A 225,447-nucleotide genomic window follows, 5' to 3' on the forward strand; every position below is an offset into this window, starting at 1 on the left:
TGTTCAGCAGCCAGTTCCGCAACTCGTCGATGCCGTCCTGGATCTGGCCCGAGAGGTCGTCGATGTTCTCCATGACCTGCCAGGTCACGAACCAGCCCATGAGGCCCATGACGACGAAGCCGAGGATCGCCGTCAGCGCGGTCGCCGGCCCGCGTGGCACGCCGTGGCGCCGCAGCCGCGCCACCGTCGGCTGGAGCATCGCCGTGATGAGCAGCGCGATCACGAACGAGAGCACCACGAGCTGGACGGCGCTGATGACCCGCATCAGCACCCACAAGGTGCCCGCGAGGACGAGGAGCCGCCAGCCGGCCTCGGCCGCGACCCGCACCCCCCACGGCACGGCCAGCGCGGGATCGGGCCGGGCGGCGATGTCGGGCGCGTAGTCCGGGGGCGGCGGCACGAGGTCGTCGGCGAGCGTCCCGGAGTCGGAGTCGTCCTGCTCCCGTTCGGCTGCGGCGCGGCGTTCGTTGTACCGCTCGCTCATCTCGGTCAGCCCGGCACCGAGCCGGCCGAGCCACCCTGGCACTCGCGACATGATCCGTCCTTTTCCCCCGTCTTGGCGCACCACTCCCCCCGGGGAGCCGTCCGTCCGACCGTACACGGCGCGAGCCCCGCACCGGACGACGGTGCGGGGCTCGCGCGAAGCATGGGATCGGCCGTGGGGCCGGTCGGCTCAGTACCAGTGGTTGGCCTGCCAGAACGACCAGGCATCACAGGGGCTGCCGTAGCGGTCGTTCATGTAGTTCAGGCCCCACTTGATCTGGGTGGCCGGGTTGGTCCGCCAGTCGGCGCCGACGGACGACATCTTGGAACCGGGCAGCGCCTGGAACATGCCGTAGGCCCCGGAGGAGGGGTTGACCGCCTTGTAGTTCCAGTCGGACTCGTGGTCCACGATGTTGCTGAAGCACTGGAACTGACCCGCCGGCACCAGCTGCCGTGCCATCGCCTGGATCTGGGCGATGCTGTAGGAGCTCGCGACGGGGAAGTCGGAGATGTCCTTGGAGCGGCTGGCGGCCTCCTTGACCTCCGCGCGCTCCTTGGCGGCCTTGGCGGCTGCCTCGGCGGCCTTCTCCGCGGCTTCCTTCTTGGCGATGGCCGTCTCGGCGGCGGCCTTGCGGGCGGCCTCCTCGGCGTCCTTCTTCGCGCTCGCGTCCGCCTGAATGGCCTGTGCGTCGGCCTGCTGCGTCAGCGACGCGGTCTGCACCTGGGCCTGCTGGCCCGCGGGGATGTCCGCGAGCAGGGTGGCGCCGCTAGCCGTCGCTTCGGCGTCGTTGTTCTGCGCGGTGCTGCCCGAGGCAACGCCGACGACGCTTCCGACAGCGGTGACCGCCGTGGCCGAAGCCACTGCGAATCCCCGGACCGAGATCCGGCTCACACGGTTTTCCTTCCAGCATCGCCCGCTTCGGTGACCCTCGCGGACGCAATCGTGCCCCTGACACTGGCCTCCCCAACTGCGGGGTCACGGGAGGCGCGGGCCCGGTGGGCAACTCCCCCGAGGGGAGCGCCGCGTGTAGCGCGGGCGGCATACGACATCGCTATGCAGTTGATGCTGTCGCTTTTGTGGTGCCGTACCGCTGGGGGTACAGCTGTGTCGTATGCGGGGCCTGACAGGAGTGAGACTCTGCCGTAACCCGACGGGGCAAGGCAATTCTGAGTTGCGTGTGAAAGCTCACATCTCGTTTGACGCGGGAGATTCACACAAACGCCTACACGCGAAGGCGCCGCCCGGCTAGGCTCTTCGCCTTTTCCGGACGGCGCCAACTATCGCATAACCGCACCTACTTGCAGCGGGGCGGTCAGACCTGCCCGTCTTCGAGCATTTCGGTCACAAGGGCGGCGATCTGTGACCTCTCGGACCGCGTCAGGGTCACATGCGCGAAGAGCGGATGCCCCTTCAGCTTCTCGACGACGGCGACGACACCGTCGTACCGGCCGACCCGGAGGTTGTCCCGCTGGGCCACGTCATGGGTGAGAACCACCCGCGAATTGGCCCCGATCCGGGACAGAACGGTGAGAAGCACATTCCGTTCCAGCGACTGCGCCTCGTCCACGATCACAAACGCGTCGTGCAGCGAGCGGCCGCGGATGTGGGTGAGCGGCAGGACCTCCAGCATCCCGCGCGCCGTCACCTCCTCGATGACCTCGCGGGACGTCACCGCCGACAGCGTGTCGAACACGGCCTGCGCCCAGGGGCTCATCTTCTCGGCCTCGGAGCCCGGCAGATAACCGAGCTCCTGGCCGCCCACCGCGTACAGCGGACGGAAGACCATCACCTTCTGGTGCTGACGGCGCTCCAGCACCGCCTCCAGACCCGCGCACAGCGCCAGCGCCGACTTGCCGGTGCCGGCCCGGCCACCCATCGACACGATCCCGACGTCCGGGTCGAGCAGCAGGTCGAGCGCGATCCGCTGCTCGGCACTGCGGCCCTTGATGCCGAACACCTCACGATCCCCGCGCACGACACGGACGTTGCCCTCGGGCGTGACCCGCCCGAGCGCCTTGCCGCGCTCCGACTGGATCATCAGGCCCGTGTGCACCGGCAGGTCGGCGACCTCGGGGACGTGGACGTGCCCCTCCTCGAAGAGGATGTCCACCTGTTCGCCGGGCAGGGTCAGTTCGGACATGCCGGTCCAGCCGGAGGAGTCCGTGATGGCGAGTTCCGCGCGGTACTCCTCGGCGAGGAGCCCGACGGAGGACGCCTTGATCCTGAGCGGCAGGTCCTTCGACACGACGGTGACGTCGAACCCCTCGGCCTGCAGATTGCGGGCGACCGCGAGGATGCGGGAGTCGTTGTCCCCCAGGCGGTAGCCGCTGGGCAGCACGCTGGGGTCCGAGTGGTTGAGCTCGACACGGACGGTCCCGCCCAGGTCCCCGATCGGGATGGGGGCGTCGAGGCGACCGTGCCGGACCCGGAACTCGTCGAGCAGGCGCAGGGCCTGCCGGGCGAAGTAGCCGAGTTCGGGATGGTGCCGCTTGGCCTCCAGCTCCGTGACCACGACGATGGGGAGCACGACCTCGTGCTCGTCGAAGCGGTGCAGGGCGTTCGGGTCGGCCAGCAGGACGCTGGTGTCGAGAACATAGGTGCGCCGGTCGGGCTTGTGGCGCTTTGTGCTGGTCACCACGGAAGGACGTACCCCCTCGGATGAGGTCGGGGAGCGACGGAGTGGAGCTGGACCGGTCGACGGCCGCTTCGCACGGGCCGAAAACCGGCCCTCCGCCTCTTCGTCCGTGCTGTGACCGCACGATCGGGCTGGTGCAAAGGGCCTCCCGGGCGGACGGCCCCGTGCCGTCCGCTGAGATCCGACACCCGTGGTTCGGGCGTCGACCTGTCTGGGTTATGCCCTCGAACGAGCGTCGCCATGCCACGGCATATGACGGCGAGCCGGTGAACTCCGTGTTACGTGTGCCTTCGGCGGGGTACCGGGAGGTGTTACGACGTGGGACGTCCTGCGTCCGTGGTACCGGTGACGGGTGCGTCAGCCGCCGTAGCGCCGGTGGCGGGCCGCGTAGTCACGCATGGCGCGCAGGAAGTCGACCTTGCGGAACGCCGGCCAGAACACGTCACAGAAGTAGTACTCGGAGTGCGCGGTCTGCCAGAGCATGAATCCGGACAGCCGCTGCTCGCCGCTGGTACGGATCACCAGGTCGGGGTCGGGCTGGTCGCTCGTGTAGAGGTGACGCCCGATCATGTCGATGTCGACGGCCTCGGCGAGCTCCTCCATCGAGGTGCCCTTGTCCTGGGCGTCGAGCAGCATCGACCGCACGGCGTCGGCGATCTCCTGGCGGCCGCCGTAGCCGATGGCGACGTTGACCACTATGCCGTCGACGTGCGCGGTGGTCTCCTCGGCCTCCTTGAGGACCGTCTGCATCCCGGAGGGCAGCAGGTCGGGCGTGCCGACGTGATGCACCCGCCAGCGGCCGTCGGCGGCCAGGGTGCGGACGACGTCCTCGATGATGCCGAGCAGCGGGACGAGCTCCTCCCGCGGCCGGTCGAAGTTGTCCGTGGACAGGAGCCAGAGGGTGACGACCTCGACGTCGGTCTCACTGCACCAGCCGAGGAACTCCTCGATCTTCTCGGCACCGGCCCGGTGGCCGTGGACGGTGCTGGAACCGGCGGCCTTCGCCCAGCGCCGGTTGCCGTCCATGATGACGCCGATGTGCTTGGGCACCTGAGCGTGGTCCAGGTGGCCTTCCACCCGGCGTGCGTACAGCCTGACCAGCAGGCCACGCAGCTTGTCGCGCAGGTTCACGTGATTGTCAGCCCCTCCGTACGGATCGGACAGGCCGCGGCGTGCGGCCCGGTCGTGGCCCGCGGGCGGTCCCTGCCCGTATGGCGGTCCCCGGAGGCGAAGCCTACCCCCGCCGCGGCCGTGGGCCGCCAACGGGTGCGGAACGAATGGTTCCGGCCGGTGGTTCGAGCCGCCCGGCGAACAAAGAAAAACGGGCCGGTCCGTGGGGGGGAGACGGACCGGCCCGAGGGGGGGTTTCCACCATAACCCTTTGTAAGTGATGCTGCGTGCATCGGCGTGCCACAACTACTCTCCGGAGCCACCCGGCGACGCGGCGGTGCCCGCGGAAGCGCCGCTTCAGGGCGCGCTCCTGGCCGGAACACGGCGCGTACGGGGGTGAATCGGGTGCCCCGGGACAGGATCCGGGGGGATGTGCCGCACCTGAGGTCCATTCGGGTGACTTGTCCCGACATCCCCCCGACGGGTGAACCGGGCCACAGACGCCCGCTTGACCCGCGTCGACACCAGGCCGCCTCCGTACCGCCGCTTCGCCGAAGGGCCATCGCAGCCGCACCGGCTCGACGGGAGGCCCTGGCACCGCGCAGCCCCCTCCACTGCGCGGTACCGCCCGCGCAGCTTTGCTCACGCGAATTGCCTTGGTCGAACTTACGCGAGTGACGGCGCAGAGGCGAGCCGCGGGCGATAACGATGTGAAAACCCTCGTCAGAAGATGCGCAAGTGCAGTGAGTGAGTGGAGTGACCCACGGCCGACGTGGGATCGTGCGCGATTTAGGCCATGTCCTGTCCTCATTCACCTCTAGCGTCGCACCATGACGACGACCCTGAGGATCAGTTGGGACGCGGCGAGCGCGCGCCGGGCGGAGCGGCAGTTCCTGGCCGGACCGGCCGGGCCCGGCACGCCGGTCGCCGAGGTGGTCGGCGCGATGCGGGGCGCGCACGCGCAGGTGCTCTCCGCGGCCGAGGTGTCGGTGGGGATGCGGGCAGCCGGGGTGACACGGGCGGACGTACGGGCCGCGCTCTGGGAGGAACGGTCCCTGATCAAGACGTACGGGCCGCGCGGCACGGTCCACCTCCTCCCGGCCCGGGAACTCCCCCTCTTCTCGGCGGCGTTGACCGCGGTCCCGACGGGGCCCAGCCCGTTCCCGCCCGACGTGCGGCTCACCGAGGACCAGGCCGGCCAGGTGGTGACGGCGATCGGTGACGCGCTGGACGGCAGGTGTCTGACCCTCGACGAGCTGTCCGAGGAGGTCGTCGCCCGCACGGGCCCCTGGGCCGGCGACCGCGTGATGCCGGCGTTCCAGGACCTGTGGCCGCGCTGGCGCCAGGTGATGCACCGGGCGGGCTGGGCGGGCACGCTGTGCTTCGGCCCCAACCGCGGTCGCAAGGCGACGTACACGCGCCCGCCGCGGGGGGACGGTGGGGCGGGGGACGCGCGGTCCGCCCCGCGGAGCGATCGAGCGGGGGCCGCACGGCCCGGCCCGCGGGACGGTCGAGGGGTGGAGGCGGGGGATGCGCTGGCCCGGTTCGTCCAGCGATATCTGCACGCGTACGGCCCGGCGACGCCGCAGCACTTCGCGCGGTGGCTGGCGGCGCCCCCCGGCTGGGCGACGGCCCTGTTCGGCGAACTGGCCGCCGGGGGCCGGATCGAGGTGGTCGACTTCGAGGGGACACCGGCGTGGGTGGCGGCGGGTGACACGGACTTCCCGGACGGTCCGCCGCGGGGTGTACGCCTGCTTCCCTACTTCGACGCGTACGTCGTCGCCGGGCAGCCTCGCGAACGGCTGTTCCCCGGGCCGGCGTACCAGCGCGCCCTCGGGGGCGGCCAGGCGGGCAACTACCCGGTGCTGCTCGTCGACGGTGTGGTGGCGGGGGTGTGGCACCAGCGGCGCCGGGGCCGTCGTACGACCGTCACGGTCGAGCCGCTCGTCCGGCTGACGGCACGACAGGAACGGGAGCTGGGCGAGCAGGCGGAGCGGGTGGGTGAGGTGCTGGAGGCGACGGCGGAACTGGTGGTGGGAGAGGTGACGGTGGGTCCGCACGCGTGATCACGACGGTGTGTGTCCGCCCGGCTTGCGTACGTCGAAGAGGTGGCGGGTGCTGTGGGCGACGAAGGGGCCTTCGGCCCGGATGCGTTCGTGCAGCGCCCGCAGCCGCGGCTCGTACGCCTCGACGGTGAAACCGGGGACCATCCAGACCACCTTGCGCAGGAAGTGCACGACCGCGCCGATGTCGTGGAACTCCACGCGCAGCCGCTCCGCCCTCAGACCGACGACGTCGAGCCCTGCGGCCTCGGCGTCGGCACGCTCCCGCTCGGGATGGCGGGCGCTGCGCACGTGGTCCGGCTGCGGTCCGAGGAAGTACTCGACGAGTTCGAAGACGCTGCCCGGGCCGACGTGCTGGGCGAAGTACGTGCCGCCGGGCTGGAGGACGCGGGCGATCTCGCCCCAGTGCGGGCGCACGGGATGACGGCTGACGACCAGGTCGAAGGCACCGTCGGCGAAGGGCAGGGGGTCGTCCTCGGCAGCGGCGACGACGGCGACGCCGCGTGGGCGGAGCAGGGCGGTGGCCTTGGCGACGTTGGGGGCCCAGCCTTCGGTGGCGACGGTGAGCCGGGGCGGCTTCGGAGCGGGGGCCGCGGCGGCGGCATTGGTGGCGGCATTGGCGGTGGCTGCATCGGCGGTGGTCTCGTCGGCGACCCTGGCGAGGGCGAAGTCCAGCACCTCTCCTCCCCCGGTCTGCACATCGAGCACCGCACTCGCCCGGCCCAGCCGCTCGGCCATCGACACGGCGTATCCCCAGGAGGGGCGCGCTTCGGTCGCCCGCCCTTCGAACCAGGAGAAGTCCCAGCCTTCCGTCGGGATGGAGGCACCTTCGGCGAGGAGGTCTTCGAAGGTGGTGGGGCGCGGGGGCCCGGGCTCGGGCTGGGACGTCACGTGGTGCTCCTTACGACAGGACGAATACGACGTGCTCGTTCTCACCGTGGCGTACGGTGCCGGTCCGCTGGAAGCCGTGCTTCTCGAGGAGACGTACGGAGCCGGTGTTCCCGCCGACCGGGTCGGCGTACAGAGGCCGGTTCTGCTCCCGTTCCAGGAAGAGGGTCAGGGCCCGGCTGCCGATGCCACGGCCCCAGTACGGCTTCCCGAGCCAGTACCCGAGGAAGCGGCGGTCTGCGTCCCACCAGGCGGCGAGGTTGCCGGCGACCTCACCGTCGACGGTCACGGTCTGCCCGAAGAGGGTGTCGTCGCCGAGGACTTCGGCCTTCCAGTGCCGCAGGAACGCCTCGCGCGGCCGAGGCGTGAGCCTCGACCGCCGGACGGCTTCCGGATCGTGCTCGTGCGCCAGGAAGAACTCCAGGTCGGCTTCCACGACGTCGCGCAGACGTACGTCCACGTGGTCATCCCTCATGCCCCGGAGTGTGCCAGCCGCCACTGACAACGGGCTCTCAGGGAACCAGCGGACGCACGTCCTCGGCCGCGAACCGCACGAACCCCTCGGGGTCGGGCTCGTCCGCCGTCGGCTGCAGTACGACGCTGTCGGCCCCGGCCTCGACCAGCCGCTCGACGGCCTCGGCGACGGCTCCCGCGTCCCCGGCGACCCCGAGGTCCGGAACGGAGTCGAGCCCCTCGGCGACGAGTTCCGCGCGCAGCCGGGCTGCGGCGTCGGGCCCGGTGGCGGTGAGCAGATAGACGACGACGGGGTGGGGCCCGGCCTCGCGGCCGGCCGCCGCCCGCCCCTCCTCGACGAGCCGCCGCGCCTTGCGCACACCCTCGGCGTTGGTGGCGGCGGTGAGGATGGTCCCGTCGGCGGCCTCACCGCTGAGCCGCAGCGACCGCGGCCCGGTGGCCCCGGCCAGCACCCCGCCCTGCGGGCCCTCCGGCGGCCAGTCGAGAGCGACGTCGTCGAGCGTGACGTAACGGCCGTCGACGGTGAGTCGCTCCCCGCCCAACAGGGCGCGGAGCGCGACGAGGTGCTCCCGCAGCAGGGTGACGGGCGACTCGACCCGGGCGCCCACCTGCCCCATCCAGTCCTGCACGCCGTGCCCCACACCGACGATCGCCCGCCCCGGGAACATCCGGCGCAGCGAGGCGACCTCCATGGCCGTGATGGCGACGTTCCGCAAGGGCACGGGCAACAGCCCGACCCCGACCCGCACCCGCTCGGTCCACGCGAGGGCTGCGGCGGCGGTGGAGATGCCCCCTTCTCTGAAACAGTCCTCCCAGAGCCAGAGTTCTTCGAGCCCGGAGCTCTCCGCGACGTCGCAGACCGAACGGAGCCGCTCGGGGGCCAACTGGGGGCGGAAGACTGCGCCTAGGGGGGTCATGAGGTCTTCCTACCCAGGGCACGAAGCACAGGGCAACACCTTTATGAGCTGTGTGGAATGGCCCGGTGGACCGGTCTCAGGCAGTCACACCTTCTTGTCAAGGTCGGGGGCGTTCTCCGCCTTGCTCACACGGCCCTTCGCGGCGTCCAGGACTGCCTGGCTCAGGTCAGCGGTTGACGGCCTGGATCTCCTGTACGACCACGTCCTGCGTGGCGCCGAACGTGCCGTCGGGGAGGTCGCCGCCTGTGCCGCCGGTGCCCGTCCACTCGATCTTCCAGGTGACGGTGGCCTGGAGCGGGTACGTGCCGTCTCCCGAGGAGCGCAGGTACTTCACGCCGCAGGGTGGCGTGCGGTCCGCCTTGCCCTTGGCGTAGGGCTCGCCGATGCGGCCGTCGTTGATCGCGCAGACACCGGACGCCGGGTAGGTGACGGCGTCCTTGGTGCCGGGTTCGATGCGGAGCGAGACCGGCTCCGCGGTCGCCGTCGCGGCGATGCCGATCACGGGGACGGACGCGGTGACGGAGACCGGCTTGAAGTCGGCGGCGTCCAGCCAGGCCCAGGTCGGCAGGTTGACCTTGGTCTGGGCGGCGGGGGCCAGGGTCACCTTGGTGCTGGGGACGCGGACCTCCGCGTAGGCGAGCTCGGCGAGGATCTCGGGCGTGACGGCGTTCTGGATGTCGGCGGGCGGAGGGTCGCCCTGGTCCACCCAGAAGGGTTCCTCTTTGCAGGCGTCCCAGCCCGGGGGGAAGTCCTCGTCGACGAACGAGTCCCAGAAGTAGCCCTTGCCGGTCTTGTCCTTGTTGAAGTCCTTGTACGGCTTCCCGTTGACGTACCGGTCGCGCTGCTTGGCGTCCCACTCGTAGCCCGTCGAACCGGCTTCCCAGACCGGCTCCATGGCCTTCTGAAGCTGTTCCGGGGTGTACTTCGGGGCGTACCAGCAGGGAGGCGGGGTCCAGGACGTGGATGAGGTGAGTGCGCCGGCGGAGTTGCCGCTGCCGTTCTTGGAACGGTCGAAGACGACGCCGCCTACGGTGACGGAGACGGTGCCGTCCTTGCCTGCGTTGGCTTGTTGATTGGCGCCCTGAGTGGCGCCACCCAGGGTGTCGTCGGCGTGCGCCACTCCAGTGAGGGCGAGCAGCGACCAGCACGTGCCGGCTATGACCACCGAGGAGAGCGTCTTCACCGGAGGCTTCAGGGCTGGCACTTGGGACTCCCACTCTGCGAAACCAACTTCTGGATCACCCAGACACCCTTGTCGTTCTTCTTGAGCGACGTGTGGTAGATGACGTAGCTCTTGGCGGTGACCTCAGTCTTCTTGGCCTTGTTCGTCTTGAGGTCCTTCACATACGCCTTGCCCTGGTCCTCGCAGTAGCTGAAGGACGCCGTGCCGTCCTTGTCGACAGACACTTGCGGAGCGTAGAAGCGGTATGCGCCGGTGACGGCCGCCTTGTGGTCGACGTAGTTCTGAACGAACTTCTGTGTGCTGGCCGCCGCCTCGCCCTCGTAGTAAAAGAGGTACGCCTTGTCGAGCGCGTTCTGGTTGACGATCGCGAGGTCTACAGCCTTGATCGACTGCTCGCCGTCGGCCAGGATCGCGTCCTTCTCCTTGTCTCCGGTCTTGGGCCAGTCGAAGGCGTAGGAGAGGTCGGACGGCAGGTCGATCTTCGGCCGTTCGGCCAGTGCAGGGTCGGAAGCGGTCGGGGACGCCGAGGCCTCATTCCCCGTACCGGCTCCCGCGATCTTGTCGTTGTCCTTGTCCTTGGAGCTGTCGTCGCTCCCGCACGCGGACAGCGTCAGGGCCGCAATGGCGGTCAGCGTGAGCGCTGCGAGGAGGGTGGGGCGGCGGTTCACGGTCGGCTCCCGGGAGGTGGCGAGGCTTCTCTTGAGCGAACCAAAGCTATACAGCGGGGTGCGGCCGCACCAGGGTGAAGGTTGTCAACTCGCGGGGTGTATGGGGAGGAATCGGCGATTCGTCGTCACCTTCGAGCCGTAACGGTTGCATAACGCGTCAATGCCGGGCACCAACGCGTGTGCCGACGGGGGCGTTTCAGTCAGGAACGAGCAAAGAGCTGGGTCCGTGGGCCCATGCGAGGGACTGCCCTCTGCGGATACGTTCGGGCCTGAGAGCCGGCATGGCCAGATGGTGCGGTCGGAGGGGGTCCGGATGGGGCGGCGTTGGCGGAACGGGCGTGGGGAGCTGGTCGTGCTCGGGGGTGACGCCGGACCGTCCGTCACTGTGCCGCTGGAGATCGCCACCTCCTATCGGGCCCGTACGAAGGGGTTGTTGGGACGGGACTCCATCGAAGGGGCGATCCTGCTCTCCCCCGCCAACAGCGTGCACACCTTCCGTATGCGCATCCCGATCGATGTCGCCTACCTGGACCGCCACCTGCGCGTCATCGCCGTGCGGACCATGCGGCCTGGGCGGCTGGGGATGCCCCGGCTGCGGGCCCGGCATGTGGTCGAAGCGGGGGCCGGGGTCATGGGTGAGTGGGGGGTGCGGGAAGGGGCTCGGGTGGAGATCGTCGTGCCGGCGGAAGGAGGTTAGGGCCCCATCCAGGAGCTTCTACGGCAGGTCGCTCACCCGGACGTGCGGAAGTTGGGAGACCGCGGAGCCGACCGCGTCGATCGTGCGCACGGGTGGTTCCTCGTCCGTGGAGTACAACCGGGCGCGCACGGACCGCCCTGACGGGGGCGCCAGCCAGTAGGCGGACGGCGGAAGGTCAGCCTCTGCGCGGCACGATGTAGCCGCACAGGACGGGCGCGGCCCAGTGCCGACCACTCTGGTCGCTGTCCCGGTCGGCCACGTCCACGTCGACCCCTTCGGTCCGCACCGCCAACGTCAGGGCCTTGGCCAGTGATGCGGGCGGAACCGGCGGCCCGACCAGCAGCAGGTCATAGTTCACTGGTTCCTTCGCTTCCCAGGTCGAAGAGCGTGCTCTGTGCCGCTTCCGCGTTGTCCCAACTCGCCGCGCTGTCCGGTTTCACCGACAGACGCCCCAAAGCGGCCCTGGACTCCGAACGCCCCAGCGCGCCCAGAAGCTCGATGCCGGAGTCGGGGAGCGGGGTCAATAGCCAGCAATAGCGCACTCAACGGCCGCATTGGATAGAGTCACTATTATGAGTACCGACTTGTATGGATGGCTGGAATGCAGGCCCAAGCCTGGGCGCTATGGCACTGAACACGTGCTGTGGGAGCCCTTCTCCGAACTCAGGCACCTCTATTGGGCCCGTGATTACATGTCGTGGTCAGCACTCTTCGACGTCCGGAGTGTGGAGCCTGTCAGAGCTCTCTTCCCTGACCGCGGGGCCCCGGTAGATATGTCGGACACGGTACGAAGGGATGCGGACGATTTCGAGGGCCACAGTCATTCGTGGTTCTCGTGGCGTGAACTGTCGGCTGTCGACTGGAACGCCCCCTGCACCGACGGCCCATCTCGGTACTGGGTCCGCCGCTGGTCCCGTGCCCATGAAGGATCCCTCGTGCCCGAGGGATTGGCCGCACTCCCGGATGAACTGTACGACTCGGCCGCCGCCAAGTTCGGAGAAGGCAACATCGCTCCCTCCCGGTGGCCCGACAACGGAGAGCTCCTGCTGGGCAACGAGGTGTATCGACCTGTCTCCCCTGCCTATCGCGACCTGGTACCGGCCGACGGACCATGGCGACCTGTGTGGAATGTGATGGGCACGCTGTCCGAACTCCATGGTGAGGACAACGTCCGCCTCGTCGTCTGGTTCGGCGGCTGAACGGAAGCCTGGGGGCATCAGTCGTGCGTCACGAGTGACGGCTTGCGAGCCGTCACCCTCCTTCTCGTCTTCACCCCGGCCTACTATTCCAGACCTAGGTATTCCAACGCCCCCTTGGGGTTGTCGTTCAACCGCTTCCAGTCGATTTCCTCACCTCGACTGTACTTCGCCTCCAGCGCCCGCTGCATGTCACCCAGCTGCTTGGCCGTGAAGCTCGCATCACCGATACGAGCGTCAACTCCCTTCTCGTTCATGAGCTGGGCAGGAGAGACCTTCTGTCCCTTGATGGGCCGGAAAACCTCAGTCCACTTATCAGGCTTGTCGATCTCAACGCGGGTCGTCCTGCTCGGATTCGCCTTCTTCCACTCGGAGAGTGTGTTGATCTTCCCGACGAATTCCGGCTGACGCGTCGGGTTCACCGTGTTCTTCACTTCGACCAGGTGCACCCTGCCGTCCCGCCCCTTGTACAGGACATCGGCGTCCGGCACGTTCGACACATCCACGGCTTCTCCTGGCGCGACCTCGACCTGACGCCGGTTGTGTTCCGAGCCGACGGCGGTGTGCACGGTGCTGTCGGGTGCCGCGTCCTCCGAGGCGCGCCGCACGCCGCGCACCTCAGCAAGCATCTCCTCGAGCCTGCTGGCGGTACGCGCGTTGGTCACTTCGGAGCCGAGCTTGCTCGCGCCCGCCCGGTCGACGTTCTTGCGTCGTGCGAGATCAGTGAGCTCGTCGAGCGCGGCCGCCGCCTGGTCTTTGCCGATCTCCTTCTTGCCAGGGTTCTTCTTGGCGTTCCTGACGAAGTCGTCAATGTTGCGCTCGTCAATACTGAGTCTGCCCTGCTTGATGGCGGCCTTCGCCGCCTCCGCCTGAGCCTCCAGCGCCTGTTGCTGTGCCTCGTCCGCGTTCTCCCGGGCCTCCTGGGCCCGCTCCTTGGCCTCCTCGTCGCAGCCGTCCTCGGCGAGGATGACGTACGGGGAGTCGGACGGGCCGGCGGCGAGGATCGTGGTGCCTGTGCCGGAGGAGCCGGTGAGGAGGCCTGGGGTGGTTCCGGGCGAGCTGTCGCCGTACGGGATCCGGCGCGCCGGCGCCGCGATGGTGCAGCCCGACTCGCGGGCCTGCTTCTCGGCCGCGTCCGCCGCCTCGTCGGCGTCCTTCGCCGCCTTCCGAGCGCCCTCGGCATCGCCCGCCTTGGCAGCCTTGCGGGCCTTCTCCGCCGCGTCCGCCGCCTTGTCGAGGGATTCACCGACCTCGGCCAGCTTCTCGAACTTGGTGAATTTCGTAATGGTTTTCGGGCTGAAGATGCCGATGACGCTGACTACGGTGTTGCCGATGGAGGCGCCGTAGTTGCCCTTCTCCCAGTTCTCCTTGTCGACGAACGTGTCGATCGCCAGGTCGGACACGAAGTCCTCGGGCGAGTTGATCCAGCCCCATACGGAGGAGACGTAGTTCCCCTTGTCCCACTCCTCGCCCAGTTCGTCGGCCTTGTCGCCCCACCAGTTCGTGGTGTAGCCCTTCAGGCCGTTCCACGTGTCCTTGATCGAGCCGACGGGGTCGCTGACGACGTCCATGGTGCCGGCCAGGAAGCTTTTGGTCGGGGCCACGAAGAAGCCCCGGACATGGTCCATGAACGTCCTGTCGTGGCGTTCCTGATCATGTACCTCGTCCCAGAGCGACCTCTCTTCGAACGGCCCCGGAGCGAGTGGGACTGTGTCGTTCGTCCCCGCGCCCTCATAGGTGATGATCCGAGTCGACCACGCCGGACCACGGCCGCTGTCGTTGCCGCCCGGACCACCACCGGCGTCCGTGCCTCCCTGGCCACCCGAACCGCCCTCGGTGCCCGAGTCGCCTTCGGCACCCGCCTCACCGTGCGCGCCCGCACCACCGTCTGCCGCCGCGCCACCGTCCGCGTTCGCGCCGCCATCCGGGTCGGCGCCGTTGCCGCCGTCGGCTCCGGCGTCCGCACCACCCGGCTGCCCAGCGTCGTCGTCCCCGGCCGCACCCGTCTGCGTACCATCGCCCTGCGGAGCGGGGCAGGCCGTGCCCGTCACCGAGCAGACCGCCGACCGGATGCCGTCGGCGATACGCCCGCCGAGGCCGCCCACCGACAGTGCGACGATGATCGCGGCGACCACCGCGATGAGCCCCGCGTACTCCACCGCGGTCTGGCCCTCGTCCCGCCGCCAGCGGATCATCCTCGCCAGGCTGAACGCCCGGCGCTCCTCCCTGTCTTGGGGAGCGATCTCGAACCACTCACGCGACCGGGCCCGGCGCAACAGCACGATGACCGCCACCGGCATCGCCGCCTGCGTGATGCCCCGCAGATCACCGTGCAACAGCGTGCCGAACGACAGCCACACGATCCACGCCTGTACGGCGATCAGTGCGCGGCTCGTCCACACCCCGCCCCGCCACAGGCGCCGGGCCAGGTAGACCCCGGCCACGCTGGGCAGCGAGTCGTACACCAGGATCCCGACGATCTCCCCGGAGTAGTACGTCACCACCGACAGCACAGTGACCACGTACAGCACCGTCAGTGCGAACTGCACCCACAGCAGTACTTGCGCCCAGCCCAGCTCCCTTGGCAACGGCGAATACCGGTCCCAGGACGGGCTGCTCTGTGCACCCCACATCCCGCTCGGGGGTATCGGGTCACCGGCAGGGGACATGCGCGACCTCAGCTCAGCTCGATGAACGGCCGTTCAACACAGGCACCGAGCCGAGGCTAAGGAAGGTCGATCACTCACGCATGGGCCCGGGGTCCCAACGCCGGGCCCACTTTGCGTGGCTCAACTCTCCGTGCGCGGGAAGGAGACCTCGACCCGGCGGTTCTTCTTGCGGCCGGTTTCCGTGGAGTTGTCGGCGATGGGGTACTGCTCGCCGTAGCCGCGGACCTCGTATGTGACGTTGGAGTCGGTCAGTTCCTGGTCGAGGACGTTCTGGACGGCGTCGGCCCGCTTCCTGGACAGGACATCGCCGTGGGCGGAAGAACCGAGGTTGTCCGTGAAGCCGAAGACGCGGATCTTCGTCGCGTTCTGCGTCTTGATCTCCTCGGCGATCGCGGAGATCCGGGCCTTCGCCTCGCCGCTGAGTTTCGCGCTGTCCTTGCCGAAGAGGACCTCGGCCTGGAGGGCGAACTTGACGTCGGCGTTGGTGTCTTCGCGGCGTTCGTCACCGCTTTGGTCTTCTACGACCTGTTTGATGTCGAGGACCTTGGCTTCGGCGAGGGTGGCGCCTTCGGGGAGCTTGAGGTCGGGGTCGTTGGCGTCGACCTCGACGGGGGCGGAGGCGGAGGCCTCGGTGCCGGGGGGTACGCCGGGGGTCTCGTCGGCGTGGGCCGCGACGGCTCCGTAGAGGTTCGCGGCGACCATGAGGCCGGCGGCGGTGAGGACTAGGGCGAGGCGTGGAGTCACCGGTCGGGTGCGCGTGCGGGTTTCCATGACCGGCCTCACCCGGAGATCTTGATGGTGCCGCTGGAGAACGTCGGGACCTGGAGGGTGACGTCGGTTGCATCCGCGGGCGGGGAGGGGAACTGGATGAAGACGGGGATGGTCTGTCCGGACTCGATCGTGGTGAGACCCGTGGTCGTCAGCGGTCGTCCGTCGGTGTCGCGGAGCACGTAGTAGCGCTTCTTCCCCTTGGAGTCCACGAGCGTCGCGCCGCCGAGCGACGTGCCGTGCTTGAGGATCTCCGTCTCGTCACCGCGAAGTGCTGCCGGGAGCACCATTGAACCTGATCCGTCGTTCTTGAACTGGCCATCAATGGTGAGGAATCCGCCCGCATCCCGCTGCGCTGACGTGATCTGAAGGAGAAGGCCGTCCTTGCCCTTGAGTTCGGTCAGTGGTGTCTCCGTCTTCCCCTCCTGAGCACTAGGTGCGGAGCCACGGTCCTTGGAAGCGGAGGCCGAGGTGTCCGGCTTCTTGTCGCCGCCACCACCACCGCAGCCGGCCATACCCAGGGCCAGGCCGGCCGCCAGGGTCAACGCGACCATCCTCCTGCGGGCCCTCTCAGTGAACCGCATGCTCATCTCTCCGCTTCCTTCATCACTCGTCGTTCGCTTCTCAGTCGGCCAGGTGGACGTCGAAAAGATCCTCGGGCTCCGGAAGCTGGCTGAGGTCGTCCGGCTTCAGGTCCCAGTTCCTGTCTTTGCACGTGAGGCGGGGGAGCACGTCGACTTCCGCGTCCTCGGCAGGGAGCTTGAACTCGCAGAGGGGCTCGATGACGGCCGTGGCGCTGGCCCTCGACCTCTTCTGCGCAGTGCCGGGGACAATGGACTCCCCCATGGTCTTCCGCGTCTGCACGACCACGTCGTAACCCAAGGGCAAGCCGGTTCCCGAACACCCCTCAACGTCAGCGTCGTTCTGGCCGGCGAGCTGGTACGCGCGCGAGCACGGGTCGGTGGCCAGCGGTACGGCGCCATCGAAAATGTCCTGCCACTTCGCGGGGTCGAGAACGGCCTCAACCCATTCTCCTGCAAGCTGGTCCCGGGCGTCCTGGGCCGCTGCGAGCGCCGCAGCATCGGCCGCCGTCTGGGCACCGCCGCGATTCACCGTGGCCTGGCCGACCGCGAAGTAGGCGAGCGCAAGGAAGAGCAGGCCCCCCACCACCGTGATGTAGATGGGGAAGGCCTGCCCTGCGTCGCCGCACCTGCCGGGTTGCGTCAATTCCCGACCCGGTTGATCAGATTCGTGATCCTGTCGAGGATCGTCGTGCCGATGCTGGTGCCCGTAATCGCCAGCACAATAGCCACCACCACCGCGATGATGCCCAGGTACTCGACCGCCGTCTGCCCCTTGTCGCCGGCGCGGCGGCGCATCGCCTCGGCCGTCGTGTTCTTCCAGCCGTTCACGCGGACCTTGGTCGCGACGGCGGTCTTCAGCATCAGGTCGCTCATGGTGTTCCCCTCCGGGTTCGGCTGTGTCGCTCTCGACACGAGGAACGTACGGCGATACGACCAGTCCGCCAGAGGGCCCCTGGGCCCAATTCCGGGCCCAATCGCTCGGGCCCAGCCGGCTGTTCCCCCGTGGTCTCACCGACGGTCACCCCCGTCCCGGTGTGCGTCCGGCGCCGTGCCGATCCACTTCGCGGCGGCCTCGGAGCGGCTGGTGCTGTGGAGCTTGGCGAAGATGCGGTTGATGTGGTTCTTGACGGTCTTCTCGCTGATGAAGCACGTGGCGGCGATCTGCTGGTTGTTCATGCCGGACGCGATGAGGTCCATGATCTCCGCCTCCCTCGTGCTCAGTTGGAACCGCGACCTGTCGGGAGCGGCCGGCCGGCCACTCGTCCACCCAGACGACGACTGTCCCACATGCGGTTGCACTTGCGAAAGGTTTTCTGGAGAAGGACGTGGAGAAGTGTTGAAATGCACTGGTGGGGAGGGTGGTTGAGTCTGCATATACGACTGGGCGGAAGCGGAAAGTCCGTATGCAGTCGCACTTGACGACTGACCCAGGCCCTCGGGGAGAGGGGGTGCCGGTGCCCGGCCCTGGCGGAGTTGGGCCAGCAGCGCGCCCGCCGCCGTGGGGGTGAAGTGGGCCCTGCCCTCCTTGATGTCCCGTACGGCCTCGACCAGCTGGTCGGCTGTGAACTCGCCGTGGACCAAGTAGCCGCCCGCTCCTCGGCGCAGGGCCTCCTGGACGATCTCCGACTCCCTGCTGTAGGTCAGCATCACCACCGGGGCGATCTGCACCAGGTACGGGAGGGCCGAGATGCCGTCCACGCCGGGCATGCGGACGTCGAGGAGGACGACGTCCGGGCGGTGCCGGTGGGCGGCGTCGTAGGCCTGGCGGCCGTCGGCGGCCTCCGCCACCACCTCGATGTCCGCGCGGCCGGAGAGCAGGGCGGTGAGGCCGGCGCGGACGACGGGGTTGTCGTCCGCCACGACGACCCGGAGACGACGGGCCGGCGGTGCCGACTGCGGGAGGTCGGCGAACGGGTTGTGCGGTGGCGGCTGGGGGGCGCCGGTGGCGTGGGGTGTGTGATCCGGCATCAGAGGCCTCCTCTCGGGTCGTGGCGTCATGCGGTCGGGGTGGTCAGGGCGGCCAGGGGGAGTTCCAGGCGGACCTCCGTGCCCTGGGGGTGGCCGCCGCGGCCTATGCGGATGCGGGCGCCGACGGAGGCCGCGCGTTCGACCATGCCGACCAGGCCGAAGTGGCCCGCGCGGCGGAGTTGTTCGAGGGTGGTGCCGGGTGGGAGGCCGCTGCCGTCGTCGTAGACGCTGATGCGGAGCAGGTCGCCATGGACGCCCGCGCTGACGTCGACGCGGGTGGGGTGGGCGTGGCGGTGGGCGTTCTCCATGGCTTCCGAGGCAATCGTGAGGAGCTGGCGGGCCACGGCCGGTGGGACGGAGGGAACGGCGTGGGCGCCGGTCGGGCGGTAGACCGCCGTCAGGCCGGTGCGAGTGCTGAAGTCGCGGGTGCGGGCAGCCAGTTCCACCAGGACGTCCGTGGCCTGGTCGGGGTCCGATTCGCGGCGCAGGTCAGCCAGGAGTTCGCGGGATTCGGCGGCGGCCCGGCGGGCCGAACGGGCGACCAGGGCTGCCTGTTGCCTGATCAGCGCCGGGTCCATGCGGTCGGCGCCGGCCGAGCCGGTCAGGCCGTCGGCGGCCAGGGCCACGCCGTGCAGGGTCTTGGCGACCGAGTCGTGCATCTCGCGGGCCAGCCTGGCGCGCTCGGCACCGACCGCTTCCGTCACGGCGAGACGGGCCTGGACGGTGGTGAGGGCCTGGGTCGCCGCGCCGAAGCGGAGCATGAGGTTGCGGAGGCTGGAGCCGACGGCTCCGGCGATGACGCAGAGGCCGGGCAGCAGGGCGGACTCGGTGATGCCGGGGGCCGGGTCCTCCTGTGCCGCGTGGATGAGGAGCAGCAGGAGGGCCTGGAGGGAGGCGAAGACGGCGGCGCCTCGCCAGCCGTAGACCAAGCCTGCCAGGAGGGGGGTGCAGACGCTGACGTAGGCGAGGGTGCTGTCGGGGCCGGCGGCAATGAGGAGCAGGGCGCCGAAGAGGGTGTCCGCGGCAAGGAGGGAGGGGTGGCGGAGGAGGAGCGGGCCGAAACGTTCCCAGTCTCTGAAGAGGACGTAGGAGGTCATGAAGGTGACGACCACGGCTGCGCCGACGAGGCGGGTCGGGAGGCCGTCGTTCGCGTTGACCAGGGCGGTGGGGGTGGCCAGGGCGATCATGGCCAGGCGGAAGCCGAATACCTGTCGGCACATGGCTTGCAGGGCGTTGACCTGGATGTCGATCGCGGGGTGGGTGGGCATGCCGCTCGCCGGGCCCTCCGCCGGGACCGGGTCCGCACTCGCACCCGTGGGTGGCCCCTGTGACGGCGCGGCCCCATCGGAGGCGGATCGACCGTTCGTATGTCCCTGGAGACCGTGTGCCGTCGGCATCGGCCCCTGCGCACGGGGATCCGCCTCTGTCACTCGGGGCACCGCCCTGTCCCGGCGCCCGCCCCCCTTGATCCGCGCCGTCGGCTCCCCACCGACCAGGGCGCCGGCCACTTCCCACCCCGGCGGCAGCGCAGGCGTCACGGACGTGACCGGTACGTCCGGCGCGCCCGTGCGGACATGCGCCGGCAGCACCGTCCCCGCCGGAGGAGTGGTGATCTCCGGTGTCTGCTCGGATCGGCGGCGGCGACGCCCCAGCAGTCCCGCCCGCTCCCCTGTCATCGACATACCGTCGCCCCCTCCCCTACTTCCCGGTCACCGAGCCGAAGTCCGTTCCCGAGCCGAGGATCAGGCCGGTGCCGAGCAGGAGCATCGTGGCCGGGACCATGAAGGTCGTGATCATCATCGTGGCCTTGGGGACGGCCCGGGCCGCCTTGCGGCGGGCGTTCTGCGCGTCCGTACGGCGCATGTCCTTGGCGAGGGACACCAGCGTGTCGACGATCGGCGCGCCCAGTTCCTCGCCCTGCTGGAGCGCCGTCACGAACATCGCCACCTGCTCGGAGTCGTTGCGGCGGCGCAGTTCCGCGAAGGCCTGGCGGCGGCTCATGCCGAGGTCCATCTGGCGCAGGGTGATGCGCAGTTCGTCGGCCCAGGGGCCCTCGTACCGGGACGCGACCCGGTCCAGCGCCTGTCGGAAGCCGAGGCCCGCGCTCACCACGACCGCCAGGACGTCCAGGAAGTCAGGCAGGGTCCGTTCGATGACGTCCTTGCGGATGCGGATCGCCGACCAGATGCCGACCTCCGTCCAGAACGCGCCGAAGGCCAGCAGGAGCAGCGCGACGAACAGCTGGCCGCGCATGAGGAAGACCAGGAAGCCCACGACCCCGAGGAAGCCGTAGACCGCCCGCCGCGCCGCGTACCTGTCGATCGTCAGGCCGCCGGGGTTGCCCGCAAGGTCGATCTTGCGGCGGTACTTGGCCACCTGCTTGGGGCCCATCAGGCGCAGTACCGCGGGCGCGTAGCGCATGCCCAGGCGGTCGACGAGCGAGTCGACCGCGCCGGTGCGGGTGGAGCCGACCTCCAGGGCCAGGGCGAGGTCGCCGGGCAGTTTCGCCTCCGCGCGGTACATGCGGATGCCGGCGAAGACGCCCCAGACGCTGAGGCCCATCAGCAGGGCGAGGAGCAGTCCCATGGTTGCCTCCGGGCTCTCAGACGTCGATGCGGGACAGGCGGCGGATGAGGACGAAGCCGACGGCGTAGAGCGAGAAGGCGATGATGACCGCCGCCTGGCCGAAGGCGGAGCCGGTCATGCGGTCCAGGGCGCCGTCCTTCACCCCGTTCATGAGGAACAGGGAGCCGACGCCCAGGACCGGGACGGCGTACGACGTCATGTTGACCTGGGAGAGCTGGGTACGGACCTCGCGCCGGGTCTCCTTGCGTTCCTCCAACGTCTCCGTCAGGTTGCGCAGGGCGCTCACCACCTGGCCACCGGCCCTGTTCGACAGGACCAGCGTGGTGACGAGGACGACCAGTTCGCGGGACGGGAGGCGGTCGGCCAGTTCGCCCAGCGCGTCGTCCATCGAGGCGCCGACCGCCAACTGGTTGGAGACCTTCCCCAGTTCCTCGCCCGCCGGGGCCTCCATCTCCTCCGCCGCCATGCCGATCGCCGTGCGCAGGGCGAGGCCCGCCTGGGTGGCGTTGGCGAGGATCCGGGCCATCTCGGGGAGCTGGTTGATGAACTTCTCGATGCGCTTCTGACGTTGCCAGTTGAGGAACTGGACGGCGACGCCGATGCCCAGCAAGCCCGCCAACGGCCCGAAGAACGGGGCGAGAGCCGCCTGGCCGATCAGCCACAGGCCCGCGACCGTGGCGAGCATGTAGACGAAGAACTCACCGGGTGTGATGTCCAGGCCGGTCGCCGCCAGGCGCAGTTCCAGCTTCTTGCCCAGCCTGGTGCGCCGCAGACGGCGGTCGATGCCGCGGAAGTTGCGGCGCCGGCCGGCCGTCGGGACCTGGCCGGTGGCGGCCAGGCGGTCGACCAGGGCCTGCCGCTGCGCCTTGCCCGCGGCGTACGAGTGCAGGCCGACGACCGCGAGGACGCACGTCAGCAAGGTGATGCCGGTGGTGAGCGTGATGAGCGATTGCAGTTCCATCGGTCGGTCCTACCTGGCTTCTCGGGTGGCTAGCTGGTCCGCGGACCGGGCGATGCCGAACGCCTGCGGGAGGGGCTGGCTCGCCATGTAGAGGCGGTCGGCGGTGCGGCGCGGTAGCGCGAAGTACTCGAAGGCGCCGTGGATACGGCCGTCGGAGGTCATCGGCTGCGCGTTGAAGCGAGCGACGGTGACCAGGCGGTACGGGTCGCTGCCGTGGCTGTCCATCAGTGCGATCTCGGTGATGCGGCGGGCGCCGTCCGCGAACCGTGTCAGCTGCACGATGACGTCGACCGCGCTGTTGATCTGGTCGTGCAGCGCCACGAAGGGGATCTCCACGTCCGACATCGACGCCAGCGTCTGGAGCCGCATCAGCGCGTCCTCGGCGCTGTTGGCGTGGACGGTGGCGAGTGAGCCGTCGTGGCCCGTGGACATCGCCTGGAGCATGTCGAGGGACTCGCCGCCACGGACCTCACCCACGACGATCCGGTCGGGGCGCATGCGCAGCGAGTTGCGCACGAGGTCGCGGATCGTCACCTGGCCCTTGCCCTCGACGTTGGGCGGGCGGGACTCCAGCCGGATCACATGCGGCTGCTGGAGCTGGAGTTCGGCGGAGTCCTCGATGGTGATGATGCGTTCGCCCTCGGGGATGAGTCCCGACAGGGCGTTCAGCAGGGTCGTCTTTCCGGTGCCCGTCGCGCCCGAGACGATGATGTTGAACTTCGCCTGCACCAGGCCCGCCAGCAGGTACAGCATGTGCTCGTCCAGCGAGCCGAGGCCGATCAGCTCCTGGAGCGTGAAGGAGCGCGGGAAGCGGCGGATCGTGAGGGTGGCGCCGGTCAGGGACAGCGGCGGGATGATGACGTTGACGCGCTCCCCGGAGGGCAGGCGGGCGTCGACCATCGGGTTCGACTCGTCCACGCGGCGGTTGACGGTGGAGACGATCCGCTCGATCGTCTGCATGAGCTGGTCGTTGGAGGCGAAGCGCAGGGGGAGTTGCTCGACCCGGCCGCCGCGTTCCACGAAGATCGCGTCCGGGCCGTTGACCATGATCTCGGTGATGGACGCGTCCTCGAGGAGCGGTTCCAGGATGCCCAGACCCAGTGCCTCGTCGACCACTCTGCGGATCAGCTGCGAGCGCTCCACCGTCGACAGGACCGGGCCCTCACGGCTGATGATGTGCCCGAGCACACGCTCCAGCCTGGCCCTGCGCTCGGCGGCGGCCAGCGAACTCATCTCCGCGAGGTCGATCTCCTCCAGGAGCTTGGACCGGTAGGAGGCGACCATGTGGCCGTCCTCGCCCCGGTTGCCGTTCTCCTCGGGGGTGTTGATACGTGCTCGCAGGCTCATGAGTGCGGTGCTCCTAGCTCGTCTTTCAGTGGTCGAGCGGCATCGTGGCGGTCTTGACGGCCGGATCGAACTCCCATCCCGGCACGAGGGACGGGATCTGCACAGTGGCCGTGACCGTGACCTCGTCCCCGCCGAACGACGGCAGACAACTGGTCTCGTCCGCCAGCCAACTGCTCACCGCCGCTCGGCAGTCCGCCTCGTACGGCCCCTCCAGCGACGCACTGCGCGCCCCGGTCCTGGCTGCCGTGCCGGCCTGCTGGGCCGTGTAGGCGATCAGCCCGAGCTGCACGGCCGCCAGCGCGACGATCAGCAGGATCGGCAGAAAGCCGATGTACTCGATGGCGACCTGGCCGCGGTCGCGTTTCCTGGGCGGGTGCGTCATCTCAGTCCGCCTCCTCGACCGCGCCGGCGTGGCCGTGGACCGTGAACCCGAAGGACAGCGTGCCCGGGAAGAGGACGGGGACCTCCAGGCGCACATCGGCGGTGACGTAGCCCGAGCCACCGCAGGTCACACTGGCACCCGATCGCCACGCGTCCGACAGGTGCTTGAGCCCGGCCGCCTCGCACGCGGCCTGCCGCGCCCCCGGCTCGGCCGCCGTCGCCTGCCGTACCGCCTCGTCCGCGGCGTTGCCCGCGAGCGTGTAGGTGTAGCCGACGAGGACGACCTGCCACAGCGCGATCAGCGTCACGATGATCGTCGGCGTCATCCCCAGGAACTCGATGGTCACCTGGCCCTCGTCCCGCCGTCTCAACGGCATGCTCACCCCTCCCTCCTCCGTCGGAAGCTCACCGACCCCCGGCCCCCCTTGTGGCCACCGTCCGCGGCCTTGACCAGGCCCAGTTCGCCCGCCAGACCCCACAGGGCCTGTTTGACCGAGCTTTTGTTCTCCAGTTCGTGGATACGGCCGGCGTCCACGACGCTCTGCAGTTCCTTGAAGTTGGCGGGGACCACGGTGGCCGCGACCGCCGTGCCGGTGATCTTCTGGATCAGGGGCGGCTGGATCTCCGTGGCGCGGCTGTGCCGGTTGACGACGACGGTCGTCTCCTCGGCCTTGCGGATCTGAAGCCGGTCCCACATCCGCACGGCCCGTTTGGCGCCCCGCACGGCGACCACGTCCGGGGTGGTGATCAGCAGAGCCCGGTCGGCCATCTCCACGGCCGCCGCCCCGGCGCCGCCGAGCTGGGCGCCGCAGTCGATGACGACGACCTCGTAGCGGGAGCGCAGCGCGCTGACGATCTGGCGGGCGGAGCGGTCGGTGACGTCCTCGCCGCGTTCCCCTTCGGCGGGGGCGAGCAGCAGGGCGACGCCGGTGTCGTGGCGGAAGACGGCGTCGGCCAGGACGCGGGGGGAGATGTCGGTGATGGCGGCCAGGTCGACGACGGAGCGGCGGAACTGGACGTCCAGGTAGGAGGCGATGTCGCCGGTCTGGAGGTCCATGTCCACCAGGGCGGTGCTGCGGCCGGAGGCCTGGGCGGCCAGGGCCAGCTGGATCGCGGTGAGGGTGGTCCCGGTGCCGCCCTTGGCGCCGCTGACCGTGACGACGGTGCCGCCGACGCCGGTGAAGACGTCACCTCCGGCGCCCAGGTGCCGGCGTACGCCGACGGACCACTGGGCGACCGCCTGGACGCGGCTGGCGAGTTCCTCGTAGCTGAGCGGGAGGGCGACCAGGCCGCGGGCGCCGTAGTCCATGGCGGCCTGGAAGAGGCCGGGGCTCGCGTCGGAGGTGACGAGGATGACGCCGACGGCCGGGAAGCGCAGGGCCACTTCGCGGATCAGTTCCAGCGCGGGGACCGGGCCGATCCGCTCGTGGACGATCACGACCTCCGGCAGCTCGTCGACCGACTCGGCGGCCAGCCGGGCCAGGGTGTCGATGAGCTGGGTGGAGTCGACCACGGGGGCGACGGGCTCGGCGTCCGGGAGCTGGCTGAGCAGTGTCGTGACGGAGCGGACCGCGTCCGCTTCACCGACTGCCGGGAGGATCCTCGTGGGCATGGCAGCCTCTCACTTGTCCTTCGCGAGTTCGTACGTCCGGTCCCGCTCGGGGACGGTGGTGTCGCTGCCGGGCGCGACGAGGGCGAGCCGGACGCGCTTGGCGAACGACTCGGCGTAGGTGATGCGCTGGGCGTCGAGGGCGGACAGCGCGAAGGTGATCGGGACGGCGTCGGTGGGCTGCTGGGTGCGGTTGCCCTCGTCGGGCTTGAGCGCGGTCAGTTGGCCGACGTCGAGGACCTTGGCGTTGGTGACGATGATCTTCGACTGGTCGGGGTCGCCCTCGCGAGCGCCCTCGAAGGTGGCGTAGACGTTGACCGACGCTCCGGGCGTGATCTTGCCGGCCACTCCGGTCGCCGCGTCGATCATGATGGCGACCTCCTGCTGGCCCGGCTGGAGGGCCGGCTGGCGGACGATCATGTCGGACTGGAGCAGGGAGCCCGCGCGCAGGGTCGTGACGGCGATCTTGCCCTGGATCTCCCGCAGGTCGGTGACCGCGTTGTCGGACAGCCACCGTTCGGGCATCTTGATCTTCTCGAACTGGCCCGTGCTGAGGGTGGTGTAGGGCGGCACCTCGGATTTCAGCCGGTAGGCGGTGACCTCGGGGCCGACCTTCGACTTCACGTCACTGATGACGGAGAGCACGCCGGTGAAGGCGCCGAGGGCGCAGACGACCGACAGGAGCAGGAGAATCACGCCGCGGCGCTGACGGGAGTTCATGAACCGTACAACCTCGTTGGGGATATCGGTCGAGCGGGATCGGAACAGTGCTGACGAGCGGTGTCAGGACTCACCCGACGGCCGTTCGGTTCTCGAGCTGCTTCGGGGGCGGGCTGTCGTGGACGGGTGGCGAGGCCGAGCAGAACACGCAGCGGTCGCCGATGACGTCGATGCCGCACCAGTGGCACTGGCCGCGCCGCACGGACGTGACCAGCTGGTAGAGGACGGACAGGTCGGGCAGGTAGCTGCAGAACTCGATGAGCTTGCCGGTGCCCCACCAGCCGGGCGACTCGGCCGGGAGCGGGGTCTCGCGCAGCCCCTGCACCTTCCAGGAGGGGGCGAGGGTGCCCGTGACCCAGTCGGACTGGAGCTGCCCCTTGGCGACCAGCATCCAGGTGCCGAACTCGGGCCCGGGGAGGCGGGCTTCGGGGGTGATCCTGAGGAGATGCGGCTCGGGGTGGGCGAGGACGCCGAACTGGCTGCCGGGCATCCAGGACTTGGCGTGCGACTTCAGGCCGACGGGGACGCGGTCGAGCCGGGTGACGGAGTTGAGGAGCGCACCGGCATGGATGTAGTGGACGAGCAGCCGGCCGGCCGAGGCGAGCACGCCGGGGCTGATGTCGCAGGAGGCGAGCTGTCGTAACTGACGGGCCAGGACGGCGAGTCCGAGAGGCGGCAGATCCGGCCGGAACAGGGCGATCCGGTCGCTCTCCATGAGGGAGCGCAGAGTGTGCAGCCGTCGTTGCACCGCGGTGGGCGCGGCCTGCGAGCAGACCACAATCACATGGCCGTGGTGCTCGACCAGGGCCTGCATCTCGGCCAGCGCCTGCTCCAAGGGGCGTCGGTCGACGTCCCGGAGCACGACGGCGGGCAGGGTGCGGTCGTCCTGTGGTGGCAGCGCCATGTCGGCGCTGGTCACGGCAATGGCAGTTGGCACGCGCAGCTCCCCGTTTTCCCCATGCCCGTCGGAACGCCAGGTGTCACTCCGGCGCACCGTGTCGACTTCACTGCGTGACTACCTCAGCACTGTATCCACGGCTCTGTGACCGGAGAACAGCGTTTGTGTAGCTGGAGAGCAACTGTCGTTGCACAAGATGCGCCAAAACGGGGCAGGTTGAGCATCTTGCCGGTCGCCGCGGCGGGCCCGGGCGGTCCCGGGCGGTGGGCCCAGCGGGCCCAGTGGTGACGGTGGGCCTTCGTTTGGGCCCTGAGGCCCACGCCTGACGGAGCGTCGCGTACCTACGCTCGCGGTCCGAAAGGCACGTCGATCGGGCGAGGAGGGGTGCCGTGTGGCCGGCGGGGGCGGCATACGGAGGTACGGGCACAGACCGGTCTTCGACGACCGCGGGGCGACCGGCACCGAGTACCTCGGGATGGTCGTCGTGAGCGCGGCGATCGTCCTGGCCGTCTCGGCGACCGGAGTCGGGCAGCTGATCTACGACAGGATCGCCGCGCAGGTCTGCCGGGTCGCCGGCGGCGGCGACTGCGGGACGGGCGGGACCGGGCAGGGCAAGCCGCTCACCGACACCGACTTCGAGCCGGCGCTGTGCCAGGTCTCCTCCGTCACCGACAAAGCGGGCTCCAAGGCGAAGATCTTCTTCTGGGAGATCGGCAAGGAGTACGGCTTCCAGGAGCAGCACCTGAAGGCGAAGACGGACGTGAACGGGGACGGCAAGGTCGACGACAACGACCAGCTGGTCTATCTGACCTTCACGGACGCCGCGTCGGTCGCCGCCAAGAAAGACTTCAAGCCGGGCATGAAGGTGGGCCGGTTCGGCGCCGACAAGGTGGAGCTCGGACTCGGCATCAAGGTCACCAACGGCGACACCTGGGTGTTCCGGAGCCCGGAGGAGGCCCAGCGGTTCCGGGACGACGTGGAGAAACTCCAGATGTACGAGATGCGGCGCACCATGCCCGGCGGCGCGGAGGCGAGCCTCGGCGACAGCATCGCCTACCTCTTCGGAACGGGCCCCCTCAAGGACGAGGAGGACACCCAGAACCGGATCAAGGAGAACCTCGGCGACAACCGGAAGATCACCTACGGCAAGGTGAACCTGGAGGCATCGGCGTCTGCGGGCCTGAAGATCTCGGCGGGCGACGAGAAGAAGCTGAGCGCCGCGCTCGGCGGCACCTTCAAGTACTCCCCCGAGGTCACCTGGACCGACAACTCCTACAAGAACACCAAGTCGTACACGTACTCCTCGTCCATCGAGTACGGCTCCAAGGTGGGCTACGAGGCGGGTCCGCTCAGCGGCGAGTACGCGGCGAACACGACCCGGACGGGCACCATCACGGTCACCTACGACAAGGGGACCGGCAAGCTGGTCCGCGTCGACATGACCCGCACCGTCGAGAAGGGCGGCCAGAAGGACGGCGCCAAGGCCGGTGGCGACAACGGCAAGAAGGACGGCGACAAGCGGGGCGGCAACGCCGGTGTGAAGGGCACCGACTCGCAGACCGGCATCGAGATCGTCACCGACACCCTCACCTTCGACCCCGGCCCGGCCGGCGACCAGGACCGGGCGGTCGCCGAGCGCTGGCTGGACAGCAACAACGAGCAGGTCGCCACGCCCTTCCAGTACATGTTCGCCGACCACGCGCCGACGGCCCGGCCGGGCGCCGACGACCCCTTCGGGCAGCTGATGTTCGACCGGGGCACGTCGAGCCGGATGACGTACACGGGTGAGGTGAACGCGGCCGAGTACGGCTTCGAGTTGAATCTGGGGCTCAGTCTGGGCATGACGATCAGCACGGAGGAGAAGTCGGAGACCCTGACCGACGCCCAGTTCCTGGGCGCCCCCCGCGGGGACGGTCGCTCCTACCTTCCCTACAGCTACTGTGCGCACTGACGAGACGGGAGCCCCAGCCGATGAAGACCCGCCGTGCCTGCCTGGCCGCCGCCCTGCTGACGACCGCCGTGGCCCTGACCGGCTGCGGGAGTTCCGGCGCGGGCTCGGTGCCCGACGGCTGGGGCACCCTGAGGACCAAGGGCGTCGACGTGTCGTACCCGAAGGGGTACGAGGAGCAGAGCGCCGCCGGACGCGGCAAGCACAACGCCGCGGCGGCTGTGCGTACGGAGGGTGGGAAGAAGGTTTCCGTCATCACCGTCCAGCTCGGTTTCACCGAGGCGAACTCGGCCGAGCAGGCCGCGATCGCCGCCGAGGCGGGCATCCAGATGGGCGCGAAGGTCGAGGGCCAGAAGGACGTGGAGCTGGCCGGCACGGACGAGGCGAAGCGGATCGACTTCTCCTTCGAGGCGACCGGCGAGGACGGCGGCCCGGCCGAGGGCACCCCGGTCGAGGGCGTGATCCTCACCGGGCTGGACTCGGCCGACACCACCTTCGCGATCCGGATCGACGCCGCACGGGGCTCCCTGCCGGACGGGGACCTGGACCGGATCATCGACTCTGTCGAGGTGCACTAGCCGTGGAGGTGCCGGGCGCCGGCTACGTCGTACTCGCGCTGCTCGTCGCGCTGTTCGGCGCACTGTCGTGGACGTTCGCACGGCGGCTGGTGACGGTGACGCGGGTGCTGTGGCGCGGCGTCCGGACGGAGGGCGCGTGCGTCCGGGTGGAGACCGAGCCCTACCACCGCTCCGACGCCCGGCGGCACTTCTTCGCCTTCCGTACGGCCGACGGCGCCCGGGTCGAGTTCGAGGACCTGGCCGGCTGGTCGACGGCGGAGGGCACGCCGGTCACCGTCACCTATGACCCGCGCGACCCCGAGGGCACGGCGACGGTGGCGGGCCGGGGCAGCTGGTCCCCGGTACTCCAGTCGCTGGCCCTGGTCGCGGGCTGCGGCATGGCCACGGCCGGTTTCGCGATCCTGCTCTTCTTCGAGATCACGGGGGGCGATCGATGACTCTCGTCCGCTGCTGGGCCGTCGGCATCGTGGTGCTCGTCCTCACCGAGTACGTCCAGATGACACTGATACACGGTCCGCTGGTCGGCCCGGAGGGCGTCGGCTCGTTCGGGGCCGCCCTGGCGCTGGTGCATCTGCCGAACCTGGTGTGCGTCGTGCTGGCCACCTGGGCGGCGGCGCGGGCGCATCCGGAGCCGTGGCGCCAGATGCCGGTGCGTCACCTGGCGGCGGCGTGCGCGGCTCCTGCGGCGGCGCAGGTGCTGCTGCTGACGCTGCGGCCGGGGGTGCTGGACCTGACGGGTGCGGCGTTCTGGATGTCCACGGGCGTGCTGCTGGCGGGCTGCGCGGTGGGAATGCTGCTCGACAGGTTGGTCTGGACCTCTTGACACCGCCTCTGGTCTGGACCATTTTCTTGTCATGTCCAGACACAGACGATCCCTGCGGCTGTGGTCGGGTGCCGTCACGGCTGCCCTGGCCCTCACTGTCACGACCGTCGGCCAGGCGAACGCCGCCGACGTCAACAACGCCAGGAACGCCGGCTTCGAGGCGGGACTGAGCGACTGGACCTGCTCGGCGGGCAGCGGCACCACGGTCTCCTCCCCGGTGCGCACCGGCACGGCCGCGCTGCGGGCGACCCCCGCCGGTCAGGACAACGCCCGGTGTACCCAGACCGTGCGGGTGAAGCCCAACTCCACGTACGACCTGGGCGCCTGGGTGCGGGGCGGTTACGCCTACCTGGGCGTGACGGGCACGGGCACGACGGACGTGTCCACCTGGACCCCGGACTCCACCTCCTGGAAGCAGCTGTCGACGACCTTCACCACGGGCGCGTCGACGACCTCGGTGACGGTGTACACGCACGGCTGGTACGGGCAGGCCGCGTACTACGCCGACGACGTCTCGGTGTTCGGCCCCGACGGGGGCGGCGGCACCGACCCGGGACCCACCGTCCCGGCGGCACCGAGCGGACTGAACGTCTCGGGGACGACGTCCTCGTCGGTGTCGCTCGCCTGGAACGCCGTCTCCGGCGCCACGGGTTACACCGTCTACCGCGACGGCACCAAGGTCACGGCGGTCTCCGGCACGTCGGCGACGGTGACCGGCCTCGCGGCCTCGACGTCGTACTCCTTCCAGGTCACGGCGACGAACGCGGCCGGTGAGTCGCCCAGGTCGGCCGCGGTCACGGGCACCACGAACAACACGACCGGTCCCGGCCCCGCCCTCCCCAAGCACGCGGTGACCGGCTACTGGCAGAACTTCGACAACGGCGCGGCCGTGCAGCGGATCTCGGACGTGCCCGCCCACTACGACATCATCGCGGTGGCCTTCGCCGACGCCACGGGCACGCCGGGCGCGGTGTCGTTCACCCTCGACTCGGCCGGGCTGAACGGCTACACCGTCGACCAGTTCAAGGCCGACGTGAAGGCCAAGCAGGCGGCCGGGAAGAAGGTCATCATCTCGGTCGGCGGCGAGCGCGGCACGGTCAGCGTGAACGACGCCGCCTCGGCGACGAACTTCGCCGACAGCGTCTGGTCCGTGATGCGGACCTACGGCTTCGACGGCGTCGACATCGACCTGGAGAACGGCCTCAACGCCACGTACATGACGCAGGCCCTGCGCGCCCTGTCCGCGAAGGCGGGCCCGTCGCTGATCATCACGATGGCGCCGCAGACCATCGACATGCAGTCGACGTCGAACTCCTACTTCCAGACCGCGCTGAACATCAAGGACATCCTCACCGTCGTCAACATGCAGTACTACAACAGCGGTTCCATGCTCGGCTGCGACGGCAAGGTCTACAGCCAGGGCACGGTCGACTTCCTGACGGCCCTGGCCTGCATCCAGCTGGAGAACGGCCTCGCCCCGTCCCAGGTCGGGCTCGGCCTGCCCGCCTCCACCCGCGCGGCAGGCGGCGGTTACGTGTCGCCGACCGTGGTCAACAACGCCCTGGACTGCCTGACCAAGGCCACCGACTGCGGCAGCTTCAAGCCGCCGCGGACGTACCCGGCCCTGCGGGGCGCGATGACCTGGTCGACCAACTGGGACGCCACCTCCGGCAACGCGTGGTCCAACGCCGTGGGACCGCACGTGGACGCGCTGCCGTAGCCGGCGTCCCGTCGCCCCGGCCTCCTAGAAGAACTCCCCCCACGGCTGGTCCCAGATCTGCTTCACGCACAGGATCAGGAACAGCAGCCCCGCGAGGGCGAGCATGACGTTGCTCACCGGGCCACTGCGCCACTCGCGGGGCGTGCGGGAGGAGTTGAGCAGCCAGAGCAGGGTGGCGGCGAGGAACGGGAGGAAGGCCGCGCCGAGGACGCCGTAGATGATGATCAGGCGGAAAGGCTGTCCCTCGAAGAGCAGGATCATCGGCGGGAAGGTCAGCCAGAGCAGGTAGGCGCGGAACGGCCAGGAACGCTCGCGCTCGCCCGAGGCGACCTCCTCGCCCTTGGCCTGGCCCCTGCCCGACAGGCGGGCCACGAAGTCGGCGAACATCAGGCTCACCCCGTGCCAGACGCCGATCAGCGAGGTGAAGGACGTGGCGAAGAAGCCGATGAGGAAGAACTTGGCCGTCGCCGAGCCGTACTCGGCCTCCAGGATGTCGCCCAGCTGGATCAGGCCTTTGTCGCCGCTCGCGATCGCGACGTTCGCCGAGTGGAGCAGCTCCGCGCCGACGAACAGCATGGCGATGACGAAGATGCCGGTCGTGGCGTAGGCGACGCGGTTGTCCAGCCGCATGACCTTCATCCAGCCGCTGTCGGTCCACCCCTTTGCGTTGACCCAGTAGCCGTACGCCGCGAGCGTGATCGTGCCGCCCACACCACCGATCAGGCCCAGCGTGTTGAGGATCGAGTCCTTCTCGTCCGGCAGCACCGGCAGGAGCCCGGCGAAGGCGTCACCGAGATTCGGCGTGACCCGGATCGCCAGGTACACCGTCACCACGAACATGACGCCCACCAGGATCGTCATGACCTTCTCGAAGACCGCGTACTTGTTGAACCAGACGAAGACCAGTCCGACCAGACCGCAGGCGATCCCCCACCACTTGAGGTCCATCACGTCCGGGAACAGCGCCTGGAGCGGCAGCGCGCTCGACGACATCGCCGCCGCGCCGTAGACGAAGCCCCAGACCACGACGTAGACCGCGAAGAACCACGTGGTCCAGCGGCCGAGGCTCGCCCAGCCGTCGAACAGGGTGCGGCCGGTGGACAGATGCCAGCGGCCCGCCGCCTCGGCCAGGGAGATCTTCACCAGGCAACCGATGATCGCGGCCCACAGGAGGGTGTAGCCGAAGTTGCTGCCCGCGATCAGCGTGGCGACCAGGTCACCGGCGCCGACACCGGTCGCCGCGACGACGATGCCCGGTCCGATGTACTTCCAGCTCGCCTTCCGGGGCTGTGGGGGATGTGTGGCCTCGTTCTCGGTGGTGTTTCCCGTGGTGTCCGCCATGCAGATCAAGAAACCGCAAGGAGCCCGGGCCGACAAGAGGGCGTAAACGGAATCACCCTGGCGGGGCGGGGAACTGCGCGAAGCGCCACGACGAACCCGCAGACGGGAGCCGGACCCAGGCGGCTGGACGCGCCGCCGGGGTCCGACCCGGCGGAGCGTCACGGCTGTCGCCGACCACAGCCGTCCGATCCGCACGTGCCGAGCTCGAACCACACGGTCTTGCCCGGCCCGTCCCGGTGGCAGCCCCAGCGCTGGGCGAGCGCGTCCACCAGGAACATTCCACGGCCGCTCTCCCCGGTGCCCGCGTCCAGCACCCGCGGCACCCGGCGTTCGGTGTCGGCGACCTCGCAGCGCAGTACGCCGTGCGCGGCGAAGAGCGTGAGCCGGAAGCGGCTCCCGGCGTGCACGAGGGCGTTGGCGGCCAGTTCACCGACGAGCAGTTCGGCCACGTCCGCCACGTCACCGCGCTCGGCGAGCCCCCATCCCTCCAACTGCCTGCGGACCTCCGCGCGTGCCTCGCGGACGGCGGAGGGCCGCGGCGCGTACTCGACACTCAGATGGCCTGCTCCCAGGGGTGGTTGCGGGAACGGGCCGTAGTGGGCGTCGGGGTCCGGGAGGTGCCGCCCGGAGAGTTGCAGCATGGGTCCAGGGTGATCCGCGGGGATGGACCGGCGCAGGGGGAGGACTACCCGTTCCCCTACCTGCTTGTGCAGGTGGGGGGTTGTCATGCGTACTGGAGTCGGACGGTCGCTCCCTCGGCGCCGTCGCGGATGTCCACGTACGCGCAGACCTGACGCGCGTACCACAGCCCCGGACCCGGTTCCGGGCCCGCGGCGGCCGGCGGGACGAAGCCGGCGAGCGGGTCGTCGAGACGGCGGACGGAGCGCAGTTCGCAGACGCAGGCGGGTGCCTCGCCCCACAGCAGGGCGTCACCGCCGAGGGGCGCGAGGGCCTCCGCGGTCTCCGCCACCGCGGCGCCGAACAGCTCGGCGTCGGCTGCGGGCAGTCCCCGCGCGGCCGCCCAGCTCCGCACGGCCGCGGCGTGCGGCTCCGCGAGGGGCCGCGCACCCGCCGGGGGCAACGGCAGGGGTACGGCGTCGAGTTCGGCCGCGAGCCGCAGCGGGTCCTCGTACACGTCGGTGTCGGGGTGGGTGCGGCGGGCCGCGGCGACGACGGCGGGTCCGGCGGTGCGGGTGTCGTACGCGCACAGGGCGGTCGTGGCCATGGGCGCGAAGAGGAGGTTGGCGAAGGCCTCGTAGCGGATCCACTCGGTGGTCTCGCGGGCCGAGCGGCCGGCGCGGCCGCTCCAGACGGGCTCCATGAGGAGGTGGATCCGGCCGCCGGGGCCCGCGTGCGCGGTGAGGTACGCGGCGGCCCGGGCGACGGCGTTGGCGGCGGAGCCGGTGTACCAGTCGGTGTGCGGAACGCAGGTGACGTCCTTCGCGTCGCGGCCGAGGGCGTCCCGCAGGAGGTCGAGGTTGCGCGGGGCGGCGATGGCCACCGGCGGCGGTTCGCCGGAGGCGCCGAGCCCTTCGCCGAGGAAGGGCAGGGCGGCGGCCACGAAGCCGTCGTCTGAGTCGAAGACGGCCATGCGGTGGTCGAACGGGCTGCGTTCTTTAGTGGTCACGTGATCCCCTCGGGTGGGTGTGGGTGTGGGTGTGGGTGTGGGTGTGGGTGTGGGCGGGTCAGCGCTGTGCCGTCACCCAGGCGGCGATCTGGCTGCGGTTGCTGAAGCCGAGCTTGCCGAGGATGCGTTCCACATGGCCTTCGGCGGTGCGGCGGGCGATGACCAGGCGGTCGGCGATCTGCTGGTTGGCGAGCCCTTCGGCGACGAGCTGGGCGACCTCGCTCTCGCGGCGGGTCAGGCGGACCGTGGTGTCGTCGTGCCGCGCCGGGGCGGCGGTGGGTTCTGCGGGGCGGCCCGGCTCCTGGAGCGCGTGGGCGACCAGCTCCGCGAGACCGAGCGCGCCGCCCCGCCGGTGGGCCCGCTCGAACGCCTCGCGCCCCAGGGCCCGGGCCACCCGGTCCTCGCTGGCGCGGCGTGCGGAGTTGAGGATGTGGGCGCCCCAGCGGCCGGTGTCGATGTCGGCCCATACGCGGTCGGCGCCGCCCAGCAGCACGGCGGCGTGCTCGTGGGCGGCGCGTTCGGCCGCGATCGACGCGAGCAGGTCGAGAGTGAGGGCGATGCCGATGACGTCGTGGACGGCGAGTTTGAGCCGCAGGGCGTCACGGGCGTGCCGTTCGGCCCGGTGCCAGTCGCCGCGCACGGTGTGCGCGAGGGCGAGCATCCGCAGCACGTACGACCGCACCCATTGCTCGCCGTGCCGCTCGCACAGCCGCAGGGCCTGCTCGCAGACCTCGACGGCCCGCTCGGCCTCACCCAGGAAGCCCAGCGCGCAGGCGAGTTCGACCTGGTCGAGGCCGACGAGGCTGAGGTGCTGGCCGGGTACGGGGCCACGGGCGACGGTGGTCTCGAAGTGCCTCAGCGCTCCGGGCAGGTCGTCGCCGAACAGCCGGATGACACCGATGACGTACTCGGCGTGGGCGGCCTCGGCCGCGTCGCCGAGGGCGCGGGCGAGGGCGAGGGCGTCCGTGGCGTGACGGCGGCCCCGGGGGAAGTCGCGGGTGGCGGCGGCCAGCAGTCCGGCGACCCACAGGCCGCGGGCCCGTTCCCAGGTCGGGTCGGGGGCGGCGGTCAGGGCCCGGTCGAGCCAGTACAGGCCCTCGCGGGAAGCGCCGCAGGCGTGCCAGTAGAACCAGAGCGTGCCGGCCAGGCGCAGCCCGGCGTGGGCCTCGCCGGGGGTGGAGAGGCTGAAGTCGAGGGCGGCGCGCAGGTTGTCCCGGTCGGCGCGCAGCCGGGCGGCGGTCTCCGGCTGTCCGGGCCCGAACCAGCCGCGCTCGCACTCCTCGGCCCGCAGCACCATCCAGTCCCGCTGCCGCCGCCGGGCGGCCTCCTCCTCCCCGGCGTGTCGCCGCAACTGCTCCAGCCCGTACTGCCGCAGGGTGTCGAGCAGCCGGTAGCGCACACCGCCGGGTCCGGGCTCCCGGCAGAGCACGGACTTGTCCACGAGCCCGGCGACGGCTTCCAGCACGTCCTCCGTGCGCAGGCCCGGGGGCGGCAGCAGGGTGACGCTCCCCGTGGCCGCGGGCCGGGTGCGTGCACCGGAGCCGTCCGTGAGCGGGGGCGGCACTTCGGTCAGGGCCGCGTGCGGGAGGGCGCGGTCGGCGGGGTGCTTCCCGTCCACCGGAGGGTGGGCGTCGCTCCGCTGGGTGCCGTCCGCGCATACCGCCTCCGCCGTCTCCAGGTCGAAGCTGCCCGCAAGGGCCGACAGCCGGGCCCACACCGTCTGCTCGGGGGCGGTGCACAGGTCGTGACTCCAGGCGACCGCCGCCCGCAGGGTCTGGTGGCGGGGCAGGGCCGCGGGGCTGCCGGTGGTGAGGAAGCGGTAGCGGTCGTCGAGGCGGTCCAGGAGCTGGTCGACGTCGAGGACGCGCATGCGGACGGCGGCGAGTTCGATGGCGAGGGGCAGACCGTCCAGGCGGTGGCACAGGCGGGCGACGGAGGCGCGGTTGGCGGGGGTGAGGCGGAAGCCGGGGACGACGGCGGCGGCCCGGTCGGCGAAGAGGGTGAGGGCGGGGTAGCCCTCGGCGGTGGACAGGTCGCCGTCCGGGTCGGGCACCGGCAGGGGCCGTACCTCCAGCAGGTGTTCCTCGGTGAGGCCGAGGCGGTGCCGGCTGGTGGCGAGGATCCGGACGCTCTCGGTGCCGCGCAGCAGGCAGGCGGCGAGCTGGGCGCACGCATCCGCCAGATGCTCGCAGTTGTCGACGACGAGGAGCAGCCGCCTGCCCCGCACCTGCTCGACGAGGGAGTTCAGGGGCGGTTGTGCGGAGCGGTCGTGCAGCCCCAGCGCGTCGGCGGCCGCCAGCGGCACGAGCGCCGGGTCGTGCAGCCCGGAGAGATGCACGAAACGCACGCCGTCCGGGAAGGCACGCTGCACCCGGGCCGCGATGCGTGCGGCGAGCCGGGTCTTGCCGACGCCGCCCGGCCCGGTCAGCGTCACGAGCCGTGCGCGGGCCAGCAGTTCGCGGCCCTGGGTCAGTTCGCCACGCCGGTCGACGAAACTGGTCGTCTCGGCCGGCAGCTGGTGGTCCCGTCGTGGCGCTGATCCGCCCATGATCAGCCAGTCCTCTGAGGGGTGTGGTCCGGGGATCCGACAGTCCGGCCCCCGTGCGCGGACCCTCACCCTCTCCCGTTCCGTACATATATGCACGCCGGGGCCACCCCTGTGGGTGTACTTCCGCCGGGACCCCTCGACCGCGGCGCCGTCCGCGTACACTGCACGGCCACTTTCAGTCTTGACCTGGTCATGCCATTGGCAGAACGATATGCGCCACCCGCACCACGTACGTCGCACGGAACAACCCCACCTCCCACAAGGAGATTTCATGCGACTTCGCATACGAGGCTCCGGTGCCCGCACCGGCAGACGCACCGCCGCCCTCGCCGGCCTCCTCGCCCTCGCCCTCGCGGCGCCCCTGTCGGCGACGACGACCGACGCCACCGCCGACAGCGCGCCCAAGGCGACCGCGTCGGCGGACGACGTCCGGCAGTACGAGGTCCACCTGCACGCGACGGCCAAGGACCGCACGGCACTTCAGCGCACCGGCGTGACCGTCGACGAGGCGCACGGTCACGGTGTCGTCGTCTCCGGCCGCGCGGACCAGATCAAGAAGCTGCGCGCACTGGGCTACGAGGTCACCCCGCTCGGCGCGGTGCCCGACCGGTCCGCCGGCGCGGACGACGTCCGGCTCCACGACTTCCCGTCAGCGGACTCGAAGTACCACAACTACGCGGAGATGACGAGCGAGATCAACTCGATCGTCTCGGCCAACCCGTCCATCGCGAGCCAGCGTGTGATCGGCAAGTCCTACCAGGGCCGGAACATCGTCGCCATCAAGATCAGCGACAACGTGGCGTCCGACGAGTCCGAGCCGGAGGTGCTGTTCACGCACCACCAGCACGCCCGCGAGCACCTGACCGTCGAGATGGCGCTCTACCTGCTGCGCGAGCTGACCTCCGACTACGGTTCCGACTCGCGCGTCACCGGCATGGTGAACAACCGCGAGATCTGGATCGTCCCGGACATCAACCCGGACGGCGGCGAGTACGACATCGCCACCGGCTCGTACCGCTCCTGGCGCAAGAACCGGCAGCCCAACTCCGGTTCGTCGTACGTCGGTACGGACCTGAACCGCAACTGGAACTACCGCTGGGGCTGCTGCGGCGGCTCCTCGGGCTCGACGTCCTCCGACACCTACCGGGGCACGGCGGCGGAGTCGGCGCCCGAGGTGAAGGTCGTCGCCGACTTCGTGCGCAGCCGGGTCGTCGGCGGCAAGCAGCAGATCAAGGCCGGCGTCGACTTCCACACGTACAGCGAGCTGGTGCTCTGGCCGTTCGGCTACACCTACTCGGACACGACGACCGGGATGACCGCGGACGACCACGCGGCGTTCAAGACGGTCGGCCAGAAGATGGCCGCGAGCAACGGGTACACGGCGGAACAGTCCAGCGACCTGTACATCACGGACGGGTCGATCGACGACTACCTCTGGGGTGCGCACAAGATCTTCGGCTACACCTTCGAGATGTACCCCCGGTCCGGTGGGGGTGGGTTCTACCCGCCCGACGAGGTGATCGAGCGGGAGACCTCGCGTAACCGGGACGCGGTACTGCAGTTGCTGGAGAACGCGGACTGCATGTACCGGTCGATCGGCAAGGAAGCGCAGTACTGCGCCTAGCCGGCGGCTTCCTTTTCCTCTGACTCTGCCTCTGCCTCTTCCTCGAAGTAGGCGTCCAGCACGGCGTCCAACTGGGCGTCCCACTCGGCGAATCGACTCCTGGCCGGCGCCTCGATCTCGATCGGGTACCAGCGTCGGTCAGGGGTGTGGACGGTGACGGTGTACCGCTTGCCGAAGCGGGCCGTCTCCGTCTCGACCGCGCCGATCTCGTCCCACCGGAACTCGCACTCCTGGTCGTCCAGGGACATGCGGACGCCTCTGTGGTCGGCGACCAGCCTGGCGCGGCGGTCGGACGCCTCGAAGACGGGGCCGTCGGGATCGGCTTCGGTGTCCTCCTCCGGCTCGGAGGGGGACGCCTCGGCCGTCTCCTCCGACTCGGCGGCGGCCTCGTCGGCCTCCTCGGCGTCCGCGACCTCAGGCTCCTTCTCCGGCCCGTCCTCCTCCGTCCGTCCGGACGCGGGTGACGTGAGCCCGGGGATGAAGGCCGGGTCGAATCCGGCGCCTTCCAGGGGCTGGCTGCTCGAACCTATGCGCTGCTCCACAGGGGAGCAGTATGGTCGAGAAACCTGTGCGGCACACAGTCGACCCCGACTTCGTTATCAGACGCCTACACGAACAGGCTCAATACCGCCGCCACCGCGAACCCCGCCACCGACAGCACGCTCTCCAGCACCGTCCAGGTCTTGAGGGTGTCCCGTTCGCTGATGCCGAAGTACTTGGCGACCATCCAGAAGCCGCCGTCGTTGACGTGCGAGGCGAAGATGGAGCCGGCCGAGATGGCCATGATGACCAGGGCGACGAAGGCCTGGGAGTGGTCGCCCTCGGAGAGCAGCGGGGCGACGATGCCGGCCGTGGTGACGATGGCGACCGTCGCCGAGCCCTGGGCGACCCGCAGGACCACCGAGATCAGGTAGGAGAGCACGAGCACCGGCAGGCCCACGCCGTTGAACGTGTCCGACAGGGCCTGGGCGACGCCGCTGGCCTTGAGGACCGCGCCGAAGACGCCGCCCGCGCCGACCACCAGCAGGATGTTGCCGACCGGCTTGAGGGACGCGGTCGACACCGTCTCCAGGGACTTGCGGGACCAGCCGCGGCGGATGCCCAGCAGGTAGTACGCGAGGAACAGGGCGATCGTCAGCGCCACGAACGGGTTGCCGAAGAACTCGATCACCGAGCGGAAGGTGGAGGGATCGAGGGCGATCGAGGAGAAGGTCGCGGCGAGGATGAGCACCAGGGGCGTGCCGATGATGGCGAGGACCGTGCCGAGGGACACCGGCTGCTCGCTGGGCGCGACACCGGCGGCCCGCTGCTCGTCGACGACCGCCTGCTTGGCCTCCTCGGCCGCCTCGACCATGTCCTGCGGCACGGCGACGAAGATGCGGCGGCCGATCCACGCCGAGTAGGCCCACGCGGCCACCACGGCCGGCAGACCGCAGACGATGCCCATCAGGATGACCCAGCCGAGGTCCACGTGGAGGAGACCGGCCGCGGCGACCGGTCCGGGGTGCGGCGGCAGGAAGGCGTGGGTGACGGAGAGGCCCGCGAGCAGGGGCAGGCAGTAGAGCAGGATCGACTTGCCGGACCGCTTGGCGGCGGCGTAGACGATCGGGGCCAGGACGAAGATGCCGACGTCGAAGAAGACCGGGATGCCGAAGATCAGGCCGGTCAGACCCATGGCCAGGGGTGCGCGCTGCTCGCCGAACAGACCGAGCAGGCGACGGGCCAGCACCTCCGCTCCGCCGCTGACTTCGAGGATCGCGCCGAGCATGGTGCCCAGGCCGATGATGATCGCGACATGGCCGAGGATGCCGCCCATGCCGGACTCGATGGTGGAGACGGCGTCCGACTTCTGGACCGTACCGAAGAGTTCGGTGACCGACAGTCCGGCGGCGAGGCCGACGGCTATGGAGACCGCGAGCAGGGCGACGAACGGCTGGAGTCTCATCTTGATGATGAGGAAGAGCAGCAGCACGATGCCGAGCGCGGCGGTGAGCAGGAGTCCGGCCGTGCCGTCGACGAGGAGGAGCAGTCCTCCCGTGTGGGGTGGGGTCTCGGCGGGGGCGGACGCGGCGAGCGGATGGGACATTCGGGGGTCCTCTGCGTCGATGCATGCGGCTTCTGGGTAGGGGGGAGCGCGGCGCGGCGCATGGAACGGCGCCGCGCCTCGGTAAGGCGGGGGTGGGGGTGGGTCAGCCGAGAACGGCCAGCGCGTCGATCTCGATGAGGAGGCCCGCGGGCAGGCCGACGTAGACGGTCGTGCGCGCGGCGGGCGGCTGGGTCAGGCCCTGCTCCTCGAAGTACGCGTTGTAGATCTCGTTCATCTCGGCGAAGTGGTCGACGTCGGTGAGGTAGACGCGGATCATCATCACGTCGTCCCAGGAGGCGCCGCCCTCCTCCAGGATGGCCTTGACGTTGGCCAGCGTCTGGAGGGTCTGATCGCGCAGGGTCGGCCCGGCGGGCGTGGGCGCCTTGCCCTCCTCGGCGGGCAGGAAGCCGACCTGGCCGGCGACCTGGAGGATGTTGCCCTTCCGCACACCGTGCGAGAACTTCGCCGGCGGGGTGGTGTGGGTCTTCGGGGTGAGTGCGGTCTTGTCCGTCATACGGTGCCCTTCACTGGTGTCCTGCCGGAGTACTCGCCGCTGATGGCGTCCGCCGTGCGGCGCACCAGCGGCAGGAGGGTGAGGAGTTCGTCGGCGGTGACGACGACGTTCGGCGCGGAGACCGACATGGCGGCGACGACCCGGCCGTCGGCGCCGCGGATGGGCGCCGCGACGCAGTTGATGGACTCCTCGTGGCCGCCGAGGTCGGTGGCCCAGCCCTGTTCGCGCACCTTCTCCAGCTCGCGCAGGAACGCGCCGGCGTTGGGTGTCGAACGGGACGTGTACGTGGGGTAGTCGAGCTTCTCCGCGACCGCCCGCCGCTCGTGCTCGGGCAGGTCGGCGAGCAGCAGCTTGGCGACCGCGGCGACGGTGATGGCGACGGGTTTGCCGATGCGGGAGTACATCCGCACGGGGTAGCGGCTCTCGACCTTGTCGATGTAGAGGACCTCGTTCTCCTCGTACACGGCGAGGTGCACGGTGTGCCCGCAGTTCTCGTTGAGACGGACCAGGTGGGGGTGGGCGATCTCGCGGACGTCGAGGTTCTCCATCGCCTCCTGGGCGAGCGCGAAGAGCCGGGCGCCGAGGCGGTAGCGCTGGTCGGACTGGCGGTAGACGAGTCCGTGCTCGTGCAGGGTGCGCAGCAGCCGCAGAGCCGTGGACTTGTGCACACCGAGGCGGTCGGCGACCTGCCCCAGGTCGGCGGGGCCCTCGGCGAGCAGCGGCAGGATGCTGAGCGCGCGGTCGACGGTCTGGCTCATGGCGTACGTACCTCCTCGTCGGCCCGCTGTGTCTGCTCGGTCCAGCCCGGGCCGAGTCGCAGTCTCCCCCATGCCGCGTCGTCCAGGGCGGCGAGCCGGTCGGCGTGCTGCCGGGTGGGTGGTGTCGCGAGGTCGCCGGGGACGGTGAGGGCGGCGGCGGCCATCAGATGCCCGTGGCGCAGCCGGTGGCGTACGGGCAGTCCGCGCAGGGTGGCGGAGAGGAACCCGGCGGCGAAGGCGTCTCCGGCCCCGACGGCGGCGACGACGTCGACCCGGGGCGCGGGGACGAAGGTGACGTCCCGCTTGTCGAAGACGGTGGCACCGGCGGCGCCCTGCTTGACGACCAGCACCTCGGGTTCGGGGAGGGCGGCGCGGACGGCTTCGGCGCTGCGCAGCCCCCAGGCCTCGTCCTGCCCGACGAACACGAGGTCCGCGCCCCGGGCGAGGTCGCGCAGCACCGTCGGGGCGTCCGGTTCGCGCCACAGGCCGGGCCGGTGGTTGACGTCGAAGGAGACCAGGGGGCGGCCGGGGCGGCGTGCGGTCAGGTCGCGCATCAGGTCCAGGCAGGTCCCGGACAGTGCGGCGGTGATGCCGGAGAGGTGCAGCACGCGCCCGGCGCGCACCGCCGCCGGGTCGGGGTCCGTCACGGTCATCGCGGACGCCGCGGAACCGGCCCGGTAGTACGCCACCTCGTGGGCGTCGCCGGCCCGGTCCCCGGCGGTGCGGAAGTAGATGCCGGTGGGGCGGCCGGGGTCGCGCCGGACGTGCGCCACGTCGACGCCGTACCCGCCGATCGCCTCCACCAGGTGATCACCGAACGGGTCGGCCCCCACCCTGCTGATCCACCGCGCGGAGTGCCCGGCCGCCGCCAGCACACACGCCACGTTCGACTCCGCCCCGCCGATCCCGCGTGCGAAGGACGGCACGTCGGCGAGGCGCCCCGGCCGGGACGGCAGGAACGTGACCATGGACTCGCCGAGCGCGACGACGTCCACGACGTCGGGGGCGTTGCAGGGTCCGGTGGGGGTCACGATGGTCGTAGCTCCTTGTCGAAGCGTCGGGGCGTCGGGGCGTCGGGGCGGCCGGTGGCGGTTTCATTGACCGGCGGTGGCCGAGATGTTAGACAGCGTTGAGCGACATACGCAATGAAGGTTGCAGAGACTGCAACACCGCTGATCAGGGAGGCTCCATGACGGCCGACACCGCCCAGTCCCTCGCCCGGCTCGCCGCCGAGCGCGTCGATCACCGCTTCAAGGGCCTCCCGCCGGACGCCGACGGACTGACCGTCGCCGAGCTGGCCGGCCAGCGCCGCAACCTCTTCACCGGCGGCTTCGCCACGCCCGTGCTCGCGCTGTCCGCCGAGCGCCTGGAGCACAACCTGAAGCTGATGGAGACGTACGCGGCCCGGCACGGTCTGGCCTTCGCGCCGCACGGCAAGACGTCGATGGCGCCGCAGCTGTTCCAGCGGCAGATCGAGCACGGGGCCTGGGGCATCACGCTGGCCGTGCCGCACCAGGTGCGGGTGGCGCGGGCGTTCGGGACCCGGCGGGTGTTCCTCGCGAACGAGCTGGTCGACGCGGCGGCCCTGCGCTGGATCGCCGCCGAGCTCGACGCCGACCAGGATTTCGAGCTGGTCTGCTACGTCGACTCCGTACGCGGCGTGGAGCTGATGGACGCCGCGCTGCGGGACGCCGACGCCACGCGCCCCGTGGACGTCGTCGTCGAGCTCGCCGCCGGGGAGGGCGCCCGGACCGGGGTGCGGACGGAGGCGGAGTGCGCGGCGGTCGCGGACGCGGTGGCGGGCACCCGCACCCTGCGGCTGGTCGGTGTCGCGGGCTACGAGGGCGAGGTGCCGAAGGCCGACACCGAGCGGGTGACGGCGTGGCTGCGGCGACTGGTCGCGCTCGCCGCGGACTTCGACAAGGCCGGGCGTTTCACCGGGCTGGACGAGATCGTGGTCAGCGCGGGCGGCAGCGCCTGGTTCGACGCGGTCGCCGAGGTCTTCGCGGAGATCCCCGAACTGTCCCGTCCCGTGCTGAAGTTGCTGCGCTCGGGCGCGTACGTCTCGCACGACGACGGCCACTACCGCAAGCTGACCCCGTTCAACCGGGTCCCCGAGGAGGGCGCCCTGGAGCCGGCGTTCCGGCTGTGGACCCAGGTGGTGTCGCGGCCTTCGGCCGAGCAGGCCTTCGTCAACGCGGGCAAGCGGGACGCGGCCTACGACCTCGATCTGCCCTTCGCCCAGGTGATCCGCCGGGACGGCGCCGAGCGCCCGGCCACCGGCGTCTCGGTGACGGCCTTGTCCGACCAGCACGCCTGGCTCGCCACCACGCCGGAGGCGGATCTGGAGGTCGGCGACTGGGTCGGGCTCGGGCTGTCCCACCCGTGCACCTCGTTCGACAAGTGGCAGCTGATCCCCGTCGCGGAGGCGGACGGCACGGTCGTCGACTACGTCCGCACGTTCTTCTAGGAGGCCGGGCGCGATGGAAGAGCTCGTCATCCGGGACGCCGACGTCGTCGACGGCTCCGGCTCCGACGCGTACCGGGCCGATGTCGTGATCGACGGCGGCCGGATCGTCGGAATCGTCAAGGAGGCCGCCGCGGCCGGCTGCCAGCGGCCGAAGGCGTGCCGGGAACTGGACGCCGAGGGTCTGGTCCTCTCCCCCGGCTTCGTCGACATGCACGCGCACAGCGACCTGGCGCTGCTGCGCGACCCCGACCACAGCGCCAAGGCCGCGCAGGGCGTCACCCTGGAGGTCATCGGCCAGGACGGCCTGTCGTACGCCCCCGTCGACGACCGCACGCTCGGGGAAGTGCGGCGGGCGATCACCGGGTGGAACGGCCCGGGTGACGACATCGACTTCGACTGGCGCACGGTCGGCGAGTACCTGGACCGGCTGGACCGGGGGATCGCCGTGAACGCGGCCTACCTCGTCCCGCAGGGCACGGTCCGGGCGCTCGCCGTCGGCTGGGAGGACCGCGAGGCCACCCCGCAGGAACTGGACCGGATGCGGCGGCTGGTCGCCGAGGGCATGGAGCAGGGCGCCGTCGGCATGTCGTCGGGGCTGACGTACACCCCGGGCATGTACGCGCGGGACGCCGAACTGACCGAGTTGTGCCGGGTGGTGGCGTCGTACGGCGGCTACTACTGCCCGCACCACCGCTCCTACGGGGCCGGGGCCCTTCAGGCGTACGAGGAGATGGTCGCGCTGACCCGCGAGGCGGGCTGCTCCCTGCATCTCGCCCACGCCACCATGAACTTCGGCGTGAACAAGGGCCGGGCGCCCGAGCTGCTGGACCTGCTGGACGAGGCCCTGGCGGCCGGGGCGGACATCAGCCTCGACACCTACCCGTACACACCGGGCTGCACGACGCTGGCGGCCGTGCTGCCGAGCTGGGCGAGCGAGGGCGGCCCGGAGCAGACCCTCGGGCGGCTGGCGGACGAGGAGACGGCGGAACGCATCCGTCACCATCTGGAGGTCACCGGGTCCGACGGCTGCCACGGCGTGCCGATCGAGTGGGACACCATCGAGATCTCCGGCGTGAACGATCCGGCCCTCGCGGATCACGTCGGCCGGACGGTCGAGGAGTCGGCGGCCGTCCGGGGCGAGGCTCCCTGGGTGACCGCGCGCGGACTGCTGCTGGCGGACCGGCTGGCCCCGACGATCCTCCAGCACGTGGGACACGAGGAGAACGTCCGGGCGATCATGCGCCACCGGGTGCACACCGGCGGCTCGGACGGCATCCTCCAGGGCGCGAAACCGCACCCGCGCGCCTACGGCACCTTCCCGCACTACCTCGGGCACTACGTCAGGGAGTTGGGGGTGCTGTCGCTGGAGGAGTGCGTCGCGCACCTCACGTCCCGCCCGGCGGCGCGGCTCCGGCTGCCGGACCGAGGCCTGGTCCGTGAGGGATACAAGGCCGATCTGGTCCTCTTCGACCCGGCGACGGTGGCGGCGGGCTCCACCTTCGCGGAGCCGCGCACACTCCCGACGGGCATCCCCCACGTCCTGGTCGACGGCCGGTTCGTGATCGAGGACGGCCGCCGCACGGACGTGCTGGCGGGCCGGGCGGTCCGCAGGACTCCTCCCGCGTGACCGCCCGGCGGGCACCCTGCCTTACGGCTTGGGCAGGGTGCAGCCGCTCGCGCTCAGGTCGAGCTTGTTGTCGATCCCGAAGCAGGCCGGGATCCCGTAGGTCTGCTGGGCGTAGTTGATGCCCTTGCGGACGGTCACGGTGCCGTTCGCGTCGACCTCGCACGGGTTGTTCACCGTGCAGCGCTCACCGTCCTCGTTGCCGGTGTTGTTGATGGCGACGACCTTGTTGGTGGCCTGGTCGACGACGGGCGAGCCGGACGTGCCGCCGATGGTGTTGCAGGCGGAGGTGTAACGGACCGAGTCCTTCCAGGTCCAGTCGCCCTCCTTCAGGGTGGGCACGAACCCGTCGATGGTGCAGCTGTAGATCCGCTTCCAGTAGCCGGAGGGGATGCTGATGGCGGTGCCGGCGACCGGGTGACTGTCGTTCAGCGTCAGCGCGTTGATGTTGTACGAGCTCTTGATCTGCGCGTACGTGGTGGTGAGCTGGTACAGGGCGACGTCCGTGTCGGTCATCGTGCCGTAGGCGAGCTTGGCGGCGCGCAGGGTGGCGACGCGCGAGCCGGAGGAGTTGAGCAGGCTGAAGGTGCGGCTGGAGGCCTTGTCGACGAGGACCTGGCCGGGGCCGGGGAAGCCGGACTCCAGACAGTGGCCGTTGGTCATCACCAGCGCCGGGTCGTCGGCCTCGGAGTCCGGCATGCGGACGACCGAGCCGGAGCAGTTGCTGAGCGCGACCGTGCCGGCGAAGTTCACCGCTTTGGCCGACGGGTTGGTGAGCCCGGACAGCGTCTGCTCCACGGACGTGACCACGCCCGAGACGGCGGACGTGGCCGAGCCCGTGTCCGCGGCCTTGCCGACGCCCGTGGGGGCGGCATCGGCAGCGGTCGCGGGAGCCGCGCCGGCCCCGGCTATCGCCAGGGCGCAGAACGCGGCGGCGAGAGGTTTTCTCATGGGGGGTCCCCTCTTGCGACGGAGGCGGCCGGAAATCCTCCGGCCGCCTGCACTGTTGTCATGTGCATTGTGATCGTCACAAGGGGGGTCGCACAAGAACCTGTTCCACAACCGGAACCTGGGCTTCCTGCCCGACCCTACTCAACAGCTCCGGACGGCAGCTCACTTGGGGCGGTTCGCACCCACCCGGAATCCCGGCCGCAGGCCCGCGCGGCGGCCGTCCCGCCACACGCCCGGCGATTCCCGCACCGGGACCCGGCACCCACCGGGGCGGCTCCGGCCATCACGCCGAACGCCTCCCGCGGACCGGCTACTTGGGCCCCTTCGTGCCGCCCGGACCGTGGCCGGGCTTCCCGCTCGAGCGCCCCGGCGGCGTCGTTGTGGTCGGGGCGGACGTCGTCGGGGTACCGGCCGTGGGGCTGCCGGCCGGGGGCTCCGGCGTGTCCGTACCGCCGGCCGACGGGGTGGCGCTCGCCGGGGCGGAGGGGGCGGCCGACTCGGCGCCGGAGGTCCGGTCATCGCTCGTCGGCCCGGCGTCGAGCGGTGCGCCGGGGCTCGACGCACGCACGCTGCCCGAGGGTGACGCCGTCGGCGTCTCCCCCGCCGTCGGGACCGTAGGGCCACCCTCACCGCCCCGCGTCCCGCCGGAGGGCCCACCGGAAAAGGAGAACCCGGCGATCAGCGCGGCAGCGCAGACGGCACCGACGGCCCCGGCCGCCACCGCCACCCGGCGCGTGCGCCGCGCCGGGGGCCTGCGCCGGGAGCGGCGGCCCCCGCCGGACCGGGCCCGCGCCGGCACCGCCGGAAGCTCGCGCGTGTCACCCGCACCACCCGCGCGACCCCGACCGTCAGCGCGACCCCTGCCGTCCGCCTGGGCCCCGCCGTCCGCCTGAACCCCGCCGTCCGCGGTGGCCGCGCCGTTCACGGCGGCCGTGCCGTCCGCGACGGGCGTGCCGTCGTAGACGTCCTGCCATCCGTGGGCCGCGGCCGGGTCGGCGTAGGCGTCGTACTCCGGGGGCGGAGCGCCCTGCGGCACGTAGACGTTCGGCACCCCCTGGGGCCCGCCGTCCGTCGCTCGGTCGGCGTACTCGAATGGCTTGAACATGGCGGCGCATTCTAGGGACCAGAGGTGCTGGTGGGACAGCCAACGGCGATATGCACCCAAACCACCGCGTCTCACGTGGCGGAAAACACGACCCGTGACGCGTTACCGGGCCGTAAGCTCCCAGACATGCAGGTGATCCAGTCGACCAAGCTCGCCAACGTCTGTTACGAGATCCGTGGCCCGGTGCTCGAGGAGGCGATGAGACTGGAGGCTGCCGGGCATCGGATCCTCAAGCTGAACACCGGAAACCCGGCCGCGTTCGGCTTCGAATGCCCGCCGGAGATCCTGGAGGACATCCTCCGGAACGTCTCCACGGCGCACGGGTACGGCGACGCCAAGGGTCTGCTGGCCGCCCGCCGGGCCGTCGTCATGCACAACCAGACCCTCGGCATCGAGACCGACGTCGAGCACGTCTTCATCGGCAACGGCGTCTCCGAGCTGATCGTGATGGCGATGCAGGGCCTGCTGGACGACGGCGACGAGGTCCTCGTGCCCGCGCCCGACTACCCGCTGTGGACCGCCGCCGTCTCCCTGTCCGGCGGCACCGCCGTGCACTACCGCTGTGACGAGCAGGCCGACTGGATGCCGGACCTCGCCGACATCGAGCGCAAGGTCACCGACCGCACCAAGGCGCTCGTGATCATCAACCCCAACAACCCGACGGGGGCCGTCTACGACGAGGCGATGATCAAGGGCCTGACCGACATCGCCCGCCGGCACAACCTGCTCGTCTGCTCCGACGAGATCTACGACAAGATCCTCTACGACGACGCCGTGCACACCCCGACCGCCAAGGTCGCCCCCGACCTGCTCACCCTCACCTTCAACGGCATGTCGAAGGCGTACCGGGTGGCCGGCTACCGGGTGGGCTGGATGTCGATCTCCGGGCCGCGCGCGCACGCCGACTCCTACATCGAGGGCCTGACGATCCTGGCGAACATGCGCCTGTGCGCGAACATGCCGGGACAGCACGGGGTCGTCGCCGCGCTCAGCGGCCGCCAGACGATCAACGACCTGGTCCTGCCGGGCGGGCGGCTGCGCGAGCAGCGGGACACGGCCTACGAGCTGCTGACCCAGATCCCGGGCGTGAGCTGCGTGAAGCCGAAGGGCGCCCTGTATCTCTTCCCGCGCCTCGACCCCAAGGTCTTCAAGATCAAGGACGACCGGCGGATGGTCCTGGACCTGCTCCGGCGCGAGAAGATCATGGTCGTCCAGGGCACGGGCTTCAACTGGCCGGAGCCGGATCACTTCCGGGTGGTGACCCTGCCGACGGTCGGGGACCTGACCGACGCCGTGGGGCGGATCGGGCACTTCCTGGACGGCTACAGCCAGCCCTGAGACCACGCGACCGAGCCCCACCGGACTGCCCGCTCACGCTATGTGCGCGGGTAGTCCGGTTTTGTGAACGACTCAACTTTAGACGAAATCTAAGCTAGGATGGTTTCCTGCACTCAGGAGGCCTTCCCATGTACGAACCGATCCGCGCCAAGTCGGTCCACAGCACGGTGGACGGCCCCAACCCGGACTTTCCCCACCGTTCCCGTGAGGAAGAGCTGGACATCCAGCTCGCGGGCCATCTCGCCGCCCTGCTCGCCGTCACGGACGAGCTGCGCGCGACGCAGGCCTCGGCCGACCTGGACACCGCGGCGGAGCGGCTCGCTGAGCAGGTGGGCAGGCTGAGGGGCGGCCGCACCCCGGTGCGCGCGCCGATGAGCGGGCGGCGCGAGCAGAGCACCGACGCGCTGCACCGGCGGGCGCACGCCCTGGCTGGCCGCGCGCTGGTCGTCGCCGCCTCCCGGGCCGACACGGCGGCCGCGATCCTGGCCGCCGAGCGCATGGACGCCCACACTGCGGCGCTGGAGCCGCGCACACTCGCGTCCCGCTGAGCCCCCTCCCGGGCTCCCCCTGACGGCCCCGGTCCGCGCGCACCCGCAGCGACGCGCGGACCGGGCGCCACTAACCCCTCCGTGAGGGCCATCGGGTACCCGCACCCGATGGCCCTCACGCCTGTCGGCGACCGCGGTGCGATCCCCCGGTAGGCCGGATAGGCCGGGCAGGGTCGAACAGAACAGCCCACGGCTCGTCGGAGTCCTCCTTCCGAAGCAGGGCGGGCGACTTCCCGTCCAGCCGGAAGGTGGAGCGGAACCGTCCCCCGAGCTCCGGCAGCAAGGCCAGGAAGAAATGACCAGACCCATCGCCGTCTGCTGCGGCTGCCGCGAGCGGTGAAGAAGCGGCGTCTGGCGCACGTGGCAAGGCCTACGTGAGCGCCCACAACAACAACCGCCTGAACCAGCGTCTCGACACCTGCGATCCCGTCACACCGGGTCTGGCCGGTGTCGAACTCCGTTTCGGGAACGACAGCAGCCAGACACTGGACCTCACCCGCGACGACGGAGTGTGGTGGCTGGCCATCGGGAACGGCGACCCGGTGAAACCGTAGAGACCGCAGGCGCTCGGCTGGGGTGTCCCAGCCGAGCGTCACTGTGCCACGTGGCGGTCAGGCGACCGGTGCCGACTTGAGGGACGTGACGAAGGACGTCCAGGCCGGGGCCGTGAGGGTGAGGACCGGGCCGTGGGGGACCTTGGAGTCACGGACGGGGACGACGGCGGGGTGTGCGTCGCACACCTCGAGGCAGTTGCCGCCGTCCCCGTTGCTGTAGCTGCTCTTGCGCCAGACGGCCGCGCTCAAGTCATTTGCGCTCTTCGCCATTTCGGTCATCCTCAGCCGCTTGCTCGATCAGGGCGAGGGACGCCTCCGGGGGCAGTGCGGCGGCCCTGAGCCGATCGTATGCCTTGCGGTACTGCTTCACGAGGGCCGGATCGTCGATGGTGTCCCCGCTGTACTGCGCCTCCGTGTAGACCAGAGGCGGGGCGTCCGGGAAGGTCATGACCATGGCCGAGCCCAGCATCAGCGGGTGCGCCCCGCAGTTCCACGGAAGGATCTGGGGAACGATCCGGCGGCGCCGCGCCAGTCCCGCGATGCGTTCCCACTGTTCGGCGTTCCGCTCCGGCTGAAGGATCGGCTGCCGCAGCAGTGACTCGGGCAGGATCACCCAGTACTCGGGGGTCTTGTGGTCGTCTTCGAACAGCCGGGCCCGCGCCAGCCTCGCGGTCACCTTCTCCTCCACCTCCTCGTCCGGCGCCAGGGGATGCGCGGAGCGGGTCACCGCCCTCGCATACGCCTCCGTCTGCAACAACCCCGGCACCAGCGTCGGGCACCACTCCTCGATGGTCTCCGCGTGCTGCTCCGCCTCCAGCACCCGCTCGAAGTAACTCGCGTGCCCCCGCCGCTTCGCCCGCCGTACGTCCTCGCAGCGCCGCCTGAAGAAGCCGTCCGTGCCGAGCACCTTGTCCACGTGCTCGGCGAGTTCCGCCGGCATCCGGCGCGTGCCCCGCTCGATCTCACTGAGGTGGCTCGGGCCGTAGAAGCTGCCCTCGACGAGCTGCTGGAGGGTGAGGCCCGCCTCCTCCCGCTTCCAGCGCAACTCACTGCCGTAGAAGGTCGGGACGCCCGTCGAACCGTCGATGTCCTTGCGCTGACCCATCGTTCACCGTCCTTGGTGTGCCGTTACCGCCCGCTACCGGACCCGGCCGCGCGTACGCGCAGTACGGGCGCGGGATGCCGATGGGCTGTCACGCTACGGCGGTCGGCGCCAGAGTGTGAGGAGTTCGTCACTCAGCGCACTGGAAGGTGTGAACCCCCCATGCACAGCCCCGCCGAAGCCGAAGCCGAAGCCTGCGTCGAGGAGTTGCGGGCCTCGCTCGCCGCGCACGGCATCACCCTGCCGTCCCTCGGCATCGACCTTCCGACCTTCGCCTCCCGCTGCCCCACCCGGCCGCTGATCGCGCTCGGCAACTGCAATCTCCTGACCGCGCAGGCCCTGGCCGCCGCCCTGCGCGAGGGTGCGGCGTGATGCGGCCGGTGGTGACGCTGGAGCTGCTCGCGACCCCGGCCGCGGTGTCCGGTGTGCGGCGGGCCCTGCGCGCGCACGGCATCGACGTGCAGCTCTGCGCGAGCGAGCTCGTCACGAACGTGATCCGGCACGTCGGAGAGGGCGTACCCGTCACGGTGCGGGTGTGGCGGGACGGCGGGCGCGTCCGGCTCGGGGTCACCGATCCCGACCCCCGGGCCCTGCCCGTCCTGGTCGGAGAGGTCGGAGAGGTCGGAGCGGTCGGCGTCGGGGCCGAGGCGGAGTCCGGCCGGGGGCTGGCGCTGCTCGACGCGCTGGCCGTGCGATGGGGTGTGGAGCAGGAGGCCGGCCGCAAGACGGTGTGGTGCGAGCTGTTCGCCGAAGCCGGCACCCCGAAAACGCCCGAGCACTCCGGTCGACGTGGGCCGTCGGCCGGAGCGCTCGGTCATCCATCGGCACGTTCGTGAGCCCGCGGGGCGGGCCGTGCCGAAGCGGGCGGGTGTGAGCCTGTCGCCGACGGTCCCCGTCGGGGCGGACGGAGGGCGGCGACGGGCTCGGAGCCCCGCACGCCGTTGTGCGGGTCCCGCCTGTCGGTCCCGCGGCCGGCCGTGACGATGTTGCTGGTCAGGGCACTGTCGGTTCCGGCCGGCCGCGGAGTTCGGGGTGGGGCTCAGCCCAGGCGCTGCACCAGGGCGCGGTACTCGTCCCACAGCTCCTTCGGCGTGTGGTCGCCGAAGGTGTTGAGGTGCTCGGGGACCAGGGCGGCCTCCTCGCGCCAGACCTCCTTGTCGACCGTGAGCAGGAACTCCAGGTCGGACTCGGCCAGTTCCAGGCCGTTGGTGTCGAGGGCGTCCTTGGTCGGCAGGATGCCGATGGGGGTCTCGACACCCTCGGCCTTGCCCTCCAGGCGCTCCACGATCCACTTCAGGACGCGGCTGTTCTCGCCGAAGCCTGGCCAGACGAACTTGCCCTCGTCGTCCTTGCGGAACCAGTTGACGTAGTAGATCTTCGGCAGCTTGGACTGGTCCTTGTCCTTGGCCACGTCGATCCAGTGGGCCATGTAGTCGCCCATGTTGTAGCCGCAGAACGGCAGCATCGCGAACGGGTCGCGGCGCAGCTCGCCGACCTTGCCCTCGGCGGCGGCGGTCTTCTCGGAGGCCACGTTGGCGCCAAGGAAGACCCCGTGGTTCCAGTCGAAGGACTCCGTCACCAGCGGTACGGCGGTGGCGCGGCGGCCGCCGAAGAGGATCGCCGAGATCGGCACGCCCTTGGGGTCCTCCCACTCCGGCGCGATGATCGGGCACTGCGAGGCCGGGACGGTGAAGCGGGCGTTGGGGTGCGCGGCCGGGACGCCGGACTCGGGCGTCCAGTCGTTGCCCTTCCAGTCCGTCAGGTGGGCCGGGGACTCCTCGGTCATGCCCTCCCACCACACGTCGTTGTCGTCGGTGAGGGCCACGTTGGTGAAGACGGAGTTGCCCCACAGGGTCTTCATCGCGTTGGCGTTGGTGTGCTCGCCGGTGCCGGGGGCGACGCCGAAGAAGCCGGCCTCGGGGTTGATGGCGTACAGCCGGCCGTCCTCGCCGAAGCGCATCCAGGCGATGTCGTCGCCGATGGTCTCGACCGTCCAGCCGGGGATGGTCGGCTCCAGCATGGCGAGGTTGGTCTTGCCGCAGGCGCTCGGGAAGGCGGCGGCGACGTACTTGGCCTCGCCGCGGGGCGGGGTGAGCTTCAGGACGAGCATGTGCTCGGCGAGCCAGCCCTCGTCACGGGCCATGACGGAGGCGATGCGCAGGGCGTAGCACTTCTTGCCGAGCAGGGCGTTGCCGCCGTAGCCGGAGCCGTAGGACCAGATCTCGCGGTCCTCGGGGAAGTGCGAGATGTACTTGGTCTGGTTGCAGGGCCAGGGGACGTCCGCCTGGCCGGGCTCCAGCGGGGCGCCCAGGGTGTGGACGGCCTTGACGAAGAAGCCGTCGGAGCCGAGCTCGTCCAGCACGGCCTGGCCCATGCGCGTCATGGTGCGCATGGAGACGGCGACGTACGCCGAGTCGGTGATCTCCACACCGAGCGCGGACAGCGGCGAGCCGAGCGGGCCCATGCAGAAGGGCACGACGTACATGGTCCGGCCGCGCATCGAGCCGCGGAACAGGCCACCCCGGCCCTCCGAGCCCTGGAAGATCTCCCGCATCTCGGCAGGGGCCTTCCAGTGGTTGGTCGGGCCCGCGTCCGCCTCCTTCTCGGAACAGATGAACGTCCGGTCCTCCACGCGGGCGACGTCGGTGGGGTCGGAGGCCGCGTAGTAGGAGTGGGGGCGCTTGATCGGGTCGAGTTTCCGGAAGGTGCCCTTCTCGACGAGCTCCCCGCACAGTCGCTCGTACTCGGCCTCGGATCCGTCACACCAGACCACGTTGTCCGGCTGCGTCAGTTCAGCGATCTCGTTGACCCACGAGATCAGCCCCTGATGAGTGGTGGGGACGGTGGGAGCCGCGATGTCGCGCGCCACGATTGCTCCTAAATGAGGGATTTTTTGTGATGTGGAGGCCCCGTGGGGGCTGCGACCCGGATGCTTCAGGGTGGATCTTGGCGCTCATCCGGTGCCGACCGCACTCATTTGATCATCCGACGTGCGCGCCCATCTGTCCAGAGGAGCGCACAGGTGAGCAACGTGAGGCTCGCCACGGTTTCTCGCGCCGCTTTACGTGCACGTTGCGTTCACCTGACCGTCCATTTGCGTGACCATCGCCGGATCAGGATGAGAGGATGGCCACTCCTCGCCTGTCAATCCGAGGCACTGATAGGTCACTTACGGTTCCGTAGCTACCATTCGGGCATGACTGCGTTCGTCCCCGACGCGCCCACGGACTCGGCGGCCGACGGCCACGGTCCGCAGGCGCTCTCCCTGCCTCACCCGGTGAAGCCGAAACTGCGCGGCTGGCTGCACCTCGGCATGTTCCCGGCCGTTCTGATCGCGGGCCTGGTGCTGACCGCCCTCGCCGACTCCTCCAGAGGACGCATCGCCTGCGGCATCTTCGCTCTGACGGCATGCCTGCTGTTCGGCGTGAGCGCGCTGTACCACCGGGGCAACTGGAGCCCGCGCATGGACGGCGTCCTGCGCCGGCTGGACCACGCCAACATCTTCCTGATCATCGCGGGCACCTACACACCCCTGACCATGCTGCTCCTGCCGGGCGACAAGGGCCGGTGGCTGCTGTGGGGCATCTGGGCCGCTGCGGTGGCCGGCATCCTCTTCCGCGTCTTCTGGGTCGGCGCCCCGCGCTGGCTCTACACGCCGTGCTACATCGCGATGGGCTGGGCGGCCGTCTTCTACCTGCCCGACTTCATGCGGACCGGCGGCATCGCCGTCCTCGTCCTGGTCATCGTCGGCGGCCTGCTCTACAGCGCGGGCGGCGTGGTCTACGGGATCAAGCGACCGAACCCGTCACCGCGCTGGTTCGGCTTCCACGAGGTGTTCCACTCCTTCACCCTGGCGGCCTTCATCGCGCACTACGTGGGGATCTCACTGGTGGCGTACCAGCACGGCTAGGGCTCTCCCACCCCCCAGGCCACGGCTCTCCAGCCGTGGCCTTTTTTGCGTGCGCGGACACCTCCTTGCGATTGACAGAATCTATCTTTTGATAGTTACTTTCATTTCATGGTTACTGTCACTTCGCCCGACCCGCGTCGCTGGTGGGCCCTTACGGCCCTGGTCGCGAGCATGCTCACGCTCGGCTTCGACATGACGATCCTCAACGTCGCGCTGCCGACCATGGCCGAGGATCTCGGCGCGAGTACGGGCGAGCAGCAGTGGATGGCGGACGCGTACGTCGTCGTCTTCGCGGCGCTGATGCTCCCGGCCGGGCTGCTCGGGGACCGGTTCGGGCGGCGGCTGATGCTGGTGACCGGGCTCGGGATCTTCCTGGCCGGTTCGGTCATGGGCGCCCTGGCCCCGGACGTGACCTGGGTCGTCGTCGCCCGGGCCGTGATGGGCGTGGGCGGCGCGCTGGTCATGCCGCTGGCGCTGTCCGTGCTGCCCTCGCTGTTCGGGCCCGACGAGCGCTCCAGGGCGATCGGCGTCATGTCGGCCGCCTCCGCGCTGGGCATGCCGCTCGGTCCGATCCTGGGCGGCTGGCTGCTCGACCACTTCTGGTGGGGCTCGGTCTTCCTGATCAACGTCCCGATGGTCGGTATCGGCGTCACGGCCTGCCTGTTCCTGCTCCCCGAGACGCGCGACCCTGCCGCCCCGAAGGTCGACGCCCTCGCCACGACGCTCACCGTCGCCGGTCTCGGCGCCCTGGTCTGCGCCATCATCGAGGCGCCCGCACGTGGCTGGCGCGACCCTCTGGTGGCGGGGTTCCTCGCCGCGGGCGTCGTGCTGCTCGCCGGACTGGTGCTGCGTGAGCGGCGGGCGGAGCGGCCCATGCTCGACATGGAGTTGCTCGGCCACCGCGGCTTCCTCGTGAACGCCCTCACGGCGACCCTGGTCACCTTCGTCCTGGCGGGCCTGCTGTTCCTGCTGCCGCCCTACCTCCAGGCCGTCCTCGGCCACGACGCCTTCGGCACCGGGCTGCGGCTGCTGCCGATGATGGGCGGTCTGATGGTCGCGGCACGCGGTGCGCAGCCGGTCGTCGCCCGGTTCGGCCCCCGGGCGGTCGTCACCTGCGGCCTCGTGGTGCTGGCGTTCGCCGCGTTCCTCGGCAGCCGCACGGCACCCGACTCCGGCTATGGCTTCACCGCGCTGTGGCTGACGGTCACCGGCCTGGGCTTCGGCTTCGCCGTGGTCCCGGCGATCGACGGGGCGCTGGCAGCGCTGCCCGCAGACCGGGCCGGCTCGGGGTCCGGGCTCCTGATGACCCTGCGCCAGGTCGGCAGCGCGATCGGCATCGCCCTGCTCGGCAGCCTGCTCGCGAGCGCCTACCGGGACCGCCTCGACGTCACCGGACTGCCGGCCCGGGCCGCCGACGCCGCCGGGGAGTCCGTGGTGGCCGCGCACCTCGTCGCCGAACGCACCGGCGTGGCCGGCCTGGCCACGTCCGCGAACAGCGCCTACGTCCACGGCATGGGCGTCGTGCTGCTGGTGTGCGGTGTCGCCGCCCTGGTCGCCGCGCTGCTCACCGGGGCGTTCCTGCCCGACACGCGGACCGCCGCGGACGCCGAGGCCGACACCGCGGCCATGGCCGAACCGGAGGCAGATGCCCGACAATGACCTTCATGACGGCCGCACGCACCACTTCCGCCGACCGCCCCCAGCCGGGGCTCCGGGAGCGGAAGAAGATCAAGACCCGCCAGGCGATCCGCACCGCGACCTACGCGCTGATCGAGGAGCAGGGCTACGACGCCACGACGGTCGAGCAGATCGCCGAGCGCGCCGAGGTGTCGCCGTCGACGGTCTTCCGGTACTTCCCCACCAAGGAAGACATCGTCATCACCGACGAGTGGGACCCGGTCATGCTGGCGGAGGTGCGGGCCAGGCCGGAGGACGAGTCGTGGGCCGACACCCTCCGGCATGTGATGCGCACGGCCCTCGACCTGAGCCTTGCCGAGGAGCCCGAGGTGACGCGGCTGCGGACGCGGCTCGGCGTCGAGGTCCCGGCCGTCCGCGCCCGGACGATGGAGAGCATGGCCGCGACCGGCCGGCTGCTCCGCGAGGCCCTGGCGGAACGCTCCGGCCTCGACCCCGACGGCCTGGAGCTGCGGGTCTTCGCCATGTCCGTGATGGGCGGTCTGATGGAGGTCTCCCACTACTGGGCCGAGACCGGCCACCGCGACGACATCCGGGTCCTCGTCGACCGCGCCCTGGACGTCCTGGAGCACGGCCTGCCCGCCGGAAAACCCTGAGGCCGGCGCCGCTCACCGTGGCATCCTGACCGGGTGAACGGTCCCGAGATCCACGTCGAGTTCGCCCCCGAGCTGCACGTCTTCGTCCCCCGGGCCAGGCAGGACGGCACCGTGCGGGCCGCCACCGACGGCGTCTCCAGCCTCGGCCACGTCATCGAGTCGATGGGCGTGCCGCTGACCGAGGTGGGCGCGCTGGTCGTGGACGGCCGCGAGGTGCCCTTCGCACACGTCCCGTCGGCCGGCGAGTCGGTGACCGTACGGACGGTCGCACGCCCCCAGCGGGTCCCGGGCGCTCCCCTGCGCTTCCTCCTCGACGTGCACCTCGGCACGCTGGCCCGACGGCTGCGCCTGCTCGGCGTGGACACGGCCTACGAGTCGACCGACATCGGCGACCCGGCCCTCGCGGCGCGCTCGGCGGCGGAGCAGCGGGTGATGCTGAGCCGCGACCGGGGGTTGCTGCGCAGGCGCGAGCTGTGGGCGGGGGCGTTCGTGTACAGCACCCGGCCCGAGGAGCAGCTTCGTGATGTCCTCGGCCGCTTCCGCCCCGAGCTGCTCCCCTGGACGCGCTGCACGGCCTGCAACGGGCTGCTGCGCAAGGCGACCAAGGACGAGGTCGCCGACCAGCTCAAGCACGGCACGCACGCGACGTACGACGTGTTCGCGCAGTGCGCGGCGTGCGGCCGGGCGTACAGGCGGGACTTTGCGGACACCCCCTAGCTCCTTCTCAGGTCCTGCTTGCCGCAGGCGATGCCGTCCCTGTTGCGGTCCAGGCCCAGTGGGTCGTCCTTGCCGTTGACCTTCAGGCGGCCGTAGTCGTTCGCCTTCAGCCACTCGCAGCGTGCGGCCGTCGTCTTCTTCACCTCCGCCGGGAAGTCCGTCGGCACGCAGACGTTGATCGATCCGTAGTGCCGGTCGCAGCCGGAGATCGTCGGGCTGACCTTCTGCGAGGTGCGCTTCTTGCCCGGGCCCGCCACCTTGCCCTTCGGCTCGTCCGCGAAGTCGTGGACGTGGGCCGAGGCGTCCGTGGCCTTGAGGGCCTGCGGGCCCTCGAGGTGCACCCACTTCGCCACCGACGGCACGCCGTTCGCGTCGACCGCGAAGAGCATGTACCAGCCGGGCGGGGCCAGGTTGGGGTTGCTCGTCACGTTCAGGTCGACGTTGTTGCCGTCGACGGACAGCGGCAGGTCCACGAACCGCTGGTTCGGGTCGGAGGAGTGCGTGACGGCGGCCGGGCGGATCAGCTCGGCCTTGGCGATGGGCCGGTCGACGGTGATCCGCTGGGTGTCGCCGTAGTTCCACTCGGTGTCGATCACCGAGGTGATGGTGGGGCGCGGGCCCTTGAACAGGTAGGGCGGGCTGTAGACCGACACGTCGTGGTTCCAGGAGCCGTTGCCCGGGTTGTCGCCGGTGGTCATCACGCGGCCGTCGGGGAGCAGGAACGCCGAGGAGTGGTAGCCGCGCGCCTCGGGGTCGACGGCCACCGGGTCGAAGGTCTCCGACTCGGGGTCGAAGATCGACGTCTCGTAGACCGGGTTGGCGCGGTTGTGCAGCGCGCCGCCCGTCTCCAGCACCTTGCCGTCGGGCAGCAGCACCGCGGAGACGTACATCTTGCCCTGGTTCCCGGTCTGCGGCACGGGCCCGTTGCCCAGGTCGACCGTGCCCTGCGGGATCGGCGGCCCGGCCACGTACGACGGGTTCGGCTGCTTGAGGTCGATGATGTCGGTCAGGCGGTTCGCCTCCGGGTTGGAGTCGATATTGCCGCCGCCGAGGGTGAGGACCTTCTGGTCCTGCGCCGGGGGCAGCAGCACGCTCGCCGACTGGTCGCGCTCGTCCTTGTTCCGCAGGCCGGGCACCTGGGTGGTGGTGTTGGCGTCGTAGTCGTAGATCGCCGAGCCGGTGCCGGGGATGTTGTTGCCGAAGACGTGGCTGCCCGAGTAGAAGAGCCGGCCGTCCTGCATGAGGATCATCGACGGGTACAGGCCCCAGTACGACCAGGTCTGCTTGACCTTCCACAGCGGCTGCCACCGCTGCTCGGCCTCGGAGAACAGCTCGGCGGCGACCGAGCCGGTGGAGTCCTCGCGCAGGCCGCCGAAGGAGATGACGTCACCGTTGCCGAGGATCGTCGCCGACGGGTACCAGTGGCCGTCGTTCATGTCGTTGGTCTTGGTGTAGGTCTCGGTCTCCGGGTCGAAGATGTACGAGTCCTTGTAGCCCTGGTAGCCGACCCGGCCGTCCGCCGTCGGGTAGCCCTTGTTGCCGGACATGACCAGCACGCGCCCGTCCTGGAGCTGGACGTGCCCGGCGCAGAACATGTCCTTCGGCGTGGGGACGACCTTGTAGGAGCCGTTCGCCGGGTCGTAGACCGCCGAGGTGAAGGTGCCGGCCTCGAACATCGACTCGTCGTTGCCGGAGCCCGCGATGAGCAGCACCTTGCCGTTGTGCAGGACGACCGAGTGCATGGAGCGCACCGGGTTCTGCGTGGGCAGCACGTCCCACCTGCCGTTCGCGCACTGCTCGGCGGTGCCGGTGCACTCCGGCGGGAGGACCGGGTCGGGCACCTGGTCCATGGTGTAGTCGTCGGTGGTGGCGGAGCCCGTGCCGTAGACGGAGACGCCCCAGGAGATGCGGTCGGTGCCGGCCGGGACCTCGGGCGTGCGGACCGTGGCCTCGGTCCAGCTGCCGGCCAGGTCCAGTGTCTTGAGGTCCGTCCAGTACTGCCAGCCGGCCGTGGTGTCGTGCCGGAACAGGGTGATCGCCGCGTCCGGGGTCGTCGTCTTGTACCAGAGCCCGAGGTCGTACTGCTTGCCCGGCGTCACGACCGGCGCGCACGCGGCGGACTCGGTGATCAGCGCCTTGCGGTCGCCCTCGACCCGGCGGGTCAGCTCGACCTTCATGGCCTTGGAGCCGGTGTGCGCGTCGGCCGTGGTGCTGAAGGTGAAGTCGTTGTCGCCCCAGCCGGACTTCTCCCAGCAGTACGGCATGTCGCCGGTGCCGGCGGTCTCGAAGCCGGGGTTCTTGATGAGGTTGGCGGCGGAGGCGGGCTGGGGTGCGGTCAGGAGCAGGCCCGCGGTGAGGCCCGCCACGGACAGGAGTGCGGTCGTTCTGCGACGAAGGTTCACGCGGCTCTCCTTGCGGTGCGGCCGCCGCGCACGGGCTTCTCACGTCCCCGGCGCGGCAGGTAGACCAGCGCTTCGGTCCCGGCGAAGCGCAGGACGAACGTCGTCACCAGCGCGAGCGCGGTGGCGGACAGCACGCCCAGGTGCAGCTGGTGCACGAACAGGGCGATCAGCGGGATGCGCAGCACCAGATCGGCGTTGGCGATCAGCGCAAACCGCCCGGCCCGGTCCCACCACCGCCGGTGCCGGCGCCGCTCGCGGAACAGCAGGTGCTCGATGAGCACGAAGTTCCAGGCGACGCCGAGCTGGTTGGCGAGGATCTCCGCCGGCACGTAGTGCATGCCGACGGCGGTCAGCGCCCACAGTCCGAGCAGGTTCGGTACGAAGCCGGTGAGCCCGATCAGGCCGAAGCCGACCATGCGCGCGACCGACGAGGCGGCGCGCAGCCCGGCCAGATGGCGCAGGAAGCGGAAGCCCTCCTGCGCGGTGGACTTGGACTCCCCGGCGAACCGGTCCTGGAAGACGAAGGGCACCTCGGTGACCCTGCGCGGGCGGCTGCGGACGGCGAGTTCCAGGAGGATCTTGTAGCCGAGCGGCTGGAGGACCTCGGCCGTGACCGCGCTGCGGCGGATCGCGAAGAACCCGCTCATCGGGTCGCTGATGCCGTGCAGCCGGCGCGGGAACAGCGCCTTGGTCAGCCAGGTCGCCCCGCGCGAGACGGCCACGCGGTAACTGCCCGCCAGCCCCGCCCGGCTGCCGCCCTTGATGTAGCGGGAGGCGACGACCAGCCCGGCGTTCGCCCGCTCACCGGTGGCGACCAGGTCGGGGACGAGGGACGGCGGGTGCTGGCAGTCGCCGTCCATGACGACGATCCAGTCCGACGTGGCCGCCTTCAGGCCCTCGACGACCGCACCGCCGAGCCCGCCCACCGGCTCGTCGCGGTGCAGGACGGTCACCGGGAACGGGCAGTCCTGCGCCGCCTTCTCGATGACCTCGGGCGTGTCGTCGGTGGAGTCGTCCACGAAGACGACCTCGCAGGGCAGCCGGGCCGGGACGGCGTCGGTGATCTGGCGCAGCAACTGCCGTACGTTCGCCGACTCGTTGAAGGTCGGTACGACGATGGTGACGGCGCCCGGTTCGGGGATCTCGGCGGTCTCGACGACCTCGCCGGGGACGGTGGACTCCTGGCTCATCGCGCGCCTCCGGCGGACGTCTGGATCTGGCGGATCTCGATGCGGTCCTCGCCGGTGCCGAAGGTGGCGACCGGGTCCGAGTGCTCCATGGCGGCCTTGACGTTGGGCAGGTCCGCCGCGTCCCGCCGCACGGTCGGCGAGGCGACGACGTAGTCCAGGTCCTTCCAGCCGCGCGGCATCGTCTTGGTCACCGCCGGGTCGAGGTCGGCCTTGTAGAACCAGATGACGCCGAGGCCGGGCCGGTAGCCCTGGTGCACCAGGTCCAGCCAGAGGGCGTCGTCGACGAGCACGCGGGTGCGCTCCGGGTTCTCGACCTCGGTGGCCAGCCACTTGGAGGCGGCCTTGTAGGGGGCGTTGGCGTCGGTGGTGACGGCGGTGCGGGCGCCGTCGTACCAGTGCGGGACGACGTAGGCGCCGGCGGCCAGGGCGAGCACCGTGGCGAGTGCGTACCGGCCCACACTCAGGTAGCGCCGCTCCGCCTCCGAGCGCCAGCGGCTCAGCACCGCGTGGGCGACGGAGGCGGTGCCTCCGGCGAGGACCAGGGCGAGGAACGGCAGGGCCTGGATGACGTACATCGCGGGCAGGTAGCCGTTGGGGCGCAGGGCCAGCGCGGCGAAGATCGCCACGGCCAGGGCCGGTCCGGCCAGGGCACGGGCGGTGACCGACCAGCGCCAGGTGACGAGCAGGAGCAGGGCGCCCGCGAGGCCGCCGAGGGGCAGGATCTTGTCGTAGTACAGCCACGACTGGAGCACGCCCCAGGAGCCGGAGCCCTGGTCCAGGATGAAGCCCGAACCGGGCCTGGTCATCTGGTACTTGACACCGTCCCAGAGGGACACGTGCCCGGCGCCCGGCAGCAACTCGCCCTTGAGCAGGGCGAACAGGGGGTACGAGAAGCCGATCAGGGCGCAGGCCGTGACGGCTCCGGTGAGGGCGAACTTGCGGGTGTCGCGGTGGCTGTGGCGCCACATGGTGAGGAACAGGGCGGGCAGGACGACGAGCATCGTCTCCTTGGTGAGCACGGCCGTGGCGGCCGCGATGCCCGCACCGAAGTGGTGCCAGAGGTGGCGGCTCGGGGAGGCGGCCAGCGTGAAGGCCAGCAGCGTCCACATCACCGCGAGGTTGTCGAGGAAGATCTCCCGCTGGAGGACGACCGACAGCGGCGAGAGCCCGAAGAACACCATGCCGAGCGCGGCCGCCCAGCGGGGCAGCGCCAGGCGCCGGCCCAGCACGAAGATCAGGACCGCGCTGATACCGCTGATCACCAGCATCGCGGCGCGCATGGTGCCCACCGTCATCGACTCGGGGCTGATCAGCGCGGGGATCCAGGTCAGCACGGCGATCTGGATCCAGCCGAGCGGCGGGTGGTCGTACCAGTAGGTGTAGTGGGCGAGGCCGTTGCCCTGCTGCACGGACCAGGCCTGGGCGAGGTAGGTGCCCTCGTCGTCGCTGAGGGCCGGGTAGTCGGCGATGTTCCAGCCCTGCACGACGAGGATCGCCGCGAGCAGGACACCGCACAGGATCAGGTCGGCCCGGGAGGAGCGCAGCCGGCTCGGCGGCTCCACACGGCGGTGGGCTCCGGTGCGGGGCGCAGGCCGGCGCTGCGCGGGGACCTTGGGAGCGGTCACCGCGGGAAGGGTGGAGGTCACGCGGGAACGTCCTCTCGGGTCACGGGAACGTCCTGCCGGGTCACGGCCGTCTCGCCGAGATGCGCGCCCACATGGGTCGTCAGCTCCCAGTCGTTGCGGCCGCGCTGCTCACGCCACACGGCCCGGACGGCCGCGCCGGCGAGCAGGACCTGGTAGAAGGGGCCGCCCAGGATCAGCTTCAGGTAGTGCGCGAAGCGGACGCGCAGGCCGTACTGCTTGCCGAAGTCGTGCAGTCCGACGACCTCGAAGACGAAGGTGACCAGGGCGGTGACGGCCGGCAGGAAGGTGATGAAGGCGATGCCGACGGGCACGTCCAGGAACAGGGCGATCGCCACGTTCAGCGGGATGATCAGACCGGTGAAGGCCTGCATGAACGGCGTCATCAGGGTGTAGCGGGCGAGCAACCGCTGCCCGAGGGTGGGCAGTTGCTTCCAGTCCTTCTTCCGGTACACCTGGAGGAACCCCTGGTTCCAGCGGGTGCGCTGCTTCAGCAGGGACATCAGCGAGCCCGGGGTCTCCTCCCGGGTCACCATGTCGGAGTCGTAGGCGACCACGACCTTCTTGCCGACGCTGGACAGGCGCACGCCCAGGTCGCAGTCCTCGGCAAGGCAGTTCGGGTCCCAGCCGTCGGCTTCCCTGAGGACGCCGGTGCGGACGAAGACGGTGTTGCCGCCGAGCGGAATGAAACCTTTCTGCGCGTGCAGGTGGAGCCGCGAGCGGAACCAGAAGAAGTACTCCAGGCAGTTGCGCAGGCTGTACCAGCTGGAGTGGAAGTTGATCAGCTGCACCCCGCCCTGGACGACGTCCGCGCCGGTGGTGCGGAAGGCGTGGTCGACGTGCGCGAGGAGCTCGGGGTGGACCTGGTCCTCCGCGTCGAAGACCCCGACGACGTCGCCGCGGCAGTGCGGCAGCGCCGTGTTCATGGCCTTCGGCTTGTTCTTCTTGTCGTGCGTGTCGACGACGACACGCACCCGGCGATCACGCGCCGCGGCCTGCTCGGCCACGGCGGTGGTCTCCGGGTCGTCGTGCCCGACGATCACGATGATCTCGAAGTCGGTGTGGCTCGACTCCAGCAGCCGCTGGATCGTGTGGTCCAGCACCGCCTGTTCGTGCCGAGCGGGCAGCAGCAGCGAGAAGGAGACGTGCTCGTCCCCGTCCGGACTGCTGAACCGGGTGGAGGCGAGCACTTCCGGCGTACGCCAGGCGTGCATCTGCCACCACAGGGTGAACGCCGCCATCCAGAACAGAGCAAGCGAAACGGCAGCGATGAAGACAGACGTCAGCAAACAGATCCCCCCAGATCCCAGATCCCCCTGACGCGACGGTGGGCCGGTGCGGCCTCGTCCGCCACGTCACTGTGCAGAGATTAAGGGGGAACTGTGAAGCCTGGGGGCTGTTCAGATAAAGACCATGTTTCCGTTGATACGTGACTTCAGCCACTCAAGACCGTACGCAGCCGGTCAGGCTCGGTTGTCGGGGCATCACACGTGAAGTTACGGCAGACGTACGCGGCCGGTTCACCGCCGACCAGCGGACGGTCCGCGAGCAGCGGGAACTCGTCGCTCTCCGGGCTCCCGACGGCAACCACCGCACCGGGCGCGGTGCCCAGAAGTGCCGTGCGGTGCAGGGTCCTTGTGCCCTCCTCGTCCAGGGCCGGACCCACGATCGCCACCTCGCGCGGCCCGTCCAGCACGGCCTCCGCGACGGCGAGCCCCCAGCCGATGAAGCGCGGCACCCGCGGCCCGAGCGCCTTGACGACCCCGAGCGCCCTCTCTGCGGCCGTGCGGTGCGGCTCGGACCCGGTGTGCGCGGCATAACTCAGCAGGGCGCCCGCGGCCGCGGTCCAGCCCGACGGAGCGGCGTTGTCGGTCGGGTCCTGCGGACGGCGGATCAGCCGCTCGGCGTCGGCCGCGGTGTCGTACAGCGATCCCGACTCGGGGTCCGTGAAGCGCGCCAGGACGTGGTCGAGGAGGAACCCGGCGAACTCCAGCCACACGCCCTCCCCGGTGACGGACGCGAGCGCCAGGAAACCCTCCGCGACATCGGCGTAGTCCTCCAGGACACCCGCGTTGGCACCGGCGTGGCCGTCCTTGCTGGTGCGGGTGAGCCGGGCCTGCTCGTCCAGATGCAGCCGGACGAGGAGGTCGGCGGCGGCGACGGCGGCCTCGACCAGATCGGGCCGGTCGAAGTAGGCACCCGTCTCGGCGAGCGCCGCGATCGCGAGCCCGTTCCAGGCGGCCACGACCTTGTCGTCCCGGCCGGGCGCGGGCCGCTCGGCCCGCTCGGCGAGCAGCCGCTCACGGATCGAGGCGACCTTCTCGGCGTCGGACACACCGTCCCGCACCGGCAGTTGGAGCACGGACGCGCCCTCCTCGAAGGTCCCCTCCTCGGTCACACCGAAGTGCCGGGCCGCGAGCTCGGCGTCCTCCTCACCCAGAACCTCCCGCAGCTGCCCGGGCGTCCACACGTAGTACGCGCCCTCGACGTGCTTACCGGTGCCGTCGTCGCTGTCGGCGTCCAGCGCGGAGGCGAACCCGCCCTCGGACGTGCGCAGTTCACGCACCATGAAGTCGGCGGTCTCCAGAGCGACCCGGCGGGCCAGCTCGGAGCCGGTGGAGCGCCAGAGATGGGCGTACACCCGGCACAGCAGGGCGTTGTCGTAGAGCATCTTCTCGAAGTGCGGCACGACCCAGTCCCGGTCGACGGAGTAGCGGGCGAAGCCGCCCCCGAGCTGGTCGTACATACCGCCCCGGGCCATGCGCTCGCAGGTGTCCCGCGCCATCTGCAGGGCCCCCTCGGCACCGGTGCGGGCGTGGTGGCGCAGCAGGAACTCCAGCACCATCGACGGCGGGAACTTCGGCGCCCCGCCGAAACCGCCGCGCTGCGGGTCGTACTCCCGCGTCAGCCCGAGCAGCGCCTGCGCGAGCTCCTCCTCGCCGGGGGTCCGCGCGTCGCCGTAGGAGATCTCCCGCCCGGCGAGGTCCCGGACGATCTTCCCGGCGACCTCGGTCACCTCGTCCCGCCGCTCGTCCCACGCCTGGTGCACGCCCTGGAGCACCTGCCGGAAGGACGGCATGCCCTGGCGCGGGGCGGGCGGGAAGTACGTGCCGAAGTAGAACGGCTCGGCGTCCGCAGTGAGGAAGACGGTCATGGGCCAGCCGCCCTGCCCGGTCGCCGCCTGCACGGCCTCCATGTAGACGGCGTCGACGTCGGGGCGCTCTTCGCGGTCGACCTTGACACTCACGTAGTGCGCGTTGAGGTACTCGGCGGTCTCCTGGTCCTCGAAGGACTCGTGAGCCATGACGTGACACCAGTGACAGCTGCTGTATCCGATGCTGAGCAGCACGGGCACGTTCCGTTTCCGGGCCTCCTCGAAGGTCTCGGCCGACCAAGGCCACCAGTCGACGGGGTTGTCGGCGTGCTGGAGCAGGTACGGGGACGTCTCATGAGCCAGTCGGTTCGGCATGCTTCCATCCTGCCTCACGACGGCCGGCCGGCCACGGAACGCGCCCCTCGCGCGAGTGAGCAGCTCGTAGATCACCGGACCGCATCCGTTGATCGTCACCCCCTCGCGCTCACGCCTCTCACCAAGGACACTCGTACGCACAGGAGTTGCCGCCGGAGGGGGACCTGACATGCGGGACAGTCATCGGGTGGAGGCCGAGCGGCTGTTGGCGCGGGCCGTGGAGGAGGAGGTGCGGCGCTCGGGCGGGCGCAGCGACGGGAAGGTGCTGCTCGCGCGGGCGCGCGGGGCGCTCGATGTGATGGCGCGGAGCGCGTCCGAGGAGTACGAGGCCTACACGCGCGCCCTGGACGAGGCGGCGGCCGGTCAGCTCACCTTCGGGCAGCGTTACGCACGGGAGGGCGCCGGGACGCCGCTGCTGGTGGCCGGGGTGGCGGCGGTCGCGGCCGTCGTCGCCGACATGGCGCTGGGCACGGGGACCGGGACCGCTCTCGGGGCGGGTGTGACGGTGGGTGTCGTTGGGGCCGCGGCGACGGTGGTGAAGGTGGTCGGGTCGCATCTGCCGGCCGCGCACCGTCGCGCCGGAGCGGTGAACCAGCCGGGTGGGCCCGAACAGCTGCGGTTGCAGTGGCTGACGGCGCTGGAGGTGCGGGGCATCCGGCCGTTCCTGGACCAGCAGCGGGTGCTCGCGGCCTCGACCGGGCCGAAGAAGACGGGGCCGCGGCTGCGGGGCACGGACAAGAGCGCGGCGGCCCGCGGGCGCAACGTGCTGGAGCAGTCCTTCGGGCAGCTCCCGGAACCGGCGGAGCCCTTCGCGGGGCGACGGCACGAGCTGGCGCAGATCCGGCAGTGGGTGCAGGCGGCCCGGGCGAGTACCGAGACGCAGCCGACGGTGGTCGTGCTGCACGGGGCGCCCGGCAGCGGCCGTACGACCCTCGCGGTGCACGCCACGCACGAGCTGAAGGACTACTTCCGAGGCGCCTGCGTCGTCGATCTGCGCGCCGACGGGCCGGGCGAGTCCCCGCTGTCCACCCGTGACGCCCTGCTGCATCTGCTGAACCGGCTCGGCGCGCCGCGCGAGCAGCTGCTGTTCCGTGAGCGCTCCTCCCCCGACCAGCAGGTCAAGCGGCTGAGCGAGCTGTACCACCAGCATCTGACGGGTCTGCCGGTCACGGTCGTCCTCGACGACGCCGCGGACGCCGAGCAGATCCGCGCCCTGGTCCCGGAGCGGTCCGACAGCCTGGTGCTGGTCACCGCGCGAGGCCCGCTGGAGCTGGAGGGGCTGCCCGCGCGGGTGCACCAGCTGGCGGTGGCGCCGCTGGACGCCGCCGGTGCGGAGGAGTTGCTGGGCGCGGCGGCGCAGGACCGTTCCGGGCCGTACGACGCGGAGTCGGCGGACCGGGTCCGGGAGCTGTGCGGCGGGCTGCCGCTGGCGCTGCGCATCGCCGGTTCGTGCCTGGGTCCGCGCTCCCCGCGGGCGCTGGCCACGGATCTCGCCGCGTACGGCCCGGTCGAGCCGGTGGAACGTGCCCTGTGGCTGCGCTACACCGACCAGCCGGAGACCGTACGGCGGCTGCTGCGCCGGCTGGCCCTGGCCGGCCGGGCCTCGCTGGGGGCCGCCGCGGCCGCCGCGCTGCTGGCCACCGACGAGGCGGAGGCGAAGCGTCATCTGCAGGCCCTGACCCGCGCCGGCCTGATCGACCACGTCCGGGGCGACCGCTACCGGCTGCACGACCTGGTGCGCTCCTTCGCCCAGGCCCGCCTCCTCGACGAGGAGGAGCCGGCCGAGCGCACGGCGGCGCAGGAGCGGCTGATCGTGAACTACGCCGAGCTGGCCGACTCGGTGCTGCGCATGGTCGACGGCAACATGTCGACCCGCACCAACCGCTTCAGCCCGTACGGCTTCACCTCCCTCGACGAGGCGCTGCGCTGGCTGGACGACGAGTCGAGCTTCATCACGGCGGCGCTGCGGCACGCCGAGGGCGTGGACCAGGCGGCGGTGCTGAACCTGCTGGGCGCCCTGTGCGACTACTGCCTGCTGCGCGGTGACCTGTACCGCCTCGGTGAGATCAGTGAGCTGGCCCAGGCGGTGGACGAGGGCCTGCTGGTCCGCTCGGTGCAGTGGCGCACGGGCATCGCGGCGCGGCAGCTGGGCGAGCTGGACAAGGCCCGCACGACGCTCGCGTCGGTCGTCGACCTCTACCGGGAGGCCCATCACGACGCCGGTGCCGCCCGTGCCCTGTGCTCCCTCGGCATCACCCTGCACCACCAGGGCAATCTGACCGAGGCGTCGGCGAAGCTCCGCGAGGCCCTGGCTCTGCAGGCCTCGCCCGCGCTGGCCGTGGACCGGGCGTGGACGATGCACGCGCTCGCGGCGGTGGAGCGGGACCGGGCCCGGCTGGCGGAGGCGCTGGAGCTGCTGACCGAGTCGCTGGTCCTGCACCGGCGGGGTGAGTCCGTGCACGGTCAGGCGTGGGCGCACTTCCAGCTGGGGCAGCTGGGTCTGCGCATGGGGGACGTGCCGCGTGCCGAGTCGGAGCTGCGGGCGGCGCTCGACCTGTACGGCCGGACCCGTGACGCCCGTGGGGAGGCGTGGGCCCTGACGCAGCTGGCCCGGGCGCTGCTGGTGGCCGGGGACGCGTCACCGGCGGTGGAGGAACTGCGCGGGGCGGCGGCCCGGCACCGCGACAACGAGGACGCGCGCGGCGAGGCCTGGACGCTGTACTACCTGGGCCAGGCCTTGGAGGAGACCGGCGCTCTCGACCAGGCGGTTCGCGAGCTGGAGCGCGCCCGCACGATGTTCTCGCGCATGCGTGACGTCTACGGCCTGGCTTGCGCCCGCCACCACTCGGCCCGGGTCACTCGCGACCAGCGAGCGGCCCAGACGGGCTCGCTGCGCAACTCGGGCTTCGCCCGCCAGCTCCTGGTCGACGCCCGGGCCGACTTCCAGCGCATCGGCGTCGCCCACGGCGAGGCGTGGACCTGCCTGGAGCTGGCGGTCGTCGACGCGGGCAACGCCCGCACCCAGCAGGCCCTGGCCCTGTGCGACGAGGCGGTGGAACTCTTCGCGTCCTACGGCGACCGCCGGGGCGAGGACTGGGCCCGCTTCCTGCGGTGCACCCTGCTTCCCTATGCGGCCCCGGGCGGCATGGTGGTCGGCACCGCGGTGGCCCAGGAGGAACTGGCGCAGTTGTCCCGCACCGGCCACGGCCTGCGCGACCAGAAGCTGGACGACTACCTCGACGCGTACCGGCTGCTGCTGGAGCGCGGGGTGACCCTGGAGGCGGGCTGGCAGGCCTGGCGCCTCGGCATGGTCCCGAACCGGCATGCGCGCGAGGTGATGGGCGTGGCGGTGGAGTCGAAGGCGTAGGCCTTGATGCGCACGTTGATGCGCACGGCACCCGTCGGCGGCGCTCGGTGCGGGCCACCGACGGGTGGCGCCCCTGGGGTGGGGGCGTCAGCCTTGCTTCTTGCCGCCCTGGCCGGAGGGCTCGGCTTGCGCGGCCTCCGTGTCCGTGCCGGACGGGTCCGCCGGGGACTGTTCCGGCTGCTCGGCCTTCGGGTCGGGGACCTGGGTGAAGTCGACCCGGTTCATGTGCCGGCTCATGGACTTCATCAGGGCCCACACCGCCAGGGCCATCGCCGCGAAGACGATGAAGCCGAGGACGCCGGGGGTGACCTTGTCCTCGTCGACCTCCTTGGCGAAGGTGACGAGGTGCGTCATTGCCAGGCTTGCGCTTGCGCTCATGTCAGGCATTGTCGCGGATGCCCGCGAAGAGGTCGTCCTCGGGGAGGGAGGTATCGACGAGGGCCTTCGCCAGCTCGTACTCCTCCGTCGGCCAGACCTCCTTCTGGATCTCCATCGGGACCTTGAACCAGCCGCCGTCCGGGTCGATCTGCGTGGCGTGGGCGATCAGCGCCTTGTCGCGGATCTCGAAGAAGTCGGCGCACGGGATGTGGGTGGTGAGGGTGCGCTGCTTCATGCCGAACTCCTCCCAGCGCTTGAGCCAGTCCCCGTAGGGGGACTCCAGGCCGCGGTCGAGCATCGCCTGGTGCAGGGCCTCGGTGCGCGGGCGGTTGAAGCCCTGGTTGTAGTAGAGCTTCTGCGGCTGGTAGGCGGGGCCGTACTCGGCCTCCGGGTACTTCTCGGTGTCCGCCGCCGACTCGAACGCCACCATCGAGATCTTGTGGGTCATGATGTGGTCGGGGTGCGGGTAGCCGCCGTTCTCGTCGTAGGTGGTGATCACCTGGGGGCGGAAGGCGCGGATCTTGCGCACCAGCTCGCCGGCCGCGTGGTCCACGTCCTCCAGGGCGAAGCAGCCTTCCGGCAGCGGCGGCAGCGGGTCGCCCTCGGGGAGGCCGGAGTCGACGAAGCCGAGCCATTCCTGCTTGACGCCCAGGATCTCCCGGGCCTCGTCCATCTCCTTCTTGCGTACCTCGTGGATGTGCTCCTCGATGTACGCGTCGCCCTGGAGCTTCGGATTGAGGATGGAGCCGCGTTCCCCGCCCGTGCAGGTCACGACCAGCACGTCCACCCCCTCGGACACGTACTTCGCCATGGTCGCGGCGCCCTTGCTCGACTCGTCGTCGGGGTGGGCGTGAACGGCCATCAGTCGCAACTGGTCAGTCAAGACTCAATCCTCAGTAAGTCGGCGCCCGGTGTGCGTCGGCGCAATCAGCGGCTTCTATAGTGACCGAATCGGGGGGCGAATAATTCCGGGACCCGGTCCTGGAGCCCCTTCCGGGACCTTCGTCCCGGCCCTGCCTGGAGGACGATCATGAGTACGGCGAGCACGCGACTGCCCGAGGGCCGATACGGCCGTTCCTCGGACGAGCGCGCCGACCGCACGCTCAAGGTCGTGGGTGCAGTCCTCGCGGTGGCGCTGCTGGGGCTCGTCGGCTGGTTCGGCTACCACTACGTCGCCGAGAACGAGATCAGCGCCGAGGTGATCAGCTTCGAGCCGGGCAAGGAGTCGGTGCAGGTGCATCTGGAGGTCCGCAAGGACGCCGGCACCGACGGCTACTGCACCGTGCGCTCGCAGGCCGAGAACGGGGCCGAGGTGGGCCGGGCCGACTTCCGCTTCGACGGGGACGGCACCCGCATCGACAAGGTCGTCACGCTCCGTACGACCTCCCCGGGGACGACGGCCGAGCTGCTCGGCTGTCACGCCGGCTGACAACAGCCGGGCATCATCGGGAATACGTAGCCCCTGACCTGCCTTGACGTGATTGTCGTCGCTTATGTCCTCCCCCTTGGGCCCCTAAATTGTTAGGCTCGTGGTTTCGCCCTTCCGTGAAGGAACATTCTTCTGGGTAGGGCGATGCTTTGTATTCCCAGTACCTACGAGGAGCACCTGTGACCCAGACCAGCGAGAACGTCACCTGGCTGACCCAGGAGGCGTACAACAAGCTCAAGGCTGAGCTTGAGTACCTTACTGGTCCCGCGCGGGCGGAGATCTCCGCGAAGATCGCCGCGGCGCGCGAGGAGGGCGACCTGCGTGAGAACGGCGGGTACCACGCAGCCAAGGAGGAGCAGGGCAAGCAGGAGCTCCGTGTGCGCCAGCTCACCCAGCTCCTGGAGAGCGCCAAGGTCGGAGAGGCGCCCGCGGCGGACGGTGCGGTGGCGCCCGGCATGGTCGTCACGATCGCGTTCGACGGCGACGAGGACGACACGCTGACGTTCCTGCTCGCCTCGCGCGAGTACGCGAGCTCCGACATCGAGACGTACTCGCCGCAGTCCCCGCTGGGCACCGGCGTGATCGGCCACAAGGTCGGCGAGGACGCGGAGTACGAGCTGCCGAACGGCAAGAAGGCCCTGGTGAAGATCCTCAAGGCCGAGCCGTACGAGGGCTGACCCGCAGCCTTCCGAGCCCTGATCTGCCCCCGGCGCCGCAGCGGCACCGGGGGCACTGTCATGCCGTCGCCGACCGGTACTTGCGCACCGCCAGCGTCCGGAACACCACCAGGATCAGGATCGAGTAGATCAGCGAGGCCCAGACGGGGTGCTGCATGGGCCAGGCGTCCGACGGCGACTGGCCCGGGCTGGCGAACAGCACGCGGCAGGCCTGGACCGTGGCGCTGAAGGGGTTCCACTCGGCGATGTGGCGCAGCCACGGGGTCATGTGGCTGGTGTCCACGAACGCGTTGGAGATGAAGGTGACCGGGAAGAGCCAGATCAGGCCGCTGGACGTGGCCGCCTCGGGGGTCTTCACGGACATGCCGATCAGGGCGCCGATCCAGGTGAACGCGTAGCCGAGCAGGAGCAGCAGGCCGAAGGCGGCGAGGACCTTGGCGGCGTTGGTGCTGCCGTCCGATCCGACGCGCCAGCCGACCAGCAGGGCGACCACGGCGAGGACCACCAGGGTCAGGGCCGTCTGCACCGAGTCGGCGAGGGTGCGGCCGGTGAGCACCGCGCCGCGTGCCATGGGCAGGGAGCGGAAGCGGTCGATGAGGCCCTTGTGCATGTCGTCGGCGATGCCGGCGCCGGAGCTGGCGGTGGCGAAGGTGACGGTCTGCGCGAAGATGCCCGCCATCAGGAAGTTCTTGTAGTCGGCGGCGCTGGTGCTGTCACCGATCTGCATGGATCCGCCGAAGACGTAGGTGAACAGCACCACGAACATGATCGGCTGGATCAGGCCGTAGATGATCATCTCGGGGATCCGGGACATGCGGATCAGGTTGCGCTTGGCGACGACCATCGAGTCCCGGATCGACTGGCTGACCGGGTTCGCGGCCGGCGCGACCCGCACGGTGTCGGTGACGGCGCTCACTGGGCGGCCTCCTTGTCCTTCTCCTGGTCCTTGGCCTCGGCCACGTGTCCCGTGAGGGACAGGAAGACGTCGTCGAGGGTCGGCCTGCGCAGGCCGATGTCGTCGATCTCGATACCCCGCGTGTCCAGTTCGCGGATGACCTCGGCGAGGAGCTTGGCGCCGCCGGTGACGGGCGCGGTGAGCTTGCGCATGTGCTCCTCGACGGTGGTCTCGCCCTTGCCGAAGCCGGCGAGGACCTCGGCGGCGGCCTGGATGTGCTCGCGCTCGTGCACCACGACCTCGACGCGCTCGCCGCCGGTGCGGGCCTTGAGCTGGTCGGAGGTTCCCTGGGCGATGACCTTTCCGTGGTCCACCACCGCGATGTCGTGCGCCAGGTGGTCGGCCTCCTCCAGGTACTGCGTGGTGAGCAGCAGCGTGGTGCCGCCGGAGACCAGGTGCTTGATGACCTCCCACAGCTGCTGGCGGTTGCGGGGGTCGAGGCCGGTCGTCGGCTCGTCCATGAACATCACGGGCGGTGAGACGACCAGGGCCGCCGCGAGGTCGAGGCGGCGGCGCATGCCGCCCGAGTAGGTCTTGGTGGGGCGGTCGGCGGCGTCCGCGAGGTGGAACTGCTCCAGCAGTTCGGCCGCGCGCTCCTTCGCCGCTTTCGCCCGCATCTGGTAGAGCTGGCCCACCATCTGGAGGTTCTCCCGGCCGGTCAGGTATTCGTCGACGGCCGCGAACTGGCCGGACAGGCCGATCGAGCGGCGGACGGCGTCGGGCTGCTTGAGTACGTCGATGCCCGCGACGACCGCGCGTCCGCTGTCGGGCCGCAGCAGGGTGGTCAGGCAGCGGACGGTGGTCGTCTTGCCCGCGCCGTTCGGCCCGAGCAGGCCGAGGACCGTGCCCTCGGGCACGTCGAGGTCGACGCCGTCCAAGGCCTTTACGTCACCGAAGGTCTTGACCAGACCTTCGGCGTAGATGGCGCCTGGCATATGAGTCTCCACGTCTTCGTAGATGACCGGACACAGATCCGGCTGGACTTCTCACCGACACACCATAACGCGATGTATCGCGTCTCACAACGAGTTTTCCCCCGTTGCTCTCCGTGAGACGAAACGATCTTCGACCGGCTCGGCGGCCGGGTCAGCCGATGACCGTGTAGCCCGCCTCGCGCAGCGCCTGACCCACCTCGGCGCAGTGCGCCGGGCCCTTCGTCTCCAGGTGCAGCTCGACCTCCGCCTCCGTGAGCCCGAGCCGTGGGTCGGTCCGCACATGGCTCACATCGAGGACGTTAGCGTCGACCACTGACAGCGCGCCCAGAAGAGTGGCGAGAGCACCGGGCCGGTCCGTCAGCCGCAGCCGGACCGCCAGATAGCGGCCCTGCGCGGCCATGCCGTGCCGCAGCACCCGCTCCATCAGCACCGGATCGACGTTGCCGCCGGAGAGCACCGCGACGACCGGGCCCTCGAAGGCGCCGGGCTCGCTCAGCAGCGCCGCGACCGGGCTGGCCCCGGCCGGCTCCACGACCAGCTTGGCCCGCTCCAGGCACAGCAGCAGCGCGGCGGACAGTTCGTCCTCGCTGACCGTGCGCACCTCGTCGACCAGCTCGCCGACGATCCCGAACGGCACGTCGCCGGGCCGCCCGACCTTGATGCCGTCGGCCATCGTCGCCGGGTTCTCGAACGTCACCGGCCGGCCCGCCGCCAGCGAGGGCGGGTAGGCCGCCGCGCCCGCCGCCTGGACACCCACGATCCGCACGTCCGGCCGCACGGACTTCACCGCCACCGCGATCCCTGCGGCCAGTCCGCCCCCGCCGACACCGACCAGGATCGTGCGCACCTCGGGGCACTGCTCCAGGATCTCCAGGCCCACCGTTCCCTGGCCCGCGATGATGTCGGGGTGGTCGAAGGGGTGGATGAACACCGCGCCCGTCTCGGCCGCGTACTCCTGGGCGGCGGCCAGCGTCTCGTCGACCACCTGGCCGTGCAGCCGCACCTCGGCCCCGTACTCCCGGGTGGCGCTGACCTTGGGCAGCGGGGCGCCCTTCGGCATGAACACCGTGGAACGCACACCGAGCAGGGAGGACGCCAGGGCGACGCCCTGCGCGTGGTTGCCGGCGCTCGCGGCGACGACCCCGGCGGCGCGCTCCTCGGGCAGCAGACCGGCGATCCGGACGTAGGCGCCGCGCAGCTTGAACGAGCCCGTCCGCTGGAGGTTCTCGCACTTGAGATGTACCGGCGCACCGACCGTCTGGGACAGGTGCCTGCTGCTCTCCATCGCGGTCACCCGCGCCACACCCGAGAGCATCTTCTGCGCGCCGCGCACGTCGTCGAGGGTGACGGGCCGAAAGGAGTCAGCGGTGCTGTAGCTCATGACTCCAGCATCGCAGTTCACAGGCGGGAACGACCGTTGTGACCAACCTCCGAGACCCGCTTTGCGCAGCGCCGGTACGGCCTGCCTTCCGGCCGCGTACCCTGTCCCCCAATCTGCCAGCCCTCCACGAAGTGAGCCCCCGGCCATGCCCACAACACCTGAAATGTCGATGGACATGACGACCGTCGGTGACACCGGTCTTCTCGACACGTTGCAGCACGAGGTGGCGCTGTTCGCCCGCCGTGCCGAGCAGACCCGGCTCGGCGGCGTGGGGCAGGTGCGCAACTCCATGGACCGTGCCGCGTACCTGCTGCTCAACCGCCTCGACAAGGAAGGCCCGATGGGCGTCAAGGCGCTCGCCGCGAGCATGGGGATCGACTCGTCGACGGTCACCCGGCAGGTGGCTCCGCTCGTCGACACCGGCCTGGTCAAGCGCACCTCCCACCCCGAGGACGGGCGCGCGGTGGTGCTCCAGCTCTCCCCGCGCGGGCAGGCCCGCCTGGAGGAAGTGCGCTCCTCGCGGCGGCAGTTGATGGCCGAGCTGACCCACGACTGGGAACCGGAGGAGCGCGAGGCGTTCTGCGACCTCCTCACGCGCTTCAACACCGCGCTGTCCTCCCGGATGGCGGCGCAGGGGATGCCGGGGCCGGAGGCGCAGTCGACGACCTGAACGCCCCACGCGTGCGGGGCGCCGCCCAGGCCGTGCGCGGCTCTTGACCCCGGGGCCGTCCCTGGCCTGATATGAGACCGGGTCCCCGTCGTGCGCGGCCGGGGCCCGCATCCTCAGGGTCGCCGTCAGGCGGGAGGCGCGGTGCTGGAAGCGCATGGGTCCCGGGCCGCCCGTCGCGCCCGGGAGTTCGAGGCGTTCGTCGCGGGCGCGGGCGGACGGCTGCTGCACGCCGCCACGCTGCTCACCGCGGAGGCCCCGGACGACAACCCCCGCGCGCGGCGCCTGCTGACCCTGTCACTGGCACACACGTACGCGCGCTGGGACCGGCTGCGCGGCGGGGACCCCTACGACCGCACCCGCGCCCACCTGGCCACCCGGTTCGCGCGCGGCGCGTGGCACCACTACGGCGGACTCGGCCGCTCCCGGCCGCACCCCGCGAGCCCCACGGCCCCACTGACGCCCCGGGAACGGCTGATCCTGGTGCTCAGGCTCCACGAGGGCGTCGCCGAGGAGCAGACCGCGGCCCTGCTCGGCCTGTCCCCGGAGCGCGTACGCGCGATCTGCCACCGGGCGACCTCGACCCTGCTGCACCGGCCGCTCGGCCAGGCGCCCGCGGTGACGGCAGCGAAGGCGGTGCCGTCATGAGCCGGGCCGTCCTGAGCCCGGCCGGCGACCGGAGGACGCCATGAGCGGGAACGACCGCGACGCGGCCGTACGGCGGCTCCTGGAGCAGGCGCCGCGTCCCCTGCCGCCCGAGATCCACACGGAGGCGGTGCGCCGCGGCGGCCGCATGCTGCGGCGCAGGGCGCTCACCCGCCGCATGATGTGGCTGCTGCTCTTCGCCGCCGCCGTGGCGTTCACGGTGTGGGCGCTGACGGCGCGCCCGTGGGTGGAGCCGCCGTCCGACACGACTCCACCCCTCACCGGCTGGTGATCGCGAGGGCCTGCTAGCCCAGCGCCTGCTGGAGGTCCTCCAGGAGGTCGTCGGCGTTCTCGATGCCCACGGACAGACGCACCAGGTCGGCCGGGACCTCCAGGGCCGAACCGGCCACGGAGGCGTGCGTCATACGGCCGGGGTGCTCGATCAGCGACTCGACGCCGCCCAGGGACTCGCCCAGCGTGAAGATCCTGGCGCGGTTGCAGACCTCGACGGCCGCTTCCTCGCCGCCCTCGACACGGAAGGAGACCATGCCGCCGAACGACTTCATCTGCTTGGCGGCGACCTCGTGACCGGGGTGCTCCGGCAGGCCCGGGTACAGCACGCTGCTCACGCGCGCGTGCCGGGTGAGCATGTCGGCGACCTTGACGGCGTTCTCGCTGTGCCGGTCCATGCGCACGGAGAGCGTCTTGGTGCCGCGCAGCACCAGCCAGGAGTCGAAGGGTCCGGCCACCGCTCCCATCGCGTTCTGGTGGAAGGCCAGTTCCTCGCCCAGGCCGTCGTCGCCGGTGATCAGGGCGCCGCCGACGACGTCGGAGTGACCGCCCATGTACTTGGTCAGCGAGTGCACGACGACGTCCGCGCCCAGCGACAGCGGCTGCTGGAGGTAGGGCGTGGCGAAGGTGTTGTCGACGACGAGGCGGGCGCCCGCGTCCCGGGCGACCTGGGCGACGGCGGCGATGTCGGTGATGCCGAGGAGGGGGTTGGAGGGGGTCTCCACCCAGACGACCTTGGTCTTCGGGGTGACGGCGGCCCGCACGGCGGCCGGATCGCTGGTGTCGGCGACCGACCACTCCACGCCCCAGCGCGCGACGACCTTGGCGAACAGGCGGAACGTGCCGCCGTACGCGTCGTTCGGGATGACCACATGGTCGCCCGGGCTGAGCAGCGTACGCAGCAGGCAGTCCTCGGCCGCCAGCCCGGACGCGAACGCGAGACCGCGGCGGCCGCCCTCCAGGGCGGCGAGGTTCTCCTCCAGCGCGGTCCTGGTGGGATTGGCGCTGCGGCTGTACTCGTAGCCGCCGCGCAGCCCGCCGACACCGTCCTGCTTGTAGGTGGAGACCTGGTAGATCGGCGGGACGACCGCGCCCGTCAGGGGGTCGGCGGTGTTGCCCGCGTGGATCGCGAGCGTCTCGAAGTGCTGACTGATGTGCCTGTCGCTCATGAGCACCGAGGGTAGTGCGCCGACGCGAAGAGTGCCGGGGGACGGGGCGCAGGACGGGGCGACGCGGGGTTTTCCACAGGTTTCGGGAGCAGGTTGGCCAATTGTCGGCGCCGTCTGGTTCGCTTGTTGCATGGAGATTCTCTGGGTCCTGATCGCGCTGGTCATGCTGGGCTTCGTGCTGCTCCCCTTCCTGCGGCGCAGGCGCGGTGGTGCGATAGGGCTGGTCTCGCCCGACCACCCGGACGCGGCGGACCCGGCGAACTACGGCTTCGTCCTCGAGGAGGAGCTCGACATCCGCATGCCCGGCCCCGATCAGGACCTGCTGGACGTCCTGGACGTGGTGCAGCGCACGCAGGACCACCGCGCGGCGCAACAGCTCCTGGCGGGCACCGAGACGGAGGGCGAGCGGCGCTGGCAGCGCGTGCAGGCCTTCGCGGGCGCTGCCTCGCTGGAGCTCTCGCAGCGCCCCGGCGGGGTGAGCGAGGCGCCGGGTGGGCAGTGGCTGCGGGTGTGGCGGGCCGAGGCGCCCAAGGACGCGGGCGGTGCCGCGGTGCACGCCGAGTTCCTGGTGCAGCAGGCGTGGCGGACGGCGACACCGGGGACGGACGAATTCCGGATCATCATGGAGGAGGCGAGGACGGCGTGCGGCGAGGCGGCGCTCCTCGCCCCCGGTGACCCGATCCCGTACATCGTGGAGCTGTCGGTGGCCCGCGGCCTCGGCTACTCCCAGAAGGACTTCGAGCAGATCTGGCTGAGGATCCTGGACCGCGCCCCGGCCCACATGGGGGCGCACCTGGCCGCGCTGCACTACTGGTGCGAGAAGTGGCACGGCACGCGTGCCGAGGCGTACGCGTTCGCCGAGGCCGCGGCGGCCCGCGCACCGCAGGGCTCCCTCCTGTCGGCGATGCCCCTCTTCGCGGTGTTCGAGCACCTCCCGGAGGTGACCCTGGTCGCGAACTTCTGGCAGAGCGAGGTCGTCACGAAGGCGGTCCACGGCGCGCTGCACGCGGTGCACTCGGCCCGCCCCGACGACCCGATGCTCGCCCATGTGCGGCACATGCTGGTGTTCTTCCTGGTCCGTGGTGAGCGCTGGTCGGAGGCCATGAACCAGCTGATACACATCGACGGCCATGTGGGCGCCCTGCCCTGGACCCTGTCCGCCGACCCGGCGGCTGAGTTCGCGGTGTACCGGGCGCTGGCGGTGGCGGGCTACGAGGCGAACGGCGGCAGCCCGGCGAGCCTGCCGCACTGACGCCCGCCCGTGCCGGGGCCACCGGAATTTCCGGACGGTCCCGGCACGTTGAGCAGGGCGTCGCCCCGATTGGAGACCGCATGTTCCTGCACAGCCGTACGCCCCAGCTGCCGACTCCCGAGCAGGCGCTGACCGGCCGCCCGGAGCCGGCGTTCACGGTCCCCGACCGCCACACCGTCCTCGGCAACCCGCTGCTCGGCCCCTACCCCGAGGGCCTGGAGACCGCCGACTTCGGCCTGGGCTGCTTCTGGGGCGCCGAGCGCACGTTCTGGCAGCTCCCGGCCGGTGTGTGGACGACCCTCGTCGGCTACCAGGGCGGCCACACGGAGAACCCCACGTACGAGGAGGTCTGCTCGGGCCTGACCGGCCACACGGAGGTCGTGCGGGTGGTCTTCGACCCGGAGCGGATCTCGTACGAGCGCCTGCTGAAGACGTTCTGGGAGTCCCACGACCCCACACAGGGCTTCCGGCAGGGCAACGACGTGGGCACGCAGTACCGCTCGGCGATCTACACCCACACCCCCGAGCAGGAGGCCACCGCCAAGTCCTCCCGCGAGGCGTACCAGAAGGTCCTGACGTCGTCCGGCCACGGCGGCATCACCACGGAGATCGTCACGGCCCAGGGCCGCCCCTTCTACCCGGCGGAGGGCTACCACCAGCAGTACCTGGACAAGAACCCCGCGGGCTACTGCGGCATCGGCGGGACGGGGGTCAAGCTAAGTACCCCGTTCGAGACGAACTGGGGGGCCTCTTGCCCGACCGGCGTCGCGCCAGCGCCGGAAGCCACGGAGCAGTAGCCCGCCCAAGGGAAGTGGTGCTGATGGGGCCGTCGGCATGGCCTTGCTTCCTGAGGCGGATGATGTGACGTCTGACGCGGGAGTCGGCTTGCGCCTGTCTCATTCCAGGACGCCCGTACCTGTTCCGTGCTTCCACGAGTCTGTTCCGTGCTTCCACGAGGCACGACACGCGCCCGGGCGCACGCCCCCGACCGGCGGTACGTCCAGGACATGGCCGACCGTCGCGCGTATCCGAGTGATCTGTCCGATGCCCGCTGGGAGTTGATTGAGCCGGTCCTGTCCGCGTGGCGCTTCGAGCGCCGCGGCCGGGCCCTGGACTTCGGTCGGCCGCCCGAGCATGAGGCGACCCTTTCGTCGGTGCTCCGCGCACTCCGTGTCGCGTGCGCGGGGTCGAAACAGCTCCTGGCTACACGCCCGCGTGGATCAGACGGCAGGCGTCGGGGTGGCGGTTACCAGTGCGGCGAAGTCGCGGAGATCGATGTTTCCGCCAGTCGCGATTGCAGCGATGTTTCCGCGACCCAGTCGGTGGGTGTGCTCGAGGATGGCCGCTGCCGCAACGGCTCCGCTGGGTTCGACCACGAGCTTCCCGCACTCCGCCAGCCATCGCATCGCTGAGACGATGGCCTCCTCGGAGACCGTGACCACGTCGTCGACCAGGGCTGTGATGTGAGCCCAGGTCAGCTCGCCGACCGCGGCGGAACGGAGCCCGTCGGCGATCGTGCGTCCGGTCAGCTCTCGTGACCAGACGGTCCGCTTCCCGGTGGCGAAGCCCTCGGCGAGGTCCGCGGCGAGCTCGGGTTCGACCGCCACCACCCGCGCGCCTGGTCGCTGGTTCTTGATTGCGGCGGCCACGCCGGCCATCAGTCCGCCGCCGCCGACCGGTACCAGCATCGTGTCGATGTCGTCGACCTGCTCGAGCAGCTCAAGCCCGACGGTGCCCTGCCCGGCGATGATGCGAGGATCGTCGAACGGGGGCACCACGGTCAGGCCGCGGACGTCGGCCAGGTAGTGGGCATGCGGCACGATCTCGTCCGGCGCCCGGAGCACCACCGTCGCGCCCAGGGCCCGGGTGGCGTCGATCTTGTATTGGGGAGCCGTCTGGGGCATCACGACCGTCGCCGCGATGTCGGCCCTCCGAGCCGCGTAGGCCAGGGCACGGCCGTGGTTGCCGGCCGAATAGGTCACCACACCCCGCGCGCCCCCGACCTCACCGAGCGCCGCCACGGCGTTAGCAGCCCCGCGGAGCTTGAACGAACCGGTCCGTTGAAGGGACTCAGCCTTCACCCACACAGAACCAGCCCCCGCCGGATGGGGCAGCCGCAGTACCGGCGTCCGAAGGCAGGTCGTGCCGATCCGCACCTGCGCCACGTGGAGATCGCTCGGTGTGATGAGGTTCGTCTCCGCCGTACCAACGCTGTCCATGTCGCTCACCTGTAGGTCAGAACGCGGGGTATCCGGCGTGAACTTCATTGCTGCTCCTGGAAAGCGTGCGGTCAGGACGGGGACAGTGCGGGTCAGAGGCCGAGCAGCGGAGGGACCTGCGAGAGAAGGTTGACCTCGTAGTAGCCATAACCGGGCGTGCCGAGCTCGTATCCGCGGTTGACGAAGACCTTGTGCTTGATGCCCAGGTCGGTGGCGACCATCAGGTCGTGACGCGGGCTGCCGGAGACATGCAGGACGTCCTGAGGACGGCAGCCGAGCTGGTTGAACATGTACTCGAACGCCTGGTAGCGGGGCTTGTACGCCTGCGCCTGCTCGGCGGTGAAGACCGCGTGGAACGGCGCTTCCAGCTTCTCGACGTTGCGCATCACCTGGTCGTCGGCCGCGTTGGTCAAGATCACCAGCGGATAGCGTGTCGCCAACCGCTGCAGCGCCTCCGGCACCTCCGGGTAGGGCCCCCAGGTTGGGACGGCGTCGACGATCGCCTGACTGTCGTCCCTGCGGTAGGGCAGGTTGAACCGCTCCAAGGTCTTGCGGAGCGAATCGTGGATCACGTCGGGGAAGGGCTTCCAGGGCCCCAAGATCTCGTCGAGGCGCTGCCACTTGAAGCTCTCGACGAAGTCGTCCATCTGGTCGGCCGGTACGACGTCCGCGAGCAGATCGCGGGTCATGGATGCGATGTGCCAGCGGATCAGCGTGCCGTGCATGTCGAAGGTGATGTACTTCGGCTCGAAGTCGATCATCGGTGGTTCTCCTCTCGGGTACGACCGCACGTGCGGCCGGAAGGCGTCAGGTGGCGCGCGTCGGAGCCACGCTCCGTTGGGTGATGCGGCCACGCCATCTGTGCGAGGAAGCTACTTCGCGCCGTCCAGAACGATCCAGAAGGACAGCCACTACTTGAACAAACCCGCCTCATGAGGCTTCCGACTTGAACAGATCGGCTCAACCTGACCGTCTCGAGTCAGAATCGTCTAATGGCGCGTTCGGTAGCATCAGGAGCGTTGCGCATGGTTTGAGCTCAAGGAGGAAACCGTGCCGAAGGTTGCCGTCGATGACATCGATCTGGCGCTGCTCGGCGCTCTCCAAGCCGACGCACGGGCTCCCATCGCCGACTTGTGCAAGGCAGCGAGAGTGTCGCGAGGCACTGCCTATGCGCGTTTGGCACAGCTCCGCGACGCCGGTGTCATTCAGAGCCTCACCGTGTCTGTCGACCCCCACGGCGTCGGTCTATCCCTCGCTGCAGTCATGCTCTTGCGGGCGAGCACGGAGAAGTTCTGGCGGTGGTCGGACTTCGCATCCAAGTTTGACGAGATGCCTGAAGTGGAGTTCGCCGCAGACCTGGCGGGCGAGTTCGACATGATCATGTTGGCCAGGTTCCGCGACGCGGACCACCTGCGCGCGTTCGTGGAGAACGATCTGCGCCGTGTCTCCGGCATCGCCGGAATCCGCACCTTCCTGGTGCTCAACGAGACCCCACGACGGTCGTGGCTGTTGCCGCACCCGAAGCGCTGACCTTCCCGCTTCACGCGTGGGACTCGGCCGCGGGAACCGTCGACGGGGACCTGCTCGTTGCGCCGCTGCGCGTCCATGATCTCGCGCAGGTCATGCTCGGGCGGCCGACCGAAGTCCAGGGCCCGGCCGCGGCGCTCGAAGCGCCACGCGGACAGGACCGGCTCAATCAACTCCCAGCGGGCATCGGACAGATCACTCGGATACGCGCGACGGTCGGCCATGTCCTGGACGTACCGCCGGTCGGGGGCGTGCGCCCGGGCGTGTGTCGTGCCTCGTGGAAGCACGGAACAGACTCGTGGAAGCACGGAACAGGTACGGGCGTCCTGGAATGAGACAGGCGCAAGCCGACTCCCGCGTCAGACGTCACATCATCCGCCTCAGGAAGCAAGGCCATGCCGGCGTCCCCATCCCCCTGCTAGATGCACACTCAGCTGATTCTGCGGCACTCTATAGCTGACCAGCAGGTTGCTCGGCGAGGCCATCAGCACAACAGGGAGCGATCGGGGTCACATGGGAACGCAGGCTCGGCGGCACTGGGGTGTCCTGCCCGATCGGTGTGGCCCAGGCCGGTGGGTGACCCTTCGAGCTCCGCTGCGACCTTCGGCGGAGGCTGGATCTTCGGAGGGAATCTGCGGCCGCTGTGCGAATCGGCCGCGGAGTTCTCGGGCTACGACTTCGACGACTCGGACTGGCAGGCCATCGAGAACGCCCTGCCCGGCACGGACGTGGAGAAGCCCGGCGGCTGGTACGGCTACCCGCTGTCGGGCCGGGTCCCGCTGACCCTGCTGGTGGCGGACGACCCCGGTTCGTCCGTCGTCTTCGTCCGGATCACGGGGGAGCCGGACGACCGAACGCGGGCTCGGATCAAAGCGGCATTGCACCTCTTCGGCAGGTACACCGTGCGCTGACGGCCCGCTTCCGGGGGACGGGGCTGCTGCGGGCGTGCGCGCAGCCAATAGGGTGCCTGCGTGACTGCGCCCCTGAGTTCCCACAGATCCCGTGCCGCGCTGCGAACGACCGCGCGGGTTTCCGCCGAGTTGCTGCTGGTGTTCGCCATGTCCGCCGTGGCTCTGTGGCTTCTGGGCCGGATGTGGTCCGTGGTGTGGCCGCTCGTGGTCGGGCTGCTGCTGACCACCCTGACCTGGCCCGCGGCCCGCTTCCTGCGCAAGCGCGGGTGGCCGCCCGCACTGGCCGCGTCGGTCGTGACCGTGTTGTTCCTCCTGATCGCCGCCGGTGTGGTGGCGCTGATCGCCGTGCCGGTGGCGTCCCAGTCCGGGGAACTGACCGACGGTGTCGTGGAGGGCATCCAACGGCTGCGCGAGTGGGCCGCAGGGCCGCCGTTGAACATCGGGGACGCGCAGATCAACAAGGCCTTCGACAGCGCGGTCTCCCGCGCCCAGGAGGGCGTCGGCAGCATGGTGGGCGCTGTCGTCACCGGTGTGAGCACCGTGGTGAACGGCGTCGTCACCGCCGTTCTCGCGCTCTTCCTGATGTTCTTCTTCCTCAAGGACGGCCCGCGGTTCCTGCCGTGGCTGTCCCGCCAGCTGCCCGGCCGCCTCGCCACCGATGTGCCGGCCGTGTGCGCCCGCGGCTGGGACACCCTGGGCTCCTTCGTGCGGTCCCAGGCGGCCGTCGGCCTGCTCGACGCCGTCCTGATCGGCCTGGGGCTGTGGATCCTGGGCGTGCCACTGGTGCTTCCGCTGGCCGTGCTGACCTTCGTCTCGGCCTTCGTGCCGATCATCGGCGCCCTGTTCGCGGGCTTCGTCGCGGTACTCATCGCGCTCGTCTCCAACGGGCTGACGGACGCGCTGATCGTGCTGGCGATCATCGTCGTGGTGCAGCAACTGGAGGGCAACGTCTTCCAGCCCATGATCCAGAGCCGTGGCCTCGGCCTGCACGCGGCCGTCATCCTGCTGGCGGTGACCCTGGGCGGCAGCCTGGCCGGCATCGTGGGCAGCCTGCTCGCCGTACCGATCGCCGCGCTGATCGCGGTGGTCTGGAACTACGGGCGCGAGCAGCTCGCCGATCCGGCGGACGAAGCGAGCACCGACGAGCCGGACACCGGCGCCGCCGTCCCGTCCTGAGGATCCGGTAGCCGGAAGGCCGGGCGCGCGAACGGCCCCGCCCAAGTCGCGGGGCCTCTCCCCGGTTGCGAGTCTGCAAGCGAGAGGAGTGCCGCCCCATGGTTCCTGCCGCCGCGTCACCCGTGCTGCTGGAGGCGTCCGTCGATCCCCGCCTGTCCCGGTGGATGTGGCTGGTGAAGTGGCTGCTCGCCATCCCGCACTACATCGTGCTGGTGTTCCTGTGGATCGCGTTCGTCGTCGTGACGGTGATCGCCTTTTTCGCCATCCTGTTCACCGCCCGGTACCCGCGTGCCCTCTTCGACTTCAACGTGGGCGTGCTCCGCTGGAACTGGCGGGTCGGCTATTACGCGCACACAGTGCTCGGCACCGACCGGTACCCGCCGTTCACCCTCGCCGACGTGCCCGACTACCCGGCGCGCTTCGACGTCCTCTATCCCGAGCGGCTGTCCCGCGGACTGGTCCTGGTGAAGTGGTGGCTGCTGGCGATCCCGCAGTACATCGTCGTCGCGATGTTCGCCGGGGGCGGCTGGGGCAGCGGGGACAACTGGCGGGGCGGCGGGCTGCTGCCCTTCCTCTCCCTGGTCGCCGTCGTCGTCCTGCTCTTCACCGCCCGCTACCCGCGGCACCTCTTCGACTTCCTGATCGGCCTCGCCCGCTGGGCGGCCCGGGTGACGGCCTACGCCGCGCTGCTGACCGACCAGTACCCGCCGTTCCGCCTCGACATGGGCGGGCAGGAGCCCCCACCGGCGTCACCACCGGCATCATCACCACCGGCCTCCCCACTGACCAAAACCTGACGCCGTAGCGGGCGCAACCACAGCGGAAGCGTTTCCTCCCGCTCTACGCTCCCTCACATGGTTCTCGGACGAGCGTTACAGCTGATCATGGTCATCGCTCTGGCCCTCGCGGGGGCGGTCCAGGGCGGAGTGAGCACGGCGGGGGCCGAGGAGAACGAGCCGGCGGCCGGGCGGCAACTGCTGTTCTACAACCACGCCTACGGGGTGTTCGACCGGGCGACCGCGGACGCCGTCGAGCACTCCTCCTATCTGCGGGACTTCGCCGACTTCCAGGTCCGCACCACGACCGGCTCGGGCGGGCAGACCTGGACCGGCCGCTATCTGCGGGGCCGTGAGACCTATCTCGAGTTGTTCGGGGTGGGTGATGTGCACGGCAAGGACGGCACCCTCGGCTCCGCCGGCATGGGAGTGTCGACCGAGCGTGCCGGGGACCTGCCCACGGTGATCGAGCGGCTGCGCGCGTCGGGGATCACCGAACCGGTCGAGTTCCGGCAGACGCGCGACTTCGGCGACGGCGTTCCCGTGCCCTGGTTCGACGCCGTCTTCACCACCGGCCAGTACGACCTCTTCGGCGCCTGGGGAATGGAGTACCGGCCGGAGTACTTCGCCGATCCGCGCGGCAACACCGAGCCGGCCGCCCACCCCGGTGACGTGGGCCGGGAGCGCTACCTGCCCGACGCCTACCGCGACCACCTGATGCGGGACGTGACCGGCATCCGGCTCGCGGTGACCGCAGGCGACCTCGCCGCCACGGTGCCGTTGCTGAAGGCCGGCGGGTTCGCCGTCCGGGCCCTGCCGGGTGGGGGCGTCGTCGCGAGGGGCGGCGGCACCACGATCCGGTTCGACTCCGTGCCCCTGGAGCAGGTGGGCCTCCGGCAGGTGGAGATGTCGCTGAACCAGCCGGTGTCGTACCGGCACGAGGAGCGGATCGGCCACTCGGCCCTGGTGGTCGGCCCGGGGTCCCGCGCGGTGTGGACCTTCGAGGACCAGGACCGGCCCAGCAGGCCGGACACTCCCTAGCGTGCCGGGCGTCGCGGGGCAGGCGGGACTTTGCGGACACCCCCTAGCCCAGCCTCTCCCCCAGGAACTCCTCCCACGTCCGCTTCCCCGTCTCCGCCCCGGCAGGCGTCAGGTTGGCCCCCGCCCGGTAGGCCCGCCCCGCCTTCCCGGGGATGCGCACCGGGAGCATGCGACGGCGCCTGCCGCTCATGCGGAGGTAGGGGCGGGCCAGGGCGGCGAGGTCGTAGAGGTGTGGCCCGGCCAGGTCCGGGACCAGGCCGGACGGGGCACCGGCGGTCAGTTCCGCGAGGCGGGCGGCGACCTCGCGCGAGTCGACCGGCTGGAGCCGGAGGCCGCCGGGGACCGGGAACACCGGCAGCTTCGCCATCTTCTCGACCATGGTGAACGCGAGGTCGTGGAACTGGGCCGCGCGCAGGGTCGTCCACGGGATGCCCGACTCGGCGACGGCTCGCTCCGACTCCCGCTTCGTCCGCATCCACGCCAGCGGCACCCGGTCGGCGCCGATGACCGAGATGGAGAGCAGGTGCCGTACGCCGGCCCGGGACGCGGCGCGCACCAGGGCGCGGGTCGCCTCGTCGTCGCCCTTGGGGCCGCCCGCCAGGTGCAGCACGGTCTCCGCGCCGTCGACGGCGGCCTCGACACCCTCGCCCTTCAGCAGGTCGCCGGTGACGTACTCGACGCCGTCCGCGGCAGGGCGGGCGTGCCGGGTGAGGATCCGCACGTCGTGGCCGGAGGCGCGCAGCAGCGGGACGACGTGGCCGCCCAGGGTGCCCGTGCCGCCGGTGACCAGGATCGGTGATGTCATGACTGCTCCCCAGCTCTTCGTCAGCTCTTCGTCAGCTCTTCGTCGGCTTCATCGGGTGATGACGCCTTCGCCGGTATGACGCGCGGCGGCGTGACGATGTGACGAGCGAGCGGGGTGCGGCCGGCTCAGCCGCCGCTGCCGTAGGGCCGCGTGATGATCTCCAGGCGGTGGCCGTCGGGGTCGTTGAAGTAGGCTCCGCGGCCGCCGTCGTTGTGGTTGATCTCGCCGGGCCGGCTGTGGAACGGGTCCGCCCAGTAGGTCAGGCCGGCCTTCTGGACGCGTCCCAGGATCTCGTCGAACTCGTCCTCCGAGACGAGGAAGGCGTAATGCTGCGGCGAGATGGCTCCGGAGCTGTCCATGAAGTCGAGGGTCACGCCGTTGGAGATCTCGACCGGGAGGAACGGGCCGTAGGGCGGACTCACGTCGAGCCCCAGGAGATCGGCGAGGAACCGGGCCGAGGCGCGTTTGTCGTGGGCGACGACGATGGTGTGGTTCAGCTGCACGGTCATGGTGGGCCTCCCCTGACGTACCTGGCGAACCCCTCTGGTGCACTCCCCCCTGTACCCCGCAGGTACCCCGCGTGCACGCCGTCGTGCATCACGAACGCCCTGAGGGCCCCGGCACGCGGCCGGGACCCTCAGGGCAGCCGTATGGACGTACGGGGTCAGATCGTCGCGGTGTCGATCACGAACCGGTAGCGCACGTCGCTGGCGAGCACCCGCTCGTACGCCTCGTTGATCTGGTCACCGCGGATCAGCTCGATCTCGGCGCCGAGGCCGTGCTCGGCGCAGAAGTCCAGCATCTCCTGGGTCTCCGCGATGCCGCCGATCATGGAACCGGCGAGGGTCTTGCCGCCGCCGATGACCGAGAACAGGTTGAGGGCGATCGGCTCCTCGGGGGCGCCGACGTTCGCCAGCGTGCCCTCGGTCTTCAGCAGCGACAGGTAGGCGTTGAAGTCCAGCGGGGCGGACACCGTGGACACGATCAGGTCGAACGTTCCGGCCAGCTCCTCGAAGGTCTTCGGGTCGCTGGTGGCGTAGTAGTGGTCCGCGCCCAGCCGCAGGCCGTCCTCCTGCTTGCGCAGGGACTGCGACAGCACGGTCACCTCGGCGCCGAGCGCGTGGGCGATCTTCACGCCCATGTGGCCGAGGCCGCCCAGGCCGACGATCGCGACCTTCCTGCCGGGGCCGGCGCCGAAGCGCTTGAGCGGGGAGTAGAGGGTGATGCCGGCGCACAGCAGCGGGGCCGCCACGTCGAGCGGCAGGCCGTCGGGGATGCGGACGGCGAAGTTCTCGTCGACGACGACGCTCTGCGAGTAGCCGCCGTAGGTGGGCTCGCCGTCCTTGCCGATGCCGTTGTACGTCGGGACGTTGCCCTTCACGCAGTACTGCTCCCGGCCGGCCTTGCAGTTCTCGCACTCGCGGCAGGAGTCGACCATGCAGCCGACGCCCACGCGGTCGCCGACGGCGAACTTCGTGACGCCCGAGCCGACCGCGGAGACGACACCGGCTATCTCGTGGCCGGGGACCATCGGGAAGATCGCCTCGCCCCAGCCCTCGCGGGCCTGGTGGATGTCGGAGTGACAGATGCCGGCGAACTTGATGTCGATCAGGACGTCGAACTCGCCGACCTCGCGGCGCTCGATGGTGGTGCGCTCCAGCGGAGCCTTGGGAGCGGGAGCGGCGTACGCAGCAACAGTGGTCATGCCGGGGGTTCTCCTAGCGGGGGTTGTGTGCCCGGCTGCCTTCTGGATCTTCCGGCCGGGCACGATCACCAGCGTGCCCGATCCGCGAGCGCTCACCCAGACCACGCTTTTGCGTACGCACACGGTGCGTACCACTGGCGGGGTCAGGCTCGTGTGCGTACGACCGTGAATACTGGACGGCATGGACGAACAGCCCGAACCCGCGCAGACGGCCGGTGGCGGCCTGGACCGGCGCGCAGAGCTCAGTGAGTTCCTGCGCACCCGCCGCGCCCGGCTGAAGCCCGAGGACGTGGGACTGCCCGACTTCGGACGGCGTCGCGTGCCCGGGCTGCGCCGCGAGGAGCTGGCGCAGTTGGCCGGGGTGTCCGTGGCGTACTACACACGGCTGGAGCAGGGCAACGGCCGCAACGTCTCGGCGGAGGTGCTGGACGCGATCGCGCGGGCCCTGCGGCTGAGTGACGCCGAGCACGCGCATCTGATGCATCTGGCGAAGCCGAAGCAGCACAAGAAGAAGACGGTGGCGCGCAGCCAGCAGGTGCGGCCGGCGCTGCGGCACCTGCTGGACTCGATCGACGGCGTCCCGGCGTACATCGTCGGTCGCCGCTCCGACATCCTGGCCTGGAACCGGATGGCCGCGGCCCTCTTCGGCGACTGGGCGGAGGTGCCGGCCCAGGAGCGGAACTGGGCGCGGATGGTGTTCCTCCGGCCGGAGTACCGCGAGCTGTACCTGGAGTGGGAGCAGAAGGCGTCCGACATGGTCGGCTACCTGCGCATGGACGCGGGGTGCCATCCGGACGACCCGCGGCTGTCGGCGCTGATCGGCGAGCTGTCGGTGAAGAGCGAGGAGTTCCGCCGCCTGTGGGCCGCCCATGACGTCAAGGAGAAGAGCTACGGCGTCAAGCGCATGCGCCACCCCCTGGCCGGCGACCTGACCCTGTCCTTCGAGACGTTCCGCCTCGTCGACGACGCCGAGCAGTCCCTGATCACGTACCACGCGGAACCGGGCACACCCTCGGCGGAGGCCCTGCGCCTGCTGGCGAGCTGGGGGGCGGACGCGACCCGCTCGGGCACCAGGGCTTCGACATCGTCGGAGTGAGAGGCGCCGCGCCTCGGACACCCACGTCTCAGTCACCCGCGCCTCAGACACCCGCGCCCCGGTCGGCGATGCCGAGGTCCTCCCTCATCACTCGAGCAGGACGCCCTGGGCGCTCTCGGCTTCCCGGGCCACGCCGCGGTCGAGCCGCTTGACCGCCGCGTCTACGCCCGCGAGGACCTCGTTCACGGACCGCGAGGCGCGCTCCTCGAAACGCCGCCGCTGCTCGTCGGCCCGGGTGCCGGCGGTGATCATGGCGGTCACGGCGGCGGTCCTGCGAGGACCCTACTGACGCGGCAGGCCCGCCGGAAGCCGAAGCTCCCGACGGGCCGTCAACGCGCCCCGCGCTACGACTTACTTGCCGTAGTACGCGTTGTAGATCGAGATCGTCGACTTGTTGCCCTTCTTGTCGGCGATCTTGGCGTGGAAGGAGATGGCCTTCCCCTTCGCCGGGTTCTTGACGCTCACCTTGCCGTCCTTGACGGTGAGCTTCTTCCAGGTCTGGCCGTAGTCGTACGACACGTACACCGACAGCGACTTCAGGTTGCTGCCCTTGGCCGCGCCCTCGACGGTGACCGGGATCTTGACGGTCTTGTCGGCCGGGACCTTGCTGTCCAGCCCCGTGGTCGCGTGGAAGCGGGCCGTGGAGGCGGGCAGCTGCTTGATGTCGCTGGTCTTCTTCGAGCGGAACGTCCAGCTGGCGTCGACGCGGGTGGAAGCCGCCGCGACCTTGACACTGCGCTTGACCGACGTCGTCAGCCTGTACTCGGCGTCACCGGCCGGGACCTTGAACTGCTTCTCGCCGAACAGCGGGTCGTCGTTGCTGCCGACCTTGGTGCCGTTGCGGTAGAGCGTCGTGTTGACCGCGGAGAACTTCGAGTAGCCCACATTGCCCTTGCCGTCGGCGAACAGCGGCAGGGAACCGTAGATCTGGTCGCCCTCGCGGAAGACACCGAAGTCGGAGGTCAGACGCGGTCCGAAGACGGCCGTGTTGACGGTCTTGGAGTAGCTCTTGCCGGCGGCGAACTTCTGCGTGCCCAGCGTGTAGGCGGCCTCGTCGATCGGGAAGCCGTCCGCGTCCACGCCGCCGTACTGGCTGAACTCCAGCTGCCACTTCACGCCGCCCTGGGCGGACAGGTGGAGCGTGCGGGTGCCGGGCAGGGTCTGCTGCATGCCGATCGAGGAAGCGCCGGAGCTCCACGGCATCCAGCCGACGGCGTTGAGCGCGCCCTTCTTGCCGCCGGCCGCGGCGCCGAGGCCGACCTTCACCGTGGCGAGTTCGCTCGCCTTGTAGTGCTTGGTGAAACCGGTGGCGAGCTGCTTGACCGGGCCGCCGGCGACGGTGTTGTACTCCTCCTTGTCGCCCTTGGACCAGTGGCCGTCCCACTGCTGGGTCACCGAACCGTCGGTGATCTGCGGGCCCACGTGGGCGGTGCGGAAGTTGTCGTACGAGTCCAGCCACCAGCCGAAGCCGTAGCCACCGTCATCGGTTTCCACCGTGTAGTCGGCGGAGGCGAACTCCGACTTGACGCCCGTGGCCGGGACGGTGATGTCCACCGGCTTGGCCTTGCGGGCGTCCAGCGTGATCGTCGTGTTCTTGGTGACGTTCAGCTTGGGCTGCGCGAGCCAGTCGGCGCCCTCGAACTTCTCCGGGTCGTCGCCCGCGTAGATGCTCGTGTTGAGGATGTAGGTGCCCTTGGGAACCCGGGCGGTGACGGTGCCGTCCTCGTCGTACGGCATGGCCTCCTTGCCCTTGGCCAGGCCCGCGATCCCGGTGAGGTCGGCGCTGTAGTACTTCGCCGCCTTGCCGTCGCGGTCGAGGAACTTCAGCGTCACGTCGTACGACTCGACCTCGCGCTGCACCGCCGCCGCCGTGCGAACGGTCTGGCCGCCGCCCGTCGCCGTCACGTACGCCGAGTACGCGCCGTCGACCGTGCCGCCCAGCTTGGTGTTGACGGTGAACGGCACGGAGGCCTTGCCGCCCGCCGGGACCGTCACCGAGGTGGCGCCGAGCTTGAAGAAGCCGGCCGGGGCGGCCTGGCCCTTCGGGTTGGTGGCCGTCGACGTCAGCTTCAGGGTGACGTCCTTCGTACCGAGGTTGCGGTACGTCAGCTCCTTGGTGACCGGCTTGTCGTCGGTGTGCGGCCACTGCTGGACGCCGAAGCTCACGGACGCCGGCTCGGCGACCACGGACTGCTTGATGGCCTGGTCGACCTGGATGCGGCCCGAACCCTGCTCGAAGGGGGTGTACTTGCCGCCCTTGGTGGAGCCGGTGAGGGCGCCCTTCAGTTCGGCGTACTTCCAGTCCGGGTGCTGCTGCTTGAGGATCGCCGCCGCGCCCGCGACGTGCGGGGTCGCCATCGACGTACCGGAGATCGTCATGTAGCCGGCCGGCTTCTCGCCGACCTCCTGGGCTATCTGGTTGCCCGGGGCGGAGGCCGCGGTGATGTCCACGCCGGGCGCGGTCACGTCGGGCTTGAGGGCGCCGTCCATGCCGGGACCGCGGCTGGAGAAGTCGGCCAGCTTGTCCTTGTCGTCGACCGCGCCGACGGTCAGGGCCGCGGCGGCACTGCCCGGGGAGCCGACGGTCTGCTCGCCAAAGTCGCCCTCGTTGCCGGCCGCGATGGCGAACAGGACGCCCTTCTCCTCGGACAGCTTGTTCACCGCCGCTTCCAGCGGGTCGATCGCGGGCGTGTCGCCGCCGCCCAGGCTCATGTTGATGACGTCGGCGCCCTCGGCGGCGGCCCACTCCATGCCGGCGAGGACCTCGGAGTCGCTGCCGAATCCGCCGTCGTCGAGGACCTTGCCATTGAGGATCTTCGCGCCGGGCGCGACACCCTTGTACTTGCCGCCGGACTTCTTGCCGGTGCCGGCCGCGATGGAGGCGACGTGCGTGCCGTGGCCGACCTTGTCGGAGGTGTCGGGCGAGGTGGTGAAGTTCTTGGCGCCGATCACCTGACCCTTGAGGTCCTCGTGGGTGGCGTCGACACCGGTGTCCAGGACGGCGATCTTGACGCCCTTGCCGTCGTATCCGGCTGCCCACGCCTTGGGGGCGCCGATCTGCGGGACGGACTTGTCGAGGCTGGCCTTACGGACGCCGTCGAGCCAGACGTGCGCGATACCGGAGGCGGTCTTCTCGCCGTTGGTGAGCGCGTCCCACAGCTCGGGCGTGTCCTTCTGCGGCGTCTGCACCGCGTCCGCGTTCACGGACTTCAGCGCGTGGCTCAGGGTGCCGGCGTCGCGGACGTCGGCCTTGGTGGCCGCGGCGCTGCCCCGATAGCCCACGATGACCTTCAGGCCCTTCTTCTGGGCCTTGCGGGTCGCGGACTTGTTCAGCTCGGTGACGTCGAAGAGCCGCTGGTCGAGCTTGCCGGTGGCGACCAGGCGGGCCGCGTCGGCCGGGATGACGAGGGTGTGGCCGTCGAGCTTGCGGACCTGGACGGGTATGTTCTCCCGGCCCTTGGCGTGCTCCAGGCCGATGACACGGCCCTTCGCGTCCAGCACGACCCGGTCGCCGGTGATGAGTGTGATGCGGTGCTTGGCGGTCAGGGACGCCGGCTTGGCGGCTGCTGCCGCCTGCTCGCCGTTGGCCGATGCCGGGCTGGTCATACCCGCAGCCAGGGCCACGGCCGCCGCTGTGGCGACCGTGGCCGCGTACGCCCTTTTCACTTGTCTGCGCAAGTTTCCCCCTTGCAGAAGAACCGGGCGAATTCCCCGTTCACCCGGCCGGGGGTGGTCTCGTACGCATGCCCGTACACCCCCCGGAATACGCAGTATGCCGACGGGTGATCACGCGCTCAATAGATGAGAGGAAGGTAAGAATTCCGTCGGCCGACTGTTACACAGCCGTCGGAACTCCGTTACACGACCGCGCGGTTGGAGCCGCGCACAAGAGGTGGACGAGAAGAGACGAAAGGCCGCCGCCCACCCCGGACGAGGGGTGGGCGGCGGCCTTTCGTCAGTGGAGCCGGCGAATCGTCAGAGCGCCGAACCGGCCTTCCAGTCGGCCCAGCTCATGTTCCAGCCGTTGAGGCCGTTGTCCGGCGCGATGGTCTTGTCGCCGGTGTTCTCGACGACCACGACGTCACCGATCATCGAGTTGTTGTAGAACCACGCGCCCGGCGTGTTCGGGTCGTCGGCGCCCTTGGCGTCCTGGAGGCCGACACAGCCGTGGCTGGTGTTGACGCTGCCGAAGATGGACTTCGCGCCCCAGTAGTTGCCGTGGATGAACGTGCCGGAGCTGGAGAGGCGGATGGCGTGCGGCACGTCCTTGATGTCGTACTCGCCCTTGCCGTCGTCGTCCGTGAAGCCCACGGTCGCGCCGTTCATGCGCGTCTCCTTGAACTTTTCGGACATCACCATGACGCCCTCGTAGGTCTTGTTCTCGGGCGAGCCGGCGGAGATCGGGATCGTGCGGACGACCTTGCCGTCCTGCGTGATCTTCATCTTCTTGGTCTTCGCGTCGACGTACGAGACCTGGTTGCGGCCGATCTTGAAGGTGACCGTCTTCTGCTGGACGCCGAAGACGCCCTTGGCTCCCTCGACGCCGTCGAGCGCGAGCTTCAGCGTGACGGTGGAGCCTTCCTTCCAGTAGTCCTCGGGCCGGCAGTCCATGCGGTTGGCGTTGAACCAGTGGCAGGCGACCTCCTGGCCGCTGGTCGTGCTGACCTTGATGCCCTTCTGCACGGCCGCCTTGTCGGTGATCGCCTTGTCGAAGTTGATCGAGACCGGCATGCCGACGCCCACGGTGGTGCCGTCGTCCGGGGTGAAGTTGCCGATGAAGCTGTTGGCCGGGGAGACCGTGGTGAACGAGGCGTTCTCGTGGGCGACGCGACCGTCGGAGTCCTTCGCCTCGGCCGACAGCTTGTAGGTGGTGGACCGCTCCAGCTGGGTGGTGGGCTTCCAGCTGGTCTTGTCGGCGGATATCTGACCGCTGACCTCGGTGCCCTCCGACGTCGTCATCTTCACGTCCGTGAGCGTGCCCTTGCTCACGGTGACGGCGGCGGAGTTGTTGATGGAGGCGTTGTCGGAGCCGTCCTCGGGTGTGATCTTGATCTGGGCCTCGGAGGTCTTCTTCGCCGCGGCCTCGTCGACCTTCGACTGCGAGCTGTCGCCTCCGTCGCTCCCGGAGGCGTTGTCGTCGCCGCCGGAACACGCCGAGAGCATCAGCACTCCGCCGAGCAGTGCGGACGCGACCGTCAGGCCCTTGCGCCGCTTACTGACCGTCATCACACGCTTCTCCATCGTTGCCGATTTCCCCAAAACCCCGAGTGTCCCCGTCGAAAAACTGAGTGCCCCCGTCGGGACCCGTGAGTCCTCGTCCGGAACTTTCAACGCTACGACCGGTTCGTCCGGTTCCCCAGGTCGCGCAGGTGTGGGGATCACCACGTCCGTGACGGACGGTGCCGGTCGATACGGGTGCGGTCGGTGCGCCGCTTGAGACGCGAAGACCCCGGGCGGCGGTTGCCGCCCGGGGTCACGAGTTTCCCGAACAGCTCAGCCGTCGCTGTCCTCGCCATCATCCTCGTCGAGGTCCCACTCCGGCGAATCGGGGTCGTAGTCGATCCGTTCACTGCTCCAGGAGGCCTGCTGGAGCTCCACCCCCGGGACCTGGCTGACCAGGTCGAACGGGTCCACGAGGTACGCCAGGGCCTCCGCGGTGTCTTCCGTCACAGCGCCCTCGGCGTGGGCCCGTTCAGCCGCCGGCATCTCCGCCTCGTCGGCGATCTTGCGCAGCGCGGCCTTGGTGACCGCGTCCGCGTCGTCGACCTCGAGAACGACTTCCACCCGAACCCGTACAAAACGTGATGTCTCTGGAGTGCTCATGGCGCGAGCGTACGTCCAGGTCCTCCTGTGACTTTCCCGTGACCCGCGACTTTCACTAACATCGCCCCACACGGCCAATTCGCCAGCGCCACAAGGGGATCGATATTCCGTGTCATCCGCTCGCCGTCCGTTGCTGACCGCCACCGCCGCAGCGTCCCTGCTGGGCGCTCTGTGGTTCGTCCCGTCCGCGAACGCGTCGGACACCCCGGTGAGAGACGCGGTCTCGACGAGCCCGTCGCCGCAGGTCACGGAGCAGGCGAGGATCGCGGCCACGACCGCGGACGCCTCCGTCACCGGGACCCGTCTCGCCGACACCGGCAGCTTCGACAGCACGCCGTACGTGATCGGCGGGACCTGCTGCCTGACGCTGGGCGCCGGGTTCGTCGTGTACTCGGTCCGGCGGGAACGGCTCGGTTTCTGACGGCGGTTGACGCCGGGCCCCGCCGGACGGCGGGGCCCCTCCTGCCCTACTGGAGCGGCCCGGTGACCTTCTCCACCGCGGCCAGCAGCCGCCCGTCGCGCACGAACGCGTCCGCCGCGGCGAGGTCGGGCGCGAGGAACCGGTCCGGTCCGGGACCCTGGACCCCCGCCTCCCGTACGGCGTCGATGACCGCCTGCGTCGCGGGCGCCGGGGTGAGTCCCTCGCGCAACTCGACGGCGCGCGTGGCGGCGTAGAGCTCGATGGCGAGGACGCGGGTGAGGTTGTCGACGGCCGTGCGCAGCTTGCGCGCCGCCGACCAGCCCATCGAGACGTGGTCCTCCTGCATGGCGGAGGACGGGATGGAGTCGGCCGACGCGGGTACGGCGAGCCGCTTGAGTTCGCTCACGAGCGCGGCCTGCGTGTACTGAGCGATCATCAGGCCCGAGTCCACACCGGCGTCGTCGGCGAGGAACGGCGGCAGGCCGTGGCTGCGGTTCTTGTCGAGCAGCCGGTCGGTGCGCCGCTCGGCGATGGAGCCGAGGTCGGCGGCGGCGACGGCGAGGAAGTCCAGGACGTAGGCGACGGGCGCCCCGTGGAAGTTGCCGTTGGACTCCACCCGGCCGTCGGGCAGCACGACCGGGTTGTCCACGGCGGACGCCAGCTCGCGGTCGGCGACCAGCCGGGCGTGGGCCATGGTGTCCCGCCCGGCGCCGGCGACCTGCGGGGCGCAGCGCACCGAGTAGGCGTCCTGGACGCGCGGGGCGTCGTCCTGGTGGTGCCCGGTCAGGCCCGAACCCTTCAGCACGGCCAGCATGTTGGCGGCGCTGGCGGCCTGCCCCGGGTGCGGGCGGATGGCGTGCAGTTCGGGGGCGAGGACCCTGTCGGTGCCGAGCAGGGCCTCCAGGGACAGGGCGGCGGTGACGTCGGCGGACCGGTAGAGCGTGTCCAGGTCGGCCAGGGCCATGATCAGCATGCCGAGCATGCCGTCGGTGCCGTTGAGGAGGGCGAGGCCTTCCTTCTCGCGCAGTTCGACGGGCTGGATGCCGTGCGCGGCGAGGAGTTCGGCGGCCGGGCGTACGACGCCGTCGGGGCCCTCGGCGTCGCCCTCGCCCATGAGCGCGAGGGCGCAGTGGGACAGCGGCGCGAGGTCGCCGGAGCAGCCGAGGGAGCCGTACTCGTGCACGACCGGGGTGATCCCGGCGTTGAGGAGGTCGGCCATGGTCTGCGCGACCTCGGGCCTCACGCCGGTGTGTCCGGAGCAGACGGTCTTGAGCCGGAGGAACATCAGGGCGCGGACGACTTCCCGCTCCACGGCCGGACCCATTCCGGCGGCGTGCGAGCGGACGATGTTGCGCTGGAGCTGTGCGCGCAGCTCCGGGCTGATGTGCCGGGTCGCCAGGGCACCGAAGCCGGTGCTCACGCCGTACACGGGGTCCGGCTTGGCCGCCAGCGCGTCCACGATCTCGCGGGCCGCGGCGAGGGCGGCCACGGCCTCCTCGGAGAGCTCGACGCGGGCGCCGCCGCGCGCCACGGCGAGCACGTCGGACGCCGTCACCCCGGAAGTCCCCACCACCACAGTGTGCATATCCATATTCAGGAGCGTACGCAGTGAATTCGATGATGTCACCATTGGGGGCGGCGTTCACCCCTTACCGACTACGTCACACGGCCCCGGGCCGGAGTCAGGGCGCGTGCCGGCCCCGGAACCTCCGGCGCTCACCGCCCGCGTCCGTGGACGGCTCGTCCGCCAGCCGCACGACGGGATCGTCGGGTCCGGCCCGTCCGGCCACGACCGGCCTGCTCGCCCGCTCGGCCTTGGCCCGGTACTGGGCGGCGTCGGCGAGACGGAAGAGCCGCCGGGCGGAGCGCACGGGCCCGATCGGATCCTCAGTGGACGCGACCCCGCAGGCCACGCCGTCCCCGAGCTCCAACTCCGCGGCCCTGCGGCACAGTTCGTTGGCCGCCTTCACGACCTGGTCGGCGGACGGCCCGACCGCGAGCAGGCAGAACTCGTCCCCGCCGAGCCGCGCCGCCAGTGCCCCCGGCAGCATCGCCCCGCACAGCGACAGCACCGAGCCGAACCGCTCCAGGAGCCGGTCACCGGCGGCGTGCCCATGGGTGTCGTTGACCCGCTTGAGCCCGTTCAGGTCGCAGACCACGAGACTGACGACGGCCCCGTCGCCGCGGTGCCGCTCGATCGCCCGCTCCAGGCGGACGTCCACGGCACGGCGGTTGGCCAGGCCGGTGAGGGAGTCGGTGAAGGCGAGCCGCCGGGCCTCCTCCAGCCGCTCGGTCTGGGCGATGCCGGCGGCCACGACGGAGGCCAGGACGGTGGCGAAGTCGGCGTCGCCCCGCCCGAAGACGGCCTCGCCGGCCGGCCGGGCGACGTACAGCTCGCCCCAGGCCCGCCCGTGCAGCACGATGGGCGCGACCACGCAGCAGCCGCGGCCCCGGCGCCGCAGGGCGGCCACCCGCTGATGGCAGTACCCGGGCCGCCCGGCCGCGGGCCCCTCGGCGGTCTCCACCCACGCGTCCGGCTCCCCGCCACCGGCCCACTGCTCGTGCAGGAACTCGGTGATCTCCGCGAACTGGTGGACCGGGTAGGCCTCGTCCTCCGGGAACTCCTCCTCCCCCTCTGCCAGCTCACCGACGTTCACGAGGACCCTCAGCCGCCCGAGCTCCCGCTCCCACACCGACAGCGCGGCGAAGCTCCCACCCAGCGCCCGGCACGCCCCGGTGGCCGCGGCACGCCAGGCCTCACGCGACCCGTGCGCGGCCGCCATCCCCTGAGCCAACGCGACGACGGCCGCCAGCCGTCTGTCCTCACCCATCACTCCAGGCTAGGGAGTTTCCAGCCAGACTGACCTGTTTACGACGCGAACGGGGACGACTCGTTCGGCCCGGACCTGCTCAGGCCCCTACTCCCCCGGCCACTGCGGCTTGCGCCGCTCGTTGAACGCCGCGACACCCTCCGCCCGGTCCCCCGAGAACGCCGTGGCCCGCCATGCCGCGTCCTCGACCTCGAGCCCGGCCCGCAGATCCAGCCCCTGCCCGAGCCGCAACGCCCGCTTCGCCGCCCGCAATCCCACCGGCGAGTTCCCGGCGATCCGGCCCGCCAGCGCCAGCGCCTCCTCCCGGTCCCGCCCCTCCTCCACCACCTGGTCGACCAGCCGCAACTCCCCCGCCTCCGCGGCTTCCACCCGCCGCGCGGAGAAGATCAGCTCGGCCGCCCGGGCCGCCCCGACCCGCCGCGGCAGCAATTGCGTACCCCCGCCCCCGGGGATCACCCCGACCGACACCTCGGGCAGCCCCACCACGGCCGTCCGGTCCGCCACGATCACGTCACACGCCAGCGCCAGCTCGAACCCGCCCCCGAGCGCGAACCCGTGCACCGCCGCCACCGTCGGCACCGGCAGCTCCAGCACCCCGGTGTACGCCCCCCGCGTCACCGGCCGCTGCCGCACCAGATCGGCGTCGCTGAACGAGTTCCGCTCCTTCAGATCGGCCCCGACGCAGAACGCCCGCTCATGCGTCGAGGTCAGCACCACCACCCGTACGTCCCGGTCCTCCCCCAGCGCCGCACAGGCCCCGGCGATGGACCGCGCCATCTCCGTCGACACCGCGTTCATGGCCTTGGGCCGGTCGAGGACGAGCTCCGCGACGTGCCCCTGCTCATGCCGCCGCACCAGCACGAACTCCCCGAACCGTTCCTCACTCATGACACCCTCCGGTTAACGCGGGTTAACAAGGTCGACGCTCCGATCATCGCAGCCGCACCCCACCCGCGAAAGGGCGGACGCGTCCGGTTTCCCACCACCCCCGCCCACCCGTTCGAGTGACATCACCCCAACCCCGACCCAACCGCCCATGGGAGCGCATAGCGTGCGTCCGCCACGGCGCACAGGGGGCGCGGGTGCTTTCGGGGAGGGACCGTTTCGGGAGGGGCCGTGAGGACGACGAACACGCCGGCGAAGCCGCCAGAGGACACCAGTGCCGCCACGGCACCCCGCCGGCGTGAGCCGCCCGCGCCGGGCGAGGCGGCCCCGGCCGAAACCGGCCCCTTCGCTCCCCGTGTCCGGGGCCGTCACCGCAAGCCGCGGACCCGCAAGGTCCTGCTCGCCGCCGGCGGCCTCGCCCTGGCCACGGGCGCCCTGAGCCTCCTGCGCCTGACCTCCGGCCCGGGCACCGACGCCGGCACCGTCGAGGCCGGGCCCCGCCCGGACCCGGCCGGCACCGCCACGGACGACGCCACCCACACCGCCACGGCCCTCCCGGCCGCCCCCGACGTGAGCCCCTCGTCACCCACGGCCCTGGGCGGCCCGGCCCCGTCCCCGGCCACCAAGGTGACACGGCCGTCCCCGTCCACCACGACGGGCACCCCCGTGACCTCCACGGCCACCGGCCCCGCCCCCACGACCATCCCCGACCCGCCGAACACCACGGCCCCGGCCCCGGCGCCGACGGCCTCGGGCGGCGCCCCGCGCCCGGCCCCGTCCCCGCCCGCGCCGCCGAGCCGGACCACACCGGCCCCGGCACCCGAGCCCGAGGAGCCGAAGAAGCCGCACGACCCGGGCCTGTGCGTGCCGGTCATCGGCCTCTGCGTGGACTCGCCGGCCGGCCGCCGGTGACGCCCCACGGGCGTCCGGCTACGGCGCGCCGTCCCGCCGCGTGAGCAGCCACGGCTCCACGACGCCCAGTCCACGCACCGGCCGCTGCCACATCGGCTGGAGCCCGAACCGGTACACCGGGGGCTCCTCGCCCTCCTTCTCCGCCGTCGCGGCCTCCTCGGCGGCCTCCGCCTCCGAGGCCGGGGCGTCCTGCGTACGGATCAGCTCCTCGGCGAAGGCGGTGTCGACGAGGACGGCGTCCTTGGGAGCTATCGAGGTGAGCCGGGAGGCCAGGTTCACGGTCGTACCGAACACATCACCCATACGGGTGGTCACCGTGCCGAACGCCATGCCGACCCGCAGTTCCGGCATCGTCTCGTCGTGCGCCATGGTCTCGATCAGACGCAGGGCGATCTCGGCGGCCGTGCCCGCGTCGTCGGCGGCGTACAGCACCTCGTCGCCGAGGGTCTTGATCAGCCGCCCGCCGTTGGCGGCCACCAGGTCGGCGGCCGTGGTCTCGAAGGCCTCGACCAGCTCGCCGAGCTCCTCCTCCTCCATGCGGCGGGTCAGCCGGGTGAACCCGACCAGGTCGGCGAAGCCGACGGCGAGGCGCCGGTCGACCATCTCCTCGTCGTCGGCCGCCTGCACGACCCGTCCGGCCGAGGCGGCGAGCTGCCGGCGCCAGACGTAGACCAGGAACTCCTCCAGCTCGGGCAGGAGCAACTCGACGATCGGGTACGTCACCTCGGTGCGCGTCATGCCCGGCTCGGGCGGCTCGGTCAGCCCCTCAAGGAAGGAGTCGATCTGCCACTCGGCGAGCCGCGCGGTGGTCTGTCCTGTGGACCGGGCCACCTGTACGGCCATCGCCTCGCTCAGCAGCCCCGCCTCGACGAGGCCGGCCAGGCGCCGCAGCGCGAGTACGTCGGCCTCCGTGAGGGCCTTGGCCTGGCCGATGTCGGCGAAGCCCATGGCCCGCCAGAAGCGGGAGGCCAGCTCCATGGAGACACCGGCGCTGCGAGCCGCCTGAAACGGGGTGTAACGGCGCTCGGCGCCCAGGATGAGCCCTTCGAGGCGCAGGGCGAGCGGATCCTCGCCGGAGTCGGCGCCCTGCGCGTCCTCGCCGGAACCCGAGTCGTCGACGGTCACGCGTGTTGCCCTTCCGATCTGTCACGGTCATGTATCGACCGGCCTCAACTCTACGGCAGGTGTGCGCCAGCTCACTCCGTCAGGTCCGGCCGAGGGATTGTGCCCGGCGTTCCCTTGACACTCGGTGTCGATTCCGAGGCTCCTGCGGGCTGGCGCCCCCAGCCCCCGCTGTCGGCCTGAACGGCCTCGTCCTCGATCGCCGGACGGGCTGGAGGCACCTGGGCTGCTGTCAGGCAGGGCGCAGGTGCACGATGTCCCCCGCCCCGACCGGCTGCTGCACGCCCTCCCCCGTCGCCAGGACCAGGCGCCCGTCCCCGTCCACGGCCACCGCTTCCCCCACCACGGCCCGATCCCCCGGCAGCTCCGCCCGGACCATCCGGCCGAGCGTCGCGCAGCCTGCCGCATATGCCTCGTGCAACCCGCACACGCCCGGGTCGCCCGCGGCCGCACGCCACTTGCCGTACCAGTCCTCCAGCGACCGCAGCACACCCCGCAGCAGCGGATCCCGGTCCGTGCTCACCGCCCCGGCCAGCCCCAGCGAACCCGCCGTCGGCACGGGCAGCTCGTCGTCCCTGAGGGAGACGTTGATGCCGACCCCGATGACGACCCCGCCGTCGCCGGCCCCTTCGGCCAGGATCCCGCCGGCCTTGCGTTCCGCTCCCCCCACCGTGACCAGCAGATCGTTCGGCCACTTCAGGGCCGTGTCCACGCCCGCCGCGCGCGACAGCCCCGTCGCCACCGCGACCCCTGTGAGCAGCGGCAGCCAACCCCACCGCGCCACCGGCACCTCGCTCGGCGTGAGCAGGACGGAGAAGAAGAGGCCGGAGCGGGGCGGTGCCGTCCACTGCCGGTCGAGGCGGCCGCGGGCCGCCGTCTGCTCCTCGGCGATCAGCACCGCGCCCTCGGTCACCTCGCCCTTCGCCGCCCGGGCCACCAGATCGGAGTTGGTGGAGCCGGTGCGCTGCACCACGTCCACCTCCGACCACAGCCCTCCCTGCCGCACCAGGCCCCGGCGCAGGGCGGTGACATTGAGGGGCGGACGGTCCAGGTCCGACCAACGGCTTCCGTTCGGCTCTGATGCATCTCGCGGCGTCATGCAAGCCACCCTAGGTGTGGTAAACGCCGCACTGCCGATGCGGAGGCACCCCACTAGTCTACGGATGAGTAACCGTCCCCCCTTTTGAGCAGGCAGGGAGCCGCATCCCGATGTCCGAGCCGGAAGAGCAGCAGCAGCCCGACATTCACACGACCGCGGGCAAGCTCGCGGATCTGAAGCGACGCATCGAGGAAGCGACACACGCCGGCTCCGCTCGTGCCGTCGAGAAGCAGCACGCCAAGGGCAAACTGACGGCCCGTGAGCGAGTCGAGCTCCTGCTCGACGAGGGCTCCTTCGTCGAACTCGACGAGTTCGCCCGGCACCGCTCCACCAACTTCGGCCTCGACAAGAACCGCCCGTACGGCGACGGGGTCGTCACCGGGTACGGCACCGTCGACGGCCGTCCGGTCGCCGTGTTCTCCCAGGACTTCACCGTCTTCGGCGGAGCCCTCGGCGAGGTCTACGGCCAGAAGATCGTCAAGGTCATGGACTTCGCCCTGAAGACCGGCTGCCCGGTCATCGGGATCAACGACTCCGGTGGCGCCCGCATCCAGGAGGGTGTGGCGTCGCTGGGCGCGTACGGCGAGATCTTCCGCCGCAACACCCATGCCTCCGGCGTGATCCCGCAGATCAGCCTGGTCGTCGGGCCGTGCGCGGGCGGGGCTGTCTACTCGCCCGCCATCACCGACTTCACCGTCATGGTCGACCAGACCTCGCACATGTTCATCACCGGCCCCGACGTCATCAAGACCGTCACCGGCGAGGACGTCGGCTTCGAGGAGCTGGGCGGCGCCAGGACGCACAACGCGACCTCCGGAGTGGCCCACCACATGGCGGGCGACGAGAAGGACGCCATCGAGTACATCAAGCAGCTGCTGTCGTACCTGCCGTCCAACAACCTCTCCGAGGCACCGGCCTTCCCGGAGGAGGCCGACCTCGAGGTCACCGACGAGGACCGCGAGCTGGACACGATCGTCCCGGACAGCGCGAACCAGCCGTACGACATGCACGCCGTGATCGAGCACGTCCTGGACGACGCCGAGTTCTTCGAGACCCAGCCGCTGTACGCGCCGAACATCGTCACCGGCTTCGGCCGGGTCGAGGGCCACCCGGTGGGCATCGTCGCCAACCAGCCGATGCAGTTCGCCGGCTGCCTGGACATCAAGGCCAGTGAGAAGGCCGCCCGCTTCGTGCGGACCTGCGACGCGTTCAACGTCCCGGTCATCACCTTCGTCGACGTGCCCGGCTTCCTGCCCGGCGTCGACCAGGAGCACGACGGCATCATCCGCCGCGGCGCCAAGCTGATCTACGCCTACGCCGAGGCGACCGTCCCGCTCATCACGGTCATCACCCGCAAGGCCTTCGGCGGCGCCTACGACGTCATGGGCTCCAAGCACCTGGGCGCCGACCTCAACCTCGCCTGGCCCACCGCACAGATCGCCGTCATGGGCGCTCAGGGCGCGGTCAACATCCTGCACCGCCGCACCCTGGCCGAGGCGGAGGCGGGCGGGGAGGACCTGGAGGCGGTCCGGGCGCGGCTGATCCAGGAGTACGAGGACGCCCTGCTCAACCCCTATGTCGCGGCCGAGCGCGGCTACATCGACGCCGTGATCCTGCCGTCCGAGACCCGCCGGCACGTCGTACGGGGTCTGCGTCAACTGCGTACGAAGCGGGAATCCCTGCCTCCGAAGAAGCACGGCAACATCCCCCTCTAACCCGCAGCGAGCCCAGGAGGCCCACATGACGATCAAGGTCGTACGGGGCAACCCGACCCCGGAGGAGCTGGCCGCCGCCCTGGCGGTGGTCAGGGCCCGCGCCGCGGCGGCAGCGGCGACGCCGCCCGGCGCGCCGGCCACCCGCGACTCCTGGTCCGACCCGTCCCGCATCGCGGCCCACCGCCTGCCCCAGCCGGGGCCGGCGGCATGGGGCCGCACCTATTGGCCGGGGTGAGACCGGCTACCTCAGGGGCGCGGGGAACCGCGCCCCTGTGAACAACGCGGGGCGCCGATTTGAGTACCCCTACTCAGGCGCCCCGCCCCGGGAAGCCGCACGCTGGTGTCATGCTGTGGTCCGACCCCGAGAACGAGCCGCCCGAAGAACTGCGTGACATGCAGGACATGCTGCGGCGGCTGAGCGTTCTCCTGGCCCTGGCCATGATCCTGGCGATGATCGTGATCGGCGTGAGGTGAGACGCCCGGGGTGACGCCGATACGCTGAACGCATGACAGATCAGCCGCGTCGCCGACTCGTCCTCGCCTCCCAGTCCCCCGCCCGGCTCGGACTGCTCCGCCAGGCCGGTCTCGCCCCCGAGGTCATCGTGAGCGGCGTCGACGAGGACGCCGTCACCGCCCCCACCCCCGCCGAGCTGGCGCTCGCCCTGGCCGAGGCGAAGGCGTCCGTCGTGGCGGCCCGGCCGCAGGCCAAGGGCGCGCTCGTGATCGGCTGCGACTCGGTGCTCGACCTGGACGGCCAGGCTCTCGGCAAGCCCGCGGACGCCGAGGAGGCGACCGCCCGCTGGAAGTCGATGCGCGGCCGGGCCGGCACCCTCCAGACCGGCCACTGCGTCTACGACACGCTCACCGGCCGCTACGTGTCCGCCACCGCCTCCACGGTCGTCCACTTCGGCGATCCCACCGACGAGGAGATCGCCGCCTACGTGGCCTCCGGCGAACCCCTCTACGTCGCCGGGGCGTTCACGCTGGACGGCCGCTCGGCCCCGTTCATCGACGGCATCGACGGCGACCACGGCAACGTCATCGGCATCAGCCTGCCCCTGGTCCGGCGGCTGCTGGCCGAACTGGGCGTCGGCATCACGGAGTTGTGGGCGCCGGCGGAGAAGTGACCGGGGGCCCGTCGCCGCTCTTCCCGCCTGCGGGCGGGGCGTCGACGGGCTCGGCCGGGCGGTCGTACGTCATCAGCAGCAGCACGACCAGGGCGAGCACCAGCACCATGAACAGGAATGCGGGCCAGCCGACGAGGCCCCAGGTGAACGCGCCCAGCAGTCCGTGCACGACGGCCGCGCTGATCAGCAGCACGCGTCCGAAGCCCGCCGGGGGCTGGTCCCGCAGCGCGACGAGCAGCGCGACCAGGCCGCACAGGGCGAAGTAGAGGCCGAAGGCGATCCCGCCGATCTTCGAGGACACCGACATCATGTGCGGGTCCAGCCCGGCGAGCGACATGTCCTGCCGGTCGACGACGACCCCCAGGAACCAGTTGAGCGCCGCGACGCCGAACGCCTCGGAGAACAGCACCACCGCCACGACACACGCCACCGGCCTGCGTATCACCGGGCCCACCCTCTTACCTCGTACGTGCGAGACATCGCGAACGCTACTAACCGGTAAACGAGGGGACAAGGGTCCGGCGGGTGGCAAAGAATCATTGGGCCATTCGTAGGGACTCCACAAAGAAACAGAGTGGCCCGCAGCACGTGATGACAGAGACCTTGACCACAGGAGAGGGCTAGGGTTTCCCGGAGGAGTACTGCGTACCGCGGTGCGACAAGGGATTTCGCGGGTCGAGCGAGCCTCGCATCACGCTCCGTGTGGGCAAGCTCACCACTGGGGACGGGTCGAAGTGTCGTGTCGGCTGTCCCTAAACTCGGCTTGTTTCAAGGAGGGAGCCTCAATCGTGCGCAAGGTGCTCATCGCCAACCGTGGCGAAATCGCTGTCCGCGTGGCCCGGGCCTGCCGGGATGCCGGTATCGCGAGCGTGGCCGTCTACGCCGACCCGGACCGGGACGCTCTGCATGTCCGCGCCGCGGATGAGGCGTTCGCCCTGGGCGGTGACACGCCGGGCACCAGCTACCTCGACATCGAGAAGGTGCTGAAGGCCGCCCGCGAGTCGGGCGCGGACGCGATCCACCCCGGCTACGGCTTCCTCTCGGAGAACGCCGAGTTCGCGCAGGCGGTCCTGGACGCGGGCCTGATCTGGATCGGCCCGCCGCCGCAGGCGATCCGCGACCTCGGCGACAAGGTCGCCGCCCGGCACATCGCGCAGCGCGCGGGTGCCCCGCTGGTGGCCGGTACGCCCGACCCGGTGTCCGGTGCCGACGAGGTCGTCGCGTTCGCCGAGGAGCACGGCCTGCCCATCGCCATCAAGGCCGCCTTCGGTGGTGGCGGTCGTGGTCTGAAGGTCGCGCGCACCCTCGAAGAGGTGCCGGAGCTGTACGACTCGGCGGTCCGTGAGGCCGTCGCCGCCTTCGGCCGGGGCGAGTGCTTCGTCGAGCGGTACCTGGACAAGCCGCGGCACGTGGAGACCCAGTGCCTGGCCGACACCCACGGCAACGTGGTCGTCGTCTCCACCCGTGACTGCTCCCTCCAGCGCCGGCACCAGAAGCTGGTGGAGGAGGCCCCGGCCCCCTTCCTGTCCGACGCGCAGGTGGAGCAGCTGTACTCCGCCTCCAAGGCGATCCTGAAGGAGGCCGGCTACGTCGGCGCCGGCACGGTCGAGTTCCTCGTCGGCCTCGACGGCACGATCTCCTTCCTGGAGGTCAACACCCGTCTCCAGGTGGAGCACCCGGTCACCGAGGAGGTCGCCGGCATCGACCTCGTGCGCGAGATGTTCCGTATCGCCGACGGCGAGGAGCTCGGCTACGGCGACCCGGAGCTGCGCGGCCACTCCTTCGAGTTCCGCATCAACGGCGAGGACCCGGGCCGCAACTTCCTCCCGGCTCCCGGCACGGTCACGACGTTCGCCCCGCCGTCCGGCCCGGGCGTCCGTCTGGACGCGGGCGTGGAGTCCGGTTCGGTCATCGGCCCGGCGTGGGACTCCCTGCTGGCCAAGCTGATCGTCACCGGCCGCACGCGCAAGGAGGCCCTGCAGCGGGCCGCCCGTGCGCTGGAGGAGTTCCAGGTCGAGGGCATGGCGACGGCGATCCCGTTCCACCGTGCGGTGGTGAAGGACCCGGCGTTCGCGCCCGAGCTCACGGACTCGTCCGACCCGTTCACGGTGCACACCCGCTGGATCGAGACGGAGTTCGTCAACGAGATCAAGCCGTTCACCGCACCGGCCGATGCGGAGGCGGACGAGGAGCCGGGCCGCGAGACGGTCGTCGTCGAGGTCGGCGGCAAGCGGCTCGAGGTCTCCCTGCCGTCGTCGCTGGGCATGTCCCTGGCCCGGACGGGTCTCGCGGCGGGCGCCAAGCCCAAGCGCCGCGCGGCGAAGAAGTCGGGCCCGGTGGCTTCCGGCGACACCCTCGCCTCCCCGATGCAGGGCACCATCGTCAAGGTCGCCGTGGAGGAGGGCCAGGAGGTCGAGGAGGGCGACCTGATCGTCGTCCTGGAGGCCATGAAGATGGAGCAGCCCCTGAACGCGCACAGGTCGGGCACGATCAAGGGCCTGAGCGCGGAGATCGGCGCGTCGGTGACGTCGGGCGCGGCGATCTGCGAGATCAAGGACTGAGCCCGGACGGACAACCGCCCCCAGGCGCGACCCCGAGTCGCGGCCGCGCCTGGGGGCGCCGCCCCAGCAGCGGGCCATCGTGCCGCTGAGGGCGATGGGGCCCCCGCTCGAGCGAAGCCGAGAGCGAGGGGGCGGGTGGGCGCTGCGGCACCCCGCTCCACCGGGCTGCGGACCCACCCGGCCCCAGCACCAACGCCGGGGCCCCTGCAGCCGACAGCAACTGGACCGACCCTTTCGGCCCCTACCGCCGCCGCAGATCCGCCACCCGAGCCCGCTCGGCCCCGGGCCCCTGGTCCCCCAGCATCGTGGTGGAGCGCAACCCGCCCCCACCCCCCGGCACCTGCCGCCGAGGCCCGGGCAACGGCACATCCCGGCGCTGCTGACGCGCCGGGACGGCATCACCCCCCGGGCCCCCCGCACCTGAGCCCGCCGAACCCCCTTGCCCCCCGGCCACGGCGATCTGCACGCCCTGGTCGGCAAGCGCCTGGAGTTCCGTGGCCGCACGCTCGTCATGGGCGGGCGGCTCGTCCGTGACGAGGCGCGTGATGAGATCCGTGGGCACGGTCTGGAACATGGTGTCGGTGCCGAGCTTCGTGTGGTCGGCGAGCACGACCACCTCCGCCGCGGCCTGCACCAGCGCCCGGTCGACGGACGCCGACAGCATGTTGGACGTGGACAGCCCGCGCTCGGCGGTCAACCCGCTCCCGGACAGGAACGCCCGCGACACCCGCAGCCCGTGCAGGGACTGCTCAGCACCGCTCCCGACCAGGGCGTAGTTCGAACCGCGGAGCGTGCCACCGGTCATCACGACCTCGACCCGGTTGGCGTGCGCCAACGCCTGGGCGACGAGGAGGGAGTTGGTGACGACGGTGAGCCCCGGCACCCGGGCGAGCCGGCGGGCCAGCTCCTGGGTCGTCGTACCCGCCCCGACCACGATCGCCTCCCCCTCCTCCACGAGGTTCGCGGCGAGGTCGGCGATGGCGGTCTTCTCGGCGGTCGCGAGATGAGACTTCTGCGGAAAGCCGGACTCCCGCGTGAAACCGCCCGGCAGTACCGCACCGCCGTGCCGGCGGTCGAGGAGTCCTTCTGCCTCCAGCGCGCGCACGTCCCGCCGTACGGTCACTTCGGAGGTCTGGACGACGCGGGCGAGCTCACGGAGCGACACGGCTCCGTTCGCTCGCACCATTTCGAGGATCAATTGGCGACGTTCTGCAGCGAACACGAAACTGACAGTAACGCCAGCGACCGTCTGCTTTCAGCAGTTTGCGCTGAATAGCAGAAGATGTTCGCAGCGAGCAGCGGGAAGTGGTATAGGGCCTAGTTGCGCCGCCTATGCCGTACGCATGGTCGAACACTCCCGGTGACCAGGGAGGAGTCGGTTTCGGCCTCAGCCGTCGCCGTTCTCCTTGCGGGTGTGCAACTGCCGTGCCACCTCGGCGATCGAGCCCGACAGGGAGGGGTAGACGGTGAAGGCGTTCGCGATCTGTTCGACTGTCAGATTGTTGTCGACCGCGATCGAGATGGGGTGGATCAGTTCCGAGGCGCGCGGCGCCACGACGACACCGCCCACCACGATGCCCGTGCCCGGCCGGCAGAAGATCTTGACGAAGCCGTCGCGGATGCCCTGCATCTTGGCGCGCGGGTTGCGCAACAGCGGCAGCTTCACGACCCGGGCGTCGATCTTCCCCCCGTCGACGTCGGCCTGGGTGTAGCCGACGGTGGCGATCTCGGGGTCGGTGAAGACGTTCGACGAGACCGTCTTGAGGTTCAGCGGGGCCACCGCGTCGCCCAGGAAGTGGTACATGGCGATGCGGCCCTGCATGGCGGCCACGGAGGCGAGGGCGAACACGCCGGTCACGTCACCGGCCGCGTACACGCCCGGAGCGGTCGTACGCGAGACCTTGTCGGTCCAGATGTGGCCGGACTCGCGCAGCCGGACACCGGCGTCCTCCAGCCCCATGCCCGCACTGTTGGGCACGGCACCGACGGCCATGAGGCAGTGCGAGCCGGTGATGACCCGGCCGTCGGCGAGGGTCACCTCGACCCGGTCCCCCACCCGCTTGGCGGACTGCGCCCGGGAACGTCCCATGACGTTCATGCCGCGCCGCCGGAAGACGTCCTCCAGCACGACGGCCGCGTCCGGGTCCTCGCCCGGCAGCACGCGGTCCCGCGACGACACGAGCGTCACCCTCGAACCCAGCGCCTGGTAGGCGCCGGCGAACTCGGCACCCGTCACACCCGACCCGACCACGATGAGCTCCTCGGGGAGCTCGTCGAGGTCGTACACCTGGGTCCAGTTCAGGATCCGCTCGCCGTCCGGCAGGGCGTCGGGCAGCTCACGGGGATGCCCACCGGTGGCGATGAGCACCGCGTCAGCCGTCAGGGTCTCTTCACTCCCGTCGGCGGTGCGCACCACGACCTTGCGCGACCCGTCGAGCGCCTGCATGCCCTCCAGCCGCCCGCGCCCGCGCATGACACGCGCCCCGGCACGCGTCACGGAGGCGGTGATGTCGTGCGACTGGGCGAGCGCGAGCCGCTTCACACGCCGGTTGACCTTCCCCAGGTCGACGCCCACGACCCGGGCGGCCTGCTCCATGGGAGGGGTGTCGTCGGCGACGATGATCCCCAGCTCCTCGTAGGAGGAGTCGAAGGTGGTCATCACCTCGGCCGTGGCGATCAGGGTCTTCGACGGCACGCAGTCGGTGAGCACCGACGCCCCGCCCAGACCGTCGCAGTCGACGACGGTCACCTCCGCGCCGAGTTGGGCGGCCACCAGCGCCGCTTCGTATCCGCCGGGTCCGCCACCGATGATCACGATCCGAGTCACGTACTCCATTGTCCCGCACCGCTCGACATGCCACCGCCCCGGGGCCCCACCGATGCGCCTGTTGTTACGACAGTGACGCCGGGGCCGCCTGCCGTACCCTCTCCCCATGTCGCTCTACGCCGCGTACGCCGGCAACCTCGACGCGCGGCTGATGTCCCGCCGCGCCCCGCACTCGCCGCTGCGCGCCACCGGCTGGCTGAACGGATGGCGACTGACCTTCGGCGGCGAGCACATGGGCTGGGAGGGCGCGCTGCCGACGATCGTGGAGGACCCGCTCTCCCAGGTCTTCGTCTCCCTCTACGACATCGCCCCCATGGACGAGGAGTCACTCGACCGCTGGGAGGGCGTGGGCCTGGAGATCTACCGCCGCACGCGCGTACGGGTCCACACCCTGGACGGCGAGGATTCCGCCTGGGCCTTCGCCCTGAACGCGTACGAGGGCGGTCTGCCCTCCGCCCGCTACCTGGGCGAGATCGCCGACGCGGCCGAGTCCGCCGGCGCTCCCCACGACTACGTGATGGAGCTCCGCAAGCGCCCCTGCTGACGGCCGCTGGAGCCCCCTTCGTCGGAAACGACAAGACAACGATCACCACCCGGTCAGCTCTGCCATCTACGCGCGTAGGCATTCACCGGCTACCCTCGTCGGCGTGAACGCATCTCTTCTTCCGGACGACATCCAGGGCGACCCTCACGCGGCCGCCGACGCCGCCGCGGCCCGCCTGCGCGAACTGACGGGCGCCGAGACCCACGACGTCGCCCTCGTGATGGGCTCCGGCTGGGCCCCGGCCGTGGACGCGCTGGGCGCCCCCGAGGCCGAGTTCCAGGTCACCGAGCTCCCCGGTTTCCCGCCGCCGGCGGTGGAGGGCCACGGAGGCAAGGTCCGCTCGTACCGGATCGGCAACAAGCGCGCCCTGGTCTTCCTGGGCCGTACGCACTACTACGAGGGCCGCGGGGTGGCAGCGGTCGCCCACGGCGTCCGCACCGCGGTGTCGGCCGGCTGCAAGACGGTCGTCCTCACCAACGGCTGCGGCGGCCTGCGCGAGGGCATGCGCCCCGGCCAGCCGGTCCTCATCAGCGACCACATCAACCTCACGGCCACCTCCCCCATCATCGGCGCGAACTTCGTCGACCTGACCGACCTGTACTCCCCGCGCCTGCGGGCCCTGTGCAAGGAGGTCGACGCCACGCTGGAGGAGGGCGTCTACGCCCAGTTCCCCGGCCCGCACTACGAGACTCCGGCCGAGATCCGTATGGCCCGGGTCATCGGTGCGGACCTGGTGGGCATGTCGACGGTCCTCGAGGCGATCGCCGCGCGTGAGGCGGGCGCCGAGGTTCTGGGCATCTCCCTCGTCACCAACCTCGCCGCGGGCATGACGGGCGAGCCCCTGAACCACGAGGAGGTCCTCCAGGCCGGCCGCGACTCCGCGACCCGCATGGGCTCCCTGCTGGCTCAGGTCCTGGGCCGCCTGTAAGAAAGCTTCGGCAGGGCGTCCGGCGGCTGCGGGTCCGTGGTGGCTGGTCGCGCGGTTCCCCGCGCCCCCAGGAGGTTGCAGTCGCCTGCGCGAGAAAGCCGCCGCGACCGCCCACAGCGGGCAAGGGGACGCACCCGCGCACGGCGGGAAGGGGACGTGTCGGGGGGTGTCCGCCCGCAGCGGTTGGCGCGTCGACGAACGGTTAGTCGGTACGCAAGTCGATCGCGCCGTTCCGAGGACGGACACCCCCCGGCGCGGCCCCGACCCCCCACCCGGCGCAAGGCGAAAGACGCGCACCCCCACCACCCCGCACAGGCCGCCGCAAGCCGCCGCAAGCGGCCGCAGACCGTCGCACACACACCACACCGGAGAGGCTGACACCACACCGTGCACGACGAACTCATCGCACAGGCCCAGGCGTGGCTCACCGAGGACCCCGACCCGGAGACCCGCACCGAGCTCGCCCGTCTCATCGACGCCGGGGACCACACGGAACTCGCCGCACGCTTCAGCGGCACCCTCCAGTTCGGCACCGCCGGCCTCCGCGGAGAGCTCGGCGCCGGCCCCATGCGCATGAACCGCTCGGTCGTCATCCGCGCCGCCGCCGGCCTCGCCGCGTACCTCAAGAAGCAGGGGCACGACAACGGCCTCGTCGTCATCGGCTACGACGCCCGCCACAAGTCGCACGACTTCGCCCAGGACACCGCCGCTGTCATGACCGGCGCCGGTCTGCGCGCGGCCGTCCTGCCGCGTCCCCTCCCGACCCCCGTGCTCGCCTTCGCGATAAGGCACCTCGGCGCGGTGGCCGGAGTGGAGGTCACCGCCAGCCACAACCCGCCCCGCGACAACGGCTACAAGGTCTACCTCGGCGACGGCTCCCAGATCGTCCCCCCGGCGGACGTCGACATCGCGGCGGAGATCGCCGCCGTCCCGTCCCTCACCACCGTCCGGCGCCCCACCGAAGGCTGGGACACCCTCGACGACAGCGTCCTCGACGCCTACCTCGCCCGCACGGACGCCGTCCTGTCCAAGGATTCCCCCCGCACCGCCCGCACGGTGTACACGGCGATGCACGGCGTCGGCAAGGACGTCCTGCTGGCCGCCTTCGCCCGCGCCGGCTTCCCGGAACCGGTGCTCGTCGCGGAGCAGGCCGACCCCGACCCGGAGTTCCCGACCGTCGCGTTCCCCAACCCGGAGGAGCCCGGCGCGATGGACCTGGCCTTCGCCACGGCACGCGCACTCTCCGGCGAAGCCGCCCCGGACCTGGTCATCGCCAACGACCCGGACGCGGACCGCTGCGCCGTCGCCGTACCGGACGGCACCGACTGGCGCATGCTGCGCGGCGACGAGGTCGGCGCCCTGCTCGCCGCCCACCTGGTCCGCCGTGGAGCGACCGGCACTTTCGCGGAGTCCATCGTCTCGTCGTCCCTCCTCGGCCGGATCGCCGGGAAGGCGGGCCTCCCGCACGTCGAGACCCTCACCGGCTTCAAGTGGATCGCCCGCGCCGAGGGCCTGCGCTACGGCTACGAGGAGGCCCTCGGCTACTGCGTGGACCCCGACGGCGTGCGCGACAAGGACGGCATCACGGCCGCGCTGCTGATCACGGAACTGGCCTCCCAGCTCAAGGAGGAGGGCCGCACACTCCTCGACCTGCTGGACGACCTGGCGGTGGAGCACGGCCTGCACGCGACGGACCAGCTCTCGGTCCGCGTGGAGGATCTCTCCCTCATCGCCGCCGCGATGCGCCGCCTGCGCGAACAGTCCCCGACGGAACTGGCCGGCCTGCCGATCACCCGTACCGACGACCTCACCCGGGGCACGGCCGAACTCCCGCCCACGGACGGCCTGCGCTACACCCTCGACGGCGCCCGGGTGATCGTCCGCCCGAGCGGCACGGAGCCGAAGCTGAAGTGCTACCTGGAGGTCGTGGTCCCGGTCGGGTCCCACGAGGAGCTCCCCGCGGCCCGCGCGAAGGCGACGGCGCTGCTGGAGTCGATCAAGCGCGACCTGTCGGCGGCGGCGGGCATCTGAGGCCGATGCCCCGCACCACCGTCCCCGGCCGATGACTCAGGAACTCCTCCGGGCGGCCTCCCGCCGCTGCCGCTTGCCGAGAGGCGCCCGGGAGAGGTCCTCGGCGGTGGACCTGAGGTTCTTGTAGCCGTACCCGCGCTGCTCCAGCCACGCCCGCGCCGACTCCTCGGCCCGCTCGGTGGCCTCCAGGATGTCCTCCTCGGCCTCCCCGGAGTCGAGGAAACGGAAGGTGAAGGCGGGCCGCACGGCCACGTCGTACGTGAGGCTCCCCTCGGGAGTGAAGGCCGCGCGCAGCACGTCGTGCTCCGCGGCCCGCTCCAGCAGCTCGGCCCGCTGCCCGGCGCTCAGCCCGTCGAAGACGCCTCGGACAGTGACACGAAAGGTACGGGTGCTCATTCCGCGAACCTAGGGGGTGTCCGTTCAGGGCTCCACCGGTTTTCCGGCACGGCACGCCGGCCGGAGCCCCGTCAGCCCACCGCCACCAGGATCAGCACCAGCACAGCCCCCGCGACCGCCGGCGCCAGCACCTCGTAGGCCCACCGCACGGTCACCTCACCCCGCGCCGACTGCGCCTCGCGCCGCGCCTCGTGCAGCGCCCGCAGATCGTCCATGATCCGGTCGGTCTCCGCCCGCACGGGCCCGTCCGACACCGGCTCCCGGCTCAGGCCGTGCTCCAGCCCCGCGGTCATCCCGAGCGCGCTGCCGCGGCCCTCGTCCCGCCCCATCTGCCGCCGCGCCTGCGCCGTCGCCCGCATCTCGCGCCGCGCGGCCTTCTTGCGGGCACGCAGCGAGACCGGCACGGCCCACAGCTGGTACTTCGCACCGGACTCGGTGAGGACCTCGTTCGAGTACGCGGAGCGCAGCGAGGCGACCTGCCCCCAGGGCACGACGACGACACGGAAGGGGTTGCGGATCCGCAGCCGGTTCTCGCCCGCGTACACGGCGGGCCGCAGGGTGAAGGCGACGACCAGCGGCACGACGAGGAGCAGCACGGCGAGCGCCAGCCACGGGGTGCGTCCCTCCCCGGAGATCACCGCGTCGATGCCGAGCCACCCGGCGATGGCGAGCAGCAGCACGCCACCGGCGATGGCCGGGACCGATCGGTACACCCGGTCCTTGGACTCGGGCTCCGGAGGCTGCGGCGCGGGCGACTGGGACTCGGGGCTCGTCATGTCTCGATTCTGCCGGACCCGTCCGCACGTCCCTCATCCACGTCCCCCACGGCCGGGAACGATCGGCGGATCCGCCCCGGAACAACCGGGGGCTGTACAGCCGCTACGCGCGTAGATATGCTCGTCTGGTGACCATGCCCAGTTCTGCACTCACCGCAGCTCACCCCCTCAGGGACGTCGCCTCGTCCGACAGCGCGCTGCGCCGCTTCCTCCACGGGCTTCCCGGCGTCGACGCGGTCGGACTCGAAGGCCGTGCGGCCTCCCTCGGCACCCGTTCGATCAAGACGACCGCGAAGGCGTACGCCATCGACCTCGCCATCTCGATGGTCGACCTGACGACGCTGGAAGGCGCGGACACCCCGGGCAAGGTCCGGGCGCTCGGCGCGAAGGCGGTCAAGCCCGACCCGACGGACCGTACGACGCCCGCCACCGCGGCGGTCTGCGTCTACCCCGACATGGTGGCCGTGGCCAAGGAAGCCGTCGCCGGCTCCGGCGTCAAGGTCGCCTCGGTGGCCACGGCGTTCCCGGCCGGCCGCGCCGCGCTCGACGTCAAGCTGGCCGACGTGCGCGACGCCGTCGCCGCCGGTGCCGACGAGATCGACATGGTCATCGACCGTGGGGCGTTCCTCTCGGGTCGATACTTGAAGGTGTACGACGAGATCACCGCCGTGAAGGAGGCCTGCGGGACCTCCGCGCGCCTGAAGGTCATCTTCGAGACGGGCGAGCTCTCGACGTACGACAACATCCGCCGCGCGAGCTGGCTCGGGATGCTGGCGGGCGCGGACTTCATCAAGACCTCCACCGGAAAGGTCGCGGTCAACGCGACTCCGGCGAACACGCTGCTCATGCTGGAGGCGGTGCGTGACTTCCGTGCGCAGACCGGCATCCAGGTCGGTGTGAAGCCGGCCGGCGGCATCCGCACCTCCAAGGACGCCATCAAGTTCCTCGTGCTGGTCAACGAGACGGCGGGCGAGGACTGGCTGGACAACCACTGGTTCCGCTTCGGCGCCTCCTCGCTGCTGAACGATCTGCTGATGCAGCGCCAGAAGCTGGCCACCGGCCGCTACTCCGGTCCCGACTACGTGACGGTGGACTGATCACCATGGCACCCGTATTCGAATACGCCCCGGCCCCCGAGTCGCGCGCGATCGCCGACATCGCGCCCTCGTACGGCCTGTTCATCGACGGCGAGTTCGTCGAAGCGGCGGACGGCAAGGTCTTCAAGACCGTCTCCCCCTCCACCGAGGAGGTCCTCTCGGAGATCGCCCAGGCCGGTTCCGAGGACGTCGACCGTGCGGTGAAGGCCGCGCGCAGGGCGTTCGAGAAGTGGTCGGCGCTGCCCGGCTCGGAGCGCGCCAAGTACCTGTTCCGCATCGCGCGGATCATCCAGGAGCGCAGCCGGGAGCTGGCCGTCCTGGAGACCCTGGACAACGGCAAGCCGATCAAGGAGACGCGCGACGCGGACCTGCCCCTGGTCGCCGCGCACTTCTTCTACTACGCGGGCTGGGCCGACAAGCTCGACCACGCCGGCTTCGGCGCGAACCCGAGGCCGCTGGGTGTGGCGGGCCAGGTCATCCCCTGGAACTTCCCGCTGCTGATGCTGGCGTGGAAGATCGCCCCGGCGCTGGCAACCGGCAACACGGTCGTCCTGAAGCCCGCCGAGACGACCCCTCTCTCCGCCCTGTTCTTCGCGGACATCTGCCGCCAGGCGGGCCTGCCGAAGGGCGTCGTCAACATCCTTCCGGGCTACGGCGACGCCGGCGCGGCCCTGATCGCCCACCCGGACGTGAACAAGGTCGCCTTCACCGGCTCCACGGCGGTCGGCAAGGAGATCGCCCGCACGGTCGCCGGGACGCGCAAGAAGGTCACACTGGAGCTCGGTGGCAAGGGCGCGAACATCGTCTTCGACGACGCCCCCATCGACCAGGCCGTCGAGGGCATCGTCAACGGCATCTTCTTCAACCAGGGCCAGGTCTGCTGCGCCGGCAGCCGCCTGCTGGTGCAGGAGTCGATCCAGGAGGAACTCCTGGAGTCCCTGAAGCGCCGCCTGTCCACACTGCGCCTCGGCGACCCGCTGGACAAGAACACGGACATCGGCGCGATCAACTCCGAGGAGCAGCTCACGCGCATCACCTCGCTCGTCGAGCAGGGCGAGGCGGAGGGCGCCGAGCGCTGGTCGCCCGCGTGCGAACTGCCCGAGAGCGGCTACTGGTTCGCCCCGACGCTGTTCACGAACGTCACCCAGGCGCACCGGATCGCCCGCGACGAGATCTTCGGCCCGGTGCTGTCGGTGCTGACCTTCCGCACTCCGGACGAGGCGGTCGCCAAGGCCAACAACACGCCGTACGGCCTCTCCGCCGGCATCTGGACGGAGAAGGGCTCCCGCATCCTGGCGGTCGCAAACAAGCTCCGCGCGGGTGTCGTCTGGTCCAACACGTTCAACAAGTTCGACCCGACGTCGCCGTTCGGCGGTTACAAGGAGTCGGGCTTCGGCCGCGAGGGCGGCCGCCACGGCCTGGAGGCGTACCTCGATGTCTGATCGGCTCAACGTCCTGAAGACCTACAAGCTGTACGTCGGCGGGAAGTTCCCGCGTTCCGAGAGCGGCCGGGTGTACGAGGTGACCGACGCAAAGGGCAACTGGCTGGCCAACGCGCCCCTGTCCTCCCGCAAGGACGCCCGGGACGCGGTCGTCGCGGCCCGCAAGGCGTTCGGCGGCTGGTCCGGGGCGACGGCGTACAACCGCGGACAGGTCCTGTACCGCGTGGCCGAGATGCTGGAGGGGCGCCGCGGCCAGTTCACCCGTGAGGTGGCCGACGCGGAGGGTCTGGCGAAGTCCAAGGCGTCGGCGGTCGTGGACGCCACGATCGACCGCTGGGTCTGGTACGCGGGCTGGACCGACAAGATCGCCCAGGTGGTCGGCGGCGGCAACCCGGTGGCGGGCCCGTTCTTCAACCTGTCGTCCCCCGAGCCGACGGGCGTGGTCGCGGTGGTGGCGCCGCAGGAGTCGTCCTTCCTGGGCCTGGTGTCGGTGCTGGCCCCGGTGATCGCGACGGGCAACACGGCGGTCGTGGTGGCGAGCGAGAAGGCCCCGTTGCCCGCCCTGTCCCTGGCCGAGGTCCTGGCCACCTCGGACGTCCCCGGCGGCGTGGTCAACGTCCTGTCGGGCCGTACGGCGGAGATCGCGGCCCCGCTGGCGGCCCACCAGGACGTCAACGCGATCGACCTCGCGGGCGCCGACGAGGTCCTGGCGAAGGAGCTGGAGATCGCGGCGGCCGACAACCTCAAGCGCGTCCTTCGTCCACAGCCTGTGGATTACGCGGAGACTCCCGGCATCGACCGCCTGACGGCGTTCCTAGAGACGAAGACGGTCTGGCACCCCACGGGGTCACTGGGCGCGTCGGGTTCCTCGTACTAGCCCCGCCATCCCCTCGGTACGGAAGCCCCGGGCCTCCTCCGTCCAGGAGGCCCGGGGCTTCTCCGCGTTCGGGTGGCGGCCCGCGCTCCTCAGTGAGGGGAGATCCCGCTGCGGGGCCGTGAGTTACCGCGAGAGCGGCTCGGTCGCGGCCTCCACCACCGGGATGCCCCCGATCGACGGTGCCTGGGCCACCGGTCCCGTCACCTCCCGGGACGTCATCGGCTTGAAGTCGGCGACCTCGGTGCCGACGCTGTTGTCGAGCGGGTCGACTCCCGTGCCGGCGAGGGGGTTGGGCTTGAGACCCGTGACCGTGCCGGTGGTGTAGGCGAGGGTGTCGCTCGCTGCCTGGAAGCCGGCCCGGGGGTCGGTCTTCCCCAGGGAGGTGTGGACCATGTCCAGGACCGAGCCGGTGCCCGCCGCGGCCGACGCCGCGCCCGCTCCCAGCGCGATGCCCGCGGTCGCGAGCACGGCCAGGGCACGCTGGGCGGTCGGCTGCTTGGGTGAGTCGTGTCGGGCCATCACTGCCACCTCTTGACGCTGTGGGTAATCAGAACGACACGAAGGGTAGTTGAGATGTGACGCGCGCATCAAAGACGACCCGCGGGGTCGTACGGCCCCCGACGGATGCCTCACACTGGTGTCCCGTGAGTTCCCCTCTGCCCATACCGACGCGAGTCGTGCTGCTCTGCGGCCCTTCCGGCTCCGGCAAGTCCCTCCTCGCGGCCCGCTCCGGCCTTCCGGTGCTGCGGCTCGACGACTTCTACAAGGAGGGCGACGACCCGACTCTGCCCCTGGTGGCGGAGAGCTCCGACATCGACTGGGACCATCCGGACTCGTGGGACGCGGACACGGCCGTCGCAGCGATCACCCGGCTGTGCCGCACGGGCCGTACGGAAGTTCCCGTCTACGACATCGCGCTCAGCGCCCGCACCGGCGGCGAGACGGTCGACATCGGACGGACCCCGCTGTTCATCGCGGAGGGCATCTTCGCCGCGGAGATCGTCACGCGCTGCCGCGAACTCGGCGTCCTGGCCGACGCGCTGTGCCTGAGCCGCGGCCCGGTGAAGACCTTCCGCCGCCGCTTCCTGCGGGATCTGAAGGAGGGCCGCAAGTCGGTGCCGTTCCTGCTGCGCCGCGGCTGGCGCCTGATGCGGCAGGAGCGCACGATCGTCGCCCGCCAGACGGCACTGGGCGCGTACGCCTGTGACCGGGACGAGGCGATGGGCCGGCTGGCGGCAGCGGCGGCCGGCCGGTGCGCGAGCCTCCGTACGGCGGCGTAGGCCCCGGGGCACAAGGAAAAGCGGGACTGGACGGACCCCCCGGCCCTCCAGTCCCGCTTCTGTGCTCCCCCGTGTCCTCCCCCGAGTCCCCCACTCTCCTGTGGAGACGCCCCCCAGCGTCTCCGCAGTTCCCCCGTGGGCCCCCTTTGTGGTGCTCCCCCCCGTACCTTCAGGCGACGAGCTCGCCGAAGGCGTCCTCCTCGTCACGGCCGAAGCTGAGGACCTCGTCCTCGCGCAGCCGGCGGAGCGACCGCCAGATGCTGGACTTCACCGTGCCGACACTGATGTCGAGGATCTCCGCGATCTCCGGGTCCGTGCGGCCCTCGTAGTAGCGCAGGACCAGCATGGTGCGCTGGAGTTCGGGCAGCCGGGCCAGCGCCTGCCACAGGACCGCGCGCAGCTCGGTGCCGCGCATCGCGTCCGTGTCACCGGGCGTCTCCGGCAGTTCCTCGGTCGGGTACTCGTTGAGCTTGCGGCGCCGCCAGGCGCTGATGTGCAGGTTGGTCATGGTGCGGCGGAGGTATCCGCCGACCGCCGCCTTGTCACTGATCCGGTCCCACGCCCGGTAGGTCGAGAACAGCGCGCTCTGCAGCAGGTCCTCGGCCTCGAAGCGGTCGCCGGTGAGGTGGTAGGCGGTTGCGTACAGGGAGGCGCGGCGCTCCTGGACGTAGGCGGTAAACGCCGCTTCGGCATCTACAGTCTCCGTCAGCGAGCGGCGCTCCCCCGAGCCCTCCCCGTACGCGGCTCCCCCGTGAGCCGCCCCCGTCCCCTTGCTCTCCCCCGTGGATGCGTCAACCACCGTCATGAACGCGGTGTGCTGACGCCCGGCGCCGCGAGCGCACCCCCGCCCGCTCACGGCACCGGACTTCTCGGAACCCCTGTGCACGTCGTGCAGACGCGTGACAACTGCGCTGGTGCTGATGCCGTGCAGCGTGTTCATCTCGCGCCCCCCGTCGTGGACTTCCGGTGTGCGGCCCGCCGGTTGGGGCGGGCTTCCTTGCCTGTGCCGAAAAGCTTGCCGCGGCACTTTCATGGCCGTGTCCGCCGACTGTCACAGACCTGTCACAGGGGCCGGGCACAGGCTGGCCACAGGTCGTACACACGCGTCGGCCGTACCGGCCGCACCGAGTGGGCCCCACCGGTCGAACCGCGACCCCTCCATGGGCCAGAATGAGCGCGTGCCTTCCCTGTTGCTGATCGAGGACGACGACGCCATCCGGACGGCCCTGGAGCTCTCACTGACGCGCCAGGGTCACCGCGTGGCGACCGCTGCCAGCGGTGAGGACGGTCTGAAGCTCCTGCGCGAGCAGCGGCCGGATCTGATCGTGCTGGATGTGATGCTGCCCGGCATCGACGGGTTCGAGGTGTGCCGGCGCATCCGGCGCACGGACCAGTTGCCGATCATCCTGCTGACCGCGCGCAGCGACGACATCGACGTGGTGGTCGGGCTGGAGTCCGGCGCCGACGACTATGTCGTCAAACCGGTGCAGGGGCGGGTGCTCGACGCCCGGATCCGGGCCGTGCTGCGGCGCGGCGAGCGGGAGTCGAACGACGCGGCGAGCTTCGGCAGCCTCGTCATCGACCGCTCGGCGATGACCGTGACGAAGAACGGCGAGGACCTCCAGCTCACGCCGACCGAGCTGCGGCTGCTGCTGGAGCTGAGCCGGCGGCCGGGCCAGGCGCTGTCCCGGCAGCAACTGCTGCGGCTGGTGTGGGAACACGACTACCTGGGCGACTCGCGGCTGGTGGACGCCTGTGTCCAGCGGCTGCGCGCCAAGGTCGAGGACGTGCCGTCGTCCCCGACGCTGATCCGTACCGTGCGGGGTGTCGGCTACCGGCTGGACGCTCCTCAGTGACCCAGGCGCACCAAGGGGGGGCCCACGGCTGGACCGGGGCGCGCAAGGGAGTTCTGTCGGGGCTGCGCTTCACCAGCCTGCGGCTGCGACTGGTCGTCGTCTTCGGCCTGGTGGCCCTGACGGCCGCCGTGTCCGCGTCCGCGATCGCGTACTGGCTCAACCGCGAGGCCGTGCTCACCCGCACCCAGGACGCCGTGCTGCGCGACTTCGAGCAGGAGATGCAGAACCGGGCGGGCGCGCTGCCCGAGCGTCCGACACAGGACGAGTTGCAGCACACCGCGGGCCAGATGGCGGGCAGCGACCAGCGCTTCAGCGTGCTGCTGGTCGGCCGCGACAGCGAGGGCAGGACCGTCTACGGCAGCTCCGGCGGGCTGAGCGGCTTCTCGCTGCGCGACGTACCGGCCTCGCTGCGCACGGCGGTGAACCGGACGCAGAAGATCGACGGGGCCGACAAGCACCCGTACCACCTGTACTGGCAGCGCATAGTCGACCACGACACCCCGTACCTGGTGGCGGGTACGCGGGTGATCGGCGGCGGTCCGACCGGTTACATGCTCAAGTCGCTGGAACCGGAGGCGAAGGACCTCAACTCGCTGGCCTGGTCGCTGGGCATCGCCACGGGGCTCGCGCTGATCGGCTCGGCGCTGCTCGCGCAGGCCGCGGCGACGACCGTGCTGAAGCCGGTGCAGCGGCTGGGGGCGGCCGCGCGGCGGCTCGGCGAGGGCAGGCTGGACACCCGGCTGCGGGTGTCCGGCACCGATGAACTCGCCGATCTGTCGCGGACGTTCAACAGCGCGGCCGAGGCGCTGGAGAAACGGGTCGCCGACATGGCCGCGCGCGACGAGGCGTCCCGGCGGTTCGTGGCGGACATGAGCCATGAGCTGCGGACGCCGCTCACCGCGATCACCGCCGTGACGGAGGTGCTCGAGGAGGAGCTGGAGGCGGAGACCGGCAGCATGGACCCGATGATCGAGCCCGCCGTGCGGCTGGTGGTCAGCGAGACGCGGCGGCTGAACGACCTGGTCGAGAACCTGATGGAGGTCACCCGTTTCGACGCGGGCACCGCCCGGCTCGTGCTGGACGACGTCGACCTCGCCGACCAGATCACGGCCTGCATCGACGCCCGCGCCTGGCTGGACGCGGTCGAGCTGGACGCCGAGCGCGGCATCCACGCCCGTCTGGATCCGCGCCGCCTGGACGTCATCCTGGCCAACCTGATCGGCAACGCGCTCAAGCACGGCGGCTCCCCGGTGCGGGTGTCCGTCCGGGAGACGGACGACTCGATCGTCATCGAGGTGCAGGACCACGGGCCCGGCATTCCTGAGGACGTCCTGCCGCACGTCTTCGACCGCTTCTACAAGGCCAGCGCCTCGCGGCCGCGTTCCGAGGGCAGCGGCCTGGGTCTGTCCATCGCGCTGGAGAACGCCCACATCCACGGTGGCGAGATCACCGCGGCCAACTCGCCCGACTCGGGCGCGGTGTTCACCCTGCGGCTCCCGCGCGGCACGTCCCCCGCGGAGGAGCAGCCCGCCGAGGACGACCTGGAGCCCGGGAGCGACACCGACCGGCCCCAGGGCGAGGACCCGAAGGGGGAAGCCTGATGACCGCACGTCTCACGGCCGTGTCCCGGCTGCTCGCCGTTCCGGCGCTCGCCGTGCTGCTGGCCGGCTGCGGGATCCGGGCCACGGAGGTGCCGACGAACTTCGGGCCCGCGCCCTCGCGGGTGCAGTGCTCGCTCGCCGAGCCGGACGGGTCGACGCAGGCCGCCCGAGGGCTGCCGGTGCAGGTGTTCCTGCTGTGCGGGTCCTCGCTGGTGACCGTCGACCGGACCGTGCGGGTCCCGGACGGCGCGGCCGACTCCGAGCGGCGCATGCTCGTCGCGCAGGGCCTGCTGGACCAGCTCGCCACACCCCCGTCGACCGCCGAGAAGGAGGCCGGGTACAGCACGGACGTCCGCAGCGGCATCACCGTGGGCGGGCCGCGCCGCGGCGACCCGGAGGAAACGCTGCGGCTGAGCACGGCACCGGCCGGACTCACCTCGTACGCCCTCGCGCAGATCGTCTGCACCTTCTCCGACTCGGCGGCGGCCGAGGGGGACGGCTCGGTGGTCCTGGGCGGACCCGGCGCCGAGACCCCCCGCCGCTACGAGTGCACCGACGAGGTGCGGGCCCGGCCGGGCAGTACGGAACCGCCGTCGAAGGACGCGGCCGGGGAGTGACCCGCCCGGGCTGTGGCGCATGCCTCACCGGCCTGTCGGGGTCCATCCCGGAACCGATCCTGCCGGAGCCCGCGTCTAGGGGGGCGTGCAGCGTCAAGGCTCCATCGGCGGCAGCGCCGCGTTCCGCATCCGTGCGACAGGAGGTGTCCTCCTCGTCGCCCACCTCGCGTTCGTCGCCTGGTTCACGCTGCGGCCGCTGGACGTGCCCTGGGTGATGCCCGCCAACCTGCGGCCGTTCGCCGGTATCCGGGCCGATCTCGCCCTGGGCTGGCCCGAGGCGGCCCGCCGGATCGGTGCGGGGCTGGCCCTGCTCGCCCCGCTGGGTGTGCTGCTGCCGATGGTGAGCGGCAGACTGGTCGTCTCGCCGCTGGCGTCCCTGCTGCGTACCGTCGCGGCCGGCGCCCTGCTGTCGTGGGGCATCGAACTGCTGCAGACCGGCGTGCCCGGTCAGGTCGTCGACGTCGACTCGCTGTTCCTGAACACGGCGGGCGTGGCCCTCGCGCATCTCGCGCTGGTCCCGGCGGGCCGCTCCTGGCTGCGCCGGAGCGCCACCACCCGCCTGCTGCGTACGCCCCTCGCCCCGGAGGAGCCGGCTCAGGGTCGGACCCCGACGATTCCCAGGGTCGGGATCGCCCCGTGGAGCGACGCTTTGCCCCCTTCGTCTCCGTAGCGTGGAGTGCAGATGGGGTACTCGGACGAGAGGCCTCACACACCCTCACGAAGGAGTCGCACATGTCCCGCCTCGCCCGCCCCACCCACGGCCGCATGATCGGCGGCGTGTGCGCCGCGCTGGCACGGCGCTTCGGCACCTCCGCGACGACGATGCGGGTGATCTTCCTGATCTCGTGCCTGCTGCCCGGCCCGCAGTTCCTGCTCTACATCGCGCTGTGGATCCTGCTGCCCTCCGAGGACAAGACGCACGGCAAGGCCCAGACCGCCTGGTGACGTCCGTGTGCGAGAACGCCGATGGGGCGCACCCGCGCGGGTGCGCCCCATCGGCGTGTGTGTCCGCCTCGGCGGGAGGGTCAGACGACCGGCACGCCGTTCACCGGCAGGCCGTGGGTGGGCAGGTCCTGCACCGGGAGGCCGCCGAGCAGCTTGGCAGCCGGGCCGGTCGGGCCCTGGGCGAGCAGCTGCCCGGCGACGGGCTGTGCGGCGGCGAGACCGGTACCGGCCAGGGTCTGCCCCTGGCCCACCGTCTCGCCCGAGCCCGCCGGCAGCGTCTGGGAGAGCTGCTCCGCCGGGAGCGCCGCGGTGACGCTCTCCAGGGTCTGGGCGGTGTCCGGGAGGGCCGGGGCGGCGTTGGCGGCGCCCGCACCGGCGGCGGCGAAGGCGGCACCGAGAGCGGCGACACCGAGGGTCTTGGCAGCAGACTGCTTCATGAAATGCGTCCTCGTAACGGGATGACGGGGTGTGAGCGGTTCAGCGACCGTAATCAGGCGGCCCCGTCCGCCGCAAACATCGAAATGCGGACGGATGGTGAACACCGCCCGCATTCGCTGTGCGCCGAATACCCCCGAATCAGCTCTCGGAGGCGTCAGAACCGCTGGTGGAAGCGGTCTGACGGAACAGCCATTCGGATTTCAGCTCGGCATACCCGGGCTTGATCACGTCATTGATCATGGCCAGTCGTTCATCGAAAGGAATGAATGATGATTTCATCGCATTGACGGTGAACCACTGCATGTCGTCGAGCGTGTAACCGAACGCCTCGACAAGGTGCTCGAATTCCCGGCTCATGCTGGTGTGCGACATCAGGCGGTTGTCCGTGTTGACCGTGGCCCGGAAGTGCAGCCGGCGCAGCAGACCGATGGGGTGCTCGGCGTACGAGGACGCGGCCCCGGTCTGGAGGTTGGAGCTCGGGCACAGCTCCAGCGGGATGCGCTTGTCCCGGACGTAGGAGGCGAGCCGGCCGAGTTCGACCCGGCCGTCCTCGTGGACCTGGATGTCGTCGATGATCCGCACACCGTGTCCGAGCCGGTCGGCGCCGCACCACTGCAGGGCCTGCCAGATGGAGGGCAGGCCGAAGGCCTCGCCGGCGTGGATGGTGAAGTGGTTGTTCTCGCGCTTCAGGTACTCGAAGGCGTCGAGGTGCCGGGTGGGCGGGTAGCCGGCCTCGGCACCCGCGATGTCGAAACCCACCACCCCCAGGTCGCGGTGGCGGTTGGCGAGTTCGGCGATCTCCAGGGCGCGGGCCGCGTGCCGCATGGCGGTGAGCAGCGCGCCGACGCGGATGCGCAGGCCGTTCTCCCGTGCGCGCCGCTCGCCTTCCCGGAAACCCTCGTTGACGGCCTCGACGACCTCTTCGAGGCTGAGGCCGCCCTCCAGGTGCTGCTCGGGGGCGTAGCGCACCTCGGCGTAGACGACGCCGTCCCCGGCCAGGTCCTCGGCGCACTCGGCGGCGACCCGGACCAGGGCGTCACGGGACTGCATGACGCCGACGGTGTGGGAGAACGTCTCCAAGTACCGCTCCAGGGAACCGGAGTCGGCGGCCTCGCGGAACCAGACGCCGAGCTTCTCCGGATCGGAGTCGGGGAGATGTGAGTAGCCGCTCTCGCGGGCGAGTTCGACGATCGTGCCGGGGCGCAGACCGCCGTCGAGGTGGTCGTGCAGCAGAACCTTGGGCGCCCGGCGGATCTGGTCCGGTGTCGGGGTGTTCGCGATGGTCTGGCTCGTCATTTCCGCACTGTAACTCCTACGCGCGTAGAGGGCGCGTTCCCGGATGCTTGACGTTTTCGTCGATACGTAACGGTGACCCCGAGGACGGGTCGAGTACACCCGCGCTTCTGACACTGTTCTGTCATGGCACACCAAGCGACGCCGGTTCGCAGGGCCCGGCTGGGCAGGGCACTCGGTCCGGAGCCGACGGCGGTGAGCGGCGTGGTGCTGCTGCTCCCCGGCGGCGACGAAGTATCCGGCCGCAGACCGTCGCCGATGCTGGCGACCGCCTCCGTGCGCGGCGTCGGACGCCGCCTGGCCCGCGCGGGCCGGGACGAGGGTCTCGCCGCGCACGTGGTGCACTACCGCTACCGCGGGTGGAACGGCAGCGAGGCCAACCTCGCGCAGGACGCGACGTGGGCGGCCGACGAGGTCGTACGCCGGTACGGGGACGTCCCGGTCTGCCTCGTCGGCCTCGGGATGGGCGGTCGGGCCGGGTTGCGGGCGGCCGGGCACGAGGCCGTCAACTCCGTGCTGGCACTCGCCCCGTGGCTGCCGGAGGAGGACGTCGCGGCGCCACCCGAACCGGTGAAGCAGTTGGTCGGGCGCCAGGTGCTGATCGTGCACGGCACGAACGACGGGCGGACGGATCCCGAGCTGTCGTTCCGGCTGGCGGCGCGGGCGAAGAAGGCGAATCGGGACGTGTGCCGGTTCGAAGTGCACGCGGACGGTCACGGGTTGCATCAGTACCGGGACGAAGTCCTGGCGCTGGCCGAGGACTTCGTGATGGGAGCGGTGTTCGGGCGGGTGGTGTCGCGGCCCGTGCGGGACGCGTTCGCCGCGCCGCCGCCGTTGGGGTTGCGGATGCCGCTCGCTGCGGGGTTCAGTCCTTCGCGGCGATAGCTCCGTCGGGGTGCCTGTTCATCGGCCTGTGCGGGTTGCATGTGGCTTGTCGCGCCCACGCGGCGGAGCCGCAGATCGATACAGCCCCGCGCCCCTCAGGTGGGCAGCAGGCTGCCCCGCCTTGAGAGCAGGAACTTCTTGAAGGCCGCCACCGGGGGCGTGTCCGGGTGGCCTTCCAGCCAGGCCACGCCGATCTCGCGGGCCGCTCGGGGGGCCGTGACCGTCAGTTCCACGACGCCCGGGCGCGGGACCGCCGGCGGGGGCAGGAGAGCCACTCCGAGGCCTGCCGCCACCAGGCCCCGCAAGGTTTCCGCCTCCTCGCCCTCGAAGGCGATGCGGGGCTTGAAGCCGGCCTCCTTGCAGAGATCGTCGGTGATGCGGCGCAGGCCGTAGCCGGGCTCCAGGGTGACGAAGGTTTCGTCGGCCGCCTCGGCGAGGCGGATACGACGGCGGACCGCGAGGGAGTGGTCGGCGGGGACGACCAGGCGGAGCTTCTGCTCGTCCAGGCGGCGGGCCACCAGGTCGGGGGCGTCCGGCACCGGGGACGTCAGGCACAGGTCGAGCTCGCCCGCGCGCAGGCGCTCCAGCATGGCCTCGCCGTAGTTCTGGACGAGGCTGAAGCGCACGCGCGGGTGGTCGGCGCGGAAGGCGTGCAGAAGGCCCGGTACGGTCTCGGCGCCCATGGTGTGCAGGAAGCCGAAGGCGACCTTGCCGGTGGCCGGGTCGGCGTCCGCGCGCACCTCCTCGGCGGCGCGCTCTACCTCGGCCAGGGCGCGTTCGACGGAGGTGAGGAAGGTGCGGCCGGCCGGGGTGAGGGAGACCGTGCGGCCGTGCCGGGCGAACAGGTCGACGCCCAGGTCCTGCTCCAGGCGGGCCATGGACCGGGAGAGCGTCGACTGGGGGACGTTCATCTCCTGGGCGGCGCGGGTGACGTGCTCGGTGCGGGCGACGCCCGCGAAGTAGGCGAGACGCGGCGCCAGCACCTTCGACATCTCCGCCATGTCTGCTGTGTCACTGCTCGGTGACAGGTGGGCCTGTGAGCTCGGTTGATGCACCATGGGAACGATTATGACCGTTCCATGCATTGGACGGATCAGTAGGGGCGTACGTAGTTTCGAGGCATGTCTCCCGCCAGTACCGGGGCGTCCACGATCGTGGGCGCCGATGCCTCTGTCCCTGCCTCCGACTCACGTGTCTCCCCGGGCGGCCCCGGCTACCGCCGGATGAGCTTCGCCCTCTTCCTCGCGGGTGTCGCGACCTTCGCGCTGCTGTACTCCACCCAGGCTCTGCTCCCGCTGATCTCGGGCGAGTTCGGGGTGGCGGCGAGCGACGCGAGCTGGACCGTGGCGGCCGCGACGGGCGGGCTGGCGCTGTTCGTGCTGCCGATGAGCGCCCTGTCGGAGCGCTTCGGACGCCGTGCGGTCATGACCGCGTCCCTGGCCGTGGCCGTCACGCTCGGACTGCTGGTGCCCCTCGCCCCCTCCCTCGGTGTGCTGATCGCGCTGCGGGCGCTTCAGGGCGCCGCCCTGGCCGGGCTGCCGGCGTCGGCGACCGCGTACCTCGCGGAGGAGGTCAGCCCCAAGGCGCTGGTCACCGCGATCGGCCTGTTCGTCGCGGGCAACAGCGTCGGCGGGATGAGCGGCCGGGTCATCACCGGCTGGGTCGCGCAGGAGTGGGGCTGGCGGGTGGCCGTCGGTGTCATCGGCGTGATCGCGGTGGCGTGCGCGGTGGCCTTCCGGCTGCTGCTCCCCGCCCCGAGGCACTTCAAGGCCGGTTCGCTGCGGCCGGGCGTCCTGGCCCGGACGGTCCGCGACCACCTGTCCGACCCGCTGCTGTGCCGGCTGTACGCGATCGGCGCGCTGTTCATGACGGTGTTCGGCGGTGTGTACACGGTCATCGGCTACCGGCTGACCGAGGCCCCGTTCTCGCTGCCGCAGGGCATCATCGGCTCCATCTTCCTGGTGTACCTGGTCGGTACGGTGTCGGCGTCGACCGCGGGCCGGCTGGTCGGCCGGCTGGGCCGCCGGGGCGCGCTGTACGCGGCGGGCGGCACGACGGCGGCGGGCCTGCTGCTGTCCCTCGCCGGCTCGCTCCCGCTGGTTTTGCTGGGCCTGGTCCTCATCACGGCGGGTTTCTTCGCGGGCCACGCGGTCGCCTCCTCGGCGGTCAGCAAGACGGCCACACACGGCCGTGCTCAGGCCTCGGCGCTGTACCAGTCCGCGTACTACATCGGCTCCAGCGCGGGCAGCACGGTCGGCGCGATCGCCTTCCACGCGGGCGGCTGGGCCGGGACGGTCGGGGTCGGTCTGCTGGCGGTCCTGGGCGTCGTGACGATCACCGGCCTCGGAACCCGGGCGGCCCGGCTGCAGCGCCGGCGACTGGCCGCGGCCGCCTGAGCCGGGCTGACATCCCCCTGGTCAGGGCCGGTTGTCAGTGGGTGCGGATACCGTCCGCGTCGACTGATCACCGGACCGAGCAGGGGGAGTTCTCATGGAGTTCCGGGCCGACCGTACGGAATTCGCCGACGCCGTGGGCCGGGCGGCACGCGCGCTGCCCGGGCGGACGCCGGTGCCGGTGCTGGGCGGGCTGCTGCTGGAGGCGGACGCGGGGCGGCTGACCGTGACGGGCTTCGACTTCGAGGTGGCGGTCCGGATCGAGGCCGACGCGCAGGTCGCGGCGCCCGGGCGGGTACTCGTCCCGGGACGGCGGCTGCTGGACGTCTGCCGGGTGCTGCCGGACGGACCGGTGAGCTGCGCGCTGGAGGCCTCGCGGTTCACGCTGGATGCGGACGGCACACGCTTCGGGCTGTCGACCCTGCCGCTCGCCGAATACCCGTCCCTGCCCGCGCCGCCCGCGCCCTACGGCACCGTGGACGCCGCCGCCTTCGCGACCGCCGTCGCCCAGGTCGCGGTCGCCGCCGGACGCGACGACACGCTGCCCCTGCTGACGGGCGTCCAACTGCGCCTGGACGGCGAGGAGATGACCCTGGCGGCCTCGGACCGCTACCGGTACGCGGTGCGACGACTGGAGTGGAAGCCGGAGGCCGCGGGCGGTGGCGGGATCGTGGAGGCCGTGCTGCCCGCGCGGCGGCTGCTGGACGCGGCGCGGTCGCTGGGGCGTGGCGGGGACGTGCGGATCGGGTGGGAGCCGGGCGGAGGCGGCGGGCTGGTCGGGTTCGAGGGCGGGCGGACCCGGACCGCGCTGCGGCTGCTGGACGGGCGGCTGCCGGCCTACACGTCACTGTTCGACATGGCGGGGGCCGCGGTCGCCGAGGTGGAGCGCGAGGGGCTGACGGAGGCGGTGCGGCGGGTGGCGGTGGTGACGGAGGCGAACAGCCCGGTGCGGCTGGACTTCTCGGCCGAAGGCTCCGTGCTGCTGCGCGCCGGCTACGGGGACGACGTGGCGGCCCAGCGGCTGCCGGCCACGCTCAGCGGCGCCGACGAGATGCCGGTGTCGTTCAACCCGGCCTACCTGCTGGACGCGCTGACGTCGTTCGAGAGCCCGCGGGTACGGCTGGAGCTGCTGGGGGCGGGTCAGCGGGCGCTGCTGCACGGCGTGCCGGGTGACGGGGAGGCGGATGCGGCCGGGGAGCACCGGCATCTGCTGATGTCGGTCAAGGAGCTCTCGTGAAGGCCTCCACAGCTGCCGCGACCGGTCTGGGTCACCTGCTCCGACCTGCGCTTTCGTAAGCTCGGGGGGCCGTTGTCAGTGGGCTGCGGTAGCTTCCGAAGTGCTGGGGCGCAATGGCGCGTGAACAGAACGTCCACAGGGGTGGGTGGAGATGGCGAACGGCACGGCGACATCGACGGACCTGGACACCAGGCTGGAGGCACACCGCACCGAGCTGACGGGGTACTGCTACCGGATGCTCGGTTCCTCCTTCGAGGCCGAGGACGCGGTGCAGGACACGATGGTCCGCGCCTGGCGCAGCTACGACAAGTTCGAGGGCCGCTCCAGCCTGCGCTCCTGGCTCTACCGGATCGCGACCAACGTGTGCCTGGACATGCTGACCGCGGGCAACAAGCGCGCCCGGCCCATGGACCTGACCGAGTCCACCCCGCTCGCCCAGGCGGCCCTCTCCCCCCGCCCGGACAACACCTGGCTGGAGCCCATGCCGGACGCCCGTGTGCTGCCCACGACCGAGGACCCGGCGGAGGCGGCGGTCGCCAAGGAGTCCGTGCGGCTCGCCTTCATGGCCACCCTTCAGCAGCTCCCGGCCAAGCAGCGGGCCGTGCTGATCCTGCGCGAGGTCCTCGCCTGGAAGGCCAGTGAGGTCGCCGAGCTGCTGGACACCTCGGTGGCTTCGGTGAACAGCGCCCTCCAGCGGGCCCGCGCCACCCTCGCCGAGCGGCAGGAGCCGGGCGCCGACGCGGCCGTCTCCGACCCGCTGGACGAGGACCAGCAGAAGCTGCTGGACCGCTATGTGGCGGCCTTCGAGGGCTACGACATGACGGCGCTGACGGCCCTGCTGCACGAGGACGCCGTCATGACGATGCCGCCGTTCGACCTGTGGCTGACCGGCACCCGGGACATCACCGGCTTCATGACCACCCTCGGCGCGCCCTGCGCGGGCTCCCGGCTGGTGCCCGTCCAGGTCAACGGCCTGCCGGGGTTCGCCCAGTACAAGCCGGACCCCGAGAAGGGCGGCTTCACGCCGTGGGCGGTCCAGGTGCTGGAGATCTCAGACGGCCGGATCACCGGGTTCCACTGCTTCCTCGACACCCAGCGCTGGTTCCCGCTCTTCGACCTCCCCCTCCACCTCGAGGCGGAGACCGACCAGGTCGAGCAGGGCGCGTAGGGCCGGGTCGGGGTCGCGCAGCCGGATCCGGCCCCCGGCCCGGCGGGCGGCCAGCTGGAGCCTCGCCAGCAGGTCGACGGCGGCGAGCCCCGGCGGCCCCAGGCCCGCGACGTCGCACACCACGACCCGGGCACCGCTGCCGCACAGCAGTGCCCGCACCTCGTCGCTGAGCCCTCTCACCTCGTCCCGGGTGACGGGGCCGGGCAGTACGAGCACGGGCGGTGTCATGGCGTCCACGATCGGTAGACCGGGCGGGCGGCCGTAACTCATCGCGGCGGTCCGCCCCGCTGGCCGTCGAGTGGTCGACGGTGAGTCCGCTCATGGCGGTTCTCCGATCAGTGCGTCACCGATCCCAGCATGCCGAACGGGACCGGCGGGGGTCCACCGGTCCCGTTCACCCGAAGGGGAAACCGCCTGGTCAGGCGATCCGCTCCAGCACCACCGGCGACGCCGTGAAGGCCGTGCCCGCGGCTGCGACGTCGTAGGAGCCCTCGATCGACTGGAGGGCGTACTCGAAGCGCTCGGGCGTGTCCGTGTGGAGGGTCAGGAGGGGCTGGCCCTCGGTGACCTGGTCTCCGGGCTTGGCGTGCATCTCGACGCCCGCGCCCGCCTGGACCGGGTCCTCCTTGCGGGCACGCCCCGCGCCGAGGCGCCAGGCCGCGACGCCGATGTCGTAGGCGTCGAGGCGGGTCAGGACGCCCGAGGCCGGGGCCTTGATCACGTGCTGTTCGCGGGCCACCGGCAGCTCCGCGTCCGGGTCGCCGCCCTGAGCCGCGATCATGCGCCGCCAGACGTCCATCGCCGAGCCGTCGGCCAGGGCCTTCGCCGGGTCGGCGTCCTTCACGCCCGCCGCGTCCAGCATTTCGCGGGCCAGCGCGATCGTCAGCTCCACCACGTCCGCGGGGCCGCCGCCCGCCAGGACCTCCACCGACTCACGGACCTCCAGGGCGTTGCCGGCGGTCAGGCCGAGGGGCGTGGCCATGTCCGTGAGGAGCGCGACCGTCTTCACGCCGTGGTCGGTGCCCAGGCCGACCATGGTAGAGGCCAGTTCACGGGCGTCCTCGATCGTCTTCATGAAGGCGCCGGTGCCGACCTTCACGTCCAGGACCAGCGAGCCCGTGCCCTCGGCGATCTTCTTGGACATGATCGAGGAGGCGATGAGCGGGATCGCCTCGACGGTGCCGGTCACGTCCCGGAGGGCGTAGAGCTTCTTGTCGGCGGGGGCCAGGCCGTCGCCCGCGGCGCAGATCACCGCGCCGGTGGTGTCGAGGACGTGCAGCATCTCCTCGTTGGACAGCAGCGCACGCCAGCCGGGGATCGACTCCAGCTTGTCGAGGGTGCCGCCGGTGTGGCCGAGGCCGCGGCCCGACAGCTGGGGGACGGCCGCGCCGCAGGCGGCGACCAGGGGGGCCAGCGGCAGCGTGATCTTGTCGCCGACGCCGCCCGTGGAGTGCTTGTCGGCGGTCGGGCGGGACAGGGACGAGAAGTCCATGCGCTCGCCGGAGGCGATCATCGCGGCCGTCCAGCGGGCGATCTCGCGGCGGTTCATGCCGTTCAGCAGGATCGCCATGGCGAGAGCGGACATCTGCTCGTCGGCGACCTCCCCGCGGGTGTACGCGTCGATGACCCAGTCGATCTGCGCGTCGCTGAGCTCACCGCGGTCCCGCTTGGTGCGGATGACGGAGATGACGTCCATGGCCATGGCTTGGCTTCCTTCCGAGGGTTCCAGAAGCCGTACGGCCCCCCTGAGCCGGTCGCGTGAGCAACTCAGAGGGGCCGCACGGAAATTACTTGCTGAGGTGGTCCGGGCCGAAGGCCTGGGGCAGCATCTGAGACAGCGGCAGGATCCCCGCCGGGGTCTCCAGCAGCAGGTCCGGGCCGCCGAACTCGTGGAGCAGCTGGCGGCAGCGGCCGCACGGGACGAGCGTGTCGCCGTCGCGGTCGACGCAGGTGAAGTGCGTCAGGCGGCCGCCGCCGGTGTTGTGCAGCTCCGACACCAGGCCGCACTCGGCGCACAGGCCGAGTCCGTACGAGGCGTTCTCGACGTTGCAGCCGGAGATGATCCGGCCGTCGTCGACCAGGGCCGCCACGCCGACCGGGTAGCCGGAGTACGGGGCGTACGCCCGGGACATGGCGTCCCGGGCCACGGCACGCAGCTTCTCCCAGTCGACGGCCGGCCCGGTGCCGGTCACTTGCCCTGCCCCTTCCGGTACGGCATGCCGTTCGCCTTCGGCATCCGCAGCCGCTGGGCGGACAGGGCGAGGACCACCAGGGTGATGACGTACGGGGTGGCGGAGACGACCTGGTTCGGAACCTGGTCGGTGGTCGCGTACCAGGTGAACACCAGGGCGCCGGCGATCAGGGTGGCCACGGCCGGGACGTACTTCTTGCGGACGACCAGCCAGATGGCGCCGATGACCAGCAGGAGCGCGCCGAGCAGCAGCAGAGCGTGGACGTTGGCGGAGCCGCCGCGCAGGTTGAGGCTGTCGGTGTAGCCGAACAGGCCGGCGCCGAGGGCGAGACCGCCGGGCATCCAGTTGCCGAAGATCATCGCCGCGAGGCCGATGAAGCCGCGCCCGCTGACCTGGCCCTCCAGGTAGAAGGGGTTGGCCACGATGGACAGGAAGACACCGCCGAGTCCGGCCAGACCGCCGGAGATGACGACGGCGATGTACTTGTACTTGTAGACGTTGACGCCGAGGGACTCGGCGGCGACCGGGTTCTCGCCGCAGGAGCGCAGCCGCAGGCCGAACGCGGTACGCCACAGGATCCACCAGGTGGCCGGGATCAGCGCGACGGCGATCAGGGTCAGCCAGGACACGTTGGTGACCAGGCCGCCGAGCAGGCCGGCGATGTCCGAGATCAGGAACCAGCCGTGGGCGTTGAGGTCCCTCAGGGCGTCGGACAGTCCGGGCACCGTGAAGTTCCCGAGGGAGTCGACCGCCGGGGACTGCTTGGCGGAGCCGCCCGTGTGTCCCTCGAAGGCGAGGGGCGCGAGGTAGCGGGTGGCGCCGAGGGCGAGGATGTTGATGGCCACACCGGAGACGATGTGGTTGACGTTGAAGGTGACGGTGACGAAGGCGTGCAGCAGACCGCCGATCGCGCCGCCGAGGATGCCGACCAGGACACCGGTCCAGGGGCCCCACTGGAAGCCGGCCCAGGCGCCGAACCAGGTGCCGAGGATCATCATGCCCTCGAGGCCGATGTTGACCACGCCCGCGCGCTCGGCCCACAGACCGCCGAGACCGGCGAGGCCGATCGGCACGGCGAGCTGGAGCGCGGTGGACATCTGGCTGACGTTGGTGATGCCGTCGGCGCCGGTGACGATGCGGACGATCGAGGTGAGCGCCAGGCCTCCGGCGATGATGAGCAGCAGGACCGGCCACGACAGGCGGCGGCCGGTCGGCGCCGCGGGCTGCAGCGTGGGCTGGTTGACGTCGGTCGCGGTGGTCATCGGCCAGCCACCTCCTTCGTGTTCTGGGCGCCGAGGACGTGTCCGGCGGCGAGTTCGGCACCGACGCGGCGCTGCTGGCGGCGCAGGCCCCATTCGCGGACGGCCTCGTAGGAGACGACGACGGAGAGCACGATCAGGCCCTGCATGATGACCGCGATCTCCTTGTCGTAGCCGTGGAAGTCCAGCTCGGGCGAGGCCTTGTCGAGCCAGGCCCACAGCAGGGCGGCGAAGGCGATGCCGACGGGGCTGTTGCGGCCCAGCAGGGCGATGCCGATACCGAGGAAGCCGATGCCGGTGGGGAAGTTCAGGTCGTAGGTGTGGGTGTCGCCGAGCAGGATCGGCAGGCCGGCCAGGCCCGCGATGCCGCCGGAGATCAGCATGGCGCTGAGCACCATGCGCTTGGGGTCCACACCGCTGGCCGCGGCGGCGGTCTGCGAGGCACCGGAGGCGCGCAGGTCGAAGCCGAAGCGGGTGCGGTTGAGGACGACCCAGTAGCCGATGCCGAGCAGCACGGCGAGCAGCACCAGGCCGTAGATCTCACCGGCGTCGCCCATGCTGATCCCGGGGATCCAGCCGGACTCGTACATCTCGCCGGTGGTGTTGTTGTTGCCGACCTTCACACCGAAGACGTCCGGCAGCCACAAGTAGGCGATCACGGAGGTGGCGATCGCGTTGAGCATGATCGTGGCGACGACCTCGCTGACGCCGCGGGTGACCTTGAGGACACCGGCGATGCCGGACCAGAAGGCACCGGTGAGGACGGCCGTCAGGAGCAGCAGAGGGATCTGCAGGGCGGCCGGCATGTTCACGTGGGCGCCGACGACGGCGGCCATCATGGCGCCGAGCTGGTACTGGCCGTCGACGCCGATGTTGAACAGGTTCATCCGGAAGCCGATGGCCACCGCGAGGGCCGCGATGTAGTACATCGAGGCCTGGTTGATGACCAGCACCTGGATGTCCGAGAACCCGATCTGCTCGAACATCAGAGCGAACGGCTCGAACGGGCTCTTGCCCGACGCGAGCAGCACGATCGCACTCAGGACGAAGGCCACGGCCAGCGCGATGACCGGTCCGGCCACCGCGAGGAGCACGCGCTCCTTGTCGAACTTCTTCATCAGCGGGCCTCGTCTTCCGGAGACTCGGGGGCGTCGGCCTTCGAGATCTCGGGGGTGTCGTCGTGCTCGAGGTGCCCGGTGGCGGCGCCGGTCATGGCCGAGCCGAGCTCCTCGGGGGTGATGGTGGCCGGGTCGGCGTCCGCGACCAGCTTGCCGTTGTAGATCACGCGCAGCGTGTCGGACAGGCCGATCAGCTCGTCCAGGTCGGCGGAGATCAGCAGTACGGCCAGGCCCTCGCGGCGGGCCTCGCGGATGTGGTCCCAGATGGCGGCCTGGGCGCCGACGTCCACGCCCCGGGTGGGGTGCGCGGCGATGAGGAAGCGCGGCTTGTGGCTCATCTCGCGGCCGACGATCAGCTTCTGCTGGTTGCCGCCGGACAGGGAGGCGGCGGTGACGTCGATGCCGGGGGTGCGGACGTCGTACTCCGTGACGATCCGGCGGGTGTCCTCCTGGGCCGCCTTCGGGTCCAGCCAGACGCCCTTGGCGAGGGGCTTCTCGGTGACGTGGCCGAGGATGCGGTTCTCCCAGAGGGGTGCCTCCAGGAGGAGGCCGTGGCGGTGCCGGTCCTCGGGGATGTAGCCGATGCCCTGCTCACGGCGCCTGCGGGTGGGCCAAGCGGTGATCTCCTCGTCGGCGAGCCGGATGGTGCCGCTGTCGGCGGACCGGAGGCCGATGAGGGCGTCGACGAGTTCGGTCTGGCCGTTGCCCTCGACACCGGCGATGCCGAGGACCTCGCCCGCGTGGATGGTGAAGCTGATGTCGTCCAGGAGGGCCTTGCCGCCGGGGGCCGTCAGGCGCAGCTTGTCGATGCTGATGACCGGGCGGTCGGTGACCGTGGACTCGGCCGTCTCGGGCGTGGGCAGCTCGCTGCCGACCATCATCTCGGCGAGCTGACGGGGCGTGGTCTCGGCGGGGACGGCCGTGCCGACGGTGGTGCCGCGGCGGATGACGGTGATCTCGTCGGCGACGGAGAGCACCTCGCCGAGCTTGTGGGAGATGAAGATGACCGACAGGCCCTCGGAACGCAGTTCGCGCAGGTTGGCGAAGAGGGCGTCCACTTCCTGCGGCACGAGCACGGCGGTCGGCTCGTCGAGGATGAGGGTGGTGGCGCCGCGGTAGAGGACCTTGAGGATCTCCACGCGCTGGCGGGCGGCGACGCCGAGCTCCTCGACCAGGAGGTCGGGCTCGACGTCGAGGCCGTAGCGCTCGGAGAGCTCCTTGATCCTGCGGCGGGCCTTGGCGCCGATGCCGTGGAGCTTCTCGCTGCCGAGGACCACGTTCTCGAGGACCGTGAGGTTGTCGGCGAGCATGAAGTGCTGGTGGACCATGCCGATGCCGCGGACGATGGCGTCGGCCGGAGACGAGAAGCTGACCTGCTCGCCGTTGACGGCGATGGTGCCCTCGTCCGGCTTCTGCATGCCGTAGAGGATCTTCATCAGCGTGGACTTGCCGGCGCCGTTCTCGCCGACGAGGGCGTGCACGGTGCCCTTGCGGACGCTGAGGTGGATGTCGTGGTTGGCCACGACTCCGGGGAAACGCTTGGTGATCCCGGCGAGTTCGACGGCGGTCACCGATTCGTTGACCGCCGCTCCGGCCGGAGGGCTGCTGGACGCGTTGATGGCGCACTCTCCTGGGGACGGGGGCCGTCTACGCGCGTAGCGCCCCTACGGCATGCAAAGGGGCCGACGCCCCGCGGCAACGGGGCACGAGGAGCAGCTCCCCGTACCCCGTCGAGCGGACGTAACCCCGGGGGTTACCGCCTGCTTCGAGGCAGTCGCTCGTCAGCTGCTCTTGACCTTGATCTCGCCGCTGATGATCTTCTCCTTGGCCGTCTTGATGGCTGCCTGAAGCTCGGCGTTGTCCGCGAACTTCGGGTTGGAGTTCGACAGGCTCACTTCGCCGGTCTTCAGATCGCCACGAACGATACCGGTCTCGGGCTTGCCGTCCTCGACCGACTTCGCCAGGTTGTACACCGCCTTGGCCACGTCCTTCATGGCCGAGGTCAGGATGGAGTCCTTGTACTTGGCAAGGGCTTCCTGCTGGTACTGGTCGGAGTCGACACCGATCGCCCACACCTTCTTGGCGGCGGCGGCCTCGATGACACCCTGACCGGACAGACCGGCGGCCGCGTAGACCACGTCGGCCTTCTTCTCGATCTGACCCTCGGCAGCCGTCTTGCCCTTGTCAGGGCTGGCGAAACCGCCCTCCTCGGCCGTCTGGGTCAGGTACTGGGAGAGCACCTTGACCTTCGGGTCGGTGTCCTTGACGCCCTGCGCGAAGCCCGCCTGGAACTTGTGGATCAGGGGGATGTCCACACCGCCGACGAAGCCGACGACCTTCGACTTGGAGGTCTTGGCGGCGGCGACACCGGCCAGGTAGGAGGCCTGCTCCTCGTTGAAGACCAGGTCGGCCACGTTCTTGGTGTTGATCGTGGCGTCGTCGACGATGCCGAAGGTGGTGTCCGGGAACTTCGCCGCGGCACCCTTCACGGCCGAGGCGTACGCGTAGCCGACGCCGATGACCGGGTTGTAGCCCTGCTTGGCCAGGGAGGCCAGGCGCTGCTCCTTGTCGGCGTTCGTCTCACCCTCGGTGGGCTCGACGTCGGCCGTCTGGTACCCGAACTCCTTCTTCGCCTGCTCCAGGCCCGCGTAGGCGGCGTCGTTGAAGGACTGGTCACCCTTGCCGCCGACGTCGTAGGCGATGGCGAGGCCCTTGTCGCCCTTCGAGTCGGACGACCCGGAGGTCGAGGTGCTGCCGCAGGCGGAGAGGGCGAGGGCCAGGGAGGCGGTCGCTGCGCCTGCGACCGTGATCCGGGAAATCCGGCGCATGTCTGGGTGCTCCTGTCGTACAACGAGGTCGCACAGCGCCGGGACGGTTCAGCTTCAGCGCTGGCTTCGCCGCAGATTAACGCGCGTAGACCTGCCTGAAAACCCCTTCTGTCCACCTTGTTATGCGCCCGTGGCCAAGCCATCACCGGGCCTTGGCCCGGGTATTGCCGACCGCAAACGCGGCGTGGCGCTGGGTGATCCACCTCCCGGGAAGCGCGAAACGGGCGGACACCTGGGGTGTCCGCCCGCTCTGCTGCCCTGCGAGGGCTGTTCTACTCGGTCTTCACCTTGATGGAGCCGTCGTCGATGCCCTGCTTGGCCTTGTCCACGGCCTCCTTGAGGCCCGCGACCTTGGCGAACTCGGGGTTCGACTCGGAGAGCCCGACGCCGTTGACCTTCAGGTCGAAGGTCTGGGTGCCGGTCAGCGGCTTGTCGTCCTGGACCGACTTGGACAGCGCGTAGACCGCGCCGCCGACGTCCTTGAGGGCGGAGGTGAGGATGTAGTTCTTGTACGGGGCGAGGGCGGCCTGCTTGTACTGGTCGGAGTCGACGCCGATCGCCCAGACCTTCGCCTTGGCGGATGCCTCGATGACGCCCTGACCGGACAGACCGGCGGCCGCGTAGAGCACGTCGGCCTTCTTCTCGATCTGGCCCTCGGCGGCGGCCTTGCCCTTGTCGGGGCTGGCGAAGCCACCCTCCTCGGCCGTCTGGGTGAGGTACTGCGACAGGACCTGCACCCCTGGCTTGGTGTCCTCGACACCCTGCTTGTAGCCGGCCTCGAACTTGTGGATCAGCGGGATGTCCACGCCGCCCACGAAGCCGACGACATCGCTCTTGGTGGCCTTGGCGGCGGCGACACCGGCCAGGTACGACGCCTGCTCCTCGGCGAAGACCAGGGAGGCGACGTTCTTGCCCTCGACCACGGAGTCCACGATGCCGAAGGTGGTGTCCGGGTACTTGGAGGCCACGGCCTTCATCGCCGGGGCGTAGGCGAAGCCGACGCCGATGACCGGGTTGTAGCCCTGCTTGGCCAGCGACGCCAGGCGCTGCTCCTTGTCGGCGTTCGTCTCGCCCTCGGTGGGCTCGATGTCGGCCGTCTTGTAGCCGAACTCGTCCTTGGCCTTCGTCAGGCCGGCGAAGGCGGCGTCGTTGAAGGACTGGTCGCCCTTGCCGCCGACGTCGTACGCGATGGCGACGCCGCGGTCGCTGCTGTCGCTGTCGCCGCTGTCGCTGCTGGTACCGCCGCAGGCCGTGGCGACGAGCCCGAGCGACGCGACCCCCACCGCGACGCGGGTCAGTTTGGAAATCCGACGCATCTGAAGTTCCCCATTCTCCAAAGCCCCGCAGTGGGTGCTCGGTTCGGCGCACATTAACGCGCGTAGACACTCCTGGGAACGGTTCGCCGAGGGGCCGTTACCCATTCGTGCCGATGACCGGTTACGCCCTTGTGAACCGCGGGATCGAACGGGGTCGAAAGGTGTACTCGGGGACACGGCGCGTGCCTACCTCGCCACGGGCACCAGGCTGCCGTGGGGCTGCGCCGCTCGCAACCGGAGGCGCCGCCGATTGGGCAGGCCCGTGGCGGGGGGCCGGCTGCCGCCGGGGCTCGGGGGCGCCTGCCGCGTGCGGCGCCGTCGTGGCTGGTCGCGCAGTTCCCCGCGCCCCCAAGAAGGTGGGACCTCCCGCGCGCCCCAAGAAGGTGGGGTCTCCCGCGCCCCCCAAGAGGGTGGGGCTCTCCCACGCTTCTAAGAAGGAGGCCTAGCGGAGGCCGTTGACCAGGGCCGCGGCTGTGAAGAGTTCCACGCCGACCGTGATGGCCGATTCGTCGACGTCGAAATCGCCCTGGTGGAGGTCGCGGATCTGTCGCTCGCCGGGGGTGCGGACGCCCAGGCGGGCCATGGCGCCGGGGACGTGCTCCAGGTACCAGGAGAAGTCCTCGCCGCCGAGGCTCTGCTCGGTGCCATCGACGGACTCGACGCCGCGCCGGGCGATCATGGCGTCGCGCAGCAGCTCGGTGACGCCGGGCTCGTTGACGACGGGCGGGACGCCCCGCACGTAGTTGATCTCCGACTTGGCGCGGTGCAGGTTGGCGACCTCGTCGATCGCGGCGACCACGACGTCGGGGGCCTGCCGCCACGCCTCGATGTCGAGGCAGCGCACGGTGCCGGAGAGCTCGGCGTGCTGCGGGATCACGTTCGGCGCGTGGCCCGACTCGACCCGGCCCCAGGTGATGGCGAGCCCGCTGCGGCTGTCGAAGCGGCGGCCGACCAGCGCGGGCACGTCGGTGACGACGCGGGCGGCGGCGGTGACCAGGTCGGTCGTCAGGTGCGGGCGTGCGGTGTGGCCGCCCGGACCGTCGAGGCCGATCTCCAGCCGGTCGCAGGCCGAGGTGATGGGCCCCTCCCGGAGTCCGATCTTCCCCGCGTCCACCCGCGGGTCGCAGTGCACGGCGATGATCGCGCCGACGCCTTCCAGCGCTCCGCCCTTGATGGCGTCGGCGGCACCGCCGGGCAGCACCTCCTCGGCGGGCTGGAAGATCAGCCGGACGGGGCGAGGCAGCGCGCCCTGCCGGTGCAGCTCGGCGAGGACGAGGCCGGCGCCGAGGACGACGGTGGTGTGCACGTCGTGGCCGCATGCGTGCGCGCGGTCGGGCACGGTCGAGCGGTACGGGCACTCCGTCTTGGTGTCCGGGATGGGCAGGCCGTCGATGTCGGCCCGCAGGGCGAGCATGCTGGGACCGCCGTCCCACTGCTCGCCCTCCACGCCGATGTCACAGACGAGGCCGGTCCCTACGGCGAGGACGCGCGGCTTGAGACCGGCCCGCTCGAGCCGCTCCTTGATCGCGGCGGTCGTGCGGAACTCCTGGTTGCCGAGCTCCGGGTGCATGTGCAGGTCGCGTCGGAACGCGATGAGCTCGGCCCGCAGGGCGTCGGGCAGGGTGCCGGGGAGTACGGCTCCCCCGGGAAGATCGACCTCGGACTCCAGTGACATCAGTTGCTTCACCCTTTGAAGGGTAGGGCGCCAAGGCGGTCGACTGACCCTCGATCAACAAAACTTCAACCCGATAGGGGAAGAAAATATGACCGCCGGACGCATAGCTATCAAGTGAGATGGGTAAGCTCGCCTGCCTTTTGGGCCTGAGCGGCGTCACCCATCCCCCGGAGTGTGACTTCGACCACATCAACGTCACGACTCCGGTATCCATCCATCCTCTCCACGGATACCACGCCCTGCGCGGCGAACACGGGCTTGTTCATCTGCCGGACGCGCGTCCCCGCTAGTGTGCGCCTCGTGCGCGCCCCCGAGTTCTTACAGTCCACGCAGGCCTCGTACGACGCGATCGCCGAGGCCTACGCCGCCGAGCACCCCGACAGCCTGGCCGGGAGACCGCTGGAGCGGGCGCTGCTCACGGCCTTCGTGGACCTGGTCCGGGCCTCCGAGGGGTCCGCGCGGCCCCCGGTCGCGGACATCGGCAGCGGACCCGGGTACGTCACGGCGCGGCTGCACGAGGCCGGGCTGCCGGTGTTCGGGGTCGACGCATCGCCCCGCATGGTGGCCCTGGCCCGCCGGGCCCACCCGGATCTGCGCTTCCACGTCGGTTCGATGACGGCCCTGGACCTGCCGGACGAGACGCTCGGCGGCATCGTCGCGCTCTACTCGATCATCCATGTGCCGGACGACCATCTGCCCGCGGTCTGCGCCGGTTTCCGCCGCGTCCTGCTGCCGGGCGCGCCCGTACTGCTCGGCTTCCAGTCCGGTGACGAGAACGGGCACCAGCGCCTGACCGAGCGCTTCGGGCAGAAGATCTCGCTCGACTACTACTGGCGCACCCCGGACACCGTCGCCGGGCACCTCACGCGAGCGGGCCTGGAACTCCACGCCCGCGTCCTGCGCGAGCCCGGGCCCGGGGAGCAGCGGCCGCGTGCGTTCCTCCTGGCGCGCCGCCCGTCCGCGCACCAGGCGCCCGCGGCTGCGGTGCGGGGCACCGGCGCCGGTCCCGGCTGACCGGCCAGGCGCAACGCGGCCCACGCGCGTCCGGCTCCGCAGCCGCACGTGCTCCCGCCGACCTGCGGTCCCCGGCGCGATCAGCCCCACGGCACCCGTCCCGCCCGCACCGCCGATGGGGTCCGCGGGCAGGCCCCTCAGCGACGAAACGCACCGCCCGGTCCGCCGGAGTCGTCTCAGCCCGCGGCGATCGCCCCCGCCGCCCCCGGCGTCGCGGTCGGGCCCGTCAGGCCTGCCGGGCCCGGTGGGCCTGTGAAGCTCGCCGTGTCTGCCGATTCCGTGGGGTCGACCGGCTTCGGCGTGTCCGGCGAGGCCGTCGGAGACAGCCGGTGGACGTCCCGGGCCGTGCCCGTCACGCCCGACAGGAAGCCCTGGGCTCGTGGGGAGGCGTTCTCGGTCAGCCAGGCGGGGTCGATGTCGCAGACCGCGACGCGGACCTCCGTGCCGGACAGGGCGAGGGGGAGGGTGTGGACGACGGTGGAGGGGAAGCTGAGGATCGTCCGGCCGATGGGGCCGCGGCGGGCGATCAGTTCGAGGGGGAGTTCGGGGCGGACGATCTCCAGGCCCGTCTCGACCGCGAGGCGGTGGAGCTTGTCCGTGCTCTCGCGGCGGTGGGCGAAGTAGCGCGTGGCGCCGTGGGCCTCGGCCAGGGCGCGGACGGCCTCCAGGTAGCGGCCGTCGTCCACCACCCCGGTCTCCACCAGGGACGTGCCGACCATGTCGGCGCCCTTGGTGATGCGGGGCGGGCCGAAGCGGGACCGGGTCCAGGCGAAGGTGTTGGCGCCCACCGTCACGCCCGCCGGGGTCTCCTCCATCGGCATGGAGGAGAAGATCTGGACGCGGCGGCTGTCGCCGGGGGTCAGGCGGCGGCGGGCCGAGGAGGACACCGGCGCGAAGAGCACGTCCCGCGGGCCCGGGCGGCCGCCCTTGCGGTGCCAGCGCACCAGCCGCTCGCCCCGGGCCAGCTGCCCGACGAACTCCATCGTCGCCGTGCCGTCGTCGACGACGACCAGGTCACGGGCGCGGGTGATCGTCAGCAGCAGCTGGACGTAGCGGGAGAAGGGGTCCCCCAGCACGACCCGGCGTGCCCTGCGGAGCAGGCCGGTCAGGCCGCCGATGGTCTGGAAGGGCGCCAGGGGCCCGCCGCGCGCTTCCTCCCAGCGGACCTGGTGCCCCTCGTCGCGGGCCAGGTCGGACATCCGCCGCAACTGGCCGCGCGTCATCGGGTCGACGGGTGACAGCACCACGAGGGTGAGCCCCACGCCGGGCGCATGCGCGTGCGCCCACTCCAGCACGTTCAGCAGCTGTACCGGGCTCTCGACGAAGGCGAGAGTGTGGGGGCCGGCATTCCCGGCGCGGGGGCTCATCGACGTACGACCGTCCCGTCGTAAGGGGGGTTGTGGGGGTGGTGCGCTCAGACGCCGACCGGCTCGCCCGCCGCGTCGGCGATCTCCGCCTCGGCGACCACACCGGCGACGCGGCGCAGCTTCTTCATCGGGCCCAGCTCGGACTCGTAGACCTTCTTGACGCCGTCACCGAGGGAGGCCTCGATGGTGCGGATGTCGCGGACGAGGCGCGTGAGGCCCTGCGGCTCCACGGAGGCAGCCTGGTCCGAGCCCCACATGGCGCGGTCGAGGGTGATGTGGCGCTCGACGAACGTGGCGCCCAGGGCGACCGCGGCGAGGGTGGTCTGGAGGCCGGTCTCGTGGCCGGAGTAGCCGATCGGGACGTTCGGGAACTCCTTCTCCAGCGTGTTGATCACGCGCAGGTTGAGCTCCTCGGCCTTCGCCGGGTAGGTCGACGTGGCGTGGCACATCAGGATGTTGTCGGAGCCGAGGACCTCGACCGCGTGGCGGATCTGCTTCGGCGTCGACATGCCGGTGGAGAGAATCACCGCGCGGCCGGTGGCGCGCAGGGCGCGCAGCAGCTCGTCGTCCGTGAGGGAGGCGGAGGCCACCTTGTGGGCGGGGACGTCGAACTTCTCCAGGAAGGCGACGGCCTCGGTGTCCCACGGGGAGGCGAACCAGTCGATGTTCTTCGACTTGCAGTAGTCGTCGATCGCGCGGTACTCGTCCTCACCGAACTCCACGCGGTGGCGGTAGTCGATGTAGGTCATCCGGCCCCAGGGCGTGTCGCGCTCGATGTCCCACTGGTCGCGCGGGGTGCAGATCTCGGGGGTGCGCTTCTGGAACTTGACGGCGTCGCAGCCGGCCTCGGCGGCCGCGTCGATCAGCTTGAAGGCGTTCTCGAGCTCGCCGTTGTGGTTGATGCCGATCTCACCGCAGACGTAGACCGGACGGCCCGGGCCGACCTCGCGCGAACCGAACTGGCGGATACGGGAGTTGGTGCTCATGGCAGAGATGTCCTTACTTGGTGAGGGAATCGAGAGAGGGGCCGAGGATCCAGCTGGCGATCTCTCGGATCGCGCCGTCGCCACCGGGGACGGTGGTGACCGCGCGTGCGGCGCCGCGCACGACGTCGTGGGCGCTCGCGACCGCCACGGGCCAGCCCACGAGGGCGAAGCACGGGAGGTCATTGACGTCGTTGCCGACGTAGAGCACGCGCTCCGGCGCGATGCCCTGCTCCTCGCACCACTGCTTCAGCGCGAGGTCCTTGCGGTCGATGCCGTGCAGCACCGGGAGCTTGAGCTTCCGGGCCCGGGCGGCGACCACAGGGTTCTGTTCCGTGGACAGGATCAGCATCTTCAGGCCGCTCCTGCGGAGGGCCGCGATGCCGAGTCCGTCCCCGCGGTGCACGGAGACGAACTCCCGTCCGTCGGAGTCGACGAGCACCCGGTCGTCGGTCTGGGTGCCGTCGAAGTCGAGGACGACCGCGTCGATGTCGTCGGCGGTCGGGAGGGCGCCGGGGCGGTCCGCGTCGAAGAGCGGCGCGAGGGCCCGGGCGCGGGCGAGGTCGTGCGGGTCGTCGATCTCCAGCACGCGGGCGGGGTCGGTGCGGACCAGCTCGGTGCGGCCGAAGAAGCGGTGCTGGTGCTTGCGGAAGCCGGAGGCTTCCATGGCGTAGGCGGCGCCGGTCTCCAGCAGGTCCTGGGGGCGGTCCTGGCGGCGGGGCCGGAAGGACTTGTCGTGGTTGACGCCGTAGCCGCCGCCGACCGCGGCGTCGGACTCCGCGACGGAGCCTGCCCGGACCTCGTCCTCGGCGTCCCGCCAGATGAACCCGTGGAAGGGCGCCACGGTCACCGCGGTGTCGGCGCCGTTCTCGGCGATCGCGCCCGCCACCCCGTCGATGTCCTCGCGGACGATGAACGGGCTGGTGCACTGCACGAGCAGGACGACGTCCACCGTCGCCCCGTGCAGGGCCTCGTGGGCGTCCATGGCGTGCAGGACGGCCGCCTCGGAGGTGGCCGTGTCACCGGCGATGGCGGCGGGCCGCAGCACGACCTCGGCGCCGGCCTCACGGGCGGCGGCCGCGATGGCCTGGTCGTCGGTGGAGACCACGACGTCCGTCACCAGCCGGGCGGCCCGGCACTCGCGCACCGCCCGCGCCACCAGCGGGACGCCGCCGACGGGAAGGAGGTTCTTCGCGGGCACGCCCTTGGAGCCGCCGCGCGCGGGGATCACCGCGAGCACGCGGCGCACCGAGGCGCCTTTGCCCGCTTCCGGGTGGGACATGGGGTCTACTCCTTGGGCAGGGGTCTCGGGGCGGCTCACAGCTCGCCCATCCGCCGGATGACGGGCGCCACGCGCTGCACGCCGTGCCGGTAGGCGCCGCGCGCCGCCCGGCGCACGATCTGCCGGACCGGTCCGGGCTCCTTGTCGGCGGCGGGCGCGCCGGGCAGCGGGGTGCCGTCCGGGCCGAGGTGGTGGCGGGCGAGGATCCCGGGCAGATAGCCGGGCGCGGTGACGGGGGTGTAGTACGGGGTCAGCGGGGGCAGGCCGCCGGGCCGGCCGAGGAGTTTCGCGATGCGTTCGCGGGCCGCGTCGAAGGCCGAGTCGTAGCTGCCGTCCGCGGCGACGCCCTGCCGGGCGACCCACTCCTCGTCGGGTACCGGCCGGTGCCCGGCGTCGAGCTGGTCCCAGGAGGCGAGGCAGCCGGAGCCCACGAAGTGGTGGTTGCCGAGCGACTCGCGGATGCCGAGGTCGGTCAGCACGACCGTGGGGACACGGCGGTGCAGCGACTCCAGGGCGGCTGTGGAACTGACCGTCACCAGCAGGTCGGTGCGGTCCAGGACCTCACCCATGTTCCCGTACACCAGACGGAAGTTGGCGGGCGGATCGAGGCGCTGAACCAGCTTCTGGTACGGCAGTTCCTCGATGTGGGTGGTGTGTTCGCCCGGCTTGGAGCGCAGCTTCAGCAGCACCTCGCGCTCGGGGTGCCTGCGGGCGTGCTGCACCAGCCGGTTCAGCAGGTACGTACGGTCCTTGCGGTTCTCCGGGACGGAGGGCTGGGCGGCGAAGACGACCGTGTAGGGCCTGCGCCCTTGCTGCGCAGAGGGGTCGTGTTCACCTTCGTACGGCGCACCGCCGAGGAACGGCAGGGCCACCTCGGTCACCGCGGAGGCGTCGGCGCCCACTCCCTCGTAGACGGCCCGGAAACGGTCCGCGTCCTGGCGGGAGTTGGCGAGGACCAGGTCCGCGCCGTGCCGCAGCAGCAGGCCGTCGGCGAGCTTCTCGTAGACGACTCCGACATAGCCGGTGACGACGACGGGCCGCTCGGGGCGGTTCTCCCACACGCGCCCCAGGCCGTGCAGCATCGCCTGCACACCGCCGCCGACCAGGGAGAGGACCAGGACGTCGTAGGACCCCTCGGCCATGGCGCGCAGGAACTCGACGGCGGTGACCTCCCGCAGCGAGTCGGCGCGCACGCCCACTTCCTCCAGCTGGCGCGGAGTGGGCGTCGCGCGGCCGCGCAGGAGGAATCCGTCGACGAGGGGGCCGACTTGCGCGCCCTCGCGCGGTGCGGTTTCCATGGACGGTCCCGGGGCGATGCGGGCCGCGGTCAGCGCACCCCATTTCCATCGGGTGTCGGAGTCCGCCAGGACCGCGATTCGCGGGCGCTTCGGTGTACTTACTGGCACGAGGAAGACGCTAGGAAGCGAATCCTAGGTATGGCGGAACCGCGACTCAACGAAAAGTTAACAACAGCCCACCGAGAGCCGAACTGGCCTGCCGGGAAGCGGGAAGTACACGGGGTGCACCGTTCTGACACATGGAGTTCACCCGGTGTACCTTCATCGGAAAGTTCCGCTGCCGGGCCGCCTCCTAACGTTTTGCGGGTGCCTAAGCTTTCCGTGATCGTGCCGTTCTACAACGTGCAGCAATATGCCCCGGACACCCTCAGAAGCCTTCGGTTGAACGCCGACCGCGATTTCGAGTTCATCCTGGTCGACGACCATTCGAAGGACGGAACTCCGGCCATTCTCGAACGAGCGGCCGAGGACCTTTCGGATGTCGCCCAGGTGCGGTACATCCGCCACGAGCAGAACGGTGGGCTCGCCACCGCCCGCAACACCGGCCTGGACGCGGCGCAGGGCGAGTACCTGACGTTCCTGGACGGCGACGACTGGCTGGCCCCCGGCTACCTCGCCGAACTGGTGTCCGCCATGGACGACCTGGGGTGCGACTTCGTGCGCACCGACCATGTGCAGGCCACCGCGCGCGCCCGTTCCGTACACCGGGTCCCGGTCGGGCGCCGCTGGGAGGCGTTCGACCCGCGGGAGGCGATCCTCCCCGCCCACCGCTCCACCTCCGTCGACTACGCCTACGCCTGGGCCGGCGCCTACCACCGCCGCCTCGTCGACAAGGGCGTGCTCCACTTCACCGACGGGCTGCGCACGGCCGAGGACCGGCCGTGGATCTGGAAACTGCACCGTGAGGCGGAGTCGTTCGCCGTGGTGAGCCTGCTGGGCGTGTTCTACCGGCGCGGGGTCGCCTCGTCCCTGACGCAGATCGGTGACGTCCGTCAGCTCGACTTCATCCGGGCCTTCGACCAGGTGATCGAGGAGACGGCCGCGGACCGCGACGCCGACCGGCTGCTGCCCAAGGCGGTACGCACCTACTGCGCGATCATCGCCCACCACCTCTCCAACGAAGACAGGTTCGAACCGGCCGTGGCCAGGCAGCTGCGGTCGATGAGCGCGGCGGCCATCAAGCGCATGCCGCAGGACGCACTCGCCGACGCACTGGAGGCCATGGACATGGACCGCTCGTCCAAGCTGCGGCGGCTGCGGCGCCGGGTGACCACGACGGGAGCGGCCGCCTGATGCCCGGGACCACTCAGATCTTCTGCGCCTCGACGCTGTACGGCGTCGCCACCCTGGCCGCCGCGATCGACTCCGACCTCTTCGAGGAGCCGGACCGCCGGGTGCTGCTGGTGTTCAACAACTCCGCGACCCCGGAGACCACGCCGGCCCTCGACGAGATGCCGGGCTTCGCGCCGCTGCGCGAGCACTTCGACGAGGTGCTGTCCTGGAACGAGGCCATCCGCCCCTTCCACCCCGGGGCCTGGACGCCGCGCGCCGACGACATCCCCCTCTTCGAGCGCTATCTGCGGCTGCTGTGGGGCCTCGGCGACGACCGGGTGAGCCTGGTGCTGGAGTCCATCCAGGTGGCACCCGCGCTCACGGTGGCCCAGCTGTTCACCGACGCCCCCGTCGACGTCTACGCCGACGGACTGATGAGCTACGGCCCCACGCGCAACAAGCTCGACCCGCTGGTCGGCACGCGCGTACGGCGGCTGCTGCACCTCGATCTGGTGCCGGGACTCACCCCGATGCTGCTGACCGAGTTCGACGTGCCGGCGCACCTGGTGCCCTCACCCGCGTTCCTGAAGGTGCTCGGCGAGGTCACCGAGACCGTGCCCGAACTGCCGGACCTGCCGGGCGACTCGGCGCTGCTGCTCGGCCAGTACCTGTCGGCGCTGAACATCCTCTCCCCCGAGGAGGAGGAGGACCTGCACGTGCGGATGATGCGGGGCGCCGTCGCCCGCGGCCACCGCACGGTCGTCTTCAAGCCCCATCCGACCGCCCCGGCCCGTTACAGCCGCGCCCTGGAGACCGAGGCCGAGCAGCTCGGCGTGGACCTCACGGTCCTGGACACGCCGGTGCTCGCCGAGGTGCTGTTCGACCGGGCCCGGCCCGCCCTGGTCGTCGGCTGCTTCTCCACCGCCCTGTTCACCGCCTCCGCGTTCTACGACCTGCCGGTCGCCCGCATCGGTACCGAGCTGCTGCTGGAGCGCCTGACGCCCTACCAGAACAGCAACCGGATCCCCACCACCCTGGCGGACGCGCTGCTGCCGGACCTGGAGAGCGGCAAGGCCGGTGACGTGCTGCCGGGCGAGCGGCTGCCCGCTCTCGTCACGGCCGTCGGGTTCACCATGCAGCCGCAGATCTACCCGGATCTGCGCCCGCAGGCCGAGCAGTTCCTCGCCCGGCATCTCGGCCCGCGCACCCGGCGCTACTTCAAGAAGCGCCGGCTCACCGCGCTCGGCCTGCCCGGCGGTATTCCGCAGCGGCTGGCGTTCCTGCCGCGCAACTCCACGGCACGCCGGGTGGTCCGGCGGGCCCGGGCGCTGCGCAAGGCGGTACGCCGCTGAGCCGCTTGCGCTCGGCGGCCCGCCCCGGGCGACATCCAGATGAACCCATGGAGACCGTCAGGAGAAGCCTGTCGCCGTCGAACGAAATTCCGTCAACTCTCGTCCTAGGGTGACAGGCGCCCGCCCACAGGCGGCCCAGGCAAAGGACATACGAGCCACACAGAGGTTTCCAGCGTGACCGAGACGGTCGTCAGCACCCGCAAGCCCCGGCCCGGCGTCGCCGTGCTGGTCGAACCACCGGGCGCCACGACCGTCCCACGGCGCAGAAAGGATTCCGGCGGCCGGCTGCGCGCCCTCGACGGACTGCGGCTGGTGGCCGCGCTGATGGTGGCGCTGTACCACTACGGCGGGCGCGGCGGTGAGGTCGCCCAGGCCTGGGGCACCTCGCCCAAGGACCAGTTCCCCACCCTGCACTCGCTGTTCGCCTACGGCTGCCTCGGCGTCCAGGTCTTCTTCGTGATCAGCGGGTTCGTGATCTGCATGAGCGGCTGGGGCCGTCCCCTGAAGTCGTTCTTCGCCTCCCGCGCCTCCCGGCTGCTGCCCGCCTACTGGGTGGCGGTGCTCATCGTCACGGCGGTGTTCGCGCTGCCGATGGTGGCCTACAAGGCCGTCTCGCCCAGTGACGCCCTGGTCAACCTGACCATGCTTCAGATGCCGCTCGGCGTGGACCGGGTGCTCGGCGTGTGCTGGACCCTGTGGGCGGAGGTCCGCTTCTACGCGCTGTTCGCCCTGTGCGTCGTGCTGCCCGGAGCGAACCGCCGCAGGGTGATCATGTTCTGCGCGGGCTGGATGCTGGCGGCAGTGATCGCCGAGAACGCGAACATGCCGCTGCTCGACATCGTGCTGATGCCCGAGTACGCGCCCTTCTTCATCGGCGGTGTCGGCCTCTACCTCGTGCACCGCGACCGGCGGGACGTCTACGGGTGGGGCATCGTGGCCGTCAGCTGGCTGATCGGCCAGCACTACGCGGTGCAGGCGCTGTGGCACGCCCCCGACCCGGAGGCCTTCTCCTACCGCTCCGCGTTCGGGATCATCGCCGTCGTGACGTTCGGCTTCGTGGCGGTCGCCGCGATCGCGCTGGGCCTGCTCAACCGGGTGAACTGGCGGTGGCTGACGGTCGCGGGCGCGCTGACCTACCCCTTCTACCTGGTCCACGAGCATCTCGGCTGGGTGGTGATCCACGCCCTGCACCGGGGTCTGGGGCTGGCGTCCGGGGTGACCTTCGCGCTGACGGTGGCGTCAATGCTGCTGCTGGCGTGGTTGCTGAACAAATATGTGGAGAAGCCGCTGACGCCCCGGCTGCGGGCGGCGCTGGCGAAGGCCCGCTGACCTGTTCACGAGACGTTCAACCGGGCGTCGGTTCGGGGAACGCTCAGAGAGAAGGCTCGCCTCATGACCAACGCACAAGCGACCGACAAGCACCCCGGCGAACTGGCGGACGTCCCGGGCTGGTTCCCACCGCTGGACCAGATGCTGTTCACCTGGTTCCTCGACCAGCAGAAGAAGGCCGGCATAAAGGGCGACCTGCTGGAGCTCGGCGTCTACATGGGCAAGAGCGCGATCCTCCTCGGCCACCACCTCCAGGACGGTGAGCGGTTCACGGTCTGCGACCTGTTCGAGGGCGACGCCCCGGACGGGGCCAACCAGGCGGAGGCGGCCAAGTCGTACGCCTCGCTGACCCAGCAGGCGTTCGAGCGGAACTACCTCTCCTTCCACGACACCCTGCCGACGGTGATCACCGGCCCCAGTTCCCTGGTGTCCGGGAGGGTGGCCGCCGACACCTGCCGCTTCATCCACATCGACGCCTCGCACCTGTACGAGCACGTGTACGGCGACATCGGCGCGGCCCACGACATCCTGCTGCCCGAGGGCGTCGTGGTCCTCGACGACTTCCGTTCCGAGCACACCCCGGGTGTCTCGGTCGCCGCCTGGGAGGCCGTCCTCAACCGCGGTCTGCGCCCGATCTGCCTCAGCACGCAGAAGCTGTACGCCACCTGGGGCGACCCCGAGCCGCTCCAGGAGGAACTGCTGCAGATGCTGCGGCAGCGTTCGGACGTCGGGCTGAGCGTGCAGGAGGCGGCGGGGCACCGGCTGATCCGGGCCCGTTCCCGGGGCATGAAGCCGCCGTCCTTCCCGCCCTCACGGCACTACGTGGAGCCCGTCGCGGCAGCGGCCCCCGCCCCCGAGGTCAGCGAGGCGCGTGCGGCGCGCCCGGCCCGGCCCGCCCCGTCCCGGGCCCGCCGGCTCGCCAAGGACCTGCTGCCGCCCGTGGTCACCCGGGCCGTGCGGCGGGCCCGCGCGAAACGGTCCTGACGCGCCGGACCGCGTGATGAGACCCCGTAGCGCGCCCCGGTCCCCCCGATCACGAGGGCGAGTCCCTCCTCGAAGTGCCGGTCGTAGTCCTCGAAGATCTCCGCGCCCGTCTGAGCCGACAAGGGAAAGCCGGCCATCAGGCGGGCGCGTTCGTCCATGTCGTAGCCCTCGCGGCGCTCGCCCGGACAACGCCGCAGATGCGCGTACCAGGCCCCGCGTCTGCGACCTGATCCAAACGACAGGCCCCAGCGCTCGTGCGTCACGAACTCGTCAGCGACAGCTTCACCGCGAACCCCAGGAACAGGGCACCCGCCGCCGAGGTCGCCCCCGCCGACAGGCCCCTGCGGCGGCGGAACGCGGCGGCCAGCCGGGTGCCGCCGCATATCAGCGCGCTGAGGTAGAGCACGCTGGCGAACTGGGCGAGGGCGCCGAGGACGACGAACGACAGGGCGGGATAGGCGTACTGCGGATCCACGAACTGCACGAAGAAGGCGACGAAGAACAGGATCGCCTTGGGGTTGAACAGGCTGACGACGAAGGCACGGCGGAAGGGCCGCTCCTCGGCGGGCGCGGAAGCCTCACCACCGTCGGTCCGCTCCCCCCGCGTCCGCCACATGGCCCACGCGGCCCGCAGCATGCCGACGGCCAGCCACGTCAGATATCCGGCCCCCGCGTACTTCACCACGGCGAACAGCACGGCGTTCGCCTGGAGCAGCGAGGCGACCCCGGCCGCGGACAGCGTCATCAGCACCGTGTCCCCGCACCAGACCCCGGCAGCCGCGGTGTACCCGGCACGCACGCCGCGGCGGGCGGCCACCGACAGCACGTACAGCGAGTTGGGACCGGGCAGCAGAACGATCAGGACGAGGCCCGCCAGGTAGGTGGGCAGGTCGATGACACCGAACATGCGAAGGAGTGTCGCACGCGGGTGTGACAGCTGGGTAGGACGCTTCCCCCGCCGGTCAGAAGGCGTCCGACGGGACGTGCGTCCCCCACACCTCGCGCAGCGCGGCGCAGACCTCGCCGACGGTGGCCCGGGCCTTCAACGCCTCCTTCATCGGGTAGAGGACGTTGTCCTCGCCCTCGGCGGCCTTCTTCAGAGCGGCGAGGGCCGTGTCGACGGCCGACTGGTCGCGTTCCGCGCGCAGGGTGGCCAGGCGTTCGGCCTGCCGGGCCTCGATGGCGGGGTCGACGCGCAGCGGCTCGTACGGCTCTTCCTCGTCCAGCCGGAAGCGGTTGACGCCGACCACGACCCGCTCGCCGGAGTCGGTCTCCTGGGCGATGCGGTAGGCGTTGCGCTCGATCTCGTTCTTCTGGAAGCCGCGTTCGATGGCCTCGACCGCGCCGCCCAGTTCCTCGACCTTGGCCATCAGCTCCACGGCCGCGGCCTCGACGTCGTCGGTCATCCTCTCGACGGCGTAGGAGCCGGCGAACGGGTCGACGGTGGCGGTGACATCGGTTTCGTGGGCGAGGACCTGCTGGGTGCGCAGGGCGAGGCGCGCGGACTTGTCGGTGGGCAGGGCGATGGCCTCGTCGAAGGAGTTGGTGTGCAGGGACTGCGTGCCGCCGAGGACCGCGGCCAGGCCCTGCACCGCGACCCGGACCAGGTTCACCTCGGGCTGCTGGGCCGTCAGCTGCACACCGGCCGTCTGCGTGTGGAAACGCAGCATCAGGGACTTGGGGTTCTTCGCGCCGAACTCCTCGCGCATCACCCGGGCCCAGATGCGGCGTGCGGCACGGAACTTGGCGACCTCCTCCAGGATCGTCGTCCGGGCCACGAAGAAGAACGACAGCCGGGGGGCGAAGTCGTCGACGTCCATGCCGGCCGCGACCGCCGTACGCACGTACTCGACCCCGTCGGCGAGGGTGAAGGCGATCTCCTGCGCGGGCGAGGCGCCCGCCTCGGCCATGTGGTAGCCGGAGATGGAGATGGTGTTCCACTTGGGGATCTCGGCCCGGCAGTACTTGAAGATGTCGGCGATCAGGCGCAGTGAGGGCTTGGGCGGGAAGATGTAGGTGCCGCGGGCGATGTACTCCTTCAGCACGTCGTTCTGGATCGTGCCGGTGAGCTGGTCCGCCCTGACGCCCTGCTCCTCGGCGACCAGCTGGTACATGAGCAGCAGCAGGGCCGCCGGGGCGTTGATCGTCATCGATGTGGAGACCTGGTCGAGCGGAATGCCGCCGAACAGGACCCGCATGTCCTCGACCGAGTCGACGGCCACGCCCACCCTGCCGACCTCGCCGTGCGCGATCGCCGCGTCGGAGTCGTGGCCCATCTGGGTGGGCAGGTCGAAGGCGACCGACAGGCCCGTGGTGCCGTGGGCGATCAGCTGCCGGTAGCGGGCGTTGGACTCCGCGGCCGTGCCGAAACCGGCGTACTGGCGCATCGTCCAGGGGCGGCCCGTGTACATCGACGGATACACGCCACGGGTGTACGGGTACGCCCCGGGCTCTCCCAGCTTCTCCGCCGGATCCCAGCCCTGGAGGGCCTGCGGCCCGTAGACCGGCTCGATGGGCAGTCCGGACTCCGACTCACGCGCCATGGTGGGTGCCTCCCGCAGAGCAGTGACCTCGCTCACCACCATGCCCCTTGGTTCGCGGCGGGTCACGCGGGGGGAAGCATCTCAGGTGACATCCGGGCACACCGGTGAGACGAGCAGGGGGCCGTGTGCGTACTACGGGCATGGGGAGAGCGTTCGCAGCGGGGCTCGCCGTGGTGGCCGCGCTGACCGGCTGCACGGTGCAGGCCCCCGACGGCGAGGGAAAGCGCCGCTCGCCGGTGCACATCGAACTGCCGAGCAGCACCCCGTCCCCGGCCCGCACACCGGCCGACGGTGGTGACAAGCCGAGCGCCGCACCGCCGTCCGGCGACGACAAGCCCGGTGCCGCCCCGGCCCCGCCCCGCGTGCTGTGGTCCCGCGGCGCCACCGGCCGGGACGTCCGGGAGCTCCAGGCCCGGCTGCGGCAGGTCGCCTGGCTGTTCGAGGGGCCGACCGGGACGTACGACGAGCCGACGGAGCGGGCGGTCAGCGGCTTCCAGGGCAAGCGCGGGCTGCCGCGCACCGGGAAGACCGACGCCGTCACCTGGCAGCGGCTGCTGCGCATGACGCGCGAGCCCGGCCGCTGGGACCTGTACCTGATGGGCGGCCAGCCGGCCGACGCACCGGACGCGCGCTGCCGGACCGGCAGGGTGCTGTGCATCGACAAGACCAGCAGGACGCTGCGCTGGATGATCGACGGGCGGACCGTGTCGACGATGGCGGTCCGCTTCGGCTCCCAGTACACGCCGACCCGGGAGGGCGTCTTCTCCGTCTACTGGAAGTCCCGCGACCACGTCTCGACGCTCTTCGACTCGCCCATGCCCTACGCGATGTTCTTCAGCGGCGGCCAGGCCGTGCACTTCTCGGCGGACTTCGCCGCCCGGGGCTACGCGGGCGCCTCGCACGGCTGCGTCAACGTGCGGGACGAGGCGGCGATCGCGGAGCTGTACGCGCAGGTCCGCAACGGCGACAGGGTCGTCGTGTCCTGGTGACAGCGGGGAGAGGGATCAGGGGCGCGGGCGGGACCGGGGGAACGTGTCCCGCCCGCGCTCAGGTGCACGAGCCGTAGGTACGGGGGGAACCCCGGCTCTGTGCGACGGCCGATGACCAGTCGGCTCACTCATTACTGCGCCGGGGCGGCCGAAAACGTCACACCCTCGGCCAAGAGATTTCCACGGAGTGCGAAACCGCAGGTCGCAGCGGTGCGGAAGAGCTCCGGTACCGGCCGCGGTCCGCGTCGCCCTCGTCGTCCTTCTTCTCGGCCTGTTCCTCGGCCTGCTTCTCGGTCTGTTCCTCGGCCTGCTTCTCGGCCTTCCGGTCGGCCTTGTCCTGCTTCCGGTCCTGGCCGCGGTCGTGGTTCCCCCGGTCCGCGCCCTTGCCGTCGCCGTTGCCGGGGTGCCGGCCCTGGTCCGGGTGCTCCTCGTTCCTCCGCTGCCCCGAGCGGGGGTCGGCCGAGGACAGGACACCTTCGCAGTACTTCCACACCCGCAGGCCGCCCGCCGCGTCCCGCAGGGCGCGCCTGCGGTCGGGGTCCAGCCACTTGCCGTCACGGAGGTCGCGGCAGGCGGAGGCGATCTTCCCGCGGTCGTCGTCGGGGCGGTCCGCCCGGTCGCCGGGGTCCGGTCTCCCGTTCGCGTCGTCGTCCGGCTCGTCACGCCCCTGGGCGTCCGCCCCGCCCGTCGACGTGCCGTCCGGGGCGTCCTCGCGGGTCGGTCCGCCCTGCGCGTCGTCGCTCGGCGAGGGCGACACCAGGGGGCGTTCGGGCGGAGTGACGTCGGCCGAAACGGAGGCACCGGGGTGGGGCTCGTCGCCGCCGAACGGTGCCCTCAGGACTCCGGTTCCGGCCGCGACGGCGACCCCGCCGACCATGCCGACGGCCAGCACGGCGGCGAGGGCGAGACGGGCGGGACGGGCCCAGCGAGGCCGCCGGGCGGTGACGGTGCCGCTGCCGCCGGGGCTTCCGATCCGGACCAGCCCGGCGTCGGTGACCCCGGGCGCGTCCTGGCCGCCGGTGCCCGCACGGGCCGCGACCGCGTCGGCGCGTTCCGCGCGGGCCTTGCGGAACGCGGCCACCGCCGCGGCCTCACCGGGGAGTTCATCGCTGGTCAGCGGGGGTGTGGCAGACAGTGCGCCGAGGGCGCGGGCGAGGTGTTCGGCCTGGTCCCGGCCGGCGCCGTCGACGGCTTCGAGTGGCTCTCCGCTCAGCAAACGCTCCGCCGTTTCGCGGTCCAGCCACCTGTACTGCTCGTCGGCCATCACACATCCTTCTGCGTCCGCATAACGCTACGCGTCACACCTGCGGACGTCACCGCACCGCCGCGCGGTTCTCGCTGGGGCGGCAGGGCGTCGAGCACTCCGGCCGATTCCGGATCGGCCTGCGGATCGTCGCCGAGCAGTTCGGCGAGCCGCTTCAGACCCCGGTGCGCCGCCGTGCGGACCGCACCCGGGCGCTTGCCCAGCGTCTCGGCGGCGGTCTTCGCGTCGAGCCCCACCACCACGCGCAGGACGACCGCCTCGGCCTGGTCCTGGGGCAACCGGGAGATCAAGGAGAACGTGCCGTCGGTGGCGAGCGCCTCGATGGCCTCGCCGGCGGTGTCGGACTCGGCGGCCCGGCCGGTCAGTTCGGTCTCGTCACCGCCGATCGCGGGCCTGCGCCCGCGCATGCGTATGTGGTCCAGCGCGCGATTGCGGGCGATCCGGGCGGCCCAGCCGCGAAACCGGTCCGCGTCGCCGGTGAACCGCTCCAGATCGCGGGCTATCTGAAGCCACGCCTCGGACGTCACGTCCTCGGCATCGGGGTCGCCGACCAGCGTCCGTACGTACCCGAGCAGCCGCGGGTGCACGGTGCGGTACACAGTCCGGAACGCGTTCTCATCTCCGTCCTGTGCCGCGCGCACCGCGGCGGTCAGCTCCGCGTCGTCCCCCAGCACCGCGCGCCCTTCTGCGCCTTGACCGGCGCCGCTCTCGCGGACCGGGTTCTCGCCGTCGTGGTTGCTCAATTGGTGATTGCGGTCACAAGGCCGCAGGTGGTTGCGGTGGTCTTGCCGCCTTCGCTGTTGGCGCGAATGGCACGTTACGACCTGAAACCACTCCCCGTCCATGTCCGTCCGAGATGCAACTAAGCCGTGACGCCGCGGGGTGTGACAGAAAACGCACACTGGGCGCTGTAGGGAGTACGGGCCGCCGCGCGGCCCGTGCCGCGCGACGGCCGGGGCCTCTCCTGTGGGGGGTGGCGGCCCCGGCCGTTGCCATGGCGGGTGCCGGCGGGTTCGCGGCAGCGCCCGGCCGTGACGGCCTGGGTTCGCGGAAATCTCCTGTCACTGACGGCCGTTGGACTGGGAGCGCTTGCCGTCGCTCCGGCTCTTGCCCGCGCCGTTGCCCGACTCGCCGCTCCCGCCGTTGCCCGACTCGCCGCTCCCGCTGTTGCCCGGCTCGTTGCCCCCGCCGTTGTTCGCGGGGGGAGCACCGCCGCCCTTGGCGGGATCGCCGTTTCCGGAGTCACCGCTCCCGCCCTTGGGTTCGGCCAGTTGTTCGGCGCAGTAGGCCGTGACGTTCCTCTCACCGCCCGCGGCGGCCACGAGACGCCGCCAGGCCGTCGCCTCCAAGGCCTTGCCGCGTCCCCCGGCCCGCTCGTAGGCACGGCAGTGGGCCTCGGTGTCCTGGGCGGGAGCCGGCCGGTCCGGGTGAGCGGGGGCCGAGCCGGTGCCGGGGCCGGGGCTTCGGCTGCCGCGGGGAGGTTTCCCGGCCGGGTCCTGCGGGGCGCTGCTCGGGGCGGACGGGCGCTCGGGGGCGTCCTTGGTGCCCTTCTCCGGTGACCCCGCCACGCCGATCGCCGCCACGGCGACACCGCCCAGCGTGAGACTGGCGAGCAGCACGGAGAGCGTCGTCCTCAGGGACCGGCCCACGTACCGCCGCTCCCGGGTACGCCAGTCGTCCCGGCGGCGGCCGCGCGTGCGCAGGGCCCCGGCGTCCCGCGCGGCCCGGAAGGCGGCCACGGCCCGCTGCTCGCCCTCGGCGTCGACACCGTCCCTGATGAGGGCGGCGACCAGCAGCGCCTCGACGTCGGAGTCCAGGAGGGCGTGACGGGAACCACGGCCGGAAAGCCCGCCGTCGCTGCGCCGTTCACCCATGTCCGTATCCGTCCCTGCTCGATCCGATCGATCCGTCCGCCCCGGTCGGCCCGCCGGGTCCCACCAGTACGTCCCGGCGGTCCGCCCTGTTCAGGGCGTCGGTCCGCGGGACCCGCCCGGGCCGTCCGCGAAACCGCCGGCGAAACCGCCGGTTCCGCTCATGTCGACTCACCCAGCGTCCGGGGAGCCTCATCCGTCACACTCTCCGCGCCGAGCTGCCCGGCGAGGCGCTTCAGGCCCCGGTAGGCCGCCGTGCGGACCGCGCCCGGCCGCTTGCCCAGGACCCGCGCCGCGGCCGGGCCGTCCAGGCCGACCACGACGCGCAGCAGCACGGCCTCGGCCTGGTCGCGCGGCAGCCCCCGGACCAGTTCCAGGGCGTGCTCGGTGGAGATGGACTCCAGCGCCTGGTCGTGCGTGCTCTGCGGGCCGGGCAGGTCCAGCACGTCCTGCTCCAGCGCGGACGACCGGGGCCGTACCCGCTGCCGGCGCAGGTGGTCCAGCGCCCTGTGCCGGGCGATGGTCGCCGTCCAGCCCCGGAAGCCGGCCCCGTCACCCCGGAACCGCCCGAGGTCCCGGGCGATCTCCAGCCAGGCGTCGGACGCCACGTCCTCCGCGTCGTCCCCGACCAGGCCGCGCAGATAGCCGAGCAGTCCGGGCTGCACGAACCGGTAGGCGACCGCGAAGGCCGCCTCGTCACCCTGCTGGGCCCGCGCGACGGCCGCGCCCAGTTCCCCGTCGTACGCCTGCCCGCGCCGGGGTTCCGCTCCGTGACCCAAGTACCGTCCTCGTCCGTGCCGAGTGCGCCCTCCCACGATGATCAGCGCCGGTCCGCGCGGAAGTGTCACAGCGCGTCGGACGCCGGGGTCCCACGACCGTTCGGGTCAACCCGGACCGCCGTCCTCGGGAGCCGGGCCCCGCGGAGGTTTCGGCCAAGTGACGTGCCGGGGAGCTCTGCTCGCGATGCAACCGCCCACGAAAGGCGAGCGCCGTATGACACCCCGCCTCCTGCGCACCGCCGTCGCCACCGCCCTGGCCCTCGGCGCCCTCGGCCTCGACCAGCCCGCCCGGGCCTCCTCCTCGGACGGGGTGCACACCGTCCGGGTGCCGGACGGCGACCCCCATGAACGGTCCCTCGCCCCGCGCACCACCGAGCCGTTCAGCCTGCTCGGTCTCACCTGGGACGACCCGGACGCGGCCCTGGAGGGCACGGCCCACGTGCGCACGCGCTCGCGGGGGAGCGGCGTCTGGAGCGCGTGGCGGCCCCTGGAGACCGACGTCCGTACGCCCGAGGCCGGCCTCGACCGCGACCGGGCAGCGGTGCGCGGCAGCACCCAGCCGTTGTGGACCGGGCCTTCGGACGGCGTCCAGGTGCGCGTCTCGGGCTCGCGCCTGCCGGCGGGTCTGCGCGTCGAACTGATCGACCCCGAGGCCGAGTCGGACGCCGTGCACGGCGCGGTCGTGGAGCCGGACGCCGCCGGGCCGGCCGCCGGTCCGCTCGCGGCCGAGCGTCCCGCCATGACGTCGCGCTCCGCCTGGGGTGCCGACGAGTCCCTGGTGAAGGACCCGCCCACCTACACCGGCGACACCAAGGCGATGTTCGTCCACCACACGGCGGGCACCAACGACTACACGTGCTCCGAGTCGGCCTCGATCGTGCGCGGTGTGTTCCTCTACCACGTGAGGAGCAACGGCTGGAACGACATCGGCTACCACTTCCTCGTCGACAAGTGCGGCACCGTCTTCGAGGGCCGTGCGGGCGGCGTCGACAAGCCCGTCCTCGGCGCCCACACCTACGGGTTCAACACCGCCACCAGCAGCGTCTCGGTACTCGGCGACTACTCCACGGCGGCCTCGAACGCCGCGGTGCGCGCGTCGGTGGCGAAGGTCGCGGCCTGGAAGCTCGGCCTCTACGGCATCGACCCGACCGGGACGGTCGTGCTGACCTCCGGTGCCGACAACGGCAAGTACAAGCTGGGCCAGAAGGCCACGTTCCACCGCGTGTCCGGGCACCGTGACGGCTACCCGACGGAGTGCCCCGGGCGGAACCTCTACGCCGACCTGCCCGAGATCCGCACCCTGGCCGCGAACGCCGGCACGCTCGACGAACCCGAACCCGAACCCGAACCCGAACCCGAACCCGCCCCGGGGCCGCCGGGGTCCTTGGGCGAGGACCGGGACGAGGGCGTGCTCGCGCCCTGAAGCTATCGCCGGGGCGCGGTGCTCACCGCGTCCCGGCACAGCAGCCGCAGCGATCCGTGGCCCGCGTAGCAGCGGCGGGCCTCGTCGATGGGGTCCCACAGGCGCCCGTCGGGGGTGCGGAGCCAGTGGTCGCCGCCGGTCGCCCACCACTCGGCGCCGGTCTGACGCGCCATCACCTCACCGGCGTACGCACCGAAGCCGCGCAGCACCTGCTGGACGGCTGCGTCGGGCGCTCCTTCCCGCCGTATCCCCTCGATCATCCGGTCGATGCTCCACAGGCTCTGCACCGAGTAGTCGAGGCGCAGCCGTGCTCCCTCGCGCATCGTCGCCACAGTGTCCGCCGCCCATCGCAGCGGCTTCGCAGCTGCCGATGGCCTGGTCTCCGCTTGAGTCGTCACATCCCGGAAAGCGCTGCGGCGAAGCGTTTCGTCACCCGGAATCGGCGGCTTCCCCGAAGCGGCGCAGGACCGCCCCGGCACGCTCAAGGGACAGTCACAGGACTCTTTCAAGGAAGCGGGTTTAGGCCGGCAGGGCCGTCGACATGACCCGTCCCTCAGCCCTGTTGCCGACTCCGGCGGGACACCACCGCGCGCAGCACCCGCCGCCCCTCGATCGACACCTCCAGCGCCCGGCGCAGCCCGGCCGGGCCGTGTCCGGCCAGGACCTCCAGGACGGTGATCTGACGGCGCAGTTCGGCCGCGACGAGGGGCGACATTCCCTCCGTACGGCCCGCGCGGCGGGAGTCGACGGACGAGGCCTCGTCCTCGGCGGTGTCCAGGAGCCGGTGGATCTGGAGGGAGGCGACGGAGCAGGCGTCGGCCCACACCCGGACTCCGGTGGCGGACCGCTCGGCGGGGGCCGCCTCGAGCATCCGGTGGGCGAGCACGGCCGCCTCGTCCCCGGCGCCGGCCGCGTCCAGCTTGCCGCGGGCCTGCTCCAGCCGCTCGCCCCAGTCACCGGCACCGGCACCGTCGCTGAGGCTCGCCCACACCGGCCGCAGGATCTCGTCGTCGCCGCCCAGCAGGGGCACGCACCGATCCAAACAAGCCAGCCCGCTCGCGGCCAGCCCGCGTTCGTCGGCCTGTGCGATCAACTCCACCAGGCTCATCCACGCCTCCCTCCGCGGGCCTTCTCCGGGGCCCGATCAGGCCACTGCCAGCCCTCACCCCTCACGGAACCCGCACTTCCCCTTACTGCGTGCGACGGCCCCGCAGTGTCACAGGGACACCACACCCAATCTGTCGAGGAAACGGAACAACAGGTTTTCGGCCAGGGGTTGGGGGTCTGACGTGAGTACGTCCACCAGCGCGTCGGCGTTCACTTCGCACCCCGCCTCGGCGGCCCAGCGGACAGCGCGCTCCGCGGCGTCGCCGGGTTCCAGGAAGTAGTCCTCCAGCGTGAGGCCCTCCCGGTCCGACCCCAGGTATCCGGCCATCGCGGAGCGCGCGAGGCAGGTGGTCCACGCCCCGCTCTCGGGCGCCGCGGCCTCCAGCACCACGCACTCGCTGTTCATGACGTACCCGAACAGCGCGGGCGCCCCGGTCTCCCGGGCGAGGGCGTTCATGTTCCCGATGTCGCCGTCGCTGCTCGGGTACTCCCACACCTGCCAGCCGCCCGGCGCCGAGGCGCGCCGCGTCAGGCCTTCCCCGGCCCCCGCCAGCGCGTCCAGCTCCGGCAGCGGCCGCTCCCCCCGGCCCACGACGAAGTATCCCCAGTAGCCCATGTTCCGGTTCCCCCCGGCATATTCGATTCAGGTCGCCTCAGAAGACCACCACAGTCGTACGGGAGTTCGCAGCCGTATGGGCCAATTCGTGCCGGTCAGCCGAGCCTGTCCGCCAGCGCCCGGAACTCCGTCCAGGACAGCTCGGGCCTGTCGGGGTCCCACAGCTTCTGGACCGTCGCCCGCAGCGGCATCCGGATCCCGGCCGCCACCTGCTCCTGCGTCTGGGAGTTCGCGAGGTCGCACCACACCGCGAAGGAGCCGCCGAGGATCTGGCCGTCGTAGCGCGCCGGCACGGCCGCGGTGCCGCGCAGCACCCGCGGTGTCCACTGCTCGTAGATCCGCTGCCCCGTCGGATAGACGAAGGTCTGCGGCTCGCCGAGCACGTAGTACAGGAACTCGTCGTTGTAGTTGATCACCTTGCGGCCCGCCTGGAGGTACTCCAGGGGCGCCCGGGCACCGATCTCCTTGCCGGTCCAGTAGGCGACCTGGATGTCCTTGGCGGCCTGGACGGAGGTGCCGCGGAAGAAGCCGTCGTTCCACGCGCGGGGGGTGCGCTGGTGGGCGCGGACGGTGTCGGCCCGGTCGTTCAGCCAGCCGGTGGTGAGGTCGGCGACCGTCGCGCCGGAGCCGTACTTCTCCCGGGCGGCGGCGGCCAGCTGCGGGAACGACGCCTCCGGGTTCGACCGGGTCAGCGCCTGGTACTCGTCGCCGCCGAGGTGCCAGGGCCCGCCGGGGAAGAGGTCGGCGTACTCGTCGAGCAGGTCGTCGACGATGTCGGCGCTCTCGGCCTTGGAGATGTCGATGGCGCCCTGCACCGCCGACCCCTGCCCGGTGCGCAACTGCAGGTCGGGGTGGGCGTCGAGGACCGCGCCGAGATGTCCGGGCGAGTCGATCTCGGGCACGATCGTGATGTGCCGGCTCTCCGCGAGGTCGATGATCTTCCGCACCTGCGCCTTGGTCAGATGCTGCCGCGACACGATCTCGGGATGCGAGGAGGACTCGATCCGGAACCCCTGGTCGTCGGAGAAGTGCAGGCCCAGCTGGTTGAACTTCAGATCGCCCAGTTCCCGGATCCGGTCCTCGATCCAGCCGGCCGTGAAGTACTTGCGCGCGATGTCCAGCATGAACCCGCGCTGCGCCTTGGCCGGCTCGTCCTTCACCACGCCCTCGGGCGCCGTGCCGCCGTCGTGCGTCTCCTGCTTGAGCGTGCGGGTGCCGTAGAAGACGCCCGCGTCGGACGGCCCGGTGATCTCCACCCGCCCGTCGCGCACGGTCATCACGTACGACTCGGGGTTCGCGCCCTTGTCGGCGTTCAGCGCCAGCCGCAGATCCCCGGCTCGCCTGTCGCCCTTCTCGCCCGCGTACTCCATCCCCAGCTCACCGGCGACCAGCCGCCCCTCGTCGGCCAGCGCCGGGTCGGCCACGACCACCCGGTTGTCCTTCTCGGGACGCCAGCCCGGGCCGCGCGCCGGCTCGTGGTCGCGCACGGCGGGGATGGTGCGGGGCGCCTCGGACAGGGCGTAGGAGCGGGTCGGGCTGGGGGTCGGGCCCGCTTCCGGCGCTCTGTCCGAGGGCGCGGCCGCGGTGGCCCCCTGCGAGGATCCGGCCTGCTGGCCCGTGGACCCGCCGTCGCCGCCCGAGGCCGCCCAGAGCCCGAGACTCACCCCGGCCGCGACCACGACCAGGGCTACAGCCATGGCCACGACCAGCACCTGCCGTTTTTTCTCCTGCTTCGCCGAAGCCCGGCGCCTGTGCTGACTCACACGGCCAACCTAAAACCCGGGGCGCCATGGCGCGCGTCCACCACGCGTGCCGACACTCTCTCCCCCGGGTGAAATTCAGGCATCCTTCGGACACGTCATGGTCGTACTCGATAACGTGACGTCACATCTCTCACACCTTGCCCTGCCGACACACGTGACGCCCACGAGGACCCACGCTGCCTGCGCACCGTCTCCCAGATCTCCCCGGTCGGCTCGCCATACCGGTGGAGCACTTCAACACAGCCTCCGAGGAGGACCTGGAGCAGGCCCTCCTCTCCTGCCTGCGCAGCCACCGCTGGGCCCGCCGGGTCGCGGAACACCGCCCCTACCCGGACGTGGACTCCCTGCTGGCCGCCGCGGACGAGGCGGCCTACGACCTGACCTGGTCCGACCTCTCGGAAGCACTGGCGGCCGAGCCGCTGCCCACCCTCCCGCCGGACGCCTACTCCGCGGCCCACACCGCCCTCGGCGCGGCCCACGCCGCCTACGAGGCACGCTTCGGGCACATGTTCGTCATCTGCCTGGACGGCCTGTCCCCGTCCGAGACCCTGGACCGCCTCCTCGCGGCCATCCGGTCACGATTGACCAACGATCCCGAAGAAGAGCGGGTGGTGGCGACGGAGGAGCTCCGGCGCCTCGCGAGGGGACGTCTGCTGCACGCCCTCAGGGGCGCGGGGAACTGCGCGAGCAACCACTGAACGCACCGCACCCGGCATAGCGGGACGTACCACCCACATCTCTGGCCCCACTAGCCCACCCGTACCTCTTTGCGTGCCAGTTTGATCACACCGGGGGACCCCCGCTCAGCCCAGCGGCAGCTCATCGCTACGATGCTGGGGGCCGGTGGACCGTACCCGGCCGGGCCCGACCGACACACCAAGCCGGCGCGGCCCCAATCCCCGCTCCCGGAGGAAACTTCCGTGCCGGCTGGAACGCTGTACCGCGGCCGGGAAGGAATGTGGTCCTGGGTGGCTCACCGAGTCACCGGCGTCCTCATCTTCTTCTTCCTGTTCGTTCACGTGCTGGACACCGCCCTCGTCCGTGTGTCCCCGGAGGCCTACGACACCGTCGTGGCCACGTACAAGACGCCGATCGTCGCGCTGCTGGAGTACGGCCTCGTCGCCGCCATCCTCTTCCACGCGCTCAACGGTCTGCGCGTCATCGCTGTCGACTTCTGGATCAAGGGCGCCCGCTACCAGAAGCAGATGCTCTGGACCGTCGTCGCCCTGTGGGTCGTGCTGATGCTCGGGGCCATCTACCCCGTCCTCGGCCACGCCGCTCGTGAACTCTTCGGGAGCTGACGCCAATGTCCACGACTGAGAAGACCGCTGCCGGCGTCGGCCCCGTCGAGGGCGGCGCCGTCTACACCGTCGACAACCCGGCGCCCTTCATCGAGGCCCCGCGCCAGCGCACCCGCAAGTCCCCGAAGAGCACCCGGGGCAACTTCGAGCTGGCGGCCTGGCTTTTCATGCGCCTGTCGGGCGTGGTGCTGGTCGTGCTGGTCCTCGGCCACCTGCTGATCCAGCTCGTGCTGGACGGCGGCGTCTCCAAGATCGGCTTCGCCTTCGTGGCGGGCCGCTGGGCGTCCCCGTTCTGGCAGGTCTGGGACCTGCTGATGCTGTGGCTCGCCATGCTGCACGGCGCCAACGGCCTGCGCACGGTCATCAACGACTACGCGGAGCGCGCGAACACCCGGCTGTGGCTCAAGGGCCTGCTCTACACCGCCACGGTGTTCACCATCCTGCTGGGCACGCTGGTGATCTTCACCTTCGACCCGAACATCCGCTAGGCACGGGGCTGCGAGAATCATGAAGATCCACAAGTACGACACCGTCATCGTCGGCGCCGGTGGCGCGGGCATGCGCGCGGCCATCGAGTCCACGAAGCGCAGCCGCACCGCCGTGCTGACCAAGCTCTACCCCACCCGCTCCCACACGGGCGCCGCGCAGGGCGGCATGGCCGCCGCGCTGGCCAACGTGGAGGAGGACAACTGGGAGTGGCACACCTTCGACACGGTCAAGGGCGGTGACTACCTGGTCGACCAGGACGCCGCCGAGATCCTGGCGAAGGAGGCCATCGACTCCGTCCTCGACCTGGAGAAGATGGGCCTGCCGTTCAACCGGACCCCGAACGGCACCATCGACCAGCGCCGTTTCGGCGGTCACAGCCGCAACCACGGCGAGGCCCCGGTCCGCCGCTCCTGCTACGCGGCCGACCGCACCGGCCACATGATCCTCCAGACGCTGTACCAGAACTGCGTCAAGGAGGGCGTGGAGTTCTACAACGAGTTCTACGTCCTGGACCAGCTGATCACCGAGGTCGACGGCGTCAAGAAGTCGGCCGGTGTCGTGGCGTACGAGCTGGCGACCGGTGAGATCCACGTCTTCCAGGCGAAGTCCGTGGTCTACGCGTCCGGCGGTTGCGGCAAGTTCTTCAAGGTGACGTCGAACGCGCACACGCTGACGGGTGACGGCCAGGCGGCGGTCTACCGCCGCGGTCTGCCGCTGGAGGACATGGAGTTCTTCCAGTTCCACCCGACCGGCATCTGGCGCATGGGCATCCTGCTGACGGAGGGCGCCCGCGGTGAGGGCGGCATCCTCCGCAACAAGGACGGCGAGCGCTTCATGGAGAAGTACGCGCCGGTCATGAAGGACCTGGCGTCCCGTGACGTCGTGTCCCGCTCCATCTACACGGAGATCCGTGAGGGCCGCGGCTGCGGTCCCGAGGGCGACCATGTCTACCTCGACCTCACGCACCTCCCGCCGGAGCAGCTGGACGCGAAGCTCCCGGACATCACGGAGTTCGCGCGCACCTACCTCGGCATCGAGCCCTACACGGACCCGATCCCGATCCAGCCCACCGCGCACTACGCGATGGGCGGCATCCCGACCAACGTCGAGGGTGAGGTCCTGGCGGACAACACCACCGTCGTCCCGGGCCTGTACGCGGCCGGCGAGGTCGCCTGCGTGTCCGTGCACGGAGCCAACCGCCTCGGCACCAACTCGCTGCTGGACATCAACGTCTTCGGCAAGCGCGCGGGCATCGCCGCCGCGGAGTACGCGCAGAAGGCGGAGTTCGTCGAGCTGCCGGAGAACCCGGCGGAGCTCGTGATCTCCCAGGTGGAGCGGCTGCGCGACTCCACCGGCACCGAGCGGGTGTCGGAGCTGCGGCGCGAGCTGCAGGAGACCATGGACGCCAACGTCATGGTGTTCCGCACCGAGCAGACGATCAAGACGGCGGTCGAGAAGATCGCGGAGCTGCGCGAGCGCTACCGGAACGTGGCGATCCAGGACAAGGGCAAGCGGTTCAACACGGACCTGCTGGAGGCCATCGAGCTGGGCAACCTGCTCGACCTCGCCGAGGTCATGGCCGTCTCCGCGCTCGCCCGCAAGGAGTCCCGCGGCGGTCACTACCGCGAGGACTACCCGAACCGCGACGACGTCAACTTCATGCGCCACACCATGGCGTACCGCGAGGTCGGCGCCGACGGCTCCGAAACCGTCCGTCTCGACTACAAGCCGGTCGTCCAGACCCGCTACCAGCCGATGGAGCGTAAGTACTGATGGCTACCCCCGTTCTGGACAAGGAAGACGCGGCCGGCAAGCCCGAGCCCGGTTTCGCCGACTCCCCCTACATCACGGTCACCTTCCGCATCCGCCGCTTCAACCCGGAGGTCGCGGCGGAGGCGGTGTGGGAAGACTTCCAGGTGGAGATCGACCCCAAGGAGCGTGTCCTCGACGCCCTCCACAAGATCAAGTGGGACCTGGACGGCACGCTGACGTTCCGCCGTTCCTGCGCGCACGGCATCTGCGGCTCGGACGCCATGCGGATCAACGGCAAGAACCGCCTGGCCTGCAAGACGCTGATCAAGGACATCAACCCCGAGAAGCCGATCACGGTCGAGGCCATCAAGGGCCTCACGGTCCTGAAGGACCTCGTGGTCGACATGGAGCCGTTCTTCCAGGCGTACCGCGACGTCATGCCCTTCCTCATCACGAAGGACACGAACGAGCCGACGCGTGAGCGTCTCCAGACGGCCGAGGACCGCGAGCGCTTCGACGACACGACGAAGTGCATCCTCTGCGCGGCCTGCACCACGTCGTGCCCGGTCTTCTGGAACGACGGCCAGTACTTCGGCCCGGCCGCCATCGTCAACGCGCACCGCTTCATCTTCGACTCGCGTGACGAGGCCGGCGAACAGCGCCTGGAGATCCTCAACGACCGCGACGGCGTGTGGCGCTGCCGCACGACCTTCAACTGCACGGACGCCTGCCCGCGCGGCATCGAGGTCACGAAGGCGATCGCGGAGGTCAAGCGTGCGCTGATCACGCGCCGCTACTGAGCTCGACCGCTTGAGCTCGAGGGCCCTGTTTCCGCTGGAAACGGGGCCCTCCGGCATATGCCACGCCTTCGGGTGAACGCGGCCGCGAAGGACGCCCGGGCACCCTCCGACCTACGAAGATGCTCTCGACACCAGCCCCCAGGAGGCGCCTGATGTCCGCAGCTTCCGTCGAGCAGCCCTTCCACGACGAAGAGCCGGTCACCCTGACGACCGTCGCCGACGGATCATGGAGCGCCATCCGGTCTACCGCGTCGAGATCATCGGAGGCCACCTCCTCGTAACCCCGTCACCGGATGCTCCCCACGCCCGCGCCCTGACCACACTCATGCGTCCGCGGACGGTGGTTCTCGTAGGCGCTTCCCAGCGGGTCGGTCATGTCACACCATTTGCGGGTGCGGCTTTGGCTGGTGTCGAAGAAGGCGGCTTGGCAGGTAGGTGATGCGCACAAGGCCAGTCTTCCCGCACGTTGCCGAGGCGGAAGTCGGGGAACTCAGCACGCATGGAACCACCTTGGCAGGTTGCAGCGCGGCTCGGAGAGCTGCTAGAACCGCCTTAGCCGGTTCGCAGAGTTCCACGATGGCCAGGAGGTCTCATGCCCCGTCCCGCCAGCGACGTGCAAGCATTTGAAGCCCACGCGACCGACGCCGACCTCGACGACCTGCGCGCGCGACTAGCCGCGGCGCGACTACCGGAGGCTGAGACGGTCCATCCCGCCGCGCCCGGCCCTCGCCGATGGGAACAGGGCGTTCCTCTCGCCGACCTCGTCGATGTCGTGAACTACTGGCGCACCGGGTACAACTGGCGGTCGTTCGAAGAGCGCCTCAACCGTGTGGGCCAGTTCCGCACGACCATTGACGGTCTGGGAATCCACTTCCTGCACCGCCGGTCCGCGCGCGCAGATGCCACTCCTCTGATAGTGACGCACGGCTGGCCAGGCAGCATCGCCGAGTTCATCGATGTAGTGGACGAGCTGGCGGATCCGAACGATGCGGAGGCGCCGGCGTTCCACGTCGTGGTCCCGTCGCTACCAGGCTTCGGTTACAGCGACAAGCCGGCCACCACCGGGTGGGGAACCGAAAAGATCGCGGCCGCATGGGTGGAACTGATGGGAAGGCTCGGCTACAGCACGTTCGTAGCCCACGGCGGCGACTGGGGAGGCAATATCACCACCGTTCTCGGCGGCAGGTTCCCCGCGCACGTTCTCGGCATCCACACGACGTTCGCGGAGGGGCCGCCCGGGTTGACAACGGACGGGCTGACGGCGGTCGAGCGCAGGTGGACCGAGGAAACGCGCCATTTCTGGCGCCACCGCGCGGCGTACGCGAAGCAGCAGGCGACCCGACCGCAGACCATCGGCTACTCGCTCGTCGACTCACCGGTCGGGCTTCTCGCCTGGATTCTGGACAAGTTCGCCGAGTGGTCAGACACCGAGGACAGCCCGTTCGAGAAGATTTCCAGAGACCGCGTTCTCGACGACGTCACCCTGTATTGGCTGACGCGGACCGGCGCATCGGCGGCCCGCATCTACTACGAGAGCCACAACTCGCTGGACCCCGAACTCCGGGTCGATGTCCCGTCAGCGATCACCATGTATCCCCGCGACGTCGAGAAGTGTCCGCGCCCCTGGGCACAGGAGCGGTACCGGCAGATCGTCCGGTGGAGGTCGCCCGAAAGCGGGGGACATTTCCCGTCGCTCGAGGTTCCCGGGTATTTCGTCAAAGATCTGCAAGAAGGCCTCGCGGCAGTGCTGGCCGCTGACCGGTGAACGCGGCCCGGCGGCCCGGCACTCGGAGGTGCGTTGCGACACCACGAGACCACCGCGTCCCCGGTCGCCCGGCATCCCGACGTCGCGTGGGACACCTGCCGGTCTGCGATCAAGGCCGACGCGCAGACCAGGAGCGCCGACCCTTGTGTTGAACATGTTCAAAAGTAGGTCTACAGTCATCCCCGACAGCGTTTTGAACGCGTTCAAGAAGGGTGGGGCTATGGACCGCACGGTCATCGCCTACGTCATCTACCTGCTGGTCAGCATCGGCCTGACCGTCTGGGTGGCCCGCACGCTCAGCCGGAACGGGAGGGTCTTCCTCGCCGATGTGCTGCACGGCAACGAGAATCTCGCCGACGCCGTCAACCACCTCCTGGTGGTCGGCTTCTACCTCGTCAACCTCGGGTTCGTCGCGCTGTACCTGAGCGACGACGGAACCATCACCGACGCCCGCGGCATCTTCGAGGCCCTGTCGACCAAGCTCGGCGTGGTGCTGCTCGTGCTCGGCGTGATGCACCTGGGCAACGTCTACGTGCTCAACCGGATCCGGCGCCGGGGCGCCATGGAGCGGGAGCAGGTTCCGCCGGTGCCGCCGCAGGGCTGGGTCGCCCCGCAGGCCCAGGCCTGAGCGGAGAGGTTCATGAAGGCCACCGCACCGGTCCGCCGGCTCACCGTCCTGTACGACGCCGAGTGCTCCCTGTGCGCGTTCCTGCGCGACTGGCTCCTGCGGCAGCCCCGGCTGGTGCCGCTGGAGCTGGTCCCGGCCGCCTCCGAGGAGGCCCGGCGGCGCTTTCCCGGGCTCGACCACGGCGCCACCCTCGACGAGATCACCGTCGTCGGTGACGCCGGGCAGGTCTACCAGGGTCCCGCCGCCTGGGTGGTCACCCTGTGGGCGCTGCGCGAGCACCGGCCGCTCGCCCACCGGCTGAGCACCCCGTCCGGCGCCCGGTTGGCCAAGGGCGCGGTGCTCGCCGCCGCCAAGTGGCGCGGGTCGCAGTGGCACCGGAGGCAGCGCGGCGGGACGCAGTGGGGCGGCCGGGTGTACCGGAGGGCGGACGGGTGGTCGTACGACCCGGACAGCGGCTGGAGCTACACCGCGCCGGGCTGCGCCGACGGCACCTGCGCCCCTCGGTGACCGTACCGCTGCTGACGTTAGGCTCTCTTCCCGTGCCCGCGAAGAACGACGGCCCCGACGACGGCGCCACCCCCACCAAGTCCGAGCAGACCCGCGCCCTGATCCTGGAGACGGCCATGCGGCTGTTCCAGGAGAACGGCTACGACAAGACGACGATGCGGGCCATCGCCAAGGAGGCCGGGGTCTCCGTCGGCAACGCGTACTACTACTTCGCGGGCAAGGAGCACCTGATCCAGGGCTTCTACGACCGGATCGCCGCCGAACACCAAGTGGCGGTACGGGAGATCCTGGACCGGGAGACCGACCTGGAGACCCGTCTGGCGGGGGTGCTGCGGGCCTGGCTGGACATCGCCGCGCCCTACCACGAGTTCGCGGTGCAGTTCTTCAAGAACGCAGCCGACCCGGACAGCCCGCTCAGCCCCTTCTCCCCCGAATCGGAGCACGCGCGCGAGGAGGCCATCAGCGTCCACCGGGACGTGCTGGCCGGGGCGACGAAGACCAAGGTGCCCGACGAACTGCGGGACATCCTGCCCGAGTTGATGTGGCTGTCCCAGATGGGGCTCTGCCTGTACTGGATCTTCGACCGGACCGAGGGCCGCGAGCGCAGCTACCGGCTCGCCGAGCGCGGTGCCCGGCTCACCGCGCGGGGCGTGGCCCTGGCCCGCTTCCGGGTGCTGCGACCGCTCGTGCGCGAGGTGCACGAGCTGTTCACGGACTTCCTGCCGGGGATGACCAACGCCATCCCGGATCCGGCGGCCCGGCGGCGTACCGGCCCCTGAGGGGCACCCCGCGGCGGGCCGTCAGAGGGTGGTGAGGCTCCGTCAGAGGGTGGTGAGGCTCCACAGGCGGAACACGCCCGTGCCGTCCGACAGGTACTGGCCGCCGCCGACGTCCTCGGTGGTGACGACGTACTCCTTCGCCTGCCACAGCGGCAGCACCGGCACGTCCTGCGCGACGGTCTGCTGCACCGAGCGGAAGTCCTGGTCGGCGTCGGTCCGCTCGGCGTAGCGCCGGCTGTCCTTGATGAGCCGGTCGACGGTCTTGCTGCTGTAGCCGGTGTTCATGGCGCTGCCGGTGCCGACGAGGGCGGCGCCGAAGGTGTCCGGGTCGGGGAAGTCGGCGACCCAGCCGACGGCGTACGCGTCGAGCTTGCCGGTCGCCCACTGCTTCTGGAAGGCCGTCCACTCGTAGCCCTTCAGGGTGACCTGGAACAGGCCGGTCGCCTCCAGTTCCTTCTTGATCTCGGCCGCCTCCTGCTCACCGGCGCCGCGGCCCTTGGCGTAGCCGTAGGTGAAGTGCACCGGCAGGCTCACGCCGGCCTGGGTGAGCAGGTGCCGGGCCTTCTTCGGGTCCGGCTTCGGGTAGTCGTCGAAGAACGAGGCGGTGTGCCCGGTGAGGCCCGCCGGGATGAGGGAGTACAGCGGGTCGACGGTGCCGTCGTAGACCGTGGCGGCCAGCTTCTCGCGGTCGATCAGCCAGGCGATGGCCTGCCGGATCTTCGGGTCGTGCAGCGGCTTGCCCGCGCGGGTGTCGAAGTACAGGTTCCGGGTCTCGGAGCCGTCCGCCTCGTAGACGCGCTGGGTGGGGTCGCTCGGGTTGAGGCCGGCGAGGACGCCGGGCGGCAGCTGATCGGTCGCGACCTCGACCTGCCGGTCCTTCCAGGCGGTGTCCAGGGCTTCGGGGGTGGCGTAGTAGCGCAGTTCGACGGGCCGGCCGGCGCCGCCGCTGACGGCGCCCCGGTAGTGCTGGTTGGGCGCGAGGACCGCGTCGTGGTCCTTGGTGTACGAGGTGAGGGTGTACGGGCCCGTGCCGTCGACGCCGTCTCCGGTGCGCAGCTTGCCGGCCGGGTACGCGGTGTGGTCGACGATCGAGCCGGCGCCGGTGGCCACCTTGAAGGGGAACGTCGCGTCCGGCGAGGTCAGGTGGAAGGTGACGGTCATCCCGTCGGCGTCCACGGAACCGAGCGTGCCGAGCAGGGACGCCGGGCCGACCGGGGCCTTGATCCTCAGGATCCGGTCGAACGAGTACTTCACGTCCTCGGCGTTCATGGTGCGGCCGCTCGGGAAGGTGAGGCCGTCGCGCAGCTCGCAGCGGTACGTGGTCAGGTCACCGCGCACGAACGCGCAGCTCTTCGCCGCGTCCGGCACGGGGGCGGTGCCGCCCGGCGCGAAGGTCAGCAGCGACTGGAAGACGTTGCTGAACAGCGCCCAGGAGCCCGCGTCGTAGGCGCCGGCGGGGTCGAGCGAGGTGACGCCGTCCGTCGTGCCGACCGTGATGGTCTTCCCGTCGCCCTTCGACGGCAGGAACTGCCAGGCGCCCACGCCCGCGGCGGCCAGGACCAGCAGCCCCGCGAGTATCCGTATGCGAACCGATCGCATCGGCGTTGCCCTCCCCAGGCCCTTTGAGGCCATTGAGGCCCTTGTGCGTGTGCCACACCCCTTCGTGGCGGGCTCACCCAATCACAGGATTTTGAGCAGGGGGAAGGGAGATCTGGCGAGTTGGGAAAGAACTTACCGATGGGCGGTTTGGGGCCGGTTTCACAGCGCTCGCACAGGGTGTGCGCGGTCAGGCCTGCTTCGACGCGAGCTCGATCAGGGTGATGTCCGACGGTGCGCCCACGCGCGTGGGCGGGCCCCAGGCGCCGGCGCCGCGCGAGACGTAGAGCTGGGTGTCGCCGTAGCGCTCCAGGCCCGCGAGGGTGGGGTTCGCACCGGAGGCGATGAGGTTGCCGGGCCAGAGCTGGCCGCCGTGGGTGTGGCCGGAGAGCTGGAGGTCGACGCCGTGCTCGACGGCGTCGTGGATCTGGACGGGCTGGTGCGCGAGCAGCACGCACGCGCGTGCGGTGTCCCGGTCGCCGAGGGCCTTCGCGAAGTCGGGGCCCTGGCCCTCCTCCTCACCGGCCACGTCGTTGACTCCCGCCAGGTCGAAGTACGGCATCTCCTTGCGGGCGTTCTCCAGGGGGTCCAGGCCCAGGCGGCGGACCTCCTCGACCCACTGCTCGGCGCCGGAGAAGTACTCGTGGTTTCCGGTGACGAAGTAGGAGCCGTGACGGGCCCTCAGCTGCGCCAGCGGGGCGGCCGCCGGGCCCAGGTCCTTCACGCTGCCGTCGACCAGGTCGCCGACGACCGCGATCAGGTCGGGCTGGGTCGCGTTGATGGTGTCGACGACCTTCTGCGCGAAGCCGCGTCCCAGGACCGGGCCGAGGTGCACGTCACTGACCACGGCGATCCGGTACCCGTGCGCGGCGCGCGGCAGCTTGGCCAGGGGCACGGTGACCCGCTCGACCTTCGGCCCGCGCAGCACGCCGTACGTCCCGTACCCCACGGTCCCGACGGCAGCGGCCGCGGCGGCCCCGGCGACGACGCGGGAGACGAAGAGACGGCGGGAGGGCCCGATGGGGGTGGCGGGGGTCTGCGGGGAGCCCTCGGAGTCGTGGCCGCGGTCGGGCCGCGAGGCGGCTGCGGGGGCCGTGCTGTCGCCGGGGCCGGGCTGCGAGGCGGCATCGGGTGCCGTCGCGGAGGCAGCAGTCGTCCCACCGGCACCGCCCGCCTGCGCGGCGGTCGCGGACACGGCGGTCACGCCGCTGCCGTTCGCCTGCGGCGCGGGCGCGCCGCTGCCGGGTCCTTGCGGGGCCTGGTTCGTTCGTCTCGCGCGGTGTTCGAGGAAGCGGTGCAGCAGCGGTCGGACGACCTCTCCCGCCACCACCGCCAGCAGCAGGTATATCGACAGGGCCAGCCACAGGTAGCCCGGCCAGGCGAGGACCTGCTGGAGCCGGAACGGGGCGCCCGAGCGTTCCGCGACGAGGGCCGCGACGGCGAGGATCCAGCCGCCGGCGATCAGGACGGCGCCCGCGCGGCGGACGGGGCCCGGGCCGCGGGTCGTGTCGCGGAACAGGCGGCGCCACACGTACCAGTTGGCCGTCACGACGACGGCCAGGACCAGCACTGCGACGAGTACGAAAACGATGACCACGGTGTCGTGTCTCCCGATCGCCGCTATGACGTCCGGCGCAGTGCGCGCAGACCACGCAACCCGATGGCCCCGATGACCGTCCCCAATACGAAGGAGACGACGGCGAGCAGCAGGTGCACCCAGAAGTAGGCCGTGGGACGACCGTCGTCGAAGGCGAGCCCGCTGCCGTCCTCGACCAGGTTCTTGACGAAAGTGATCCAGATGACCCAGCTCCACACCCCGAAGGCGAGCAGGAACCAGGAGACGGGGCGGCTGAGCTTCATGCACCCAGTATCGCCAGGGCCTGTCCGGTTCCGTTCGCGGGGTGGGGCCGGAGGCGGGACTTCCCCCCGTACGGCATGTACGTTTCCGACCGTGCCCGCTCCGAAGCAGACCACCAGGCGATCCCTGCTGGTCACCTCCGCCGTCCTGTCGTCCCTCGCCCTGGCCGCACCCGCCGCCGTCGCCGCCCCGAGCCCCTCGGGCAGTCCCTCGGCGAGCCCGTCGGCCACTCCCCCGGCGTCGATGTCGACCGTGGGCGGCGCCCGGCTCGGCAGGCCGGGCACGCAGGTGAACCTGGCGAGCGGCGTACCGGTGCTGCCGAAGGACGTGAGCGCCCGCTCCTGGATCGTCGCCGACGCCGAGTCCGGCGACGTGCTGGCCGCGCACAACGCGCACTGGCGCCTGGCCCCGGCGAGCACGCTGAAGATGCTGTTCGCGGACACGCTGCTGCCGAAGTTCCCGAGGGACGCCAAGCACAAGGTCGTCCCCTCCGACCTGGCCGGTATCGGCTCGGGCTCCAGCATGGTCGGGATAAAGGAGGAGGAGGAGTACACGGTCCACGACCTGTGGCTGGGCGTCTTCCTGCGGTCCGGCAACGACGCCGTGCACGTGCTGTCCGCCATGAACAAGGGCGTGGAGAACACCGTCAAGGACATGAACGAGCACGCCGAGGAGCTCCAGGCCCTCGACACGCACGTCGTCAGCCCCGACGGCTACGACGCCGAGGGGCAGGTCTCCTCCGCGTACGACCTGACGCTGATCGCCCGCTCCGGGATGCAGAAGAAGGACTTCCGCGAGTACGCCTCGACGGTCAGCGCCAAGTTCCCCGGGCAGACGAAGAAGGGCAAGAAGGGCAAGCCGGTCCGCGAGTCCTTCGAGATCCAGAACACCAACCGGCTGCTGTCCGGCGACTCGGACGTGCCCGTCTACCAGGGCATCGCGGGCGTCAAGAACGGCAACACCACCAACGCGGGCGCCACCTTCACCGGCGTCGCCGAGCGGGGCGGCAAGGTGCTGCTGGTGACGGTGATGAACCCGGAGAAGGCCGAGCACAACGAGGTCTACAAGGAGACGGCCCGGCTGTTCGACTGGGGCTTCAAGGCGGCCGGGAAGGTGCAGCCGGTGGGCGAGCTGGTGCCCCCGAGGAGCGCCGCGCAGGCCGGCGCCCAGCCCGGCGCGAACCCCTCCGGGGAGGCAGGTGGCTCCGGGGACGGCGGCAGCGGCACGGCCGGGACCGGGGCGAAGCCGGTCGCCGGCGCCCCGGCCGCCGCGGACGGCTCCAGCGGCATCGGGACCGCGCTCGGCATCACGGGCGGGGTGCTGGTGCTGCTCGCGGGCGGCGCGTTCCTGGTCAACCGCCGCTGGCCGCTGCCGGATCTGGTGCGCCGCCGGACTCGGCCGTGAGGCCCGGGACTTCGTCCTCCTTGCTCTGCGTCGCCGTCCAGGAGGCGCAGAACAGCACCAGCTTCGAGGTGAAGTTGATCCACAGCAGCAGCGCGACGGGCACCCCGAACGCGCCGTACATGCTCTTCGCTGCCACGCCCTGGAGATAGCCGCTGAGCAGCAGCTTCAGCAGTTCGAAGCCGATCGCGCCGGTCAGCGCCGCGACGACGAGGCGGTGGCGCGTCGGCTCGACGCCGGGCAGCAGCGTCAGGACGTAGAGCAGGAGCAGGAAGTTGGCGAGGACGGCGATCAGGAACGCGGCGACATGCAGCAGGACCCCGCCCCAGCCGCCCTCGTCGATGCCGAGCTCCCGGGTGATCCAGCCGATCATCGCGGAGGCGACGGCGGAGGCGGCGATGGTGACGAGGAGCGCGCCGCCGAGGCCGAGCAGGACCCCCGCGTCCTTGCCGTAGCGCAGGGCGGGGTTCTCCTCCTCGTCGTCGAGGTCCCACACCGCCCGCAGGCACTCGCGCATCGAGCCGGCCCAGCTGACGCCGGTGAAGAACAGCAGGGCGCCCGCGATGAGTCCGATCGTGCCGGCGTTGTCCACCAGACCGGCGATGTCCAGCTGGTCGGAGATGCCGGGGACCTGCTCGGCGAGCTTGTCCTGGAGCTTGTTCTCCTGCTCCGTGCTGAGCGTGGCGGCGGCGATGGTGGCGGACACCGTCAGCAGCGGGAACAGCGCGACGAAACTCCTGAAGGTCATCGCGGCGGCCAGCCGCGTCCACTTCACGCGGTCCAGCCGCTCGTACGACCGCCACGCGTGCGTGATCATCAGCCGCTCCGCCCACGGCCCGATCACCGGGATTCTTTTCAGCCAGTCCATGATCCGACTCTGCCCTCCGCCCGGAACACCCATGTACGGGTACCCCAGAACCGCAGGACTGTGGCCAGCGCCATACCGATGACCGCGCCGGAGAGGGTGTCCGCCCGCTGCGAGGTGAGGCCGAGGCCGTAGTGGCTGACGGCCAGGCAGAGCAGTTGTACGGCGGCTCCGGCGAGGTTCACCGCGAAGAACACGGCGTACGGGCGCAGGCCCCGGCGGCGGGTGGTCCGGTAGGTGCCGAGGGCGTTGCCGGCGTAGGCGACCGTGCAGGCCGCCAGGAAGGCCAGGGACTTGGCGGTGAGCGGGTCGAGTCCGGCGGGGCCGCGCAGGTACGTGAAGAGGGCGAGGTCGACGGCGTAGGCGAGGAGACCGGCGGTGGCGAAGCCGATGAGTTCCCGGCGGCACGGGAGGACGGGGCTCCGCCACGTGCGCGTGGTCACCAATTCGCCACTGCCAGGCCGTACATCGTCACCCACGCCACGCCGATGAGGGCGAGGGCGCGGTCGCGCAGGACGACGTCCTCGGGTTCGCCGGCCGTGCCGCGGTCGGCGAAGACGGCGTAGCGGAGGATCGCGAGGATGAAGGCGACCATGGACAGCTGCCGCCAGGGCAGCACGCTGGTGTGCGGGACGCCGCCCTCCTCCATGGCCCACAGGCAGTAGCCGAGGACGGCGACACCGGCCGCGAGCTGCCAGACGAAGCGGAGGTAGCCGGTGGTGTACTCGGTGAGCAACGCCCTTGTGGCGCCTGCGTTTCCGGCCATCTGGACGGCTTCCGAGTAGCGCTTGGCCGACACCATGAACAGTGCGCCGAAGCCGGTGGTGATCAGGAACCAGCGCGAGAGCGGGATGCCGAGGGCGAGTCCGCCGATCATGGCCCGCATCAGGAACCCGGTGGTGACGACGGCGAGATCGACGACGAGGACGTGCTTCAGGCTGACGCAGTAGGCCAGTTGCATGCCGAGGTATGCGGCCAGCAGCGCGGCGACGGCCGGGCCGCACAGCCAGGCAGCGGCGGCGGGCGCGGCGAGAGCGAGGCAGCCGCCGACGGCGTAGGCGACGGGCCCGGGGACCTGGCCGGCGGCGACCGGGCGGTGCCGCTTGACGGGATGGGCGCGGTCGGCGTCGGCGTCGCGGGCGTCGTTGACGAGGTAGACGGCGGCGGCGCAGGCGGTGAAGAGGACGAAGACCAGGGCGAGTTGCGTCAGGGCGTGCCGGGAGAAGAGCTCGCCGGCGGCGGCGGGGGCGGCGATCACGAGGACGTTCTTGACCCACTGTCTGGGGCGCGCGGTTCTGAGGAGACCGGCCAGGAGACCGCCCTTGCGGGGTGGTGCGGGCCGCTCCGGGTGACTGCGCTGCCGCAGGACGGCCGTCTCAGTCACGGTGGGCGCCTCCCCGCATCCAGCGGGTACCGAGCCGGGCCGTGAGGGCGCCGAGGGCCGCGCCGGCGGCGACGTCGGAGGGGTAGTGGACGCCGACCACGAGACGCGAGACGCACACGGCTGCGGCGAGCGGCGGCACCGCGTGCGCTCCCAGGGTGCCGAAGGCGACGGCGGCGGCCGCCGCGGAGGTGGCGTGCGAGCTGGGGAAGGAGTGCCGGCCGGCGGTGCGCACGAGGGGCTCGACATGCGGGGGGCGCGGCCTGCGCACGACCCGTTTCACCCCCATGCTGACGAGGTGCGCCCCGGCGGTGAGGGCGGTGCCGCGCAGCCAGGCGCCGCGTCTCCTGCCGTCGACGGCGGCTCCCGCGAGCCCCGCCGCCAGCCACAGTGCCGCGTGCTCCCCCGCCCAGGACAGGGCACGCGCGGCGCCGGCGACGCGCGGGTCGGTGCCGCACGCCCTGAGCGCCGAAACGATCCGGTGGTCCATGTCGTGCAGGTGGTCGAGGTCGTCCATGTGGACTCACTGTTCACGCCCATCAGGCCTGAACTACGGCAATATTGAGCGACATCCCATTAATCACCCATTTCGGGGAGGGATGCCATGTTCTCGAACTAATCGCTCACAGTAGGGCGATACGGTCACGAGCATGTCTGCCGACACCCACTCCGACCCGGACGTCATGGGACTGGACCACACCACCGTCACGGGCTGGGGCCGCACCGCCCCCACCGCCGCCCGGCTGATCCGCCCACGGACGTACGAGGAGGCCGCCGCGGCCGTCCGGGAGTGCGGGGCCCGCGGCGGGATCCCCCGGGGCCTGGGGCGGGCGTACGGGGACGCGGCGCAGAACGCGGGCGGGTCCGTGCTCGACATGACGGCCCTGGACCGGATCCACGCGATCGACGCCGACGGCGGGACCGTGCTGTGCGACGCGGGCGTCTCCCTGCACCGGCTGATGGAGGTGCTGCTGCCGCTCGGCTGGTTCGTGCCGGTCACCCCCGGCACGCGCTACGTCACCGTCGGCGGGGCGATCGGCGCCGACATCCACGGCAAGAACCACCACGTCTCGGGCTCCTTCGCACGGCATGTGCTCGCCCTCGAACTGCTCACCGCCGACGGCGAGATCCGCACGGTCGTCCCCGGCACGCCGCTCTTCGACGCCACGGCCGGCGGCATGGGCCTGACCGGCGTGATCCTCACCGCGACGATCCGGCTCCAGCCGGTCGGGACGTCGCTGATGTCGGTGGACACCGAGCGGGCGAGCGACCTGGACGACCTGATGGCCCGGCTGGCGGCGACCGACCACCGCTACCGCTACTCGGTCGCCTGGATCGACCTGCTGGCCCGGGGCGCCGCCACCGGCCGCGCGGTCCTCACCCGCGGCGACCACGCGCCGCTGGACGCGCTCCCGGCCCGCCTGCGCCGGGACCCGCTCGCCTTCCGCACCCCCCGCCTCCCGGCGCCCCCCGCGATCCTCCCCGAGGGTCTGCTCAGCCGGACGACCGTGGGCCTGTTCAACGAGCTCTGGTACCGCAAGGCCCCCCGCGCCCGCACCGGCCGGCTCCAGCGCATCTCCGCCTTCTTCCACCCCCTGGACGGGGTGCCCCACTGGAACCGCGTCTACGGCCGCGGCGGCTTCGTGCAGTACCAGTTCGTCGTCGGCCACGGCCGGGAGGACGCCCTGCGCCGCATCGTGCGCCGCATCTCCGAACGCCGCTGCCCGTCCTTCCTGGCCGTCCTCAAGCGCTTCGGGGAGTCCGACCCGGGCTGGCTGTCGTTTCCCGTGCCGGGCTGGACGCTGGCCCTGGACATCCCGGCGGGGCTGCCCGGCCTCGGCCCGTTCCTCGACGAACTCGACGAGGAGGTCGCCACCGCCGGCGGGCGCGTCTACCTCGCCAAGGACGCCCGGCTGCGCCCGGAGCTGCTCGCGGCCATGTACCCGCGTCTCGACGACTTCCGCGACCTGCGCGCCGAGCTGGATCCGCGCGGGGTGTTCGTGTCCGACCTGGCCCGCCGCCTCAGTCTGTGAGCAACCTCTAGGAGCTGCTGTCATGAAGGACGCCTTCGGCCTCCCCCAGTCCCTGCTCGTCCTCGGCGGTACGTCCGAGATCGCGCTGGCCACCGCCCGCCGGCTGATCGCCCGCCGCACCCGCACGGTCTGGCTGGCGGGCCGCCCCTCCCCCGCCCTGGAGGAGGCCGCCGGGCAGCTGCGCGGACTGGGGGCCGATGTGCACACCGTCGCCTTCGACGCGCTCGATTCCACCTCCCACGAGGCCGTGCTCGGCAAGGTCTTCGCCGAGGGCGACGTCGACATGGTGCTGCTCGCCTTCGGGCTGCTCGGCGACCAGGCCCGCGACGAGCGGGAGCCGGAGGCGGCGGTGCGGGTGGCGCAGACCAACTACACCGGCGCGGTCTCGGCGGGGCTGGTGTGCGCCCGCTCCCTCCAGTCCCAGGGGCACGGCTCGCTGGTCGTGATGTCCTCCGTCGCGGGCGAGCGGGCCCGCCGCGCGAACTTCATCTACGGCTCCAGCAAGGCCGGTCTCGACGCGTTCGCGCAGGGCCTGGGCGACGCGCTGCACGGCACGGGCGTGCACGTCATGGTCGTACGCCCCGGGTTCGTGCGGACGCGGATGACCGCCGGTCTGCCCGAGGCGCCGCTCGCGACCACGCCCGAGGCGGTCGCGACGGCCGTGGAGCTGGGGCTGCGGCGCCGCTCGGAGACGGTGTGGGTGCCGGGTGCGCTGCGCGTGGTGATGGCGGCGCTGCGGCACCTGCCGCGCGGGGTGTTCCGGCGGCTGCCGGTCTGACCCGCGCGCGGGTCAGCGGGTGGGGACCGAGCCGCGCTCCACCCGCCCGGCCTGCGGGGGGACCACCGAGCCGCCGAAGGGGAACTCGCGGAGCTTGCGCCAGACACTGTCGGCGCCCTGCTCGTAGAGGGCGAAGCCGGTGCAGGGCCACTCGGCCTCGTAGCCGGCGAGTTCCTCGAAGGCGCGGTCCATGGCCGCCTCCTCGATGCCGTGCGCCACGGTGACGTGCGGGTGGTACGGGAACTGCAGTTCGCGTGCGGCCGGCCCGGCGGGGTCGCGGACCTGCTGCTGGAGCCGTGTGCAGGCCTCCGCGCCCGAGACGACCCGGACGTACACCACCGGCGACAGGGGCCGGAAGGTGCCGGTGCCGGACAGCCGCATGGGGAACGGGCGGCCGGCCGCGGCGACCTCGGCCAGATGCGCCTCGACGGCCGGCAGGGCGCTCTCGTCGACCTCCGTCGGCGGCAGCAGGGTGACGTGGGTGGGGATGCCGTGAGCCGCGGCGTCGCCGAAGCCCGCGCGCAGCTGCTGGAGCTCGCTGCCGTGAGGCTCCGGGACCGCGATCGAGACACCGATCGTTACGGTCCCCACGTCGTCTCCTGTCGTGTCAGTGTGGCCGCTGATACGACCACCCGGTTATCGACTGTACGGCCACGGCCGGGTTACGGGCAGGCACAACCGGAGTGATGTACAGCGCTGTTCGGCGGTACGGCTGTGCGCGGGGGCGGTTTCAGTGCTTGGCGGGCAGGAAGCCGACCTTGTCGTACGCCTGGGCGAGGGTCTCGGCGGCGACCGCGCGGGCCTTCTCGGCGCCCTTGGCGAGGATCGAGTCGAGCGTCTCGGGGTCGTCCAGGTACTGCTGGGTGCGCTCCCGGAACGGCGTCACGAACTCGACCATGACCTCGGCGAGGTCCGTCTTGAGCGCGCCGTAGCCCTTGCCCTCGTACTTCTCCTCCAGTTCGGCGATGCCCGCCCCGGTGAGGGTCGAGTAGATGCTGAGGAGGTTGCTGACGCCCGGCTTCTCGGCCACGTCGTAGCGGACGACGGTGTCCGTGTCGGTGACGGCGCTCTTGACCTTCTTGGCGGTGGCCTTCGGCTCGTCGAGGAGGTTGATGAGGCCCTTCGGCGTGGACGCCGACTTGCTCATCTTGATCGACGGGTCCTGAAGGTCGTAGATCTTCGCCGTCTCCTTGAGGATGTACGGCTTCGGGAGCGTGAAGGTCTCGCCGAAGCGGCCGTTGAAGCGCGTGGCGAGGTCGCGGGTGAGCTCGATGTGCTGTCGCTGGTCCTCGCCGACCGGGACCTCGTGGGCCTGGTAGAGCAGGATGTCCGCGACCTGGAGGATCGGGTACGTGAACAGGCCGACCGAGGCGCGCTCGGCGCCCTGCTTGGCGGACTTGTCCTTGAACTGGGTCATCCGGCCGGCCTCGCCGAAGCCGGTGAGGCAGTTCATGATCCAGGCGAGCTGGGCGTGCTCGGGGACGTGGCTCTGCACGAAGAGCGTGCAGCGGTCCGGGTCGAGGCCCGCCGCGAGGAGCTGGGCCGCGGCCAGGCGCGTGTTCGCGCGCAGGTCCTTCGGGTCCTGCGGGATGGTGATCGCGTGCAGGTCGACGACCATGTAGAACGCGTCGTGGGTCTCCTGGAGGGCCACCCACTGGCGGACGGCGCCGAGGTAGTTGCCGAGGTGGAACGAGCCGGCGGTGGGCTGGATCCCGGAGAGCACGCGAGGTCGGTCAGAGGCCATGTTCACCATTCTCTCAGGTCTCGCGGCCCGATCCGGAACCGGTCGGGAACAGACGGGACCCCGTTCGGCCCCGCCGGTGTAACAAGGGTGTGAGGACACGGGAGGGGCCCGTCCCCGGCTGTGCCCGGGGCCGGTGCGGACGTGGAGGGGGACCGATGCGGGTGCGAGGCGGGGCGGGGAGAGCGCGGGACCGGGATGGGGCGGGAAGAGCGCGGCGCCGGGGCGGGGTGGTGCGGCGTGCGCTGGGGGTGACGGTGGCGGCCGCTCTGGCCGGCTGCGCGACGGCCACGGCCGCCGCGGCCCTCCCCGCACGGGGGCGGGACGTCCCGGACGTGGCGATGGTCGTCGCGGGGGGCACGGGACGGACGACGGCGGTGCGCTCGGGCGACCCGGCCTTCGCCCGCCTGTGGCAGCTGCTGCAGCCCACGCACATGGAGACGGAGCGGGTGCCGGAGGACTGGGCGGAGGGGCGTTTCCCGCGGGTGCGGCTCACGGTGGTCTGGGGACTGTCCGGGGTCGGCGGTTGGCCGAGCACGAACCGGCCGCCGGGCGGGGATGTGGCCGTCGAACGGCAGGACCAGCTGGTCGTGGCCGAGGACGGCGTCCCCTGGGTGCGCTCGGATCCGGCGCCCGCAGTGGAGGACGACGACATCCGCTGGCACCGGGCCCCGCGGTCGGTCTTCGAGCGGCTGGACACGGCGCGGCTGCTCGGTGACGCGGAGGGCGGGCTCGGGAGCCCGGCCGCGGCGGACCTGCCCGGCTCTGTGCGGGGTGACGTCCGGTGGGCGGTGACGGCGGGGGCGCTGGGGCTCGCGGCCGGGGTCGGCGGGACGCTGCTGATACGCCGCGCGGCGGCCCGGCGGGAAGCCGGACCGCCACGGGAGGAGCCGCGTCAGATGCTGATCGACCTGGACGAATGACGAGCCGGGGCGTCAGCCCAGGTCGATCTCCGGGTACAGCGGGAAACCGGCGACCAGGTCGGTGGCGCGGCGGGAGATCTCGTCGGCGATCTTGGCGTCGAGCACGTGGGCCGCCTTGGAGGGGGCGCCCGACTTGGTCGTGCCCGGCTCCGTGGTGGTGAGGACGCGGTCGATGAGGCCGGCGACCTCGTCCATCTCGGCGGTGCCCAGGCCGCGCGTGGTCAGCGCGGGCGTACCGATGCGGATGCCGGAGGTGTACCAGGCGCCGTTCGGGTCGGCGGGGATGGCGTTGCGGTTGGTGACGATGCCCGACTCGAGCAGGGCGGCCTCGGCCTGGCGGCCGGTGAGGCCGTAGGAGGAGGCGACGTCGATCAGGTTCAGGTGGTTGTCCGTGCCGCCGGTCACCAGGGTCGCGCCGCGCCGCATCAGGCCTTCGGCGAGGGCGCGGGAGTTGTCGACGATGCGCTGGGCGTAGTCCCGGAAGGACTCCTGGCGGGCCTCCGCGAGGGCCACGGCCTTGGCGGCCATGACGTGCGGGAGCGGGCCGCCGAGGACCATCGGGCAGCCGCGGTCGACCTGGTCCTTGAGGGAGTCGTCGCACAGGACCATGCCGCCGCGGGGGCCGCGCAGCGACTTGTGGGTGGTCGTCGTCACGATCTGGGCGTGCGGGACCGGGTCGAAGTCGCCGGTCAGGACCTTGCCCGCGACCAGGCCGGCGAAGTGGGCCATGTCGACCATGAGCGTCGCGCCGACCTCGTCGGCGATCTCGCGCATGATCCGGAAGTTCACCAGACGGGGGTAGGCGGAGTAGCCGGCGACGATGATCAGCGGCTTGAACTCGCGGGCGGAGGTCCGCAGGGCCTCGTAGTCGATGAGGCCCGTGGCCGGGTCCGTGCCGTAGGAGCGCTGGTCGAACATCTTGCCGGAGATGTTCGGGCGGAAGCCGTGGGTGAGGTGGCCGCCGGCGTCCAGGGACATGCCGAGCATGCGCTGGTTGCCGAAGGCCTGGCGCAGCTCGGCCCAGTCGGCGTCGGTCAGGTCGTTGATCTGGCGGGCGCCGGTCTTCTCCAGGAAGGGCACCTCGACGCGGGCGCCGAGGACGGCCCAGAAGGCGACCAGGTTGGCGTCGATGCCGGAGTGCGGCTGGACGTAGGCGTGGCGGGCGCCGAAGAGTTCCTTGGCGTGCTCGGCGGCCAGGCCCTCGACGGTGTCGACGTTGCGGCAGCCGGCGTAGAAGCGGCGGCCGATGGTGCCCTCGGCGTACTTGTCGCTGAACCAGTTGCCCATGGCCAGGAGGGTGGCCGGGGAGGCGTAGTTCTCGGAGGCGATCAGCTTGAGCATGTCGCGCTGGTCGGCGACCTCCTGGCCGATGGCGTCCGCTACGCGGGGTTCGACGGCGCGGATGACGTCGAGGGCGGCGCGGTAGGCGGTGGAAGCGGGGGAGAGGGGCTCGGCTGACATGTGTGGACCTCCGGACGTTGCGTTCAGCGTTCACGGTACGGCCCAGGCGCACGGCTCTCTCTGCTCGGGCCGCTCCCCGATGGTTCGTCCCATCCCAGCGCGCCAGTCACGGCCCGCGGCCAGCCTACCGGCTGGGTCGGGGGAGCGTCTGCCGGGTTGGTCAGCGTTGCCCGGTGCGGGTGCGTCGTGGCTGGTCGCGCGGTTCCCCGCGCCCCAGGAGAGCCAGTCAGAGGATCACGTGCGGCAGGAAGCGGGCGTACTCGTCCGTGATCAGGCCCGACGACTCGCGGATGCCCAGGCCCGCCGACTCGTTCTCCACCACCCAGGCGCCCAGGACCACTCGGTTGCCGTCGAAGTCGGGCAGGGGGGCCAGTTGCTGGTAGCAGCACGGCTCGTCGCGGAGGGCGGGGGCGGATCCGGGCTCGTGGATCGTGACTCCCGCGCCCTCTCGGCCCAGGAGGGGCTTGGCGACCCAGCCCGTGGTGGAGAGGTCCCGGGGGCCGTCCAGGTAGGCCGGGAGGAGGTTGGGGTGGTCGGGGTGGAGTTCCCAGAGGATGGCGAGGAGGGCCTTGTTGCTGAGGAGCATCTTCCAGGCCGGCTCTATCCACAGGGTGGAGCCCGTGCCGCCGCCGTTGTCGAGGGTGTCCAGGACATGGCCGGCGAAGCGGTCGGTGGTGAGCCATTCCCAGGGGTAGAGCTTGAAGACGCTGCGGATGAAGCGGAGGCGCTGGTCGACGAAGCGGCCGGAGAGGCGGTCCCAGCCGATCTCCTCCATGGAGATCCAGTCGGTGGCGAGGCCCGCCTGCTCGGCGGTTTCCTTCAGGTAGGCGACCGTCATCATGTCCTCGCCGAGTTCGTCGGCGGAGGAGTACGCGAAGTAGAGGGGGCTGCCGGGCGGGAGGAGGGCGGCCTGGTTCTTCCAGGCGTCGATGAGGCGTTCGTGGAGCGAGTTCCACTGGTCGGCGCCGGGGAAGCGCTCCTCCATCCAGAACCACTGGGGCGACGCGGCCTCCACCAGCGAGGTGGGGGTGTCGGCGTTGTACTCCAGGAGCTTGGCCGGGCCGCTGCCGTCGTAGCGGAGGTCGAAACGGCCGTAGACGGAGGGGAGTTCGGCGCGGCGGTGCCAGGCCTCGGCGACCGTGCGGGCGATGCGCGGGTCGGTGATGCCCAGGTCGGCGAAGCGGTCCTCGGTGACGATGTGGTCGGCGGCGGCCAGGCACATGCGGTGCAGGTCCTCGACCACCTCTTCGAGGGCCTCGATCTCCTCCAGGGAGAAGACGTAGTACGCGCTCTCGTCCCAGTAGGGGCGCAGGGAGTCGTCGGGGTAGCGGGTCAGGGGGTAGATCAGGCCCTGTTCCTCGACGGTCTGCTGCCAGCCGGGGCGGGGCTCGGTGGTCCGGCGTTCCATCTGCTGTGTCCGCCCGGTCAGCCGCCGCCGCTGCCGGAGCCGGAGCAGCCGAAGCCGCCCCGGTCGACGGCCTCGCTGCGGCTGAAGGTGCCGTGGTCGGCGTAGCCGCCGCTGACGTCGGCGTCGTAGTACCAGTCGGCGCCGGTGACCTTTGTCTTGCCGGTCTTCTTGCGGCCCTTGCCGGAGGAGGACGTGCCGGACGAGCAGTTCTTGTCGGCGACGATCTTGTAGCCGTTGATGTAGTCGTAGCTGTCCCGGTCCACACAGCGGCGGTCGGGGTCGGACCCGCACGCCGACAGGGCCGCCGCTAGGACGCCCATGCCGCCCAGCACCACCGTGCTCGAACGCAGCCTTCGCCGTGTTTCGGCCATGTGCGTGTCTCCCCCACTCTCCCCGTTGTGCACTGACAGAAGGTCAGCCTAGAGATCGGTGTGAACGCGCGTGCATGACCCCCCGCCCGCGACCGCTCCCCTACTGTCGATTTGTGATTTTTGGAATGCTGTGCGCCCTTGGTGCGGCGGTCTGCTTCGGTACGGCGACGGTGTTGCAGGCGATCGCCGCGCGGTCGGCCGCGGCGACCGGCCCGGGCGGGGACGTGGCGCTGCTGTGGCGGGCGCTGCGGCAGTGGCGGTATCTGGCCGGACTCGCGCTCGACGGGCTCGGTTTCGTGTTGCAGGTCCTCGCGCTGCGGTCGGTGCCGATCTATGCCGTGGGGGCGGCGCTGGCCGCGAGCCTCGCGGTGACGGCCGTGGTCGCGGCGCGGCTGCTGGAGGTGCGGCTGAGCCGCGTCGAGTGGGCGGCGGTGGCGGTGGTGTGTGCCGGGCTCGCGCTGCTGGGGCTGGCGTCCGGGGCGGAGGGCGACGAGGCCGGGCCGGCCGGGCTGAAGTGGGCGATGCTCGGGGCGGCGGCCGGGGTGCTGTTGCCCGGGGCGGTGGGCGGACGGCTGCCGGAGCGGGGGCGGGCCTTGGCGCTCGGGCTGGGGGCGGGGCTCGGGTTCGGGGTGGTGGAGGTGTCGGTGCGGCTCATCGACGGGCTGTCACCCGGTGCGCTGTTCCCCGATCCGGCGACGTACGCGCTGCTGCTCGGCGGCGGGGCGGCGTTCCTGCTGCTGACCTCGGCGCTGCAACGCGGGTCGGTGACCACGGCGACGGCCGGGCTGGTGCTCGGGGAGACAGTCGCGCCCGCGCTGATCGGTGTGGTGTGGCTCGGGGACCGTACCCGGCCGGGCCTGGGATGGCTGGCGATCGTCGGTTTCGCGGTGGCGGTGGCGGGGGCGCTGGCGTTGTCGCGGTTCGGGGAGGCGCCGGTGGGGGCGGAGGGCAGCCCTGTCGCCCCGCGGTGAGCGGCAGGGCTCTCCCGACTGCCGAGAGCGTCCATTCAGCGATGTGGCGGACGCCGACTTGCGCCGTCGTCGGAGCGGGTCTTCCTCTACGAGCATCCCGGGGTGGGCGGGCGCAGTGTGAGGGAGGGGCGGGCCCTGTCCGTCGGCGGCATGTCGGAGGGGGATTCGGGCGATCACCCGGGCAGTACCGCGCACAGCGCGTCCAGCGCGCCGGACCATGCGTGGTCCGGGGGTGTCCCGTATCCGACGACCAGGGCGTCGAGCGGCTCGACGTGCGCGGCGGGGTTGCTGTAGCGGGTGAGTCCGTGCAGCGCGAGGCCCCGCCAGTGGGCCGCCTGGATCACCGACTGCTCGGTGCCGGGCGGCAGCCGCAGCAGGACGTGCAGACCGGCCGCGATGCCGGTGACACGGGCCTGCGGGGCCCGGGCCGCGAGAGCGGCGACCAGGGCGTCCCGGCGGCGCCGGTAGCGCAGGCGGGCCGCGCGGACGTGCCGGTCGTAGGCACCGGACGTGAGGAACTCGGCCAGGGTCAGCTGGTCCAGGGCCCCGCTCGTGTCGACGCCGCCCTTCGCCGCCGCGGCCTCCTCGGCGAGGCCGGGCGGCAGCACCATCCAGGCCAGCCGCAGCCCGGGGGCGAGGGCCTTGCTCGCGGTGCCCAGGTAGATCACCCGGTCGGGGTCCAGGCCCTGGAGCGCGCCGACGGGCTGCCGGTCGTAGCGGAACTCACCGTCGTAGTCGTCCTCCAGCACCAGCCCGCCGGTGCGCCGCGCCCAGTCCACGACGGCCGCACGGCGGTCGCGGTGCAGGGGCACGCCCATGGGGAACTGGTGGGCGGGGGTGAGCAGCAGCGCGTCGGCTCCGGACAGCCCGCCCGGGTCGGTGCCCAGCCGGTCGAAGGGCAGCGGGGCGGTGTCCAGGCCGGCTGAGGCCAAAATCCTCCAGTGCACGTCGAGGCCGTAGGACTCGACCGCGACCGTGTGTGCCCCGCGCGCCCGCAGGACCGAGCCGAGCAGCTTCAGGCCGTGCGCGAACCCGGCGCACACGACGATCCGTTCGGGGTCGGCGCGCACGCCCCGGGCCCGGGAGAGGTACCCGGCGAGCGCGGCCCGCAGCTCGGGGCGGCCACGCGGGTCGCCGTAGTCGAGGGCGTGGTGCGGGGCGGCGGTGAGGGCACGGCGGGCGGCCTTGAGCCACTCCGCGCGGGGGAAGGACGCGAGGTCGGGGCTGCCGGGGCGCAGATCGTAGGCCGGGCGGGTGGGTGCGCGCGGGTGGGGGGCCGTGCCGGACGGCGGGACGACCTCGCGCGCCGCGACCCGGGTGCCCGAGCCCTGCCGGGCGGTGAGCCAGCCCTCGGCGACCAGGTCGGCGTAGGCGTCGGCGACCGTGTTGCGGGCGATGCCCAGGTCGGCGGCGAGCGCGCGGGAGGAGGGCAGCCGGGTGCCGGGGGCCAGCCGGCCGGAGCGCACCGCCTCGCGCAGGGCGTCGGTCAGGCCCCGGCGCAGACCCGGGCCGGTCGGTTCCACATGCAGGTCGATGCCCAGAGTGGCCCAAGGTTCCGCCATGGAAATGGACCATACTCCTGGGCTGCTTCCCTCCTAGGGTCGAGGGCATGACGACGCACACGGATGACACGACCGCGCCGACCGTGGAATACGCCCCCGAGCAGCCCGCCCGCCTGGAGTGGGCCAAGCACGCGCCCGAGGTGTACAAGGCGATGGTCCGGCTGGACACCGCCGCCCGGAAGGGCCTCGACCACAAGCTGTACGAGCTGGTGAAGATCCGCGCCTCCCAGATCAACCACTGCGCGTTCTGCATCGACATGCACACCAAGGACGCCCTCGCCTCGGGCGAGAGCGTCGAGCGGATCGTGCAGCTCAGCGCCTGGGACGAGTCCCGGCACTTCTACACCGCGAAGGAGATCGCGGCGCTGGAGCTGACGGAGGCGGTGACGGTCCTGACGGACGGTTTCGTGCCGGACGAGGTGTACGAGCAGACCGCGAAGCACTTCGAGGAAGCCGAGCTGGCCCAGCTGATCGCCGCGATCACGGTGATCAACGCCTGGAACCGGTTCGGGGTGACCTGCCGCATGGCGCCGGGGCACTACCAGCCCGGCCAGTACAAGTGACCGCTCGGACCGAGCTGTTGGATCCGGCGGTCGGGCGGGCCCTGTCCGCCCTGACCACGGCGAAGAAGTGCCTCGGCGATCCGGCCCTGGCCGAACTCGTGGGTCTGTCGTCCGCGTGGGAGGAGGCCGAGCAGGTCTTCGACGAGCGGGAGCGGGCCGCGCCGGCGCTGACGGAGGCGGTGACCGTGCTGACCGAGGGCTTCGGGCCCGACGAGGTGTACGAGCGGGCCGCCAAGCACTTCGACGAGACCCGGCTCACACACCTGATCGCCCTGATCGTCGCCGTCAACAACTGGAACCGGGTGATGGTGAGCCGCCGGATCCCGCCTGGGGGGTACACGCCGTGAGCAAGGTGGAGGCTTTCCGCGCACTGCATCATCACCGGGCGCCCGGTGATCCGCTCGTGCTGCCCGGGCCGTGGGACGCGGCCAGTGCGCGGGTGTTCGCCGAGGCCGGGTTCCCGGCGCTCGCCACGCCCAGCGCGGGGGTCGCCGCCTCCCTCGGGTACGAGGACGGGCAGGTCCCGGCCGACGAGATGTTCGCGGCGGTCGCGCGGATCGTCCGGGCCGTCGAGGTGCCGGTGTCGGCGGACGTGGAGGGCGGGTACGGGCTCGCGCCGAAGGAGCTCGTGGAGCGGCTGCTGGAGGTGGGGGCGGTCGGCTGCAACCTGGAGGATTCCGAGGACGGGGTGCTGAAGGACCCCCGCGCGCACGCCGGCTGGCTGGCCGAGGTGCGGGAGGCGGCCGGTGACCGGCTGTTCGTCAACGCGCGGGTGGACACCTTCGCCCGTGGGGTCGACGACCCCGACCGGGCCATCGAGCGGGCCGCGTTGTACGTGGCCGCAGGGGCCGACTGTGTGTATCCGATCGGGGCCCCGCCGGGCGCCCTGCCGCTGCTGCGGGCCGGGATCCGGGGTCCGATCAACGTCGGGGCCCCGACCGAGGGTGGCCCCTCGCCCGCCGAACTCGGCGCGAAAGGGGCCACCCGGATCACCTTCGGGCCGGGCCTCCAGCGACGGGCCGCGCGGGCCCTGCGGGAGATCGCCGACCGGCTGGCGTAGGGGACGTCAGGGCAGCCACTTCTTCCATGTGGACTTGTGGCTGTCCACCCACTTCTTCGCCGCGTCCTCCGGCGTCATCTTCTGGTCGGCGATCATCAGGGAGACCTCGTTCTGGTCCTCGGTCGTCCACTTGAAGTTCTTCAGGAAGGCCGCCGCCTTGCCGCCGTCCTTGGCGAAGTCCGAGTTGAGGTACTTCTGCAGCGGGGTGTGCGGATAGGCGCAGGCGACCTTCTCCGGGTCGGCGTCGCAGCCCTCCTTGTACGGCGGCAGCTTCACCTCGGTCATCGGGACCTTCTTGAAGAGCCACTGCGGCGAGTACCAGTAGGTGAGGAAGGGCTTCTTCTCCTTGGCGAACTGCCGCATCTGCGTGATCTGCGCGGCCTCGGACCCGGCGAACACCACCTGGTAGTCCAGCTTCAGGTTCTTCACCAGCGCCTTGTCGTTGGTGACGTAGGACGGCGAACCGTCCATCAGCTGGCCCTTGCTGCCGCTCTCCGGGGTGCGGAAGAGGTCGGCGTACTTGTTGAGGTTCTTCCAGTTCGTGATGTCCGGGTGCTGCTTGGCGAGGTACGTCGGGACGAACCAGCCGATGTGGCCGGTGACGCCGAGATCGCCGCCGGGCGCGATCGTCTTCTTGTCCTTGACGTAGCGCTGCTCCTGCTCGGGGTGGCCCCAGTCCTCCAGGATCGCGTCGACCCGGCCCTGGCTGAGGGCGTCCCAGGCGGGCACCTCGTCGACCTGGACGGTGTCGACGCGGTAGCCCAGCTCGTGCTCCAGGATGTACTGGGCGACGGCCACGTTGGCCTGGGCGCCGACCCAGGACTGCACGGACAGGGTGACCGTCTTGGCGCCCTGCGCGTTGGCGAAGGGCGAGGCCTGCTTGGTCATGTCGGCGGCGCCGCAGCCGGTGAGCAACGCCAGGGAGCTCACCGCGGCGACCGCGGCAGTGGTACGGACGCGCATGTCAGGCTCCCTTCCCCGCGCGGCGTTCGGTGGGCTGCGTCACCCGGTCGAGCATCAGGCCGAGGCAGACGATCGCACCGCCGGCCACCAGACCGGTCGCCAGGTCGCCCTGGGCGAGGCCGAAGACGACGTCGTAGCCGAGCGCGCCACCGCCGACCAGGCCGCCGATGACGACGACGGCGAGGACCAGGACGAGGCCCTGGTTGACGGCGAGCAGCAGTGCCGGGCGGGCCAGCGGGAGCTGGACCTGCTTCAGCTGCTGCCAGCTGGTCGCGCCCAACGAGCTGGACGACTCCAGCGCGGCGGGGTCGACCTGGCGCAGGCCCTGAGTGGTGATCCGGACGACGGCCGGCAGCGCGTAGACGATCGCGGCGGCGACGGCCGGGGCGCGGCCGACGCCGAACAGGGCGACGACCGGGATCAGGTACACGAACTGCGGCATCGTCTGGAACACGTCGAGGACCGGGCGCAGCGCCCGCTCCAGGCGGTCGCTGCGGGCCGCGGCGATACCGACGGCGAAGCCGACGACGAGGGTGACGGCGACGGCCGCGAGGACCTGGGAGAGGGTGTCCAGGGACGGCTTCCAGACGCCGAGGACTCCGATCGCGGCCATGGCGAGGACGGCGGTGAGCGCGGTGCGCCACGTGCCGATCACCCAGGCCAGGGCGGCGACGATCAGCAGCACCGACCACCAGGGAAGCGCCTGGAGGCCGTCGCGCATCGGGTCGAGGACCCAGGTGGTGAAGTGGCCCGCCCAGTCGGCGGTGCCGCCGATGACGGGGACGCCCGAGTACAGGTGCGCGGTCATCCAGTCGACGGCGCGGTTGACGGGCTCGGCGATGCCGACGACCCAGGCGTCGGGCCAGTCGAGGCGGCCCGCGAGCCGCCCGGCGACTGCCACGGCGACGACACCGGCGAGGGCGTACAGCCAGCCGCGCCCGCTGTGGGGCTCGGGTTCGGCGCCGAGCTTCTCCCCCGCCGCGCCGGTGACGCGGTCCAGGACGACGGCCAGCAGCACGATCGGGATACCGGCGGCGAGCGCGGCACCCACGTCGACCGAGGCCAGGGCCTGGTAGACGCGGTCGCCGAGGCCGCCCGCGCCGATGACGGCGGCGATGACGGCCATGGACAGCGCCATCATGATCGTCTGGTTGAGGCCGAGGAGGAGTTCCTTGCGGGCCAGCGGGATCCGGGCCGTCAGCAGGCGCTGGCGTGCGGTGGAGCCGAGCGACTCGACGGCCTCCAGCACCTCCTTGTCGGCGCCGCGCAGGCCGAGCGAGGTCAGGCGGGCCATGGGCGGGGCGGCATAGATGACGGTGGCCAGCACGGCCGCCGGGACGCCGATGCCGAAGACCAGCACGACCGGCAGCAGGTAAGCGAAGGCGGGCAGCACCTGCATGGTGTCCAGCACTGGCCGCAGCACGCGGTCCATGCGGTCGGACAGCCCGGCGGCGAGCCCGAGCAGCGCGCCCACCACGACCGACGCGAGGACCGCGACGACCATCAGGGCGAGCGTCTGCATGGTCGGCACCCACATGCCGAGCAGGCCGCAGGCGAGGAACGCGGCGGCCGTGCCGAGGGCCAGCTTCACGCCCGCCACGCGCCACGCGACCAGGGCGCCCAGTGCCGTGACGCCCGCCCAGCCGACGGCCAGGAGGGCGAGGTAGACGGCCCGTACGGCGATGACGACGACGTTGCTGACGTGGCCGAAGAAGTACAGGAACAGCGGGTGGCTGTCGCGGTTGTCGATGATCCAGTCGCTGGTCCTGGCGAGCGGCTCGGAGAAGTCGACGGTCAGCGCGCTCGGCCAGCTGCCGCTCGCCCAGCGGGCGTTGGCCAGCGGCACGAGGATCGCGGCGGCGAGGCCGAGCAGCAGCAGCTTGCGGACCGCGTGGTGCTTGAGGAGGGCGGGCAGGCCGATACGCGGCGGGGACGCGGTGATGGTCGCCATCACACCGCCTCCTTGGGCTGCTCCGCCCCCGGTGGAGCGAGCTGCTCCGTGCCGGCGACGACTCCCAGGAGCGTGTCGGAGTCGACCACGCCCACGCACCGGCCCTTGTCGACGACCCGGGCCGGAGCGCCGGCGCGGGCGACCGCTTCGATGGCCTCGGACACCGTCGCGTCGGGCCGCACCGCCGGTCCGCTGCCGTTCTGCTCCCCCGAGGGGCGGCGCATGGCCGTGCGGACCGTCATGACCTGTTCGCGAGGGACGTCCCGGACGAACTCGCGGACGTAGTCGTCGGCGGGCGCGCCCACGATCTCCTCGGGCGTGCCGAGCTGCACGACCCGGCCGTCGCGCATCAGGGCGATGCGGTCGCCCAGCTTGAGGGCCTCCTGGAGGTCGTGCGTGATGAAGACCATCGTGCGGCCCTCGTCATGGTGCAGCCGGACCACCTCCTCCTGCATCTCACGCCGGATGAGGGGGTCGAGCGCGCTGAACGGCTCGTCGAACAGCAGGACTTCGGGGTCGGCGGCGAGGGCGCGGGCCAGGCCCACACGCTGCCGCTGGCCGCCGGAGAGCTGGCCGGGGCGGCGGTGCTCCATGCCTTCGAGGCCGACCTTGGCGACGACCTCGGCGGCCCGCTCACGCCGCTCGGCCTTGCCCATGCCCTGGATCTCCAGGCCGTAGGCGACGTTGTCGAGGACCGTGCGGTGCGGCAGCAGGCCGAAGTGCTGGAAGACCATCGCGGCGCGGTGGCGGCGCAGTTCGCGCAGCCGGGAGCGGTCCATGGCGCGGACGTCCTCGCCGTCGATGGCGATGGTGCCGGCCGTCGGCTCGATGAGCCGGGTCAGACAGCGCACCAGCGTGGACTTGCCGGAGCCGGACAGGCCCATGACGACGAAGACCTCGCCCTTGCGGACGTCGAAGCTGACGTCCCGGACGGCGGCCGTGCAGCCGGTGCGGGAGCGCAGCTCGGCGGCGTCGAGGGCGCTGAGCTCGGGGTCGGCGGGAACGCGCTCGGCCTTGGGGCCGAACACCTTCCACAGGCCCTCCACCGAGAAGACGGGGGTGGTGTCCATGGTCTGCTCCGTGGGGGGTTCGAGGGTCGCGGTCACCGGGAACCACCACCGATCAGCTCGGCGGCCTTCTCCCCGACCATGAGCACACCGATCATCGGGTTGACGGTGGTCATGGTGGGGAACACGGAGGCGTCGGCGATGCGGATGCCCTCCAGGCCGTGGATGCGCAGCTCGGGGTCGACGACGGCCAGCCGGTCGTCGGCGGCGCCCATCTTGCAGGTGCCGGCGGGGTGGTAGACGGTGTGCGCGACCTTGCGGGCGTACTCGCCGAGCTCCTCGTCGTTCGTCACGTCCGGCCCCGGGCACACCTCGCGCTTGAGCCAGCCTGCCAGCGGCTCGGTCTTGGCGATCTCGCGGGCGATCCTGATGCCGTCGACGAGGGTCTTGCCGTCGTAGTCGTCCTCGTCGGTGAAGTAGCGGAAGTCCAGGGCGGGCTTGACCTCGGGGTCGGCGCTGGTCAGGTAGAGCCGGCCGCGGCTCTTCGGCTTGGGGATGTTCGGGGTCATCGAGACGCCGAACTCGGGCCGCTCGTAGCCCAGTCGCTCCGGGTTGTCCGTGAACGGGATCTGGTAGAAGTGGAACATCAGGTCGGGGTGCGGCAGTTCGGCGTCGCGGCGGACGAACAGACCCGCGTCGGAGTCCATCGCGGAGTTCTCCGGGATGGGACCGTTCGTCTCCCACACGATGACCGACTCGGGGTGGTCGAGCAGGTTCTCGCCGACGCCCGGCAGGTCGTGCGTGACGGGGATGCCGAGCTTCTCCAGGTCGGCCTTGGGGCCGATGCCGGAGTGCATCAGCAGGCGGGGCGAGTCGACGGCGCCGGCGCACAGCAGGACCTCGCCCCGGGCCTTGACGAGAATCTCCTCGCCGTCCTTGGTGCGCACGTGCACGCCCTCGGCGCGGTTGCCGTCCAGCTCCAGCTTGTACGCCCAGGTCTCCAGCAGGATCGTCAGGTTGGGCCGCTCGTCCATCACCGGGTGGAGGTACGCCACCGACGCCGAGGACCGCTTGTTGTTCTCGGGGTGGTAGGCCAGGTCGAAGAAGCCGACGCCCTCAGTGAAGGGCTTCTTGTTGAAGCCGTCGACGCGCGGCACGCCCAGCGCCTCCTGGGCGGCGTCGACGAAGTCGCGGGCGATGGCGTTCCGGTCCTTCTCGTCGACCGGGACGATGTTGTTGAGCAGCCGGGCGAAGTACGCCTCCATCTGCACCGAGCCCCAGCCCTTGGCGCCGGCGGCCTCCCACTCGTCCCAGTCGGCGGGCAGCGGCTTGAAGGCGATCAGGGTGTTGTGCGAGGAGCAGCCGCCCAGGACGCGGGCCCGGCTGTGCCGGATATGCGAGTTTCCGCGTGGCTGTTCGGTGGTGGGGTAGTCGTAGTCGAGCTCGCCGCCGAGCAGGCCCATCCAGCGGCGCAGGGTCAGCACGTCGTCACGGCCGACGTCGCTGGGGCCGCCCTCGATGACGGCGACGGTGACATCGGGGTTCTCGGTGAGACGGGAGGCGATGACGGAACCTGCGGTTCCGCCACCTATCACGACATAGTCGTACTCATGACTGGTGTGGGACATGGCGTGCTTGCTCCAGTGGGGATGAAGTGAACGGGCTCAGGGATGGGGAACGTCAGCCCGGGGTGTGGGGGTCAGCCCGGGATGAGGTCGGCGGCCCTGAAGGGACTGGGGGGTCAGCCCGCGAACCAGCGCACCGGCTTCGGAGCGAGGTTCTGGTAGACGTGCTTGGTCTCTCGGTACTCGGCGAGTCCGGCCGGGCCCAGTTCGCGGCCCACTCCGCTCTTGCCGAAGCCGCCCCACTCCGCCTGCGGCAGATAGGGGTGGAAGTCGTTGATCCAGATCGTGCCGTGGCGCAGCCGGCCGGCCACGCGGCGGGCGCGGCCCGCGTCGGCGGTCCAGACGCCGCCCGCCAGTCCGTACTCGGTGTCGTTGGCGAGGGCAACGGCCTCGTCCTCGGTAAGGAAGGTCTCGACGGTGAGGACCGGTCCGAAGACCTCCTCCCGTACGACGCGCATCTCGCGGTGGCAGTGGTCGAGGACGGTCGGCTCGTAGAAGTAGCCGTTCTCGGGGCGCTGCGGGGACGGTTCGGGGCGCTTGCCGCCGGAGCGCAGCACCGCGCCCTCCTCGAGGGCGGACTGGACGTACATCTCGACCTTGGCGCGCTGCTGCTCGGAGACCAGCGGGCCGCATTCGACGCCGTCCTCGGTGCCGCGGCCGAGGCGGATCTTCTCGGCGCGCCGGGCGAGTTCGGCGACGAAACGGTCCCGGACGGACTCCTCGATGATGAGGCGGGCGCCGGCCGAGCAGACCTGGCCGCTGTGGATGAAGGCGGCGTTGAGGGCCTGGTCGACGGCGGTGTCGAAGCCCTCCTCGGTGGCGCAGGCGTCGGCGAAGACGACATTGGGGTTCTTGCCGCCGAGTTCGAGGGCGACCTTCTTGACGGTCGGGGCGGCGGCCTCGGCGACCTTGGTGCCGCTGACCAGCCCACCGGTGAAGGAGACCAGGTCGACGTCGGGGTGCTCGGACAGGCGGGCGCCGACGGAGTGGCCCGGGCCGGTGACGATGTTGGCGACGCCGGCGGGGAGACCGGCCTCGACGAGCAGCTCGATGAGCGCGATCGTCGTCATCGGGGTGATCTCGCTCGGCTTGACGACGAAGGTGTTGCCGGCGGCGAGGGCGGGGGCGATCTTCCAGCTGGCCTGGAGCAGCGGGTAGTTCCAGGGCGTGATCATCGCGCAGACGCCGACGGGCTCGTGCACGACGACGCTGTGGATGTCGGTCGAGCCCGCGTCCACGACCCGGCCGGGCGCCTCACCGGCGACCAGGTCGGCGAAGTAGCGGAAGGCGTCGGCTACGCAGTCGATGTCGACACGGCCCTCCTCGACGGTCTTGCCCGCGTCGCGGGCCTCCAGCCGGCCCAGCTCCTCGCGGTCCCGCACGAGCAGATCGGCGACGCGCCTCAGCAGTGCGGCACGCTCGGTGACGGGTGTGTGCGGCCACGGACCCTCGTCGAAGGCGCGCCGGGCGGCGGCGATCGCCAGATCGGTGTCCTTCTCGTCGCCCTCCGCGACCACGGCGAAGGGCAGGGCGTCCGCGGGGTCGAGGATCTCGCGGGTGGCCCCGGAGGTGGCCGCACGCCACTCTCCTCCCGCATGGATGGTTTCACGCGCCTGAAGTTCGGTACTTTCCGCCATGATCGCTCTTCGCCTTCCGTTCCTGATCAGCGCCCCTGTGTCACACACGTGTCACTAAGAGACCGAGTTCGCCTGCCCGACTCCCCCGGATGCATGCGCGTCGATGGCCGAAAGTGCGCTGTGTCACGGGAGATGTGGACAAACAGGAACAAAAGACACGTACCTTCGGGCACACCGGTCGTGCACATGCCACGAAGAGGGCATCGGAAAGCCCGCAGGCCCCGCACCGGAGAACCGGTGCGGGGCCTGCGGGCGAAGACGCGGAGAGGCTCCGGTCAGATGAGGCCGAGGCCGCGGACCGCCTCGCGCTCCTCCTCGAGCTCCTTGACGGAGGCGTCGATCCGGGCGCGGGAGAACTCGTTGATCTCCAGGCCCTGGACGATCTCGTACGTGCCGTCCTTGGTGGTGACCGGGAAGGACGAGATCAGGCCCTCCGGGACGCCGTAGGAGCCGTCCGACGGGATGCCCATGGAGACCCAGTCGCCGTCGGCCGTGCCGTTGACCCAGCTGTAGACGTGGTCGATGGCGGCGTTGGCGGCGGAGGCGGCCGACGAGGCGCCACGGGCCTCGATGATGGCGGCGCCGCGCTTGGCGACGGTCGGGATGAAGTCCTCGGCCAGCCACTTCTCGTCGTTCACGACCTCGGCGGCGTTCTTGCCGGCGACCGTGGCGTGGAAGATGTCGGGGTACTGGGTGGCGGAGTGGTTGCCCCAGATGGTCAGGCGCTTGATGTCGGCGACCGTCGAGCCCGTCTTCTTCGCCAGCTGGGTCAGCGCGCGGTTGTGGTCCAGGCGGGTCATGGCCGTGAACCGCTCGGCGGGGACGTCCGGCGCGGCGGCCTGGGCGATCAGCGCGTTGGTGTTGGCCGGGTTGCCGACGACCAGGACCTTGATGTCGTCCGCGGCGTGGTCGTTGATGGCCTTGCCCTGCGGCTTGAAGATGCCGCCGTTGGCCTCCAGCAGGTCGCCGCGCTCCATGCCCTTGGTGCGGGGGCGGGCGCCGACGAGCAGACCGACGTTGGCGCCGTCGAAGGCGACGTTCGGGTCGTCGGTGATCTCGATGCCCTGAAGGAGCGGGAACGCGCAGTCGTCCAGCTCCATGGCAGTGCCCTCGGCCGCCTTCAGGGCGGGCGTGATCTCCAGCAGGCGCAGCTTCACCGGCACGTCCGCGCCGAGCAGCTGACCGGAGGCGATGCGGAAGAGCAGGGCGTAACCGATCTGGCCGGCCGCGCCGGTGACGGTGACGTTCACGGGAGTGCGGGTCATGGCGTTCTCCGTATGACAGCTGGCGGTGGGGCGGGGTCCCTGCCCCGGACGTTTGATCGATCTCTTGGCGTCAAGAGATCCATCCAGCCGTCAGGCTATCGCGCATCCGGGATCCCGGACGTCCGGGTCGGTGTGGCCCAGCCCACAACCTTCCCCGTGTGGACACAAGAGGCGGCCGCCCGTCCGGGAGAGGAGGACGGAGGCGGCCGCCTGGGGGGGGATACCGACCATGCCGGACTCCCGTGGGGGTACGGTTCGCGTGCCCCCGATTCCGGCGGGCATTCCTCCCTTTCCGAAATTCCTCGCCCGGCCCGGGCGGGCCGCTGTGCACGCCTACTCGGTGCAGCCCCGCTGCCCGGCCGTCAGCGTCGCGCAGGCCTTGGCGTCGGCGGCGCCCTTCACGGCCACCATCGGGGTGTACGCGATTGTGTCCCCGGCCGCGGTGATGCTGCCGGACTGCTTCGCCTTGCCCGCGCTGATCTGCACCTCGTCGCCCTGTGCCGCCTGGGTGATGCGTCCCCAGGCCGCCTTGCAGGTCTCGCTGTAGCGGACTTCGACCGTGGCCGTGCCGACGGTCGCCGTCTGCGCGGTGGTCACCAGGTCACCGCTGCACCCCATGGCCTCCGCGTCCTTGCCGGTGCAGTCGTCGCCGCTGCACTTCACACCGGGCGGCAGCTTCGGGTCCGTGCTGACGGTCGGCGTGGGCGACGTGCCGCTGCCCTTGTTCTCGTCGTCGCCGGCGCCGCCGGTGAGGTAGAACGCGCCGGCGATCACCACGAGCACGCCCACGACACCCGCGAGGAAGGTCGCGGTCCGCTTCTTGCCCCCCGAGGCGGAGGGGGCGCGGCGGGTCCCGCCGGAACCACCGGCACGCCCGGCACCACCGCTACCGCCGGCCCGGGCCGGGACGGCGTCCTGCGGTTCGCCGTACGAGCCCGCCCCGGCGCCGGGAGTCCGGCCGGGGCCGCCGGGTGAGCCGGCTCGTGCCCCGGGGCCCGAGCCGGGCCGGGAGCCCCTGCCGGTGCCGGGACCCGCGGAGCGCCCGCCCGTCGGCGACGGGCCCTGGTACCCGGCCATTCCCCATGAGTTGACCTCGGACTCGGCGGCCCGGCCGCTCGCCTCCCGCGCATCCGCGCCGGTGGAGTCCTGGACCTCGGGGGCCGTCGGCTGCGGCGGCACGGTCGGGACCACACCGGCCGGTCCGGCGATGCCCGGCGTGACAGTGGTGCCGCCACCGCGGCGGGCGGGCTTGCCGCTGCCCGCGGAGGCCGCTCTGCCCTCCCCCGCCGAGGCCGCCTTGCCACCGGCCGAGGGGTCGGTGAAGTCCTGCCCGCCGAACTCCCCGAGCGCGGCGCGCGCCTGGGAGATCCGGATGGCCTCCATCGTCATGTCGTGCCGCATCTCCGAGCGGCTCCAGGCGCGCTCGGCGAGCTCCCACATGGTGGTCAGGTGCACCGGATTGGTGCCGGTGACCTCCGCCAGGGCCACGATCGCGCCCTTCGGCGCGAGCAGCCGGCCGTTCAGGTAACGCTCCCACGACGTCTTGCTGTAGCCCGTGCGGTCCGCCACCGACGCGATGCTCAGACCGCTGCGGTCCACGAGTCTGCGCAGCTGGCTGGTGAACTCCCTGATCTGTGGATCGAGCTCATCCGGCAAGGCCTTCCAACGAGGCATTGCTCCCCCTCTTCCCCCCGGTACGTGCTGATATTTCTCGCGCTGTTCGCCCCGCGCGTGGCGGCCTTGGCCGAGTCCCCGTTCTGGATACCCACAGGGATGCGCCCACTCAGGATCTCAGTTCCCTGACGGGGGGCGCACAGGAGCATGGTGACCGCGCGCGGTACACCCTGGACCGTCCCGATTGTCCACGCCAACCCCCCGCGGTTGCACCACTTCGTACCGAATCGGAAGCGGGACGTACCGGAACCGTCACTTCCGTGCCACAGCGCACTGACAGCCGTTGAACAGGCCGTTCGCGGTGCAGGAGGGTGAGGCGTGACGGCGGCCCGTCCTTCCTCGGGGGAGGGGACGGGCCGCCGGCCTCGTCACTCGTTGGTGACCGTGAAGTGCAGGGTGTCCTTGAGGAACGGGATCTGCAACCACGGATTCGGCTGTGCCATCAGCGCCAGCATGACGATCACCAGGCCCAGCGCGCCGTACGTGACGATGTCCGTGAAGCGCGAACGGACGGCGAGCATGCCGACGTCCGGCAGCAGCCAGCGCATCGCGCCGCCGCCCAGCAGGGCGACACCGATCAGCAGCGTCCCGAGCCGGAACTGGCCCAGCGCGGTCACCAGCAGCCCGAGCCCGGCCAGCCCCAGCACGGCGAGCACGGGCCACTGCCGCGCCGGCGCGGGCGCGTCCCCGGACGCGGCCCGGCCACCGCCCTCGGGCCGCGCGGTGTCCTTGGTGAACAGGGGGAAACGCCGGGTGACCCGCCGCGGCCGCCCTTCGGCGTCGGGCGCGCTGATGGGGTCCCGGACGGTGAGCTCCTCCGGCGTCTCGTCCCCGCTCGGCCTCTCGTCCCCGCTCGGCGTCTGGTGTTCGCTCGGGGCCCGGTGCTCAGCCGACACTGCGCTCCGCCGCCTCGACCACGTTCACGAGCAGCTGGGCGCGGGTCATCGGGCCGACTCCGCCGGGGTTCGGGGAGATCCAGCCGGCGACCTCGGCGACGTCGGGGTGGACGTCGCCCACGATCCTGCCCTCGGCGCTGCGGGAGACGCCGACGTCGAGGACGGCCGCGCCGGGCTTCACGTCCTCGGCGCGGATCAGATGGGCGGAACCGGCCGCGGCGACGATGATGTCCGCGCGCTTGAGGTGCGCCGACAGATCACGCGTGCCGGTGTGGCACTGGGTCACGGTCGCGTTCTCGCTGCGGCGGGTGAGCAGCAGCGGCATCGGCCGGCCGATGGTCACGCCACGTCCGACCACCACGACCTCGGCGCCCTTGATCTCCACGCCGTAGCGGCGCAGCAGCGTCAGCACACCGTTCGGGGTGCAGGGCAGCGGGGCGGGCTCGTTGAGGACGAGGCGCCCGAGGTTCATCGGGTGCAGCCCGTCCGCGTCCTTGTCCGGGTCCATCAGTTCCAGGATGCGGTTCTCGTCGATGCCCCTGGGCAGCGGCAGTTGCACGATGTAACCGGTGCAGGCCGGGTCCTCGTTCAGCTCGCGGACGGCCGCCTCGATCTCCTCCTGGGTGGCCGTGGCGGGCAGTTCGCGCTGGATGGAGGCAATGCCCACCTGCGCGCAGTCGCGGTGCTTGCCGGCGACGTACTTCTGGCTGCCGGGGTCGTCCCCGACCAGGATCGTGCCGAGGCCGGGCGTGACGCCCTTCTCCTTCAGCGCCGCCACGCGGGCGGTCAGATCGGACTTGATCGCGGCTGCGGTGGCCTTGCCATCGAGAATCTGGGCGGTCATGGCCCCATCCTCGCGGATGACCCCGCCACGGTTCCAATCCGACCGCAATCCGGGCACCGCGGGGTCCGTCCGCCCGTATCCGCCCATGATCAGCGATGTTGCACTTGCACAACACATCGGGAATGCGGCTGGACAAGCCGGTCAGTGGTGAAGAACGATGACCTGACAAGTGCCGCGGGCAGCTCAACGGGGGGACGGTCGCAATACTGAAGATTTTCCTCCGTGCGGATGTCACGCGTCGTCCCCGCACTCGGACCAACGGAGGAAAGTCCCCCATGAGCTACGGCGACCCGAACAACCCCTACGGCGCTCCCCAGGGGCAGCAGCCGCAGCAGCCGGGCTACGGTTACCCGCAGGACCAGGGACAGACTCCTGGTTACGGCTACCCGCAGGCCCCTCCGGTGTCCCCCTACGGCGGCCCCGCCGCGCCGACCACGATGCCCGGCTCGGTGAGCGCGGCCCGCGTGATGATGTGGGTCATCGTCGGTCTCCAGGTCGTCGGCATCGCCGTCTTCGCCTTCGCCGCCGCGGCCCTCAACGCCGCGAAGGACGACGAGTCCCTCAAGGACAACACCGCCTTCCAGGACCTGGTCGGTGACTCGACCGGCGTGATCTGGGGCTACGTGGTGTTCGGCCTGGCCTGGCTGGTGTTCGCGGCCGTCCTGGCGACGAAGTTCAAGAACGGCGGCAACGGCGCCCGGATCACGATCCTGGTCTTCGCCATCATCACGGCGGTCCTCGGCATCTACCCGTTCCTTGTGGTGGGCCTGGTGCACACCGTCCTCGCCATCCTGGTGGCCGTCTTCGTGGGCAACGCCAACGGCAAGGCCTGGTTCAACCGCCCCCGCTACTGAACGGACCCGGTCGATCGGCCCGGTTCACGCCCATCACTTCCAAGGGCCGTGTCTCACCCGTACGAGGGGGGCACGGCCCTGGTGCGTCGCCCTGGTCTGACGGTGGTGGCTGTCCCGCCCGCCGAGTCGATCCCGGCGGTGGGCGGCTACCTGTGCTGGATCGCACCGCGCCTGCACGAGGACTTGCGGGCGACCGGCGCGTCCTGATCGCCTCCGCGTACCCCACCTCGTACCGGACGGTGAAGGCCACGCGCGGCGTGCCCCGGACGTGACCGCCTACGCCGACCGCGTCGCCCAGGTTGGGGACCCCCAGGCCGGCTCGGTCCACGGCTGACGGCACAAGTACCCGAGCACACAAGTGATCTGCGGCCCGCCGGATATCCGGCGGGCCGTTCGCGTGGACGGTAGCCTTCGGTCAAACTGCCGTGCGATTGCTCGTCGCGAGACCGCAGCACATCGGGGGACCCATGTCAGACCAACGGCCGATGCGGCCGCATTCCCCGGCGTCCCGGGACGCCGCGTTGGAGCAGGCCGGCGCGAGTCCGTTACGTCCCAGGGACCCGGAGCAGATCGGCCCCTACTTACCGCTCGGGCTGCTCGGCAGCGGCGGCATGGGCCGCGTCTACCTCGCCCGCCCCGCCGACGACACCGCCGGTCTCGCCGCCGTCAAGGTGATCCGCCCCGAGTACGCCGAAGACCCCCGGTTCCGGCGGCGTTTCGAGCGGGAGGCCTCCGTGCACACCCGGCTGCGTACGCCGCACGCGCCGCCCCTGCTCGGCAGCGGGTTCGAGGACGAGTTGCTGTGGATGGCGACCCGGTACCTGCCCGGCCTCAACCTCGCCGACGCCGTCCGCGAGTGCGGTGCGCTCGAGCCGGCCGGGGTGTGGCGGCTGGTGGCGGAGCTGGGGCGGGCGCTGTCGGCGCTGGACGCCGCCGGGGTCGTACACCGGGATCTCAAGCCGTCCAACGTGATCCTGTCGCCGCAGGGCGCGCACGTCATCGACTTCGGCATCGCGCAGGCCGTCGACAGCAGCTCGATCACCATCACCGGCAACCGGGTCGGCACCCCCGCCTACATGGCGCCCGAGTACCTGCGCGAGGGCCGCTGCGACACCGCCTCCGACGTCTTCTCTCTCGCGTGCTCGATCGCCTACGCCGCCACCGGACACGCCCCCTTCGGGGAGGGCACGGGCGTGGACGTCATGCACCGGGTCGCCTTCGAAGAGCCCAAGCAGGAGGTCATGACCGGACTGACGGCCGCCGACCCCGCGTTGGCCGCGCTGCTGTCCGCCTGCCTCGCCAAGGACCCGGGCGGGCGGCCCACCCCGCAGCAGTTGACCGACGCGGCCGCGGCGGCCGGCCACGGCCCCACCTCCTCCTGGCAGGAACCGCTGGCCACCCGGCTGCTCGACCGGCAGCGGGGCTGTCAGCTGCTGGAACGTTCCTCCGCCGAGGAGACGGGCCACCTCCGTGCGCCGACGCCGCCGGAACGGCACGGCGGCCCGGCGACGTCGCCCGTTCAGGACGCCCCTTCCGCCGCGCCCCCCACCGGCGAGCACGCTGACCGCCGTAGGCGAAAGGCGCCCCATCTCGCCATCGCGGCCGTCATCGCCGTGGCCGCCGTGGCCGCGGGCGCCTTCTTCCTCACCCGCCCGGACCTCGACGACAGCGCCTCGGCCTCGCCGACGGCCTCCACCGGCGTCACCCCCATCGACCGACCGGCCTCGGTCGTGCCCGGCTCCTCCGCCTCGCCCTCCGCCACCGAGGAGAAGAAGCCCGGCACGAAGGAGGTGACGCAGGAGGCGTGGGAAGACGCCGACAAGGATGCGTCCGGGAAGGCGGGCAGTGCCGGCGGAGCAGGAGCCACCCCGGGCGGTGGCGCCACCGCCCCCTCCGGCAGCGGCGATACCGGGAGCGACAGCGGCGGCAGCGCCCCGGCCCCCGCCCCCACCAGCACCGCGACGAAACCCGCCAACCCGCCCTGGATCGCCCGGTGCACCCACTACTCCGGCACCGAACTCACCCGGCGCGGCGACCGTGGCCCGCGCGTCGTGCAGGTGCAGTGCATCCTGACCGAACGCGGCTACGGCCTGGGCGGCACGGGCGTGGACGGCCAGTTCGGCAAGGGCACCGACGCGGCGGTGCGGACGTTCCAGCGCGCCGCGGGACTGAGCCCCGACGGCAAGGTCGGACCCGACACATGGGCGGCCCTGCGCAGTGCGAAGTGACGGGTGTGCCGGACGGCCCCCGGCCACGGCCCGGCAACGGCACAGCCCGAGGATTGCCACCGGCACTCTCGGTGGAACCCGCTCCACCGGCACTCTCAGTGGAAGAAGTGCCGCGTCCCCGTGAAGTACATCGTGACGCCGGCCTTCCGCGCGGCCTCCACGACCAGTTCGTCGCGGACGGAACCGCCGGGCTGGACCACGGCCTTCACTCCGGCCTCGGTGAGGATCTCCAGGCCGTCCGGGAAGGGGAAGAACGCGTCGGACGCGGCGTACGCCCCCGCGGCGCGCTCGGCACCCGCCCGCTCGACGGCGAGCTTCGCGGAGTCCACCCGGTTGACCTGACCCATGCCGACGCCCACCGAGGCGCCGTCCTTGGCGAGCAGGATCGCGTTGGACTTCACCGCGCGGCAGGCCTTCCAGGCGAAGGCCAGCTCGGCCAGCTCGGCCTCGCTCAGCGCCTCGCCGGTCGCCAGCGTCCAGTTGGCCGGGTCGTCACCGTCGGCCTGGAGGCGGTCAGTCACCTGGAGCAGCGCGCCGCCGTCGATCGGCTTGACCTCCACGGGGGCGGAGGGGCCGTCGGCGCAGCGCAGCACCCGGATGTTCTTCTTCTTGGTGAGGGCTTCCAGGGCGCCGTCCTCGTAGTCCGGCGCGACGATGACCTCGGTGAAGATCTCCGCGACCTGCTCGGCCATCTCCTTGCTGACCGGGCGGTTGACCGCGATCACACCGCCGAACGCCGACAGCGGGTCACAGGCGTGCGCCTTGCGGTGCGCCTCGGCGACATCCGCGCCGACGGCGATGCCGCAGGGGTTGGCGTGCTTGATGATCGCGACGCACGGCTCGGCGTGGTCGTACGCGGCACGGCGGGCGGCGTCCGTGTCCGTGTAGTTGTTGTACGACATCTCCTTGCCGTGCAGCTGCTCGGCCTGGGCGAGGCCGCCCGTCCCGGAGACGTAGAGCGCCGCGGGCTGGTGCGGGTTCTCGCCGTAGCGCAGGGTGTGCTCGCGCTCCCAGGTGGCGCCGAGGAAGTCGGGGAACTGCGACTCGTCGGCGGGCGCGTAGGAGGAGGCGAACCAGGAGGCGACGGCGACGTCGTAGGCGGCCGTGTGCTGGAAGGCCTCGGCGGCGAGCCGCTTGCGGGTGGCCAGGTCGAAGCCGCCGTTCTGCACGGCGGACAGGACGTCGGCGTAGCGCGCGGGGCTGGTGACGACCGCGACCGACGGGTGGTTCTTCGCGGCGGCCCGGACCATCGAAGGACCGCCGATGTCGATCTGCTCGACGCACTCGTCGGGCGAGGCACCGGAGGCGACGGTCTCGCGGAACGGGTAGAGGTTGACGACGACGAGGTCGAACGGCTCGACACCCAGATCGGCCAGCTGCCGCTGGTGGGCCTCGAGGCGCAGGTCGGCGAGGATGCCGGCGTGGACCCGGGGGTGCAGGGTCTTGACGCGGCCGTCCAGGCACTCGGGGAAGCCGGTGAGCTCCTCGACCTTGGTGACGGGGACGCCGGCAGCGGCGATCTTCGCGGCGGTGGAGCCGGTGGAGACGAGCTCGACCCCGGCCTCGTGGAGCCCGCGCGCGAGGTCCTCGAGCCCGGTCTTGTCGTAGACGCTGACGAGCGCCCGGCGAAGGGGCCGCTTGTTGCTCTCGGCGGTCACTGGATAACTACCTTTCGTCCCTCAATGCGATGGCCGTTGCGGGCGAGGCGCCCCACGACCTCGACGAGCAGCCTTCGCTCGACTTCCTTGATGCGCTCGTGCAGAGCGCCTTCGTCGTCCTCGTCCCGGATCTCCACCACGCCCTGCGCGATGATCGGTCCGGTGTCGACGCCGTCGTCGACGAAGTGGACGGTGCAGCCGGTGACCTTGGCGCCGTACGCGAGCGCGTCCCGCACGCCGTGGGCTCCCGGGAAACTGGGCAGCAGGGCGGGGTGCGTGTTGACGAACCGCCCGCCGAACCGCGCGAGGAACTCCTTGCCGACGATCTTCATGAACCCGGCGGAGACGACGAGATCGGGCTCGTGCTCGGCGACGGCCTCGGCGAGGGCGGCGTCCCACTCCTCGCGGCTGCCGTGGTCCTTGACCTTGCACACGAAGGTCGGCAGCCCCGCGCGCTCGGCACGCGCCAGCCCCTCGATGCCCTCGCGGTCCGCGCCGACTGCCACGATCTCGGCCCCGTACTCCTGCGCGCCGGCTGCGGCGATCTCGTCGAGCAGCGCCTGGAGGTTGGTGCCGGATCCGGAGACCAGCACGACGAGGCGCTTGACGCGCGGGGCCACGGGCTTGGCGGCCACGGTGGGGGCCTTTCTCGGGGGAACGTTCGTCCAAGGTGGCCGACGCTCAACGTTTTGTGCATTCATACGAATGCTTTGCGTCCCCGGATACGGGGAAGCCTACGAACCGGCCGACCGTCAGCAACGATACCGGCACACCGGACGGCCCCCACGGGACGGGGGCATGGCCGGAAGGTAGCGTCTGGGCGGAGCCGGTTCGGGAACGACGTCCGGACGTGGTGCGTTCAGGAGGTGACGGACCCGGGTCCGACGCCGTTCCGTTCTGTCCACTCATTCCTCCTCACCAACGGGAAGACGCTCACTTGATGCCGGACCGCAGCCTGCGACTCCTCACGTTCCCCCAGCCGTCGCCGCAGGGAGGGGAGCGCGGCGCCGTGCTGCTGCGGGAGCGCCCCAGCTCACCGCCCGACGCGCCTTCGGGCGGCGACGGCGGGGACGAGCGGGGGCGCGGGTCCCAGGAGGACAACCCCTTCGCCCCGCCGCCCGAGGGCGCGCCGGACCGGCCCTGGCAGCCGCGGCGCCCGTCGGGTGACGACTCCCAGGGCTCCCGGGACGGTGGCGGGCGGGACCGCTCGCCCTGGGGCAGCCAGTGGAGCGACCAGCAGCCCGGCCGCTCCCCCGACGGCTTCGGCGACCGCCCCCGCGGCGGGCCCGAGGGCCAGGGCGGCCCCCAGAGCGGCGGCCCGAACATGCGCTGGGACCCCGCGGACCCCGCGCAGCGCCGGGCGCGCTATGCCCTGCTGTCGGGCATGTGGGCCTTCTTCTTCGCCCTCTTCAGCTGGCCGTACGTGGCCCTGCTGCTCGGCGCGCTCGCCCTGTACTGGGCCATCAGCTCCCTGCGCGCCAAGCCTCGCAGGCCCGGCCCGGACTCCCCGGCCCCCGAGCAGCAGGGCGGCCGCCCCCAGACGACGGCGGCGGTGAGCGGCCTGGTCACGGCGTCCCTGGCGATCGCCCTGGTCGCCGCGTCCTTCACGGCGCAGCTGGTCTACCGCGACTACTACACGTGCACCAACGACGCGCTCACCAACCAGGCGAAGCAGTCCTGCTCCGAGCTTCTGCCGGAGGAGCTCCGGGGGCTGCTGGGGACGAACGACTGACGCCTCAGGGGCTGTCCGGCGGGGAGGACCGGTCGGGCGGGGCCGGAGCGTCGTACGGCCCCGGGTCGGACGACAGGACGTCGTAGCGCGCGGAGCCCGCCTCTCGGTCCTGGTCCTGGTCCTGGTCCTGGTTTTGGTCCAGCCAGCCGTACAGGGCGTCGTGTTCGTCGGGCGCGCAGGGCCGGTCCGGCTCGGGGTCCGCGGCGTGCGGCGGCTGGGTTGCGCCCGTCGGTGAGGCGTCGCGCCCGAGACGTCCCAGGTCCCCGGCACCGCGGACGACTCCGGGACCGGACACGTCCCAGTAAGCTCCGGTGTCCGCGTTGCCCCAGTAGATTCCGGCATCCTCGTCGCCCCCGGCTCGTCCGGTTCCCCGAGCTCCCTCGGCGGCTCCGGCGCCCCCGTCCACCCCCGCGATCCCGGCGACCGCGGTGCGCGTGATCCGACCGCGGCCGGACCCCGACCCGTTCCGCAGCCGCCCGGCCCCCTGGGCGCCCTGGGCGGTGTCCTCCCGTTGCCTGCCGACCTTCGGGTCCTCCGCCCGGGGCGACCGGCCCCGCCGGGCCCGTACTGCCACCGCCGTCGGGACCGCCAGCAGCCCCAGCCAGGCCAGTGTCGCGGCGGCGACCTGCCACCACACCGGGCCGAAGCGCGACAGCGCTGCGGAACCGAGCGGGCCGCCCGACAGCGCGGCCAGCACCCCGAGCACCACCGCGCACAGCACCGCCGCCAGCGCCGCGGCACGGGCGGTGCGGCCGGCCGACCAGACCGCGGGCCGTGTGCCGGCTGCACTGCCCGGCCTCGTCCCGCCGCGCTCCGCGGATGCCGCGCCCCTGGCCACCGTCCAGCCCACGACCACCCCGGCGACCACCGGCACCGCCCCGGCCGCCCAGTGCACCGGCGCCCCCGCCCCCGCCCCCGGCACCGCCGCCAGCAGCGGAAACGGCGGCAGGAACGGGGCCGGTGCCGAGGACAGCGGGCCGACCGCGTGGCCGGCGCCGAGGGCGAAGCCCGGGCCGAGGGCGTAGGCGGCGCCCCACACCGCCGCGTTCGGGACCAGGGCCACACACAGCAGCAGCACGGCGAACCGCCCCGACCACCCCTCGGTCAGCCGGAGCAACGATGCCTGGGTCGTCGCTCCGTGCCACACCAGCGACACCGTCACGAGCAGCGCACCGCCCCCGAGGAGCACCGCCACCCCGGCCGCCGCGGCCCGGGCGGCGACACCCGGGCGCCCGTCCGGGCCGAGCACCAGTGGGCGCACCCCCCGCGGGAGCACGCCCAGCAGCCCTCGCAGCGGCCTGCCCGGACGGCCGTACGCCGACCACACGCCCGACCCCGCCGCCACGACGGCGACCAGCGGGACGGACACCCCCGTCCACACCCACGACGGGCGCAGCACACCGCCGGCGGCGTAGAGGGCGGCGGGCGCGGCGACGGCGAGGTAGCCGAGGACGATGCCCGCCCACGCGGTGCGGGGGGAGACCAGGGGCGGGATCGCGACCGGCTCGACGTCCTCCCCGAAGTCGTCGTCCCCCTCCCCTCGCCCGCCGTCCGTGGCGTCGCGTGCCGCCCGGTGCAGCAGCCACACCGGCAGCGTCAGCAGCAGCAGGGGCGCGATGCCCATGGGGGCGGGAACGCCGGAGAGCGTGTCGGTGCGGACCAGCTCGGCACCGTGCGCCAGCAGCCACAGCGCCGCCGCCACGTGCATGGCGCCGCCGGGCCCGCTGTCGGGGTACGGCGAGCTGATCCACAGCAGCATCACGAGCACGGCGAACGACGCGAGCCCCAGGCCTGCCGCGAGCGCACCACCCATGAGGCCGCCGACCAGTCCGGGCGAACGGTCGCGCATCCGGGTGAGCAGGGGCGAGGACGAACGTCGGCGAGCGGTCATCTCGATCACGACCGCCATGCTCCCAACGACACGCGCTTTCCCGTCGTAACAGGCGAACCACCGCTGTGTCGCTCAATATACGTTTATGTACTTTTCCGGACGGAGGGGCGCCCTGTGACACAGAGCCCTGCCATCCCCCTCCCACCACCCAAGGAACGCCGACGCCTGCGCGAGGCCGCCTCGCTGACGCGGGCTCAGCTGGCCTCCCGGGTGGGCGTCACCAGCGAGACGGTGCGCGGATGGGAGACCGGCCGCTCCACGCCCCGCGGCCGCAAAGGGGAGAAGTACGCGAGGCTGCTCAACTCCCTGGGGGGCGAAGGGGAGATGGCTTTCCCTCAGGAAGGCGCCGCCGACGTCGTCGATCCGGCACCGGCACCCGGGCCGGCGTCTTCTCGGCGATCCGCCCGGGCCCGGCGCACGACGGCCGCCACCGACCGCAAACGGCCCGCCGCGAAGGACCGGGCCCGAGGCCCCGTCACCGTCCCCGACCGGAGCCGCACCCCCGTCCCGCACGGGCACCACGTCATCCTCACCGACCGCCCGCGCACCAGCTCACCGCGCCGGCCGGACGACGCCGTCGACGCCCTGACCCCCGACGAGGCCTTCGACGCGCTGTACGCCTTCTGCGCCCCCGCGCTCGTCCGGCAGACCTACCTGCTGACCGGCCGCCGTGAACTGGCCCGGGTGTCCGTGGAACGGGCGTTCCAGATCGCCTGGCAGCGCTGGCCCGAGGTGGCCCGCGACCGCGACCCGGCGGGCTGGGTGCGCGCGATGGCGTACGAGTGCGCGCTCTCCCCGTGGCACCGCTTCAGGCCGCGCTACCGCTACCCCGAGCCGCCGCCGCCCGACGCCTCCGACCGCGCGCTGCTGGACACCCTGCTGGAGCTCCCGCCGTCCTACCGCCGCACGCTGGTGCTCTACGACGGGGTCGGGCTCGGCCTGCCGGAGACGGCGGCGGAGACGGAGGCCAGCACCCGCGCCGCCGTTAACCGGCTGGCGCACGCGCGCGAGGCGGTCGCCGAGCGGCTGCCGGAGCTGGCGGATCCGGAAACACTGCACTGGCGGCTGGTCGAACTGGCCTCCACCGAGCGGTTGCGGGCTTCCACACCGCTGACCGTCCGGCAGGGCGGGGAACGCCGGGCCCGCTTCTGGACCCGGGCCGCCATCGCCTTCACGATCGCCCTGATCGGCACCACGGCCCTCACCGCCCGCACGGCCCCCACCCACTACGAGCCACCGGTACCGGCCGGAGAGACGGTTCAGGGCGTGCCGCCACCGGTCGCGCCCGGACCGCTGTCGGAGTCGGAGCGGGACCTGCGCGCGAAGCTGCGCAAGGAGGAGCAGAAGGGGCCGGACCGGTTGCTGCCGCAGCCCCGGTGACGGGCCGGTGAGCGCGGATACGGCGGTGGGCCCGCTCCCCGTACGGGGAGCGGGCCCACCAGTGCGCGCCACGGCGTCGTTCAGCCGGCGAGGCTGTCCTCAGTTGCCGAGGATGGCGCGCGCCAGCTTGGCCGTCTCGGTCGGGGTCTTGCCGACCTTGACGCCGGCGGCCTCGAGGGCCTCCTTCTTCGCGGCGGCCGTGCCGGAGGAGCCGGAGACGATGGCGCCGGCGTGGCCCATGGTCTTGCCCTCGGGCGCGGTGAAGCCCGCGACGTAGCCGACGACCGGCTTCTTCACGTTCTCCTTGATGAAGGCCGCGGCCCGCTCCTCGGCGTCGCCGCCGATCTCACCGATCATGACGATCAGGTCGGTGTCGGGGTCGGCCTCGAACGCGGCGAGCGCGTCGATGTGGGTCGTCCCGATGACCGGGTCGCCACCGATGCCGACGGCGGAGGAGAAGCCGATGTCACGCAGCTCGTACATCATCTGGTACGTCAGCGTGCCGGACTTCGAGACCAGGCCGATACGGCCCGGCTTGGTGATGTCGCCCGGGATGATGCCGGCGTTGGACTGGCCCGGCGTGATGAGACCGGGGCAGTTCGGGCCGATGATCCGGGTCTTGTTGCCCTTGGACACGGCGTACGCGTAGAACGCGGCCGAGTCGTGGACGGCGATGCCCTCGGTGATGACGACCGCGAGCGGGATCTCGGCGTCGATGGCCTCGACGACGGCGGCCTTGGCGAAGGCCGGCGGGACGAAGAGGACGGACACGTTCGCGCCCGTCTTCTCGATCGCCTCGGCGACCGTGCCGAAGACCGGGATGTCGTTGCCGTCGATGTCGACGGACGTGCCGGCCTTACGGGGGTTCACACCACCGACGATGTTCGTGCCGTCGGCCAGCATGAGCTTGGTGTGCTTCATGCCCGTGGCACCGGTCATGCCCTGGACGATGACCTTGCTGTCCTTGTTGAGGAAGATAGCCATGGCTGTTTAGTCCCTCGTCCCTTACTTCGCAGCCGCGAGCTCGGCGGCCTTGTCGGCCGCTCCGTCCATGGTGTCCACGCGCTGCACCAGCGGGTGGTTGGCGTCGGAGAGGATCTTGCGACCCAGCTCGGCGTTGTTGCCGTCCAGACGGACGACCAGGGGCTTGGTGACGTCCTCGCCCTTGTCCTTGAGCAGCTGCAGCGCCTGCACGATGCCGTTGGCGACCTCGTCGCAGGCGGTGATGCCGCCGAAGACGTTGACGAAGACGGATTTGACGTCCGGGTCGCCGAGGATGATCTCCAGGCCGTTCGCCATGACGGCGGCGGAGGCGCCGCCACCGATGTCGAGGAAGTTGGCGGGCTTCACGCCACCGTGCGCCTCACCGGCGTACGCGACGACGTCCAGGGTGCTCATGACGAGACCCGCGCCGTTGCCGATGATGCCGACCTCACCGTCGAGCTTGACGTAGTTGAGGTTCTTCTCCTTGGCGGCGGCCTCGAGCGGGTTGGCCGCGGCCTTGTCCTGGAGGGCCTCGTGCTCCGGCTGACGGAACTCGGCGTTCTCGTCCAGGGAGACCTTGCCGTCCAGGGCGATGACCTCACCGGAGGCGACCTTGGCCAGCGGGTTGACCTCGACCAGGAGGGCGTCCTCCTTGATGAAGGTGTCCCACAGCTTGACCAGGACGTTCACGACCTTGTCGGCGACCTCGGCCGGGAACTTGGCGGCCGCGACGATCTCGCGGGCCTTCTCCTCGGTGACACCCTCGTTGGCGTCGATCGGCGTCTTGGCGACGGCCTCCGGACGGGTGGCCGCCACCTCCTCGATCTCCATGCCGCCCTCGACGGAGGCGATGGAGAGGAAGGTGCGGTTGGCCCGGTCCAGGAGGAAGGAGACGTAGTACTCCTCCACGATCTCCGGGGCCGTCTCGGCGATCATCACCTTGTGGACCGTGTGGCCCTTGATGTCCATGCCGAGGATGTTGGTCGCGTGCTCGACCGCCTCGTCGGGGGTGGCGGCGAGCTTGACTCCACCGGCCTTGCCACGGCCGCCGACCTTCACCTGGGCCTTGACGACGGACTTGCCACCGAGGCGCTCGGTGGCTGCGCGGGCCGCCTCAGGCGTGTCGATGACTTCACCGGCCAGCACCGGTACATCGTGCTTGGCGAAGAGGTCCCTCGCCTGGTACTCGAACAGGTCCACGCGCTTCCGTCCCTATCAGTGATCTCGCGGTTCGTTGTCTGCGTGGGCGTGCCGCGAGGGCAACGTGACGTCCGCTGTCTGTCACAAGGGAGGCGCACACGGTGTCCGAGCGCGCGGCATGTCCGTCTCGCAGGTTATCGCTGCTTGCGGGGGGCCTCTAAATCGAGGGTCACACCTGAGCGGTGATACCTGTCACATGATGCCGCGCTCTCTGGCACGGCGTGCCGGTTGTGAGGGGCGGGTGAGGTACGGGGTGAGGGGCCTCACCGGGCTGGGGTTGACCCGGTGAGGCCCGCCGAACACCTCCGAAGGAGCACCGAGGGCCTGTTCAGGGCCCGGCTTTCGGGGGCGCGGGCCGGGTGATCCCCACCCCTATGGAGACCACCCGGCCCCCTCCACGAGGTTTTCGGCCTCGGACAACCGACGGCTTTCGGCCGTCCGGGCGTGAGGCCTCGTGAAGCGGCTGGGGGGAGGGGCGCCGAGGCCACGCCGGGCGGACCTACGGCGGAGCGGCCTGGGGGAAGAGGGGGATGTCCCCCTGGCTGCCCCGGGAGCCGCCCGCGTGGGTGCGGACCACGGCCCCGGGCACCGCCCCGCGCGGCGCCGGGAGGCCCGGCGTGACGGCATGGGCGTCACCGTGACGCGACGACCCGCTGTCGGCCATGACCCGATTCCCGACCGCGCCGTCGGGACAGCCGCCGGCCGGCTGATCGGCATGCGCGGACGCGTGCACGTACGGGCCGGTATGGCCGGGGCGGCTGAGGTGGCCGGGGTGGCCTGACTGGCGGGAGTGACCGGCGTGGACGCAGTGGCTGTGACTGGCGTGGCCGGGGTGGTCCCCGCGTCTGACCTGATGGGGGTGACTGGACTGACTTGCGTGGACGACCTGGTGCTCGTGGCCCCGGGCTGCGCCGCCCGGCGCCCCGGTCCGCCTCGGCAGGGCAGGCTCCCGCACGGCCGCCCTACCCGACGGCAGGCCAGCCGTGACCGGCCCGGGGAGGGGTCGGCGCGGGAGCGCCGGGTGGCCGGGGAGGGGACGGCGCAGGAGCGCCAGGTGGCCGGGGAGCAGGGGGAACCCGGGCGCTCCCGGGAGCACGACGTGGTCGCCGGGCGGGATGGGCAGGGCTGGGAGCGCGGGTGGGTCTGGCGGTCGGGGCAGGTCTGGCAGCGGCGGTGAGTGGGGCAGCACCGGCACGGTGGGGAGCGCGGGCTTGTCCGGCAGCCGTGGCACGGCAGGCAGCACGGGTGGGTCGGGCAGCCGCGGCAGGCCCAGCAGCGGCGGTGAGTGGGGCAGCACCGGCACGGTGGGGAGCGCGGGCTTGTCCGGCAACCCTGGCAGATCCTTCAGCGCGAGTGAGTCCGGGAGGCCGGGCAGGCTCAGGAGGTCGGGCAGTTCCGGGTGCGACGGGGGCTGGGGCAGCTCCGGGTGCGACAGGGGCTTGGGCAGCTCCGGGTGCGATGGAAGCCCCGGCCGCTCCGAGGGCGACGGCTGCTCGTGAAGCGTCGGCTGCACCAGGCGCGACTGCTTGAGGAACCCCTGGCGCTGCGGCTGCGTCGGTCGCTCGGGCGACGGCGACGGCACCTTCGGCTGTGTGTCTCCCCGCCTCTCTCCCACCGCCTCCCCCACGTCACCCGCAGCCACAGGGTCCCCCACGGCCCCCGTGACGGGAACGCCACGGACTCGGGCCGGCCGGTGAGCGTCCGGTCGGATCAGGCGCCGCGGGTCGCTGACGACCTGCCCGGCGCGGCCCTCCGGCCACGCCCCCACGCCGTCCTCCGCGTACGCCCGCTCCCCCCACAGGAGCCCGATGACCAGCAACCCGCCCACCAGCAGAGCCACTTGGACCGCACGCCGCCCAGCCGCTGCGCGCGGCAGGCGCAACGCGGCATCGGGCAGGGCTGCTGACCAGGTCAAGTGGGGGGCTTCCTCCCGTGCGACGGAAGCGGTACCGCCCGGCCGGCACCACACACGGCCGAGCAGGCGCCGATCCTCGCACGGGAGTGCGGAGGTTGCGCAAGCCCCTGTCTACCGACGGACCGTCATGTCCGGTTTGCTGCTGCACGCCGGACGACGATGCATCGACAAGTCGCGATCTGCCCCCTCACGCGGGTCCCTGCGCGGCCCCTCTTCACTCCGAACCCTTCACGCCGCATCCGGTATCGGCAACGGCCGCTTCTCGATCGCCGCCGCCATCACCTCGGGAAACAGATCGGGCGTGCACGCGAACGCCGGTGCCGCCAGCGCCGCGAGAGCGGCCGCGTGCTCCCGGTCGTACGCCGGTGCCCCCTCGTCCGAGAGCGCCAGCAGCGTCACGAACTGCACTCCCGACGCCTTCATCGCGGAGACCCGCTTGAGCATCTCGTTGCGGATGCCGCCTTCGTAGAGGTCGCTGATCAGCACGACCACCGTCTCCGCGGGCCGGGTGATCTGCGACTGGCAGTACGCGAGCGCCCGGTTGATGTCCGTGCCACCGCCGAGCTGGGTGCCGAACAGCACGTCGACCGGGTCGTCCAGCTGGTCCGTGAGGTCGACGACCGCCGTGTCGAAGACGACGAGTCGCGTGGAGATCGTTCGCATCGAGGCGAGCACCGCTCCGAACACCGAGGCGTACACGACCGATGCCGCCATGGATCCCGACTGATCGATGCAGAGGATGACCTCCTTCTTCGTGGACCGGTTCGCCCGCCCGAATCCGATGAGCCGCTCCGGCACGATCGTTCGGTACTCGGGCAGGTAGTGCTTGAGGTTGGCCGCGATCGTGCGGTTCCAGTCGATGTCGTGGTGGCGGGGCCGGCTGATCCGGGCGCTGCGGTCGAGGGCGCCGGTGAGGGTGGCCCTGGTGCGGGTGGCGAGCCGCCTCTCCAGGTCTTCGACGACCTTACGGACGACGGCCCGGGCCGTCTCCTTCGTCGTCTCCGGCATCGCCTTGTTGAGGGACAGCAGCGTGCCGACGAGATGCACGTCGGCCTCCACCGCCTCCAGCATCTCCGGCTCCAGCAGCAGCGTGGCGAGACCCAGCCGGTCGATGGCGTCGCGCTGCATGACCTGCACGACGGAGGAGGGGAAGTACGTCCGGATGTCCCCGAGCCAGCGCGCCACGGACGGCGCCGACGCCCCGAGTCCGGCGGAACGGTCCCGGCCCCCCTGTGACCTGCCGTCCTTCCTGCCGTAGAGCGCGGTGAGCGCCCCGTCCATCGCCGCGTCCTGCCCCGACAGCGCACAGCCGGTGCCGTCCGCAGCATCGCCCCCGAGCACGAGCCGCCACCGCCGCAGCCGCTCCTGGGCCGGGTCCGTCATCTGGGACGTCATCGCCGTCCTCCCTTGCGAGGCCGTTCCCACAGCGGGATCACCGGCACGGTCGTCGCCGGCCGCCCTTCCGTCCGGAGCCCGCCCGCGGCGGTGTCCCCTTCTTCCGGCGTCGTCGTCCGCTCCCTCAGTGCCTGGGTCGTCATCCGGTCGCCCCCGCCGGCTCGTTGTCGGTGTTCTCGTCCACTTCGTCCAGCCCGAGCAGCAGCCGCACGACCGGCAGCACGGCGTCCGCGCGCGCCGGGTCGAGCTCCGCCGCGAAGCCGGGTGTCCCGGGGCCGTCGGCTGTCGCGCCGCCCCCCGCTCCCGGCCCGCGTCGGACCAGTTCGCCGAGGGTCCGGCGCACCCCGGGCTCGTAGGCCGAGAACGTCCGCCGCAGCAGCGGCAGTACGTCCGTGAAGGCCTCGGCCGGCACGCCGGTCAGCCATGCGTCGACCAGCCCGAGCAGCCGCTCGTCGTGCACCAGGAGCATCCCGCCCCCCGAGCCCCCTCCGACGAAGCCCTCGATCCACGCGGCCGCGTCCGCGGGCGGTGTGCCCGGTGACAGGACGAGTCCCATCAGCAGTGCCGCCTCGTCCTGGGCCAGCTCCCCGTCGTCGAGCAGGAGCCGCACGGCCCGCCCCCGGATCACCCCGGGCACGGTGTCCCGCCCGGACAGCACCCGCAGCACCGACTGCCAACGGCCTCTCAGGTGGCCGTGTCCCGCCGCGGGAGCGTCGCCCAGGAGCCCCACGGCTCCGTGTACCGCGTCCACATGGCGCCGCATCTCCTCGGCGGCGTCCGCGTCGAGCGCGGCACAGGCCGGCGGCAGCCCGACGAAGACTCTCTCGGCCAGTCCCGCGGCGACCTCCGCCAGGGCGCCGGTGTCGGTTCCGCGCACGTCGCCGTAGCGCAGGGAGCGGACCAGGGCCGGGAGCGCCTGGGCGAGATGACCGACGTCCGTGTCGAGGGCGGCCCGGTCGGCGAGGACCCGCATCACCGTCGGCAGCGCGTCGGGCAGCTCGGCCAGCAGACAGCGCTCGGCGAGCCCGGTGACGTCGGCGAGGCCCTCCGCGGTGACGGCGTCCCCCTCGGCCTTGGCGGTCGCGGCGGACAGGACGGTCGTCCCCCACACCCCGGCCTCGGCGACCCGCACGGCCAGCTCGGGCTCCCAGCGCAGCCGCCACGTCTCCCGGAAGGTGCCCGTGCTGCCCCGTGAGGCGGCCGGTTCGCCCCACGCGATGCCGAGCAGCCGCAGCCGGTGCAGCAGCCTGCTGCGGGCGGCGTCGTTCTCCTTGCGCAGGTCGAGTTCCACCTCCCGCTCCAGCGCCTCCGGCTTCAGCCGCAGCCGGCGTTGCAGCCGGGTGAGGTCCCGCTGCAACGGCACCGCCGGTGCCGTCGGCGGCACCTCCCCCAGCACATCCCCCACGACGAGGCGGTCCCGCACGAGCGCGAGCGGTACGTCCGAGCCCTCGCACATCACCGCCCGCACCGCGTCGGTCGTCTCGCTCAGGCCGGGCAGCGGACGGCCGCGCATCG

At 71.3% G+C, this 225,447-nt stretch carries 214 protein-coding genes, 4 pseudogenes and 1 riboswitch (2 of these 219 only partly in view); of the genes and pseudogenes, 89 read left to right on the forward strand and 129 right to left on the reverse strand.

Features of this window, described 5'->3' with window-relative positions:
• The 4 genes from ACIRDU_RS15700 to ACIRDU_RS15715 form a co-directional block, all read right to left on the reverse strand.
• On the reverse strand, positions 1–535 hold the 5' portion of the coding sequence (locus ACIRDU_RS15700; protein WP_403579285.1) for an AI-2E family transporter. The gene continues 773 nt to the left of window position 1, outside the view; the window shows 535 of its 1,308 coding nt (coding positions 1–535); it begins with the start codon at positions 533–535; the stop codon falls past the left edge of the window.
• Between the two features lie 138 nt (positions 536–673).
• The gene (locus ACIRDU_RS15705; protein WP_403579288.1) at positions 674–1,375 is read right to left on the reverse strand and encodes a transglycosylase SLT domain-containing protein; all 702 of its coding nucleotides are present in this window, start codon (positions 1,373–1,375) and stop codon (positions 674–676) included.
• A gap of 421 nt (positions 1,376–1,796) precedes the next feature.
• Positions 1,797–3,122 carry a PhoH family protein gene (locus ACIRDU_RS15710; protein ID WP_403579291.1) on the reverse strand — a complete coding sequence of 442 codons (1,326 nt, stop codon included), beginning with the start codon at positions 3,120–3,122 and terminating at the stop codon, positions 1,797–1,799.
• Between the two features lie 354 nt (positions 3,123–3,476).
• Entirely contained in the window at positions 3,477–4,250 is a 774-nt protein-coding gene (locus ACIRDU_RS15715; protein WP_403579294.1) for an isoprenyl transferase, read from the reverse strand.
• 809 nt (positions 4,251–5,059) lie between these two features.
• Between ACIRDU_RS15715 and ACIRDU_RS15720 the strand changes: the two genes are divergently transcribed.
• Entirely contained in the window at positions 5,060–6,295 is a 1,236-nt protein-coding gene (locus tag ACIRDU_RS15720; protein WP_403579296.1) for a winged helix DNA-binding domain-containing protein, read from the forward strand.
• Here the strand turns inward: ACIRDU_RS15720 and ACIRDU_RS15725 are convergent, their stop codons facing one another.
• From ACIRDU_RS15725 to ACIRDU_RS15745, 5 genes are all read right to left on the reverse strand, one after another.
• Entirely contained in the window at positions 6,296–7,183 is an 888-nt protein-coding gene (locus ACIRDU_RS15725; protein WP_403579298.1) for a methyltransferase domain-containing protein, read from the reverse strand.
• Between the two features lie 10 nt (positions 7,184–7,193).
• Positions 7,194–7,655 (reverse strand): GNAT family N-acetyltransferase, encoded by a 462-nt coding sequence (locus ACIRDU_RS15730; RefSeq protein WP_403579300.1) that lies wholly within the window; start codon positions 7,653–7,655, stop codon positions 7,194–7,196.
• A 37-nt stretch (positions 7,656–7,692) separates the two neighbouring features.
• Entirely contained in the window at positions 7,693–8,571 is an 879-nt protein-coding gene (locus ACIRDU_RS15735; RefSeq protein WP_403579303.1) for an LLM class flavin-dependent oxidoreductase, read from the reverse strand.
• 166 nt (positions 8,572–8,737) lie between these two features.
• Positions 8,738–9,766, reverse strand: a complete 1,029-nt coding sequence (locus ACIRDU_RS15740) for a hypothetical protein (RefSeq protein WP_403580597.1) — start codon at positions 9,764–9,766, stop codon at positions 8,738–8,740.
• Complete coding sequence (locus tag ACIRDU_RS15745) at positions 9,763–10,422, reverse strand: hypothetical protein (protein ID WP_403579306.1); 660 nt, start codon at positions 10,420–10,422, stop codon at positions 9,763–9,765. Before ACIRDU_RS15745 ends, ACIRDU_RS15740 begins: the two co-directional genes overlap by 4 nt.
• A 313-nt stretch (positions 10,423–10,735) precedes the next feature.
• On the opposite strand from ACIRDU_RS15745, the gene ACIRDU_RS15750 reads away from it, so the two are divergent.
• On the forward strand, positions 10,736–11,119 hold the full coding sequence (locus ACIRDU_RS15750; protein WP_403579309.1) for a DUF192 domain-containing protein: 384 nt from the start codon (positions 10,736–10,738) through the stop codon (positions 11,117–11,119).
• A gap of 175 nt (positions 11,120–11,294) precedes the next feature.
• On the opposite strand, the gene ACIRDU_RS15755 is transcribed toward ACIRDU_RS15750, so the two are convergent.
• Positions 11,295–11,477 carry a hypothetical protein gene (locus ACIRDU_RS15755; protein ID WP_403579311.1) on the reverse strand — a complete coding sequence of 61 codons (183 nt, stop codon included), beginning with the start codon at positions 11,475–11,477 and terminating at the stop codon, positions 11,295–11,297.
• A 577-nt stretch (positions 11,478–12,054) separates the two neighbouring features.
• Here ACIRDU_RS15755 and ACIRDU_RS15760 point away from each other — a divergent pair.
• Positions 12,055–12,318 (forward strand): hypothetical protein, encoded by a 264-nt coding sequence (locus ACIRDU_RS15760; protein WP_403579313.1) that lies wholly within the window; start codon positions 12,055–12,057, stop codon positions 12,316–12,318.
• A gap of 83 nt (positions 12,319–12,401) precedes the next feature.
• On the opposite strand, the gene ACIRDU_RS15765 is transcribed toward ACIRDU_RS15760, so the two are convergent.
• The 15 genes from ACIRDU_RS15765 to ACIRDU_RS15835 form a co-directional block, all read right to left on the reverse strand.
• The gene (locus tag ACIRDU_RS15765) at positions 12,402–14,864 is read right to left on the reverse strand and encodes a hypothetical protein (RefSeq protein ID WP_403579315.1); all 2,463 of its coding nucleotides are present in this window, start codon (positions 14,862–14,864) and stop codon (positions 12,402–12,404) included.
• A gap of 240 nt (positions 14,865–15,104) precedes the next feature.
• Positions 15,105–15,755: an OmpA family protein gene (locus ACIRDU_RS15770; protein ID WP_403579318.1), complete on the reverse strand. Its 651-nt coding sequence runs from the start codon at positions 15,753–15,755 to the stop codon at positions 15,105–15,107.
• A gap of 8 nt (positions 15,756–15,763) precedes the next feature.
• Positions 15,764–16,342 carry a hypothetical protein gene (locus ACIRDU_RS15775; RefSeq protein ID WP_403579321.1) on the reverse strand — a complete coding sequence of 193 codons (579 nt, stop codon included), beginning with the start codon at positions 16,340–16,342 and terminating at the stop codon, positions 15,764–15,766.
• A gap of 34 nt (positions 16,343–16,376) precedes the next feature.
• Positions 16,377–16,979, reverse strand: coding sequence for a pilus assembly protein TadG-related protein (locus tag ACIRDU_RS15780; protein ID WP_403579323.1), 603 nt, complete (start codon positions 16,977–16,979; stop codon positions 16,377–16,379).
• Positions 16,976–17,209 carry a Flp family type IVb pilin gene (locus tag ACIRDU_RS15785; RefSeq protein WP_403579326.1) on the reverse strand — a complete coding sequence of 78 codons (234 nt, stop codon included), beginning with the start codon at positions 17,207–17,209 and terminating at the stop codon, positions 16,976–16,978. Before ACIRDU_RS15785 ends, ACIRDU_RS15780 begins: the two co-directional genes overlap by 4 nt.
• Positions 17,210–17,344: 135 nt before the next feature.
• Positions 17,345–18,304: a response regulator gene (locus ACIRDU_RS15790; RefSeq protein WP_403579329.1), complete on the reverse strand. Its 960-nt coding sequence runs from the start codon at positions 18,302–18,304 to the stop codon at positions 17,345–17,347.
• Between the two features lie 26 nt (positions 18,305–18,330).
• A complete protein-coding gene (locus ACIRDU_RS15795) occupies positions 18,331–19,986 on the reverse strand; it encodes a histidine kinase (RefSeq protein WP_403579332.1) in 1,656 nt (551 codons plus the stop codon).
• A gap of 16 nt (positions 19,987–20,002) precedes the next feature.
• On the reverse strand, positions 20,003–20,890 hold the full coding sequence (locus tag ACIRDU_RS15800; RefSeq protein WP_403579335.1) for a DUF5936 domain-containing protein: 888 nt from the start codon (positions 20,888–20,890) through the stop codon (positions 20,003–20,005).
• 16 nt (positions 20,891–20,906) lie between these two features.
• Entirely contained in the window at positions 20,907–21,851 is a 945-nt protein-coding gene (locus tag ACIRDU_RS15805) for a type II secretion system F family protein (protein WP_403579338.1), read from the reverse strand.
• A 9-nt stretch (positions 21,852–21,860) separates the two neighbouring features.
• On the reverse strand, positions 21,861–23,198 hold the full coding sequence (locus ACIRDU_RS15810) for a CpaF family protein (RefSeq protein ID WP_403579341.1): 1,338 nt from the start codon (positions 23,196–23,198) through the stop codon (positions 21,861–21,863).
• Positions 23,199–23,223: 25 nt separating this feature from the next.
• Positions 23,224–23,580 carry a TadE/TadG family type IV pilus assembly protein gene (locus tag ACIRDU_RS15815; RefSeq protein WP_403579344.1) on the reverse strand — a complete coding sequence of 119 codons (357 nt, stop codon included), beginning with the start codon at positions 23,578–23,580 and terminating at the stop codon, positions 23,224–23,226.
• 1 nt (position 23,581) lies between these two features.
• Entirely contained in the window at positions 23,582–23,956 is a 375-nt protein-coding gene (locus tag ACIRDU_RS15820) for a TadE/TadG family type IV pilus assembly protein (RefSeq protein ID WP_403579346.1), read from the reverse strand.
• Positions 23,957–23,958: 2 nt separating this feature from the next.
• On the reverse strand, positions 23,959–25,191 hold the full coding sequence (locus tag ACIRDU_RS15825; RefSeq protein WP_403579348.1) for a CpaE family protein: 1,233 nt from the start codon (positions 25,189–25,191) through the stop codon (positions 23,959–23,961).
• A 9-nt stretch (positions 25,192–25,200) separates the two neighbouring features.
• The gene (cpaB, locus tag ACIRDU_RS15830) at positions 25,201–25,908 is read right to left on the reverse strand and encodes a Flp pilus assembly protein CpaB (RefSeq protein WP_403579351.1); all 708 of its coding nucleotides are present in this window, start codon (positions 25,906–25,908) and stop codon (positions 25,201–25,203) included.
• Positions 25,909–25,978: 70 nt separating this feature from the next.
• Positions 25,979–26,812, reverse strand: a complete 834-nt coding sequence (locus tag ACIRDU_RS15835; protein ID WP_403580599.1) for a hypothetical protein — start codon at positions 26,810–26,812, stop codon at positions 25,979–25,981.
• 385 nt (positions 26,813–27,197) lie between these two features.
• Between ACIRDU_RS15835 and ACIRDU_RS15840 the strand changes: the two genes are divergently transcribed.
• Genes ACIRDU_RS15840 through ACIRDU_RS15860 form a run of 5 tightly spaced genes read left to right on the forward strand, consistent with a single transcriptional unit; the run spans position 27,198 to position 31,875 of the window.
• The gene (locus ACIRDU_RS15840; RefSeq protein ID WP_403579354.1) at positions 27,198–28,757 is read left to right on the forward strand and encodes a hypothetical protein; all 1,560 of its coding nucleotides are present in this window, start codon (positions 27,198–27,200) and stop codon (positions 28,755–28,757) included.
• A gap of 20 nt (positions 28,758–28,777) precedes the next feature.
• Positions 28,778–29,332 (forward strand): hypothetical protein, encoded by a 555-nt coding sequence (locus tag ACIRDU_RS15845; RefSeq protein ID WP_403579357.1) that lies wholly within the window; start codon positions 28,778–28,780, stop codon positions 29,330–29,332.
• A 2-nt stretch (positions 29,333–29,334) separates the two neighbouring features.
• Positions 29,335–29,769, forward strand: a complete 435-nt coding sequence (locus tag ACIRDU_RS15850) for a DUF3592 domain-containing protein (protein ID WP_403579360.1) — start codon at positions 29,335–29,337, stop codon at positions 29,767–29,769.
• On the forward strand, positions 29,766–30,155 hold the full coding sequence (locus ACIRDU_RS15855; protein ID WP_403579363.1) for a hypothetical protein: 390 nt from the start codon (positions 29,766–29,768) through the stop codon (positions 30,153–30,155). Before ACIRDU_RS15850 ends, ACIRDU_RS15855 begins: the two co-directional genes overlap by 4 nt.
• A 31-nt stretch (positions 30,156–30,186) precedes the next feature.
• Positions 30,187–31,875, forward strand: coding sequence for a chitinase (locus ACIRDU_RS15860; RefSeq protein ID WP_403579366.1), 1,689 nt, complete (start codon positions 30,187–30,189; stop codon positions 31,873–31,875).
• Between the two features lie 24 nt (positions 31,876–31,899).
• Here ACIRDU_RS15860 and ACIRDU_RS15865 read toward each other — a convergent pair whose 3' ends face one another.
• The 4 genes from ACIRDU_RS15865 to ACIRDU_RS15880 form a co-directional block, all read right to left on the reverse strand.
• Entirely contained in the window at positions 31,900–33,216 is a 1,317-nt protein-coding gene (locus tag ACIRDU_RS15865; protein ID WP_403579368.1) for an Nramp family divalent metal transporter, read from the reverse strand.
• 158 nt (positions 33,217–33,374) lie between these two features.
• A complete protein-coding gene (locus ACIRDU_RS15870) occupies positions 33,375–33,857 on the reverse strand; it encodes an ATP-binding protein (RefSeq protein ID WP_403579371.1) in 483 nt (160 codons plus the stop codon).
• 83 nt (positions 33,858–33,940) lie between these two features.
• A complete protein-coding gene (locus tag ACIRDU_RS15875; protein ID WP_403579374.1) occupies positions 33,941–34,843 on the reverse strand; it encodes an anti-sigma factor RsbA family regulatory protein in 903 nt (300 codons plus the stop codon).
• A 58-nt stretch (positions 34,844–34,901) separates the two neighbouring features.
• Positions 34,902–37,391, reverse strand: a complete 2,490-nt coding sequence (locus ACIRDU_RS15880; RefSeq protein ID WP_403579377.1) for an ATP-binding protein — start codon at positions 37,389–37,391, stop codon at positions 34,902–34,904.
• Between the two features lie 271 nt (positions 37,392–37,662).
• On the opposite strand from ACIRDU_RS15880, the gene ACIRDU_RS15885 reads away from it, so the two are divergent.
• The gene (locus ACIRDU_RS15885) at positions 37,663–39,015 is read left to right on the forward strand and encodes a M14 family metallopeptidase (protein WP_403579380.1); all 1,353 of its coding nucleotides are present in this window, start codon (positions 37,663–37,665) and stop codon (positions 39,013–39,015) included.
• Here ACIRDU_RS15885 and ACIRDU_RS15890 read toward each other — a convergent pair.
• The 5 genes from ACIRDU_RS15890 to ACIRDU_RS15910 all read right to left on the reverse strand — a co-directional run bounded on the left by ACIRDU_RS15890 (position 39,012) and on the right by ACIRDU_RS15910 (position 43,404).
• Positions 39,012–39,557, reverse strand: a complete 546-nt coding sequence (locus tag ACIRDU_RS15890; RefSeq protein ID WP_403579383.1) for a hypothetical protein — start codon at positions 39,555–39,557, stop codon at positions 39,012–39,014. The two genes, ACIRDU_RS15885 and ACIRDU_RS15890, sit on opposite strands and share 4 nt — an antisense overlap.
• Before the next feature lie 65 nt (positions 39,558–39,622).
• Positions 39,623–41,101, reverse strand: a complete 1,479-nt coding sequence (locus ACIRDU_RS15895) for a GntP family permease (protein ID WP_403579386.1) — start codon at positions 41,099–41,101, stop codon at positions 39,623–39,625.
• Positions 41,102–41,204: 103 nt separating this feature from the next.
• On the reverse strand, positions 41,205–41,615 hold the full coding sequence (locus ACIRDU_RS15900) for a RidA family protein (RefSeq protein WP_403579389.1): 411 nt from the start codon (positions 41,613–41,615) through the stop codon (positions 41,205–41,207).
• On the reverse strand, positions 41,612–42,373 hold the full coding sequence (locus ACIRDU_RS15905; RefSeq protein ID WP_403579392.1) for an IclR family transcriptional regulator: 762 nt from the start codon (positions 42,371–42,373) through the stop codon (positions 41,612–41,614). Before ACIRDU_RS15905 ends, ACIRDU_RS15900 begins: the two co-directional genes overlap by 4 nt.
• Positions 42,370–43,404: a sugar kinase gene (locus ACIRDU_RS15910; protein WP_403579394.1), complete on the reverse strand. Its 1,035-nt coding sequence runs from the start codon at positions 43,402–43,404 to the stop codon at positions 42,370–42,372. Before ACIRDU_RS15910 ends, ACIRDU_RS15905 begins: the two co-directional genes overlap by 4 nt.
• A gap of 158 nt (positions 43,405–43,562) precedes the next feature.
• Between ACIRDU_RS15910 and ACIRDU_RS15915 the strand changes: the two genes are divergently transcribed.
• Together ACIRDU_RS15915 and ACIRDU_RS15920 are read left to right on the forward strand one after the other, a co-directional pair.
• Positions 43,563–44,843, forward strand: coding sequence for an amino acid deaminase (locus ACIRDU_RS15915; protein ID WP_403579396.1), 1,281 nt, complete (start codon positions 43,563–43,565; stop codon positions 44,841–44,843).
• Between the two features lie 13 nt (positions 44,844–44,856).
• Positions 44,857–46,470: an amidohydrolase family protein gene (locus ACIRDU_RS15920; RefSeq protein ID WP_403579399.1), complete on the forward strand. Its 1,614-nt coding sequence runs from the start codon at positions 44,857–44,859 to the stop codon at positions 46,468–46,470.
• A 21-nt stretch (positions 46,471–46,491) separates the two neighbouring features.
• On the opposite strand, the gene ACIRDU_RS15925 is transcribed toward ACIRDU_RS15920, so the two are convergent.
• Together ACIRDU_RS15925 and ACIRDU_RS15930 are read right to left on the reverse strand one after the other, a co-directional pair.
• A complete protein-coding gene (locus ACIRDU_RS15925) occupies positions 46,492–47,166 on the reverse strand; it encodes a serine protease (RefSeq protein ID WP_403580602.1) in 675 nt (224 codons plus the stop codon).
• A gap of 562 nt (positions 47,167–47,728) precedes the next feature.
• The gene (locus ACIRDU_RS15930) at positions 47,729–48,523 is read right to left on the reverse strand and encodes a hypothetical protein (RefSeq protein ID WP_403579402.1); all 795 of its coding nucleotides are present in this window, start codon (positions 48,521–48,523) and stop codon (positions 47,729–47,731) included.
• A gap of 126 nt (positions 48,524–48,649) precedes the next feature.
• Between ACIRDU_RS15930 and ACIRDU_RS15935 the strand changes: the two genes are divergently transcribed.
• From ACIRDU_RS15935 to ACIRDU_RS15945, 3 genes are all read left to right on the forward strand, one after another.
• Positions 48,650–49,861: a pyridoxal phosphate-dependent aminotransferase gene (locus tag ACIRDU_RS15935; protein ID WP_403579404.1), complete on the forward strand. Its 1,212-nt coding sequence runs from the start codon at positions 48,650–48,652 to the stop codon at positions 49,859–49,861.
• 128 nt (positions 49,862–49,989) lie between these two features.
• Positions 49,990–50,409: a hypothetical protein gene (locus ACIRDU_RS15940; RefSeq protein WP_403579406.1), complete on the forward strand. Its 420-nt coding sequence runs from the start codon at positions 49,990–49,992 to the stop codon at positions 50,407–50,409.
• Positions 50,410–50,783: 374 nt separating this feature from the next.
• Positions 50,784–50,963, forward strand: a complete 180-nt coding sequence (locus ACIRDU_RS15945; RefSeq protein WP_403579408.1) for a hypothetical protein — start codon at positions 50,784–50,786, stop codon at positions 50,961–50,963.
• Between the two features lie 57 nt (positions 50,964–51,020).
• Here the strand turns inward: ACIRDU_RS15945 and ACIRDU_RS15950 are convergent, their stop codons facing one another.
• Both ACIRDU_RS15950 and ACIRDU_RS15955 read right to left on the reverse strand, forming a co-directional pair.
• Positions 51,021–51,233: a DUF397 domain-containing protein gene (locus ACIRDU_RS15950; RefSeq protein WP_403579411.1), complete on the reverse strand. Its 213-nt coding sequence runs from the start codon at positions 51,231–51,233 to the stop codon at positions 51,021–51,023.
• Positions 51,214–52,068, reverse strand: coding sequence for a helix-turn-helix domain-containing protein (locus ACIRDU_RS15955; RefSeq protein ID WP_403579414.1), 855 nt, complete (start codon positions 52,066–52,068; stop codon positions 51,214–51,216). The genes ACIRDU_RS15950 and ACIRDU_RS15955 overlap by 20 nt, the downstream gene beginning before the upstream one ends.
• 159 nt (positions 52,069–52,227) lie before the next feature.
• Between ACIRDU_RS15955 and ACIRDU_RS15960 the strand changes: the two genes are divergently transcribed.
• Together ACIRDU_RS15960 and ACIRDU_RS15965 are read left to right on the forward strand one after the other, a co-directional pair.
• Positions 52,228–52,437 carry a hypothetical protein gene (locus ACIRDU_RS15960; RefSeq protein WP_403579416.1) on the forward strand — a complete coding sequence of 70 codons (210 nt, stop codon included), beginning with the start codon at positions 52,228–52,230 and terminating at the stop codon, positions 52,435–52,437.
• Positions 52,437–52,901 (forward strand): ATP-binding protein, encoded by a 465-nt coding sequence (locus ACIRDU_RS15965; protein ID WP_403579419.1) that lies wholly within the window; start codon positions 52,437–52,439, stop codon positions 52,899–52,901. Before ACIRDU_RS15960 ends, ACIRDU_RS15965 begins: the two co-directional genes overlap by 1 nt.
• Before the next feature lie 203 nt (positions 52,902–53,104).
• Here the strand turns inward: ACIRDU_RS15965 and ACIRDU_RS15970 are convergent, their stop codons facing one another.
• Positions 53,105–54,934 (reverse strand): phosphoenolpyruvate carboxykinase (GTP), encoded by a 1,830-nt coding sequence (locus tag ACIRDU_RS15970; RefSeq protein WP_403579421.1) that lies wholly within the window; start codon positions 54,932–54,934, stop codon positions 53,105–53,107.
• Positions 54,935–55,261: 327 nt separating this feature from the next.
• Here ACIRDU_RS15970 and ACIRDU_RS15975 point away from each other — a divergent pair, with 327 nt between their 5' ends.
• From ACIRDU_RS15975 to ACIRDU_RS15990, 4 genes are all read left to right on the forward strand, one after another.
• On the forward strand, positions 55,262–55,975 hold the full coding sequence (locus ACIRDU_RS15975) for a hemolysin III family protein (RefSeq protein WP_403579424.1): 714 nt from the start codon (positions 55,262–55,264) through the stop codon (positions 55,973–55,975).
• Between the two features lie 108 nt (positions 55,976–56,083).
• Complete coding sequence (locus ACIRDU_RS15980) at positions 56,084–57,634, forward strand: DHA2 family efflux MFS transporter permease subunit (RefSeq protein WP_403579426.1); 1,551 nt, start codon at positions 56,084–56,086, stop codon at positions 57,632–57,634.
• A gap of 5 nt (positions 57,635–57,639) precedes the next feature.
• Positions 57,640–58,266, forward strand: a complete 627-nt coding sequence (locus tag ACIRDU_RS15985; protein ID WP_403579429.1) for a TetR/AcrR family transcriptional regulator — start codon at positions 57,640–57,642, stop codon at positions 58,264–58,266.
• 33 nt (positions 58,267–58,299) lie between these two features.
• Positions 58,300–58,983 (forward strand): Mut7-C RNAse domain-containing protein, encoded by a 684-nt coding sequence (locus ACIRDU_RS15990; RefSeq protein ID WP_403579432.1) that lies wholly within the window; start codon positions 58,300–58,302, stop codon positions 58,981–58,983.
• Here ACIRDU_RS15990 and ACIRDU_RS15995 read toward each other — a convergent pair.
• From ACIRDU_RS15995 to ACIRDU_RS16015, 5 genes are all read right to left on the reverse strand, one after another.
• Positions 58,980–61,385, reverse strand: a complete 2,406-nt coding sequence (locus ACIRDU_RS15995) for a galactose oxidase-like domain-containing protein (RefSeq protein ID WP_403579435.1) — start codon at positions 61,383–61,385, stop codon at positions 58,980–58,982. The two genes, ACIRDU_RS15990 and ACIRDU_RS15995, sit on opposite strands and share 4 nt — an antisense overlap.
• On the reverse strand, positions 61,382–62,575 hold the full coding sequence (locus tag ACIRDU_RS16000; RefSeq protein ID WP_403579437.1) for a glycosyltransferase: 1,194 nt from the start codon (positions 62,573–62,575) through the stop codon (positions 61,382–61,384). Before ACIRDU_RS16000 ends, ACIRDU_RS15995 begins: the two co-directional genes overlap by 4 nt.
• Entirely contained in the window at positions 62,572–64,221 is a 1,650-nt protein-coding gene (locus ACIRDU_RS16005; RefSeq protein ID WP_403579439.1) for an ArnT family glycosyltransferase, read from the reverse strand. The genes ACIRDU_RS16000 and ACIRDU_RS16005 overlap by 4 nt, the downstream gene beginning before the upstream one ends.
• Positions 64,218–65,507: a glycosyltransferase gene (locus tag ACIRDU_RS16010; RefSeq protein WP_403579441.1), complete on the reverse strand. Its 1,290-nt coding sequence runs from the start codon at positions 65,505–65,507 to the stop codon at positions 64,218–64,220. The genes ACIRDU_RS16005 and ACIRDU_RS16010 overlap by 4 nt, the downstream gene beginning before the upstream one ends.
• A gap of 146 nt (positions 65,508–65,653) precedes the next feature.
• Positions 65,654–67,687: a thioredoxin domain-containing protein gene (locus ACIRDU_RS16015; protein ID WP_403579443.1), complete on the reverse strand. Its 2,034-nt coding sequence runs from the start codon at positions 67,685–67,687 to the stop codon at positions 65,654–65,656.
• 169 nt (positions 67,688–67,856) lie between these two features.
• Here ACIRDU_RS16015 and ACIRDU_RS16020 point away from each other — a divergent pair, with 169 nt between their 5' ends.
• Positions 67,857–71,054: a tetratricopeptide repeat protein gene (locus ACIRDU_RS16020; protein WP_403579446.1), complete on the forward strand. Its 3,198-nt coding sequence runs from the start codon at positions 67,857–67,859 to the stop codon at positions 71,052–71,054.
• An 87-nt stretch (positions 71,055–71,141) separates the two neighbouring features.
• Here the strand turns inward: ACIRDU_RS16020 and ACIRDU_RS16025 are convergent, their stop codons facing one another.
• The gene (locus tag ACIRDU_RS16025; protein ID WP_403579448.1) at positions 71,142–71,441 is read right to left on the reverse strand and encodes a hypothetical protein; all 300 of its coding nucleotides are present in this window, start codon (positions 71,439–71,441) and stop codon (positions 71,142–71,144) included.
• A complete protein-coding gene (gene mca, locus ACIRDU_RS16030) occupies positions 71,434–72,315 on the reverse strand; it encodes a mycothiol conjugate amidase Mca (RefSeq protein ID WP_403579450.1) in 882 nt (293 codons plus the stop codon). The genes ACIRDU_RS16025 and mca overlap by 8 nt, the downstream gene beginning before the upstream one ends.
• A 147-nt stretch (positions 72,316–72,462) precedes the next feature.
• Here mca and ACIRDU_RS16035 point away from each other — a divergent pair, with 147 nt between their 5' ends.
• Together ACIRDU_RS16035 and greA are read left to right on the forward strand one after the other, a co-directional pair.
• Positions 72,463–72,861, forward strand: a complete 399-nt coding sequence (locus tag ACIRDU_RS16035) for a DUF4307 domain-containing protein (protein ID WP_403579452.1) — start codon at positions 72,463–72,465, stop codon at positions 72,859–72,861.
• Between the two features lie 179 nt (positions 72,862–73,040).
• Complete coding sequence (greA, locus tag ACIRDU_RS16040) at positions 73,041–73,538, forward strand: transcription elongation factor GreA (protein WP_363118396.1); 498 nt, start codon at positions 73,041–73,043, stop codon at positions 73,536–73,538.
• A gap of 58 nt (positions 73,539–73,596) precedes the next feature.
• On the opposite strand, the gene ACIRDU_RS16045 is transcribed toward greA, so the two are convergent.
• The 3 genes from ACIRDU_RS16045 to ilvA all read right to left on the reverse strand — a co-directional run bounded on the left by ACIRDU_RS16045 (position 73,597) and on the right by ilvA (position 76,809).
• Positions 73,597–74,454, reverse strand: coding sequence for an ABC transporter permease (locus ACIRDU_RS16045; RefSeq protein WP_403579454.1), 858 nt, complete (start codon positions 74,452–74,454; stop codon positions 73,597–73,599).
• Complete coding sequence (locus tag ACIRDU_RS16050; protein WP_403579456.1) at positions 74,451–75,428, reverse strand: ATP-binding cassette domain-containing protein; 978 nt, start codon at positions 75,426–75,428, stop codon at positions 74,451–74,453. The genes ACIRDU_RS16045 and ACIRDU_RS16050 overlap by 4 nt, the downstream gene beginning before the upstream one ends.
• Before the next feature lie 151 nt (positions 75,429–75,579).
• Complete coding sequence (ilvA, locus tag ACIRDU_RS16055) at positions 75,580–76,809, reverse strand: threonine ammonia-lyase (protein WP_403579459.1); 1,230 nt, start codon at positions 76,807–76,809, stop codon at positions 75,580–75,582.
• 163 nt (positions 76,810–76,972) lie between these two features.
• On the opposite strand from ilvA, the gene ACIRDU_RS16060 reads away from it, so the two are divergent.
• The 3 genes from ACIRDU_RS16060 to ACIRDU_RS16070 all read left to right on the forward strand — a co-directional run bounded on the left by ACIRDU_RS16060 (position 76,973) and on the right by ACIRDU_RS16070 (position 78,413).
• A complete protein-coding gene (locus ACIRDU_RS16060; protein ID WP_403580604.1) occupies positions 76,973–77,479 on the forward strand; it encodes a MarR family winged helix-turn-helix transcriptional regulator in 507 nt (168 codons plus the stop codon).
• Between the two features lie 141 nt (positions 77,480–77,620).
• Complete coding sequence (locus ACIRDU_RS16065) at positions 77,621–78,124, forward strand: sigma factor-like helix-turn-helix DNA-binding protein (protein ID WP_403579461.1); 504 nt, start codon at positions 77,621–77,623, stop codon at positions 78,122–78,124.
• A 40-nt stretch (positions 78,125–78,164) separates the two neighbouring features.
• Positions 78,165–78,413, forward strand: a complete 249-nt coding sequence (locus ACIRDU_RS16070) for a hypothetical protein (RefSeq protein ID WP_403579464.1) — start codon at positions 78,165–78,167, stop codon at positions 78,411–78,413.
• 13 nt (positions 78,414–78,426) lie between these two features.
• Here ACIRDU_RS16070 and ACIRDU_RS16075 read toward each other — a convergent pair whose 3' ends face one another.
• A complete protein-coding gene (locus tag ACIRDU_RS16075) occupies positions 78,427–79,581 on the reverse strand; it encodes a cystathionine gamma-synthase (protein WP_403579466.1) in 1,155 nt (384 codons plus the stop codon).
• A gap of 130 nt (positions 79,582–79,711) precedes the next feature.
• On the opposite strand from ACIRDU_RS16075, the gene ACIRDU_RS16080 reads away from it, so the two are divergent.
• The 3 genes and pseudogenes from ACIRDU_RS16080 to ACIRDU_RS16090 all read left to right on the forward strand — a co-directional run.
• A complete protein-coding gene (locus ACIRDU_RS16080; protein ID WP_403579469.1) occupies positions 79,712–80,833 on the forward strand; it encodes a hypothetical protein in 1,122 nt (373 codons plus the stop codon).
• A gap of 80 nt (positions 80,834–80,913) precedes the next feature.
• The gene (msrA, locus tag ACIRDU_RS16085) at positions 80,914–81,630 is read left to right on the forward strand and encodes a peptide-methionine (S)-S-oxide reductase MsrA (protein WP_403579471.1); all 717 of its coding nucleotides are present in this window, start codon (positions 80,914–80,916) and stop codon (positions 81,628–81,630) included.
• Between the two features lie 210 nt (positions 81,631–81,840).
• Positions 81,841–81,939, forward strand: a pseudogene (locus tag ACIRDU_RS16090) (IS5/IS1182 family transposase); the annotation flags it as partial.
• A gap of 114 nt (positions 81,940–82,053) precedes the next feature.
• Here ACIRDU_RS16090 and ACIRDU_RS16095 read toward each other — a convergent pair.
• Both ACIRDU_RS16095 and ACIRDU_RS16100 read right to left on the reverse strand, forming a co-directional pair.
• The gene (locus ACIRDU_RS16095) at positions 82,054–83,100 is read right to left on the reverse strand and encodes a threonine/serine dehydratase (RefSeq protein ID WP_403579473.1); all 1,047 of its coding nucleotides are present in this window, start codon (positions 83,098–83,100) and stop codon (positions 82,054–82,056) included.
• A 44-nt stretch (positions 83,101–83,144) separates the two neighbouring features.
• A complete protein-coding gene (locus ACIRDU_RS16100; RefSeq protein ID WP_403579475.1) occupies positions 83,145–83,813 on the reverse strand; it encodes a haloacid dehalogenase type II in 669 nt (222 codons plus the stop codon).
• 289 nt (positions 83,814–84,102) lie between these two features.
• Between ACIRDU_RS16100 and ACIRDU_RS16105 the strand changes: the two genes are divergently transcribed.
• On the forward strand, positions 84,103–84,582 hold the full coding sequence (locus ACIRDU_RS16105) for an Lrp/AsnC family transcriptional regulator (protein WP_403579478.1): 480 nt from the start codon (positions 84,103–84,105) through the stop codon (positions 84,580–84,582).
• 68 nt (positions 84,583–84,650) lie between these two features.
• Here the strand turns inward: ACIRDU_RS16105 and ACIRDU_RS16110 are convergent.
• Positions 84,651–84,803, reverse strand: a pseudogene (locus tag ACIRDU_RS16110) (IS5/IS1182 family transposase); the annotation flags it as partial.
• Positions 84,804–85,151: 348 nt separating this feature from the next.
• On the opposite strand from ACIRDU_RS16110, the gene ACIRDU_RS16115 reads away from it, so the two are divergent.
• From ACIRDU_RS16115 to ACIRDU_RS16130, 4 genes are all read left to right on the forward strand, one after another.
• Positions 85,152–85,490, forward strand: a complete 339-nt coding sequence (locus ACIRDU_RS16115; protein ID WP_403579480.1) for a hypothetical protein — start codon at positions 85,152–85,154, stop codon at positions 85,488–85,490.
• A gap of 60 nt (positions 85,491–85,550) precedes the next feature.
• The gene (locus ACIRDU_RS16120) at positions 85,551–86,666 is read left to right on the forward strand and encodes an AI-2E family transporter (protein ID WP_403579482.1); all 1,116 of its coding nucleotides are present in this window, start codon (positions 85,551–85,553) and stop codon (positions 86,664–86,666) included.
• 98 nt (positions 86,667–86,764) lie between these two features.
• A complete protein-coding gene (locus ACIRDU_RS16125) occupies positions 86,765–87,463 on the forward strand; it encodes a DUF4389 domain-containing protein (protein ID WP_403579484.1) in 699 nt (232 codons plus the stop codon).
• An 81-nt stretch (positions 87,464–87,544) separates the two neighbouring features.
• A complete protein-coding gene (locus ACIRDU_RS16130) occupies positions 87,545–88,483 on the forward strand; it encodes a DUF5829 family protein (RefSeq protein WP_403580607.1) in 939 nt (312 codons plus the stop codon).
• Between the two features lie 43 nt (positions 88,484–88,526).
• On the opposite strand, the gene ACIRDU_RS16135 is transcribed toward ACIRDU_RS16130, so the two are convergent.
• The 3 genes from ACIRDU_RS16135 to ACIRDU_RS16145 all read right to left on the reverse strand — a co-directional run bounded on the left by ACIRDU_RS16135 (position 88,527) and on the right by ACIRDU_RS16145 (position 90,993).
• On the reverse strand, positions 88,527–89,288 hold the full coding sequence (locus tag ACIRDU_RS16135; protein WP_403579487.1) for an SDR family oxidoreductase: 762 nt from the start codon (positions 89,286–89,288) through the stop codon (positions 88,527–88,529).
• Positions 89,289–89,413: 125 nt separating this feature from the next.
• Positions 89,414–89,797, reverse strand: a complete 384-nt coding sequence (locus ACIRDU_RS16140) for a VOC family protein (RefSeq protein ID WP_403579489.1) — start codon at positions 89,795–89,797, stop codon at positions 89,414–89,416.
• A 155-nt stretch (positions 89,798–89,952) separates the two neighbouring features.
• A complete protein-coding gene (locus ACIRDU_RS16145) occupies positions 89,953–90,993 on the reverse strand; it encodes an NAD(P)-dependent alcohol dehydrogenase (protein WP_403579492.1) in 1,041 nt (346 codons plus the stop codon).
• Between the two features lie 181 nt (positions 90,994–91,174).
• Between ACIRDU_RS16145 and ACIRDU_RS16150 the strand changes: the two genes are divergently transcribed.
• The gene (locus tag ACIRDU_RS16150) at positions 91,175–92,089 is read left to right on the forward strand and encodes a helix-turn-helix domain-containing protein (protein ID WP_403579495.1); all 915 of its coding nucleotides are present in this window, start codon (positions 91,175–91,177) and stop codon (positions 92,087–92,089) included.
• 87 nt (positions 92,090–92,176) lie between these two features.
• On the opposite strand, the gene ACIRDU_RS16155 is transcribed toward ACIRDU_RS16150, so the two are convergent.
• From ACIRDU_RS16155 to ACIRDU_RS16170, 4 genes are all read right to left on the reverse strand, one after another.
• Positions 92,177–92,350: a hypothetical protein gene (locus ACIRDU_RS16155; protein ID WP_403579498.1), complete on the reverse strand. Its 174-nt coding sequence runs from the start codon at positions 92,348–92,350 to the stop codon at positions 92,177–92,179.
• A 90-nt stretch (positions 92,351–92,440) separates the two neighbouring features.
• Positions 92,441–95,755, reverse strand: a complete 3,315-nt coding sequence (locus ACIRDU_RS16160) for a S8 family peptidase (protein ID WP_403580610.1) — start codon at positions 95,753–95,755, stop codon at positions 92,441–92,443.
• 309 nt (positions 95,756–96,064) lie between these two features.
• On the reverse strand, positions 96,065–97,315 hold the full coding sequence (locus ACIRDU_RS16165; RefSeq protein WP_403579501.1) for an Ig-like domain-containing protein: 1,251 nt from the start codon (positions 97,313–97,315) through the stop codon (positions 96,065–96,067).
• A gap of 267 nt (positions 97,316–97,582) precedes the next feature.
• The gene (locus tag ACIRDU_RS16170) at positions 97,583–97,912 is read right to left on the reverse strand and encodes a hypothetical protein (protein WP_403579503.1); all 330 of its coding nucleotides are present in this window, start codon (positions 97,910–97,912) and stop codon (positions 97,583–97,585) included.
• Positions 97,913–98,021: 109 nt separating this feature from the next.
• Between ACIRDU_RS16170 and ACIRDU_RS16175 the strand changes: the two genes are divergently transcribed.
• Complete coding sequence (locus ACIRDU_RS16175; protein ID WP_403579505.1) at positions 98,022–98,333, forward strand: hypothetical protein; 312 nt, start codon at positions 98,022–98,024, stop codon at positions 98,331–98,333.
• A gap of 46 nt (positions 98,334–98,379) precedes the next feature.
• On the opposite strand, the gene hutH is transcribed toward ACIRDU_RS16175, so the two are convergent.
• The 3 genes from hutH to ACIRDU_RS16190 form a co-directional block, all read right to left on the reverse strand.
• Positions 98,380–99,918 (reverse strand): histidine ammonia-lyase, encoded by a 1,539-nt coding sequence (gene hutH, locus ACIRDU_RS16180; RefSeq protein ID WP_403580613.1) that lies wholly within the window; start codon positions 99,916–99,918, stop codon positions 98,380–98,382.
• 97 nt (positions 99,919–100,015) lie between these two features.
• A complete protein-coding gene (locus tag ACIRDU_RS16185) occupies positions 100,016–101,164 on the reverse strand; it encodes a diguanylate cyclase domain-containing protein (RefSeq protein ID WP_403579508.1) in 1,149 nt (382 codons plus the stop codon).
• Between the two features lie 87 nt (positions 101,165–101,251).
• Positions 101,252–102,052 (reverse strand): enoyl-CoA hydratase/isomerase family protein, encoded by an 801-nt coding sequence (locus ACIRDU_RS16190; protein ID WP_403579511.1) that lies wholly within the window; start codon positions 102,050–102,052, stop codon positions 101,252–101,254.
• A 228-nt stretch (positions 102,053–102,280) separates the two neighbouring features.
• Between ACIRDU_RS16190 and ACIRDU_RS16195 the strand changes: the two genes are divergently transcribed.
• Positions 102,281–102,961 carry a hypothetical protein gene (locus ACIRDU_RS16195; RefSeq protein ID WP_403579514.1) on the forward strand — a complete coding sequence of 227 codons (681 nt, stop codon included), beginning with the start codon at positions 102,281–102,283 and terminating at the stop codon, positions 102,959–102,961.
• 18 nt (positions 102,962–102,979) lie between these two features.
• On the opposite strand, the gene ACIRDU_RS16200 is transcribed toward ACIRDU_RS16195, so the two are convergent.
• Together ACIRDU_RS16200 and ACIRDU_RS16205 are read right to left on the reverse strand one after the other, a co-directional pair.
• Positions 102,980–104,086, reverse strand: coding sequence for an adenylate/guanylate cyclase domain-containing protein (locus ACIRDU_RS16200; protein ID WP_403579517.1), 1,107 nt, complete (start codon positions 104,084–104,086; stop codon positions 102,980–102,982).
• A 229-nt stretch (positions 104,087–104,315) separates the two neighbouring features.
• Positions 104,316–105,182: a biotin--[acetyl-CoA-carboxylase] ligase gene (locus ACIRDU_RS16205; protein WP_403579519.1), complete on the reverse strand. Its 867-nt coding sequence runs from the start codon at positions 105,180–105,182 to the stop codon at positions 104,316–104,318.
• 110 nt (positions 105,183–105,292) lie between these two features.
• Here ACIRDU_RS16205 and ACIRDU_RS16210 point away from each other — a divergent pair, with 110 nt between their 5' ends.
• From ACIRDU_RS16210 to ACIRDU_RS16225, 4 genes are all read left to right on the forward strand, one after another.
• Positions 105,293–106,897: an acyl-CoA carboxylase subunit beta gene (locus ACIRDU_RS16210; RefSeq protein WP_403579521.1), complete on the forward strand. Its 1,605-nt coding sequence runs from the start codon at positions 105,293–105,295 to the stop codon at positions 106,895–106,897.
• Between the two features lie 25 nt (positions 106,898–106,922).
• Entirely contained in the window at positions 106,923–107,132 is a 210-nt protein-coding gene (locus tag ACIRDU_RS16215; RefSeq protein WP_031132777.1) for an acyl-CoA carboxylase epsilon subunit, read from the forward strand.
• A gap of 110 nt (positions 107,133–107,242) precedes the next feature.
• Positions 107,243–107,371 (forward strand): morphogenic membrane protein MmpB, encoded by a 129-nt coding sequence (mmpB, locus tag ACIRDU_RS16220; RefSeq protein WP_403579524.1) that lies wholly within the window; start codon positions 107,243–107,245, stop codon positions 107,369–107,371.
• Positions 107,372–107,403: 32 nt separating this feature from the next.
• Positions 107,404–108,024, forward strand: coding sequence for a Maf family protein (locus ACIRDU_RS16225; RefSeq protein ID WP_403579527.1), 621 nt, complete (start codon positions 107,404–107,406; stop codon positions 108,022–108,024).
• Here ACIRDU_RS16225 and ACIRDU_RS16230 read toward each other — a convergent pair.
• Positions 107,993–108,469: a hypothetical protein gene (locus ACIRDU_RS16230; protein WP_403579530.1), complete on the reverse strand. Its 477-nt coding sequence runs from the start codon at positions 108,467–108,469 to the stop codon at positions 107,993–107,995. The two genes, ACIRDU_RS16225 and ACIRDU_RS16230, sit on opposite strands and share 32 nt — an antisense overlap.
• Positions 108,470–108,812: 343 nt before the next feature.
• Between ACIRDU_RS16230 and ACIRDU_RS16235 the strand changes: the two genes are divergently transcribed.
• Entirely contained in the window at positions 108,813–110,585 is a 1,773-nt protein-coding gene (locus ACIRDU_RS16235; protein WP_403579532.1) for a biotin carboxylase N-terminal domain-containing protein, read from the forward strand.
• Between the two features lie 241 nt (positions 110,586–110,826).
• On the opposite strand, the gene ACIRDU_RS16240 is transcribed toward ACIRDU_RS16235, so the two are convergent.
• Together ACIRDU_RS16240 and ACIRDU_RS16245 are read right to left on the reverse strand one after the other, a co-directional pair.
• Complete coding sequence (locus tag ACIRDU_RS16240; RefSeq protein WP_403579535.1) at positions 110,827–111,807, reverse strand: DeoR/GlpR family DNA-binding transcription regulator; 981 nt, start codon at positions 111,805–111,807, stop codon at positions 110,827–110,829.
• A 165-nt stretch (positions 111,808–111,972) separates the two neighbouring features.
• Positions 111,973–113,421, reverse strand: a complete 1,449-nt coding sequence (locus ACIRDU_RS16245) for an NAD(P)H-quinone dehydrogenase (protein WP_403579537.1) — start codon at positions 113,419–113,421, stop codon at positions 111,973–111,975.
• A 97-nt stretch (positions 113,422–113,518) separates the two neighbouring features.
• Between ACIRDU_RS16245 and ACIRDU_RS16250 the strand changes: the two genes are divergently transcribed.
• From ACIRDU_RS16250 to ACIRDU_RS16260, 3 genes are all read left to right on the forward strand, one after another.
• Complete coding sequence (locus ACIRDU_RS16250) at positions 113,519–113,956, forward strand: gamma-glutamylcyclotransferase (protein ID WP_361923645.1); 438 nt, start codon at positions 113,519–113,521, stop codon at positions 113,954–113,956.
• Positions 113,957–114,059: 103 nt separating this feature from the next.
• Positions 114,060–114,884 (forward strand): purine-nucleoside phosphorylase, encoded by an 825-nt coding sequence (locus ACIRDU_RS16255; RefSeq protein ID WP_403579541.1) that lies wholly within the window; start codon positions 114,060–114,062, stop codon positions 114,882–114,884.
• Between the two features lie 387 nt (positions 114,885–115,271).
• Positions 115,272–116,915, forward strand: coding sequence for a phospho-sugar mutase (locus tag ACIRDU_RS16260; protein ID WP_403579544.1), 1,644 nt, complete (start codon positions 115,272–115,274; stop codon positions 116,913–116,915).
• A 36-nt stretch (positions 116,916–116,951) separates the two neighbouring features.
• Here ACIRDU_RS16260 and ACIRDU_RS16265 read toward each other — a convergent pair whose 3' ends face one another.
• Together ACIRDU_RS16265 and ACIRDU_RS16270 are read right to left on the reverse strand one after the other, a co-directional pair.
• Positions 116,952–117,311, reverse strand: coding sequence for a DUF6204 family protein (locus tag ACIRDU_RS16265; RefSeq protein ID WP_403579547.1), 360 nt, complete (start codon positions 117,309–117,311; stop codon positions 116,952–116,954).
• Between the two features lie 71 nt (positions 117,312–117,382).
• Positions 117,383–118,087, reverse strand: coding sequence for a PH domain-containing protein (locus ACIRDU_RS16270; protein ID WP_403579552.1), 705 nt, complete (start codon positions 118,085–118,087; stop codon positions 117,383–117,385).
• A 134-nt stretch (positions 118,088–118,221) separates the two neighbouring features.
• Between ACIRDU_RS16270 and deoC the strand changes: the two genes are divergently transcribed.
• From deoC to ACIRDU_RS16285, 3 genes are read left to right on the forward strand one after another with little or no spacing between them, the layout of a single operon-like run.
• Positions 118,222–119,184, forward strand: coding sequence for a deoxyribose-phosphate aldolase (gene deoC / locus ACIRDU_RS16275; protein ID WP_403579555.1), 963 nt, complete (start codon positions 118,222–118,224; stop codon positions 119,182–119,184).
• A gap of 5 nt (positions 119,185–119,189) precedes the next feature.
• The gene (locus ACIRDU_RS16280; protein ID WP_403579558.1) at positions 119,190–120,626 is read left to right on the forward strand and encodes an aldehyde dehydrogenase family protein; all 1,437 of its coding nucleotides are present in this window, start codon (positions 119,190–119,192) and stop codon (positions 120,624–120,626) included.
• Entirely contained in the window at positions 120,619–121,503 is an 885-nt protein-coding gene (locus tag ACIRDU_RS16285) for an aldehyde dehydrogenase family protein (RefSeq protein ID WP_403579561.1), read from the forward strand. The genes ACIRDU_RS16280 and ACIRDU_RS16285 overlap by 8 nt, the downstream gene beginning before the upstream one ends.
• Before the next feature lie 123 nt (positions 121,504–121,626).
• Here ACIRDU_RS16285 and ACIRDU_RS16290 read toward each other — a convergent pair whose 3' ends face one another.
• Positions 121,627–122,022 (reverse strand): hypothetical protein, encoded by a 396-nt coding sequence (locus ACIRDU_RS16290; RefSeq protein ID WP_403579564.1) that lies wholly within the window; start codon positions 122,020–122,022, stop codon positions 121,627–121,629.
• Positions 122,023–122,078: 56 nt separating this feature from the next.
• Here ACIRDU_RS16290 and ACIRDU_RS16295 point away from each other — a divergent pair, with 56 nt between their 5' ends.
• Entirely contained in the window at positions 122,079–122,783 is a 705-nt protein-coding gene (locus ACIRDU_RS16295; protein ID WP_403579567.1) for a uridine kinase, read from the forward strand.
• Between the two features lie 169 nt (positions 122,784–122,952).
• Here ACIRDU_RS16295 and ACIRDU_RS16300 read toward each other — a convergent pair whose 3' ends face one another.
• Positions 122,953–123,723 carry a SigE family RNA polymerase sigma factor gene (locus tag ACIRDU_RS16300; RefSeq protein WP_403579570.1) on the reverse strand — a complete coding sequence of 257 codons (771 nt, stop codon included), beginning with the start codon at positions 123,721–123,723 and terminating at the stop codon, positions 122,953–122,955.
• A 238-nt stretch (positions 123,724–123,961) separates the two neighbouring features.
• On the opposite strand from ACIRDU_RS16300, the gene afsQ1 reads away from it, so the two are divergent.
• The 5 genes from afsQ1 (at position 123,962) to ACIRDU_RS16325 (ending at position 127,802) form a co-directional block, all read left to right on the forward strand.
• On the forward strand, positions 123,962–124,639 hold the full coding sequence (gene afsQ1, locus ACIRDU_RS16305) for a two-component system response regulator AfsQ1 (protein WP_053675520.1): 678 nt from the start codon (positions 123,962–123,964) through the stop codon (positions 124,637–124,639).
• Positions 124,636–126,240: an ATP-binding protein gene (locus ACIRDU_RS16310; RefSeq protein WP_403579573.1), complete on the forward strand. Its 1,605-nt coding sequence runs from the start codon at positions 124,636–124,638 to the stop codon at positions 126,238–126,240. The genes afsQ1 and ACIRDU_RS16310 overlap by 4 nt, the downstream gene beginning before the upstream one ends.
• Positions 126,240–126,857, forward strand: coding sequence for a hypothetical protein (locus tag ACIRDU_RS16315; protein WP_403579576.1), 618 nt, complete (start codon positions 126,240–126,242; stop codon positions 126,855–126,857). The genes ACIRDU_RS16310 and ACIRDU_RS16315 overlap by 1 nt, the downstream gene beginning before the upstream one ends.
• An 85-nt stretch (positions 126,858–126,942) precedes the next feature.
• Positions 126,943–127,527, forward strand: coding sequence for a VanZ family protein (locus ACIRDU_RS16320; RefSeq protein WP_403579579.1), 585 nt, complete (start codon positions 126,943–126,945; stop codon positions 127,525–127,527).
• Positions 127,528–127,589: 62 nt separating this feature from the next.
• Positions 127,590–127,802, forward strand: coding sequence for a PspC domain-containing protein (locus ACIRDU_RS16325; RefSeq protein ID WP_403579581.1), 213 nt, complete (start codon positions 127,590–127,592; stop codon positions 127,800–127,802).
• A gap of 80 nt (positions 127,803–127,882) precedes the next feature.
• On the opposite strand, the gene ACIRDU_RS16330 is transcribed toward ACIRDU_RS16325, so the two are convergent.
• Both ACIRDU_RS16330 and ACIRDU_RS16335 read right to left on the reverse strand, forming a co-directional pair.
• Positions 127,883–128,239, reverse strand: a complete 357-nt coding sequence (locus tag ACIRDU_RS16330) for an ATP-binding protein (protein ID WP_403579583.1) — start codon at positions 128,237–128,239, stop codon at positions 127,883–127,885.
• A gap of 139 nt (positions 128,240–128,378) precedes the next feature.
• On the reverse strand, positions 128,379–129,536 hold the full coding sequence (locus ACIRDU_RS16335) for an adenosine deaminase (protein WP_403579585.1): 1,158 nt from the start codon (positions 129,534–129,536) through the stop codon (positions 128,379–128,381).
• Between the two features lie 123 nt (positions 129,537–129,659).
• Between ACIRDU_RS16335 and ACIRDU_RS16340 the strand changes: the two genes are divergently transcribed.
• Positions 129,660–130,418, forward strand: a complete 759-nt coding sequence (locus tag ACIRDU_RS16340; RefSeq protein ID WP_403579588.1) for an alpha/beta hydrolase — start codon at positions 129,660–129,662, stop codon at positions 130,416–130,418.
• Positions 130,419–130,513: 95 nt separating this feature from the next.
• Here ACIRDU_RS16340 and ACIRDU_RS16345 read toward each other — a convergent pair whose 3' ends face one another.
• Entirely contained in the window at positions 130,514–131,476 is a 963-nt protein-coding gene (locus tag ACIRDU_RS16345; protein WP_403579590.1) for a LysR family transcriptional regulator, read from the reverse strand.
• Between the two features lie 63 nt (positions 131,477–131,539).
• Here ACIRDU_RS16345 and ACIRDU_RS16350 point away from each other — a divergent pair, with 63 nt between their 5' ends.
• From ACIRDU_RS16350 to ACIRDU_RS16360, 3 genes are all read left to right on the forward strand, one after another.
• Complete coding sequence (locus ACIRDU_RS16350; protein ID WP_403579592.1) at positions 131,540–132,814, forward strand: MFS transporter; 1,275 nt, start codon at positions 131,540–131,542, stop codon at positions 132,812–132,814.
• A 94-nt stretch (positions 132,815–132,908) separates the two neighbouring features.
• A complete protein-coding gene (dnaN, locus tag ACIRDU_RS16355; RefSeq protein ID WP_403579595.1) occupies positions 132,909–134,048 on the forward strand; it encodes a DNA polymerase III subunit beta in 1,140 nt (379 codons plus the stop codon).
• Between the two features lie 151 nt (positions 134,049–134,199).
• A complete protein-coding gene (locus ACIRDU_RS16360; RefSeq protein WP_403579598.1) occupies positions 134,200–135,216 on the forward strand; it encodes a sigma-70 family RNA polymerase sigma factor in 1,017 nt (338 codons plus the stop codon).
• Here the strand turns inward: ACIRDU_RS16360 and ACIRDU_RS16365 are convergent.
• From ACIRDU_RS16365 to ACIRDU_RS16405, 9 genes are all read right to left on the reverse strand, one after another.
• Positions 135,100–135,486 (reverse strand): STAS domain-containing protein, encoded by a 387-nt coding sequence (locus ACIRDU_RS16365; protein ID WP_403579600.1) that lies wholly within the window; start codon positions 135,484–135,486, stop codon positions 135,100–135,102. The genes ACIRDU_RS16360 and ACIRDU_RS16365 overlap by 117 nt on opposite strands.
• Before the next feature lie 148 nt (positions 135,487–135,634).
• Positions 135,635–136,918: a thymidine phosphorylase gene (locus tag ACIRDU_RS16370; RefSeq protein WP_403579603.1), complete on the reverse strand. Its 1,284-nt coding sequence runs from the start codon at positions 136,916–136,918 to the stop codon at positions 135,635–135,637.
• Between the two features lie 85 nt (positions 136,919–137,003).
• Positions 137,004–137,408, reverse strand: coding sequence for a cytidine deaminase (locus ACIRDU_RS16375; RefSeq protein WP_403579605.1), 405 nt, complete (start codon positions 137,406–137,408; stop codon positions 137,004–137,006).
• Positions 137,405–138,670 carry an ABC transporter permease gene (locus ACIRDU_RS16380; protein WP_403579608.1) on the reverse strand — a complete coding sequence of 422 codons (1,266 nt, stop codon included), beginning with the start codon at positions 138,668–138,670 and terminating at the stop codon, positions 137,405–137,407. Before ACIRDU_RS16380 ends, ACIRDU_RS16375 begins: the two co-directional genes overlap by 4 nt.
• Entirely contained in the window at positions 138,667–139,785 is a 1,119-nt protein-coding gene (locus ACIRDU_RS16385) for an ABC transporter permease (RefSeq protein WP_403579611.1), read from the reverse strand. Before ACIRDU_RS16385 ends, ACIRDU_RS16380 begins: the two co-directional genes overlap by 4 nt.
• On the reverse strand, positions 139,785–141,356 hold the full coding sequence (locus ACIRDU_RS16390) for an ABC transporter ATP-binding protein (protein ID WP_403579614.1): 1,572 nt from the start codon (positions 141,354–141,356) through the stop codon (positions 139,785–139,787). Before ACIRDU_RS16390 ends, ACIRDU_RS16385 begins: the two co-directional genes overlap by 1 nt.
• A 210-nt stretch (positions 141,357–141,566) precedes the next feature.
• Positions 141,567–142,613 (reverse strand): BMP family protein, encoded by a 1,047-nt coding sequence (locus ACIRDU_RS16395; RefSeq protein WP_403579617.1) that lies wholly within the window; start codon positions 142,611–142,613, stop codon positions 141,567–141,569.
• A gap of 272 nt (positions 142,614–142,885) precedes the next feature.
• Positions 142,886–143,929, reverse strand: a complete 1,044-nt coding sequence (locus tag ACIRDU_RS16400; RefSeq protein WP_403579619.1) for a BMP family protein — start codon at positions 143,927–143,929, stop codon at positions 142,886–142,888.
• A 442-nt stretch (positions 143,930–144,371) separates the two neighbouring features.
• Positions 144,372–145,604: a M20 family metallopeptidase gene (locus tag ACIRDU_RS16405; protein WP_403580616.1), complete on the reverse strand. Its 1,233-nt coding sequence runs from the start codon at positions 145,602–145,604 to the stop codon at positions 144,372–144,374.
• A 300-nt stretch (positions 145,605–145,904) separates the two neighbouring features.
• Here ACIRDU_RS16405 and ACIRDU_RS16410 point away from each other — a divergent pair, with 300 nt between their 5' ends.
• The gene (locus tag ACIRDU_RS16410) at positions 145,905–146,618 is read left to right on the forward strand and encodes a class I SAM-dependent DNA methyltransferase (protein ID WP_403579622.1); all 714 of its coding nucleotides are present in this window, start codon (positions 145,905–145,907) and stop codon (positions 146,616–146,618) included.
• 176 nt (positions 146,619–146,794) lie between these two features.
• Here ACIRDU_RS16410 and ACIRDU_RS16415 read toward each other — a convergent pair whose 3' ends face one another.
• The 4 genes from ACIRDU_RS16415 to ACIRDU_RS16430 are packed head-to-tail and all read right to left on the reverse strand — an operon-like array spanning position 146,795 to position 151,656.
• Positions 146,795–147,985 carry a hypothetical protein gene (locus ACIRDU_RS16415; protein ID WP_403579625.1) on the reverse strand — a complete coding sequence of 397 codons (1,191 nt, stop codon included), beginning with the start codon at positions 147,983–147,985 and terminating at the stop codon, positions 146,795–146,797.
• 47 nt (positions 147,986–148,032) lie between these two features.
• Positions 148,033–148,971 carry an N-acetylneuraminate synthase family protein gene (locus ACIRDU_RS16420; protein WP_403579628.1) on the reverse strand — a complete coding sequence of 313 codons (939 nt, stop codon included), beginning with the start codon at positions 148,969–148,971 and terminating at the stop codon, positions 148,033–148,035.
• 13 nt (positions 148,972–148,984) lie between these two features.
• Positions 148,985–150,250, reverse strand: coding sequence for a cytidylyltransferase domain-containing protein (locus ACIRDU_RS16425; protein ID WP_403579630.1), 1,266 nt, complete (start codon positions 150,248–150,250; stop codon positions 148,985–148,987).
• A gap of 35 nt (positions 150,251–150,285) precedes the next feature.
• Entirely contained in the window at positions 150,286–151,656 is a 1,371-nt protein-coding gene (locus tag ACIRDU_RS16430; RefSeq protein ID WP_403579633.1) for a DUF6716 putative glycosyltransferase, read from the reverse strand.
• A gap of 198 nt (positions 151,657–151,854) precedes the next feature.
• On the opposite strand from ACIRDU_RS16430, the gene ACIRDU_RS16435 reads away from it, so the two are divergent.
• The 4 genes from ACIRDU_RS16435 (at position 151,855) to ACIRDU_RS16450 (ending at position 156,485) form a co-directional block, all read left to right on the forward strand.
• A complete protein-coding gene (locus tag ACIRDU_RS16435) occupies positions 151,855–152,841 on the forward strand; it encodes a glycosyltransferase family 2 protein (protein WP_403579636.1) in 987 nt (328 codons plus the stop codon).
• Complete coding sequence (locus ACIRDU_RS16440) at positions 152,841–154,172, forward strand: alpha-2,8-polysialyltransferase family protein (RefSeq protein ID WP_403579639.1); 1,332 nt, start codon at positions 152,841–152,843, stop codon at positions 154,170–154,172. Before ACIRDU_RS16435 ends, ACIRDU_RS16440 begins: the two co-directional genes overlap by 1 nt.
• Positions 154,173–154,346: 174 nt before the next feature.
• On the forward strand, positions 154,347–155,501 hold the full coding sequence (locus tag ACIRDU_RS16445; protein ID WP_403579642.1) for an acyltransferase family protein: 1,155 nt from the start codon (positions 154,347–154,349) through the stop codon (positions 155,499–155,501).
• Positions 155,502–155,564: 63 nt separating this feature from the next.
• A complete protein-coding gene (locus ACIRDU_RS16450) occupies positions 155,565–156,485 on the forward strand; it encodes a class I SAM-dependent methyltransferase (protein WP_403579645.1) in 921 nt (306 codons plus the stop codon).
• A 20-nt stretch (positions 156,486–156,505) separates the two neighbouring features.
• Here ACIRDU_RS16450 and ACIRDU_RS16455 read toward each other — a convergent pair.
• The 3 genes and pseudogenes from ACIRDU_RS16455 to ACIRDU_RS16465 form a co-directional block, all read right to left on the reverse strand.
• Positions 156,506–156,670, reverse strand: a pseudogene (locus ACIRDU_RS16455) (TetR/AcrR family transcriptional regulator C-terminal domain-containing protein); the annotation flags it as partial.
• Positions 156,671–156,744: 74 nt separating this feature from the next.
• Positions 156,745–157,392 carry a leucine efflux protein LeuE gene (leuE, locus tag ACIRDU_RS16460; RefSeq protein WP_403579647.1) on the reverse strand — a complete coding sequence of 216 codons (648 nt, stop codon included), beginning with the start codon at positions 157,390–157,392 and terminating at the stop codon, positions 156,745–156,747.
• Positions 157,393–157,447: 55 nt separating this feature from the next.
• Positions 157,448–159,028, reverse strand: a complete 1,581-nt coding sequence (locus ACIRDU_RS16465) for a methylmalonyl-CoA mutase (protein WP_403580618.1) — start codon at positions 159,026–159,028, stop codon at positions 157,448–157,450.
• Positions 159,029–159,168: 140 nt separating this feature from the next.
• Between ACIRDU_RS16465 and ACIRDU_RS16470 the strand changes: the two genes are divergently transcribed.
• Entirely contained in the window at positions 159,169–160,017 is an 849-nt protein-coding gene (locus tag ACIRDU_RS16470) for a L,D-transpeptidase family protein (RefSeq protein ID WP_403579650.1), read from the forward strand.
• Between the two features lie 157 nt (positions 160,018–160,174).
• On the opposite strand, the gene ACIRDU_RS16475 is transcribed toward ACIRDU_RS16470, so the two are convergent.
• From ACIRDU_RS16475 to ACIRDU_RS16490, 4 genes are all read right to left on the reverse strand, one after another.
• Positions 160,175–161,281 carry a hypothetical protein gene (locus ACIRDU_RS16475; RefSeq protein ID WP_403579653.1) on the reverse strand — a complete coding sequence of 369 codons (1,107 nt, stop codon included), beginning with the start codon at positions 161,279–161,281 and terminating at the stop codon, positions 160,175–160,177.
• A complete protein-coding gene (locus tag ACIRDU_RS16480; RefSeq protein ID WP_403580620.1) occupies positions 161,281–161,955 on the reverse strand; it encodes an RNA polymerase sigma factor in 675 nt (224 codons plus the stop codon). Before ACIRDU_RS16480 ends, ACIRDU_RS16475 begins: the two co-directional genes overlap by 1 nt.
• 387 nt (positions 161,956–162,342) lie before the next feature.
• Positions 162,343–163,155: a hypothetical protein gene (locus ACIRDU_RS16485; protein ID WP_403579656.1), complete on the reverse strand. Its 813-nt coding sequence runs from the start codon at positions 163,153–163,155 to the stop codon at positions 162,343–162,345.
• Positions 163,156–163,313: 158 nt separating this feature from the next.
• Complete coding sequence (locus tag ACIRDU_RS16490) at positions 163,314–163,931, reverse strand: RNA polymerase sigma factor (RefSeq protein ID WP_403579659.1); 618 nt, start codon at positions 163,929–163,931, stop codon at positions 163,314–163,316.
• A gap of 214 nt (positions 163,932–164,145) precedes the next feature.
• On the opposite strand from ACIRDU_RS16490, the gene ACIRDU_RS16495 reads away from it, so the two are divergent.
• Positions 164,146–165,354: an N-acetylmuramoyl-L-alanine amidase gene (locus ACIRDU_RS16495; RefSeq protein WP_403579662.1), complete on the forward strand. Its 1,209-nt coding sequence runs from the start codon at positions 164,146–164,148 to the stop codon at positions 165,352–165,354.
• A gap of 2 nt (positions 165,355–165,356) precedes the next feature.
• Here ACIRDU_RS16495 and ACIRDU_RS16500 read toward each other — a convergent pair whose 3' ends face one another.
• From ACIRDU_RS16500 to ACIRDU_RS16515, 4 genes are all read right to left on the reverse strand, one after another.
• Positions 165,357–165,752 carry a hypothetical protein gene (locus tag ACIRDU_RS16500; RefSeq protein ID WP_403579665.1) on the reverse strand — a complete coding sequence of 132 codons (396 nt, stop codon included), beginning with the start codon at positions 165,750–165,752 and terminating at the stop codon, positions 165,357–165,359.
• A 155-nt stretch (positions 165,753–165,907) separates the two neighbouring features.
• Entirely contained in the window at positions 165,908–166,462 is a 555-nt protein-coding gene (locus ACIRDU_RS16505) for a hypothetical protein (RefSeq protein ID WP_403579668.1), read from the reverse strand.
• Between the two features lie 108 nt (positions 166,463–166,570).
• The gene (locus ACIRDU_RS16510) at positions 166,571–167,077 is read right to left on the reverse strand and encodes a hypothetical protein (protein WP_403579670.1); all 507 of its coding nucleotides are present in this window, start codon (positions 167,075–167,077) and stop codon (positions 166,571–166,573) included.
• Between the two features lie 95 nt (positions 167,078–167,172).
• The gene (locus tag ACIRDU_RS16515) at positions 167,173–168,774 is read right to left on the reverse strand and encodes a glycoside hydrolase family 20 protein (protein ID WP_403580623.1); all 1,602 of its coding nucleotides are present in this window, start codon (positions 168,772–168,774) and stop codon (positions 167,173–167,175) included.
• A 290-nt stretch (positions 168,775–169,064) separates the two neighbouring features.
• On the opposite strand from ACIRDU_RS16515, the gene ACIRDU_RS16520 reads away from it, so the two are divergent.
• From ACIRDU_RS16520 to ACIRDU_RS16545, 6 genes are all read left to right on the forward strand, one after another.
• A complete protein-coding gene (locus ACIRDU_RS16520) occupies positions 169,065–169,538 on the forward strand; it encodes a 2-oxo-4-hydroxy-4-carboxy-5-ureidoimidazoline decarboxylase (protein ID WP_403579673.1) in 474 nt (157 codons plus the stop codon).
• A 222-nt stretch (positions 169,539–169,760) separates the two neighbouring features.
• Complete coding sequence (sdhC, locus tag ACIRDU_RS16525; protein WP_031107855.1) at positions 169,761–170,141, forward strand: succinate dehydrogenase, cytochrome b556 subunit; 381 nt, start codon at positions 169,761–169,763, stop codon at positions 170,139–170,141.
• A 5-nt stretch (positions 170,142–170,146) separates the two neighbouring features.
• Positions 170,147–170,629: a succinate dehydrogenase hydrophobic membrane anchor subunit gene (locus tag ACIRDU_RS16530; protein ID WP_381103003.1), complete on the forward strand. Its 483-nt coding sequence runs from the start codon at positions 170,147–170,149 to the stop codon at positions 170,627–170,629.
• A gap of 19 nt (positions 170,630–170,648) precedes the next feature.
• Positions 170,649–172,403, forward strand: a complete 1,755-nt coding sequence (sdhA, locus tag ACIRDU_RS16535; protein WP_403579676.1) for a succinate dehydrogenase flavoprotein subunit — start codon at positions 170,649–170,651, stop codon at positions 172,401–172,403.
• Positions 172,403–173,182 (forward strand): succinate dehydrogenase iron-sulfur subunit, encoded by a 780-nt coding sequence (locus ACIRDU_RS16540; RefSeq protein WP_390987927.1) that lies wholly within the window; start codon positions 172,403–172,405, stop codon positions 173,180–173,182. Before sdhA ends, ACIRDU_RS16540 begins: the two co-directional genes overlap by 1 nt.
• 152 nt (positions 173,183–173,334) lie before the next feature.
• A complete protein-coding gene (locus ACIRDU_RS16545) occupies positions 173,335–173,463 on the forward strand; it encodes a hypothetical protein (protein WP_403579679.1) in 129 nt (42 codons plus the stop codon).
• Positions 173,464–173,468: 5 nt separating this feature from the next.
• On the opposite strand, the pseudogene ACIRDU_RS16550 reads toward ACIRDU_RS16545, so the two are convergent.
• A pseudogene (locus tag ACIRDU_RS16550) lies at positions 173,469–173,651 on the reverse strand (CGNR zinc finger domain-containing protein); the annotation flags it as partial.
• 123 nt (positions 173,652–173,774) lie between these two features.
• Between ACIRDU_RS16550 and ACIRDU_RS16555 the strand changes: the two are divergent.
• The 4 genes from ACIRDU_RS16555 to ACIRDU_RS16570 all read left to right on the forward strand — a co-directional run bounded on the left by ACIRDU_RS16555 (position 173,775) and on the right by ACIRDU_RS16570 (position 176,861).
• Positions 173,775–174,947: an epoxide hydrolase family protein gene (locus ACIRDU_RS16555; protein ID WP_403579682.1), complete on the forward strand. Its 1,173-nt coding sequence runs from the start codon at positions 173,775–173,777 to the stop codon at positions 174,945–174,947.
• A gap of 220 nt (positions 174,948–175,167) precedes the next feature.
• Positions 175,168–175,575, forward strand: coding sequence for a hypothetical protein (locus ACIRDU_RS16560; RefSeq protein WP_403579685.1), 408 nt, complete (start codon positions 175,168–175,170; stop codon positions 175,573–175,575).
• Positions 175,576–175,587: 12 nt separating this feature from the next.
• The gene (locus ACIRDU_RS16565; RefSeq protein WP_403579688.1) at positions 175,588–176,082 is read left to right on the forward strand and encodes a thiol-disulfide oxidoreductase DCC family protein; all 495 of its coding nucleotides are present in this window, start codon (positions 175,588–175,590) and stop codon (positions 176,080–176,082) included.
• 32 nt (positions 176,083–176,114) lie between these two features.
• A complete protein-coding gene (locus ACIRDU_RS16570) occupies positions 176,115–176,861 on the forward strand; it encodes a TetR/AcrR family transcriptional regulator (RefSeq protein ID WP_403579690.1) in 747 nt (248 codons plus the stop codon).
• A 42-nt stretch (positions 176,862–176,903) separates the two neighbouring features.
• Here the strand turns inward: ACIRDU_RS16570 and ACIRDU_RS16575 are convergent, their stop codons facing one another.
• From ACIRDU_RS16575 to ACIRDU_RS16585, 3 genes are all read right to left on the reverse strand, one after another.
• The gene (locus ACIRDU_RS16575) at positions 176,904–178,460 is read right to left on the reverse strand and encodes an ABC transporter substrate-binding protein (protein WP_403579693.1); all 1,557 of its coding nucleotides are present in this window, start codon (positions 178,458–178,460) and stop codon (positions 176,904–176,906) included.
• Between the two features lie 187 nt (positions 178,461–178,647).
• On the reverse strand, positions 178,648–180,054 hold the full coding sequence (locus ACIRDU_RS16580) for a metallophosphoesterase (protein WP_403579696.1): 1,407 nt from the start codon (positions 180,052–180,054) through the stop codon (positions 178,648–178,650).
• Between the two features lie 23 nt (positions 180,055–180,077).
• Positions 180,078–180,317 (reverse strand): SCO4848 family membrane protein, encoded by a 240-nt coding sequence (locus tag ACIRDU_RS16585; protein ID WP_352117564.1) that lies wholly within the window; start codon positions 180,315–180,317, stop codon positions 180,078–180,080.
• 91 nt (positions 180,318–180,408) lie between these two features.
• On the opposite strand from ACIRDU_RS16585, the gene ACIRDU_RS16590 reads away from it, so the two are divergent.
• Positions 180,409–181,719, forward strand: coding sequence for a D-alanyl-D-alanine carboxypeptidase family protein (locus tag ACIRDU_RS16590; RefSeq protein WP_403579699.1), 1,311 nt, complete (start codon positions 180,409–180,411; stop codon positions 181,717–181,719).
• Here ACIRDU_RS16590 and ACIRDU_RS16595 read toward each other — a convergent pair.
• Genes ACIRDU_RS16595 through ACIRDU_RS16610 form a run of 4 tightly spaced genes read right to left on the reverse strand, consistent with a single transcriptional unit; the run spans position 181,667 to position 184,479 of the window.
• Positions 181,667–182,584, reverse strand: a complete 918-nt coding sequence (locus tag ACIRDU_RS16595) for a YihY/virulence factor BrkB family protein (protein ID WP_403579702.1) — start codon at positions 182,582–182,584, stop codon at positions 181,667–181,669. The two genes, ACIRDU_RS16590 and ACIRDU_RS16595, sit on opposite strands and share 53 nt — an antisense overlap.
• The gene (locus tag ACIRDU_RS16600) at positions 182,572–183,024 is read right to left on the reverse strand and encodes a GtrA family protein (protein WP_403579704.1); all 453 of its coding nucleotides are present in this window, start codon (positions 183,022–183,024) and stop codon (positions 182,572–182,574) included. The genes ACIRDU_RS16595 and ACIRDU_RS16600 overlap by 13 nt, the downstream gene beginning before the upstream one ends.
• The gene (locus ACIRDU_RS16605; protein WP_403579706.1) at positions 183,021–183,965 is read right to left on the reverse strand and encodes a decaprenyl-phosphate phosphoribosyltransferase; all 945 of its coding nucleotides are present in this window, start codon (positions 183,963–183,965) and stop codon (positions 183,021–183,023) included. The genes ACIRDU_RS16600 and ACIRDU_RS16605 overlap by 4 nt, the downstream gene beginning before the upstream one ends.
• A complete protein-coding gene (locus ACIRDU_RS16610) occupies positions 183,958–184,479 on the reverse strand; it encodes a phosphatase PAP2 family protein (RefSeq protein ID WP_403579709.1) in 522 nt (173 codons plus the stop codon). Before ACIRDU_RS16610 ends, ACIRDU_RS16605 begins: the two co-directional genes overlap by 8 nt.
• Positions 184,480–184,612: 133 nt before the next feature.
• Between ACIRDU_RS16610 and ACIRDU_RS16615 the strand changes: the two genes are divergently transcribed.
• Positions 184,613–185,995 (forward strand): FAD-binding protein, encoded by a 1,383-nt coding sequence (locus tag ACIRDU_RS16615; RefSeq protein WP_403579712.1) that lies wholly within the window; start codon positions 184,613–184,615, stop codon positions 185,993–185,995.
• A gap of 22 nt (positions 185,996–186,017) precedes the next feature.
• Positions 186,018–186,773 (forward strand): decaprenylphospho-beta-D-erythro-pentofuranosid-2-ulose 2-reductase, encoded by a 756-nt coding sequence (locus ACIRDU_RS16620; protein ID WP_403579715.1) that lies wholly within the window; start codon positions 186,018–186,020, stop codon positions 186,771–186,773.
• A 12-nt stretch (positions 186,774–186,785) separates the two neighbouring features.
• Here the strand turns inward: ACIRDU_RS16620 and ACIRDU_RS16625 are convergent, their stop codons facing one another.
• Both ACIRDU_RS16625 and trpS read right to left on the reverse strand, forming a co-directional pair.
• A complete protein-coding gene (locus tag ACIRDU_RS16625) occupies positions 186,786–187,364 on the reverse strand; it encodes a 2'-5' RNA ligase family protein (RefSeq protein WP_403579716.1) in 579 nt (192 codons plus the stop codon).
• Between the two features lie 139 nt (positions 187,365–187,503).
• Entirely contained in the window at positions 187,504–188,517 is a 1,014-nt protein-coding gene (gene trpS / locus ACIRDU_RS16630) for a tryptophan--tRNA ligase (RefSeq protein WP_403579718.1), read from the reverse strand.
• A 227-nt stretch (positions 188,518–188,744) separates the two neighbouring features.
• Here trpS and ACIRDU_RS16635 point away from each other — a divergent pair, with 227 nt between their 5' ends.
• Positions 188,745–189,437, forward strand: a complete 693-nt coding sequence (locus ACIRDU_RS16635) for a hypothetical protein (protein ID WP_403579720.1) — start codon at positions 188,745–188,747, stop codon at positions 189,435–189,437.
• A 12-nt stretch (positions 189,438–189,449) separates the two neighbouring features.
• On the opposite strand, the gene ACIRDU_RS16640 is transcribed toward ACIRDU_RS16635, so the two are convergent.
• From ACIRDU_RS16640 to ACIRDU_RS16650, 3 genes are all read right to left on the reverse strand, one after another.
• The gene (locus ACIRDU_RS16640) at positions 189,450–190,898 is read right to left on the reverse strand and encodes a glycine hydroxymethyltransferase (RefSeq protein ID WP_403579723.1); all 1,449 of its coding nucleotides are present in this window, start codon (positions 190,896–190,898) and stop codon (positions 189,450–189,452) included.
• Positions 190,899–190,931: 33 nt separating this feature from the next.
• Positions 190,932–191,018: riboswitch (ZMP/ZTP riboswitch) on the reverse strand.
• A 106-nt stretch (positions 191,019–191,124) separates the two neighbouring features.
• Positions 191,125–192,306 carry a glutathionylspermidine synthase family protein gene (locus tag ACIRDU_RS16645; protein ID WP_403579726.1) on the reverse strand — a complete coding sequence of 394 codons (1,182 nt, stop codon included), beginning with the start codon at positions 192,304–192,306 and terminating at the stop codon, positions 191,125–191,127.
• Positions 192,307–192,323: 17 nt separating this feature from the next.
• Positions 192,324–192,677 carry a hypothetical protein gene (locus tag ACIRDU_RS16650; protein WP_403579728.1) on the reverse strand — a complete coding sequence of 118 codons (354 nt, stop codon included), beginning with the start codon at positions 192,675–192,677 and terminating at the stop codon, positions 192,324–192,326.
• A gap of 125 nt (positions 192,678–192,802) precedes the next feature.
• Here ACIRDU_RS16650 and ACIRDU_RS16655 point away from each other — a divergent pair, with 125 nt between their 5' ends.
• Entirely contained in the window at positions 192,803–193,648 is an 846-nt protein-coding gene (locus ACIRDU_RS16655; RefSeq protein WP_403580625.1) for a hypothetical protein, read from the forward strand.
• 173 nt (positions 193,649–193,821) lie between these two features.
• Here ACIRDU_RS16655 and ACIRDU_RS16660 read toward each other — a convergent pair whose 3' ends face one another.
• Positions 193,822–195,210, reverse strand: coding sequence for a PLP-dependent aminotransferase family protein (locus ACIRDU_RS16660; protein ID WP_403579731.1), 1,389 nt, complete (start codon positions 195,208–195,210; stop codon positions 193,822–193,824).
• Positions 195,211–195,257: 47 nt separating this feature from the next.
• Here ACIRDU_RS16660 and ACIRDU_RS16665 point away from each other — a divergent pair, with 47 nt between their 5' ends.
• From ACIRDU_RS16665 to ACIRDU_RS16675, 3 genes are read left to right on the forward strand one after another with little or no spacing between them, the layout of a single operon-like run.
• Positions 195,258–195,773, forward strand: a complete 516-nt coding sequence (locus tag ACIRDU_RS16665; RefSeq protein ID WP_403579734.1) for a carboxymuconolactone decarboxylase family protein — start codon at positions 195,258–195,260, stop codon at positions 195,771–195,773.
• The gene (locus tag ACIRDU_RS16670) at positions 195,770–196,120 is read left to right on the forward strand and encodes a carboxymuconolactone decarboxylase family protein (RefSeq protein ID WP_403579737.1); all 351 of its coding nucleotides are present in this window, start codon (positions 195,770–195,772) and stop codon (positions 196,118–196,120) included. Before ACIRDU_RS16665 ends, ACIRDU_RS16670 begins: the two co-directional genes overlap by 4 nt.
• On the forward strand, positions 196,117–196,833 hold the full coding sequence (locus ACIRDU_RS16675) for an isocitrate lyase/phosphoenolpyruvate mutase family protein (protein WP_403579740.1): 717 nt from the start codon (positions 196,117–196,119) through the stop codon (positions 196,831–196,833). The genes ACIRDU_RS16670 and ACIRDU_RS16675 overlap by 4 nt, the downstream gene beginning before the upstream one ends.
• A 6-nt stretch (positions 196,834–196,839) precedes the next feature.
• On the opposite strand, the gene ACIRDU_RS16680 is transcribed toward ACIRDU_RS16675, so the two are convergent.
• The 9 genes from ACIRDU_RS16680 to ACIRDU_RS16720 form a co-directional block, all read right to left on the reverse strand.
• Entirely contained in the window at positions 196,840–197,796 is a 957-nt protein-coding gene (locus tag ACIRDU_RS16680; RefSeq protein ID WP_403579744.1) for an ABC transporter substrate-binding protein, read from the reverse strand.
• 1 nt (position 197,797) lies between these two features.
• Positions 197,798–199,747: an ABC transporter permease gene (locus ACIRDU_RS16685; RefSeq protein ID WP_403579746.1), complete on the reverse strand. Its 1,950-nt coding sequence runs from the start codon at positions 199,745–199,747 to the stop codon at positions 197,798–197,800.
• Positions 199,747–200,817, reverse strand: a complete 1,071-nt coding sequence (locus ACIRDU_RS16690) for a glycine betaine/L-proline ABC transporter ATP-binding protein (protein ID WP_403579749.1) — start codon at positions 200,815–200,817, stop codon at positions 199,747–199,749. Before ACIRDU_RS16690 ends, ACIRDU_RS16685 begins: the two co-directional genes overlap by 1 nt.
• A gap of 32 nt (positions 200,818–200,849) precedes the next feature.
• On the reverse strand, positions 200,850–202,382 hold the full coding sequence (locus ACIRDU_RS16695; protein WP_403579752.1) for a GMC family oxidoreductase: 1,533 nt from the start codon (positions 202,380–202,382) through the stop codon (positions 200,850–200,852).
• Between the two features lie 113 nt (positions 202,383–202,495).
• Positions 202,496–204,016 carry an aldehyde dehydrogenase family protein gene (locus ACIRDU_RS16700; RefSeq protein ID WP_403579754.1) on the reverse strand — a complete coding sequence of 507 codons (1,521 nt, stop codon included), beginning with the start codon at positions 204,014–204,016 and terminating at the stop codon, positions 202,496–202,498.
• Between the two features lie 275 nt (positions 204,017–204,291).
• Positions 204,292–205,281, reverse strand: coding sequence for a malate dehydrogenase (locus ACIRDU_RS16705; RefSeq protein ID WP_403579757.1), 990 nt, complete (start codon positions 205,279–205,281; stop codon positions 204,292–204,294).
• A gap of 333 nt (positions 205,282–205,614) precedes the next feature.
• A complete protein-coding gene (locus ACIRDU_RS16710) occupies positions 205,615–206,937 on the reverse strand; it encodes a DUF2690 domain-containing protein (protein ID WP_403579760.1) in 1,323 nt (440 codons plus the stop codon).
• A 386-nt stretch (positions 206,938–207,323) separates the two neighbouring features.
• Complete coding sequence (locus ACIRDU_RS16715; RefSeq protein ID WP_403579763.1) at positions 207,324–207,851, reverse strand: DUF3017 domain-containing protein; 528 nt, start codon at positions 207,849–207,851, stop codon at positions 207,324–207,326.
• Positions 207,841–208,695, reverse strand: coding sequence for a bifunctional methylenetetrahydrofolate dehydrogenase/methenyltetrahydrofolate cyclohydrolase (locus tag ACIRDU_RS16720; protein WP_403579765.1), 855 nt, complete (start codon positions 208,693–208,695; stop codon positions 207,841–207,843). Before ACIRDU_RS16720 ends, ACIRDU_RS16715 begins: the two co-directional genes overlap by 11 nt.
• Before the next feature lie 275 nt (positions 208,696–208,970).
• On the opposite strand from ACIRDU_RS16720, the gene ACIRDU_RS16725 reads away from it, so the two are divergent.
• Positions 208,971–209,549 carry a hypothetical protein gene (locus ACIRDU_RS16725; RefSeq protein WP_403579768.1) on the forward strand — a complete coding sequence of 193 codons (579 nt, stop codon included), beginning with the start codon at positions 208,971–208,973 and terminating at the stop codon, positions 209,547–209,549.
• 485 nt (positions 209,550–210,034) lie between these two features.
• Positions 210,035–211,777: a protein kinase gene (locus tag ACIRDU_RS16730; protein WP_403579771.1), complete on the forward strand. Its 1,743-nt coding sequence runs from the start codon at positions 210,035–210,037 to the stop codon at positions 211,775–211,777.
• A 95-nt stretch (positions 211,778–211,872) separates the two neighbouring features.
• Here ACIRDU_RS16730 and purH read toward each other — a convergent pair whose 3' ends face one another.
• Both purH and purN read right to left on the reverse strand, forming a co-directional pair.
• Entirely contained in the window at positions 211,873–213,435 is a 1,563-nt protein-coding gene (gene purH, locus ACIRDU_RS16735) for a bifunctional phosphoribosylaminoimidazolecarboxamide formyltransferase/IMP cyclohydrolase (protein ID WP_403579774.1), read from the reverse strand.
• On the reverse strand, positions 213,432–214,070 hold the full coding sequence (gene purN / locus ACIRDU_RS16740; protein ID WP_403579777.1) for a phosphoribosylglycinamide formyltransferase: 639 nt from the start codon (positions 214,068–214,070) through the stop codon (positions 213,432–213,434). Before purN ends, purH begins: the two co-directional genes overlap by 4 nt.
• Before the next feature lie 305 nt (positions 214,071–214,375).
• On the opposite strand from purN, the gene ACIRDU_RS16745 reads away from it, so the two are divergent.
• Entirely contained in the window at positions 214,376–215,167 is a 792-nt protein-coding gene (locus ACIRDU_RS16745; protein WP_403579779.1) for a hypothetical protein, read from the forward strand.
• Positions 215,168–215,171: 4 nt separating this feature from the next.
• Here ACIRDU_RS16745 and ACIRDU_RS16750 read toward each other — a convergent pair whose 3' ends face one another.
• A complete protein-coding gene (locus ACIRDU_RS16750; protein ID WP_403579782.1) occupies positions 215,172–217,076 on the reverse strand; it encodes a DUF6350 family protein in 1,905 nt (634 codons plus the stop codon).
• 96 nt (positions 217,077–217,172) lie between these two features.
• Here ACIRDU_RS16750 and ACIRDU_RS16755 point away from each other — a divergent pair, with 96 nt between their 5' ends.
• On the forward strand, positions 217,173–218,438 hold the full coding sequence (locus ACIRDU_RS16755; RefSeq protein WP_403579785.1) for a helix-turn-helix domain-containing protein: 1,266 nt from the start codon (positions 217,173–217,175) through the stop codon (positions 218,436–218,438).
• Between the two features lie 99 nt (positions 218,439–218,537).
• On the opposite strand, the gene sucD is transcribed toward ACIRDU_RS16755, so the two are convergent.
• Entirely contained in the window at positions 218,538–219,422 is an 885-nt protein-coding gene (gene sucD / locus ACIRDU_RS16760) for a succinate--CoA ligase subunit alpha (protein ID WP_053674592.1), read from the reverse strand.
• Positions 219,423–219,443: 21 nt separating this feature from the next.
• Positions 219,444–220,622 carry an ADP-forming succinate--CoA ligase subunit beta gene (gene sucC / locus ACIRDU_RS16765; protein WP_403579787.1) on the reverse strand — a complete coding sequence of 393 codons (1,179 nt, stop codon included), beginning with the start codon at positions 220,620–220,622 and terminating at the stop codon, positions 219,444–219,446.
• A gap of 562 nt (positions 220,623–221,184) precedes the next feature.
• Here sucC and ACIRDU_RS16770 point away from each other — a divergent pair.
• Both ACIRDU_RS16770 and ACIRDU_RS16775 read left to right on the forward strand, forming a co-directional pair.
• Positions 221,185–221,403, forward strand: coding sequence for a hypothetical protein (locus tag ACIRDU_RS16770; RefSeq protein ID WP_403579790.1), 219 nt, complete (start codon positions 221,185–221,187; stop codon positions 221,401–221,403).
• A gap of 78 nt (positions 221,404–221,481) precedes the next feature.
• The gene (locus ACIRDU_RS16775; RefSeq protein ID WP_403579793.1) at positions 221,482–221,799 is read left to right on the forward strand and encodes a hypothetical protein; all 318 of its coding nucleotides are present in this window, start codon (positions 221,482–221,484) and stop codon (positions 221,797–221,799) included.
• 966 nt (positions 221,800–222,765) lie between these two features.
• On the opposite strand, the gene ACIRDU_RS16780 is transcribed toward ACIRDU_RS16775, so the two are convergent.
• Positions 222,766–223,932, reverse strand: a complete 1,167-nt coding sequence (locus tag ACIRDU_RS16780) for a VWA domain-containing protein (protein WP_403579796.1) — start codon at positions 223,930–223,932, stop codon at positions 222,766–222,768.
• A 139-nt stretch (positions 223,933–224,071) separates the two neighbouring features.
• Positions 224,072–225,447: the 3' portion of a DUF5682 family protein gene (locus ACIRDU_RS16785; protein WP_403579799.1), read on the reverse strand. It continues 1,021 nt past the right edge of the window; 1,376 of the gene's 2,397 nt are visible here — the last part of the coding sequence; its start codon lies off the right edge, out of view — the gene reads right to left on this strand; it ends in the stop codon at positions 224,072–224,074.

It is taken from the genome of Streptomyces sp. NPDC093598, assembly GCF_044764825.1.
Lineage (GTDB): Bacteria > Actinomycetota > Actinomycetes > Streptomycetales > Streptomycetaceae > Streptomyces.

Coding starts and splice junctions, on each gene's coding strand:
- ACIRDU_RS15720 (WP_403579296.1), top strand. CDS start 5,060: ATGACGACGACCCTGAGGATCAGTTGGGACGCGGCGAGCGCGCGCCGG.
- ACIRDU_RS15730 (WP_403579300.1), bottom strand. CDS start 7,655: ATGAGGGATGACCACGTGGACGTACGTCTGCGCGACGTCGTGGAAGCC.
- ACIRDU_RS15735 (WP_403579303.1), bottom strand. CDS start 8,571: ATGACCCCCCTAGGCGCAGTCTTCCGCCCCCAGTTGGCCCCCGAGCGG.
- ACIRDU_RS15750 (WP_403579309.1), top strand. CDS start 10,736: ATGGGGCGGCGTTGGCGGAACGGGCGTGGGGAGCTGGTCGTGCTCGGG.
- ACIRDU_RS15770 (WP_403579318.1), bottom strand. CDS start 15,755: ATGGAAACCCGCACGCGCACCCGACCGGTGACTCCACGCCTCGCCCTA.
- ACIRDU_RS15775 (WP_403579321.1), bottom strand. CDS start 16,342: ATGAGCATGCGGTTCACTGAGAGGGCCCGCAGGAGGATGGTCGCGTTG.
- ACIRDU_RS15785 (WP_403579326.1), bottom strand. CDS start 17,209: ATGAGCGACCTGATGCTGAAGACCGCCGTCGCGACCAAGGTCCGCGTG.
- ACIRDU_RS15790 (WP_403579329.1), bottom strand. CDS start 18,304: ATGCCGGATCACACACCCCACGCCACCGGCGCCCCCCAGCCGCCACCG.
- ACIRDU_RS15795 (WP_403579332.1), bottom strand. CDS start 19,986: ATGTCGATGACAGGGGAGCGGGCGGGACTGCTGGGGCGTCGCCGCCGC.
- ACIRDU_RS15800 (WP_403579335.1), bottom strand. CDS start 20,890: ATGGGACTGCTCCTCGCCCTGCTGATGGGCCTCAGCGTCTGGGGCGTC.
- ACIRDU_RS15805 (WP_403579338.1), bottom strand. CDS start 21,851: ATGGAACTGCAATCGCTCATCACGCTCACCACCGGCATCACCTTGCTG.
- ACIRDU_RS15810 (WP_403579341.1), bottom strand. CDS start 23,198: ATGAGCCTGCGAGCACGTATCAACACCCCCGAGGAGAACGGCAACCGG.
- ACIRDU_RS15815 (WP_403579344.1), bottom strand. CDS start 23,580: ATGACGCACCCGCCCAGGAAACGCGACCGCGGCCAGGTCGCCATCGAG.
- ACIRDU_RS15820 (WP_403579346.1), bottom strand. CDS start 23,956: ATGCCGTTGAGACGGCGGGACGAGGGCCAGGTGACCATCGAGTTCCTG.
- ACIRDU_RS15825 (WP_403579348.1), bottom strand. CDS start 25,191: ATGCCCACGAGGATCCTCCCGGCAGTCGGTGAAGCGGACGCGGTCCGC.
- cpaB (WP_403579351.1), bottom strand. CDS start 25,908: ATGAACTCCCGTCAGCGCCGCGGCGTGATTCTCCTGCTCCTGTCGGTC.
- ACIRDU_RS15835 (WP_403580599.1), bottom strand. CDS start 26,812: ATGGCGCTGCCACCACAGGACGACCGCACCCTGCCCGCCGTCGTGCTC.
- ACIRDU_RS15845 (WP_403579357.1), top strand. CDS start 28,778: ATGAAGACCCGCCGTGCCTGCCTGGCCGCCGCCCTGCTGACGACCGCC.
- ACIRDU_RS15855 (WP_403579363.1), top strand. CDS start 29,766: ATGACTCTCGTCCGCTGCTGGGCCGTCGGCATCGTGGTGCTCGTCCTC.
- ACIRDU_RS15860 (WP_403579366.1), top strand. CDS start 30,187: ATGTCCAGACACAGACGATCCCTGCGGCTGTGGTCGGGTGCCGTCACG.
- ACIRDU_RS15865 (WP_403579368.1), bottom strand. CDS start 33,216: ATGGCGGACACCACGGGAAACACCACCGAGAACGAGGCCACACATCCC.
- ACIRDU_RS15870 (WP_403579371.1), bottom strand. CDS start 33,857: ATGCTGCAACTCTCCGGGCGGCACCTCCCGGACCCCGACGCCCACTAC.
- ACIRDU_RS15880 (WP_403579377.1), bottom strand. CDS start 37,391: ATGGGCGGATCAGCGCCACGACGGGACCACCAGCTGCCGGCCGAGACG.
- ACIRDU_RS15885 (WP_403579380.1), top strand. CDS start 37,663: ATGCGACTTCGCATACGAGGCTCCGGTGCCCGCACCGGCAGACGCACC.
- ACIRDU_RS15895 (WP_403579386.1), bottom strand. CDS start 41,101: ATGTCCCATCCGCTCGCCGCGTCCGCCCCCGCCGAGACCCCACCCCAC.
- ACIRDU_RS15900 (WP_403579389.1), bottom strand. CDS start 41,615: ATGACGGACAAGACCGCACTCACCCCGAAGACCCACACCACCCCGCCG.
- ACIRDU_RS15905 (WP_403579392.1), bottom strand. CDS start 42,373: ATGAGCCAGACCGTCGACCGCGCGCTCAGCATCCTGCCGCTGCTCGCC.
- ACIRDU_RS15915 (WP_403579396.1), top strand. CDS start 43,563: ATGACGGCCGACACCGCCCAGTCCCTCGCCCGGCTCGCCGCCGAGCGC.
- ACIRDU_RS15920 (WP_403579399.1), top strand. CDS start 44,857: ATGGAAGAGCTCGTCATCCGGGACGCCGACGTCGTCGACGGCTCCGGC.
- ACIRDU_RS15925 (WP_403580602.1), bottom strand. CDS start 47,166: ATGCCGGACTCCGAGGCCGACGACCCGGCGCTGGTGATGACCAACGGC.
- ACIRDU_RS15930 (WP_403579402.1), bottom strand. CDS start 48,523: ATGTTCAAGCCATTCGAGTACGCCGACCGAGCGACGGACGGCGGGCCC.
- ACIRDU_RS15935 (WP_403579404.1), top strand. CDS start 48,650: ATGCAGGTGATCCAGTCGACCAAGCTCGCCAACGTCTGTTACGAGATC.
- ACIRDU_RS15940 (WP_403579406.1), top strand. CDS start 49,990: ATGTACGAACCGATCCGCGCCAAGTCGGTCCACAGCACGGTGGACGGC.
- ACIRDU_RS15950 (WP_403579411.1), bottom strand. CDS start 51,233: ATGGCGAAGAGCGCAAATGACTTGAGCGCGGCCGTCTGGCGCAAGAGC.
- ACIRDU_RS15955 (WP_403579414.1), bottom strand. CDS start 52,068: ATGGGTCAGCGCAAGGACATCGACGGTTCGACGGGCGTCCCGACCTTC.
- ACIRDU_RS15960 (WP_403579416.1), top strand. CDS start 52,228: ATGCACAGCCCCGCCGAAGCCGAAGCCGAAGCCTGCGTCGAGGAGTTG.
- ACIRDU_RS15965 (WP_403579419.1), top strand. CDS start 52,437: ATGCGGCCGGTGGTGACGCTGGAGCTGCTCGCGACCCCGGCCGCGGTG.
- ACIRDU_RS15975 (WP_403579424.1), top strand. CDS start 55,262: ATGACTGCGTTCGTCCCCGACGCGCCCACGGACTCGGCGGCCGACGGC.
- ACIRDU_RS15980 (WP_403579426.1), top strand. CDS start 56,084: ATGGTTACTGTCACTTCGCCCGACCCGCGTCGCTGGTGGGCCCTTACG.
- ACIRDU_RS15985 (WP_403579429.1), top strand. CDS start 57,640: ATGACGGCCGCACGCACCACTTCCGCCGACCGCCCCCAGCCGGGGCTC.
- ACIRDU_RS16000 (WP_403579437.1), bottom strand. CDS start 62,575: ATGAGCCAGGAGTCCACCGTCCCCGGCGAGGTCGTCGAGACCGCCGAG.
- ACIRDU_RS16015 (WP_403579443.1), bottom strand. CDS start 67,687: ATGCCGAACCGACTGGCTCATGAGACGTCCCCGTACCTGCTCCAGCAC.
- ACIRDU_RS16020 (WP_403579446.1), top strand. CDS start 67,857: ATGCGGGACAGTCATCGGGTGGAGGCCGAGCGGCTGTTGGCGCGGGCC.
- ACIRDU_RS16025 (WP_403579448.1), bottom strand. CDS start 71,441: ATGCCTGACATGAGCGCAAGCGCAAGCCTGGCAATGACGCACCTCGTC.
- ACIRDU_RS16035 (WP_403579452.1), top strand. CDS start 72,463: ATGAGTACGGCGAGCACGCGACTGCCCGAGGGCCGATACGGCCGTTCC.
- ACIRDU_RS16050 (WP_403579456.1), bottom strand. CDS start 75,428: ATGCCAGGCGCCATCTACGCCGAAGGTCTGGTCAAGACCTTCGGTGAC.
- ilvA (WP_403579459.1), bottom strand. CDS start 76,809: ATGAGCTACAGCACCGCTGACTCCTTTCGGCCCGTCACCCTCGACGAC.
- ACIRDU_RS16060 (WP_403580604.1), top strand. CDS start 76,973: ATGTCGATGGACATGACGACCGTCGGTGACACCGGTCTTCTCGACACG.
- ACIRDU_RS16070 (WP_403579464.1), top strand. CDS start 78,165: ATGAGCGGGAACGACCGCGACGCGGCCGTACGGCGGCTCCTGGAGCAG.
- ACIRDU_RS16075 (WP_403579466.1), bottom strand. CDS start 79,581: ATGAGCGACAGGCACATCAGTCAGCACTTCGAGACGCTCGCGATCCAC.
- ACIRDU_RS16080 (WP_403579469.1), top strand. CDS start 79,712: ATGGAGATTCTCTGGGTCCTGATCGCGCTGGTCATGCTGGGCTTCGTG.
- msrA (WP_403579471.1), top strand. CDS start 80,914: ATGTTCCTGCACAGCCGTACGCCCCAGCTGCCGACTCCCGAGCAGGCG.
- ACIRDU_RS16095 (WP_403579473.1), bottom strand. CDS start 83,100: ATGAAGTTCACGCCGGATACCCCGCGTTCTGACCTACAGGTGAGCGAC.
- ACIRDU_RS16100 (WP_403579475.1), bottom strand. CDS start 83,813: ATGATCGACTTCGAGCCGAAGTACATCACCTTCGACATGCACGGCACG.
- ACIRDU_RS16125 (WP_403579484.1), top strand. CDS start 86,765: ATGGTTCCTGCCGCCGCGTCACCCGTGCTGCTGGAGGCGTCCGTCGAT.
- ACIRDU_RS16135 (WP_403579487.1), bottom strand. CDS start 89,288: ATGACATCACCGATCCTGGTCACCGGCGGCACGGGCACCCTGGGCGGC.
- ACIRDU_RS16140 (WP_403579489.1), bottom strand. CDS start 89,797: ATGACCGTGCAGCTGAACCACACCATCGTCGTCGCCCACGACAAACGC.
- ACIRDU_RS16145 (WP_403579492.1), bottom strand. CDS start 90,993: ATGACCACTGTTGCTGCGTACGCCGCTCCCGCTCCCAAGGCTCCGCTG.
- ACIRDU_RS16150 (WP_403579495.1), top strand. CDS start 91,175: ATGGACGAACAGCCCGAACCCGCGCAGACGGCCGGTGGCGGCCTGGAC.
- ACIRDU_RS16165 (WP_403579501.1), bottom strand. CDS start 97,315: ATGACGGTCAGTAAGCGGCGCAAGGGCCTGACGGTCGCGTCCGCACTG.
- ACIRDU_RS16170 (WP_403579503.1), bottom strand. CDS start 97,912: ATGAGCACTCCAGAGACATCACGTTTTGTACGGGTTCGGGTGGAAGTC.
- hutH (WP_403580613.1), bottom strand. CDS start 99,918: ATGCACACTGTGGTGGTGGGGACTTCCGGGGTGACGGCGTCCGACGTG.
- ACIRDU_RS16185 (WP_403579508.1), bottom strand. CDS start 101,164: ATGGGTGAGGACAGACGGCTGGCGGCCGTCGTCGCGTTGGCTCAGGGG.
- ACIRDU_RS16190 (WP_403579511.1), bottom strand. CDS start 102,052: ATGAGTGAGGAACGGTTCGGGGAGTTCGTGCTGGTGCGGCGGCATGAG.
- ACIRDU_RS16205 (WP_403579519.1), bottom strand. CDS start 105,182: ATGACGCCGCGAGATGCATCAGAGCCGAACGGAAGCCGTTGGTCGGAC.
- ACIRDU_RS16210 (WP_403579521.1), top strand. CDS start 105,293: ATGTCCGAGCCGGAAGAGCAGCAGCAGCCCGACATTCACACGACCGCG.
- ACIRDU_RS16215 (WP_031132777.1), top strand. CDS start 106,923: ATGACGATCAAGGTCGTACGGGGCAACCCGACCCCGGAGGAGCTGGCC.
- mmpB (WP_403579524.1), top strand. CDS start 107,243: ATGCTGTGGTCCGACCCCGAGAACGAGCCGCCCGAAGAACTGCGTGAC.
- ACIRDU_RS16225 (WP_403579527.1), top strand. CDS start 107,404: ATGACAGATCAGCCGCGTCGCCGACTCGTCCTCGCCTCCCAGTCCCCC.
- ACIRDU_RS16245 (WP_403579537.1), bottom strand. CDS start 113,421: ATGGAGTACGTGACTCGGATCGTGATCATCGGTGGCGGACCCGGCGGA.
- ACIRDU_RS16250 (WP_361923645.1), top strand. CDS start 113,519: ATGTCGCTCTACGCCGCGTACGCCGGCAACCTCGACGCGCGGCTGATG.
- ACIRDU_RS16265 (WP_403579547.1), bottom strand. CDS start 117,311: ATGAGCACCCGTACCTTTCGTGTCACTGTCCGAGGCGTCTTCGACGGG.
- ACIRDU_RS16270 (WP_403579552.1), bottom strand. CDS start 118,087: ATGACGAGCCCCGAGTCCCAGTCGCCCGCGCCGCAGCCTCCGGAGCCC.
- deoC (WP_403579555.1), top strand. CDS start 118,222: ATGCCCAGTTCTGCACTCACCGCAGCTCACCCCCTCAGGGACGTCGCC.
- ACIRDU_RS16280 (WP_403579558.1), top strand. CDS start 119,190: ATGGCACCCGTATTCGAATACGCCCCGGCCCCCGAGTCGCGCGCGATC.
- ACIRDU_RS16285 (WP_403579561.1), top strand. CDS start 120,619: ATGTCTGATCGGCTCAACGTCCTGAAGACCTACAAGCTGTACGTCGGC.
- ACIRDU_RS16290 (WP_403579564.1), bottom strand. CDS start 122,022: ATGGCCCGACACGACTCACCCAAGCAGCCGACCGCCCAGCGTGCCCTG.
- ACIRDU_RS16300 (WP_403579570.1), bottom strand. CDS start 123,723: ATGAACACGCTGCACGGCATCAGCACCAGCGCAGTTGTCACGCGTCTG.
- ACIRDU_RS16315 (WP_403579576.1), top strand. CDS start 126,240: ATGACCGCACGTCTCACGGCCGTGTCCCGGCTGCTCGCCGTTCCGGCG.
- ACIRDU_RS16325 (WP_403579581.1), top strand. CDS start 127,590: ATGTCCCGCCTCGCCCGCCCCACCCACGGCCGCATGATCGGCGGCGTG.
- ACIRDU_RS16330 (WP_403579583.1), bottom strand. CDS start 128,239: ATGAAGCAGTCTGCTGCCAAGACCCTCGGTGTCGCCGCTCTCGGTGCC.
- ACIRDU_RS16335 (WP_403579585.1), bottom strand. CDS start 129,536: ATGACGAGCCAGACCATCGCGAACACCCCGACACCGGACCAGATCCGC.
- ACIRDU_RS16340 (WP_403579588.1), top strand. CDS start 129,660: ATGGCACACCAAGCGACGCCGGTTCGCAGGGCCCGGCTGGGCAGGGCA.
- ACIRDU_RS16345 (WP_403579590.1), bottom strand. CDS start 131,476: ATGGTGCATCAACCGAGCTCACAGGCCCACCTGTCACCGAGCAGTGAC.
- ACIRDU_RS16350 (WP_403579592.1), top strand. CDS start 131,540: ATGTCTCCCGCCAGTACCGGGGCGTCCACGATCGTGGGCGCCGATGCC.
- dnaN (WP_403579595.1), top strand. CDS start 132,909: ATGGAGTTCCGGGCCGACCGTACGGAATTCGCCGACGCCGTGGGCCGG.
- ACIRDU_RS16360 (WP_403579598.1), top strand. CDS start 134,200: ATGGCGAACGGCACGGCGACATCGACGGACCTGGACACCAGGCTGGAG.
- ACIRDU_RS16365 (WP_403579600.1), bottom strand. CDS start 135,486: ATGAGTTACGGCCGCCCGCCCGGTCTACCGATCGTGGACGCCATGACA.
- ACIRDU_RS16370 (WP_403579603.1), bottom strand. CDS start 136,918: ATGGCCATGGACGTCATCTCCGTCATCCGCACCAAGCGGGACCGCGGT.
- ACIRDU_RS16380 (WP_403579608.1), bottom strand. CDS start 138,670: ATGACCACCGCGACCGACGTCAACCAGCCCACGCTGCAGCCCGCGGCG.
- ACIRDU_RS16385 (WP_403579611.1), bottom strand. CDS start 139,785: ATGAAGAAGTTCGACAAGGAGCGCGTGCTCCTCGCGGTGGCCGGACCG.
- ACIRDU_RS16395 (WP_403579617.1), bottom strand. CDS start 142,613: ATGCGCCGGATTTCCCGGATCACGGTCGCAGGCGCAGCGACCGCCTCC.
- ACIRDU_RS16400 (WP_403579619.1), bottom strand. CDS start 143,929: ATGCGTCGGATTTCCAAACTGACCCGCGTCGCGGTGGGGGTCGCGTCG.
- ACIRDU_RS16405 (WP_403580616.1), bottom strand. CDS start 145,604: ATGTCACTGGAGTCCGAGGTCGATCTTCCCGGGGGAGCCGTACTCCCC.
- ACIRDU_RS16415 (WP_403579625.1), bottom strand. CDS start 147,985: ATGAGCCCCCGCGCCGGGAATGCCGGCCCCCACACTCTCGCCTTCGTC.
- ACIRDU_RS16420 (WP_403579628.1), bottom strand. CDS start 148,971: ATGAGCACCAACTCCCGTATCCGCCAGTTCGGTTCGCGCGAGGTCGGC.
- ACIRDU_RS16425 (WP_403579630.1), bottom strand. CDS start 150,250: ATGTCCCACCCGGAAGCGGGCAAAGGCGCCTCGGTGCGCCGCGTGCTC.
- ACIRDU_RS16440 (WP_403579639.1), top strand. CDS start 152,841: ATGCCCGGGACCACTCAGATCTTCTGCGCCTCGACGCTGTACGGCGTC.
- ACIRDU_RS16450 (WP_403579645.1), top strand. CDS start 155,565: ATGACCAACGCACAAGCGACCGACAAGCACCCCGGCGAACTGGCGGAC.
- leuE (WP_403579647.1), bottom strand. CDS start 157,392: ATGTTCGGTGTCATCGACCTGCCCACCTACCTGGCGGGCCTCGTCCTG.
- ACIRDU_RS16465 (WP_403580618.1), bottom strand. CDS start 159,028: ATGGCGCGTGAGTCGGAGTCCGGACTGCCCATCGAGCCGGTCTACGGG.
- ACIRDU_RS16470 (WP_403579650.1), top strand. CDS start 159,169: ATGGGGAGAGCGTTCGCAGCGGGGCTCGCCGTGGTGGCCGCGCTGACC.
- ACIRDU_RS16475 (WP_403579653.1), bottom strand. CDS start 161,281: ATGGCCGACGAGCAGTACAGGTGGCTGGACCGCGAAACGGCGGAGCGT.
- ACIRDU_RS16485 (WP_403579656.1), bottom strand. CDS start 163,155: ATGGGTGAACGGCGCAGCGACGGCGGGCTTTCCGGCCGTGGTTCCCGT.
- ACIRDU_RS16495 (WP_403579662.1), top strand. CDS start 164,146: ATGACACCCCGCCTCCTGCGCACCGCCGTCGCCACCGCCCTGGCCCTC.
- ACIRDU_RS16505 (WP_403579668.1), bottom strand. CDS start 166,462: ATGAGCCTGGTGGAGTTGATCGCACAGGCCGACGAACGCGGGCTGGCC.
- ACIRDU_RS16510 (WP_403579670.1), bottom strand. CDS start 167,077: ATGGGCTACTGGGGATACTTCGTCGTGGGCCGGGGGGAGCGGCCGCTG.
- ACIRDU_RS16515 (WP_403580623.1), bottom strand. CDS start 168,774: ATGGCTGTAGCCCTGGTCGTGGTCGCGGCCGGGGTGAGTCTCGGGCTC.
- ACIRDU_RS16530 (WP_381103003.1), top strand. CDS start 170,147: ATGTCCACGACTGAGAAGACCGCTGCCGGCGTCGGCCCCGTCGAGGGC.
- sdhA (WP_403579676.1), top strand. CDS start 170,649: ATGAAGATCCACAAGTACGACACCGTCATCGTCGGCGCCGGTGGCGCG.
- ACIRDU_RS16540 (WP_390987927.1), top strand. CDS start 172,403: ATGGCTACCCCCGTTCTGGACAAGGAAGACGCGGCCGGCAAGCCCGAG.
- ACIRDU_RS16545 (WP_403579679.1), top strand. CDS start 173,335: ATGTCCGCAGCTTCCGTCGAGCAGCCCTTCCACGACGAAGAGCCGGTC.
- ACIRDU_RS16555 (WP_403579682.1), top strand. CDS start 173,775: ATGCCCCGTCCCGCCAGCGACGTGCAAGCATTTGAAGCCCACGCGACC.
- ACIRDU_RS16560 (WP_403579685.1), top strand. CDS start 175,168: ATGGACCGCACGGTCATCGCCTACGTCATCTACCTGCTGGTCAGCATC.
- ACIRDU_RS16565 (WP_403579688.1), top strand. CDS start 175,588: ATGAAGGCCACCGCACCGGTCCGCCGGCTCACCGTCCTGTACGACGCC.
- ACIRDU_RS16575 (WP_403579693.1), bottom strand. CDS start 178,460: ATGCGATCGGTTCGCATACGGATACTCGCGGGGCTGCTGGTCCTGGCC.
- ACIRDU_RS16585 (WP_352117564.1), bottom strand. CDS start 180,317: ATGAAGCTCAGCCGCCCCGTCTCCTGGTTCCTGCTCGCCTTCGGGGTG.
- ACIRDU_RS16595 (WP_403579702.1), bottom strand. CDS start 182,584: ATGGACTGGCTGAAAAGAATCCCGGTGATCGGGCCGTGGGCGGAGCGG.
- ACIRDU_RS16610 (WP_403579709.1), bottom strand. CDS start 184,479: ATGGACGACCTCGACCACCTGCACGACATGGACCACCGGATCGTTTCG.
- ACIRDU_RS16615 (WP_403579712.1), top strand. CDS start 184,613: ATGTCTGCCGACACCCACTCCGACCCGGACGTCATGGGACTGGACCAC.
- ACIRDU_RS16620 (WP_403579715.1), top strand. CDS start 186,018: ATGAAGGACGCCTTCGGCCTCCCCCAGTCCCTGCTCGTCCTCGGCGGT.
- trpS (WP_403579718.1), bottom strand. CDS start 188,517: ATGGCCTCTGACCGACCTCGCGTGCTCTCCGGGATCCAGCCCACCGCC.
- ACIRDU_RS16640 (WP_403579723.1), bottom strand. CDS start 190,898: ATGTCAGCCGAGCCCCTCTCCCCCGCTTCCACCGCCTACCGCGCCGCC.
- ACIRDU_RS16645 (WP_403579726.1), bottom strand. CDS start 192,306: ATGGAACGCCGGACCACCGAGCCCCGCCCCGGCTGGCAGCAGACCGTC.
- ACIRDU_RS16650 (WP_403579728.1), bottom strand. CDS start 192,677: ATGGCCGAAACACGGCGAAGGCTGCGTTCGAGCACGGTGGTGCTGGGC.
- ACIRDU_RS16655 (WP_403580625.1), top strand. CDS start 192,803: ATGCTGTGCGCCCTTGGTGCGGCGGTCTGCTTCGGTACGGCGACGGTG.
- ACIRDU_RS16660 (WP_403579731.1), bottom strand. CDS start 195,210: ATGGCGGAACCTTGGGCCACTCTGGGCATCGACCTGCATGTGGAACCG.
- ACIRDU_RS16665 (WP_403579734.1), top strand. CDS start 195,258: ATGACGACGCACACGGATGACACGACCGCGCCGACCGTGGAATACGCC.
- ACIRDU_RS16680 (WP_403579744.1), bottom strand. CDS start 197,796: ATGCGCGTCCGTACCACTGCCGCGGTCGCCGCGGTGAGCTCCCTGGCG.
- ACIRDU_RS16685 (WP_403579746.1), bottom strand. CDS start 199,747: ATGGCGACCATCACCGCGTCCCCGCCGCGTATCGGCCTGCCCGCCCTC.
- ACIRDU_RS16690 (WP_403579749.1), bottom strand. CDS start 200,817: ATGGACACCACCCCCGTCTTCTCGGTGGAGGGCCTGTGGAAGGTGTTC.
- ACIRDU_RS16695 (WP_403579752.1), bottom strand. CDS start 202,382: ATGTCCCACACCAGTCATGAGTACGACTATGTCGTGATAGGTGGCGGA.
- ACIRDU_RS16700 (WP_403579754.1), bottom strand. CDS start 204,016: ATGGCGGAAAGTACCGAACTTCAGGCGCGTGAAACCATCCATGCGGGA.
- ACIRDU_RS16705 (WP_403579757.1), bottom strand. CDS start 205,281: ATGACCCGCACTCCCGTGAACGTCACCGTCACCGGCGCGGCCGGCCAG.
- ACIRDU_RS16720 (WP_403579765.1), bottom strand. CDS start 208,695: ATGACCGCCCAGATTCTCGATGGCAAGGCCACCGCAGCCGCGATCAAG.
- ACIRDU_RS16725 (WP_403579768.1), top strand. CDS start 208,971: ATGAGCTACGGCGACCCGAACAACCCCTACGGCGCTCCCCAGGGGCAG.
- ACIRDU_RS16730 (WP_403579771.1), top strand. CDS start 210,035: ATGCGGCCGCATTCCCCGGCGTCCCGGGACGCCGCGTTGGAGCAGGCC.
- ACIRDU_RS16745 (WP_403579779.1), top strand. CDS start 214,376: ATGCCGGACCGCAGCCTGCGACTCCTCACGTTCCCCCAGCCGTCGCCG.
- ACIRDU_RS16750 (WP_403579782.1), bottom strand. CDS start 217,076: ATGGCGGTCGTGATCGAGATGACCGCTCGCCGACGTTCGTCCTCGCCC.
- sucD (WP_053674592.1), bottom strand. CDS start 219,422: ATGGCTATCTTCCTCAACAAGGACAGCAAGGTCATCGTCCAGGGCATG.
- ACIRDU_RS16780 (WP_403579796.1), bottom strand. CDS start 223,932: ATGACGTCCCAGATGACGGACCCGGCCCAGGAGCGGCTGCGGCGGTGG.